Origin of the sequence: Pseudomonas mosselii, from assembly GCF_019823065.1 — a bacterium.
Classification (GTDB): Bacteria; Pseudomonadota; Gammaproteobacteria; order Pseudomonadales; family Pseudomonadaceae; genus Aquipseudomonas; species Aquipseudomonas mosselii.
Genome location: NZ_CP081966.1, coordinates 2,579,963 through 2,805,849 on the forward strand (window position 1 = coordinate 2,579,963; position 225,887 = coordinate 2,805,849).

Below are 225,887 nucleotides of genomic sequence, written 5' to 3' on the forward strand. Positions count from 1 at the left end.
ATGAATGACGAGCCGCGGCGCGACAGCCAGGGCAGGCCGAGGAAGTACACGCCCGGCTCCTTCGATACGCCGCGCTGGTGTTGCGGTTTGCCGTTGGCGTCGAAGGCGTCCACCTGCAACCAGCTGAAATCCACGCCATAGCCGGTGGCCCAGATGATGCTCCTGACGTTGGCCTTGGCGAGGTTGAGTTCCAGCAGCGGCTGGCTGACGCAGGCCGGGTCCGGCAGGCGCTTGCGGGCCTCGGGCTCCTCCGGCAGGTCCAGACCGTTGCGTTCGATATAGGCGTCGGCGGCGTCCAGCAGGGCCAGGTAGTTCTCGTCGCCGCGGTTGATGTTCTCGGCCAGGTTGTCCTGGAAACGGGCCACGCCGCCCTCGAACGACTGGGTCAGGCCGACCAGGGTCATGCCCTGGTGGGCGAGGGCGCGAAAGTCCACGGTGTGGCCGCCGCGGGCGCCGGACACGGCGATGGTCACGTGCTCGCGGCCGGGCTTGGCGATCTCCGCGTCCCACTCGCCGAGCACGCCCAGCCACCAGCAGAAATCGCGGTTGCGGTAGCTGCGCGGCGGACGGTCATGGGCGCCGACCGACAGGTACACCTGGCGCCCGGCACGCATCAGTTCCTCGGCGATCTGCACCCCGGAAGAGCCGGCGCCGACCACCAGCACCGCGCCCTCAGGCAGTTGCTGCGGGTTGAAGTAGGCGGCGGAGTGGATCTGGTGCAGGCCTTCGTCCTTTGGCGCGATGGCCGGGATCACCGGGCGCTGGAACGGGCCGGTGGCGGCCACTACGCGGTTGGCGCGGATCACGCCCTGGTTGGTGTCGATGGTGAAGCCCGGGCGGTCGGCGTTGCGCACCACCTTCCTCACCTCGACCCCGGTGCGTACCGGCAGGTTGTACTTGCGCACGTACTGCTCGAAGTAGTCGGCGACCTGGTCCTTGCCGGCGAAGGCGTCGGCGTCGAGGTCGAATTCCAGGCCCGGGAAGCGGTCGTGCCAGACCGGCCCGTTGGCCACCAGCGAATCCCAGCGTCCGGTGCGCCAGGCCTCGGCGATGCGCTTGCGCTCCAGCACCAGGTGTGGCACGCCGAGCTTGCTCAGGTGTTCGCTCATGGCCACGCCGGCCTGGCCGGCGCCGACCACGAGGGTGTCGATTTCGATGTTGTTCAGTGTCATGTCCCAGCCCTTCTTCAGCGGCGTTCTTGTTCAGGTCGGTGGGGACCGCCTTTGCCTGGGGCCAGACTAGGGATGGGCGGGAAATCGCGAAAATAGTATTTAGTTGGGGCTTGCCGATAAATTGGCGAAGGCTCTGCTGGCAATGGGCTGCAGCGGTTTCTAGGGATTGCGCAGGACCCTGTGGAGCGGCCTTAGTTTTTTCCTGCCCAGTGCCGAGGAAAATGTTGGTTTCGCAGCTCCCGGGGCCCACCGAGAATGCCGGTAACCCCAACACAGGAGCTGCACCATGACCTTCTCCATCATCGGCCGCTGCCAGGAAACCGGCCAGGTCGGCATCGCCATCAGTTCATCGAGCATCGCCGTCGGCGCCCGCTGCCCATGGGTGCGGGCCGGGGTCGGTGCCGTGGCCACCCAGAACATCACCCTGCCGGCCCTCGGCCCGCAGATCCTCGACGCCCTCGAGCAGGGCCAGCTGCCGCCCGCCGCGGCACTGGACCGGGTGCTGAGCGCCAATGGCTGGAGCGAGTATCGCCAGGTCACGGTGATCGACAGCCAGGGCCAGGTAGCGTTGTTCACCGGCAAGGAGGCCCTGGGCGTGCACAACGCCGTGGCCGGCGAACAATGCGCCGCGGCCGGCAACCTGCTGTCGTCGCGGGCGGTGATCGAGGCCATGGTGGCTGCGTTCGAACAGGCCGGCGGCCACCTGGCCGACCGCCTGCTGGCGGCGATGCACGCGGCCATGGCCGCCGGTGGCGAGGCGGGGCCGGTACACTCGGCGGCGTTGAAGATCGCCGGCGAGCTGACCTGGCCGCTGGTGGACCTGCGCGTGGACTGGACCGAGCACGATCCCATCGCCGAGCTGGACAACCTCTGGCAGGCCTACCGCCCGCAGATGCAGGACTATGTGACCCGCGCCCTGAACCCGACCGCCGCGCCGAGCTACGGAGTGCCGGGCGATGAATGAGGTTTCCAGCCGTGCGCTGTTGGAGCGGTTGGTCGAGTTCGCCACCGTCAGCCGCGATTCCAACCTTGAGCTGATCGCCTTCATCCGCGACTACTTGGCTGGGCTTGGTGTCGCCAGCGAGCTGTTCCACAATGAAGAGGGCACCAAGGCCAATCTGTTCGCCACCATCGGCCCCGACGACCGTGGCGGCGTGGTGCTTTCCGGGCATACCGATGTGGTGCCGGTGGAGGGCCAGGCCTGGAGCGTCGAACCGTTCCGGCTGACTGAGCGCGAAGGGCGCCTGTACGGTCGCGGCACGGCCGACATGAAGGGCTTCATCGCCTCGGTGCTGGCGACGGTGCCGGCGTTACTCGCTCAGCCGCTGAAGCTGCCGGTGCACCTGGCGTTTTCCTATGACGAAGAAGTCGGCTGCCTGGGCGTGCGCTCGATGCTCGCCGCCCTGGCGCAGCGCCCGCACAAGCCGCGGCTGTGCCTGATCGGTGAGCCCACCGAACTCAAGCCGGTGCTAGGCCACAAGGGCAAGCTGGCCATGCGTTGCCAGGTACATGGCGCCGCTTGCCACTCGGCCTATGCCCCCTACGGCGTCAACGCCATCGAGTACGCGGCGCGGCTGATCGGCAAGCTGGGCGAGATCGGTGACGACCTGGCGCGTCCCGAGTACCACGACGAGCGCTTCGACCCGCCGTTCTCCACAGTACAGACCGGTGTGATCAAGGGCGGTCGTGCCCTGAACATTGTCCCCGCCGAATGCGAGTTCGATTTCGAGGTGCGTGCCTTGCCCGGCTTCGAGGCGCAGGTCGTGGCCGATCGGCTGCAGGCCTACGCCGAGACACAGTTGCTGCCGCGCATGCGCGCGGTGAGCGGAGCGAGCGATATCCGCCTGCGACCGTTGAGTGCCTACCCAGGCCTGGCCACGCCTGCCGACAGCGAGGCGGCGCGCCTGGTGGCCTTGATCAGTGGTTCGAGCGACTTTGGCACGGTGGCCTTCGGCACCGAGGGCGGCTTGTTCGACCAGGCCGGCATCCCCACCGTGGTGTGCGGGCCGGGGAGCATGGAGCAGGGGCACAAGCCCGACGAGTTTGTCAGTCTCGAGCAGCTACAGGGATGCGATGCCATGTTGCGTCGGCTGGTGGAGCATCTGCGACAGGATTGACAGCGCATGCCCACCCGCTCCCACCCAAGGGGCAGGCGCGGGCGTCGTTGGCGGCTTATGCCGGCACCATCGCAAAGCCTACGCCGAAACGGTTCCAGGCATTGATGGTGGCGATGGCCAGGGTCAGGTTGGCGACCTCCTTGGCGCTGAAGTGCTCCAGCAGCGCCTGGTACTCGTCCTGCGGCGCGCCACGCTCGGCCAGGCGGGTCAGGCTCTCGACCCAGGCCAGGGCGGCCCGCTCGCGCTCGCTGAAGTAGCGTGTCTCGCGCCAGACGCTCAGGGTCTGCAGGCGCGCCTCGGTTTCGCCGGCCTTGCGCGCATCGTTGGCGTGCATGTTGATGCAATAGGCGCAGCCATTGATCTGCGAGGCGCGCAGGCGGATCAGCTCGAGCAGCGAGTGCTCCAGGCCCGAGGCGACCAGCGCCTGTTCGAGGCCGATCATGGCCTTGTAGGCTTCCGGCGAGTGTTTGGCCCATTCGATACGGTCGTGCATGGTGAGACTCCAGGTCGGCAAGAGGTAAGTGGCACTACCTTAGCGCCAGGCCGCGCCGCGCCGAATAGCCAATCCCGCGCTTTGCCAGGAGGCCAATCGGTCATTCGGATGAGCACTGACAGGCATCCAATCTCTTCATTTCTGCCAGGGCGGTCGAGTCGGGATAATGGGCGGGTCAACACCTGAGAACCGTTTCATGTCCGCAGATCGATTCATGCGCGAGGCCCTTGAGCTTGCCCGCGCCAATATCCAGGCCGGTGGCCGCCCCTTCGGCGCCGTGCTGGTCCATCAGGGGCAGGTGATCGCCCGTGCCGTCAACGAGATCCACAGTACCCAGGACCCGACCAGCCACGCCGAGATGCAGGCCATCCGCCAGGCCGCCCAGGTGCTCGGCCGGGCGCGCCTGGACGGCGCCGAGATCTACGCCAGCGGCCATCCGTGCCCGATGTGCCTGGCCGCCATGCACCTGTGCGGCATCGAGCGCGCCTGGTTCGCCTATGACAACGACGAGGGCGAGCCCTATGGGTTGTCCACCGCCGCGGTGTATGCGCAGATGGCCCGCCCGCCTCGGCAGCAGAGCCTGCCCCTGCGCCCGCTGAAACCGGCGGGTGAAAGCGGCCTGTACCGTGAATGGCAGCAGGTCGGCGAAGCATGAGAGGCACGTTGAACCTGTTGCTGGTAGTGCTGCTGGCGTTGAACCTACGGCCGATCCTCACCAGCATCGGCCCGCTGCTCGAACCGATGCGCCATAGCACTGGCCTGGGCTACCAGCAGGCGGCGCTGCTGACCGCGTTGCCGGTGCTGTGCATGGGCCTGGTGCCGCTCCTGCAACCCTGGCTGCGGCGCTGGTTGAGCGAGCATGGCGGCATGCTGGCGGGGCTGGCGGCCATCGCCCTGGCATGTCTGTGGCGCCTGCAACTGGACAGCGCCTGGGCGCTGATCGCAAGCGCGGTGGTCGCCGGGCTGGGCGTCGCCGTGGTGCAGGGCATGATGCCAGGCTTGGTCAACCGCTGGTTCCCCGGCCGCCTGGCAGCGACCATGGGGCTGTATTCGGCGGCGTTGATGAGTGGCGGTGGCCTGGCGGCGGTGTTGGGCCCATCGATCACCGCGCACTTTGGCCATTGGCAGTTCGGCCTTGGCCTGTGGGCGCTGCCGGCGCTGCTGGCTATCGTGGCGTGGGTCGCCCTGCGCCCGCGCCAGGACACGCCGTCCCTGGCCGGTGGCGGCGGCGGGCACTGGTTCGGCAACCGTCGGGCCTGGCTGCTGGCGCTCTACTTCGGGCTGATCAACGGCGGCTACACGAGCATGGTCGCCTGGTTGCCGGCCTATCACCTGGAGCACGGCGGCACGGCCCAGAGTGGCGGCGAGCTAGTCGGGTTGATGACCATCTTCCAGGTCTGCGGCGCCCTGGGCCTGCCGTTGCTGCTGCGGCGCCTGGCCGATCGCCGGCCGGGGCTGTGGCTGGCCTTGCTCATCCAGCTGGCGGGCTTTCTTGGCTTGCTGCTGGCGCCGACCAGCGCCATGGGCCTGTGGGTGGCGCTGATCGGCCTGGGTCTGGGCGCGTGCTTCAGCCTGAGCCTGACGCTGACCCTGGAGCACCTGCGCACGCCCGGTGAAGCCGGCAGCTTGGCGGCTTTTGTCCAGGGCGTGGGTTTCATCATCACCGGTATCGTGCCGTACATCACCGGCTGGCTGCGTGATGTCAGCGGCGACTTCCAGGCGTCCTGGACCCTGCTGACCTGCACGGTGCTGGCGATGCTGCTGGTGACCGTGCGTTTCGCCCCCAACGGTTATGCCCGGGCCATCGCCGGTGAGCGGCGAGCGCCTGCGGCGGCGCTCAACTGAGGCGTTGCAGGGTATCGCCGACCCGGTCCAGTGCCGGGTCGATGTCCAGCAGTTCGATGGCACCGAAGCCGAACAACAGGCCTGGCCTGACCGGCGCTTCGCTGAAGAATGGCGCCAGGGAGTAAAGACCGACCTCCACCTTGCGCGCCAGGTTGATCAGCAGCTCGACGTCCACCCCGGGCTTGGCCAGCGCGCTCAGGTGAAAGCCGGCGCTGGCCGGCACCGCGTCGAACCACGGCGCCAGGTCGCCACCCAGGCGTGCCAGGATCCGTTCGCGGCGGGCGCTGTACACCTCGTGGCAACGGCGGATGTGCTTGTTCAGGTGACCTTCGCTGATGAACCGCGCCAGCGCCCACTGCTGCAGGCTAGGGCTGTGCCAGTCGCTCAGGTGCTTGGCCACGCAGGCGGCCTGCAGCACGGTCGGCGGCAGCACCGCGTAACCCAGGCGCAGTTCCGGCAGCAGGGTCTTGGAGAAGGTCCCGACATAGGCCACCAGGCCATGTCGATCCAGGCGCTGCAGGGCTTCGGCGGCCGGCCCCTGGTAGCGGAACTCGCAGTCGTAGTCGTCCTCGATGATCAGCGCGCCAAGCTCCGCGGCCCGCGCCAGCAGCGCCTGGCGCCGTGGCTCGGCCATGGGCATGCCCAGCGGAAACTGGTGCGAGGGTGTCACGTAGATCAGCCGGGTGCCGTCCTCGATCTGCTCGACGCACAGCCCCTGGTCGTCCACCGGCACCGACTGCAGGCGCGCGCCGAGGGCCAGGAATAGTTGGCGTGCCGGTGGGTAGCCCGGGTCCTCCATGGCCACCTTGCAGCCGGGTTCGACCAGTACCCGGACGATCAGGTCCAAGGCCTGCTGGGCGCCATTGCACACCAGCACATCGCTGGCCGCGCACTGGATGCCGCGGGTGAAGGCGATCTGGTGGGCGATGGCCTCGCGCAGCTCCGGCAGGCCCTGGGCGGAAAACTGCCGGTCGGGGTGGCGCTGGCTGCGGCGCAGGGCGTAGTTCATGCAACTGCGCCAGTGGTCGTAGGGGAACTGCGCCTTGCTCGAGGCGCCGCCGATGAAGTCATAGCGCGACGGTGCGTCCAGCGCCCGCCGGCCCAGCACCGTGGCGCGCTGGCGCCAGCGTTCGAGGGTGTCGGCGGCGGCCAGCGGGATGTTGTCGCAGTCGCTCTGGCGCGGCGTGTGGCGCGGGGTGATGAACGTGCCGCGACCGACCACGCCGCTGAGCAGGTTGTCATAGGTCAGGCGCGAATAGGCTTCGGCCACGGTCTTGCGCGAAACCCCCAGTTGTTCGGCCAAGAGACGCGTGGGTGGCAGCTGGGTGCCGGCGGCCAGGTGGCCGCTGTCAATACCGGCGCGCAGTTGCTGGTAGAGCTGTTCGGCCAGGCCTTTGCGGCCTTCGAGGCGGATGTGCAGTTCCATCGGGGGAGGGTGTCCGAAGCGCAGGGGGATAAAAGCTTCGGGGTTTATTGCGTTGGCTGCAAGGGGACCGCTCTGCGGCCCATCGCCGGCAAGTCGGCTCCCACAAGGACCGTGTTCACCCTGTGGGATCTGGCTTGTCGGCGACGAGGAGTCAAAGTCGGGCGGTACTGATGGTGATGTAGCCTTTTTCCGGCAGTGCGATGCGGATCACCGTCTCGTCTTCGCAGGCCTTGCGTTTCTGCTGGATGCACACGCCGTCCACCGCGGCTTCGCGCATGCGGGCTGGGATGGCGCGGCCCTTGGCATCGAAGAAGGCTTCGCTGGCGAGCAACTCGACCCGCTCGATCAGCTGGCGGGTGTGCTCGTCGGTGGCACAGAAGAACCGCACCCCGGACAGGTGCGGATTGTCATCGGGGTTGCTGACCTCGTGGGCCAGCAGTTGGCGCAGGGTATGGCGCAGTTCACGGGTAGGGTGATCAGCGTTTGCGGGCATGGCATGGCCTCGTCTGGATGGGGTTGGCCGCGCCGGGGCGGCGGTCACGTCTCCAGGTCGGATGATGTTTTGCCGACGGTGTGGCAACAATCTAGAAGCTTCCGTGTTTTCGGTAGGAGGGTTCCGAAATTACAGGTGCCAGGTTGAACATCGCCTTGATCCGCGTCAGGGGCGGGGCACAATTTCCGTCGCCTCGACAGCGCCGGGCTCAAGAGCCGCCTCGACGATTTCGATCCAGTGCCGCACCGGCGTGCGCCCGGCACCGCCGAGGTGCAGCTGGCAGCCGATGTTGGCGGTGGCAATGAGCTGCGGGTTGCCGCTTTCCAGGGCGTTGAGGCGGTTGTCGCGTAGCTGGCGCGCCAACGTCGGCTGGGTCAGCGAATAGGTGCCGGCCGAGCCGCAGCACAGGTGGCCATCGGGCACCTGGGTGAGGTGGAAGCCCAGGCGCTGCAGCAGGCCTTCCACCGCTCCGCCGAGCTTGAGGGCATGCTGTAGGGTGCAGGGGCAGTGGAACGCCAGGCGCTGCTCGGTGCAGACACCCAGTCGCTCCAGTGGCTCGGCCTGCAGCACCTGCACCAGGTCGCGGGACAGGGCACTGACCGTGGCGGCCTTGGCGGCGTAACGCGGGTCTTGTTCCAGCAGGTGGCCATAGTCGCGGACGAACGCACCGCAGCCGCTGGCGGTCTGCACAATGGCCTCGGCGCCGGCCTCGATGGCCGGCCACCAGGCGTCGATGTTGCGCCGGGCACGGTCGAGGCCACGCGCCTGGGCATCCAGATGATAGTCCACGGCGCCGCAGCAGCCGGCCTCATGGACCGGTTTGACGCTGATGCCGAGCCGGTCAAGCAGGCGCGTGGCGGCGGCGTTGGTGTTGGGTGAAAGGGCCTGCTGCACGCAGCCTTCGAGCAGCAGCACATGTCGGGCGTGGCGCGGTGTCAGGCGTTGGCGTGGGGCTACAACATGCGCCGGCAGCTTGTCCTTGAGGCTGGCCGGGAGCAGGGGGCGCAGGGCCTGGCCGGCGCGCACCAGGGCCTTGAATGCGCCAGACCGTGGCACCACGGCGCGCAGGCCGGCGCGCAGCAGGCGTTGCCCCGGTGGTCGGGGGACTTGCCGGTCGACCACGGCGCGGCCGATGTCGAGCAGGTTGTGGTACTCCACCCCCGACGGGCAGGTGGTCTCGCAGTTGCGACAGCTCAGGCAACGGTCCAGGTGCGCCTGGGTGCTGGTGCTCACCGGCTCGCCTTCGAGCACCTGCTTGATCAGGTAGATGCGCCCGCGAGGCCCGTCCAGTTCATCGCCGAGCAACTGGTAGGTGGGGCAGGTGGCGGTGCAGAACCCGCAGTGCACGCAGGCGCGCAGGATACGTTCGGCCTCGTCGGCGCGGGGCAGTTGGCGGGCGGATTCGCTCAGGTGTGTGTGCATGCCGTGGCCTCACAGGTCGGCGTACAGGCGGCCAGGGTTGAACACGCCCTGGGGATCGAGTTGGCGTTTGAGCGCCTGGTGATAGCGCAGCGTCAAAGGATCAAGCGGGGCGCTGCTGTCATCACCGGGCCGGTAGGCGGTGGCATGACCGCCGGCCTCGGCCGCCAACGCCCGGATGACGGACGCCGGGGCATCAGACTTTAGCCAGCGCTGGGCGCCGCCCCAGTCGAGCAACTGACGCCCCGGAAGGTCGAGGGCGCCGCAGGCAAGGGGCAGGGAAAGCCGCCACAGCGTCGCGGGTGCGGCGAAGAAGGCCAGGCGCTGCTCGCGCAGGTCGTGCCAGAAGTTCGTGTCGAGCGCTTCGCCACCCAGGCGCTCGCGGGCCGAGCGCACCGAGCCTTCGCCGCCTTCCAGGCGCAGGTGCAGCGTCTCGCCGTCATGGCAGGCAGCGCTGATCGGCAGCGCTTGCCGGCCCCATTCGACGAGTTCGGCCAGGGCCTGGCCTACGTTCATCTCCAGGCACAGGCCCAGGCACTGGCGTGGTCGCGGCAGCACCTTCAACGACACCTCGGTGAGCAGCCCCAGGCAGCCGAAGCTGCCCGCCATCAGCCGCGATACGTCGTAGCCGGCGACATTCTTCATCACCTCGCCGCCAAAGCGCAGGTGCTTGCCGTGGCCGGTGATCAGCCGGGTACCGAGGACGTAGTCACGCACCGACCCGGCCCAAGGCCGCCTTGGCCCCGACAGCCCGGCCGCGACCATGCCGCCCAGCGTTGCCTCGGGGCCCAGGTGTGGTGGTTCGCAGGCCAGCATCTGCCCGGCCTCGTGCAGTGTCGCCTCGACCTCCCGCAGCGGCGTGCCGGCGCGGGCGGTGAGTACCAGTTCGGTGGGGTCGTAGCCGACGATGCCCCGGTGGCCGCGGATGTCGATGACCTGCCCGGTTACCGGGCGACCGAGCATGGCCTTGCTGTTGCCGCCCTGGATGCGCAGCGGAGTGCGCATCTCCAGCGCCTGGTTGACCTGCTCCCGCAGGTCCTGGCTCAAGTCCCTGTCCATCAGAAACGCTCCAGGTCGGGGAAGGGCAGTTGCCCGTTGTGCACATGCAGCGCGCCGAACTCGGCGCAGCGCTGCAGGGTGGGGATGTTCTTGCCCGGGTTGAGCAGGCCCCGTGGGTCGAAGGCGGCCTTGACCGCGTGGAACAAGGTGATCTCGTCGCTGTTGAACTGCGCGCACATCTGGTTGATCTTCTCCCGGCCCACGCCGTGTTCGCCGGTGATGCTGCCGCCGACGGCCACGCACAGTTCGAGGATCTTGCCGCCGATGGCCTCGGCGCGCTCCAGTTCGCCGGGCAGGTTGGCATCGAACAGGATCAGCGGGTGCAGGTTGCCGTCGCCGGCATGGAACACGTTGGCCACCCGCAGGCCGTACTGCCGGGAAAGCTCGCTGATGCCCTTGAGCACCCGTGGCAACTCCCGGCGCGGGATGGTGCCATCCATGCAGTAGTAGTCCGGGGAAATGCGCCCCACCGCCGGGAAGGCATTCTTGCGCCCAGCCCAGAAGCGCGCGCGCTCGGCTTCGTCACAGGCCAGGCGCACCTCGCGGGCGCCGGCCCTGCGCAGCACGGCATCGACCCGTGCGCAGTCGTCCTGCACGTCGGCCTCGACACCGTCGAGCTCGTACAGCAGGATCGCCGCCGCGTCCAGCGGGTAGCCGGCATGGATGAAATCCTCGGCGGCGCGAATCGCCAGGTTGTCCATCATCTCGAGTCCAGCCGGGATGATCCCGGCGCCGATGATTTCGGCCACCGCGCCCCCGGCATCCTCGACGCTGTCGAAACTGGCCAGCAGTACCCGTGCCACCTGCGGTCTGGGCAGCAGCTTGACGGTGACTTCGGTGACGATACCGAGCATGCCTTCGGAACCGGTGAACAACGCCAGCAGGTCGAATCCGGGGCTGTCCAGGGCATCGCTGCCCAGCACCAGGCGTTCGCCTTCGACGGTGAGGATTTCCACCTTGAGCAGGTTATGCACGGTCAGGCCGTATTTCAGGCAATGCACGCCACCGGCATTCTCGGCGACATTGCCGCCGATCGAGCAGGCGATCTGCGAGGACGGATCGGGCGCGTAGTACAGCCCATGGGGCGCCGCCGCCTGGGAGATCGCCAGGTTGCGCACACCAGGCTGGACCCGGGCGAAGCGGCCCTGCGGGTTGACCTCGAGAATGCGCTTGAAGCGCGCCATTACCAGCAGGATGCCCTGGCTCAACGGCAGGGCGCCGCCGGACAGGCCGGTGCCGGCGCCGCGCGCCACCACCGGCACGCCGTGCTGGTGGCAGAGCCGCAGCAGCGCCTGCACCTGCTCGATGCGCTCGGGCAGCGCCACCAGCAGCGGTAGCGTGCGGTACGCCGAGAGGCCGTCGCACTCGTAGGGCCTGAGGTCTTCGCCGCGGTGCAGGATCTCCAGGTCGGGCAGGGCCTCGCGCAGGGCGGCCAGCAGTGCCGGCTTGTCCACGGCTGGCAACGGTCCGTCGACACGTTCGTCGTAAAGGATATTCATGAAGACTTACTGCGCCAGGTGCCGGATCATCGCCACCGTCAGGTACAAGCGTGGCGCCACGCTGGCGATCTCCATGTATTCGTCGTCGCCATGCAAGCCGGCGCCGACCACGCCGAGGGTCTCCAGCACCGCCGGCTTGTCGTTGTCGGGCACGTAGGCGTAGCCGGCGTCGGTGCCGAAGCGCATGGCGATCGGCTGCAACTGCCGGTCGATCTTGCTGTAGAGCTGCCGCGCCGTTTGCGCAAGTTCCGTGGAGGCGTCGTTCCTGGCCAGCGGCGGACGGCCTTTTTCCATGACCAGCTCGACCTGGGTATCGGCCACCAGCTGTTTCTTGATGATCCGCAGGGCATCCTCCTGCACCCGCTCGGTCTCGCTCAGGTCGGAGTAGCGCATGTCGGCCTCGGCGCTGGCCTGGGCGGGAATGATGTTGGCTTTTTCCCCGGCCTTGGCCAGGGTCCAGTTGACGGTGGTGCCCTTGCTCTTGTCGCCGAGGTTGTTCAATTGCAGCAACTGGTGCGCCAGCTCCAGCAGCGCGTTGCGCCCGGCCTCCGGGGCGGAGCCTGCGTGGGAGGCGCGGCCCTTGACCTCGAGCTTGAGGCGATTGATGCCGTTGGTGGCGACGGTGACCGCGTCCTTGTCGGGCGGCTCGTAGGAGAAGACGAAGTCATGCTTGCGCGCCAGTTCGGCAATCAGCTGCCGCGAGCCGGTCGAGCCCATTTCCTCGTCCGGGTTGAACAGCACGGTGAGGGTGCGGTATCCCTTGTACTGCTGGTCCTGCAGCAGTTTCAGCGCATGCAGGATCATCGCCACGCCGCCCTTGGCATCGGCCACGCCGGGGCCGTAAGCGCGGTCGCCGTCGATCCGAAACGGGCGCTTGGCCACGGTTCCGGGGCCGAACACCGTGTCGTAGTGGACCATCAGCAGGAAGTCCTTGTCGCCACTGCCCTTGAGCGTTCCGACGATGTTGTCGCCCACCGAAGGCGTGGCCGGCTGCGTCGTGACCTTGGCGCCGAGAGCCTCCAGTCGTTTCACCAGTTCGTTGCCGACCTGCTTCAGGCCGGGCTCGGTACCGGTGCCGGTGTCCACGGCCACCAGGGTCTTGAGGGTTTCCAGGTAGTGAGGCTGTTCGGCCTGGGCCTGGCTGAACAGGGCCTGGGGCGTCGGGTCGGCGGCCTGGGCGGTGGCGCAGGCCAAGGCAAGGGCCAAAGAGCAGAGTCGCAAGGGCATGGGCAGGGATCTCGTTGTGTGAACCCTTTAGCGTAGACCCTGCTACGCGATCATCCCAAGGCCAGACCGTGCCCCATTGCTCAGAACCAGCGGTCGTTACGTTTGCGGCCACGGGTCAGCGCCGGCAGGATCAGCCCGGCCAGCAGGCCGGCCCCGGCGATGCTGCCACCGTAGACCATGTAGCGCATCATCACCTGCTTGTTCTCGTCACCCAGGCGTGCCTGGGTGTCGCGCAGGGTCGACTGGCTCTGCTCGAGCTGTTCGTTGAGTGCCTTGTTGCGGCTTTCCAGCTCGTCGATCAGCGCCTTGCGCGAGTCGAGGGTCTCCTGCATGCCCTGCACGCGGTTCTTCCAGCTGTCGTCGATGGTCTTGAGCTGGCCGGACAGTTCGGCCACCTGGGCGTCGAGCTGCGGCAGGCGCTCGCTTTGGCCGGGCACCGCCTGCAAGTCGCTGGTGAGGATCCACACCAGGTCGCCGCTCTGCCCGCGTACCTGGCTGTAGTTGCCCTGGCTGGTGACCAGGGTGACCTTCTGCCCCGACTTGAGCGTGCCGACGATGCGGTGGCCGTCGGTGGGGCCGCTGCGGACATAGGTGCTCAGGCTGTCGCTGACCCAGCGCGCATCGCTGGCCGGCTCTTCGGCGTGGGCTGGGGCGGCAAGGGCGATCAGGGCGGCGATCAGGCCGCCGCGCAGGACGGTGAGGGCAGGAGGAACGGGCTGGATGTCTGGCATGCTGGTCTTCGCTGAAACAGGACGAATGAAGGCCCGATGACTGGGCCGGCGATCCGGTCGGGTGGATTGACCGTCAGCGAAAGACCGTTTTTTTGTAGGCAGGTTCACTGCCTGGCTTGGGAAATGTCTGCAGGATGTTGCGGGAAGTGGTGTGTAACTTGCCCCTGTGAGCGCCGGCCTGCCAGCAAAGGGGCCGCAAGGCGGCCCCCCGAGGTCTCAGGCTACCACCTCATAGCACGGCACATACGCCGCCCCGCCGGGCAGCTTCATGCGGTGCTGGTCGACGAACGCCTGCAGCAGGCGCCCGAGCGGGTCGAGGATCGCCGCGTCGCCACGGATCTGGTACGGCCCGTGCTCCTCGATCAGGCGAATGCCCTTGTCCTTGACGTTGCCGGCGACGATCCCGGAGAACGCCCGGCGCAGGTTGGCCGCCAGTTCGTGGGGCGGCAGGTTGCGGCGCAGGGCCAGGTTGGCCATGTTCTCGTGGGTCGGGTCGAACGGGTGCTGGAAGCCTTCGTCGATTTTCAGCAGCCAGTTGAAGTGGAAGGCGTCGTTACGCTCGCGGCGGAACTGCTTGACCGCCTTGAGCCCCTCGACCATCTGCCGGGCGACTTCGGCCGGATCGTCGATGATGATCTGGTAATGACGCTGGGCGGCCTCGCCGAGGGTGGCCCCGACGAAGGCGTGCAGTTGCAGCAGGAAGGCTTCTGCGCTGCGCGGCCCGGTGAGCACGACCGGGAACGGCAGGTCCTGGTTTTCCGGGTGCATGAGGATGCCGAGCAGGTACAGGAACTCCTCGGCGGTGCCGGCGCCGCCGGGGAAGATGATGATGCCGTGGCCAACGCGGACGAAGGCTTCCAGGCGCTTCTCGATATCCGGCAGGATCACCAGTTCGTTGACGATCGGGTTGGGCGCCTCGGCGGCGATGATGCCCGGCTCGGTCAGGCCCAGGTAGCGGCTGCCGTGCATGCGCTGCTTGGCGTGGGCGATGGTGGCGCCCTTCATCGGGCCTTTCATCACGCCCGGGCCGCAGCCGGTGCAGACATCCAGCTTGCGCAGGCCCAGCTCGTGGCCGACCTTCTTGGTGTACTGGTATTCCTCGCTGCTGATCGAGTGACCGCCCCAGCACACCACCATCTTCGGCTCGACGCCCGGGCGCAGGGTGCGGGCGTTGCGCAGCAGGTGGAAGACGTAGTCGGTGAGGCCCTGGGAGCTCTCGAGGTCGATGCGCTGGCTGGCCAGCTCGCTCTCGGTGTAGACGATGTCGCGCAGGGCGCTGAACAGCATCTCGCGGGTGCTGGCGATCATTTCGCCGTCGACGAAGGCGTCGGCCGGGGCGTTGAGCAGTTCCAGGCGCACGCCGCGGTCCTGCTGGTGGATGCGTACCTCGAAATCTTTGTAGGCCTCGAGGATGGTCTTGGCGTTGTCGACATGGGCGCCGGTGTTGAGGATGGCCAGGGCGCACTGGCGGAACAGGGTGTAGAGGCTGCCGGTACCGACTTCGCTCAGTTGCTGGACTTCACGTTGCGACAGCGTCTCCAGGCTGCCCTTGGGGCTGACGGAGGCGTTGATGACATTGCGTTGGGGCATCTGGTCTTTCCTGTGCGGGTAAAACATCCTTCTTGGACAACACCATACAAGCAAATGTGCGTGGCAACGAGGGCCTTGGTGAAAAACCTTGGACGCAGTGCCTACCCTGTGGGAGCCGACTTGCCGGCCAAAGGGCTGCGTAGCAGCCCCGGGGTTATTGGACGTTGAACACATGCCGCAGGTACGCCACGAAATTCTCGTCCCGGCACTGGGTCTTGCCCGGACTGTCGGAGATCTTCGCCACCGGCGCGCCGTTGCAGGCGGTCATCTTGATCACCATGTTCATCGGCCTGACCCCGGGGATGTCGCAGGTCAGGTTGGTACCGATACCGAAGCTGACGTTGATCCGCCCGTGCAGGGCGCGATAGAGCATCAGCATCTTCTCGAAGTCCAGGCCGTCGGAGAAGATCAGCGTCTTGCCACGTGGATCGATGCCCAGTCGCTGGTAGTGGGCGATGGCTTTCTCGGCCCAGGCCAGCGGCTCGCCCGAGTCATGCCGTAGGCCGTCGAAGAGCTTGGCGAAGTACAGGTCGAAGTCCTTCATGAATGCATCCATGCCGATGCAGTCGGTCAGGGCGATGCCCAGCTGGCCACGGTACTCACGTACCCAGCATTCCAGCGCGGCGGCCTGGCTGTCGACCAGGCGCGGGCCGAGCTGCTGGTGGGCCATGAACCATTCGTGGGCCATGGTGCCGATGGGCTTGATCTGGTATTCGCGGGCCAGGTGCACGTTGCTGGTGCCGACGAAACGCCCAGGGAAGTCGCGTTTTAGGATATGCACCACCTCTTCCTGTACCCGATAGGAGAATCGCCGGCGGGTACCGAAGTCGGCCAGTTGCAGACCGGCCAGTTCGTCGTCGCTGGCTTCTGCCTTGAGCCAGTCGAGCTTCTGGTACAGGCGTTCGCCGACCTGTTCGATCAGCACCTCGCGATAGCGGTAGCGGTTGCGTACCTCACTGATGATCGCCAGCAGCGGGATCTCGAACAGGATCACGTGCAGCCACGGGCCGCGCACGCGGATCGCCAGTTGCCCGGCATTGTCCAGGCCGACCTGCACATAGCGCAGGTTGAAGCGGAACAGGCTGAGGAAGCGGATGAAGTCCGGCTTGATGAACGGGATCTTTTCCAGGTAGGCCAATTGGTCGTGGGTGACCGAGACATCGGCCAACTGCTCGACCTGGTAGCGGATCTCGGCGAGGTAGGGCGCCAAATCCTCGTCATTGCGGCAGCGGAACTCCCATTCCACTTCGGCGTTGGGGTAGTTGTGCAGCACCGCCTGCATCATGGTGATCTTGTAGAAGTCGGTGTCCAGCAGGTTCTGGATGATCCGTGGGCCGAAGACGCTGTCGCTCATGGGTGGTCCTCCTTGAGTAAGTCGAGCCGGGTATCGAGGGCCTGTTCGTCGGCACACAGATGGATGCCGGTGCTGGCCATTTCATCGCAGGCCGCCTGTGCGCCCTCGGTGCTCAGGGCGCGGCAGGCCGGCAGGTACAGCAGCACCTCGAAGCCGGCGCGGCGCAGCTGCAGGGCGGTGGTGCGCACGCAGTAGTCCAGTGCCAGGCCACCGACGATGATCGCCTGCACCTGTTGCACCTTGAGGAACTCGATGACGCCGGTAGAGCGGCGCTCGGCCAGGTCGTGGTAGCACGCCCCATAGGGGTGCAGGTCAGGCTCGACGCCTTTCCAGACAAAGTAGTCGTAGTCGATGGGAGCGGGCAGGCCGGGCAGCAGCTCGAAGCCCGGCGTACCGGGGACGCAGTGGCTGACCCAGGTCAGGTCGGCATTGGCCAGGGGCAATGCTTGCAGCATCTGGCCCGGCTCGGCGACCACCCAGGCGGCGTTGGCCGGGTGCGCGTCCTTGCTGCCCAGGCGCAGCGAGGCGCGTTGGGCCATGGCGTTGAGCGCAGGGGCGATCAGGTGGCCGCCGGGCACCGGCAGCTCCTGGGGGGCGTTGGCGGTGAAGCCGTTCTGCGCGTCGACATCGAAACTGGCGATTTTCATTGGAGGAAACTCCTCGGCTGGAATGGCTATATATTCCACCTGGTGAATTAAGTGTGTCAAGGTCATTTTATCCAGGGGTTCAGGGTTGCTCTATTTAATCGCTCTGATGGAATATAGGCGTATGTTGATTAAGGATCCGTTCCGTGAGCACAGCTGAAGTCCTGGCCAGTGTCGATATCGTCACCCTGCGCCTGTCACCCCACAGCCAGCGCCTGGAGGTGTTGCTGTCCCCGCGCGAACGCGAGCCCTACAAGGGGCAGTGGGCCTTGCCGGGTGTCATCGTCAATGGCAGTTCCGCGGACAACAACCTGGATGCCGCCGCCTGCCGGGCGCTCTCGGAAAAGGCCAAGGTGCGCCCGCGCCACCTGGAGCAGGTCGGCACCGAGGGCAATGCTTCCCGCGACCCTCGGGGCTGGACCTTGAGCACTTACTACCTGGCGTTGCTCGATCCTGCGGTTGTGGTCGAGGACCCGCAGATTGCCTTTTTCGATCTGCAACGCGTCCTGGACAACGAACCGCCGTTGCCGTTCGATCATCGCCTGCTGGTCGAGCGTGCCCATGAACGGCTGGTGGCCAAGGCCGTGTACACCAACCTGCCGTTGTACCTGGCACCCGAGCGGTTCACCGTGCTGGATGCGCTGGCCGCCGCGCAGGCGTGCCTGGGGCAGCCGGTCAACAACACCTCGATGCGCAAACGTCTGGAGCGCATGAAGCGCGAAGGCTGGGTGCAGGACACCGGAGAAAAGAACCAGCCCAGGCTGGGGCGTCCACAGCAACTGTACCGGCATACCCCGCAGGGGAGCGGGGCGTTCATGTTCGACCGGAGTCTGCTGGCGGGAGGATAGTCAGGACCGATCGCGGCCTCTTCCTGCAGTTGTCGAGTAGCGACTATCCTTGCCCCCATGACCAACCTGCCTCCTTTACGCCATCCTTGTCCACCGGGCGCCTGCGACTGCGGCCGCGAACGCCTGGCCGACGGCCCCGAGCGACGCATCCTGCTGCTCACCCGCGAGGAGGAGAAGCGCCTGGTCGAACGCCTGGAAAACCTCAAGGATCTGGAGGACCTGCAGCGCCTGCAGTCACGCCTCTACGAACAGCTGGGCATCCGCGTGCATATCGCCCCAGGCTTCAACGAAGTGCGCACCATGCGCGGCATCGTCATCGAGCTTGCGGCGCAGCCGGGCCTGTGCCGCAAGACCCGCCAGTCGATCCCCGCCGCTATCCGCCGGGGACTGGAGCGAAATCCGCAGGTGGCCTTCCGCCTGCTCGACGCCCATGACCTGCTGCGTGATGCCTGAACATCAACGCATTGCCGCCAGCTTGATGCCGAAGCCTACCAGGCAGGCGCCGGCCAGGCGTTCGAGCAGGTTAGTGATGCGCGGGCTGGCGCGCATGCGCTCGGCCAAGCGGTGGGTGAGCAGCACCGCCACCAGGCCGTAGAGCAGGGTCAGGCCAGCCACGGTCAGCGCCATGAAAGCGAAGGTCACCACGCCCTGGTGGCGCACCGGGTCGATGAACAGCGGGAAGAACGCCATGTAGAACATGATCGCCTTGGGGTTGAGCAGAGTGATCATCATGGTCTGGCGCAGGTAGCGGCCGCTGGCCATGCCGCTGTCGCGCGGCGCGCCGCCGGGCTTGCTCAGCACCATGCGCAGGCCGAGCCAGGCCAGGTAGGCGGCGCCGGCCCACTGCACCACATGGAAGGCGGCCGGATAGGCGGCCAGCAGGGTGGCGACGCCCGCCACCGCCAGCCACATCAGCACCTGGTCGCCGAGGATCACTCCGAAAGTAGCGGCCAGGCCGCCCTTGATGCCGCCCTTGCCGGTGGCGGTGATCAGGGCGAAGTTGCCGGGCCCGGGGATCGCCAGGAGGATAAGGAACGCGATCACGAAAGCGCCGTAGTCGGTCACGCCGAGCATGGGTAGTCTCCTGGGGAGGGCGGGCTGATCAGGATATATGCCATTATTCGCAACACTTGCAAAGCCACGACGGCACAGGGAGGTGGAGATGGCGTTCAATGCGCATGAGCGGGCAGTGTTGCTGGCGGTCAAGGGCGTGGGGCCGACCGTGGTGCAGCGGCTCGAGCAGTTGGGTTATGACTCGCTGGCGCGACTGGCCGGGGCCGACGCCCTGCAGATCGTCAGCGAGGCGGCCGGTCTGCTGGGCAGCAGTTGCTGGAAGAACAGCCCCCAGGCGCGAGGGGCAATACAGGCAGCGATTGCCCGGGCCAGGGAGCATGTCCTGCAGGGCACCTGTCCCGCCAATGGCACATAAAAAAGCCCCGAAGACCAAGGCCTTCGGGGCAAACGGTTGGGGGAGGAACCAACCAAAGGAGTCTTCACATCAGGGGGCGGTCAGCGCGAGCTGGCCACCACGTCGGGTTGCCAGCCGCCGCCCAGCGCCTTGTAGATCGCGACGATGCCGCTGTACAGCTCGACCTCGCCCTGGGCCTGGGCGTCTTCGGCGCTCAGGCGCTCGCGTTCGGCGTCGAGCAGCACCAGGTAGTCCACCGTGCCTTCGCGATAGCGCACCGAAGCCAGTTCCGCCGCCTTGCGGCTGGCGTCGCTCTGGCGCATCAGCGCCAGCAGGCGCTGTTGGCGCTTGCCATAGTCGCTGAAGGCGTTGGAGGATTCCTCCAGGGCCAGCAGCACCTGCTGTTCGTAGTTGGCCAGGGCGCCCTCGGCATCGGCCTTGGCCCCGCGCAGGCGGGCGCGCACGCTGCCCAGGTCGAAGGCCGCCCAGGTGATGCTCGGGCCCAGCGCCCAGGCGTTGGCCGCTGAGGAGCCGATCTGCGAGCCGCGCGCGGCGGTGAAACCGAGGAAGCCGCTGAGGCTGACCCGCGGGAACAGGTCGGCGGTGGCCACGCCGACGTTGGCCGTGGCCGCAGCCAGCTGGCGTTCGGCGCTGCGGATGTCCGGGCGGCGACGCAGCAGCTCGCCGGGGTCGCCCACCGGCAAGGCCTTGGCGATGGCCGGCAGGGACTTGGGCGCAAGATCGACGCTCAGGGCGTCCGGACGCTGGCCGAGCAGGGTGGCGATGCGGTTCTTCGCCCGCACCTGTGCGGCCTGCAGCTGCGGCACGGTGGCTTCGACACCCGCCAGGCGGGCGTCGGCGCGGACCACATCGAGTTCATTGCCGACCCCGGTGTCGCGCAGGGTCACGGTGATGTCCCGCGACTGCTGCTGGGTCTTGAGGTTGGCCACGGCGATCTGCTCGCGCAGCTGGGCGCCGCGCAACTGGCCGTAAGCGTCGACCAGCTCGGCGATCAGGCTGACCTGCAGTTGTTGCAGGTCGGCTTCGGCGGCGGCTTCCTGGGCTTCGCTGGCCTCGATCTGGCGCTGGATGCGGCCAAACAGGTCGAGCTCCCAGGCCATGTCCAGGCCCAGGTCATAACGCTCGCTGTTGACCCGGCGTTCAGTTTGGCCGGGCACCTGGCCCTTGCCCAGATCGCTGCTGGCGCGGCTGGTGACCACGGGGATCTGGTCATTGGACACGTCCTCGCGAATCGACCGCGCCGCTTTCAGGCGGGCAAAGGCCACGCGCAGGTCGCGGTTGCCGTCCAGCGACGCCTGCACCAGTTGGTTGAGCACCGGGTCGTCGAACTGCTTCCACCACACGCTTTCGAAGCGGCTGCGGTCGAAGGCCTTGGCCTCCAGACCGCTGTCCAGCTTGGCCGGCGCGGTGTCCGGCGTCTTGTAGTCCGGGCCCACGGCGCAGGCCGCCAGGGCCAGTGCCAGCAGGCTCGGGGTCAGGTGTTTGAGCAACTTCATGCGTGGGTCTCCAGCGCGACGGCGTGCTCGGCCTTGCGGGCCTGGCGACGCTCGACGAAACGGCGGATCAGGAAGAAGAACACTGGGGTCAGGAACAGGCCGAACACGGTCACCCCGATCATCCCCGAGAACACCGCCACACCCATGGCGTGACGCATTTCCGAGCCGGCGCCGGAGCTGAACACCAGCGGCACCACGCCCATGATGAAGGCGATCGAGGTCATCAGGATCGGCCGCAGGCGCAGACGGCAGGCTTCCAGTACCGCGGCCAGCGGGTCGAGGCCCTTGGCCTGTTCATCCTTGGCGAACTCGACGATCAGGATCGCGTTCTTGCACGCCAGGCCCACCAGCACGATCAAGCCGATCTGGGTGAAGATGTTGTTGTCGCCACCGGAGATGATCACCCCGGTAATGGCCGACAGCAGGGTCATCGGCACGATCAGGATCACCGCCAGCGGCAGGCTCCAGCTTTCGTACTGGGCGGCCAGCACCAGGAAGGCCAGCAGCACGCAGAGCGGGAACACGAACAGCGCGGTGTTGCCCGAGAGGATCTGCTGGTAGGTCAGGTCGGTCCATTCGAAGGTCATGCCGTTGGGCAGTTCTTCCTTGAGCAGCTTCTCGATCGCCGCCTCGGCCTGGCCGGAGCTGTAGCCGGGGGCCGCGGCACCGTTGATCTCGGCGGTGATGAAGCCGTTGTAGTGCATGACCCGGTCAGGCCCGGAGGTGTCGCTGACCTTGAGGAAGGTCGCCAGCGGGATCATCTCGCCCAGGTTGTTGCGCACCTTCAGCTGGCCGATCTGCTCGGCGTCGAGGCGGAACTGCTGCTCGGCCTGGACGTTGACCTGGTAGGTGCGGCCAAAGCGGTTGAAGTCGTTGGTGTACAGCGAGCCCAGGTAGACCTGCAGGGTGTCGAAGATGTCATTGATCGCCACGCCGTGGGTCTTGGCCTTTTCCCGGTCGATGGCGGCATCGACCTGCGGCACGTTGACCTGGTAGCTGGTGAACAGGCCCGCCAGTTCCGGCACGTTGTGGCTCTTGGCGATGATGTTCTGGGTCTCTTTGTACAGCGCTTCGTAGCCCAGGTTGCCGCGGTCCTCGATCTGCAGGCGGAAGCCGCCGATGGTGCCCAGGCCTTGAACCGGCGGAGGCGGGAAGATTGCGATGTAGGCGTCCTGGATATCGGCGAACTGGGCGTTCAGGGCTGCCGCGATGGCCGCCGCCGACTGACTCGGGTCCTTGCGCTCGTCGAACGGCTTGAGCGGGGTGAACACGATGCCGCTGTTCGGGCTGTTGGTGAAGCCGTTGATCGACAGGCCAGGGAAGGCCACCGAATCGGCCACGCCCGGTTGCTTGAGGGCGATCTCGCTCATCTTCTTGATCACAGCCTCGGTACGGTCGAGGCTGGCGGCGTCAGGCAACTGGGCGAAGGCCACCAGGTACTGCTTGTCCTGGGCCGGGACGAAGCCGGTCGGGGTGGACGAGAAGCCCAGGTAGGTCAGGCCCATGAGCCCGGCATAGACGAACAGGGCGATGCCGCTGGAGCGGATGACCCGGCGCACGCCGCCGACATAGCCATGGCTGGCGCGGTCGAAGAAGCGGTTGAACGGAGCGAACAGCCAGCTGCCCAGCAGCTTTTCCAGGAACCGCGAGAAACGGTCCTTGGGCGCATGGTGGTCCTTCAGCAGCACGGCGGCCAGGGCCGGCGACAGGGTCAGCGAGTTGAACGCCGAGATCACGGTGGAGATGGCGATGGTCAGGGCGAACTGCTTGTAGAACTGCCCGGTAAGCCCCGAGATGAACGCGGCGGGCACGAACACGGCGCACAGCACCAGGGCGGTGGCGATGATCGGGCCGGTCACTTCGCTCATGGCCTTCTGCGTGGCTTCCAGCGGTTTCAGGCCAAGCCCGATGTTTCGCTCGACGTTCTCCACCACGACGATGGCGTCGTCCACCACGATACCGATGGCCAGCACCAGGCCGAACAGCGATAGCGCGTTGAGCGAGAAGCCGAACAGGTGCATCACCGCGAAGGTGCCGATCAGCGAAACCGGCACGGCCATCAGCGGGATGATCGAGGCGCGCCAGGTTTGCAGGAACAGGATCACCACCAGCACGACCAGGATCAGCGCTTCGAACAGGGTGTGCACCACCGCTTCGATGGAGCCACGGACGAACACGGTCGGGTCATAGACGATGCTGTAGTCCATGCCTTCCGGGAAATCTTTCTTCAGCTCGGCCATTTTCGCCCGCACTTCGTCGGAGATCTCGATGGCGTTGGAGCCCGGGCGCTGGAAGATCGGGATGGCCACCGCCGGCTGGTTGTTCAGCAGCGAACGCAGGGCGTACTGGCTGGAGCCGAGCTCGACCCGAGCGATGTCCTTCAGGCGGGTGATCTCGCCGTTGGCGCCGGCACGGATGATGATGTTCTCGAACTCTTCCTCGTTGACCAGGCGGCCCTGGGTGTTAATCGACAGCTGGAAGCTGGTCGAACCCGGGGCGGGCGGGGCGCCCAGCTGGCCGGCGGCGACCTGGCGGTTCTGCTCGCGAATGGCGGCCACCACGTCGCTGGCGGTCAGGTTGCGCGAAGCGGTCTTGTTCGGGTCGAGCCACACCCGCAGCGAGTAGTCGCCCATGCCGAACAGCTGCACGTCACCGACGCCACCGAGGCGCGCCAGCTCATCCTTGATGTTGAGGATGGCGTAGTTGGACAGGTAGAGCATGTCGTAGCGGTTGTCCGGCGAGGTCAGGTGCACGACCATGGTCAGGTCGGGCGAGGCCTTGTCGACGGTGATGCCGATGCGCGTCACCTCTTCCGGCAGCTTGGGCTGGGTACGGGTCACGCGGTTCTGCACCTGCACCTGGGCGTTGTCCAGGTCGGTGCCCAGGGCGAAGGTGATGGTCAGGGTCAGCTTGCCGTCGGCGGTGGACTGCGAGGACATGTACAGCATGTTCTCGACACCGGTGATGGCCTGCTCCAAGGGCGCTGCGACGGTCTCGCCGATCACCTTGGGGTTGGCGCCGGGGAAGTTGGCGCGCACCACCACGGTGGGCGGCACCACTTCGGGGTATTCGCTGATCGGCAGCTGGAACAGCGAGATGGAACCTGCGATCAGCAGCACCAGCGACAGCACCGCGGCGAAGATCGGCCGGGTAATGAAGAATTTCGAAAAGTTCATCGGTGTTGTCCCTTAACCGCGCGGCGCTTGGGCGCTGGCGACTTTGACATTGGCGCCGGCAACCTTCGGCGCCGGGTTGCTGGCCTCCAGGGCCTGGCGTTGCTGGGCGAGGGCGGCAAGGGTCTGTTCGCTGGCCATCGGCGTTTCCTCCGGGGTGACCGGCGAGCCCGGGCGCACGCGCTGCAGGCCCTTGACCACGATGCGGTCGTCCTTGCCCAGGCCGCTGCGCACAATGCGCAGGCCTTCGAGCTTGGGCCCCAGTTCCACGGCGCGATAGGCGGCCTTGTTGTCCTTGTCCATGACCAGCACGAACTTCTTGCCAAGGTCGGTGCCGACCGCTTCGTCGTTGATCAGCACGGCGTCGTACTGGGCGCTGCCGACCAGCTTCAGGCGCGCGTACAGGCCGGGGGTGAACTGGCCGTCACGGTTGTCGAAAACGGCACGGCCACGAATGGTGCCGGTGCGCGGGTTGACCTGGTTGTCGACGAAGTTCATCTGGCCCAGGTGCGGATTGCCGGTCTCGTTGGTCAGGCCCAGGTACACCGGGGTGCTCTGGCCGCGCTGGCCGTCGCGGGCGAGCTGGCTGTACTTGAGGTACACGCGCTCGTCAGCGTCGAAATAGGCGTAGACCTTGTCGGTGGAGACCACGCTGGTCAGCGGGGTGACATCGGCAGTGACGATATTGCCGGCGGTGAACTGGGCACGGCTGACCCGGCCACTGATCGGCGCGGTGACACGGGTGAAGCTCAGGTTCAGGCGGGCCAGGTCGAGCTGGGCCTGGATCGCGTCGACTCCGGCACGGGCCTCGGCGGCGGCGCTGCTGCGCGACTCAGCCAGTTCGGCAGAGATGGCGTTGCTGTCGCGCAGGCGTTCGCCGCGGCGGGCTTCGTTGGCGCTGCGGATGGCGGTGGCCTTGGCTTGTTGCAGCTGGGCTTCGAGACGGCGGACTTCTGCCTGGAACGGGCGCGGGTCGATCTGGAACAGCAGGTCGCCTTTCTTCACCTGGGCGCCTTCGGTGAAGGCCACCTGGTCGATCTGGCCGGACACCCGTGGGCGCACTTCGACGGTTTCCGGCGCTTCCAGGCGGCCGGTGAACTCGTCCCATTCGTTGATCGGCTGTTCGATTACCTTGGCTACGCTGACCTTGGGCGCGGCGGGAGCCTGCACGGCGTCGGGGGTGCGACCGCAAGCGCTGAGCACCACCACTGCCAGGGCAGCGAGGGGAAAGCGCAAGGGTTTGAGTGAGTGATCCATGGAGAACTCCGCCAATGTATTAGTAGTGGGCGGAGTGTGAGTGTCTTGCGCGTGGCGCACGAATCAAACGGAGCGAAGGTCATTATCACGCGCAATGATATGTCGGGTGCCGTCATCGATCCGGACGCATGATTTCAAGGCAGCTCCCACAGAGGGATGGTGTAATTCGGCAGTCAGCGTGGCCCGCCGGATGCCTTTTCGCGCAACGCCTTGGCCACCTGCGCCTCGATCTCGTAGGCCGGCCCCTCCAGCGCCTGGTAATCCCGGGTATAGCGCCTGGCGAATTCCTCCACCCCCAGTTCCTGGTACTGCTGCACATGCTTGAGTTCATGGGCCCACAGCGCCACGTTGTCCTCGGCATCGGCGCTGCGGCGGAAGATGATGGTGTCGATCAGGGTCACCGCGTTGACGTCCGGGTTCTGCAGCAACGCATTGGCGGCGCTGATCTGCTGTTCATCGCCCACCCGGTACCGCGCCGCGTCGAGCACGGCGAAGTCGTACCAGGGTTCGAGCTGGGCGCGGATATGCAAGGGGATCGGCTGGCTGCCGCTGGCGGTCGCCTCGTCGCGGGCCTGGCGCAGGGCGAACACCAGGCTGCTGGTGGCCATGCGCTCGACATCCTGCAGCACCTGGCCACTCTGGTTGGGGTCGACGGGCGCGCAGAAACACACCACCAGGCACACTTGGTATTGCCCGGTCGGGCAACTTTCCTGGGCGAAGACGGGCAGGGTCAACATCAGTCCGAGCAGCGTACTAGCGAACTTCATCGAAGACCCGTCCGACCAACTGGAGGCTGGCGTCCAGCACCTGCGCCTGCACCGGCTCGCTGGCCAGCATGCGGCCCACCACCAGCGCGCCGACGCACTGGCTGAGCAGGGCCCAGGCCAGCTCGGAGTTGTCGAGGGTCTCGCTCCACGCCTGGTGCAGCTCCACCAACCAGTGCTCGGCCTGTTCGCGCACCGGTCGCTCGGCGCGGGCGATCTCCACCCCCAGCGGCGGCAGCGGACAGCCGCCCTCGGCATTGTGCAGGTGGGCCAGGCTCAGGTACTGCTCGAGCAGGCGCCTGAGCCGGGGGCGGTCGGCGCCGCGCTCGACCAGGCGCGCCAACGGGCTGTTGGCCAGCTCGCGGCGGACGATCTCGCTGAACAGGTCGTCCTTGGACGGGAAATGGTTGTAGAAGGCGCCGCCGGTCAGGCCGATGGCCTTCATCAATCCGGCCACGCCGGTGGCGGCGAACCCACCGCGTTTGGCCAGGGCGCCGCTGCTGGCCAGCAGCTTCTCGCGGGTTTGTTGCTTGTGGTCGGTGCTGTAGCGCATGCGCGGAACCTCTTGGCGCGGGCTTGACGTTCAGCTGATCGTAGCATAGCGTTCGTTTACTAAACGATCATTCATCAATGGGGCGGTCCATGGCAGAACAACAAAAGGTCGTGCTGGTGATCGGCGCGGGCGACGCCACCGGTGGCGAAATCGCCAAGCGTTTCGCCCGTGAGGGGTATGTCGCCTGTGTCACCCGGCGTCAGGTGGACAAGCTGCAGCCGCTGGTCGATGAGATCCGCGCCGCAGGCGGTCAGGCTCATGGTTTCGGGTCGGATGCGCGCAAGGAAGAGGAGGTGGTAGAGCTGGTCGAGACCATCGAGCGCGATATCGGCCCGATCGAAGCATTTGTCTTCAACATCGGCGCCAATGTCCCGTGCGGCATCCTCGAGGAAACCCCGCGCAAGTACTTCAAAATCTGGGAAATGGCCTGCTTCGCTGGTTTTCTCACCGCCCAGGCAGTCGCCCGGCGCATGGTGACCCGCGAGCGCGGCACCCTCCTCTTTACCGGTGCCACCGCTGGTACCCGTGGCGCGGCCGGTTTTGCCGCCTTCGCCGGGGCCAAGCATGGTTTGCGCGCCCTGGCCCAGAGCATGGCGCGCGAGCTTGGGCCGCGAAACATCCATGTGGCTCATGTGGTGGTCGACGGGGCCATCGACACCGCGTTCATCCGCGACAGTTTCCCCGAACGCTATGCGCTCAAGGACCAGGACGGCATCCTGGACCCTGTACACATTGCCGACAGTTACTGGTTCCTGCACGCCCAGCCACGGGACGCCTGGACCTTCGAACTTGACCTGCGCCCGTGGATGGAGCGCTGGTAAGTCCCATCCTCATACAAGGAACGAATCATGAGCAAGACCGTCGAGTTCTTCCTGGACCTGGGCAGTCCGGCCACTTACCTGGCCTCGACCCAGCTACCCGCCCTGTGCGCGCGCCACGGGGCGCAGTTGGTGTACAAACCGATCCTGTTGGGCGGGGTGTTCCAGGCCACCGGCAACGCCTCGCCGGTCATGGTGCCAGCCAAGGGGCGCTACATGCGCATCGACCTCAAGCGTTATGCCGATCGCTATGGGGTGCCCCTGACCTTGCCGCCCGGGTTTCCGGTCAACACCCTGAACCTGATGCGCGGGCTGATTGGCGTCCAGATGTTTACCCAAGCGCGGTTCGAGGCGCTGTTGAAGGTGCTGTTCGAAGGGCTGTTCGTGCACGGGCGCAATCTGGCAGACCCGGCGGTGCTGGGTGAAACATTGGCCGCGGGTGGCTTCGATGCCGGGATGTTGCATGAACTGGCCGCCCGGCCCGAGGTCAAGGACGCCTTGCGTAAAGCTACCGAGGAGGCGGTCGAGCGTGGCGTGTTCGGCGCGCCGACGTTCTTCGTCGATGGGCAGATGTTCTTCGGCCAGGACCGGCTGGATTTCGTCGAGCAGGCTTTGGTCAGGCGGGCATGAGGGACAACAAGGTTCTTGCAGACTGCGATTCCAAAAACCTTGGGTGCTATTGCTTCATGGCCTGTACGTCGTCAGGGTTGCAGCGCTCGATCGCGCAGGCGCTGAAACCCTTTTGCCGGATCAGAAGTTCGCCGGGGTATTGGCGCTGATGATCTCGGCCTCGTCGGGGCCGATGTTCTTGAAGCTGTGGGGCAGGGTGGTGGGGATGTAGTAGCCGTCGCCGGCGTGGAGCACGCTGACCTGGCCATCGACCCACAGCTCCATGGTGCCCCGGGTGACCAGGCCGCATTCCTCGCCTTCGGCGTGGACGATCGGCTCGCCGGAATCGGCACCCGGCGCGTACAGTTCGCGCAGCATGCGCATCTGCCGGCCTTCGACGCTGGCACCGACCAGCAGCATGCGCAGGCCGTTGCGGCCCAGGTCGGGCTGCTCTGCGCCACGGAACACGTAGCGCTCCTCGCGCACCGGCTCGTCGAAACTGAAGAATTCCGCCAGGGACATGGGGATCCCTTCGAGCAGTTTCTTGAGGGAACTGACCGAAGGGCTGACCCGGTTCTGCTCGATCTGCGAGATCGTCGAGTTGGTCAGGCCGCTGCGGCGGGCCAGTTCCCGTTGGGAGAGGTTGTTGCGTTCACGCACCAGTTTGAGTCGTGTCCCCGTGTCCATAGCCGCCTTGTTTGCAGAGGTGTCAAAAATAATGGGCGAGGCATTAAAACACACTCTGCAGGCTTGCGCGCTGTGCGTCTCAGTGACGCTGGTCGGTCGCCAACGGCCACAGCCCCACCAGCAACAGCAGGGCACCCACGGCGAGGAACGGCAGGCGCGGGTCGAGGGCATAGACCAGGGTGCCCGCCAGTGGCCCGATCACCGCGCCCATGCCCTGGGCGGCGCCGATCGAGCCCGCAGTGGCGCCTTGTTCGCCGGCCTGCATGGCGTTGGCCGCCAGGGCGGAAAATGCCGGGAATACAAAGCCCATGCCGAACGCGGCGACGAAGAACGCGCCCCACAGCCAGGGCGCTTGGGTGGCCAGCGCTGCGGCGGCAAAGCCCAGCCCGGAGATGCTGGCGCCGATACGGATCATTTTCGCTGGCGGCCACTCGAGCCTGCGCAGGAACACCTGTGCCAGCATCAGCGCCACGCCCACGCAGGTCAGGGCGATGCCCGCGGCCTGGGCGGCGTCGCCGGCCTCCAGGCGCAGGCGGTCGAGGGCGAAGAAACCGACGGCGATCTGCGACACGGTGATGCTCAGCATGGCGCTGAAGGCCACCAACAGCGGGCGGCGCAGGCGTGGGTCGGACAGGCGCACCGGATTGGGCGCATGGCTTTGCGCCAATGGCTGGGGCTTGAGCTTGAACAGCAGCACCACGAACGCCGTGGCCGGCAGCAGCGACATGGCATAGAACGGCAGGCTCAGGCTGTAGCGCGACAGCAGCGCGGCCAGTGCCGGCCCGACCACCAGGCCGACGGCATTGGCCGCCCCCAGCGAAGCCATGGCCCGGGCCCGACGCTGGGGTTCGACATGGTCGGCGATCAGGGCGTTGCCACCTACCGGCAGCGCGGCATAGAAGGCGCCGATCAAGCCGCGGGCCAGCATCAACCCGAAGAACGCCACGCTCGCGCCCGGCAGCCAGCGCAACGCGCCGTCGATGAACAGGCACAGCACCCAGTAGGCCAAGGTGAAACCGCCACTGCCCAGCAGCAGCACGCGGCGTCGGCCATAGCGGTCGGCCAGGCGCCCCCAGGGCCGGGCCAGCAGCACCCAGACCACGCCGGCCACGGTCACCGCCGCGCCGGCCTGCCAGGTGGCCATGCCCAGCAGTCGGGCGATGGGGCCGATCAGGGCGACGAAGGCCATCATCGCCATGGTGCAGGCCATGTTCACCAGCATCAGAGGACGCAGGTCCAAGGTGTTGGCGGGGGTCAATGCGGCAGGGTCCTTTGCAACGTTCATGGGGCAGTCCGGGGCAGTTCGACGAAATGAGCGCCAATGTTAGTAATAATTATTTACATGTGTCGACCCTGGCAATGCTCATTCACTGCGGCGCAACGGGCCTGGCCACATGCTACGCAAGACGCCGTCGCGGCGCACCAGGGCATGCACCAAGGCCGCGCCCAAGTGCAGCAGCACGGTGGCGAACAGCAGGTAGCCCGCCCAGCCGTGGGCCTGGCGCAGCACGGCGTACAGCTGCAGGTCGTGGGGCGCGATGGCGGGCAGTTGCAGGGGCCGTGGATAGCCGCCGGCCGAGAGCATGGCCCAGCCGAGCAGCGGCATGGCCAGCATCAGGCCGTACAGCAACAGGTGCGAGGCGCCGGCGACCAGCCGCTGCAGGCGGGGCAGGTCGCGGGGCAAGGCCGGGTGCGGCAGGCCCAGGCGCAGGGCGATGCGCAGGATCACCAGCACCAGCAGGGCCAGGCCGGTGGCCTTGTGCAGCTCGACCAGCAGCGGATGCCGTGGCGACAGGTCGCCGACCATGTTCACGCCGATGAACAGCATGGCCAGGATCAGCGCGGCCATCAGCCAGTGCAGCAGGCGGGCCAGGGGGTGGAAGGCGGTGGTGGTCATGGGCGGGCTCCTTCGCTCAGCGCTTCGTGGCTGCGGCGGTTGAACGACACCGAATAGGCGGCCGAGCGGGCGGCGAGGATCGGGTCGGCGGACGGTTCGATGCCGTGCGGCAGGATCAGCGGGTCGAAGTTCAGGTCGCGGCAGGCGCCTTGCTCGGGGCCGTCGACCCGTTCCAGCACCAGGGTGCCGGCGTCGATGCTGCGGCGTTCGGCGGGCCAGGGCCGGGCGGGGTCGTCCACCGGGTCGCCGGGCTCGGCCAGGGTCAGGCGCAGGGTCCAGCGCAACGGGCCTTGCGCCAGGCGCTGCTGCAGGTCGTGCTGGAGGAACTGCTTGTCATCGACCTGGGCGGGCAGGGCGGTGAACGCGGTCTGCGGCTCCAGGGCCCAGCGCACCGGCTGGGCGTTGCCGTGGGCATCGATCAGGCGAAAGGCGTTGATGCTGTTGTAGGCGGTGCTGGCGAAGCTGTCGCTGGGCTTGTAGCTGGCCGCCCACTGGCGAAACGCCGCGCTTTCCGGGTGGCTGGCGAAGAACGCCTGCAGTCTGGCCGGGTCCGGCTTGCCGGTGGCCGGGTCGGGGGCCCCGGCCAGTACCTGCTGGTAGAACGCCTCGGGCGTGCTCACCGCCAGCACCGGCGGGTTGTTCATGCCGGTGCGCCAGACCTGTCCGTCATCGCTGCTCAACTGGATGGCCAGGCTGCGTACGGGTATGGCGGTGTCCGGGGCGAACGGGTTGGCGCCGCCGATGGCGAATCGGCCAATCACTGGCACCTGGGCCTGGCTGAAGACGCGGGCGCTGGACAGCGCCGCGGCCTGGCCGCTGGCCTGGAAATAACCGCTGACGCACAGGCCCTTGGCATGGTTCTTCCGGTAACCGGGATAATGACCTGCCTGGGCCTCGAAGGTGTCGATGATGCGCTGCGGGGTCAGCCCTGGCGAGCCGATCCAGCCGGCGGCATAGGCGAAGCCCGCACCCAGGGCGGCGAGGGTGGCGCCGATGGCGGCCAGGCGCAGGGCCTTGGCGGGGCCGTGCAGGGGAGGGGTCATGGGGACGCTCCGGTCAGTTGGAATGAGCCGGTATGACGTAAGGGCGAACGATTTATTCCCGCCGAGGGAATAGATTTCGTGCTGGGCCGTCTGCCCATTACACTGACTGCCCATTGGGGCCTGGAACCCGACCATGCACGATCTGGACGACCAACAATGGCGCGAGCTGCTGCAACGCCTGCGCCGCTTCGCCCTGTGGCTGACCCGCGAGCCCGGCGGCGCCGACGATCTGGTCCAGGCCACGGTCGAGCGTGCCCTGAGCCGCCGTGGCCAGCAGCGCGATGCCGACAGCCTGCGCCCCTGGCTGTTCACCATCCTTTACCGGCTGTTTCTCGACGGCAAGCGCCGTGAGCGCCTGCATGCCCGTTGGCTTACCTGGTTCGGTCGGGGCCAGGCCGAGGAGCCGGCCGGTGGCGAGATCGAGAGCATTGTCCTGGCCCAAGCCGACTTGCGCGCCTTCGCCCGGCTGTCGGCGGAGCAGCGGGCCCTGTTGTTGCTGGTCAGCGTCGAGGGCCTGAGCTACAAGGAGGCGGCCGACACCCTCGGCATTCCCATCGGCACGGTGATGTCGCGCCTGTCGCGCGCCCGCGCCGCCTTGCGTGAACTGACCGAGGGCAACCCCACGCCCCCGGCCTTGCGGAGACTCAAATGACACGCCTGATCCCCACCGAGCACGAGTTGCACGCCTATGTCGACGAGCGCCTGGAGCCGGCGCGCCGGGTCGAGGTCGAGGCGTGGCTGGCGGCCAATCCACAGGAGGCGGCGCGAATCGAGGCATGGCGCGGCGATGCCCGACGCCTGCGGGCGGCCCTGGCGGGCTTCGGCGAGCAGCCCAGCGACCCGGCGCTGGACCTGGCGCCCTTGCGTCGCCGCCTGCGCCAGCGCCGGCAATGGCGCCTGGCACAGGCGGCGGCGCTGTTGCTGGCGGTAAGCCTGGGCGGCCTGGGCGGCTGGCAGGCGCGTGAGGCGACGCTGTTCGCCGGCATGCTGCCCATGGCCGACGCGGTAGAGGCCCACCGGCTGTTCGCCGACGCGGCCGCGCTGGATATCCAGGCCAGCGATCCGAAGCGGCTGCAGGAATGGCTGGGGCGTCATTTCAACCGTGTCGGCCAGCTGCCGGACCTGTCCGGTTATGGCCTGCAGCCGGTCGGCGCGCGCCTGCTGAGCAACGAGGCGGGGCCAGCGGCGCTGCTGGTGTTCCAGGACCGTCAGGGGCAGCGCATCAGCCTGTTCCTGCGTTCGCCCGGCGAGCATTTCGAGCGCATGCCCAGCGGCCAGCGCACCGACGGCCAGTTGCAGGCCCGCTACTGGTCCCATGGCGACTACAACTTTGCCCTGGTCAGCGCGGCGGATGACGCTCGCGGCGAGTCGTTGCGCCGGACGCTGGGTATCAGCCTGTAGGCAGGTCGAGGCCGGCGCATCGACCTGCACGGTTTCAGACCGTGCGCAGGCGGGCCTTTTCCACTTGCTGCATTTCCACGCCGTCGAGCAATGCCTCGACCACCGCCTTGGCCGCATCCAGCCCGTGATCGTTGCCCAGCAGCAGGTCGTGGCAGGTGCCGGTCGCCAGTTCCATGGCCTTGAGGTTGGTGGCGAACGCGCCCTTGAGCAGGGTGGACAGGTGCACCAGTGCGTCTTCGAAGTCCACGCCTTCGCGCACGGCGAACAGGGAAGGGTGGCTGCATTCGCAGTTGCCGAAGCTGGAGTGCGCCGTGGTGGCGCGGAACGGAGGATCAGGTAAGCCTTTTGTCATTGTGTCGCTCCTTGATTCAATGGAGCCGCCACAGTTCGCTACCAAACGAATGGTGACGGCTGAACGCAGGTTGGTAGACCGGGAATCAAGGAAACCGGCGCGCACGGGGGCGCCCTGCGCACAGCCGCCATTGAACGAAACAGCGGACACAAAAAAGCGCCGACTGAATCGTAGAGCGGGCGCTTGTGCGCCTTGATTGATCGCGGGCTACCAAACCCGGCTGCTGGACTTACAGCAACGCGCAAAGGTTACCGGGCTCGGATAACCGTTTCAAGGCACGTTCATGTATGGATACACTTCGCGTACTTCTACCCACACAAGGATGTGCATGATGTCCGAACCCTCCAACCTGCTGGCCTTCGCCCTGATCAGCCTGGGCATGGTGCTGACCCCGGGCCCCAACATGATCTACCTGATTTCCCGCTCCATCTGCCAGGGGCGTGGTGCCGGGTTGATCTCGCTGGCGGGGGTGGCCCTGGGTTTCGTCTTCTACATGCTCTGCGCCGCGCTGGGCATCACCGCCCTGGTCATGGCCGTGCCGTTCGCCTACGACGCACTGCGCATCGGCGGTGCGCTGTACCTGCTGTACCTGGCCTGGCAGGCGCTGCGCCCGGGTGGACGCTCGCCGTTCCAAGTCCGCGACCTGCCGGCGGACAGCCCGCGCCGGCTGTTCATGATGGGCTTTCTGACCAACCTGCTGAACCCCAAGATCGCGGTCATGTACCTGTCGCTGATGCCGCAGTTCATCGAGCCCGGCCACGGCAGCGTGCTGGCGCAGTCGCTGGTGCTGGGCGGCACGCAGATCGCCATCAGTGTCACGGTCAACGCGCTGATTGCGTTGATGGCCGGCTCCATTGCCGTGTTCCTGGCCGGCAGGCCGGTGTGGCAGCAGGTCCAGCGCTGGCTGATGGGCACGGTGCTGGCGGCGCTGGCGCTGCGCATGCTGGCCGAAGGGCGCCGCTGATCGTCGGCGTCAATCTGATGGAACGTTTTGCCAGCGGGCGATTTCTTACCCTCATAGGAAAGAAAACGTGCCCGGGACTGCCGAGACATGAAAGTGCGCCAGCAGAGCAAGACCGTCAACCTGCAAGCACTGCCGAGCTTTCTGGACGGCGGTGGCGAAGTCAGCTGCCTGTTGCAGGCGATGGACTGGCGGCAATCCCCGCTCGGGGCGCCGGACAGCTGGTCGCCCGTGCTGCAGTCGGTGGTGGCCATGCTGCTGCCGGCGCAGGCGCAGATTGTGTTGTTCTGGGGGCCGCAGTACATCGCGCTGTACAACGATGCCTACGGGCCAACCATCGGCAGCAAGCATCCCGGGGCGCTGGGCCGGCCTGGGCAGGAGCATTGGAGCGAACTGTGGGACGATCTCGAGCCGCTGTTGCGCGGGGTGCGTGAAACCGGCATAACCTTTTCGGCGCGGGACCGGCCGTTCTATATCGAACGGCATGGGTTGGGTGAAACCGCCTTTTTCGACGTCTCCTACTCCGCTGTGCGCGAGGCTGACGGTGGGGTGGGTGGTGTATTGTGCATCGTCACCGACACCACCGAGCGGGTACGTTTCCAGCAACGCCAAGCGTTTCTCCAGGAGCTGCGCCAGGCCTTGCCAGGCCTGGGCGAGGCCGAGCGCATCGAGGCCCACGCGGTGCGCCGGCTGGGTGAGGAGTTGGGCGCGGCGCGGGTCTGTTTCGGTGAGGACCTGGGCGATGGCCGGCGCTACCGGGTCGCCCAGGAGTGGGCCACCGAGGTGCCCTCGATGGTCGGCTTGAACCGGTATTCGGCCCTGGACCCGGTGTTGCACGAGGCGCTGCTGGCCGGTCAGGCGGTGCAGCGCAACTATGAGCCAAGCAAGAGCGCACCGGCACGGTTCAAGGGCTTGTGTGCGACATTGCACGTGCCGGTGCTGCGCGCCGAGCGCCTGGAGGCGGTGCTCGCGGTGCATTTCCATACCCCCCATGCCTGGGCCGAGAGCGAGTGCCTGCTGGTTCAGGAGGCCGCCCGCCAAGTCTGGTCGGCGGTCACCCATGCCCGCGCCGAGCGCGCCTTGCATGCACTCAACGAAAACCTGGAAGACCGGGTGGCCAAGATGCTTGCCCAGCGCGAAGCGTCGCTGTCGCTACTGCACGAAGCGCGCAAGATGGAGATGATTGGCCAGCTCTCCGGGGGCATCGCCCACGACCTCAACAACATGTTGACGCCGATCATCGCCTCCCTCGAACTGCTGCGCCGCCATCCTCAGTCGGAGCGCGCCGAGCGCCTGATCGATGGCGGCCTGCAGGCGGCCGAGCGGGCGCGCAACCTGGTCGGGCGCCTGCTCAGCTTTGCCCGGCGCCAGACCCTCAAGCCCACGACGGTATCGCTGGCGGCGCTGGTGGAGGAAATGCGAGAGCTGATCGTCCGCTCGTTGGGGCCTACCATTGCCATCGAGGTCAGTGTCGAGGCGGCGTTGCCAGGCGTGCTGGTGGATCCGCACCAGCTGGAGCTGGCGTTGCTGAACCTGGTGGTCAACGCCCGCGATGCCATGGGCGAGGGTGGCAAACTGACCATACGTGCCGGTCTCGACGGCGACGGTACGCCGAGGCCACCCGGCCTGCAGACAGGCCCGTTGGTGTGGCTGCAGGTTGCCGATAACGGCTGCGGCATGAGCGAGGACGTGCTGACGCATTGCATCGAGCCATTCTATTCGACCAAGGGCGTCGGCCGCGGCACCGGGCTGGGGCTGCCCATGGTGCAGGGCCTGGCGTTGCAGTCCGGCGGTGGCTTTGGCATTCGCTCCCGGGTAGGCGGGGGCACCGAAGCGACCCTGTGGCTGCCGGCCAGCGAGCAGGACGCGGTAGATGAAGTGGCCATGCCGGTCGAGGTCTCGCGGGCGCGACGCCCGACGCGCGTGCTGCTGGTGGATGACGAGCCGCTGGTGCGCCAGGCCACGCTCCTGCAACTGCGTGCCCTGGGGTACGAGGTGACCGAGGCCGAGGGCCCGGCCCAGGCCCTGGCGTTGCTGGACAAGGGGCTGTTGCCCGATGTGCTGCTGACCGACCATGTCATGGCCGAAACCACCGGCGTGCGTTTCGCCCAGCAGGTGCGCGAGCGGCTGGCGCAACTGCCGGTGTTGATCATCACCGGCTACGCCAACCTGACGCCACACGAGCTGCATGGCTTCGAGGTGCTGCGCAAGCCATTTCGCCAGGACGAGCTGGGACAGAGCCTGGCGCGACTGCTCAAGTCCTAGCCAACACATCCCCGAGCATCTGGCACACCTGTTCGGCCGAATAGGGCTTGGCCAGGAAGGCGAAACCCTGGTGGCCACCCTCGGCGATCGCCTCGCTGTAGCCGGAGGTGAGGATCACCGGTAGCTGCGGCTGGCTGTGACGCAGCTCCCTGGCCAGGGCAAGGCCGCCCATGCCCGGCATGACCACGTCGGAGAACACCGCATCGAATCCGCCCCGGGCGGCCGCGAGCTGGGCCAGCGCGTCCTCGGCCGAGGTCGCCCAACTGATCTGGTAGCCATGGTCGCGCAGAATCTGCGCGGTGAAACTGCCGACATCCGGGTTGTCCTCCACCACCAGGATGCGCTTGCGGTCGCCCTGTGGCGCCAGCTGCGCGGTCACGCCGGGCTCCTCGGCGTCAGGCTGGGACACCTGTGGCAGGTACAGGGTGAAGGTGGTGCCTTGTCCTTCGACGCTGACCACCCGCACATCGCCACCGGACTGCTTGACGAAGCCGAACACCTGCGACAGGCCCAGGCCGGTGCCCTGTCCGGAGGCCTTGGTGGTGAAGAACGGGTCGAAGATGCGCTCCAGCAGGTGCGGGGCGATGCCCACGCCGCCGTCGATCACCGAGATCGCCGCGAAGCGGTCGTCCTGTGCCGGCTGGCCGCGAATCTCAGGCAAATGCTGGTCGCCTTCAAGGCGCAGGCGCAAGGTGCCGACCCCGGCCATGGCGTCGCGGGCATTGATCATCAGGTTGATTACCGCGGTTTCCAGTTGGCCGAGATCGGCATGCACATGGCAGGGCGTGTCGGGCAACTCCAGGCTGACCTGGATACGTGCGCCAGTGGCGGTGTCGAGCATCTCGGCCATGGCCTTGAGCTGTGGGCCAGCATCGAACACCTGCGGGCTGAGGGCCTGGCGCCGGGCAAAGGCGAGCAGTTGCCCGGTGAGCTTGGCGCCGCGGTCGACGGTGTCGGACACGATCTTGAAATAGCGGCTGCGGCGCGTTTCGTCGAGATCCGGGCGCTGCAGGAAGTGGAGGGAAGAGCGAATGATGGTCAGCAGGTTATTGAAATCGTGGGCCACGCCTCCGGTCAGCTGGCCGATGGCCTCGAGCTTCTGGGCCTGGCGCAGCACGGCCTCGGTGTGCAGGAGCTGCTCGGTACGCTCCTCCACACGTTGTTCGAGGGTGGCGTTGAGCGCCTCCAGGGCCGTCAGCGCCTCGCGCACCTGTGCGTTGGCCTGGACTCGCTGGATATGTGCCCAGCAGCGTCCGGTCACCTCGTTGAGCAGGGTCTGTTCGTAGCGGGTCCAGGTCCTTGGCAGCTTGTCGTGGATGGCCATCAGTGCGGTCAGGCGGCCTTCCTTGATCAATGGCATGCAAAGTGTCGCGGTGATGCCGATGGCCTGGAACGTCGCCGATTCGCAGGCCGGCAACTGCGTGAGGTTGTCGTTGATCACCAGCCCCAGTCCGGCGCGCAGGCGGCTGACGGCCAGCTCGCCGAAGTCGCCCAGGCGATATCGGCCGAGCTGGCGTGGTGAGCCAGGCGCGACCCAGTCGCCGCAGATGGTGAAGCCGTCCTGGTCAGGGTCCATAACGGCGTAGGCGCAGCTTGAAAGGTGCAGGTGCTCGCCCAGCAGGCGCGTGGTGATAGCCATGATCCGCTCCGGATCTGTGGCATTGGCCGCCGCTCGGCTGAGGGTGTCAAGAAAGTTCAGGCGTTGGTTGGCGACCACGCTGGCGGTGGTCTCGGTGACCGTGTCGATCATGCCGACCACCTGGCCGTCATGGTCGCGAATGGGGCTGTAGCAGAACGTGAAGTAGGCGCGCTCCGGGCTGCCGTGGCGCTCGATCAGCAGGGGAAAGTCCTCTATGTACACGGCTTCGCCATCGAGGGCGCGTTGTGCCAGGTGGCGGATATCGCTCCAGGCTTCCTGCCAGACCGCGCTGAAGGGGCGGCCCAGGGCCGAGGGCTTGTTGCCGAGGATCTCGCTGAAAGCATCGTTGTGCAGGGTGATCAGCTCGTCGCCCCAGAGCACGGCCTGGGGAAAGCGCGAGGCCAGGCACAGGGCGACCGTGGTCTTGAGCACGTCAGGCCAGCTGGCCAGGGGGCCCAGGGGGGTAGACGACCAGTCGTGGTTGCGGATGCGCTCGGCCATGAGGCCGCCGCCGTCGAGCCATTTCGCCATGAGCGGTGCGGGTCCTTGTGCGTGAGAGCATCAGGGTGCACCGAGACGCGGCGCTTGGCGAGGGATTTTGTATGGGCCGTGCTGGCCCGCTTCCACTGATGCCGGCGTTCAATTGTGGGAGCGGGCTTGACCCAAGAGGCTATTCAGACCTTGAACTGCGCGATCAGGCCGTTCAGCTCCAGCGCCAATTGCGACAGGTCCTGGGCCGAGGCGCTGGTCTGGTTGGCCCCGGTCGTTGTCTGCAGCGCCAGGTCGCGGATGTTCACCAGGTTGCGATCCACTTCGCGCGCCACCTGGGCCTGTTGCTCCGTGGCACTGGCGATCACCAGGTTGCGCTGGTTGATCGAGGCGATGGTCCGGGCGATGAGCTCCAGGGCCTGACCGGCCGCTTGCGCCACCTCCAGGGTACCGCTGGCGCGGCCCTGGCTGCTGTGCATGGCGCTGACCGCACGCTCGGTGCCGCCCTGGATACCCCCGATCATCTGCTCGATTTCGGCGGTCGACTGTTGGGTGCGATGTGCCAAGGCACGCACCTCGTCGGCAACCACCGCAAAACCACGACCGGCCTCACCGGCGCGAGCGGCTTCGATGGCGGCGTTGAGGGCCAGCAGGTTGGTCTGTCCGGCGATCGAACCGATCACATCCAGTACCCGGGTAATCTCGTTGGCGCTGTTGGCCAATTGTTCGATCTCTTCCGCCGTGCCGGTGACATCGTCGACCAGGTGCTGGATCGAGGCGAGTGCCTGGTTGACCTGGTCTCGGCCTTCACGGGTGGCCTGGTCGGCGCCCTGTGAGGCCTCGGCAGTGCTCACGGCATTGCTTGCCACTTCCTCGACGGCGCTGGTCATCTGATTGACCGCTGTGGCGGCCTGGTCTATCTCGGTGCTTTGCTGCTGCAGGCCGCGGCTTGTGTCCTCGGTGACGGTGTGCAGCTCTTCGGAGGCCGAAGCCAGACGATCGGAGGACGCGGCGATCTTGCCGATGGTCTCGCGCAGGCTCTGTTGCATGCGCCGCAGGGCGTGCAGCAGCATCGCCGGCTCGTCGTGGCCGACCACCGCGATCTTTTGGGTCAGGTCACCGGTGGCGATACCCTCGGCCACGGCAACGGCCTCGGTCAGGGGCGCAACCAAACTGCGGGTGAACAGCACGGCGATGACGACCAGTACCAGGATGATCAGCACCAGTGAAACGACGAGTACGCGGAAGGCATCGTCGCCGACATCGCTGCTTCGTTGTGAGGCGGCTTGCGCACCTCGGTAGTTGAAGGCCACCAATGCCGCCATTGTCTCCATCATCTGGTCGGCCCGCTGGAGCAGCGGGCCGCTGATCTGTCGCCTGGCTTCAGCCATGCGGCCCTCGCTGATGTGTCCCAGTACCTGCTGCTGCAGGTCGGCGTACCGTTTGCGCGCCGCGATGAAGGCATTGAACAGGGCACGGTCCTCTTCTCCGTCGATAGTCGCCTCGTACGCCCGCAGGCTCTGGCGCAAAGCCTCGTCGATGCGGTTGAGCAACTGGATGCTAGCCCCCTCGCTGGTGCCATCCTCCAAGGCTGTGCGCAGGGTGGCGGCGCGTTCCTGGGTGAGGCTGGCGCCGACCTCGTTGAGTGCGATCACAGCCGGAAGCCAGTTGATACGGATTTCGTCGGTGGCGCTGTCCATCTGCTGGGTCTCATAGAGCGCGACGCTTCCCATGGACAGGACGAGAGCAGCCAGTAGGGTGAACAGGCAGGCTGCCCGTTTGCCGATTTTCATGTCTCGTAGAAGCATTGATGTTCCTTGATGTAAGAGAAATGCGTACATCAAGAGCATGATGGGATCTTGTGGGGGGCGAGTAGTCGGCGGGTATCACACCGTGTAACGGTTTTTTCCTATTTCTCACTCGCGTGAAACCCGCTGTAGGCGTGATCGCGGGACCCGCCATCGGGGCCCGCGATGCTGTCCGAGACGCTTCAGACCTTGAACTGCGCCACCATCGCGTTCAGTTCCACCGCCAGGCGCGACAGGTCCTGTGCCGCCGCGCTGGTCTGGTTGGCGCCGGCCGAGGTCTGCATTGCCAGGTCGCGGATGTTCACCAGGTTGCGGTCCACCTCCCGCGCCACCTGGGCCTGCTGCTCGGAGGCGGTGGCGATGACCAGGTTGCGCTGGTTGATGGTGGCGATCGCTTCGGCGATCAGCTCCAGCGCCTGACCGGCCGACTGCGCCACGGTCAGGGTGCCGCTGGCGCGACCCTGGCTGTTGTGCATGGCGCTGACTGCGCGTTCGGTGCCAGTCTGGATGCCGTCGATCATCTGTTCGATTTCAGCGGTGGACTGCTGGGTGCGATGGGCCAAGGCGCGCACCTCGTCGGCGACCACGGCGAAGCCGCGGCCGGCCTCACCGGCGCGTGCAGCCTCGATGGCAGCGTTGAGTGCCAGCAGGTTGGTCTGCCCGGCGATGGCGCCGATTACATCCAGCACCTGGCTGATCTGGTTGGCGTGGCTGGCCAGTTGCTCGATCTCCCCGGAGGTACCGGTCACGTCATCGACCAAGTGCTGGATCGAGGCCAGCGCCTGGTTGACCTGGTCGCGACCATCACGAGTGGTGCGATCTGCGCCCTGGGAGGCGTCGGCGGTGCTCACGGCGTTGCTCGCTACTTCTTCGACGGCGGCGGTCATCTGGTTGACCGCGGTGGCGGCCTGGTCGATCTCGGCGCTCTGCTGGTGCAGGCCGCGGCTGGTGTCTTCGGTGACGGTGTGCAGCTCTTCGGAGGCCGAGGCCAGCTGATCGGAAGACGCGGCAATCCTGCGCAGGGTGTCGCGCAGGCTATGCTGCATGCGGCTCAGGGCGCCCAGCAGCAAGGCCGGCTCGTCGCGGCCGAGCACGACGATCTCGCGGGTCAGGTCGCCGGTGGCGACCTGCTCGGCCACGGCAACGGCGTCGGCCAGGGGCACGACGATACTGCGAGTGAGGAGAGTGGCGATGCCGATCAGCGCCAGGGTGATCACGGCAATGGCGGCGATGATCAGGCTGAAGGCTTCGTCGGAGGCCGCGCTGCTGCGCAGCGAGGCTTGCTCGGCGCCCTTGGTGTTGTAGTCGACCAGCGCGGCCAGGGCTTTCATCATGCTGTCGGCGTACTCGGCCAGCGGGCCGTTGACCAGGCGTCGGGCCTCGTCCAGTCGGTCATTGCCGGCGGCGGCGCGGATGGCTTGCTGCAATGCGTGATAGCGTTCGCTCAGGCCCATGAAGGTGTCGAACAGGGCGCGGTCATCCGCAGCGTTGATGGTGCGCTCGTAAGCCTTGAGGTCGCTCTCGAGCTGCTGGTTGATCTGGACGATCTTGTCCAGGGTGGCGTGGCGGGCGCTGCTGCTGTCCTCCAGGACACTGCGCAGGGTCAGGGCGCGGGCCCGGCCGAGGTTGCTGCTGACCTCGCCCAAGGCGAGTACGGAGGGCATCCAGGTGAGACGGATTTCGTCGGTGGCGCTGTCCATCCGCCGGGTTTCGTAGAGGGCGATCAGGCCCAGGGCCAGGACCAGGACCCCGAGCAGGGTGAACATTCCTGCTGCCCGAATACCGATCTTCATGTTCCGTAACTGCATGCGACGCTCCTTGACGGTGGCTGGCAGGCGTCAAGAGCGCGGACTGACCGGGCTCGGCTGGAAAGGCTCTCGATGCACTGCGAAAGGGGTTATATCCTCACGGTTCATGTTGTTTTTTCTGAATGATGACATAACGCCACTATTATTGACCAGTCGTTCAATGTAATGACGCATGCAAACAGGCCCGTCACTTCTGGGACGGGCCTATTATTTTCGTTCATGCGACGATCGGAATCAGCGGGTCAGCCGCCGCCAGGGCCTGGGCGCGGTCAGCGGCTGGTGGGTAGATCCATACCGAGTTGATCTGGCGCTTTAGGTCCTTGCCTTCCTGGCCCTGCAGCTTCAGTTCGCGGGTCCAGCCTTCGCTGTACGCGGCGCCCCAGTCGCCAAGATCCAGGCAGGTGACGTACTTGGGCTGGCGGTACGCCACCGGCGCCACGCCCAGCAGGTCGGCCATGGCGTTGTTGCCGCTGTGGCGGCCCATGGGGATGGCGTGCTGGCAGGTCATCAGGGCGTGGTTGCCCAGTTCGTCCACCGCGGCCCAGGCCATGTCGCCGGTGGCGTAGATGTGCGTCTGGCCGATCACCTTGAGGTGTTCGTCGACCCGCAGGCGACCGAAACCGTCACGCTCGCCGGCCACCTGCGCGGTCAGCGGGCTGGCCTTGACGCCGGCAGTCCAGATCACGGTCTTGCTGGCGATGTACTCGCCGTTGTCCAGGGTCACGCCGCCAGCATCCACCGCCATCACCGAGGTGCCGGTCAGCCATTCGACACCCGCCTGTTCGCTGGCGGCGACAATGGCCGGGGTGATTCCGGCGCCGAGGGCGGCACCGACGCTGGCGCCACGGTCGATCAGCACCACGCGGGCATTGCCTTCACCGAGGATGGCGCGCAGGCGCGACGGCATCTCGGTGGCGGTCTCGATGCCAGTGAAGCCGCCGCCGCAGACCACCACGGTGTTGCGTGCCGGCGAGGCGGGGAGGCTGGCCAGGCCGTGCAGGTGCTGTTCCAGGCGCATGGCCGATTCCATCTGGTCGACATCAAAGCTGTGCTCGGCCAGGCCCGGCACGGCGGGGCGGGCCACCTGGCTGCCGGCGGCGAGAATCAGACGGTCGTAGGCGAGCTGCTGCGGCAGGCCATCGGCATCGCGATAGCCGACCTGGCGGGCAGCACTGTCGATGCTGTCGGCGGTGCCATGGATGAATTCCACGCCCACCACGTCGAACAGTGCCTCCAGCGGTGCCTGCATGGCGTGGACAGCGGCTTCGTAGAAGCGTGGACGGATGCGCAGTTGCGGCTGTGGGGCGAGCACGCTGATGCGCACGTCGTCGCGCTGGGCCTGGTCAAGCAGGCGGGCGGCGCTCAGGGCGCTCCAGACACCGGCAAAGCCGGCACCGATGATCAGGATACGAGAGGTCATGTAGGTGCTCCGCAAGGGTAGGAAAAAGGGCTTCGATGAGGCGTTCACAGCCTGCCGCATAACTACGACTTTATTGGTCGTAGTTTTATTCGGCAAGTGTTTTTTTCCGGAGCGTGTTTTCGCAAGCGTTGATGTATCGGCTGTAGCTAGCGTGTTTATTGGCTTATGTGGGGGTGTTGATGTACTTGTGCGGCGACGACCGGCTTTGCCTGTCATCAATGAAGAGCGTACTATTTGCGACAGATTTGGTCGGAGATTGATATGTCCCTTTACAGCGCCGGCGTCGAATACGGCATCCACTGCCTGCTATTTTTGGTGGACGAGCGCGGCGATAGTCGCGAGTCCAGCGTGCGCGACCTGGCTGAGTTGCAGGGCGTACCCCAGGAATACCTGGCCAAGGTTTTTACCAAGCTGGCTCGTGCCGGACTGGTGGCGGCGACCGAAGGCGTGCGCGGTGGCTTCCGTCTGGCGCGACCCTCCGACGAGATCACCGTGCTGGATATCGTCACGGCTATCGACGGGCCGAAGAAACTCTTCGATTGCCGGGAGATCCGCGAGCGTTGCGCGGTGTTCGAAGGCACCGCGCCGACCTGGGCCACCGAAGGCACCTGCGCGATCCATGCGGTGATGCTGGGGGCGCAGAAGCGCATGGAGGAGGCGCTGGCCCAGCAGACCATCCTCGACCTGGCGCGGCGTTTCGGGCGCAAGGCGCCCGCCGAGTTCGGGCAGAAGGTCAATGACTGGATGAGCGAGCGGCGCGACGGCAAGGGCGGTGCCGGGGAGATTCCGTTGCAGACCGTCTGACGACTGGGGTCGGTTTGGCGGCGCAACGGAAAATTATACTCAACCTCAAGGTAAATCCTTGGCTGGGCGATCGGCGCGTAGGCGTCAAGCCGAGGTAAGCTGGCAGAAAAGATCCCGCGAGAGGTCAACGTGGCTTCCTATACCTTGCGCCAACTCAGATACTTCGTCACCACGGTGGAGGCCGGCAGCGTCGCCGAGGCCTCGCGCCAGCTGTATATCGCCCAGCCGTCGATTTCCACTGCGATCAAGAGCCTGGAAGAGAGCTTCGGCGTGCAGCTGTTTATCCGCCATCACGCCCAGGGCGTGTCGCTGACGCCCAGCGGCAAGCGCTTCTACGCCAAGACCCGGGCCCTGCTGCAAATGGCCCATGAGTTCGAGCAGAACGCCTTGGCCGACAACGACACGGTGGCCGGGCAGATCGACATCGGCTGTTTCGAGACCGTGGCGCCTTTGTACCTGCCGCGGCTGATCGCCGGTTTCCGCCAGCGTTATCCGGGGGTGGATATCCGCCTGCGCGACGGCGAACAGCAGGACCTGATCCAGGGCTTGACGGCGGGCACTTTCGATCTGGCGTTCCTCTACGACCATGATCTGGACGGCACCATCGAAACCGAGCCGCTGATGCCGGCGCAGAAACCCTATGTGCTGCTGCCGGAAAAGCACCGTTTTGCAGGGCAAACCCAGGTATCGCTGCGCGACCTGTGCCCGGAGCCGATGATCCTGCTCGATGTGGCACCAAGCCGCACCTACTTCGTCAGTCTGTTCAATGAGCTGGGACTGACGCCGAACATTGTCTTCAGTTCGCCGTCCATCGAAATGGTCCGGGGCATGGTGGGGCAGGGCTTCGGCTTCTCGTTGCTGGTGACCCGGCCGCACTCCGAGTTTACCTATGACGGGCAGCGCCTGGTGACCCTCGACATCACCGAGCCCGTGGCCCTGTCGGGCTTGGCGGCGGCGCACCTCAAGCGGGTGCAGCTGACCAAACCGGCGCAATTGTTCGTGGAGTTCTGCCGTGAGGAGCTGGCGCAGCTGTAGGTGGCGACCACCCGTCGCGAAGTTGACGTTGACGATCGAACGTCGACCTGCCGGTGCTTTCTTCCACTAAGGTGCTAGAGGTACTTCGACGAAGTCATTGCCTGGGCGAATGGACCTGTACCCAGGCATGGGCAATATCAATTGGCGACACGCTAGTCGAGGGCGTACCACACCCAACAGGCCATCCAGTACAGAGAGGGTCGTACCATGTCGTTGATTGGCGTTTCAATGCTTGAGATGCGGCAGATGATCGAACAGGCCTGCCTGCCTGACCGCTGCGAGGTGAGCTGCCCGGACGGCGAACACCTTACCATTCGCCTGGGACAGGGCGAGAGCCTGGACAGCTGCCTGACCGTGACCGGCGTGCCTGTGGCCAGTCTCAATTCCTGCCATGATTTGTTGGGATTGGTCGCTCGTGTGAAAGCACAGCGTGACGTTCAGCCAAGTGTGCGTAAGGCTATCGCTTAGCGTAAGGTTTATTGCAGCTCAAGTAGCAGGTTGATTCCGCCATCGCCGCATTTGACGGAGTCGCGGACCAATCCGCGGTAGCTACGCCCCTCCCAGGCGAAGGCGACACTGTGGGCCTTTTCCATCTTCACCGGCAAAGGTGGTTGGATATGCAGGCGCAAAGCTGCGCGGCCTTGTAGATTGATGGCCGCCAACTGAACCTGGCATTCGGCGCGCTGGGCCATCGGTCCGAACAGGGTATCGCGGACGAAGTCCAGTTCCAGCAAGACGCAGGGGGCGCGGCAGGGCATCTTCATGGTGGCTTTCCGGGGGCAGAGGCATACCTCGAACGTTGGAAGCTTAAAAGCACAAGACGTTCAAAATATTTCAGCCTGTGCCTTTGCTGGACGCCGAGGAGCGGCCTTTTGCCGACGGCGATCCGCTATGGCGCGCCGAGAATCTCCAGCACTTTATCGCGCAGCTGATCGATGCTGAACGGCTTGCCAATCAGGTGCATGCCCTCGGGCACAGTAAAGCTCTCGGCATAGCCGCTGGCGAACAGCACCGGCAGCAGGGGCCGGACCTCGCGCACCTTGGCGGCCAGTTCCTCGCCGCGCAGGTCGGGCAGGCCGACGTCGGTCATCAACAGGGCCAGGGGCTGGTCGGGATCCTCGATGATCTTAAGGGCCGCGCCGGCGCTGTCGGCCTCGATGGCGGTGTAGCCCAGTTCGTCGAGCACTTCGACTATCAGCATACGTACGATGTCGTCGTCTTCGACTACCAGAAGGTGCATGGTGCGGGTCCTGTTTCGATGGATTGTCTCTACTCTGTGCGCAAGGCGATGGCAGAAGTTCCCAAGCTTAACGGCATGGGCAAATAGATGGAACGATTGCTGCAGACAGGCTTCAAATACTGGCTAAATGCCCTGCCAGATCCACCAAAGCTGGTTAGACTCGCTGTATTCTCCGGCCAGTCTGGCACAGGCAGTATTTACAAGACGTAGCCGTCGGACTGTTCAATGGATTTTTTTCACTCGGGCACTTTCAGATGATTCAAGCAGCCTCGATGGACCAACGCAGCTTTCGCAAACTGCTGAGCCGCAACGTCGGCCTGCCCCTGGGCGTGGGGCTACTCGGTGCCGTGGCGTTTGTCGCGGTGATCAACTACCTGCTCTCGGCCATGCAGTGGGTCGAGCACACCGACCGGGTGATCGGCAATGCCAACGAGGCGATCAAGCTGTCGATCGACATGGAGACCGGCATGCGCGGCTTCCTGCTGACCGGCGAGGAGCGCTTTCTGGACCCTTACGAGGTGGCCAAGCCACGTATCCTGGGTAGCCTGGACACGTTGAAGGTGATGGTGGCGGACAACCCTCAGCAAGTCGACCGTATCGACCGCATCGCGGCCTTGCAGCGCGAGTGGAACACCTTCGGCAACGAAATGATCAGTCAGCGCCGCAACCAGGGCGACGTAACGTCGTCGATCGGTCGTGGGCGGGGCAAGCGCCTGACTGACGAGATCCGCAGTGAATTCGACGCCTTCATCAACTCCGAGCAGCAATTGCGCACGACGCGCAACGAGACGGTGAGCACGGTTACGGTCACGGCGATCTCGGCCTTCATATTGTTCATCGTCACGCTCAGCGCCTTGCTCGCCTACCTGGGGCGGCGCGACCTGCTGGCATTGTCGTCCAACTACGTGGCGAACCTGGAGGCCCAGCAACGCGCCGCCGAGCGCCTGGAACACCAGGCCTGGCTGCGCGCCGGACAGACCCAGCTGGCCGAGCAGGTACTGGGGCAACTGACGTTGCCCATGCTCGGGGACAATATCCTGCGCTTCTTCGCCGGCTATCTGGGCAGCGTGGTCGGCGCACTGTACGTACGCGACGAACATGGCCAATTGGTGCGCGTCGCCACCTATGGCCTGGACGCCGAACAGCAGGGTAGCGAGCCGCGCCTGGGCGATCATGCCGGCTTGTTGGGCGAGGCGGTGGTTCAAGGGCGCATGATGCGCCTGGACGCGTTGCCCGAGGACTACTACCGTTTGAGCTCGGGCCTGGGCCAGGGCCTGCCACGCAGCGGCGTGCTGGTGCCGTCCCACGACGATGGGCGGGTCAATGGTGTATTGGAACTGGGCTTCCTGCGCGCGCTGCAGGACCGAGACGTGGAGCTGCTGGAGCGGATCACCGAGAACCTGGGTATCTCCATCGAGAGCGCGCGCTACCGCCAGCGCCTGCAAGAGGTGCTGGCCGAGACCCAGCAGCTCAACGAGGAACTGCAGGTGCAGCAGGAGGAGCTCAAGACCGCCAACGAAGAGCTCGAGGAGCAGTCGCGGGTGCTCAAGGAGTCCCAGGCGCACCTGGAAACCCAGCAGGCGGAACTGGAGCAGACCAACGAGAAATTGGCCGAGCGCACCGAGGCCCTGGACCGCAAGAACAGTGAGCTCAACCAGGCCCAGGTCGAACTGCAGGCCCGTGCCGACGACCTGCAGCGTTCGAGCAAGTACAAGTCTGAGTTCCTCGCCAACATGTCCCATGAGCTGCGCACGCCGCTCAACAGCTCGCTGATCCTGGCCAAGCTGCTGGCCGAGAACGCCGAGGGCAATCTCAGCGGGGAGCAGGTCAAGTTTGCCGAGTCGATCTATTCGGCCGGCAACGACCTGCTGAACCTGATCAACGATATCCTCGATATCGCCAAGGTCGAGGCCGGCAAGATGGAGGTGCGCGCAGAGAGCACCCCGCTGGAACGCCTGGTCGAAGGCCTGCGGGGCATGTTCCAGCCGTTGGCCCAGGACAAGGGCCTGGGCTTCGAGGTGAAGCTCGAGCAACCTTTGCCGGCGACCCTGTTCACCGATCGCCAGCGCCTGGAGCAGATTCTGAAGAACCTGCTGTCCAACGCCATCAAGTTCACCGAGCGCGGCCAGGTCAGCCTGGGCATCAGCCACCAGGCCGGCCTGGGCATCGTCTTCGCGGTGCGCGATACCGGTATCGGCATCGCCGCCGACCAGCAGAAGGCGATCTTCGGCGCCTTCCACCAGGTCGACGGCACCAGCAACCGTCGTTACGGCGGCACCGGGCTGGGCCTGTCGATCTCCCGCGACCTGGCGCACCTTTTGGGCGGGCAGATCAACGTCGACAGCAGCCCGGGGCAGGGCAGCGTGTTCAGCCTGATCCTGCCCGAGCACTTCGAACCGTCGGCGCAGCAGGTTGAGGTGCACAGCCTGCGTCCGGCGGTCGATGAACTGCCGCCGGCACCGCCGGTGCCGGTGCCGGCGCCGGTGCACACCGAGCGTCCGGCCCCGACCTTCGCCGACGACCGCGCCCAGGCGCCGTTCGACAACCGCTGCATCCTGGTGATCGAGGACGAGCCGAACTTTGCCCGCATCCTTTTCGACCTGGCCCACGAACTGGGCTATAGCTGCCTGGTCGCCCATGCCGCCGATGAAGGCTTCGAGCTGGCCGCGCAGTACCTGCCCGACGCCATCCTGCTGGACATGCGCCTGCCCGACCATTCCGGGCTCACCGTGCTGCAGCGCCTGAAGGAACAGGCCGCTACCCGGCATATCCCGGTGCATATCATCTCGGTCGAGGACCGCGTCGAGGCGGCCATGCACATGGGCGCGGTGGGCTACGCGGTCAAGCCCACCAGCCGCGAGGAGCTCAAGGCGGTGTTCGGTCGCCTGGAGGCCAAGCTCACGCAGAAGCTCAAGCACATCCTGCTGGTGGAGGACGATGACCTGCAGCGCGAGAGCATTGCCCGCCTGATCGGCGACGACGATATCCAGATCACCGCGGTGGCCATGGCCCAGGACGCTCTCGCATTGCTGCGCGAGAACATCTACGACTGCATGATCATCGACCTCAAGCTGCCTGACATGCTCGGCAACGAGCTGCTCAAGCGCATGACCGCCGAGGATATCCGCAGCTTCCCGCCGGTGATTGTCTATACCGGGCGCAACCTCACCCGCGAGGAGGAGGCCGACCTGCTCAAGTACTCGCGCTCGATCATCATCAAGGGCGCCCGTTCGCCCGAGCGCCTGCTCGATGAGGTGACGCTGTTCCTGCACAAGGTCGAGTCGCAGCTGTCCAACGAGCGCCAGCGCATGCTCAAGACCGCGCGCAGTCGCGACAAGGTGTTCGAGGGGCGCAAGATCCTGCTGGTGGACGACGACGTGCGCAACATCTTTGCCCTGACCAGCGCCCTGGAGCACAAGGGCGCCATCGTCGAGATCGGCCGTAATGGGCGCGAGGCCATCGAGTGCCTGGAGGCCAACGACGACATCGACCTGGTGCTGATGGACGTGATGATGCCGGAGATGGACGGTTACGAGGCCACCCGCCTGATCCGCCAACAGCCACGCTGGCGCAAGCTGCCGATCATCGCCGTGACCGCCAAGGCGATGAAGGACGACCAGCAGCGCTGCCTGCAGGCCGGGGCCAACGACTACCTGGCCAAACCGATCGACCTGGACCGCCTGTTCTCGCTGATCCGGGTCTGGCTGCCGCAATTGGAGCGAATCTGAAATCTTGACCAGTGAACGCAACACCGATATCGAGATCCGGCTGCTGATCGAGGCGATCTACCTCAAGTACAGCTACGATTTTCGCGATTACTCCGGCGCCTCGATCAAGCGCCGGATCCTCCACGCCGTGCGCCAGTTCGACTGCCGCACGGTGTCGGCGCTGCAGGAGCGGGTGCTGCACGACCCGGGCATGTTCCTCGAGCTGCTGCAATACCTGACGATCCCGGTCAGCGAGATGTTCCGCGACCCTGGTCATTTCCTCGCCCTGCGCAACGAAGTGGTGCCATTGCTGCGCACCTGGCCGTCGCTGAAGATCTGGATCGCCGGCTGCAGTACCGGCGAGGAAGTGTACTCAATGGCTATCCTGCTGCGTGAGGAGGGCCTGCTGGAACGCACCATCCTTTACGCCACCGACATCAATCCGCACTCGCTGGAGCGTGCCAAGCAGGGCATCTACTCGATGCAGGTCATGAGCGAGTATGAGGAGAACTACCGCAAGGCCGGTGGTCGACGGGATTTCTCCGAGTACTACACCGCCGCCTATGGCAACGCCATCATGGACTCCAGCCTGCGTGACAACGTGACCTTCGCCGACCACAGCCTGGCCACCGATAGCGTGTTCTCCGAGACCCAGCTGGTGTCGTGCCGCAACGTGCTGATCTACTTCAACAAGGGCCTGCAGGACCGTGCCCTGGGCCTGTTCCACGAGTCGCTGTGCCACCGCGGCTTCCTGGTGCTGGGGAGCAAGGAGTCGGTGGACTTCTCGGCCTACAGTGAAGGCTTCGAGCCGCTGGTACGGCCCGAGCGGATTTACCGCAAGACATGAACGGCGTGCGCGCAATCGTCATCGGCGCCTCGGCGGGCGGCGTCACGGCGCTGTTCAGCGTGCTTGGCGCGTTGCCGGCGGATTTCGCCATTCCGGTGCTGTGCGTGTTGCACCTGCCGGACGACCGCCACAGCCAGCTCGCCGAGGTGCTGCAGCGGCGTCTGCAGCGGCCGGTGCACGAAGCCCTCGACAAGGCGCGGATCGAACCGGGCCAGATCTACGTGGCGGGACCGGGCTATCACTTGTCGGTCGAGCGCGACTTCAGTTTCTCGCTCAGCCAGGAAGCGCCAGTGCATTTTTCGCGTCCGGCGATCGATTTTCTTTTCGAGTCGGCCGCCGATGCCTATGGCACGGGCCTGCTTGGCGTGCTGTTGACCGGGGCCAACGAAGACGGCGCCCGCGGACTGTTGCACATCAGACAAAGCGGAGGCCGGACAGTTGTCCAGGACCCCCGCGACGCACAGGTTGCGTTGATGCCGGAAGCCGCACTGGCCCTGCACGACCCCGACCATATTCTTTCCCTTGGCGGTATCGGGCAGCTGCTCGCTACCCTGGAATCCAGCGCATGCTAAGCCACATTACCGCGAAACTGCTGATCGTCGACGACCTGCCGGAGAACCTGCTGGCCCTCGACGCCCTGATCCAGGGCGAGGACCGCGAGGTGCACCAGGCGCAGTCAGCCGAGCAGGCCTTGTCGCTGCTGCTCGAACACGAATTCGCCCTCGCCATTCTCGATGTGCAGATGCCGGGCATGAATGGCTTCGAGCTGGCCGAACTGATGCGCGGCACGGAAAAGACCCGCAACATCCCCATCGTCTTCGTCAGCGCCGCCGGGCGCGAGATGAACTATGCCTTCAAGGGTTACGAGAGCGGCGCCGTGGACTTCCTGCACAAACCGCTGGAACCCCTGGCGGTGAAGAGCAAGGTATCGGTGTTCGTCGACCTGTTCCGCCAGCGCAAGGCCCTGGATCGCCAGTTGCAGGCCCTGGAGCAGAGCCGCCAGGAGCAGGAGCTGCTGCTGGCCCAGCTGCAGCTGGCGCGTGGCGAGCTTGAGCGCGCGGTGCGCATGCGTGATGACTTCATGTCGATCGTCTCCCACGAGGTGCGCACGCCGCTCAACGGCTTGATCCTGGAAACCCAGCTGCGCCGCCTGCACTTGTCCCGTGGCAACTTGGCGGCGTTCAGCGAGGACAAGCTCAAGGCCATGGTCGAGCGCGACGAGCGCCAGATCAACAGCCTGATCCGCCTGGTCGAGGACATGCTCGATGTCTCGCGGATCCGTACCGGCAAGCTGTCGATCCGCCCCCGGACCTTCGACCTCGGTCAGCTTGTACGGGGGCTGGTGGAGAACTTCGCCGCCCAGGCTGGCGCGGTGGACACCCCTCTCGAACTGCAGCGCTGTGACGCCCTGCAGGGCGAGTGGGACGAGTTTCGGATTGAACAAGTGGTGGCCAACCTGTTGTCCAATGCCTTGCGCTATGGCGATCGCAAACCGGTACAGGTGCGGGTGTTCGAAGAAGCCGACATGGCCTGTGTGCAGGTGCAGGACCATGGCATCGGCATCGATGCCCAGCACCTGCAGCGGATCTTCCAGCAGTTCGAGCGCGTCGCCGCGCAGCAGGCCACGGGCGGTCTGGGCCTGGGCCTGTACATCTCCGAGCAGATCGTCCTGGCCCATGGCGGGCGGATCCAGGTCGACAGTCAGGCCGGTGTCGGCTCGACCTTCACCGTGCATCTGCCGCTGTCGGCACAGTCGCAACAATGTGACCCCGCCCGCGCAACCTCTGCGTAGCGCTGGGGTCTGATGGCCAACCTGTTGAATTTGAAGGCGTTGTCATGAGTGAAGATGCACAAGATGTAGTACTGGTGGTCGAGGATGAGCCGGCTATCCGCATGATCCTGCGCGATTACCTGGCCGGCGAGGGCTACCACGTGCTGGTGGCCGAGGACGGGGAGGAGGCGTTCGCGATCCTGGCGAGCAAGCCGCACCTGGACCTGATGGTCACCGACTTCCGCTTGCCTGGCGGGATTTCCGGGGTCGAGATCGCCGAGCCTGCGGTGAAGCTGCGCCCGGACCTGAAGGTGATCTTCATCAGTGGCTACCCCGCGGAGATCGCCGAGTCGGGCAGCCCGATCGCGCGCCAGGCACCGATCCTGGCCAAACCGTTCGACCTTGATACCTTGCACGAGCAGATTCAGGCGTTGTTGCGCTAGGCCAGGCACTGGGCATCGGCGTTGCCGGTGTTCGCGGGCAAGTCTGCTGCAACGGGGAGCGTAGGACAGCCGCCCTCAGGCGAAAATGCATGCGTCTGGGGGAGCCGGCTTGCCGGCGAAAGGGCCGCAGAGCGGCCCCATTGCGACAAGTGGTGCCTCAACCAACCTGCGTGCGCAACAGCGCCATGGCCCGGTCGACCTGCTGCTCGTCATTGAGCAGGCTCGGCGCAAAGCGGATTACCGGCCCGACATCGCGGTCCACGGCATCGACCATGACCTTGTTGGCGTTGAGATAAGCCGCCACGGCGTCGGGGTCGCGGTCCTTGATACGGAAAAAGGTGAAGCCGGCGGAGAACTCGCGGCTGGTAGGCGTCACCAGCTCGATGGCGCGGTGCTCGGCCAGGCGCGCCTTGAGGTAGTCGTTGAGCTGGTGGATGCGCGCCTGGATATCGGCCTTGCCAAGCGCCAGGTGCAGCTTGAAGGCCTCGCCTAGCGCCCAGCGGTGCTCGAAGGCGTGATAGCCGCCCGGCGTCATGATGGTGCCGAAGTCTTCGTTGCGCGAGAAGGTGGCGAAGGTCGGCGTCAGGTGCTGCATCTGCTCCGAGGCTGCGCAGATGATTCCCGTGCCCCGCGGGCCAAACATCCACTTGTGGGTGCCGGCGATAAACCAGTCGCAGTTGAAGTCGGCAAAGCGCACGTTTTCCACGCCAAAACCATGCACGCCATCGACCACGTAGAGGATGCGCTCGGCCTCGTCGCGGTTGCGGTTGTGCTGGCGTACCAGCTCGCCGATGGCGCCCACCGGCAGCTTGACGCCGCTGCCCGAATGTACCCAGGTCATGCCCAGCACCCGAGTCTCGGGGCGGATGCTGCGGTCGATCAGGCTCAGTACGCGGTCGGTGGAAACCTCGCCGGGCTTGTCGAACAGGCGCAGCTTGCGCACCTGGGTACCGTGCTGGCGCTGGCGAAACGCCAGGCAGTTGTGGGTCGAGTAGTGCTCGTGCTCGGTGGTGAGGATCTCCTGGTGCGGCGCCACGTGCAGGCCGCCGTAGATCATGCCGAGGCCCTCGGTGGTGCTGCCGGTCAGGGCGATCTGGCGCGGGCGCACCTCCAGGTAGCGGCCTGCCCATTCACGGACCTCATCCTCGCGCTGCCATTCGTACTGGCTTTCCCAGTCCATGCACAGGGCCGGGTTGCGGTCCAGGGTGGCGCGATGACGGTTGATCGCCTCCTGCACCGGGCGTGGGTGGGCGGTGATCAGGAAGTTGGCGAAGTGCGCGACATCGGGCGCCAGGGGGAACAGTTGGCGCAGTTGGCGCCATTTGTCCGGGCCTTGCAGTGTCGGTGACGTCGGATCGGCGGCCAGGGCGCTGGGCAGCAAGGGCAGGCTGGCCGCCAGGGCGGCGGCCTGCTTGAGGAAGGCGCGCCGGTCAGTCATGGCGGGCTTCCCGGTTTTTGTCAAGCAGGGCCACCGGGTTGGCGGCTTTTTGCACCTGCCCCCACACACGCAGGAAGTTGCCCGCCCAGAGCTTGGCGATATCGGTTTCGGAGTAGCCGCGGGTCAGCAGCTCCGCGGTCACGTTGCGGATCTCGCCGACATTCATGAAGCCTGTGACGCCGCCGCCATCGTTGAAGTCGGAGCTGATGCCGACATGGTCGATGCCCATCTTCTTCACGGCGTAGTCGATGGCGTCGACGTATTCCTTGAGGCCGGCGCGGGGCTCCTCGTCGACGATGGCGTAGAGGCTGCTGGCATATTCGCCGAAGCGCGCCTCGGGCCAGATGGCGATGATCGGATCGCCCGGCATCAGCGCGTTGGTCAGGCCTTGCAGCGGTTGCAGGTCGAAGCGTGCGCGCAGGGCCTCGAGTTTTTCCAAGGTCGGCTTGCTCAGCGGCTTGAGGTAGGTGGTGAAGGCCACGACTTGCAGCACGCCGCCGCTGTCCTTGATCAGCTGCATCTCCTTGTCGGAGAGGTTGCGAGGGATGTCCACCAGCGCCCGCGGCGCCGAATGCGAGGCGACGAACGGCGCGCGGCTCAGGCGGGCCACATCTTCCAGGGCAAGGGTGGACATCTGCGAGACGTCGATGATCACGCCCAGGTCGTTGAGCCGCTTGACCGCCTGTTCGCCCAGGGGTGACAAGCCGCCGAGGGCGTCGGGGGTGTCGTTGAAGAACGGTAGCGGGCGCGACGAGTCGGCCCAGGCGTTGTTGCCGGTGTAGCTGAAGCCGAACATGCGCATGCCGCGCTTGCTCCACAGGTCGAGCTGAGACAGGTCGCTGCCTAGCGGGTAGGCGTTGAGCATGCTGATGAAGATGGCGAACTTGCCTTCGCCGTTCAGGCGGCGGAAGTCGTCGGGGGTGTAGGCGATGCCGACCTGATTGGGGAAGTCGCGCACGATTCCGCTGATGATCTTGTAGCGCACTTCCTGCTGGTTGCGGGCCTCGTCGACGAAGCCCGGGGTTGGGCGGTGCGGCGCGTTCGGGCCGTTCCACAGCTCGGGCCAGCCGAAGATGGTCAGTGCCGCGCCCGACAGCCGACCCTTGGCCGCTTTGGCCAGGTCGAACTGGCCACGACCGTCCTTGTCTGCCTCGTAGCCGTCGCTGCCGTAGCCCAGCGGCACGGTGACATGGCTGTCGAAGGAAAGCATATGTTCGTGCAGGTCGTTGGCTTGCTGCACGATCGCACGGGGATAGCCGCTGTCCTGCTTCCAGAAGTAGTAGCCGGCGGCTGCGCCCAGGGCGGCCACCAGGGCCAGGGGCAGGCCGATGTACAGGGCTTTGCGGGAACGGGTCTTGGTCATTGCCATCTCGTTGCGGGGCTGATCGGGTCGGTCTGCCGGCGGGGCAGGGCCTGGGTATCAGGTGGACGAACGAGTGGTGGGCAAATTTACTTCGAGAGGTGAGCGCCGCAGGTCAGGCCTGTTTTCACTGATTGATGATTTAAGAACGAGGAGGCCTGGCCGATAACTGTCATGTAAGAATTCACCTCAAGGAAGGTAAGAAATGGTTGGAATAACCGCAGCCAATCTCAACATCCCCAGCGTTGCTGGCGCCACGTCTTCGGGCGCATCGGCCAACTCGAACGCCTCGCCCGGCACACCCTCGGTCGACGAGCGGGGCGGCCTGGTGTTCAAGGGCGACACATTCAAGAACGAGACCAAGGCCGCAGAGATCGAAAGCAGCCTGGAAAGTAATGAAGATCCGGCCATCAAGGAGCAGCGCGAACAGATCAAGCGCCTGCAGAAGCAGCTGGCCGAAGAGCAGAAACAACTGGCCCAGTTGATGGAACAAGCCAGGCGCGACCCGTCCAAGATGGCGGCGGTCACGGCCAAGCAGGCCAGTATCGCCACCCTCACCGGACTGATCATGGCGGCAACCGCGCAACTGCTCGAAGCGCTGCGCCAAGCCGGGGGCACCAGCGCCGGCGGCTCGGTCGACACCAGCGCCTGAGGCGAGGGTCAACGCTACAGGGGCTGCCTTGCAGCCCCCTGGTCAGGTCTTCAGTCCACCGCCACGCGGGCGCGGTTCTGTCGCTCGCTTTTGTACTGCATGGCCACTGCCGGCGCCGGCTTGGCCGCGCCGGTCTCCAGCCACTGACGCATGCGGCTGGCGTCGGCGAAGTGGGTGTACTTGCCGTAGGCGTCGAGAATCACCATGGCCACCGGACGGTTGTCCATCTTCGTCAGCAGCACCAGGCAATGCCCCGCTTCGTTGGTGAAGCCGGTCTTGGTCAGGGCGATGTCCCAGTTGCTCTTGTTCACCAGATGGTCGGTGTTACGGAAGCCCAGGGTGTAGTTAGGCTTACGGAACGCCACGGTCTTCTCGCGGGTGGTCGACAGCTCGCTGAGCATCGGGTACTTGCGCGAGGCCATCAGCAGCTTGGCCAGGTCCTGGGCGGTGGACACGTTCAGGGTCGACAGGCCGGTCGGCTCGACGTAGCGGGTGTGGCTCATGCCCAGGCTGCGGGCCTTGGCGTTCATCGCCTTGATAAACGCGCCATAGCCGCCGGGGTAGTGGTTGGCCAGGGTATTGGCCGCGCGGTTTTCCGACGACATCAGGGTAATCAGCAACGTCTCGCGACGGTTCAGCTCACTGCCAAGGCGCACCCGCGAGTACACGCCCTTCATCTCCGGGTTGTTGGCGATGGTCATGCTGAGCATTTCGTCCATGGGCAGCTTGGCGTCAAGCACGACCATCGCGGTCATCAGCTTGGTGACCGAGGCGATGGGCCGCACGCGATCGGCGTGGCTGGCGTACAGCTCCTTGTTGGTGTTGAGGTCGATCAACAGGGCGCTGCCGGAGGCCAGGTGCAGCTTGCTGGGGTCGCGCTGGACCTGGGCCGGGGGTTGTGCAGCAGCGGTCGACGGTAGGGTCGCGGTTCCTGTGAGCAACAGCAGCAGGCTGAGGATGGACAGGGAAGTTTTCACGTTGAGGCTCACTAAATGTTGGTATGTCGTTGGCTGTGCAAGGGTTTTCCCCCAAAAAACCGTTGCATTCTGGAGTATGGCTCAGCGGCTGTCGAATGCCTTATATCTAAAGGGCGCAACGTGAACGAAATTTAATCCTGTACCAATTACCGCTGCCTCAAGCTTGGCCAGCTCGGACCAATCATTCGCTGAATTCAGCCACTTCGCGTAAGTGGTGAGTAGGACGTGGACAGAGTGCCCGAGCTGTCCGGCGATGAAGGCCGGGTTCATTCGCTTTTTAGAAGGCAATCGCTGAGGTAGTTGCTACCGCTCGGTGGTGGAGATCGGACTGAACTGCACACTAATCAAATGCGTCCGCTCCTCATCGTTCCTATCGGCCAAGGCAACAGATGCACCTCCACCCATTTTTTTGGCTTTGATCGAGAGCTCGACTGTTTTGTCTTCGGAGAAGGAGGTATTTTCCTTGAGCTCAATCGATGCCTCGGTGCATCCACCGTGCTCTCTCGCAAAAACGACTGCTCGCCAGGAAGGCTCAAACGCTAGCCAGAAAAATGCGTTGCGATCAACTTGCTGTGATGCATTCCAAGGGCATCCGCTAAGAGTGAATACTCTTGTGTCGGTAGTTGCAGCTGTCAGTTGGGAATTGGCTTTGTAGCCTGCTTCAGCAGATGCTATCGGACCCACGTTCAGGGAGCCGCCTGCCTCAGAGCGAGTTCCTTGGCTACCGGAGGTCATTTTGGTGATGCTGATCCGAGTCGCGCCGAGGGAGACCAGAAGCCTGATCAGCTCCGATTCGCGCTCTTCCATGACATGTGAGTCATAGCTTTCGCTTGGTATGTAGAGATTTTCCGTTTCCGTGATCGGAAAGTCGGCCAGGGGGTGGCGTCTGTACGACTTTCCCGCCATCGGATGCCCAGGTTGGAATCGATATCCAGAATCTTTGGCCTGCTTCGGCGAGAAAGTCGCACGTTCTACAAAAGCGGCAAGCAGACGTTCTTTGTCAGCTCGATCATTCTGATCTTCTCCACTTTCACCGGTTACTAAGCTAGCCAAGGAAGGGATGTTGGTGATGGCGGCCTGGACAAGGGAGGTTGGTAAAAACCAAAGAGCTTCCTCTGTGACAGCGACTGCTATAGCCCCCACCGGATTTCCAGCGGAACCACGCCCCGGCATCGTGAAGTTTTGACCGGTGGACTGATCCTCCTTCTGCTTTGGTTTGGCTAGGTACTCATCGATGATGTGAATGGTGTCAAGCACAGTAACACTCCAATTCGATTGACGAGGTTGCAGGCCAGAGGGCCGGATCGCTAGCTGGTATTGTGTTGCAATGATATCGGCAGCAAAGGCATGGCCTTGATGCCGGCCTTCATCAGCCCGTATCGCTGGCTACAAAAAATTATCCTCGCTAGCTGCCTTTATGCGCAGCTAGGCGCAAGAACATCTTCGGGCTGCGTCGAATAACTCGACTAGGAATTTGCAGGCCTCAATCTGGCCTTTTCTTCTAGGAACCACTCATGGCCGAACCAGCAAGCACGACTGCCGGCGTCCTGCTGGTGAAGTACGGCGTGATCATTGGTGGCTTCGCAGGAGCGATTCTCTCGCTTACCTTCCTCCGCGGGCTCACCCGTCGCCAGGCAGTCGCCGCCTTCTTCAATGGACTTTCCACCGCAGTATTCTGCACCCCGGGAGCTCCGGCAGAAGAAGTTGAGCGCTTGCGGCTAATTGCGCAGCCCTCATTCAAGGCTGTTTCTGATTACCAGCTCTACGCGCTTGGGCATCAGCCTCTGATTCGTCACTGAGCCGGCTCTATCAGCGTTGCTCCCTGGTTTCGCACGTTGCCCACGGCTGTTCCAACGCGGTACCACTCGAACGTCTCTGCCGGTTCACCCAGGTTCAGCACCAATTGTTCCGCGTGCTCGCTGGGCATGCCTGCTGCGATCCACTCGACCGCCAGAGCAGGCGACAGCACAACCGGTCGGCGGTCGTGCACATCGACCAGGCCGCCCTGGGCGTCTGCAGTGATCATCACGAACCCGTCGTGCTCATTGCCGGCGAACTGACCTATCGAGGCGCACAGGGCAGGGCGCCCATCTCGCCGGCGGATGTAATACGGCTGCTTCTTCTGACCGCCTTCATCCGCCCACTCATACCAGCCATCCACGGGGGTGATAGCCCGGTGTGGCCAGATCGCCCGGAAGAAGGGGCCGTGAGCCACCTTCTCGACGCGGGCGTTAATCGGCGCGGCACGGTCGGTCGCCCAATGCGGCCGCCATCCCCATTTCACCAGGTCTGCCCTCGGGCCTGCGTCATCTACCCGGAGCACGGCGACCTGCGTGGTCGGCGCGACATTGTACCGCCCCAGGTCCTGGTCCCCGACGTTGTTACGCCAGGCCTCCGGCATGCTCAGGGCCTCCACGAAGTCATGGATACCGCGGTACTGGCTCAGCCTACCGCACATTTCCCATCCCTCCCGCTCGAACTGAAAGGATAGCCCGCCAAGCGGTACTGGCCTGACCATCCGTTTGGATGCTCAAATACTGTATCAATATACAGTATTGGTGCCGTATGTACTTCCTTCTCTGCCGCCGCCGTGAGCTCGGCGTAGCCATCCCCAACGAAAAGCTCGCGAAGGTCACATCGGGCTGCTCACGGATGAATCTGCAGAGGAGTGGGAGAGGGACGAGCCAGGACGGATCGGGGTCGGTAGATCGCCGCATGGCTCAGCGGCTGTCGAATGCCTTATATCTAAAGGGCGCAGCGTGAAGTAAATTTAATCCGGCGCGTTTTGCGCCTCCTTCCTACGTGGTCAACCGGACGACCTGTCATGACGCTCACGATCGATTTCACCGACCAGGCCACCAGCCTGCATCACGATGCGATTCTCAAGCCTTTGCGCGCTTTCAACGACACTGTGATCGGCTCCCCCGAAGCGGCTACCGTCGCCTGGACGCTGCGCGATCCCGCCAGCGATGAAATCGTCGGCGGGCTGTATGCCAGGCTTGGCGGGCGCTGGTTATTCGTCGAGCTGCTGGTGGTGCCCGAGCGGATGCGCGGGCAGGGCACCGGGCGCGAGCTGATGGCCCAGGCCGAGGCGCTGGCGAGGGAGAAGGGCTGCTGCGGAATCTGGCTGGATACCTTCAGCTTCCAGGCGCCGGACTTCTATCGCAAGCTGGGGTTCGAGGTGTTTGGCGAGCTGGCCGACTTTCCGCCTGGGCATACCCGCCATTTCCTGCGCAAGCGGCTGGCTTAGCAACTTTAGACGCAGGCCTGCCCTGGCGTTGCGAGCTGAGGGGGGGCTCAGCCAACCCGCAACCAGATCGCCGAGGCATCGTCGCTCATCTTGAACCGCGGGTAGCGCAGGCACGCGGCATCGTCCTGCTCGATACCGCGCAGTGTCCGTGCCAGGTCATCCAGGCCGTGGCTTTGCAGGCGCTTGAAGAAACCTGCCGGCTCATAGGCCCGATAGGTGTCGAACAACGCCGCGAAGCCATCGCTCATCAGCAGGACATCATCCCCCACGGCCACCGGCGCATGGCTATAGAGGGTGCCCTCGCGGGACAGGTCGGCATCGACGCCGAGCACGGCCCGGGGGCGCTCGCGGGAGGCGCGGCGATCGGCCAGCACGGCCGGGGTACGTACGCCATGGGCACCGGTACCAGGACCGAGGGCGGCGGCCTCGGCTTGCTCGGCCTCGCGGTCCGGCTCTGGGGTGAGGAAGCGGATACCTTGCGCGCCGCGATGCAGCACCACGCAGTCGGCCAAGTGCGCGCAGACCAGTTCCTCGCCCTCGATGGCCACCGCGGCAAAGGCGGCGCGCGGCAGTTCCCAGGTGGCCACGGGCTCGCGTCGGCGATCCTGCCGGTAGGCCTGGGCGATTGTGTCGAAGACCGTCTCGCAGACCTCGCGCAGTGGCCCCGAGGCATTGGCGAAGGCGCGCTGGGCCGTGGCCGAGAGCCAGGCGGCGCCGCCGCGCTCACCCAGCAGGCCGGGGGCGCCGAGGTCGGTGGCGCCGTCGATGACCCAGGCGTGGCGGTCGGCACTGCCGATACGATCGTCATTGGGCACATCGTGCTTGCCGGCCAGGCTCAGGGACTGGATCAGGTCGAAATGCATGTCGGGCTCCGGTTCGGTGGGATTCACCGACCTTGACCGTTGCGGCGCCCGGCGTCAAATGTCACGGCTTGGGTGCGCGGTCCCAGCAGTCACTGTCCAGGGCGCAGACACCGAATTGCCGATCCATCAGCGCCATGCGCCGCAGGTGGGCGTCGATGATGTCGCGGTTCACTTCGCTGTCGATGATGTAGCGGCTGTAGCGGTCGATCAGGCGGACCTTCCAGGCCTCGCGGGTGGCCGCATCCAGGGCGTCGGGCGCATTTGCCAGGCGTTGCAGGGTCAGGTCGTCGGCGCGCTTGAGCTGATCGGTGAAGGTGGTGATGTAGTGGGCACGCTGCGCTTCCTTGTGGCGCGCGGCGTCGGCATCGAAGGCGTCGAGGTTGTGTTGCCATTGCGCCCAGTAGGCGTCCGGCAACTGAAGATCGCGCTGCTGGCGCAGCTTGGCGACGACTTGCGCGTTGCTCTGACGCGGTGGTGGCTGGCGGTTCTGGCTGGCCAGCGGGTCCAGGGCGAGGGCCTGGGCGATCCAGGCATTGCGCGCCTCGCTGTCCGGCAGGATCGGGCCCAGCGGCGGGGCGTCTTCGCTGGTCGAGCGGGGCAGGCCCTTGCAGCCGGTGAGCGAAAGGAGCACTGATAGCACCAGCAGCGCAGGGAGGTTGTGACGCGGCATAAGTCTTCCTTGAGTAACTGCACAAGCGTGCATCCGGATGGATGCATGAGGGCTATCGGCGCTCGCGCGGCTGACTTGAACGCTCAGCCGAGTGTCTTGGCCATTTCCGCGGTCGGCGCCCAACCCAGGCCGGCATATACCGGTTGCCCAGCCTCGGTGGCGTGCAGCACCGCGAAGGCCAGGCCGCGCCGGGTGAACTCCGACTCGGCCAGACGCATCAGTTTCGAAGCCAGGCCCTGGCGGCGATGGGACGGCTCGACATAGACATTGAGCACATAGCCGCGCTGGTCCTGGCAGGGGTGGGCCGGATGCGGCGGCCAGTCGATCGCCATCAGGCCGATTGCCGCCACCGGCAGCGCGTCGTCCAGCAGCACGAAGCCGTAGTAGCGACCGTCCGCCAGTCTTGGCCGCAGCCAGGGGCCGAAGTGCTCGGTCATGCTTATGAGCCGCTGCGGGTCGCCGCCGGCTTCAAGGAACATGGCCTCGCGGTGGGCGCAGACCATGGCGTGGTCGCCCGGCAGCAGGCGGCGCAGGGTCAGGCCGGGAAAGTCGATCGCAGCTGGCAGGTCGTTCATGACGGGTCTCGTTGATCCAAGGCCTTGATCCTAGGGCCGCGCGGCGTCGGCGGTTAGATACAGATGGCCCGCAAACGCGGCATACAGCCCCTTGTCGCTCCCCAGGATTACGGCGATGATCCGCGGCAACCCGTTTGCCGACGAGGAGGCTTCGCATGCCCATTGCCCCGCTTTTGCGCTGCACCGACCTTGACGCCACCCGCCGTCATTACCGCGATGTGCTGCAGTTCACGGTCACCGACACCACGCAGTCGACCCTGACCGTGCAGTTGCGCGATTGCAGCCTGCTGTTCACCGAACAGGACCTGTGGCGCCTGCCGCCGGGGTGCGCCGGAACCTTCTACCTGGTGGTCGAGGACGTTGACGGCTATTACGCGCAAGTCCGCGAACTGGCGGATATCGCCTGGCCGTTGCACGACACGGAGTATGGTTCGCGGGAATTCGGCGTGCGTGATTGCAACGGCTATTACCTGGCCTTCAGCCAGCGGCATGGCGACGCCGTGCAAGCCGCACGGGTCGCCTCGTGATCCTGCGCGGCCCTGCGCTCCTGGCGATGTTGCTGCTTGCCGGCCCGGCCGTGGCCATGGACGGCAAGGGCAACTCGACCGATCACTTCACCGTCGGCTCGAGCCTCGCCACCGCCGCGGTGAGCGGCTCCACCAGCCATCCGGCGCGTACTTACCAGGCCGCCCGCGACGATGCGTTGCTGTTCATCGCCAGCGACGGGCGCCTGCGCGGCGCGCGACTGGAGCAGGCACTGGGCGAATACCGCCAACAGCACCCGAACAGTTCGCTGAACGACCGTGACCTGGCCCAGGCAATCGCCTGCCGCTGATCGCGCGTTTGCGGGCATGCCAGGACAGGGGGCTAGACTCGTGGTCAACGAGCTGGTTCCCAGGAGTCTGACATGACCGCCAAGAACACCATTTGCCTGTGGTATGACCACGATGCCGAGGACGCGGCGAACTTCTATGCCAGCATATTCCCCGACAGCCGGGTGACCGCCGTGCACACGGCGCCCGCCGACTATCCCTCGGGCAAGGCAGGCGATGTGATCACGGTGGAGTTCACCGTGATGGGCATCCCCTGCATCGGCCTCAATGGCGGCAAGGCGTTCAGCCACAGCGAGGCGTTCTCGTTCCAGGTGGCGACCGACAGCCAGGAGGAGACCGACCGCTACTGGGATGCCATCGTTGGCAACGGTGGCAGCGAGAGCGTGTGTGGCTGGTGCAAGGACAGGTGGGGCCTGTCCTGGCAGATCAGTCCGCGGGTACTGACCCAGGCGGTCGCCAGCCCCGATCGTGCCGTGGCGAAGCGGGCGTTCGAGGCGATGCTGCAGATGGGCAGGATCGACATCGCCTCCATCGAGAAGGCCATCAAGGGCTGAAGGCGAGAGGCCTCAATGCACGGTCTTGCGTTCCCTGACGCACACCCGTGCCTGCTCCGTCAGCGTGTCCAGTCGCTCGTCGCGCAGGCGCTCGGCGTCCATCATCGCAGCCTCGCCCTGTTGCTTGAGCAGGTAGGCATGGATCTGCCGGACCTCCACGGTCTGGTAGATCGGTGCGATATCCAGCCGCCCGATCAACGCACCGCTGGCTTGGCCGGTGCTGCTCATCAGTACCTGCGGTCCGGTGCTGGCGACCACCTGCAGGCCCATGTTCTCGAACCACGGCACCTGCTGGGCGAAGGTGCTCAGCTCGACGCAGGCATAGCGTTCACGGGCTGCATTTAGCAGGCCACGGGCAATGCCCTGGCGGCGGTGGTCGGGAGACACTGCAAGGTAGGCCAGGGCACAGGCCTGCGGGTTGTCCTGGGCTGGCAGCACCAGGGCGAAGCCGAGCAACTGGTCCGGCGCCTCGGCATCCAGGGCCAGGGTCAACTCGACGGCCAGGCCGCGGGTGCCGTCGAGCGCCATCAGGTACTGGTGCACCTCCAGGCCGACGCCGTACTGGTACAGCGGGTAGAGCGGATTGTCCGGGCTGATGGCGACGCTGCTGAGCTGGCCGACATGGTCGATCACCAGCTGGCGAATCTGGTTCTGGAAGGATTCGGGCGGCACGCCGTCGAGGCGGCGGAGGATGAACATCGCGGGTCGGGCTCCGGCAGGATTGAAACACACGCCCCGGAACGAGGCGGGTGATCATTCTACCCGGTGAGGCTAGCGCAGCCCAGCCAGCATCAGGTCGAGGTTCTGCACGGCGGCGCCCGAGGCGCCCTTGCCCAGGTTGTCGAACACCGCGGTGAGCAGCACCTGGCCGTGCTCGGGGTTGGCGTACAGGGCCAGGCGCAGGTCGTTGCTGTCGTTCAGCGCCTGCGGATCCAGCGCCGCCGCCGGGCCGTGCTGGTGCAGGGGCATCACTTGCACATGGCGGGCGCCCTGATAGTGCCGCTCGAGGCAGGCCTGCAACTGATCGGCGTCGACCCCGGGCAACAGGCGCAGTTGCAGCGGGATGCTCAGCACAATGCCCTGGCGGTAGTCGCCGTAACCGGGCACGAATACCGGGCGCGCGCTGAGCCCGGCGTGCTGCTGGATCTCCGGCACATGCTTGTGCGCCAGTTCCAGGCCATACAGCTGGAGGGTCGGCAGGTAGGCGTCGCTGCGCTGCTCATGGCGCTCGACGGCGGCCCGGCCACCCCCGGAGTAGCCGGAGATGGCGTGGATGCTGAGCGGGTAGTCGGCCGGCACCAGGCCGGCCTTGACCAGCGGATGCAGCAGGGCGATGGCGCCGGTGGGGTAGCAGCCGGGGTTGCTCACCCGGGTGGCCCGGGCGATGTGCTCGGCCTGTTGTTCGTTCAGTTCCGGCAGGCCGTAGACCCAGCCGGGCGCGGTGCGGTGCGCGGAGCTGGCGTCGATCACACGTACCGCCGGATTGTGCAGGGTGGCCACGGCCTCGCGGGCGGCGTCGTCGGGCAGGCAGAGCACGGCGATATCGGCGCTGTTGATCGCCTCGCTGCGCCGTGCCGGGTCCTTGCGCTCGGCCTCGGGCAGGGTGAGCAGGCGCAGGTCCTGGCGGCCTTGGAGGCGGGCGTGGATCTGCAGGCCGGTGGTGCCTTGGTCGCCGTCGATGAATACGAGGGGGTGGTGCATGTCGGTGGTCCGCTGATGGGGAAGGATTGCCGTATCCTCGTCGTTCGCTGGGCGAAATAAAATTTGAATATAATGATCGCCGTATTCAGGAATTCTGAACTTGAGCGCATTGTCCCATGGGAGATCGCCCAGCCCTGTGGGAGCGGCCTTGCGTCGCGAAAGGCTGCTCCCACAGGGTCCAGCTAAACCCGTGAGTTACCGAGATCCCATGCGAGAAATCAGCCTCGACCGCTTGCGCACCCTGGTGGTGATCGCCGAACGTGCCTCTTTCGCCGATGCCGCCCGCCAGCTCAACCTGGCGCCCCCCACCATCAGCCTGCACGTGGCCGAGCTGGAGGCGCGCATCGGCGCGCCCTTGCTCACCCGCACCCGCGGCCAGGTGCGGCCCACCGCAATCGGCGAGACCTTGCTGACCCGCGCCCGGCGTCTGCTGGTCGACGCCGACCAGGCCCTGGACGAGGTGCGCCGCCAGGTCGAGGGCCTGACCGGCCGGGTGCGGCTGGGCGCCTCGACCGGCGCCATCGCCCACCTGTTGCCCCAGGCCCTGGAAACGCTGCGGGTTGATCATCCGGGGATCGACGTGCAGGTCCAGGTGCTCACTTCGCAGGCATCCCTGGCGCGGTTGCGTGAAGGCACCCTGGACATCGGCCTGGTGGCGTTGCCGCAGGTGGCGGGCAAGGGCTTGCGGATCACCCCGTGGCGGCGCGACCCGATCATGGCCTACATCCCTGCCGACTGGCAGCCACCGTCACGGGTGACGCCGGCCTGGCTCGCCGGACGGGCGCTGATCCTCAACGACAGCACCACGCAACTGTCGCGGGTGACCTCGGAGTGGTTCGCGGCAGCAGGGTTGTACCCTGAACCGCGGATCGAGCTGAACTACAACGATGCGATCAAGCGCCTGGTGGCCGCCGGCTACGGCGCCACCTTGCTGCCGCAGGAAGGCGAGGTTCATCCGCCATCGCCGCGTATCACCCGGCGGCCGTTGCGGCCGGGGTTGTGGCGTCAGTTGGGGATCGCCTGTCGCGAGGGGGCGCTGGAACGGGCGACGGGGCATGTGCTGGAAGCGTTGGAAAGGTTGCGGCAATAGACGGGGCTGAGCCTGTGGGAGCGATGCTGGCCCGCTCCCACGGCGTCTGTCATTGGTTGCGTTCGCGTGCGCGCAAGGCTGTCACCGTCTCGCCGCCGACACCCCAGTTGTCAGTGGCTACTTCCTCGATCACCACGAAGGTGCTTGCTGGCGGTTTGTTCAGTACCTGCTCCAGCAGGCGGGTGGTGCCTTCGATCAACTGACGCTTGTGTTCTGCCGTGACCCCTTCATCGGTCACGCGGATATGGACATAAGGCATGTGCGTCGCTCCAGGTTCAGTGCCAGGTGCCGGCGGTGCTGCCACCGTCGACGGGCAGGATGACACCGCTGACGAAACGGGCGTCGGTCAGGTACAGCACGGCGTCCACCACATCCTCGGGCGTGCCGGTGCGCCCGCTTGGCGACAGCGCGCCGAGCCCTTCGGTGCGGCCGCCGTGCAGCGGGGTGTCGATGATGCCAGGGGCCACCGCGTTGACCTGCACGCCGCTTGCTGCCAGCTCCAGGGCCAGGCCCTTGACCGCCTGGTTGAGCCCGCCCTTGACCAGCACCGGTAGAAGTGCCGGGACGCGGGTGTCCGGCTGCAGGGCCACCGAGGCGGTGATGGCGACGATATGCCCGTGCCCTTGGGCCTTCATGACCCGGGCTGCGGCCTGGGCGGGGTAGAAAAAGCCCTTGAGGTTGGTGCCGACCAGCGCGTCGACATCGGCCTCGGTGTAGTCGGTCACCGGCTTGGGAATGAAGATGCCGGCGTTGTTGACCAAGATGTCGACCCGGCCGAAGGCCTCCAGGGCGGTGGCGAACAGCCGTTCGGCGGTGGCTTTCTCGGCGATGTCGCCAGCCACGCCGATGAAGCCGGCCGGGTTGCCCAGGCGGGCGGCGGCCTCGTCGAGGCGGGCCTGGGTGCGGGCATTGCCGACCACGTTGTCGCCACGCTCGAGGTAGGTCTGGGCCAGGGCGAAGCCCAGGCCGCTGGAGGCGCCGGTGATGATGACGGTTCTTGCGTTGCTCATGGGAGGATCTCCGATCGTGCGAGGTGTTGCTCGGGTATGGAGTCACTGTAAGTTGCAACGACAGCTTGAAAAATGAGGCGTATGGCATTTCAATCAATACATCATGTAATTAATCGAGCCCGCCATGACCCGCCATTTCGATGACCTGCAACTGGGCAGCCTGGAGCTGTTCTGTCTCGCCGCCGATGCTGGCAGCTTTACCGAGGCGGCCACCCTGGCGGGCGTCACGCCAGCGGCGGTGAGCCGCTCGGTGGCGCGCCTGGAGGAACGTCTGGGCGTACGCCTGTTCGTGCGCACCACCCGGCAGATGCGCCTGAGCGAGGCCGGCCAGGCCTATTACCAGCATTGTCGCCAGGCGCTGGGCCAACTGGTCGAGGCCGAGCGCCAGGTCACCGGTGGCCAGCTCGAGCCCGCTGGCCGCTTGCGCATCAGCGCGCCGACGCCCTATGCCCATCACCGCCTGTTGCCGCTGCTGCCACGTTTTCGCCAGCGTTATCCCGGGGTGCAGGTGGATGTGCATGTCAGCAACCGCAACGTCGATTTCGCCGACGAACACTTCGACCTGGCGATTCGCGGCCGGGCGCCGGCCGATTCGCGCCTGGTGGCCCGGCGCCTGGAGGACGCCGAGCTGGTGGTGGTTGCCACACCCGGCTACCTGGCCCGTGCCGGTACGCCACGGACCCTGGAGGACCTGGCTGGGCACGAGTGCATCCAGTTCGAGTTGCCCAGCAGCGGCAGGCGGCCGCCCTGGAGCTTTCGCCGTGACGGACAGCTGGTCGAGTTGCAGACCCAGGGTGCGTTCACCTGTCTGGGTGATTTCCTCGCCACCACGACCCTGGCGCGCCACGGTGGCGGCCTGATGCAGGCCTACCGTTTCACCGTGCAGGATGCGCTGGACAGTGGTGAGCTGGTCGAGGTGCTGGCCGGGCATGGCGGGACGTCGCGGCCTTTCATGCTGGTGTATCCGCAGGTCTGGCACATGCCGTTGAAGGTGCGGGTGTTCATCGACTTCCTGGTCGGCGAAGTTGCACTACCGTTGGGCTGAAGCCCCGGCGGGCGCGCGCTGGCGAACTATGCTCTGTGCTGCATCGGTTTCCCAGGAGAGCACGCCATGAAATCCATGACATTGTTAGCGATCACCTGCGTACTGAGTTTTGCCGCCCACGCCGAGGATGGCCCGGCGACCAACTGCGATGCCAAGATCAATGATCTGGAGAGCATCAGCAAGACCGATGGCCAGGCGTTGCACGGCGGCATGGCCCACGACTATCACGAGCTGCTCAAGCAGGCCAAGGACGCCCGGGACAAAGGTGACATGGCCAAGTGCCAAGCCTCGGCCGACCGCGCCAAGACCATCTACAACAAGGCGCGGGGCAAGTAACGCCCGGTACAGCTTTGCAGGACCGGGGTTGCCCGCTCCCTGAGGTATTACCCAGCGCTCTGGTGTAAGCTCTTGCGGACCTTTCCACGAGACCGCCGCATGACCTCGCCCAGCCCGCGCCTCGACAGCCTGCTCACCGGCTGCGCCCGACCGTTTACCCGCCCGGGTTCGCACAGCGCCATCGACAAGCAACCTCGTCAAGGCCCGTTGGCGGTGACCTTCCTCGGCATCGCCGGCGACGAACAGGGCGATCTGCGCGTACACGGTGGCGTCGAGAAGGCCATCCACCATTATCCCCTTGAGCACTATTCGGACTGGGCCGCCGAACTGGGCGAGCACCCTTTGCTGACCCGGCCCGGCGCGTTTGGCGAGAACTTCAGCAGCTTCGGTTGGCGTGAAGCCGATGTCTGCCTGGGCGACCGGATCCGCGTCGGCACGGCATTGCTGGAAATCTCCCAGGGGCGGATGCCGTGCTGGAAGCTCAATGACCGCTTCGACGTGGCGCAGATGGCGTTGCGCGTGCAGCAGAGCGGGCGCACTGGCTGGTACTACCGGGTGCTGGAGGAGGGCGTGGTCGAGGCGGGCGATGCCCTGCATCTGGTCGAGCGTCCCCACGCCCAGTGGTCGGTGGCACGGCTCTCGGCGGTCCTGTTCGACAAGCGGCTGGAGCCCGAGCTGTTGCGCGAATGCCTGGCGCTGCCGCTGGTGCCGAACTGGCGCAGGACACTGGAAAAGCGCCTGGAGCAACACCAGGTCGAGGACTGGACCTCGCGCCTGCAGGGCCGCAGCGAAGGCTGACCGGCGTCGCGTTCAACATTTATCAAGACAAGGAAAGCCCCATGGCCTTCGAACTGGATGATCGCCTGGTCATCGGTGTCGCCTCCAGCGCCGTGTTCGACCTCAGCGAATCGGACGCGGTGTTCCGTCGCGAGGGCGAGGCGCAGTACCGCAAGTATCAGGAGCAGCACTTGGACGTGCCGCTGGGAAAAGGCATCGCCTATCCCTTCATCAAGCGCCTGCTTGCGCTCAATGACCTGCGCGGCGATCCCGAGGACCCGCTGGTGGAGGTGGTGCTGCTGTCGCAAAACGATCCGGACACCGGCATGCGGGTGATGAAGACCATTGGCCACTATGGCCTGAACATGACCCGGGCGATCTTCACCCAGGGCCGTTCACCCTACGAGTACATTCCGGCGCTGAACATCGCCCTGTTCCTGTCCGCCGACAAGCAGCATGTCGACGCCGCGATCAAGGCCGGCTATCCGGCGGGGCAGGTGCTGGACTCGAAGTTCGACGATGACGAAAGCGATGACAACCTGCGCATCGCCTTCGACTTCGACGGTGTGCTGGCTGGAGACGAATCGGAGGCGGTGATGCAGTCGGGCGGGTTGGACAGTTTTCATGCTCATGAAGTGATCAACGTCACCCAGCCGCACAACCCCGGCCCGCTCAAGGAGTTCTTCGTGCGCATCGCCCGTATCCAGGCTGCCGAAGAGCAGCACAAGCTGGCGCATCCCGGCTATGAGAACCGCCTACGTGTGTCGATTGTCACGGCGCGCAATGCGCCATCCCATGAGCGGGCGCTCAACACTCTGAAAAGCTGGGGAGTGATGGCCAATGACGCGTTCTTTCTCGGGGGCATAGAGAAGCGGCGGGTGCTGCAGGTGCTCAAGCCGCACATCTTCTTCGACGACCAGTCGGGGCACCTCAAGAGCACCAGCACGGTGGTGCCTTCGGTGCATGTTCCGTTCGGAGTGACCAACCGGGCGCGCTGAGCCACAGGGGCCGCGCAGCGGCCCCTGTTTTCCTGCGATCAGTGATCCGCCAATCCGTCATCCTGCGACAGCAGCGCCCTGGCCAGCTCCTCGTCACTGGCTTGCAATCCGGGATTGGCCTGGCGGACCTGCGCCAGCGCCGACTCCAGGTAAGCTCCGCGAATGGCGCCGCCGCTGGCGACAAAGGCCGACAGTTCGTCACGGGCGGGAATGATCCGTTTGTCGTCCTTGAAGGTCGAGTACAGCGAGGCGGACACCCCGGCCGAGGTAGCGACGTCACCGGCGTCGACACGGGCCAGGGCGGCACCGGCGGGGAGCAGGAGCAGCAGCGATGGGATGAGCAGTAAATGACGCATGGTGAGTCCTCCGCGAAGGTGAAGCCCAAGGGTGTTACTGCATGATGTTAAGAGCGCTGTGACGCGCTGGGAGTTCCGGCACGCTTGTGATATTGCGCCTGCAATACTGAGCCACGTTGTATTTGACCTACAACCCTCGCGCATGATCTTCTCGCAGTCCTGCCGTCCGTCAATCAAGGGAATGTGATGCCATGACCGAATACACGCTCCACTGCTTCGCCGAATCCGGCAACGCCTACAAGGTTGCGCTGATGCTGGAGCTCACCGGCCAGGACTGGGCGCCTGTGTTCGTCGATTTCTTCAACGGCCAGACCCGTGGTCAGGACTGGCGCGACGCGGTCAACGAGCAGGGGGAGGTGCCGGTGCTCGAGCATGCCGGGGAGAAACTCACCCAGTCGGCCTTGATTCTCGACTACCTGGCCGAACGCACCGGCCAGTTCGGCCCGCGCGACGACATCGAGAAGCGCGAGATCTGGCGTTGGATGCTCTTCGACAACCACAAATTCACCAGCTACTACGCGGCGTTGCGGTTCATCTTTTGCCTGAAGCAGATGGGCGAGTCGGATGTCACCCGTTTCCTGCGCGAGCGGGCCAGGGCGGCCTACCAGATCGTCGATGCACACCTGGCCAAGACGCCGTTCATGGTCGGCGGGCGCCTGACCATAGCCGACTTGTCCCTCGCAGGGTACGTGTACATGCCCGAGGACACGGGGTTGGCGCTCAGCGAGTTCCGTCATGTCGAAGCATGGAAGGCGCGTATTCAAGAAGTGCCGGGATGGAAGCATCCTTACGACCTGATGCCTGGAACCGCTGCTTGATCCCACTCAGGGCCAGTAGCGCGGGTTAACCTGCGATCACCGACGCAGCCGCTGCAGCGTATTGGGGCCGTTGTGCTGAAGGCGGCTCCTATCACAAGCGCGCCCCCCATGAGACCGGGGCCGCGCCTGTGTCGGTCTAGGAGTGTGGGATGCTCCTGGCCTGCGGCACGCCGGCATACTGCGCCTTCAAATGCCCCTGCTCATCCAGCAGGTACGCATCCATCACCTCACGCACCACCGGCCCGGCCACCCGACCACCGGCCTCGCCGTTCTCGATCATCACCGCCACCACCATCGCCGGGTGCTCGGCCGGGGCGAAGCCGACGAACAGGGCGTTGTCGCGGTGGCGCTCGAGGGTCTTGTCGCGGTTGTAGCGTTCACCCTGCTTGATCGCCACCACCTGCGCCGTGCCGCTCTTGCCAGCGATGCGGTATTGCGCGCCGGCGGCGGCGGCGCGGGCGATGCCGCGCGGGTCGTGCATGACCATCTGCATGCCCTGGCTGACCTGGTCCCAGGCGTGCTTGTCGTGCAGCACGATGTCCGGCATCGGGTTGGGGTCGACCGGAGCCTGGCCACCGATGGTCAGCGCCAGGTGCGGGCGGTGCCACGCCCCCTTGCTCGCCAGCAGGCTGGTGGCCTGGGCCAGCTGCAGCGGCGTGACCTGCATGTAGCCCTGGCCGATGCCGAGGATCAGCGTCTCGCCGGGGAACCAGGCCTGGCGCCGGGTGGCGCGCTTCCAGGCCTGTGACGGCATCAGCCCCGGTGCTTCCTCGAACATGTCCAGTGAGACCTTCTGGCCCAGGCCGAACTCGGCCATGTAGTCGTGCAGGCGGTCGATGCCCAGCTTGTGCGCCAGGTCGTAGAAGTAGGTGTCGTTGGAACGCATGATCGCCGTGTACATGTCCACCCAGCCATCGCCCGTGCGGTTCCAGTTGCGGTACTTGTGGTCGTAGTTGGGCAGCTCGTAGTAGCCGGGGTCGAAGACCCGGCTGGCGGGGCTGATCACGCCGCTGTCGAGGCCGGCGATGGCCACCTCGGGCTTGACCGTCGAGCCGGGTGCGTACAGCCCACGCAGCACGCGGTTGAACAGCGGCCGGTCAATGGAGTCGCGCAGGGCGGCGTACTGCCTGTAGCTGATGCCCTTGACGAACAGGTTGGGGTCGAAGGCCGGGTTGCTGACCATCGCCAGTACGTCGCCGTTGGCCGGGTCGAGCACCACCACCGCACCACGCCGATCGCCCAGGGCCTTTTCGGCGGCTTGCTGCAGGTGGGCGTCGAGGCTCAGCACGATGTCCTTGCCTGGCACCGGGTCGTGGTGGTTGAGCACGCGCATCACCCGGCCCTGGGCGTTGGTCTCGACTTCCTCGTAGCCCACCTGGCCGTGCAGTTCGTTCTCGTAGAAGCGTTCGATACCAGTCTTGCCGATCGACTGGGTGCCGCGGTAGGCGGTACTGTCGAGGGTCTTGGCTTCCTTTTCGTTGATGCGCCCGACGTAGCCCACCGAATGGGCGAAGTGCTCGGCCAGTGGGTATTCGCGTATGAACTGCGGCTCGACCTCCAGCCCCGGCAGGCGGAACTGGTTGACCGCGATCAGGGCGATCTGCTCTTCGCTCAGGCCCACCAGCAGGGTCACCGGCTCGAACGGCTTGCGTCCGCGGCGCAGGTCCTTGTCGAACTGGTGGCGGTCGTCCTCGGACAGACCGAGGATCTGCGCCAGGCTGTCGAGCACCCGTGCCGGATCGCCGGCCCGTTCGCGGGTCATGGTCAGGTTGAAGCTGGGCTTGTTGTCGGCCAGCACCACGCCGTTGCGGTCATAGATCAGGCCGCGCTCGGGCGGGATCGGCAGCACGTGCACGCGGTTGTTTTCCGATACCGCGCTCTGCTGGTCGTGCTGCAGCACCTGCAGCACATAGAGCCGGCCCACCAGCACTGCCACCAGGCTCATCACCAGCAGGGCACAGGCCAGCAGCCGGCGGTTGACCAGATGCTTTTCCTTTTCGTGGTCCTTGAGGGGAATGGGCTGGGGCATGGACGTCGTGGCGCTACGGATGGGGTCGCGATGCTACGCGGGCGGGCAGGGCGGCTCAAGGCGGGGCCGGTTGCCCCGCCGCCCCGCGATGCCCGCCGGCCCCGGTGCCAAGGGGCTGACGGCTAACATGAAGTTTCCTTCATGTGCTGGGTCAAAGGCTGAGCGTCAGGCTCACACTGACATTGCGCGGTTCGCCCGGCAGCACCCACGCGCTGTTGTAGGAGCGTTCGTAGTACTTGCGATCGAACAGGTTGTTGAGGTTCAGGCCCACGGTCACCTGTTCGCTGGCCTTGTAGTGCGCCAGCAGGTCGACCGTGCTGTAGGCATCCAGGGTGAAGTGGCTGCCGGCCTGGCCGGAACGCTCGCCGACATAGTTGAACGCCGCGCCGATGTCCGAGCCGCGCAGAGCGCCGTCCAAGAACTCGTACACGCCCATCACGCTGCCGCTGTTGCGGGCAATACCCAGCAGGTCGCTGCCCTTGGGCAGGGCCGCGTCGCCCTTGGTGACCTCGGCATCGATGTAGGCATAGGCGCCGATCACCCGTACGGCGTCGGTCAGTTGGCCGCTGAACTGCAGGTCCAGCCCCTGGCTGCGCGCCTTGCCGGCCGCCACGCTGTCGCCGAGCACGTCGGTGGTGATGACGTTCTCCTTGTCGATATGGAACAGCGCGATGGTCGCGCCCAGGCGGTTGTCGAGCAGGTCGAGCTTCAGTCCGGTCTCATAGCCCAGACCTTTCTCCGGCTTGTAGACCTGGCCCTGGGTGCCAATGGTATTGGGCTTGAACGACGTCGAGGCGTTGGCGAACACGCCGACCTGTGGGGTCAGCTGGTACAGCAGCCCCACGCGCGGCGTGGCGACGTCCTTTTCCTGGCTGTCGCTGGCACCGGTGGCGCGGTTCTGCGAAATCTGTTCGATGCGTTCCAGGCGCACGCCCACCAGCCCGCGCAGGCGCTCGGTGAAGGCGATCTGGTCCTGCAGATTGAGGGCATGGCTTTCGGTGTGCTCGAAGAAGTCGTTGGGCCGGGCGATGGCCGGCTTCGGCTTGCCGTATACCGGGTTGTAGATGTCCAGGCCATAGCCCGCCGAGGTCGCGCTTTGCGGGTATTTCTGGCTGTTGCGGTAGTTTTCGTATTCCAGCCCGATCAGCGCCTGGTGTTGCCAGCCCCCTAATTCGAACTGACCGTGCAGCTCGGCCTGGGTGATGTTGTCGTTCCATTCGAAATCACGTTCGCGATAGAAACGGGTGATCGTCGTGCCGACCAGGGCCTGGGGCTCGGAGCTGTTGCCCTTGAGCGTGCCCTGGGTGTAATGGTTGGCCAGGCGCAGTTTCCAGCTGTCGTCGAGAAAATGTTCCAGCGCCACGTCGAGGGTCTGGTTGTCGTTGCGGATCTTGCCGTCGTTGGGCTCGCCGAGAAAGGTCGAGCGCTTGACCGAGCCCATCTCGCCATTGACTGCCGGAATGCCTCGGTCAAACACCGACTCGGTGCGGGAGAACTCGGTGTCGATCAGCAGCCGCGTATCGGGCGACAGCTGCCAGCTCAGGGACGGGCTGACGATACGACGCTCGCTGCCGACATGGTCACGGAAGCTGCCGTTGTCCTCGACCGCCAGGTTGATCCGACCCAGCAGATTGCCTTGGCTGTCCAGCGGCGAGTTGGCATCCAGGGCGGTGCGGTAGCGGTCCCAACTGCCCGCGCTCAGGCTTAGGGTGCTGAAGGTTTCGGCCTGGGGGCGCTTGCTGACGATATTGACCAGCCCGCCAGGGTCGCCGCGGCCATAGAGGCTGGCGGCCGGGCCCTTGAGCACTTCGATGCGCTCGATGCTGGAGGTGTCCGGGGAACTGTAGCTGCCGCGGTTGATGGCGAAGCCGTTCTTGTACAGCTCGCCGGTGGTGAAGCCGCGCACACTGTAGTTGAGGAAGGTCAGGCCACCGAAGTTGTTCTGCCGCGACACGCCGCCGGCAAAGTCCAGGGCGCGGTCGATGCGGGTGGTGTTGAGGTCCTTGATCACCTGGGCGGGCACCACCTGGATGCTCTGCGGGGTGTCGCGGATATCGCTGTCGGTGCGGGTGGCGGTGGCCGAGCGGGTGGCGCGGTAGCCTTGCACCGGGCCGTCGGCGCGTTCTTCGAGGTAGGCGTCGGTGATCGAGGTTTCTTCCAGCAGCAGGGGTTGGGCTGCCGAGAGGGGTTGGCCGAACAGGCCCAGGGTGAGGCCGGCCAGAAGCGGTGCGCGAGGGTTCACAAGGGATCTCCAAATAATATGTAATAACGTAGCATTTATCGATGCGCTGACGCCATAGCGAAATGAGATCTGAGGAGTGATTGGCAGATGAAAATGATTCGCGTTATTGTAATGTTATTACGTAGCCGGAGGTTCCTATGCAAGTACTGTCCTCACTCAAGCAAGCCAAGCGTCGTCATCGTGACTGCCAGGTGGTCAAGCGTCGTGGCCGGATCTATGTGATCTGCAAGTCCAATCCGCGGTTCAAGGCCCGGCAGGGCGGGGTGAAGAAGAAGCGGGGGTAGCCTGTAAGGTGAGCGAAGGGGGCCGCTTTGCGGCCCCAGTGACGTTAACGAAGCGTCCTGCGCAAACGCCGCCAACCCAGCACCACGCCACTGAGGGCAATCACCAACCCACCGCTGCTCAGGACGATGATCAGCCCTTCACGCAGCAGCGGCCGCGCCAGCAGCGGTTGCCAGTCCCAGCTGTGCAGCAGGTTGAACAACCAGCGCCCGGTGCGTTGCGCCCGGTCATGGTTGGCCACCATCATGCCGCTGGCCGGGTCCAGGTAGACCCAGGTAGCGGCCGGGTCATCGAAGCGCAGGCGCAGCACGGGCAATGGGCGGGATTGGAAACCGTACATGCTCTGCGGGTCGCGGGCGAAGTAGTGGAAGTCGTAAGCGCTCTGCCAGTCGTCTTGCACCGCCATGCCTGGGGCCATGGCCTGCGCGGCCGCCAGCAGCCGTTGCCGGGCAAACGCCCGGGTCGGCGGCGCGCCGTCTTCGAGGATACGGCTGTCGCCGTTGGCATTACGCGCCACCATGTAGGTGACGTCGGCCAGGCGCTGCCACTGCAACTCGACGGTGTTGAAACCTGCCTCCTCGCGCAACCGCGCCAACGCGGTGGCAACCGGCAGCTTGAGGTCGGCGGCGTGCAGCGGGCCGGGTTGCAGGGCGATCTGCGAACGGCTGTCGGTCAGGCCCCAGGGGCGCATCGACATCAAGCCGCTGAACACCCACAACACCAGCACCCCACCGAACAACAGCCCACCGATGTGGTGCCAGCGCAGCCAGCCTCCGGGGTAGGGGCTGCGCGAGCCGCTGCGATAGCGCTTGCGCAACCGCAGGCGCAGGATGCCCACCGCCATGCCCAGGATCGCCATCAGCGTACCGAGCACGGACAGGCCGATCACCAGCGTGCGCCAGCCGTTGTCGAAGCCGAACCCGCCGCGCAGGGGATAGAGCCAGTGCAGCCAGGCACCGACCCAGTTCCAGGCGCGTTCCTGCGCGGTGGCGTCGCGCACCACTTCACCGCTGCGCCCGGACAGGTACAGCCAGGTGCCGGCGGCATCGTCCACCCGCACCCGATGCAAGGGCCGGTCAGCGTCCAGGGCCCGGGAGTGGGTCCACATGTCCTCGTCCACCGTGCCTTGATAGGCCAGTGCCGAGTCACCGGCGTACTGCCGCGCATTGGCCAGGGCCCAGGCGGCATCCGCATGAACCAGGGGCTCGCCGCTGGTGGCATCAAGGGTGACGCGGCGACCGTCGGCCAGTTCCAGCAGGTAGTGTGCTTGCCCGCCCAGGCTGGTCAGACGCAGCGCCTTCAACGGCTGTTGCGCCCACTGCGTCGGCAGTTCGGCGCAGCATCCCGCCGGCAGTGCCGGCAGGTGGGCCAGGCGCTCGGCCGGGGTCAGCTTGGGGTAGCCGACATACAGCATGACCACCCCGGAGACGAACCACAGCGCCATGAACAGGCAGGCGACGATGCCCAGCCAGCGGTGCCACAGGTACAGCTGGCGCTTCAGGCCCATCAGTAGCGCCACTGCACAGCCACTTCCAGGCTGCGCGGCTCACCCAGGTAGTACTGGGTGTTGGTCTGGTGGATGAAACGCGCATAGACCTCGTCGGTGAGGTTGCGCAGCCGCGCGCTGAGCTGCACGTGCTTGTCCAGGTCGTGGGTCATGGACAGCCCATAGACGGTGTACGACGGCACCCAGGCGGTGTTGGCGGTGTTGGCGTACACCGACGACACATAGCGGGCGTCGGCGCCGACCTGCCAGCCCGGCGCCAGGTCGTAGGTCAGCCACAGGTTGGCGACACGGTCGGGGATGTTCACCGGGTGCTTGCCCTTGCGCGAGTACACCACGCCGCCGATGGTCTCGTTGAACTCGTCGTACTCGGCGTTGACCCAGCTGAAGTTGCCCGCCGCCAGCAGCTTGGGCGTGACCTTGAACGAGGCCGCCAGCTCGAGGCCGGTGGAGGTCTGCTGGCCCGCCTGCTCGGTGGTATTAGGCACGGTCGAGGAGGGCACCGAGATGTTCTTGCGCACGATGCGGTAGGCCGCCGCGGTGGCCGAACCGCGCCCGTCGAGGAAGTCGAACTTGCTGCCCACTTCCACCTGGCGCCCGGTGCTCAGGTCGAAGTCGCCGACCTGGCTGAGCGAGGCGCCAGTGAGCGAGCCGCCCGGCGGCTCGGCCGAGGTGCTGTACTGGGTGTACAGGCTGATATTGGACGTCAGGTCGTAGACCAGGCCCAGGCGCCCGGTGAAGGCGTCCCAACGCCGGTCCAGCTTGGCCCGGCTCACGTGGTCGACCACGTCGAAGTCGATATGGTCGTAGCGCAGTGCCGATATCAGCGACAGTTGGTCGGTCAGGCGGGTGCGGTTCTCGACAAAGCCCGCCGTGGTGTCGGTGGTAGTGCTGCGGCCTTTGGCGCGCGGCGCGTCCATGCCGGGGATGTCGAGGAAGTGGTCGGGCTGGAAGCCATTCGGGTCGATGATGTCGAAGGCACCTTTGGACAGCGGATAGGCGGTCTGCTGGTTGCGGCTGTAGTCCACGCCGAACGCCCAGTCGCTGGCCAGACCGAACAGCTGGCCTTGATGGGTCAATTCGGTGCGATTGCCGTTGACCTCCTGGTCGTGGCGCTGGCGGTAACCGCCGGAGCGGGCGATGTTGGTGTTGCTGGCGTTGTAGCGGTACACCTCGAGGTTGCGATAATCGCGCTGGCCGTTGTAGTGGTAGAAGGTGTTGCGCAGCTGGTTGCTGTCGTCGATGCGGTAGTCGGTGATCGAGCGCAGCCAGCGGGTGCGCTGCTCGTAGCGGCCGTCCTCGACGTTGTAGTTGTTGAAGCGATTGTGTTTGTCGATGTGCAGGGTGCCGACCGCCGGCTGCAACACCGGCGTGCCCCAGTACGGGCTGTCTTCCTTCTCTTCCAGGTACTCGATGGCCAGGGTGTGCGAGAGCTGCTCGTTGATGTCGCTGAGCAGCGAGAAGGCCAGGTTGCCGGCACCGTTCTCCTGGCGGTCGATGTAGCCATTGGTATTGGTGCGGCTGTAGTCGAGCCGCGCGTAGTGGCGCGGGCCGTCGCCGCTGTTGAGCGCCTTGTTGAAGCCGACCGAGGTTTCCAGGGTGTCGTAGCGGCCGTAGCTGACGCGGCCTTCGAAGCTGTCCTCATCGCGGTTGGCCAGTTTGGTGATCATGTTCAGGCTGCCGCCGACCGCGCCACTGCCGTTGAGGAACGACGAGGGGCCGCCGAGCAGTTCGACGCGGTCGTAGATCCACGCGCCAACCGGGCGCGCCGTGGCGCCGTACTGCAGGTTGATGCCGTTGAACAACTGGCTGATCTGGGCGCCGTTGAAACCACGGTAAGACACGTAGCCGCCCCAGCCGGGCGGTGCCGAGGCGTTGACCCCGGGCAGGGCGTTGGCGGCGTCCTGGAAGTTGCGCGCGCCGATGCGCTCCATGGTCATGCGGTCGGCAACGCTGACTGAGGCGGGGTTTTCGCGGGCGCTGAGGTTCAGCCGCGAGCCGCTTTCGATGGGGCGGTCAAGATCGAGCGTGGTGGCTTCTTTGGGTTGGTCGGCGGTGGCCGTGACGTTGCTGGCGGGCAGGGTCAGGGTGTCATCCTGCGCCCAGGCGCAGGTTGCGCTGCCTACGAGCAGCGCCAAAGTGGTCATGCGGAACATGCAAGGCTTCCTGGCTGAAATCGGTGGGCGCACGCCCGCTGCCGATCAGGCAGTAGTACTTGGGCGTGGCGATGTCAGAACGCGAGAAGCGAAGCGGGGGAGGCGCGCGGATTGACCAGGGGCCAGCGCTGCTTGGGCAGGGGCGGCGCGGGTTGTCTGGGTAAGGGTTTGCTCGACTCCCCGGCGAGCAAGGCCAGCAGGCCGAAGAACACCGCCAGCAGGGTGGCGCTGAACAGGCTGGCGATCACGCAGTCGCCGCCGGCAGGCAGCACCGGGTCGGTGATGTCCTGGTCGCCCTTGAACACGCCGCTGCTGTCGGCCGCGCACCAGGCGGCGTCATCCAGGCCGGCCAGGCGCAAGCCTGCCATCTGTCCATGGCCCATGGCGCACAGCAACGAGCCGAACAGGATGCTGAAATACAGCACCCAGGCGACTTGCGATCGTGTGTGGCGGGCCAGCTTCATCGGCAAAGCTCGAAGGGAATGGGTTGGGCGTGCGGATTCTACAACTTTTGACACATCTGCCTAGAGTGTTCCTGCGATAAAAAGCATTCGAAACGATACGCCTGCCTGGCTTGACGCCTCTGGGCCCCAGGTGTTCAGATGCCGACCGATTTCAGGTGTCCCATGCCGCCGCGCATGGGGTTAAACGGGAAACCGGTACGAGTCCGGTGCTGCCCCCGCAACGGTATGCAAGTGATGCCTTCGACAGACCACTGTGGCCAATGCGCCATGGGAAGGTGAAGGCGTCTAGTCTTGCGAGCCCGGAGACCGGCCTGGAATGTGGTAGGCAAACTCCTGCGGTGGGCGGGCATGGGCCGGTATTGGCGTGTGCGCGATCCGTGCTCCTGCGTGCTTCTGCGAAAGTCACTTTCGAGAAGAGCATGATTGCTGTGATTCACTCCCGACGTTTATCCCCCAAGGCCCGGACCCTGCTTCTGGGATGCCTGGCCAGTCCCCTGGCACTGGCCGAAAACACGCCCCTGGTCCTCGACCAGCAGATCGTCGTCGCGCCGTCGGTGGAGTCGACCAACGTCGCCGCCATGGCCCAGTACGGCAGCAAGGTCGAGATCGTCAGCCGTGAGCAGATCGAGCGCGCCGGCCCCGGCGCCGACATCACCCGGGTGATGCAGATGTTCATCCCCGGCTTCTACGTCGCGCCGAAGAACGGCCCGTTCGACTACGGCACCTATTCGCTGCTCGGCGGGCGTAACGACGACACCCTGATCCTGCTCGACGGCGTGCGCTTGAACAACCGCCTGTACGGCGGCCTGTACCTGGACACCCTGCCGGCCAACGCGGTGGAGCGCATCGAGGTGCTCAAGGGCGGCCAGAGCCTGTTATTCGGTACCCAGGCGGTGGCCGGGGTGATCAATATCGTCACCCGCAGCCCGCAGAGCCGCGAGGCTTCGGGTGAGGTCAACCTGGGCCTGGACAGCTTCGCCGGCAGCAGCAAGGACGCCCGCGTCGAGCGGATCTTCAGTAACGGCTTCGGCGACCTGGGCCTGCTGGCCTATGTCAGCCACAACGTCTCTGATGGCTACCAGCCGTTTCGCAACCGCGACTACAGCGGCAACGTCAGCGACAAGAAACGCGGTTACGAGGTGACCACCTTCGGCGGCAAGGCGGTCCAGGCCTTCGGCGACGATGCGCGGCTGGAACTGTTCTACCAGTACACCGACGCCAACCTTGATTTCGCCCGGCCAGTGAACAACTACAAGACCACCAACGACCGCGTGCAGCAGATCGCCACGGCGACCTTCGAGCAGCGCCTCAACGAGCGCCTGAGCTACTTCATCAAGGGCCACGTCAACGATTGGGACACCCGCTACACCCGCATCAACAACCGTGACGATGGCAGCCGTAACGTGGTCAACCACAACGACTACTGGGGTTTCACCGACTGGGGCGTGCAGGCCGAGGGCAAGGCCGAACTCGACGGCGGCCATGTGCTGGTGTTCGGTTCCGACAACCAGTGGTTCAAGGGCCAGGACGATGTGCTGGTGATCGACGACAACAAGGCCCAGGCCAATGCGCTGTATGCCCAGCTGCGGCCGAGGATCGAGGCCTTGCCGGACTGGCACCCGAGCCTTGGCGTGCGCCACGAGGCCATGAGCGGCGGCGACAGCGCCACCGTCGGCATGCTTACCTCGCTGTACGACCTGAACGACAACTGGCAACTGCGTGGCCAGTACGGCAGCGCCTACAAGCTGCCCAACGCCGAGCAGCTGTTCGTCAACGAGCCCGGCGACGAGATCGGCAACCGCGACCTCAAGCCCGAGAAGAGCCGCAACGCCGAGCTTGGCCTGGACTACCACGGCCTGCTGCTGGCGCGCGAATTCAGCGCCAGCGTCACCGTGTTCCGGCGCAAGATCACCGACCTGATCACCCTGGACGGCAGCCAGTGGGTGAACGGCCAGGGCCAGGTGCAGATGCGGGGTTTCGAGGCCGATGCACGTATCCAGCTCGACGACCAATGGAGCCTGCAGGCCGACATGACCCGTAACCTCACCGAGTCGCGCACCGGGGCGACGATCAACGACGTGCCGAGTTTCTTCGCCCGCTCGCGGCTCGGCTACGAATCGGCGGACCGCATGTGGGGTGCCGGAGGGGCCATTCGCTACATTCGCGATGTGGTCAGCTCCAAGGGCGTCGAGTACGGCCATTACTCGGTGGTCGACGTCGATGCCTACCGCTACCTGGACGGTGCCCGCCAGCACCGGTTGAGCCTGCTGGTGGAGAACCTGTTCGACCGCGACTATGTCACCAGCCGGGCGAGCAACGTCGACAATCTCGGACGGCCGTTCACCAGCGAACTGCGGTACACCTACACCTTCTGAGGGGCGTGAGCATGGACTACCAGCGCGTGTTGTTCGTCGGCCCTGGCCTGGGCGTTGGCTCTGCGGCCGAAGCCTTTGGCGCCGAGGTCCGCGACCTGCGTGGCCGCGAGGCGGGCCGGGATATCGTAGATACCCTGGAGGGCTTCGATGGGCTGTGGGTGGTTATCCGCGAGGCCCTTGACCAGGGTGTTGAGCGCTTGCTGGTAGTGGACCTGGAACCCACCTCGGACAGCGCCTACCTTGACTGGCTGCGCGATGAGCTGGGGCGTCTGGCGCAAGGTCGGGCCGGTGTCTGGGTCACGGCCCAGGCCTTGGGCCGTCGCGGCCTGGACGCGCGGGCGGCCTGTGCCAGCATCGGTGAGCACACCCGCCACCTGCCGTGCGACCAGGTCAACGCGGTGGCCAGCGATCCGGACTGGTCGCGTGTGCCCGAGCATGCCCGCCAAGTGTTCCTGTGCACCGGCCCGCGCTGTGTGCGGCGCGGTGCCTTGCCGTTGTGGAAACGCCTGCGCCGGCGGCTGCTGGACCATGACTTGATCGAGACGCCGGGCGGCGTGCTGCTGACTCGCACTGGTTGCCAGTTCCCCTGCAACCTGGGGCCAGTACTGACGGTGCACCCGGACGGCTGCTGGTATCGGGTACGTGATGATCGGGAGGTGGAGGAATTGGTGGAAATGCATCTACAGGGCGCAAGGATCGCCGAAAGACTGCTGATCAAAGGAGGGGCTGGCGATGCGTAGCGCCTGGCTGCTGTCGTTGGCCTTGTGCTGTGGCACACCGGTCCTGGCCGGCAGCTATCGCAACTGTGGGCAGGACTGGCAACGGCCCGCTGCGGCGCCTGCGCGTATCGTCGCCCTCAACCAGCACGCGGCCGACCTGCTGCTCGCCCTCGGCGCCGGGCCATCGATGGTCGGCGTGGCCTACCTGGACGACAACGGCGCCGCCTACACGCAGGGCCGCTACCAGGGCGTGCCGGTGATCGCCCGGGAGTACCCGGCCAGCGAGGTGCTGTATGCGCAAAGGCCTGACCTGGTGGTCGGCGGATTCGCCTCGGCCTTTGGCGACGGGGTCAGCTCGCGAACTCGGCTGGCCGGCAACGGGATCTCCAGCTATTTGCTTGAATCGGCCTGTGCCGGCCATTCGCTGGATTACTACGCCCATGTCCGGCGTGACCTGACCCTCCTCGGCGAGCTGCTGGGCCGGCAGGCAAGGGCCCAGGCGCTGATCGAAGCGATGGACGCGGACCTGGCGCGGGCCAGGGCGATTGTTGCGAACGGCAGGCCGTTGTCGGTGTTCTACCTCGACAGTGAGGTCCGGGGGCTGGACAGCGAAGGCGGGCGGGGTTTCGTCACGCCGTTGCTGGCCGCCGCCGGAGCGCGCAACGTGCTCGGTGGGCTTGACCAGTATCGCGTGACAGTCAGCCGCGAGTCGCTGCTGAGCAGCGACCCCGATGTGATCCTGCTGGCCGACGCCCTGTGGTCGCCGGCCAGTCGCAAGCGTCAGTTGCTGACCCGCGACCCGGTGCTCTCGAGCCTGCGGGCGGTGCGCGAGAACCGCTTGATCGATATCCCATTCACTGAGTTGGTGCCGACGCCGGCCAGCGGGCGGGTGGCCCTGGAGCTGGCGCAGCGGCTCAGGGAAATGGCTGTTCCATAGCTGGCCTACTCGCCGATGACCAACTGTCGCGCCAACTGGTTGTGACGCTCCAGCACCCGCGGCAGGTCGACGGTGGTGATGCGTCCGTCCTGCACCACCACGCGCCCGTTGATCACGCTGGTGTCGACATGGGTCGGGGTACAGAACACCAGCGCTGCCAGCGGGTCATGCAGGGCGCCGGCATAGGCCACATGACCCAGGTCGAAGGCCACGAAGTCGGCGACCATGCCTGGGGCGAGGGCGCCGATATCGTTGCGGTTGAGTACCTTGGCACCGCCCAAGGTGGCGATCTCCAGCGCCTCGCGGGCGGTCATCGCATCTGGCCCGAAACCGACCCGTTGCAGCAGCAGCGCCTGGCGCACCTCGCCGATCATGCTGGCGCCGTCGTTGGACGCCGAACCATCGACCCCCAGGCCCACCGGCACGCCGTGGTCGCGCATCTTGCGGATTGGCGCGATACCCGAAGCCAGGCGCATGTTCGAGCACGGGCAGTGGGCGACGCCGGTGCCGGTGCGGGCGAACAGCTCGATGCCATGCTGGTCGAGCTGCACGCAGTGGGCGTGCCACACGTCGTGGCCGACCCAGCCCAGGTCCTCGGCGTACTCGGCCGGGGTCATGCCGAACTTCTCGCGGCTGTAGGCGATGTCGTTGACGTTCTCCGCCAGGTGGGTGTGTAGCGACACGCCATACTGACGGGCCAGCACCGCCGCCTCGCGCATCAGGTCGCGGCTGACCGAGAACGGCGAGCAGGGCGCCACCACCACACGCAGCATCGAGCCGTGGCGGGCATCGTGGTAGTCCTCGATCAGACGCTGCGACTCCTTGAGGATGTCGCTTTCCTTCTCCACCACCGAATCCGGCGGCAGGCCGCCCTGGCTGCGGCCGACGCTCATGCTGCCGCGGGCGGCGTGAAAGCGCATGCCGATCTGCTCGGCGGCGTGGATGCTGTCGTCGAGCTTGCAACCGTTGGGGTAGATGTACAGGTGGTCGCTGGAGGTGGTGCAGCCCGAGAGGATCAGCTCGGCCATGGCGGTCTGGGTCGATACCGAGATCATCTCCGGGGTCAGCCGCGCCCAGATCGGGTAGAGGTTGGTCAGCCAGTTGAACAGCTCGCCGTCCTGGGCCGCTGGCACCACGCGGGTAAGGCTCTGGTACATGTGGTGGTGGGTGTTGACCAGGCCAGGGATGACCACCTTGCCGGTCATGTCGAGGATCACGTCGGCGTGCTGTGGCAGGGTATCGCTGGGGCCGACCTGCTTGATCACGTTGTCTTCGATGTAGAGCCCGCCGCGTTTGATCTCGCGGCGCTCGCCGTCCATGGTCACCAGCAGTTCGGCGTTCTTGACCAGTAGTGTCTTGGGCATGAGGGTCCCCTCCCGGTTGGGGTGTGTTTTCTGAGTGTAGGGAGGCACCCGGCGTTCGCACCGGGCGCGACTGAGCTGTCAGGCGCGGCGAGGCCGGGCGTCGAAAGCTGGGGCGAACGATGTGCCGTGCACGCGTAGCGCCGGTGAGGGCATTGGCAGCGTGTGGGCAGACGGTAGCAGGACGGATGCGGCGTTCAGGACGCACGGCATTCGAGCAGGAAACCCGATGAGGGTGGGCGGTAGCGGATGTCGCATGGCTTGTGCCTGTCGCAATACGCAACGGCGATGACCGTTGTCGTAGGCGCCGCGTAGTGTAAACAGAATTGCTTTTTTTTGTATACGGGATATTTGCTGGCGAGCCCACGAGTGCCATGAAGACGGCGTGGGCGATGGGGCACTGCATGCTTGATGTCGATATGCCAGTATGCGACTGTCTCGCTGCCGACTACGCTGTGGCCGGCATGTTCGCATTGGCTGATTACACTGTGGAAATCACCACACGGGGAGTACCTGGAATGGGCTGCGCGTTGATCGAGCATGCGCCAAGGCGGGTGTCTGCGGGGGGCAGGCATTGATGAACAACCATGGCCGGAGTATTTCCCTGCAGTGGCTGGTGGCGCTGGCGATCATGCTGGGCATGCTGGCGCTTGGCTCGGCCCTGGCCTGGCAGGGTTACCTGGGTGTGCGCCAGACGCTGGTGGCCGCCGCTGGTGATGCCGCCCAGCAGGTCGGCAGGACCATCGACGAGCGCGCCCGGCGCCTGGTCGATCCGGTGCAGAGCAGTATCCGCCTGCTGGCCTTCGATGGCTCTGCGGGCACAATGGCGCAGCACCTGGAGCGCCTGCCGCAACTGGTCGAGACCCTGCGCGCCAATCGCATGCTCAGTGCTGCCTACCTTGGTTATCCCAATGGCGAGTTCCTGCTGGTCCGTCGCCTGCGTGATCCACAGTTGCTTCAGCGCTTCGCGGCCCCGGCGAATACGACGTTCCTGGTGCAGACCGTCAGCCTTGGCGCAGACGGTGCGTTGCACGGCGAATGGCGTTTCTATGACCAGGCAATGACCCTGCTGCTGCAACAGCCCAAACCGGATTATCGCTACGATCCGCGCCAACGGCCTTGGTTCGTCGAAGCCTCGGCGCAATCCACCACTGTGCTCACCCGCCCTTATGTGTTCTTCACCACCCGCGAGATCGGCCTGACCATGGCCCAGCGTAGCGTCGATGGCGCGGCGGTGATTGGCATGGACGTCTCGATCACCGACCTGGCCAGCGAGAGCCGCGACCTGCGCATGACCGCCGGCACCGAGATCGCCGTGGTCGATGACCAGGGCAGCGTGGTGGCTTATCCGGACCTGCAACGGGTGATCGTTCGCGAGGGCGACGCGGTGCGTCTGTCGCGCATTGATGAGCTGGGTATTGCCAGCCTTGCGCGGGTCCACACCGATGCTCTCCAAGGTACGCGTCCACAGGCGTACCAGGTCGAGGGGAAGACCTGGTACGGCATGCGCGTGCCGCTGACCACCGTGGCCGGGCAGGACCTGCAGCTGCTGATCGCCGTGCCGGCCCATGAGCTGCTAGCCGGAGCTCGCCAGGTGCTGTTCGAGCAACTGCTCTGGGCCGCGGCGCTGGCGGCCGTGCTGTTGCTGCTTGGTGGCTTGCTGGGCCGGCGTATCGGTCGCCCGCTGCGGCGGCTCACCGAGCAGGTGCAGGGCCTGGCCGGTTTTGATTTCAGCCGCGAGGTGGGGGTGCTCTCGCGGGTCTCGGAGGTGCGTGAGCTGAGCCGGGTGCTGAGCCGCATGTCCGGTACCATCCGCAACTTCCAGGCGATCACACTCACCCTCAGCCGCGAGACCCAGCTCGAACGCATGCTCGACAGCGTGCTCAACCATCTGGTGGCCGCCGCCAGCGCCAGTGCCGGTGCGGTGTACCTGTACGACGCGGACAACGCTCGCCTGCGCCTGGCCGCGGCCTGCCGGGCACAGGACTATCCGGGAGAGCTGGCGGTCCACGAAGAGGATCATCAGGATCTGGCCAGCGCCGTGACCCAGGCCCTGTCGTTGCAGGGGCGCAGCCTGGCGGTGGTACTCAACGACCGTGGCCAGGCGCTGCTCGGCATCCTGGTGCTGCAACTGGAGGACGAACATGCAGGGCAGGCGTTCCGGCGTTTCGTCGACGAGTTGTCCGGCGCCGCCGCCATGGCCATCGAGACGCGTCAGCTGATCGAGTCCCAGCAGCGCCTGCTGGATGCCATGATCAAGCTGCTGGCCGATGCCATCGACGCCAAGAGCCCCTATACCGGCGGCCATTGCGAGCGCGTGCCGCAGCTGGCGCAGATGCTCCTGGACCAGGCCGTTCAGGCCGACAGCGGCCCCTATGCCGCCTTCACCATGAACGAGGCCGAGCGCTATGAGTTTCGCGTGGCAGCCTGGCTGCACGATTGCGGCAAGATCACCAGCCCCGAGTACGTGGTGGACAAGGCGACCAAGCTCGAGACCTTGTACAACCGCATCCACGAGGTGCGGATGCGCTTCGAAGTGCTCTGGCGCGACAGCGAGATCGCCTATTGGCAAAGCGTGGCCAATGGCGACGACGAGGCGGTGCTGCGACGCCAGCTGGAACAAAGCCGGGCCGAGCTGCAGGACGAGTTCGCCTTCGTCGCCAACGCCAATATTGGCGGCGAGTTCATGCAGGAGGCCGACATCGAGCGCCTGCGCCTTATCGGCCAGCGCCGCTGGCTGCGGCACTTCGACAACCGCCTGGGCATCTCCCGCGACGAGGCCGCGTGCTTCGCCGACACGCCACCCGCGCCCTTGCCGGTGGAGGAGCTGCTGCTTGCCGACCGCGACGAGCACCAGGTGCCCTGGGGACCGCGCAAGCCACCGGTGGCCAAGGACGATCCGCGTAACTGCTGGGGCTTCGATATGCACCTGCCGGCCCATGCCAGCAACCACGGCGAACTGTACAACCTGTCGATCCGCCGGGGCACGCTCAACGACGAGGAGCGCTTCAAGATCAACGAGCACATCGTGCAGACCATCATCATGCTCAGCGCCTTGCCGTTTCCGCGTCAGCTGCGGCGTGTGCCGGCGATTGCCGGCAACCACCACGAGAAGATGGACGGCAGCGGCTATCCACGCCGGCTCGGCCAGGACGCGCTGGGCATTCCCGAGCGGGTGATGGCGATCGCCGACATTTTCGAGGCGCTGACGGCGGCGGATCGGCCGTACAAGGCGCCCAAGACCTTGTCCGAGTCGGTGAAGATCCTGGTCTTCATGGCGCGTGACAACCATCTCGACGGGCAGTTGCTGCGGCTGTTTCTCAGCTCCGGCGTGTACCGGCAGTATGCCGAGCAGTTCCTGCGCCCCGAGCAGATCGACGAGGTGGACGTGGCCTACTGGCTGACGCAACTGTAGGCGTTGCCGGGCCTGTCAACGCAGGCGCCGGTTCCAGTCGCCCCCGTGATCGCGCCAGCAGGCTTCCTCGCTGTCGAAACGCACGTGCCAGGCCACATGATCCAGCACGATTCCAGCATCCGCCAGCGCCTGGGCCGTCAGCGCGATCATCCGCGCCTTGTCCGCGCCGGCCAGGGCCCGGGCCTTGTCGGTGTCGTCGGTGAAGACCCAGGTGATGCGCAGGCTGGCGGGGAAGTCATCGAGGTCTACCTGGTGGGTGAGCCAGGCGAAGCCGACGATCTCGCCCTGGGCGGTGGCGCAGGCTTCGGTCAGGCAGGCGACCATTTCCCGCTCCAGGCGCGCCAAGGCACGTTTGCCTGTAGCCATCAGACGTTGTCGATCTGCTGGCAGAAGCGAAGTCGGTTGCCGAACGGGTCGACCACCTGCATTTCCAGGCCCCAGTCGACCGCCTCGGCTTGTGGGCGCGCATAGCCATAGCGCTTGGCCATGAGCTCGCCCTCCAGGGCCTTGAGGTCCTCGACCCGGGCGAACACCGCCGCGCCCGGCGTGGCGTCGCCGTGGTGCTCGGACAGGTGCAGGATCAGGCCGTCGCGGTGAACCTGCATGTACAGCGGCAGGTCCGGGGCAAACCGGTGTTCCCAGTCGAGCTGGAAACCGAGGAAATCGAGGTAGAACTCCCGGGCTTTGTCGACCGAGAAGATCCGCAGGATCGGAATGGCGGGGGCGAATTGCATGAGGGCGTCCTTGGCTCGAAAAAGGGCAGGGTGGTCACTTTAGCGCAGTTCGCCACGGAGGCTGGCACTTGAATTGCGCACCGGGGCGCAGCCGCTCTGGGCCGCAGCCTCGCGGCGTGACTGGCGGTCCGAAAGTTTCATCATCGTTCATCTGCGCAGTTGGCCCGTTCCCTGCTATATCCCCTCAGCGAATATTGATCGAGCGGTCAGCCCGGCGTGCCCGAAAGCCCCCCGCGCTTGACCCTCAATCCGGCCGCCAGGCCACGGATTTCAGGGGTTCCAGGATGTCGTTGGCGCAACAGATCGACCCACCGCAGGCAGACCCGGGCTGGAGCGCCCATCTGCAGTTGCGCTTTGTCCAGCGTGAAGGCGTGACCCGCCTTGGTGCGCGCCGTCATGTCGGACCTCTTTTGGTGCAGCGGCCGTTCTATCCGGAGGGCGCACCGTGCCATGTCTATGTGCTGCACCCGCCCGGGGGGATCGTCGCCGGTGACCGGCTGGAACTGGACATCCACCTGGAGGCCGGCAGCCACGCCTTGCTGACCATGCCCGGCGCCAGCAAGTTCTACCGCAGCATCGGCCCCACCGCACGGCTGGCCCAGCGCTTTCACCTCGCCGCCGGCAGCACCCTGGAGTGGCTGCCCCAGGACAGCATTTTCTTTAACGGCGCCCGAGCCCGCCTGGACAGCCGTTTCACCCTTGAGCCCGGTGCCCGCTTGCTGGCCTGGGAGACGCTGTGCCTGGGCCGCCCGGTGATGAACGAACGCTTCGAGCAGGGCGCCCTGGACAGCCGGCTACTTATCGAATTGCCCGGTGAGCCCGGCCTGCACGAGCGCCTGCGTATCGAAGGCGGGCAACTGGACAAACTGGCCGGGCACCCGCTGGTCGCCACGTTCTGCGCCGCGCCGGCCGACCAGGCGCTGCTTGAGCAGGTACGCCAGGCCCTCGACGAACTGGCCACGCCCGCCGGCGCGACCCTGCTCGGCCCGCTGCTGGTGATCCGCCTGCTCGACCACGACAACCAACACCTGCAACGCAACCTGCAGCGCCTCTGGCACCTGCTGCGCCCGGCCGTGCTCGGCCTGGCGCCGTGCCCGCCGCGCATCTGGGCCACCTGAAGAGAGCCGCCATGGAGCTGACCCCGCGAGAGAAAGACAAACTGCTGCTGTTCACCGCCGCCTTGCTGGCCGAGCGGCGTCTGGCCCGTGGCCTGAAACTCAATTACCCGGAAGCGGTGGCACTGATCAGCGCCGCCGTGCTCGAAGGCGCCCGCGATGGCCGCACGGTGGCCGAGGTGATGAGCCTGGGCCGCGAGGTGCTGGTGCGCGAGCAGGTGATGGCTGGCGTGCCGGAGATGCTGCACGACGTCCAGGTCGAGGCGACCTTCCCCGACGGCACCAAGCTGGTGACCGTGCATGAACCCATCGTTTGAGGAGGCCGGCATGATCCCCGGAGAAGTCCAGGTCGCCGAGGGCGACATCGAACTCAACGTTGGCCGCCAGACCCTCAGCGTGAGCGTGGCCAACCATGGCGACCGTCCGGTGCAGGTGGGCTCGCACTATCATTTCTACGAAGTCAACGACGCTCTGGTGTTCGAGCGCGAGCCGACCCGTGGCTTTCGCCTGGATATTGCGGCCGGCACCGCGGTGCGCTTCGAGCCGGGACAGGCCCGCACCGTGCAACTGGTGGCCTATGCCGGCAAGCGCGAGGTGTACGGCTTTCAGGGCAAGGTGATGGGCGCGCTGGAGGGCAAGGCATGAGCCGTATTTCCCGTCGGGCCTACGCCGACATGTTCGGGCCCACTGTCGGCGACCGCGTGCGCCTGGCCGACACCGCGCTGTGGGTGGAGGTGGAGAAGGACTTCACGATCTATGGCGAAGAGGTCAAGTTCGGCGGCGGCAAGGTGATCCGCGACGGCATGGGCCAGGGCCAGATGCTGGCGGCCGAGGCCATGGACCTGGTGCTGACCAACGCGTTGATCATCGACCACTGGGGCATCGTCAAGGCCGATATCGGCGTCAAGCACGGCCGTATCGCCGCCATCGGCAAGGCCGGCAACCCTGATGTGCAGCCCGGCGTGACGGTGCCGGTAGGGCCGGGCACCGAGGTGATCGCCGCCGAAGGCAAGATCGTCACCGCAGGCGGCATCGACTCGCATATCCACTTCATCTGCCCGCAGCAGGTGGACGAGGCGTTGACCAGCGGCGTGACCACCTTCATCGGCGGCGGCACCGGGCCGGCCACCGGCACCAACGCCACCACCTGCACCCCCGGCCCCTGGTACCTGGCGCGCATGCTCCAGGCCGCAGACTGCCTGCCGATCAACATCGGCCTGCTGGGCAAGGGCAACGCCTCGCGCCCCGAGGCCCTGCGCGAGCAAATTGCTGCCGGCGCCGTGGGCCTCAAGCTGCACGAGGACTGGGGCTCGACGCCCGCCGCCATCGACTGCTGCCTGGGCGTGGCCGAGGAGATGGACATCCAGGTGGCGATCCACACCGACACGCTCAACGAGTCGGGTTGCATTGAGGACACCCTGGCCGCCATCGGCGAGCGCACTATTCACACCTTCCACACCGAAGGGGCAGGTGGCGGCCACGCGCCGGACATCATCCGCGCGGCGGGGCAGGCCAACGTGCTGCCGTCCTCGACCAATCCGACGCTGCCCTACACCGTGAACACGGTAGACGAGCATCTCGACATGCTCATGGTCTGCCACCACCTGGACCCGAGCATCGCCGAGGACGTGGCTTTCGCCGAGTCGCGCATCCGCCGCGAGACCATCGCCGCCGAGGATATCCTCCACGACATGGGCGCCTTCGCCATGACCTCGTCCGACTCCCAGGCCATGGGCCGGGTCGGCGAGGTGGTGCTGCGCACCTGGCAGGTGGCGCACCAGATGAAGCTGCGCCGTGGCCCGCTGGCGCCGGATGGCGCCTACAGCGACAACTTCCGGGTCAAGCGCTACATCGCCAAGTACACCCTCAACCCGGCGCTGACCCATGGCATCGCCCACGAGGTCGGTTCGGTGGAGGTGGGCAAGCTCGCCGACCTGGTGTTGTGGGCGCCGGCGTTCTTCGCGGTCAAGCCGGCGCTGGTGCTCAAGGGCGGGATGATCGCCACGGCGCCAATGGGCGATATCAACGGCTCGATCCCGACCCCGCAACCGGTGCACTACCGGCCTATGTTCGGCGCCCTGGGCGCGGCGCGGCATGCCACGCGCATGACCTTTCTGCCCCAGGCCGCCCTGGACCGTGGCCTGCCCCATGAGCTGAAGCTGCAGAGCCTGATCGGCGTGGCCCATGGCTGTCGGCGGGTGCGCAAGGCCGACATGGTCCACAACACCCTGCAACCGCTGATCGAGGTCGATGCCCAGACCTACCAGGTGCGCGCCGACGGCGAGTTGCTGGTGTGCGAGCCGGCCCACGAGCTGCCGCTGGCGCAGCGCTATTTCCTGTTCTGAAGGAGCGAACATGATTGTCCTCACCCGTCGCATCACCCAAGCCGGCGCCATCACCGGCACCGTCACCCTCGATGTCGACAGCCGCATCAAGAGCCGTCTGCGCGTCACCCTCGAGGATGGCCGCGAGGCCGGATTGATGCTCGAGCGCGGCCATCTGCTGCGTGGCGGCGAACTGCTGAGCGACGCCGAAGGCACTCAGGTAATCCAGGTACTGGCCGCGCCGGAGGCGGTGTCCACGGTGCGCTGCGCCGACCCGCACCTGCTGGCCCGCGCCGCCTACCACCTGGGCAACCGCCATGTGCCGCTGCAGATCGAGCCGGGCCTGTTGCGTTACCAGCACGACCATGTGCTCGACGACATGCTGCGCGGCCTGGGGCTGGAGGTGGTCGCCGAACAGGCGCCGTTCGAGCCCGAGGCCGGCGCCTACCAGAGCGCGCCACACGGACATTCCCACGGCCACGCCCATCCGTTCGTTCGTTTGCCTGCCCATTCCTGACCTCACCCTGGAGCCCACAATGAAAAAGACTTTCGCCCTGGTACTGCTGATGGTGGCCCTGCCGGCCTTCGCCCACCCCGGCCACGACGCCAACCCGTTGCAGGACGGCCTGCTGCACCCGCTGACCGGCCTCGATCACCTGCTGATGCTGCTCGGTACCGGCGTGCTCGCCGCCCTGACCCGACGCAACCTGGCCCTGCCGTTGGCGACCCTGGCGGCGATGTTTGTTGGCGCGGTGTGCGGCCATCTGTTCGGCGACGTGGTTGGTATGGAGCAGATGATCCTCGGCTCGCTGCTGGTGGCCGCCGCCGCCATGCTGCTGCCGAGCCGCCAGTTGCTGCTGTCGCTGATCATGCCGGTGTTCGCCCTGTTCCACGGCTGGGCCCACGGCGTGGAAGCCACCCCCAGCGCGTTCTGGCAGTTCAGCGCCGGCTTCGTCACGGTCAGCGGCCTGCTGCTGGCGGTGGGCTTCGGCGTCGGCTGCCTGCTGCGTCGTCATGCCGGCCTGCAGAAAGCCTTTGGCGGCGGCCTGCTGGCCGGTGCCGCCCTGGTGCTGGCCGGCTGATGACCAGCGACCTGGCGTTGCTGCGCCTGTTGCAGCTGGCCAGCCCCGGCCTGCCCGTGGGCGGCTTCACCTACTCGCAAGGCCTGGAGTGGGCCGTGGAAGCCGGCTGGGTGAAGGGTGCCAAGGGCTTCGCGGCCTGGCAGCGCGAGCAGTTGCGCGACACCCTCGGCCATCTCGATTGGCCGCTGCTGGCACGCCTTTACCGGGCATGCCAGGCAGACGATGCCGATGCCTTCGCCCACTGGAGCCTGTTCCTGCTGGCCAACCGCGAGACTGCCGAACTGCGCCTTGAAGAGCGCCAGCGCGGCAGCGCCCTGGCACGCCTGCTCGATGGCTGGCAACTGGCGCAGGCTCCGGCCTGGCGCGCCAGCCTCGAACTCAGTCAGTTGGGCGGCATGGCCTGGCTCGGCGCGCATTGGTCGATTCCTCTGCGCCAGCTCGCCCTGGGCCATGGCTTCGCCTGGCTGGAAGGGGCGGTGATGGCGGGGGTGAAGCTGGTGCCGTTCGGCCAGCAGGCCGCCCAGACCTTGCTGCGTGACCTGGGCGAGGAGCTGCCCGCGGTGCTCGATCATGCCCTGGCCCTCGACGACGACCAGCTCGGCGGCGGTCTGCCGCTGCTGGCCATCGCCTCATCGCGTCACGAAACCCAATACACCCGTTTGTTCCGTTCCTGAGGACTGCCTAGATGGAAAACTACCAGCAACCCTTGCGCGTCGGTGTCGGCGGCCCGGTCGGATCCGGCAAGACCGCGCTGCTCGAGTGCCTGTGCAAGGCCATGCGCGACCACTACCAGATCGCCGTGGTGACCAACGACATCTACACCAAGGAGGACCAGCGCATCCTCACCGAGGCCGGGGCCCTTGCACCCGAGCGTATCGTCGGCGTCGAGACCGGTGGCTGTCCGCACACCGCCATCCGCGAGGACGCCTCGATGAACCTGGCCGCCGTCGAGGCACTGGCGCGCAGGTTCGGCAACCTCGAAGTGATCTTCGTCGAGAGTGGCGGCGACAACCTCAGCGCCACCTTCAGCCCGGAGCTGGCCGACCTTACCATCTACGTGATCGATGTGGCCGAGGGCGAGAAGATCCCGCGCAAGGGCGGGCCGGGCATCACCAAGTCAGATTTCCTGGTGATCAACAAGACCGACCTGGCGCCCTATGTTGGTGCTTCTCTGGAGGTGATGGAGCGTGATACCCGGCGCATGCGCCCGGAGCGGCCATGGACGTTCAGCAACCTGAAGAAGGGCGAGGGCTTGCAAGCGGTAATCGATTTCATCGTCGAGCGGGGGATGCTGGGAGAAAGAGGCTGTAGGAGTTATGGAGCGTGAGTGACTTACTCGACTGATTGCCTACTGTTCTGAAGAGGGTTTCGGGCGGCGGAGTGGGCTTTTCCTAAAGCTGAATGGCCCGGCTGACAGATAAAGTCTGTCGGGCTGCAGGGGAAAGAATTCGCCAGCGGTAAATGAAACCAGGACTCACTGAAAGGACACTGTATGAACAAGGCCGTATTGGCAGCGTTTTTGGCATCTGCAGGCTTGATCCAGGCTGCGCATGGTGATGAGCAGGCAAGCGCTGTCGTTGCCAAAGCGCATTCGCCGTTCAGTCGCGACGACGCTGCCGAGCAGAGGCTGCAGCTTGCCGCTGCATACCTTGGCGATACGGGGTGTGGGGCATGCCCACAAGGAACGGCGCGGACACCGGCCGGGAACTGTCAGCCGCCTTTCGATTTCGATTGATCGCAAGTTCTGAGTCTACCGAGCCAGCGCCTGGTTCGGCTTGTAGAACAGGAAGTGTGTGGTCTCGGCGGTCTTGCGGTAGGCCTTGGCCCACTCCGGGTTCACATTGCGGTCATGGAAATAAAGCGCGCCGCCGGTCGGGTCCTGCAACTGCTGGTTGAGGGCCTTGCGAGCGATTTCCTTGGCTACCGCGTAACGTTGCGCTTCTTCCACCTGGTCGGGGCGCCCGTCGCACCACCAGGAAAACTGGCAGCTCTTGCTCTCGACGCCCTGCTTGACCACCCCACAGATGCTGTCGGGAAAGCCCTCGTGGCCCAGGCGGTTGAGCACCACGCTGGCCACCGCGCTCATGTCCTTGGTGTCGGCGCCCTTGGCCTCCCAGTAGATGGTGCGCGCCAGGCAGGTGATGCTGTCGTCCATCGGCGCCTGGCCGGCTGGGTCGACGGCCTGGACTTCACCGGGGGTAAGGGTTTCCTGCTTTTTCGGCGGTGGCGCATCCTCGACCACCTTTTCTTCCAGCGCCTGTGCCTTGTCTTCGGCGACCGCGGCCTTCTGGCTGTCGGCGGCAGGGAGGGGGCCTGTAAGCAGGGTCAGGGACAGGCCGAACAGCATCCACGATAGGCGCATGATCGAGTTTCCGCAGGGTGGGCTGTCCACAGTCTAGCCGTATCGCATCAACTCAACGTCAAAGTCAGCATCAGCGGCAGGGTTGCGGCGGCGACGACGGTCTGCAGGGCGATGATGGTGGCCATCAGCGGCGCGTTACCGCCCATTTGCCGCGCCATCACGTAGGACGACGAGGCGGTGGGCAGCGCCTGGAACAGCACGGCTACCACCGCGGCCTGGCCGCCCAGCCCGAGCACCCGGCACAGGCACCAGGTGGTCAGCGGCATGACCAGGAATTTGAACAGCGACGCGGCCACCAGCGGTTTGACCTGCTGGCCCAGGCGCGCCCCGCCCAGCGCCGCGCCGACGCACAACAGGCCCAGTGGCAGCGCCGCCTGGCCCAGGGCCTTGACCGTGGGTTCCAGGCCGGCCGGCAGGCCCAGGCCGGTCAGCCGTAGCAGCAGCCCAGCGGCGCAGCCGATGATCAGCGGATTGGCGAAGATCGCCTTGAGCACGGTGGCGGGTGAACTGTGGCGTGCGCTGAAGCGGGCGAAGACCAGCACGCAGAGCAGGTTGACCAGTGGCACGATGGCGGCGTTGGCCACCGCCGCCAGGGCGATGCCGGCCGTGCCGTAGATTCCGGCGGCCAGGGTTGCGCCAATATAGTTGTTGAAGCGCACGCCACCCTGGAACACCGAAGTGAAGTCGGCGCCGTCATGACTGGCCGCGCCCTGGTAGAGCACCAGCAGCAGGGCGCCGAGCAGCGTCGAGAGCATCAGCACGCCGACCATGCCCAGCACCGGCACGCCGTCGAGGTTGGCGGTGGCCAGGCCGTGGAGGAACAGCGACGGCAGCAGCACGTAGTAGCTCAGGCGCTCGGCACCGGGCCAGAAGGTTTCGGCGAGAAAGCCACGCAGCCGCAGCCAGGTGCCCAGGGCGATGAGCAGGATGATCGGGACAAGGGTGGTGAGCAGCAGAGGGAGCATGGGCGCGGGTCCATGGTCGGGTACCGCCACAGACTAACGGAGTCGAGTAAGCAGAAAAAACGCTGTTTTCTTTAGCGACTGTTGAGGAAAACTGCATGGATCTGGGGCTGCTTCGCAGCCCTTGGGAGTCATGCCTCGAGCGCAGTCTTGAGTACGGCGCTTAAATGCCGGCGCTGACTCTTCTCGTGTTCCAACAGCACCATGCGCCGGGTCAGCTGTGGCTCGCCGAAGGGCAACACGGTGGCGGCCGGCAATCGTTCGAGGTCATCGTCGCTCATGGGAATGACCGCCACACCCAAGCCCATGGCTGCCATCCGCGCCAGGGCCTCCTGGCTGTCCAGTTCCATCTGCTCGTTGACCTGCAGGCGCTGGCGGCGCAGTTCCTGTTCGATCTGCCGACCGGCCCAGGCGCGCTTGTCGAAGCGCAGGAACGGCTGGTTGGCGAGCAGTGTCGGCAGGCTCTGACCGGCCAGGTCAGGGCTGGCGATGGCCCAGAAGCGGTCCTCGAACAGCGGCGTGTTCTGCAGGCTCTGCGGGTACGGACTGACGGGCTCGGTAGTGATGGCCGCGTCCAGTTCGCCATCCTCGACCCGGCGGGCGAGCTCCGCCGACATGCCCGAGACCACGCTGACATGCAGCTCGGGATGGTGGGCCTTGATCCAAACCAGCGCTCTGGGCAGGCGCCGGGCAAGCACCGTGTGGATCGCGCCGATGCGCAGGCGCCCGCGCAGGCTCGGGCCACTGGCCAGGGTATCGGCCAGCTCGTCGTAGGCAGCCAGGATGCCTTCTGCGCGCGCTACCGCCAGTTGCCCGGCCTCGGTCAGCACGACTTGCCGGCGGCTGCGGTCGAACAGGGCGACCTGCAGCTCTTCTTCCAGGGTCTTGATGTGCAGGCTCACCGCTGAAGGGGTCAGGCTCAGCAGGTCGGCGGCGCGGGCGAAGGTACCATGGCGGGCGATGGTGACCAGGGTGCGCAGGGCTTTGAGGGACACGTGTGGCAGGCTCCGGATGCTGGCAGGGCTCGGGTACGATACGCGAATGTGGGCCTCAGCGCCCGGGGCGACCATAGGCCTGGCTGATGCGGTCGATGACCATCGCCAGGGCGACGATCGCCAGGCCCGCTTCGACGCCCTGGCCGACGTTCAGGGTCTGGATTCCCGCCAGCACATCCTCGCCCAGCCCGCGGGCGCCGATCATCGAGGCCACCACTACCATCGACAAGGCCATCATCACCGACTGGTTGAGCCCGGCCATGATGCTCGGCAAGGCCAGCGGTAGGGCGATGCGTCGCAAGCGCTGCCAGCGGCTGGCGCCCAGGCCGTGAGCGGCCTGCAGCAGTGACGGGTCGATCTGCGCCAGGCCCAGGTCGGTCAGGCGCACCAGCGGCGGCAGGGCGTAGATGAGGGTGGCGAACACCGCAGGCACCTTGCCCAGGCCGAACAGCATCAGCACTGGAATCAGGTAGACGAAGGCCGGCAACGTCTGCATCACGTCGAGCACCGGCAGGATCAGGCGCCGGGCCAGGGGGCGGGTGGCCAGCAGGATGCCCAGCGGCACGCCAACCAGCACACACAGGCCGGTACTCACCAGCACCAGGGCGAGGGTCTGTAGCAGCTTGTCCCACAGCCCGAGCATGCCGATCAGCGCCAGCAGCAGCGGCAGCACCACTGCCCGTGCCAGGCTGCGGCTGGCGTGCCAGGCCAGCAGCCCGACCAGCAGCAACAGCAGCCACCAAGGCAGCAGCCGGAGCAGGTTTTCCAGGCCCACCAGCAGTTGCAGCAGTTGATCGGAGATGCCGCGCAGGTGATCGCCATAGTGCAGCACCAGCCAGTCGACCAGGCGGTTGACCCAGCCGGCGAAGGAGAATTGCAGGGCTTCGGGGAAGCCGCCGCTCACAGGCCGGCCTCGACCTTGGCGGCGTTTTCGGCGGGCAGCCAGGCCTTCCAAACCGCAGGGTTTGCACGCAGGAAGGCGATCGCCGCGTCGCGGGGTTTCTGTCGGGTTTCGCTCATGTCGGCGAGGGCCTTGTTCAGAGTGTCGATGGGCAGGTCGACTTTCTCGAACACGGCGACCAGTTCCGGGTGGGCGTCACGAAACGCCTTCGACACCCCGATCGAGAGCTTGGCCGGCAGCGAACGGCTGCCTTTGGGGCTGGGGTTGGCGGCATCGGTGAGGGTGGCCCAGGCGGTTGCATCGAACGGGGGTTCTTCGAGGCGTACCAGGTCGTAGCGGCCCATCAGTGGAGTAGGGCTCCAGTAGTAGAACAACACAGGCTTGCCGAGCTTGATCTTGGCGGCGATTTCGGCGTCGAGGGCCGCGCCGGTGCCGCTGCGGAAGTTGTTGTACAGCCCGTCCAGGCCATAGGCCTTGAGCTTCTGGCTGTTGACGGTCTCGGAAGTCCAGCCGCTGGGGCTATTGAGGAAGCGGCCCTTGCCGGGCGCCTCGGGGTCGTCGAATACCTGGGGGTAGCGCTTGAGGTCGTCGACGCTGCGCAGGTCCGGAGCCAAGGGCTTGAGTTTGCGGGCCGGGTCGCCCTTGATGACGTAGGCCGGTACCCACCAGCCTTCCTCCGCGTTCTTCACCGTGTCGCCCAGGGCGAACACCTGGCCGGCCTGCTCGGCCTTGACCCAGGCCGGGCTGCGCCCGGCCCATTCCTCGGCGATCACTTGCAGGTCGTTGCGTGCCAGGGCCACTTCCATGCTCACGGTGCTGCCGGGCAGGGTGTCGGTGGGGTAGCCGTAGCCACGTTCGACGATCAGGCGCAGGATCTCGGTGGTCAGTGCGCCGCTTTCCCAGCCGATGGCGCCGAAGTGGATAGGGGCGGGTTGTTCGGCTGATGCGGCGCTGTCGGTGCTGGCCAGGCCGATGGCCAGCAGCAGGCCGGCCAGCAGGGTGGGGACTTTCTTCATCGGGGCCTCGTCGGTTGCCGGTCCTTGGGTTCCGGCAGAAGTGTAGACGACGAGGTTGCCGGGGCTGCTTCGCAGCCCTTTCGCGACGCAAGGCCGCTCCCACAGGGGAACGCGCCAGCCTGGGAAATCGGGGCTGGTAGCAGCCCCGGCGGGGTGGACTCAAACGCGGAACTGATCCATCAGCCCCTGCTGCTGGTTGGCCAGGCTGTTGAGCGACTGGCTGACCCGCGCCGATTCGTTGGCCTGGCCGCTCAGCGACTCGGTCACGTCACGGATGGTGGCGACGTTGCTGTTAATCTCCTCGGCCACCGCGCTCTGCTCCTCGGCGGCGCTGGCGATCTGCAGGTTCATGTCGGTGATCACGGTCACTGCCTGGCCGATGCGCTGCAGCGCGGTGACGGCCTGGCCGACCTGCTCGACACCGCCCTGGGCCTGGCGGTGGCTGCTGTCCATGGCGCCGACCACTTCCTGTGTGCCAGCCTGCAGGGCCTCGATCACCTGGCGGGTTTCCTCCACCGACTCCTGGGTGCGACGGGCCAGGTTGCGCACTTCATCGGCGACCACGGCGAAGCCACGGCCGGCTTCACCGGCGCGGGCGGCCTCAATGGCGGCGTTGAGCGCCAGCAGGTTGGTCTGCTCGGCGATCGAACGAATTACCTCGAGCACCGAACCGATCTTCTCGCTATTGCGCGCCAGCCCCTCGACCTGGGCCATGGCGCCGCTCATGTCGGCGGCCAGAGTGTCGATGCTGGTGGTGGTGCGGTCGATCACCGCCAGCCCTTCGCGGGTTGCCTGGTCGGCCTCGCGCGCGGCCTGGGCAGCCTGGGCCGCGCTGCGGGCGACGTCCTGGGCGGTGGCGCTCATCTCGTGGGAAGCGGTGGCCACCTGGTCGACCTGGCGGTACTGCTGCTCCATGCCGGCGCTGGTCTCGGCGGCGATTGCCGCCGACTGGTCGGCGGTGCCGCGGGCGGCCTGCACCGAACGTTTCACCTCGGCGATGGTCGGCTGCAGCTTGTCGAGGAAACGGTTGAACCAGCCGGCCAGCTCGCCCAGCTCGTCCTGCTTGTCGTACTGCAGGCGGCGGGTCAGGTCGCCTTCGCCGCTGGCGATGTCCTTGAGCATGGCGGCCACGCCGAGGATCGGTTTGGTCACGCCGCGGGCCATCAGCCAAACCAGCAGCAGGCCGGCGATGGCGGCGGCCAGGCCCAGGCCCAGTTCGAGCAGGGTGCCGCTGGTGTTGAGGGCGTCGAGTTCAACCTTGAGGGCCTCGGCCGGGCCGGTCAGGGCACTTTCCGGCACATCCAGCAGCACGCCCCAGGGCTTGCCGCCGGGGATCGGCTCGAAGGCGGCCAGCACCTTCAGGCGCTGCTGGTCGTGGAGAATCTGCAGCTTGCCGTCGGCGAGTTTTCGAACCAGTTCCGCGCCCTGGGTCCGGTCGACCTGGTCGAAGCGCTGGGCCAGCTTGCCGGCATCGGCGCTGTAGCCGGCCAGCAGGCCCACGGGGCTGAGGATGCCGACCGTGGTCTGGCCTTCGTAGAGACTGCGGCTGGCGGTCTGGCTCAGGGCCTGGAGGCTGTTGAGGTTGATGTCGATGGACAGGGTGGCGATGACCTTGTCGCCCGTCTTGAGCGGGAACACGATGCTGGTCATCAGCACGCGCTGGCCGTCGATGTCATAGAAGTACGGCTCGACCACGCATACCGTGCCGGTGCTGCGCGGGCACACCCACCAGGTGTTGGCCGGCTGGCCGCTGGGGCCGATCTCGGTGTTGGCCATGTCGTGCTCGGGCAGGGCCATCGAGGTCAGCTGGCCGACCCGTGGCTGCGACCAGTACAGGGCGAAGCGCCCGGTCTCGTTGCTGCCCAGCTCGCTCTGGCCGGTGAACAGCTTGTCCTTGCCATCCAGCGCGCCCGGCTCGAACACCAGCGACAGGCCGAGCAGGTCGGGGTTGGCCTGCAGCGCGGCACGCACCTGGGCGGTCATGTCCTGGCGCAGGTCGTAGGCGTCGAGGAAGCGTTTCTCCGCCTGTTCGCGCAGGAACAGTACCTGGCGGGCAAAGCCGGCGCCGTACTGGTAGGCGTCCATGAACTGGCGGCGGATGTTCAGGGCCTGGACCTCGCCCTGGGACTCGATGCGCGACTGGGCCGAGTCGGAGAGCATGCGCATGCTGCTGGCTTTCACCAGGTCCGAACTGTGATCCATGCGGTACAGCGAAAGGCCGACGAGCAGGGTGACGATGGCCGCCAGGCACAGGCCCGCCAGCAGGGTGATCTTCCATTGGATGGAGAGTTGTCGCAGCAAAGGCATGGGGAAAATCCCTTGTAATAGGTTTGATGCTGCCGACTGTGTCGGCCTGTTCGGAATTTTCTTTATTCAAACGTTCAATTAAACCCTGCGACTTTCGTCTATTTCCTACGCGATGTTGCGGCGCAGACGCTTTTGACTTCTGCCGGCCTGTGCTTCAGAGTGTGCGCCCTCCATAACAACATCCCCTGGTCCGGCCACTGCCCGTGTGCAGTCTGTCGCCGGAATGCCCGCTTTTTGTCTGTCGTAACGAGGTTCGCACACCATGAATGCAGTGATTGCCGCGGTCGGGCTCATGCTGATCCTGAGCCTGTCCCGCGTGCATGTGGTCATCGCGCTGATCATTGGCGCCCTGGCCGGAGGCCTGGTCGGTGGACTGGGTATCGAGGGCACGCTCAAGGCCTTCAACGGTGGCCTGGGTGGCGGTGCCACGGTGGCCTTGTCCTATGCCTTGCTTGGAGCCTTCGCGGTGGCCATCGCCAAGTCCGGACTGGCCCACGCCCTGGCCGACCGGGCCCTGGCGATGATCGATCGCCAAGGGCATGCCGACGGTGGCAAGGTCAAGTGGCTGCTGGTCGGCCTGATGCTGGTGGTGGCGGTGTCGTCGCAGAACATCCTGCCGATCCACATTGCCTTCATTCCCTTGCTGGTGCCGCCGCTGCTGTATGTGCTGACGCGCCTGCGCATCGACCGCCGGCTGATCGCCTGCGTGATCACCTTCGGCCTGATCACCCCGTACATGTTCCTGCCGGTGGGCTTCGGCAACATCTTCCTCAACGAGATCCTGCTGGCCAATGTCAGCCGCGCCGGGGTGGATGTCAGCGGCGTCAACGTGACCCACGCCATGGCCATCCCGGCGGCGGGCATGCTCGCCGGCCTGTTGCTGGCAGTGTGCTTCAGCTACCGCAAGAAACGTGACTACGACCTAGAACGCATCGAGCAGGTCGAGCAAGTCAGTGTGCAGTACAACCCAGTGACCCTGCTGGTGGCTGGGGTGGCGATCGGTGCCGCGTTCATCATCCAGCTTTGGCTGGACTCGATGATCATCGGCGCGATGGTCGGCTTCCTGATCTTCTCGTTGTCGGGCATCGTGCGTTGGAAGGACACCGACAGCCTGTTCACCGAAGGCATGAAGATGATGGCGATGATCGGCTTCATCATGATCGCCGCGTCCGGCTTTGCCGAAGTGATGAAGGCCACCGGTGAAGTGAAAAGCCTGGTGGAGGCCTCGGCCCAGTGGATCGATCACAGCAAAGGTGTCGGTGCGCTGCTGATGCTGCTGGTGGGGTTGCTGGTGACCATGGGCATCGGCTCTTCATTCTCCACCGTGCCGATCCTGGCGGCGATCTTCGTGCCGCTGTGCGTGCAACTGGGCTTCGATCCGCTGGCCACGGTGTGCATCGTCGGTACCGCAGGCGCGCTGGGCGATGCCGGCTCGCCGGCGTCGGACTCGACCCTGGGGCCGACTTCGGGGCTGAACGTGGACGGGCAGCACCACCACATCTGGGATACCGTGGTGCCGACGTTCATCCACTACAACCTGCCGTTGCTGGCGTTTGGCTGGTTGGCGGCGATGACGTTGTGATCGGCGACTTGTCCTGATATCACCGGGGGCCGCCCTGCGGCCCCAGATCGGGGTTTCAGCCGCGGGTCGGCGCAGGGACGATGCGGTTGAGGACGGTGCTGCCGTCCTTGCTGCGGGTCAGGTACACCGGCAGCACCTTGGGCAGGGTGTCGACGAGGCGGGCGACCTCGCGGGTACTGTAGACGCCGCTGATGCGGATGCTGGCGGTGCTGTCGTCGGCCAGCATGAGCGGCTTGTCCAGGTAGCGATTGATCACCGGCAGCGCCTGGCCGAGGCTGAGGTTGTCCAGCACCAGCTTGCCGCTGCGCCAGGCCAGGCTGTTGCCGTAGTCGTCGCTCTGGTTCAGCTCGGGTTCGAAGTCACCCTTGTGGTAGCTGGCCTGCATGCCCGGGCCAAGGCGATAGCCGCCGGCGTTGCCGCTGGCGCTGACCAGCACCGAGCCTTCCACCAGCGTCACCTTGACCTGGTCCTCGTACTTCCACACGTTGAACTGGGTCCCGGTGACACGGGTCTGGCCGTTGGCGGCGTGGACGATGAACGGGTGACTGCTGTCGTGGGTAACCTTGAAGAACGCCTCGCCCTTGACCAGGGTGACCTTGCGCTCGTCCTTGTAGTTGAGGAAACGCAGTTCGCTGTGGAGGTTCAGCTCGACGCTGCTGCCGTCGCTCAGACGCACCTGGCGCAGATGGTCGGTGGCTTCGAAGTGCTGGTAGCCGTTGGGCAGCCAGCCCTGCTCCCAGCCGACCCAGCCTGCCAGGGGCAGGGCGAGCAGGGCGATGGCTGCGGCGGAGGCGAACGGCCGCCAGTGGCGCGTCGGCGCCGCTGGCCGGGTGGCTAGCGGGATCACCTGGGCGCTGCGCGGCAGCAGGTCGGCGGTGTCCCAGATTTCCAGCATTGCCTGGTATTCCTCGGCATGCCGCGGGTCGCTCGCCAGCCATTGGCCGAATGCCTCGCGCTCGGCCGCCGTGCAGTCGTCGGCGTGCAGGCGCATGCACCAATGCGCGGCGGCATCGGTGATGGCATCTTCTTCGCTTGGAATGTGGCGGTCCTGGTTCATCGCGGCTCCCGGTTTTGCGGCATTCTACCCCCGGGCGGGTGCTTCCGAGAACGAGTTAATGGCGAATGACTATCAATTGTGTAGTTTTTCGTCGTATCTGCGGTTGTGTTTCATCTACAACAGGGCAGGGGGCTGCGTGGGAAGACAAGGGAGGTAACACCAAGCCTTGACTTCTTCTCACGCCACACGCTAGTTTCCCACCCCATGAACCTATTCCCGCAGCGTCGCGCCCTCAGCATTATTACCGCCATTATCAGTTTGGCGGGCTAGCGCACACATGCACTGAACCCGCCCTGGAGGCGGGTTTCTTCTCTCTGACTCCTGGGCACTACAAAAAACCAGGAGTCATCGATGACCAGCTTCAGCGCCACCCTGCGTACCCCGGCAACGCCCCAGCAACTGCTGTCCGAGCAAGTACGCCGGATTCTTTCGGCCCCGGTGTACGACCTGGCCATCGAAACCCCCTTGCAAGCGGCGCCGGCCCTGTCGGCCAGCCTGGGCAACCAGGTCCTGCTCAAGCGCGAAGACCTGCAACCGACGTTCTCCTTCAAGATCCGCGGCGCCTACACCCGGCTGTCGCGCCTGACGTGCGCCCAGCGCGAGCGCGGCGTCATCACCGCGTCGGCCGGCAATCATGCCCAGGGCGTGGCCCTGGCCGGCTCGCACCTGGGCATCAAGACCACCATCGTCATGCCCACCACCACCCCCTCGCTCAAGGTCGAAGGCGTGCGTTCACGGGGTGGCCATGTGGTGCTGCACGGCGAAAGCTTCCCCCACGCCCTGGCCCATGCCCTGCAACTGGCCGATCGCGACGGCGCGACTTTCGTGCCGCCGTTCGACGATCCTGACGTCATCGCCGGGCAGGGCACCGTGGCCATGGAGATCCTTCGCCAGCACCCCGGCCCGCTGCATGCGATCTTCGTCCCGGTCGGCGGCGGCGGCCTGATCGCTGGCATCGCCGCCTACGTCAAGTACCTGCGCCCCGAGGTCAAGGTGATCGGCGTCGAGCCGGAGGACTCCAACTGCCTGCAGGCCGCCATGGCCGCCGGCGAGCGGGTGATCCTGCCGCAGGTCGGCACTTTCGCCGACGGCGTGGCGGTGGCGCAGATCGGCGCGCACTGCTTCGAGCTGTGCCGCCACTTCGTCGACGAGGTGGTGACGGTCAGCAGCGACGAGCTGTGCGCGGCGATCAAGGACATCTATGACGACACCCGCTCGATCACCGAACCCTCCGGCGCCCTGGCCGTGGCCGGCATCAAACGCTACGTGGCCCGCGAGGGCCTGCAGGGCCAGGCCCTGGTGGCCATCGACTCCGGTGCCAACGTCAACTTCGACCGCCTGCGCCATGTGGCCGAGCGCGCCGAGCTGGGCGAGCAGCGCGAGGCGATCATCGCCGTGACCATCCCCGAGCGCCCCGGCAGCTTCCGCGCCTTCTGCCTGGCCCTGGGCAAGCGCCAGATCACCGAGTTCAACTACCGCTACTACCCGGGCAAGGAGGCGCGCTTGTTCGTCGGTGTGCAGACCCACCCCCTGCACGACCCACGGGAGCAACTGCTAACCAGCCTGCACGAGCAGGGCTACCAGGTGCTCGACCTTACCGACAACGAACTGGCCAAGCTGCACGTGCGCCACACCGTCGGCGGCCACGCGGCGCCGGGCGGCGGCGAGCGGGTACTGCGCTTTGAGTTCCCCGAGCGTCCTGGGGCGCTGCTGGGTTTTCTCGAACGCCTGGGCAAGCGCTGGAACATCAGCCTGTTCCACTACCGCAACCACGGCGCGGCGCAGGCACGGGTGTTCGCTGGGTTGGAGGTGCCGGACGACGAGCTGGCCGGGCTGCCGCGGGCGCTGGACGAGATGGGCTATCAGTACTGGGACGAGACGGAGAACCCGGCGTATCGGCTGTTCATGGGGTAGGTTTGCCCTGGATCAACGCGCCCACGCCCAATTCGGCGGATGCTCAAAGCCCACCGTCAGCTTGAGAGGACCCCGGCCATGAGCAGCACGTTCTTCATTCCCGCCGTGAACATCATGGGCATCGACTGCCTGGAGGAGGCGATGACCGCGATCGCCGGCTACGGCCTGCGCAAGGCGTTGATCGTCACCGATGCCGGGCTGGCCAAGGCCGGCGTCGCCGAGCGCATCGCCGGGATGCTGGCCATGCGCGACATCGATTCGCGGGTGTTCGACGGCGCCAAGCCCAACCCGAGCATCGCCAACGTCGAGGCGGGTCTGGCGATGCTGCGTCGCGAGGGCTGTGACTGCGTGATCTCGCTGGGGGGCGGGTCGCCCCATGACTGCGCCAAGGGCATCGCCCTGTGCGCCACCAACGGTGGGCATATCAGCGATTACGAAGGTGTGGATCGCTCGGCCAAGCCGCAGCTGCCGCTGATCGCGATCAATACCACGGCGGGCACCGCCAGCGAGATGACCCGTTTCTGTATCATCACCGACGAGGCGCGCCACGTGAAAATGGCCATCGTCGATCGCAACGTCACGCCGATCCTGTCGGTCAACGACCCGGCGCTGATGGTCGGCATGCCCAAGGGCCTCACCGCCGCCACCGGCATGGACGCGCTGACCCACGCCATCGAGGCCTATGTCTCCACCGCCGCCACGCCGATCACCGACGCCTGCGCGCTCAAGGCCGTGAGCCTGATCAGCGACAACCTGCGCCAGGCGGTTGCCGACGGCGGCGACCTGGTGGCGCGGGAGAACATGGCTTATGCCCAGTTCCTGGCAGGCATGGCCTTCAACAACGCCTCGCTGGGCTACGTGCACGCCATGGCGCACCAGCTGGGTGGCTTCTATGACCTGCCCCATGGCGTGTGCAACGCGGTGCTGCTGCCCCATGTGCAACGCTTCAACGCCAAGGTCAGCGCCGCGCGCCTGCGTGACGTGGCCAAGGCCATGGGGGTGAAGGTCTGCGGGCTGGACGCGGAGCAGGGCGCCGGGGCGGCGATCTCGGCCATCGAGCACCTGGCGGCGGCCATCGGCATACCGGCCGGGCTGGCGGAGCTGGGGGCCAAGGTCGAGGATGTGCCGGTGCTGGCGGCCAATGCGTTGAAGGATGCCTGCGGGCTGACCAATCCGCGGGTGGCCAGCCAGGTGGAGATCGAGGCGATCTTCAAGGCCGCGTTCTAGTCCGGTCGTGTCATCGCGGGGCAAGCCCGTTTCCACGAGGGTCGCGAAAAACGACCCTGATGGGGCTTGCTCAGCGTTCGCGCATGAAGAACCCGGCCACGTACTTGCGGAAGGTCTCCAGGCTCTTGAAGTCGGCGTAGCGCTTGAAGTTCTCGGCATCCGGCTCCGGCCCGATCGGTTGCTCCAGCAACGACACCGACAGCACCCGGTCCTGGTCCGAGGTCAGCACAAGCTCGTCCATCACCTGGCCGCCGATCACCGGGCGGCGCATCAGTACCTTCACCCCTTTGCTCGCCATCCAGTCGATCAGCGACACCAGCGCCTTGAGCGGCTCGCGCTCTTCGTCGCGGTACACCGGGAACAGGTGCGCGCGCGAAAGCACCGGCACGCTGGCCACATGGATCAACTCGTAGAAATGGCTGCCGGCGGTGGCCGGCGAGTACAGCGCCAGGGCCAGCAAGGGGCCTGAGGCGCGGTTACCGCCCCAGTAATGGTGATGACCTTGGAAGTCGAAGCCGTCCTCGCTGCGGTTGTTGAACAGCTTGCGGCCCTTGATCTGGTCGACGCAGTCGAGCAGCAGGCCATGGCGGCGATGGTTGCCGAACACCGTGGCCTCGCGCAGGCGCGCCTTGAGCATCATCATGTGCTTCATGTCCAGACGTGTTTCCAGGTAGTTGCTGGCCGGCACCCGCTCCAGCAGCGGATAGCGGCTGGCGACGCCGCGCAGCTCGGCGAACTGGGCGGTGAGATCCTTCTTCAGGTGGGTGGCGTAGACGTTCAGGCCGCTGGCCTCGATCCAGGTCAGCAGCAACGACAGCAGCCGCTGCTGCTCGCGGCGCTCGCCGGGGTCGCGTGGTCCGGCGGTCGTTTCGCCATCACTGGCACGGCGGTAGTCGCCAAGCAGCCGCAGCGGCGCATCCGGTGCCAGCCAGGCCGCGGGAGGCGTGTTGTCCTCGGCGCTTGCGCCGGTCTCGCGCTCGTCCTTGCTGAACGGGCAGCCCGGGGTATGTTCGGCGGTATCGGGATTGTTGCGCAGGAACAGGGTGCCGGTGTTGCCGTTCAGCGACACGTTGAGCACCGGCAGGGCATCCTGGCGGCAATCGCAGGCCAGCCACTGGTTGGCGCTGCGCACCTTCATCAGCCACTGGTTGGCCTGCAGCAGGCGGGGGCCGGCCAGGGTGCCGGTGGCAAAACTGGCCAACAGTTCCTCTTCGGCCAGGGTCAGGCTGCGCACCTGCGCGCCGGATTTTTCGATGATACGCATTGAGAGGCAGCTCCAAGCTACAAGCCTCAAGCTTCCAGCAAAGCGCGATGGCTTTCAACTTGAAGCTTGCGGCCTGGGGTCCGCCGCTCACTGGCCGCTGAACAGTTTGGCGGCGCGGGCGCGGATTTCCTCGGGGGTGAGGTCTTCCTTGTGGGTAGAGACGAACCACAGGTTGTTGAACGGATCCATCAGGGTGCCGCTGCGGTCGCCGTAGAACTGGTCCTGCACTTCGCGCACTGGCGTCGCGCCGGCACGCAGGGCCTGGGCATAGATTGTGTCGCAGTCCTCGACATACAAGTGCAGGCCGACGCCGGGGACCTCGATGTCCTCGCTGGGCTTGAGGCCGCCCTCCTTGTCACAGGGTGAGCCGAGCATCAGTGACGAGTCACCGATTTTAAGCTCGGCATGGCCGACGCTGCCGTCAGGGCCTTCGAGGCGGAACATCTCGATGGCGCCGAAGGCCTGCTTGTAGAATTCGATGGCCTTGGCGGCCTCCCTGATGCCGAGGTAGGGGGTGATGCTGTGCTGGCCTTCGGGGATGGGTTTGACTGCCATTTGCGTAAGCTCCTTTCACGTGGGTTGTTGTTTGCAACAGCCTGGTGATTAGAGTCGTCTAGGCGGATGGAAAATCGACAGTCGAGTTATATCGATTGTCTATAAAAAACCTGTTTTGTGGCTGATGCGGTCGGTGTAGGAGCGGCCTTGTGTCGCGAAAGGGGCGCGTAGCGGCCCCAGGATTTGATGTTGATGCATCAATCGCCGGGGCTGCTACGCAGCCCTTTCGCGACACAAGGCCGCTCAGGGAAGTGCGTGAAGCTTTAGAAAATGTAATCAGTCGTCAGGAAGCTCGACTGCCGGTTACGGATGATCTCGCTGATCAGCTCCTTGTTCGCTTCCTGGAACTTGGTCGCCACCAGGGTACGGATGGAAAACACCCGCAGCGCATCATGCACCGACAAGGTCCCCTCGGCGCTGTTCTTGCGGCCGTTGAACGGATAGGTGTCCGGCCCGCGCTGGCACTGGGCGTTGAGGTTGATCCGGCCGACCTGGTTGGCGAAGGTGTCGACCAGGGCGCCGACGGTCTCGGGGTCGTTGCCGAACAGGCTCAGTTGCTGGCCGTAGTCGGAGTCGAGCACGTAGTCGATCACCGTCTGCAGGTCGCGGTAGGGCACCACCGGCACCACCGGGCCGAACTGTTCCTCGTGGTAGACACGCATGTCCTGGCTGACCGGGTAGAGCAGGGCGGGGTAGAAGAACGAACCTCGACTCTGCCCGCCGCCTTCGTTGAGCACTCGCGCGCCCTTGGCGGTGGCGTCCGCCACCAGGCCGTCGAGGTAGTCGACCTTGCCCGGTTCCGGCAGCGGCGTCAGTGCAACGCCCGGCTCCCAGGGCATGCCCGGTTTGAGTGCGGCGAGCTTGCGCTGGAACTTGTCGAGGAAGGCATCGACCACGTCCTCGTGCACGAAGAGGATCTTCAACGCCGTGCAGCGCTGGCCGTTGAACGACAGGGCGCCAGTAACGGCCTCCTCGACGGCGTTGTCCAGGTCGACCTGGGGCAGGACGATGCCGGGGTTCTTGGCGTCCAGGCCCAGGGCCGCGCGCAGGCGGTGCGGGCGCGGGTGGAGTTTCTTCAGGTCGCTGGCGGCCTTGTGGGTGCCGATGAAGGCGAACACGTCGACCTTGCCGCTGGCCATCAGCGCGCTGACGGTTTCGCGGCCGCGCCCGTAGATGACGTTGATCACCCCCGGCGGGAAGCTGTCGCGGAAGGCCTCGAGCAACGGACGGATCAAGAGCACGCCGAACTTGGCCGGCTTGAACACCACGGTGTTGCCCATGATCAGCGCCGGGATCAGCGTGGTGAAGGTCTCGTTGAGCGGGTAGTTGTACGGGCCCATGCACAGCGCCACGCCCAGCGGCGCCCGGCGGATCTGCCCCAGGGTGCCCTGTTCGAGCTCGAAGCGGCTGGAGCGGCGGTCGAGGTCCTTGAGCGCGTCGATGGTGTCGACGATGTAGTCGCAGGTGCGGTCGAACTCCTTTTCCGAGTCCTTGAGGTTCTTGCCGATCTCCCACATCAGCAGCTTGACCACCGCCGCGCGCTGCTCGCGCATGCGCGCCAGGAAGGCTTCGACATGCTGAATGCGCTCGGCCACGCGCATGTTCGGCCAGGCGCCGCGGCCCTTGTCGTAGGCGGCCACAGCCGCGTCGAGGGCGGTGAGCGCGGTGTCGGCATCCAGCAGCGGGGCGCTGCCGAGGATCACCTGGCGTTTGCTGTCGCCTTCCTTGAGCCATACCGGACTGCGCACGGTGGCCAGCGGGCCGTCCCAGCGGCGCAGCTCGCCACCCACCAGGTAGTCGCGTTGCTCCAGCGGCGCGCCCAGGCGCCAGGCTTCGGGGATGTCCTCGGGGGCGGGAAACAGCGAATCGAGCAGACGGTCCATGGGTACTGCACCTCTCAAATCCGGATGATGAAACGCTTCAGCTTGCGAGCATGCGCCGACCGGCTGAAAATTGCCAGCCTGGCGCAGCCGCTGGCGGTCATTCCTCGAAAGGCGGCGGGAACACCTCGTCGTCCAGCAGCCTCATCGCGCCGATCGACAAGCCATAATCCATGGCCCGCGGGTCGGCGAACGTGCGCAGGCGCCGCCACAGCCGCGGCTGAGTGTAGTCCGGCAAGTCCTGCAGTCCACGCAGTTCACGACGATACTGCAGGGGCAGATCGTTCCAGATAGTCCAGTCGTCGACATCGGTGTCTGCCAGCATCTCTTCATAATCGGCGTCGGCCACCAGCAGATCGATGTTATTTCGCTCGTAGTAGGATTGGATCTGCTGGGTGACGCGTTCGCTGAGTTCGGCGCTCTCCAGCCACAGCGCCTGGGCCGCGATCCGAGACAATTGCAGGTTGTCCGGCAACTGGGTAAAGCGGTTGTCCCGTAGATCGAACACGACGGGGCGCCAATCGTCATCGCTACGGATGCCGGGGGGCCAGTCGGTGAGCTCGCAACTGTTGAGGTTGAGCATGTCCAGCGCATTCTGCCGGCTCAGGTCAGGACTGCGGGCCAGTGGATTGTGCGACAGGTCCAGCAGGCGAAGATTGTCGAGGCGATCCAGAGCAACCTGGTTGGCGTCGTTCCAGAGGATGCTGTTGCCTTGCATATCAAGCCATTCCAATGTGTGTGGCATGGCGACCGCAGGGATCTGCTCGAAGCCGCAGTTTGTCAGGTGCAGGCGTTGCAACTGGGGAAACCGTTCGAGGAACTCTGCGGGCAGTTCGCTCAAGGCGGGGTTCGCGGCCAGGTCGATCCGCTGGATATGGGTGAAGCGGTCAGGCAGCGCCAGCGAGGCGAGGTCATCGTTGGTCAGGCCCAGGTCGGCCAGGTTGATCATGTGGATGAGCTGGCCTTCTTCCTGTGAGTATTCCGATATCCGTTGCCAGTTGCTCATCAGCCTGCGCGCGGCAGCCTGGCGCAGCGGACTCTCACCTGCCCAGGCACGTACCCGGGCACGGAACGCCAGCAGTTGCTGCTCCAGTTCGGTGAGTTGCTGCATGGGATCCAGGCCAGCCTCGAACCATTGACTCAGTTGCTCGTTGACCTGGAAATCGGCGGACTCGGGGTAGAGCGCTCGGTAGCGGCGCCAGAACGTGCCGACATCGATACGCCGAGCGGGTGGCGCAGGCTCGTCCATGCCGCCGCGCAACTGGCCGCGGTTGCCCCAACCTGGCGCTGAGTCTGTCAGTAGACGTCGGACCATGGCAGGGTCCGAGCGGGCCAGGTCGTTGATCTGTTGGCGCAACCCATCGCCATTGGTGCTCGTCAGACCCAGGGCTGCACGGTCGTTGGGAGACAGCGCCTGCACGACCGCACGGCAGAGATCGTGGTCTTGTTGTAGAGGGGCTGGTCGTTCGCCAAGGTAGGCTTCGTAGCCCTCGGCTGACTTGAGCACGGTACAGACACGACTGGTGTCCTGGCCACCGGCGACAAGCAACAGCGGGCCTTGGGGGGACGCGGCCCGCAGTTCCAGGCGCAGTTGCTCCGGCCAACCAGGCAGCTGTGGCATCGCGTTGATGATCAGGCGCTCGCTCAGCAGGCTGGCTTGCTCGGGGAGATACAGCCCCTTCAGGGCGTTCTTCAGGATGCTCTCGTCACGCTGATCGACGCGCCGCAGGCGCTGGCTGCCGTCTTCGAGGGTGACGGGTTCGAGGCTTTCCATCAGTGAACTGCTGGCGAGGCGTGACATGGCCTTGCCGGCCAGATGCAGCCCGCCGATCAGCGCCAGGTTCAGGCCTACCGACCTGAGGTGGGCCATGGCCTGCGCGCGGTCACCGACCTGCCAGGACTCATAACCTTCGTAGGCTTCATCGAGCAGTTGGTAGGCAATCACCGCGGTCATGACCGTGCCCAAGGCGGGGACGAACATGCCGGCAATCATCAGCATGTCGAGACCGGCGCTGGCCCAGAGGGCCTTGCGCGTCTTGAGCGCCTGTTCGTCGGCCTGCGCGGTAGGCACGGCCAGTTGCCGGGCTTCGTGCTTCAGGCGTGCCACGTGGTCGTCGTGGAGGAAGTCGAACAGGTCTGCGGCGATGGGCAGGGGGCGCAAATGCAGGTCGCCACCGGCATTCTGGCGCAGGCGGCTGGCGAACTGGCCCTGCTGCTCGCTTGGCACATAAACCATGAAACCCTGGCGAAACGGCTCCTGCTGCAAGTCGCTGCGCAACTGGCTATGCAGCGCTTCGAGGTTGTCGAAGGCGCGCAGGCTGTCTGTCTGTCCCGGCAGGTACAACACGATGCCTGAAGTACCGGTATCGATCAGGGTCGCCTCGTGCAGGGTGATGCCGAACAGGCTCAGTTGGCTGCAGGGCAATACTTCGCCATTTTCCGGCAAGGTCTGCAGCGCATCCCATCCCGCACCACTGAGGCGGTTGCGGACTCGCGCCAGGTCAGCCGCCAGACGCAGGCTGTCCTGGTGAACGCGCAGCGCCGCCGGGCGCACGCCGGACGCGGCGAAGGCGGTATCGAGGTGATCCTGGTAAGCCTGCCCGAGGTCCAAATCGCGACAGGTTCTGGCGAACACTTCGGGTGTCAGTGCCAGGGGCTTGATGCGGATCTGCTCCGAAGGCAGGTCGATGTCGACTTCGGTCTCGCTGTCGCCCAGGGTCGTCTTGCCCGTGATCACGGTCTGGCTGACATGCCAGTCGCTGTCCAGGGCGAGGGCGCTGTCGCGGCTGAAGGTCACGGTGTCGCTGAAATTGTGCAAGGCGGCTTCGAGCAGGCTGCGGTGTTCGTGGTGGGTGAGGTAGACCTGGAAGCTGTAGAGGTGCTTCACCCAGACCAGTGATGTACTACGCAGTGGCGCACTGAGTCCGTGTTGCGTGCGCAAGCGTTCGGTGAGCAGGGGCTCGGCGAATTCGTTGATGTTCTTTAAACCGCGCAGGTGCCGTGCCATCGCGCGTTGCGCCCGCATCAGGCGTACCTGGCTGGTCTGGACCGCTTCGCGCAGGTGCGGCGCGGCATTGGCGAACCAGGCCGCCTCGGCGCCGGGCAGGCCCTGCGCCGGCAGGATGGCGTCGCTCAGTTGCTGCCAGTGCCCTGCGCTGGCCTCCCGGGCCCAGACGGGCAGCTGGCGTTGCACAAGGGCATGGTGTGAGTGGGGGATATTCGCTGTCATCTGTGGCTCCTTGCAAAGCGCACATCAGAGCAGCCGTGACGGAGCTGCCGGTGGTACATGGTTGTACCGGCAAAACGAACCTCAATATTGGCCGCGCAGCGCCGATAAATGCGTAATCGACTGCCATCGCCTGCCTATGATCACTCCCCAGCACTCTCAAGAACCCACGCCAGCGCCAGTAGGGACGTTGCGCCAATCGCTCAATCGCCTGCTGCCGGTCGGTCTCGCCCTGGTGGGGATCGGCCTCTCGGTCGCCCTGGGGCATCTGGATGCACAGCGCGAGCGCACTGAGCAGCTGGGCAACCTCGCCGCCCGGCTGGCGGGCCTGCGTGGCGCGCTGGAAGCCCAGCTGGGCGCGGCGTTTGGCCAAGCCGAGGGTATCGCCCAGCTGATCACCGCCGATGGCGGCATCAGTGAGGCGCACTTCCACGGCATGGCCCGTGATGCCCTGCGCGCTGTGCCCTACATGCGTCATATCGCCCTGGCCCCGGGGGATGTCATCCGAGATGTTTACCCGATGGCGGGCAACGAGCGGCTGATCGGGCTGGATTACCGCCAGCTGCCGGACCAGTTCCCGCTGGTGCGATCGGCCCGCGACCATGCCCAGCCGGTGCTGGCCGGTCCCCTGCAGCTGTACCAGGGCGGTCGGGCGTTGATCTACCGGCGCCCGGTGTTCGTCACCGGCAAGCGGGGTGTGCGGTTTTATTGGGGCAATGTGTCGATCGTCGCCGATATCGACCGCCTGCTGCTGTCCGCGGGGCTGCGCCTGGACACCGAGTTCGAGCTGGCCGTGCGTGGCAGCGACGGCAAGGGCGCCGAAGGTGCGCTGATCTGGGGCGATCCACGGTTGTTCGAGGCGCCGCAGGTGATGATGACCGTGGCGGTGCCGGGCGGCGCCTGGCAATTGGTGGCCGTGCCTCGGGGCGGCTGGTCGGGGCTGGACCTGTTCGGCTCGCCGCTGTTCCTGTTCGCCCTGAGCTGCACGGGGCTGTTCAGCCTGTTCGTCGCCCAGCTCAACCGCAAGCAGCGGTTGCTCGAACAGCGCAACCGCGAGCTGCAGCGCTACCAGGCCCAGCTCGAGCGCCTGGCCCACTACGACACCATCACCGGGCTGCCTAACCGGATTTTGTTCCAGCAGCAGTTGGGTACGGCGATCCTGCAGGGGCATGGGCTGGCGGTGCTGATGCTCGATATCGACGGCTTCAAGCAGGTCAATGACAGCCTCGGCCATCCGATGGGCGACCTGTTGCTGCAGCAGGCGACCGCGCGCTTCTTGCAGGAGCTGGACAGCCAGTACCGCCTCTGCCGTCTGGGTGGTGACGAGTTCGTGTTCATGCTGCAAGGTGCCCAGGGCCAGGTGAACCACCAGGTCCGTGCCTTGCTGCGCTGCCTGCAGCGGCCGTTCGACCTGAACGGCAATGCCGCCCTGGTCACCGGCAGCATCGGCCTGGCCTGGTGTCCGCAGCATGGCGAGGACGCCGACAGCCTGTTGCGCCATGCCGACACCGCCATGTACGTGGCCAAGGAAGCCGGGCGCGATGCCTGGCGTCCCTATCACCCGGACATGACCGAGCGCCTGCAGCAGCGCCTGGAGCTGGAGCGCAACTTGCGCCGGGCCCTGGAACACAACGAATTCGAGCTGTGGTACCAGCCCAAGGTCGATCTGTTCAGCGGCCAACTGGAGGGCGTCGAGGCCCTGCTGCGCTGGCGTGACCCTGAGCATGGCCTGGTCTCGCCAGGGGAATTCATACCCCTGGCCGAGCGCACCGGGCTGATCATTCCGCTCGGTGAGCGGGTGCTGGAGCTGGCCTGCGCGCAGCTGGCCGAATGGCGTGCCGGCGATGGCCTGCCCGGACCGTTGGCGATCAACGTCGCAGCCCTGCAGATCGAACGCAGCGACTATGTCACCAGCCTGGCCTCGGCACTGGAACGCCATGGCCTGCCGGCCAACCTGCTGGAGGTGGAGATCACCGAGAGCCTGCTGATGGAAAGCCAGCAGCAGGCCTGCGCGGTGCTGGCGCAGTTGCAGGCCATGGGCGTGGCCACGGCGGTGGACGACTTCGGCACGGGCTATTCGTCGCTGGCCTATCTGCGCGCGCTGCCGATCGATCATCTGAAGATCGACCGTGCCTTCATCAAGGATCTGCCCGGGGACGACGACGCGGTGGCCATCGCCAGGGCGATCATCGACCTGGGCCATGCCCTGGGTTTTCGCATCACCGCCGAAGGCATCGAAACCCAGGAGCAATACGATTTCCTGCGCCATGCCGGTTGCGACCAGGGCCAGGGCTTCCTGCTCGGGCGGCCGATGCCGGCCGAGGCGCTGCGCCGCTGGCTGGCCGACAACCACGAACGGCGGCATCGCCCACCGGGGCGTTAGCTTGCTTCGTCTACGCCCAGGCTCGCATACCCCACCCGTGGCACCTGCCCCAGGCGCTGCTCGACCAGTGCCAGCAGCGACTCGCCGCTGGCCAGGTAGGCATCGCCGAAGTCATGCCCGCCCAGCGCGCTGGGGTGGGCCACCAGCTCCAGCACGCCATGCGCGGGGGCCAGGCCGGCCTTGAGGTCGGCCGGGGTGCAGACGAAGTCGGCGGTGCTCCCGGCGAGCTGACGCAGGCGCCAGTTGAGCAGGGTCTTGAACGCACGCTTGGCCGGTCCGATGTTGTGCCCGAGGTTGCGCGCCAAGCGTACCGGCACGCCCTGGTCGCGGGCGAAGCGGGCGACGACGGTGCCCACCGGCCAGATGTTGTGCACGTGCTGGTGCGAGTCCAGGTGACTGGGCATCAGGCCATGGTCCAGGCAGTGTTTCCACTGGGCCTCGAGTTCCGCTTCCACCGCGGCACGTTCCCGGCGCGACAGACGCAGGGTGCGTTGCTTCAGGCGCAGGTCGAACTCGCCGTGGGGCGTGCAGAAGCGTGGCTCGGCAAGGATCGCCTGGCTCAGCGGCCGGCCGTAGGTGAGGTTGAAGTGCAGCCCGATACGCCCCTTGAGCAGTGGCTGCTGGGCCAGCGCGCAGGCGGCGGCAAAGGCTGGCATGTTGGCCATGGCCGTGGCCGAGCTGATCAGCCCGGCCTGGAAGGCGTGCAGGATGACCGCGTTGGTGTGGGCACTGAGGCCGAAATCGTCAGCGTTGACTATGACCTGGGATGGCATCCGGGCGCTCCTGTGGCGGGGTGGGGGCGACAACATCGGCTTCGTAGCGCGGCGAGCGTCTGCGCAGGCGCGGCTTGAGCCAGCGCCAGCAGCGCTGCGCCAGGCCCAGCAGCACGCCGTCGGGCCGCCAGCTGTAGCTGCTCAGGCGCCACTGTTCGAGCTGGCCGGTCATGCGTTCGTGCAGCTGGTGGCTGGAGTTGTCCAGGCTGACCCGCGAGGCGTCGATCCATTTCCAGTCCGCGTCCAGGCCCCAGTGGATCCACTCCTCCAGCAGCACGCGGCCGCTGCCCAAGTCACGGTGTTCGGGCATGAAAGCGAGGTTGTAGTCGTAGACCCGGCCGCGCTCCACCAGGCCCAGGCGGTAGCTGATGCAGCGCCCGTCCAGCTCCAGCAGCACCAGGCAAACCAGGCCTTCGCCAGCCAGCGCGGTGAAGGCTTGGTACATCCACTGGCGGCGCAGGGGGCCGGAGAAGATACCAACCTCGTCGTCGCCTTTCCAGCTTGCGGCCTCGACGGCGCTGATGGCGTCGAGCAGCTCACTCATGTTCTCGGCGCTGGCCGTGACCCGACGCACGCTGGCGCCACAGGCCTTGATCCGTTTGCGTGCGCGGCGCAGTTTGTAGCGCGGGTCGCCGCTGACCTCCTGGCGATCCTGTTCGTTGATGCGGTGCACCGGCACGCGGCAGGTCAGGCGCTGCTGCCAGGTGGAACTGGCACTGGCCCACTGGCGCAGCCAGCCTTCGTGCTCGGCGTTGTCGGGCACCTCGTTCAGTTGCAGCAGGGCATGGGGCAGGTGCTTGCGGATGGCCTGCAGGACTTGGTCGGCGTATAGCGCCGGCAGGTCGATGAGCAGGGCGATACGGTCGTTCAGCGGATAGCCCAGGTGGCGCACCACCGGGGCGAACAGCGGGCCGAAGGGCTCCCGGGCGCGGACCAGGGGCAGGCACAGGCACAGGCGTTGGTCCTGGTAGCCGAGCAGCACGCCGAGCTGCTGGCCGGGCAGCAGGGCGGCCTCGGCGGCGCACAGCCAGCCGAGGTGGTTGAACGGCGTGCTGCCGGGCAGGCGCCTGCGCAGCGCCTCGTAGTCGGCGGCGGGGAAGTCGTCGCTGCGCAGCGAGGCGCACCAGCTGAGCTGCAGGGTCATAAATTCAGCCCGCCGAGGCCGATGAGGCCGGGACCTCAGGCTTGCGCAGCGGTTCCAGGCGCGAGGTGGTGTAGCGGCTCTCGCGGTAGAGCCTCCAGCGGCCGAACAGGCAGTACACGTTCGTGATCCGTTTTTGTTCCTGGTAGCCCATGCGCAGGTGCAGCTTGAGCGCCGGGATGTTGTGCTGTTCGCACACGTCCACCACCTTGGTGCAGCCCTGGGCGGCCATGGCCTTCCACAATGCCAGCTGCAGGTCCACCGACAGTTCGGTGCCCCAGTACTTGCGGATCAGCTCGCCGCCGAACTCGAAGAACTCGCCTGGCCCGACCGGGAACCAGCACCCGTAGTAGTGGCGGTCGTGGTAGTGGCGGTTGCTGCCCCAGATGAACGCCACGGCGTCGTTTTCGTCGTCGAGGAACATCAACCCGGTGTGGCCCTCGGCGGCCAGTTCGCGCATGGTCTCGACCCGGTCGCCGAAATGGCGGGCGAAGGCCTGCACGTTATGCACGGTGATGCTTTCGACGCGCAAGGTGCCGTAGGGCTTGAGCCGGTGCGGCGGTACCGGGCTGTCCAGGTCGCGCTCCATCCACAGCAGTTCCCAATGGTAGAAGACGTAGTGCCGGAAGGCGCTACCGAGGGTGTCACGCAGTCCCTTGCGCTTGATGCGGTCCTGGATCTTGGTAAATGCAGTCATGGTGCCTCCTGGGCATGGCTGAGCGAGATGCGTCTCATGACGCGCTCCAGGTCAGGGCGAACACGGTCTGCCCTGGCAGTTGAAAACGGACCTGGCCATCGGCGCAGCTGAAGCTGGCGCGGCGGCTCTGGTTGTCGGGGCCGAACAGTTCGAGCTGGCCGGATGGGCAGTCGCCCAAGGTGAGCGCCACCTGTTGCAGGCGCTCGGCTTTGTTCACTCCCAACAGGCTGCGCTGGTGCTGACGGGCCATGGCCAGGGCGTCGACCTCGAAAGCGTCGTTGTCCAGGGCCAGCACCTGGTCCAGCCAGTGGCGTTGGATGAACTGCTGGGCCAGGCCCACCGGCTTGAGTTCGTAGCGCTGGTCGCCGGCATCGCGCAGCATGCCCTTGGGCCATTCGGGCTCGTCGGCGACATGGAACCAGTTGAGCATGTCGAGCAAGCCATCACCGGCGGCATTGATCACCACCGACGTCCACCACAGGCCGGCGTAGTGGGTGTTCTGCTCGTAGGGGCTAAGGCTCGAGCCGCTGGACAGGTTGGTCTGGTCCAGCAGCAGCGCCTTGCGCGGCCGGCCCTGGCCGTCCAGGCCGACCAGCTCGGCGGCCTGGCGCACGCTGTCACGGTAGCTGCGGGTGGCGAGCAGGTCGCGGACCATCCATTCGTGCCAGGCCAGGGCGTCGATCTGCGCGCCCTGTTCGGCGAGCAGGCGCCGTGCCCAGTCGATGCCACGGCGTTGCTTGCCATCGTCGGTGAAGGGGCCGCCGAGCAGGCGCGAGGAAGCCGGCATGGCGATGCGCACGCCGGCCTCGCGGGCGCCGGGGTATTCGCGCACGCGCCTGACCATGGCCTGGAAGAAGTCGCGGTAGCTGGCGTAGTCGCGATAGTTGAGGTTGGGCTCGTCGGCAAAGGCCAGGTAGTGGGTGCCTTTGCCGCCCAGGGCCTTGGTCGCCTCGAGCCAGGCGTCAAGGCCATCGCTGCTGGTGCGGTCGCTGCGCAGGTCGGCGACCCGGGCGCTGCCGGCCAGCAGGGTGATGTCCTGGAGGATGCCGAAACGTTCCTGGTAGAGCTTGCGCCAGGTGTTCTCGAAATCGGGTTGCCGTTGCAGCACGTCGACGAAGCTGTAGAAACCGGCGGCCTGGGGGCGCAGGGCATCCAGGGCGGCAAAGCTCGAGGCCGGCGGCAGCACATAAGGCAGGGCCACCCCTAGCCTCGGCGTGGGGCCGAGTACTTTGCTGCCCAGGGCCAGGCGCACCTGGCCTGGTTGCTGGGGCAGGTCGCCCAGGTCGTCAGTACGCTGGGCGAACAGATTGGTGGTGCCGTCGAGCCAGAATGCCGCCTTGCCGCTGCCCTGCAGGCCCAGGCGCCAGGTCTCGTCGCGGGTACTGACCGGCAGTGGCAACTGGTCGAAGCGCCAGTAGGCACGGTAGGGCTTGAGCGGCAACTGCACGCGGCGGCCGTCGCCGAGGCGTTCGGCGAACAGCCCGTGGACGCCGCCATGGTGCTTGCCGGCCAGCACCGCCCGTTCGCCGGCCTTGACCCGGAAGTACAGCTCGACACCCGGCCCGACCTCGGCGCTGAAGTGCACCTTGGACGGAGCGAACAGTGCACGGGTGCTGGCGTCGTGCTGTATACGGTAGTCGCGAAAGCTGTAGCCGGGCACTTCCAGGCGATAGGCGCCGCCAGCCGGTGTCAGCGGCCAGCGCTGCTCGCCGCGCACCTGCGTGGCGTCAATGCGCCGCTCGCCGGCCAGCCGGCCCTGTCCATCCAGCAGGTACAGGCGCTCCGGGTTGGCGTCGGCCTGCCAGGCCGGACGCCACTGGATGCGCAGCTCGTCGGCGCGGGCCGGCAGCAGGTACAGGCTGCCATCGCGGATCTCGCCCCATTGCACGGGCGCGGCGAGCGCTGTCTGCGCCAACAGCGTGGAGCACAGCAGCAGGGCTTTCATGCCGCCCTCCGTTGCAGCATCTGGCGCAGCGGCGCCAGGTCGGCGGGCAGGATGATCAGGGTCTGGCCCAGCGGCACGCCGCTGAGGCGGCAATACAGCACCAGCATGGCCACGGTGACTGCCAGGTAGGCAATGGATGAGGCCGCCGCCGCGCCGACGATCCCCCAGGTCGGAATCAGCGCCACGTTGAGCACCAGGTTCAGCGCGGCGCCCGCGCCCATCAGCAGCGACACCGTGCCGGGACGGTTCTTGCCCAGCAGGTCCAGGCGCAGGATGCTGGCGTAGCACAGGCCGAGCAGGCCCGGCAGCAAGGCCAGCAGCGCCGGATAGGCCGGCGCATAGTCAGCGCCGAACAGGGTGACGATCAGCCACTGGCCGATCAGCGCCATGCTCAGGCAGGCGCCGAGCATCACCGTGGCCGTGAGGCGCAGCGCCAGGGGGGTCAGGCGCTCCATGCCGGCGTCCTGCTGCAGCAGGCGCTTCATCAGCGGCGTGGTCACCGCCTCGGGGACGATCAGCAGCAGTTCGGCGGCGGCGCTGGCCATGGCGTAGTGGCCCAGGGCGGTGCTGCCGAGCATGGCGCCGATGAACAGGTAGTCCGAGCGCAGGATCACCTGCTGGAACAATAGGTCGGGGTGGCTCTTGGCGCTGTAGCTCAGCAGCTCGCGCTGCCCGCCGCGATCCCAGCGCAGGGCCAGCGGGTGCTGGCGGCGCAGCCACCACAGGCCCAGCACCAGCACCAGGGCGATGCCGCACAGCCAACTGATCAGCGCGGCTTCCAGGGCCTCGTCGCGCCACATCCAGAACAGCCCGAGAAACAGCAGCAGCGGCGCCAGCGATTCGGTCAGGCGCAGGGCGTTGAAGGCGCCGACACCGCCGCTGGCGTTGTGCAGGGTCAGCAGACCGCTCTTGAGCACGGTCATCGGCACCGCCAGCAGCAACAGCCAGGCCAGCAGGCCCAATTGCACGGTAATTTCCAGATTGGTGCCCAATTCGCGGACCAGGAACACGCAGACCAGGGTCAACAACCCGGCCAGCAGGCAACCGTAGACCAGCACCTGGGTCAGCAGCAGGCCCATGTCGCGCTGCTTGGCCGCCTGGTAGCCCACCGCGCTGTTCAGGCCGCCGCTGGTGGCGGCGCTGATCAGGTCGGGCAGGGTGCTGAGCAGGGCGAACAGGCCGCGCTCGCTGGGCCCGAGGATGCGCGCCAGCAGCACGTTGCGCAGCAGGCGCAGAGCGATCATCGCAAGCTTGGTGCCCATGCTCAGCGCCAGGTGGCACAGGTAGCTGTTGCGGTTCATCAGCGTTCTCCGCGGCTGATGCGCCAGGCCAGCAGCGAAGGACGGCTGGCATTGCGCTGGCTCACGCCGATGCGCGGCAGCGCCAGCGGGTCGTCGTGGCCCTGGCAGATGCCCGGGCGGGTGCTCAGGGCGTAGGGGTAGCGGTGCGCGGCGACCCGCGCGCGCACGCGTTCGTCATGGTCGCCATTGGGGTAGCAGTACACCGGCAGCGGTTCGCGGCAGCCTTCGTTGAGCGCGGCGTGGCTGCGTTGCAGCTCTTCGTTGAGGCGGTGATCGTCCAGGTAGGGCAGCAGGGCATGGCTGGCGCCGTGGGGGCCGAAACGCACCAGGCCGGAGTCCTCCAGGGCGCGCACCTGCTGCCAGTCCATGGCCTGGGGCAGCGACTCCGGCGGGCAGGCGTCGGTCAGCACATGCAGGGCCTGGGGGCTGAGGCTCTTGAGGGTCTGCAGGTAGCGCGCCAGCACCAGGCTGCGGGCCTTGCTGTGTTCGTGCATGAAGTAGGCCGCCGGCAATGGCCGGCCAAGCTTGCGCAGGCGTTCGATCAGTTGCCGGCGGGCGTCCTCGCCATGGCTGCCCCAAAGGGTCTCGCCGACGCTCTCCCACCAGAAGCGCTGGCGGCTGCCGATGTAGTCGGTGGACAGGAAGATGCTCGCCGGCACCTGGTGGCGCTGCAGCAACGGGAAGGCGTTGACGGCATTGTCGCGCCAGCCGTCGTCGAAGGTCAGGGCCACCTTGGGGCGGGTATCGCCGCGGGGCTGCTCGTGGCTCTTGAGCAGGTCCATGAGGCTGACGCAGTCGAAATGGCGGTGCAGCCAGCGCAGCAGCCCTTCGAAGGCCCGGGGGCCAACGCACAGCTCGTTGCGATGGGGCAGGGCGGCGCTGGCGTCATCGGCCAGCACCCGGTGCAGCATGAGGATCACCCCGGCGCCGCGCAGCTCGGCGCGCCCGCGCGGCGACTTGAAATAGAACCAGCCACTGGCCTGCTTGATTTGAGTCTTGATCGGCATGTCCGTCGCTCATCGATTCTGGTCGGGGTTCCATTGGCTGTAGCTGTGCCCGCGCAGGAACTGCCACAGGCCCACGCTCATGCCGGCGAGGGTGACCAGCACGAAGGCGGCCAGGCGGAACGGGCGTGGCAACCGGCGGCGGGCGTCGAGCAGGCCGGCGATGGCGGCGGCATAGCCGAGCAGCTGCAGGGCCAGGGTCAGGCGGTAGAAACCGGGTTCGATGGCCAGCCACAGGTTGGCCAAGAGCAGCGGCAACAGCAGTACCGGGGCCAGGCGGCGGACCAGCTTGTGGCTGATCAGCGCGATGGCGTACAGGCCGTGGCGAGCCGGATTGAGCAGTTCGCGGCGCGCGGCCAGGCTCAACAGGCCACCGACGGTGACCCGCTGGCGGCGACGGAACTGCTTGTCGGCCTCGTCCACGCCCTGGTCCAGTACCACCGCCTCGGGCACGTAGACGATGCGCAACCCCGCGGCCGGGGCGCAGGTGCTGATGAAAAAGTCGTCGTTGACCTGCTTGGGAATCGGTTGATACAGCGTCCGGCGCAAGGCCAGCAGGGCACCGTCGGCCGAGACCATGCAGCCGGTGCGGTTCTCCACCTTGCGCACCCAGGCTTCGTAGTGGCGGTACAGGCTGTCGCCGATGCTCAGGCCCTTGCCCGGGTCGGGGATGATCATGTGCCCGGCGGTACCGCCGACCTGCGCGTCGGCGAACGGCGCCAGCAGCAGGCCGAGGGTGTCGGTCGACCATTGGTTGTCGGCGTCGGTGAACACCAGCAGGTCGCCCGTGCACACCTGCACCGCACTGTTCAGCGCTCCGGCCTTGCCCAGCCGCGGCAGGTCCAGCACCTGCACCCGTGAGTCGCCCAGGGCCCGGGCCAGCGCCACGGTGCGGTCGCTGGAGCCGTCGCTGGCCACCACTACCTGCAGTTCGGCGGCCGGGTAGTCCTGGCCGAGCACGCTGGCGAGCTTGGCTTCGATATGCCGCTCTTCGTTGTGCGCGGCGATCACCACGCTCACCCGCTGCGCCGGCAACGGCGAATGCGTGCGCCGGGCGAAGAACGGCGCGGCCAGCGTCAGCAGCAACGGATAGCCGAACCAGGCATACAACGGCAGCAACAGGCATAGCCAGAAGATGAACTCAGCCACGGGCGGGCCTCCTTGCGGTGCGGTTGAACAGGCTGAGGATGAACGCCGCGCCGGCCAGGTGCAGGCGCAGCCAGTGCAAGCCCCAGAGTTGCAAGGTGAGCAGCGGGTCATGGTGCCGGCGGCTCTGGCGCAGGCTCAGGAACAGCGCGGGCAGTGCGCTGACCAGCAGGAAGAACAGGGCCACATGGGGGAAACCGTCGAGCAGGGCCGACAGGGCTATGGCATCCAGTACCCAGGCCCCCACCGAAAGCAGCGGGAAGCGCAGCAGGCGCAGGCTGACGCCATGGCTGCGCAGCAGTTGCAGGTGGCTGCCCTGGCGCCACATTTCCTTGCCCAGCCATTCACGCCAGTTGGCCTCGTAGCCCCAGTGCAGCACCGCGGGCTGGCGCAGTACGCGCAGGCGCGCGCCGGATTCATGCAGGCGCAGGGTGAAATCCTTGTCTTCGCCAGTGCGCAGGCGCTCGTCGAAACCGCCGACCTGGTCGAACCAGCTGCGGCGCATCAGCAGGTTGGGGGTGGGCAGCCAGGTGCAGTCCTGCACCGTCTGCCCGGTGCGCAGGGTACGCCGTTGCCAGGCCTGGGCGAACCACGGGGCTTGGCGCGGGGTGTCGCAGTCCAGGGCGAAGACATCGCCTTCGCCGCGGCGCTGCAGGTCCAGCAGCAGGTCGAGCCAGTGCTCGGGCACCTCGATGTCGGCGTCGAGGAAGGCCAGCCATTCGCCGTGGCTGGCGGCTACGCCGGCGTTGCGCAGGGCGCCGATGGCCACACCGGGCAGGCTCAGCACCTGGGCACCGTGCTCGCGGGCGATCCGCGGGCCGTCGTCACTGGAGCCGTTGTCCACCACGATCAGCTCGCAGGCCAGGCCCGCCGCGCTGGCCGAGCGCCGGGCGGCATCCAGGGTGCGGCCGATATGGCGGGCCTCGTTGAACATCGGGATGACGATGCTCACCCGGCTCATCGGGCCACCTCCACCGGCTGTTGTTCACGGGCCTGGCCCAGCAGCACGCTGGACAGCGCCAACATCAGCCACAGGTACTTGTGGCTGGGGGCGCTGAGGAACATCAGGAACAGGCCGATGGCCAGCATGCTCATGGTCAGGTGGGTCATCAGGTCGGCGCGGTCTGGGTCGCCGGCGGCGCGGAAGGCGGCGCGGGCCCGCCAGAAGTTGCGCAAGGCCAGGGCGATCATGCCGACGAACAGCAGGCCCGCCGGCAGGCCGACCTCGCTGAACAGCTCCAGGTAGGTGTTGTGGGCGCGGCGGTAGAGGTCGGTGGTCTTGCTGTTGACCGGGGCGAAGGCCTTGGAGAAGCCGGTGTCGGCGTAATGCAGCGGGAAGGTGCCGGGCCCGGTGCCGAGCAGCGGGCTGTGGCTGATCATTTCCTTGCCCACCACCAGGTAGGAGGCGCGCCGACCCAGCGATTCGTCCTGGTGCGCGTTGACCCCCGACTTGAGCAGCATCAGCGACTGAATGCGGTCGGCGTAGCCTGCCGGCATCAGTGCCACGCCCAGGGGCAGGACGATGGCCAGGCCGAGCATGGCGAAGCCCAGGTGGCGCGGACGGATGCAGGTCAGTTGTTCACGGTAGTTGTACAGCATCATGCCCAGGCTGATCAGCAGCACCACCAGCCCCGAGCGCGATTCGGTCTTGGTCATGCCCACCAGCAGCAACAGGCAGCAGCCGGCCCAGAACAGCTTGACCGGGATCTGCCGGGCCTTGATCGCCAGCCACAACCCCAGCGGCATGGCGATGGTGATCAGCAGGGCGAAGGCGTTGGGATCGAGCATGGCCGAGGCGCGGCCCTGCTCCTGGTACTTGGTGGAGAAGATCGCGAACAGGCAGGTCACGCACACGCTGACGGTGATCAGCCGGGCCAGCATCGGCAGGTTGAGGTCGCGGCCGACCAGCAGGGTGATGACGAACACCACCAGGCCCACCAGCAGCTCGCGCAGGTGTCCGCCCGACAGGGCCAGGTCGTCGCTGGTCCACAGGCTCAGCAGGTACAGGGCCATGAACGGCAGCAGCAGGCGCCACTGGTTGCTGCGCAGGCGCTCGCCGGGCAACTGGCGCACCGCCAGTTGCAGGCTGAGGATCAGCACCAGGCCGATGCCCACCAGCTTGGCGCCGGACACCAGGCCGTCCTTGAGCAGGCCCTCCAGCGGCACCAGGGTGGCGATCACCAGCAGGCCCCAGGCGGGCTTGCGGTACAGCACCAGCACGCCGGCCAGGCCGATCACGCCGCCGGGGGCCAGGAACGGGTAGGGGCTGGCCAGCAGCCCCAGGCTCAGCAGGGCCACCAGGGCCACCAGCGACAGGGGAATGATCATGCGACAACCTCCTCGGCCGTGCCCCGGTACACCAGGGCCCAGCGTTGTGCCAGGGTCGGCAGGTGGTAGCGTTCGCGTTGCGTGCGGCGGGCGCCGGCGACCAGCTCGGTGGCCTGCGCAGGATCCTGCAGCAGGGCCTCGAGGTGCGCGCCGAGCTCGGTGCTGGCCATGGGCGCGGCCAGCAGGCCGTTGCGACCGTGCTCGATGACATCGGGGATGCCGCCGACGCCGAAGGCCACCACCGGCACGCCATCCTGCATGGCCTCGAGCAGGATCATCGGCGTGCCTTCGGTGCGCGAGCTGATGACCAGGGCGTCCAGGCGCTTCATCCAGGCGCGCATGTCGCGCTGGAAGCCCGGCAGGGTGATGCGCGCGGTGAGGCCGGCGGCGTCGATGCGGGCCTGCAGGGTGTCGCGCTCGGGGCCTTCGCCGAGCATCACGGCATGGACCTGTGGGTGGCGCTGGCACACCGGGATCAGAGTGTCGAGGAACAGGTCGGGGCCTTTTTCGCTCGACAGGCGGCCGACATAGGCGGCGAGCCAGGGTTTTCTATCGCCTTGGCGAGGAGCAGACGTGGGAGCAGGCTTGCCCCGCGATTCACTGTTGTGTTCGGCATCGCCATCGCGGGGCAAGCCCGCTCCCACGCCTGCGGTCAGGTCAACCTCCTGGTGCTCGGGCAACCCGTTGGGAATCACCCGCAACTTGGCCTCGGGTACGCCGGCATCGCGATGGATGCGGGCGATGCTCTCGGCCACGCACACCACCGTGTCCACCGTCGGCGTGCGGCACAGTTGCAGGCTTAGCCAGGTATAGAAGCGCTGCTTGCGGCTGCGCGGGGTGAAACCATGCTGGGTACTGACCATCGGCAGGCGCCACAGGGTGGCGCCGATCCAGCCGAACAGCTGGCCCTTGAAGTTGTGGCTGTTCACCAACGGACGTTGCCCGCGCTGCGCGCCGAGTACCTTGAGCACCGCCCCCAGCCCCTGGCAGGTGTCGCACTCGACACCGGCTTCGCGAAAGCGCGCCACCAGCTCTGCCGGGGCATCGAGAAACAGCACCCGATGCTGGCCGGGAGTGGCCTGGCAGTGGTCCAGGAGCATGCGCTCGGCGCCGTAGAATCCGCCACTGCCGAGCAGGTGCAGGATCGGCCGGCCGGCGTGCAGCGCGGCGTTCAATTGCGCACCCAGTGCCACAGGCGTGGCAGCGACCAGCTTTTGTGCGGGTTGGGCAGCGCCGGGGCCTGGTCGTTGATCACCAGCAGCACCGGCAGGCCCAGCTCGTGGCTGATCTGCGCCGGATGCTTGAAGCGGTGGTCGAAGAACTCCCTGACGTAGACCACGGCGATCGCCAGCAGCAGGCCGGTGATCAGGCCGAACGGAATGATCAGGCCAGGTTTCGGGAAGCTTGCCGCGGTAGGTTCATAGGGGGCGCTGAGGATCCGCGCGTTGGACTGGCTGCCGTCGAGCAGGCCCTGGCCACGGCTTTCCTCGTAACGCTGGGCGTAGGTGGAGAAGGCCTTGTGCAGGGCATCGATCTCGGTATCCAGCTGGCGGGTCTTGCTCTGGGTCTCGCGCAGCTGGAGGATGCGCTTGCTGTAGTCGGCGATGCGCTGGGTCTTCTGCTCGATCACCTGCTGGGTCACCGCCAGGTCCTGCTGGCGCTCACGGATGCGGTTCTCGACGATCTTGAGGAACTGCGCGCGCAACTGGGCGATCTGCTGGCGGGCCATGACCATCTGGTCGGAGCCCGGCTGGAACACCGTGGCGTCGCCGTTGTAGCGGGCCAACTGAGTGGTCAGTTGCTCACCGAGTTGCTTGATCTCGCGGTCCTCGAAGGCGATGTTGTCGACCGTGGTGGTGAAGGTGTAGGGGAAGGCGTAGTCGGCCATCTTCGCCTTGTTGGCCGCGGCCAGGCTGCTTTGCAGGTAGTCGAGCCACTTCTGGTTCTGCAACTGGCGGTCACGTTGCAGGTTGAGCGCCTGCTCCTCGGTGTTGATGGCATTGAGGCGGAAGGTGATCTCTTCCTTGGGGTCCGACGAGCCGATGGCGGTCAGCAGCCCCAGGCGCTGGCTTTCCAGGTCGCCCAGCCGTGCCTGGTAGTGCAGTTTCTTCTGCTCGTAGAACGCTTCGGGCAATTCGTTGGACTGCAGGTCCTGGCGGTTGGTCAGGAAGTTTTCCAGCAGGCGGCTGACGAACAGCGTGCCCAGCTTCGGATCGTTGGCGCCGTAGGTGATGGAGATCACGTTGGAGCCGGGCAGGGTCTCGACCTTGAGGTCCTTGACCGCCTGGTCGGTGAGGGTGTCGAGCTGGGTGTCGCGGTCATCGGCGACGGTGTTGCCGAACAGCCGGTGCAGCGGGTCGAGCACCGCGTGGCGCAGCGGGTCGAGCACGGTACGGCGCAGCAGGCCGGGCTCGTCCGGGTAATGGCCTTCCTTGCGCAGCTCGCCGATGGTCTGGCGGATCAGGGTCGGCGAGCGCAGGATGTTGCTCTCGGTCTCCATGTCGGCCAGCGACGGCGGGATGAACTGATCGGCCTGCTGGCTGAGCGCCGAGGTGGTGTCGCTCTGCGAAAGCTTCTTGGACTGCACGATGACTTCGGCGGTGATGTCGTAGCTCTGCTTGAGCACCAGCGGCAACAGCACGGCGATCACCGCGAACACCAGGAACACCCGTTTCACCAACTGGCGGTTGGCAAAGAAGATGCGGAAGAACTCATGCACATAGTTTTCTTTGGGTTGCGTGGTCATGGTCCGTCCCCCGGTCAGTCGTTGCTTTCTTTGTTGTCGACGCGGTAGCTGAAGCTGAAACCGAAGCCCTGGAACAGCACCACGTCGGCCAGTTGCCGGGACAGCTCGGCGGCGCTGGCCAGCTTGGTCTTGGGCACGTAGAGCATGTCCTCTGGCTGCAGGTAGGCGAGCTTCTGGCTGCCGCCGGACAGCGCCTGGTCGACGTCGTAGTTGACCGCGTGCACGGTGTTGCCTTCACGGCGCATGATCACCACCGAACCGAGCTTGGCCTTGAGGGTCGGGCCGCGGGCCAGGGTCAGGGCCTCGAGCACCGATACCGGGCGGCGGATCTGGAAGGCGCCGGGTTGGCCGACTTCACCGAGTACGTAGATCTCGTTGGCGGCGGTGGACTTGAGCAGTACGTCCACGCTCATGCGCCCGGGCAGTGTGGCGTAGCGCTCGTTGAGGTAGTCACGCAGCTGGTTGACGGTCATGCCCTGCAGCGGCACCGAGCCAATTTCCGGGAAAGTGGCGCGGCCGTCGTTGCCCACGGTGATGTCGCGGCTCATGCCGGTGCCGGGGTGGTTGAGGGCGTTCTTCAGGTTGACCTCGTCGGTCATCGGGCTGATCACCCGCACGGTGACCTGGTCACGGTTGGGCTTGAACACCCGCTTGTCCTGATAGGCCTGGCGGATGGCGCTCTCGGCCTCGCCGGGGGTCATGCCCTCGACGCGCACCGCGGCGTTGGTGCTGGGCAGGGTGATGGTGCCGTCAGGCTGCACCAGTTGGTTGCCGTTCAGACCGCTGGCGGCCATGAAGTTGAGGTCCAGGGTGTCACCGGACTGGATGCGGTAGACCCCGGCCGAGCGGTTGCTGACATGGAAGATCACCTCCAGCACGTCCTGCGGACGCAATACCTGTTCGCGGCGGGCGACCTCGGTGGCCTGGCTCTCGGCCGGTGGCGCGGTGAGGATCTGCACCGGCATCTGGCGGTCTTCCTGGCTGGCGCAGCCGGCCAGGGCCAGCACGCACAGGGCTATCGATGGGTATCTCATGGCGTTCATCCTGTGCGGCCTCTCAGAGATTTTCGTACAGCCACTTGGGCATGTAGTACTTGCGTTTGTTGAACACGCTGCCGATCAATCGCGCGCCGGCCTGGGTCAGGCGCTGGCTGGCCGCCTGGGCGACCTCCCAGCGGGTCTCCTCGGCGCATACCACCAGGATCACGCCGTCGACCAGGGTGCCGATTACCAGGCTGTCGGCACTGGCGTAGATGGCTTCGCCGTCGATCACCACGAAGCGGTACTGGTTGCTCAGCTGGTGCAGCAGTACGCGCAACTGCTCGTGGTCGAGGCGGTCGCGGCCGCGTTTCCAGGTGCCCACCGGCAGCACGTCGAACGGCTGGTCGGACAGGCGCACGATGCAGTCCTGGGCCAGCGGCGGGGTGTCCTGGTTGAACAGCAGGTCGCTGTAGCCGCGCAGCTTGCCCAGGCCCAGTTGCTGGCTGAGGCCGCCGGGGCTGAGGCTGGCGTCGATCAGCAGCACGTTGCCCGCGCTCATCAATGCCAGCTGGCTGGCGAAGGCCAGGGCGCTGGTGCTGGTGCCGCTGCCGGTGTTGGCCGCGGTCAGCAGCAGGGTGCGCTGGTCGAGGTCGAGCACGGTGGCGGTCAGGTTGGTCTCGCTTGGGGTAGCGATCGTCAGGCTTCTCGAGGATGAACCGTCCATCTCAGCTTGCTCCGTGGCCAGTGAAGACTTTGAACGGGGTCTTGAGCAGGATCTTCAGGTCCAGCATCAGGCTCTGTTCGTTGATGTAGCTCAGGTCCAGCTCTACGCGTTGGTCGAAGTCGATGTTGCTGCGCCCGGAGATCTGCCACAGGCCGGTCATGCCCGGGTAGATCGACAGCCGCGCCAGGTGGTTGTCGTGGTAGCGGTAGGCGTTGAATGACGTGGGGCGCGGGCCGACCAGGCGCATGTCACCGGTGACCACGTTGATCAGGTTGGGCAGCTCGTCCAGGCTGCTGCGCCGCAGCCAGCCGCCCACCGAGGTGATGCGCGGGTCCTTGTCGATCTTGAAATCGATGGATTCGGCGCCGTGCTTGTTCAGGTGGCGCAGCGAGTCCTTGAGCGCCTCGGCGTTGGCCACCATGGTGCGGAACTTGTACATGCCGAAGGCGCGGCCACGGTAGCCGGTGCGTTTCTGCACGAAGAACACCGGACCCTTGCTGGATAGCTTGATCAGCAGCGCCAGCACCAGGAACACCGGCGACAGCAGCAGCAGCAGGGTCAGCGCGGCCAGGCACGACAGCACGCGGTTGGTGCGCGACAGCGTCCAGGGCCGGCCTCCGGCGCGACCGGTGATCCAGCCACGACCCTGCATGTGGATGGCGGCATCGATGCGCTGGCGGTGCGCCGGATCCATGCGTTTGTCCTGATACAGCGCCTGCAGTTGCGCGCTCTTGGGTTGCCCTGTCATACCGCCCTCCGTTTATCTGGCTGCTCGCCCAGGGGCGCCGCTTCGCTGGCGGCGGGCGAGTGGTAGCTCTTGAACCAGGCGACAAAGCGCCCGAGCCCTTCATCAAGGCCTATCTGTGGGGTGAAACCGGTGACCCTGGCCAGCGCGCTGGCGTCGGCGCAGGTGGCCAGCACATCGCCTGGCTGCAGCGGCAGCAGCTCGATCACCGCGTTGCGCTGCAGGTGTTTTTCCAGCAGGGCCAGGTAGTCGAGCAGCTCCACCGGGCGCTGCCCGCCGATGTTGTACAGGCGCCAGGGCGCGTGGCTGCTGGCCGGGTCCGGGGCGAACGCGTCCCACTGCGGGTCGGCGACCGGGGGCAGGGGGATCAGCCGCACCAGGCTTTCGACGATGTCGTCGATGTAGGTGAAGTCGCGCTGGTGACGGCCATGGTTGAACAGCTGGATCGGCCGACCTTCGCTGATCGCCTTGGCGAACTGCATCGGCGACATGTCCGGGCGGCCCCAGGGGCCGTACACGGTGAAGAAGCGCAGGCCGCTGCAGGGAATGCCATAAAGGTGGCTGTAGCTGTGGGCCATGGCCTCGTTGGCCTTCTTGGTGGCGGCATACAGCGACAGCGGGTGGTCCACTGGGTCCTCCACCCGATAGGGCGTCTGCTGGTTGGCCCCATAGACCGAGCTGGAGGAGGCGTACAGCAGGTGCTTGACCGGGTGGCGGCGGCAACCTTCGAGAATGTTGAGAAAACCGGCCAGGTTGCTGTCCAGGTAGGCCTGAGGGTTCTGCAGCGAGTAGCGCACGCCGGCCTGGGCCGCCAGGTGCACCACCACCTCCGGGCGCTCGCTGGCGAACAGCCGGGCCATGCCGTCGCGGTCGCCCAGGTCCAGGCAGTGCAGCGGAAAGTCGCCGACAGTCTGCCGTACCCAGTGCACGCGGGCGTGTTTGAGCGCCGGCTCGTAGTAGTCGTTGAAGTTGTCCAGGCCCACCACCTGGTGCCCCTCGAGCAGCAGCTGGCGGCAGGTGTGGGCGCCGATGAAACCGGCCGCGCCGGTCACCAGCACCTTCATGGCGCGTCCGCCTGCGGGGCGATTTGGCGCAGGCCGATGCCGCTGTAGTGCAGGCCGTGGGCGGCGACCTGCTCGGGGTTGTACAGGTTGCGGCCATCGACGATCACCCGCTCGCGCAGCTTGCTGGCCAGCATCGAAAAATCGACCACGCGGAAGTTCTTCCACTCGGTGCAGATCACCAGGGCGTCGGCGTCCTGCAAGGTGTCGTCGCGGGTGGCGCACAGTTGCAGGTCGTCCCGGTAGCCGTACAGGCGCCGGCATTCATCCATGGCCTCGGGGTCGTAGGCGCGCACCGTGGCGCCTTCGGCCCACAGGGCTTCCATCAGGTAACGGCTGGGGGCCTCGCGCATGTCGTCGGTGTTGGGCTTGAAGGCCAGGCCCCACAGGGCAATGGATTTACCGGCCAGACCAGCCAGGCGCTGCTTGAGCTTGGCGAACAGGATGCGCCGCTGTTGATCGTTGACCTCGTGGACGCTTTGCAGCAGACGCAACGGCATGCCGCTGTGGGCAGCGGTGTGTAGCAGGGCCTTGATGTCCTTGGGGAAGCATGAACCGCCGAAACCGCAGCCCGGATAGATGAAGTGGTAGCCGATGCGCGGGTCGGAGCCGATGCCGCGCCGCACCGCCTCGATATCGGCGCCCAGGTGTTCGCTGAGGTTGGCCAGCTCGTTCATGAAGCTGATGCGGGTGGCGAGCATGGCGTTGGCGGCGTACTTGGTCAGCTCGGCGCTACGGTTGTCCATGAACATCAGTTTTTCGTGGTTGCGGCAGAACGGCGCGTACAGTTCCGCCAGCTGCTCATGGGCCACTTCGTCGAGGGTGCCGACGATGATCCGGTCCGGGCGCATGCAGTCGGCCAGGGCGCTGCCTTCCTTGAGGAACTCGGGGTTGGACACCACGCGCGCGTGCAACTGGCTTTTGCCCAGGCGCTGCAGTTCGTCGCGGGCCAGGGCCATGACCTGATCGGCGGTGCCCACCGGCACGGTGGACTTGATGATCAGGGTATGGTCGGTCTCCATCAGCGCGGCGATCTGCCGGGTGACGTTGAGCACGTGGCTGAGGTCGGCCGAGCCGTCCTCGTCGGGCGGCGTGCCGACGGCGATGAAGATCAGCTCGGCGTGGCTGACCGCGTCGCTGGCCTGGGTGCTGAACAGCAGGCGGCCTTCCCTGATGTTGTCCTCGAGCAGGTCCGACAGACCCGGCTCGCTGATCGGCGGCACGCCCTGGCGCAACTGGTTGATCTTGTGGGTATCGACATCCACGCACAGGACCCTGTGACCGACGTCCGCCAGGGCTGCTGCCTGTACCAGTCCGACATAACCGGTGCCAAAAACGCTCACGTCCATGCGCGGTGCCTCGTATGGATGAGTAAGGGAGATGAAACAGTGGTGTGAATTGGGTATAGCTCAGCCCGGTGGAATTGCGTCAAAGCAATGGCATGTTTCGTCGAATTTACAGACCCTGGTGAAACGGGCGATCTGCCACCAACCCGTTGCCAATCCGTGTGTTAGCGCGCATAGCTAGTGGCAATTGGCCGTTCGATGAACCGATGAACGGTTCAATGTAGCGGAATAAGCGGGTTTCAGGCGATAGAGAGAATCAACAGCAACTTGCGTTAGGTGCCAGATTCCGGTGTCGGTATGTCGTCGGAATTTTGACTTTTTTGCGTTGTGGTTTGTTTCACAGCTGCTACGGTTTGAGAAGATTTCCATGACTGGAGTGGCCGAAACATGCGCGGATGGATCAAGCTCTTGCTGTTGCTCGTCTATCTGGCCAGCTTTCATGCCTATTACCGCGAACGCATAGAAGCGCTGGGTATTGGCCTGCCCCTTGTGCTGTACCTGGGGGTGTTCGCGCTGTTGGCGCTGGCCCTGCTGCTGACGGCGTTCACCCGCCCCGGCTGGTTGCGCTGGGCGCTGGCGCTGGCGTTTACAATCAGCGCGATCTTTCTCGACGCTTATAACCGCATCACCGACGCCTATCTGACCTATAGCGCATTCGTGTCCATGGTCTATGCCGGCGCTTTCGTCCAGGAGGCCCTGCAGCAATACCACTACGCAATTACCCTGGCCGCGGCGCGAGCGCTGTTGCTGCTGTTTGGCCTTGGCTTGCGTCCGGGGCCGACCCCGTGGTTGCCAAGGTTGTTGCCACCCGTGGCGCCGGTGCTGGGCCTGCTGGTACTGATCGCCATCCTGTTCGTGCGCGCCGGCGAGGGCGCACGGGGTCTGCCGGTGATGTACACGCCGCTGGCCTACCTGAGCCTGTTCGGCTACGAGACCCTGCACGACCATGTCGGGCCGCGCCAGCCAGTGAGTCTGGCCCAGTCGGGGCCGGCGATGGCGCGGGATATCGTGCTGCTGATCGACGAGAGCATCTCGGGTAACTACCTGGACCTGAACACTCCGGCCGGGGTCACCAGCCACCTGGCCCAGGCCCAGCCGGGCGTTTCCATCGTCAACTTCGGCTATGCCGCGTCCATCGCCAACTGCAGCGCCGACACCAACGTCACCCTGCGCTACGGTGGCACCCGCGGTGATTACCTGCGCATCAACTCGACCCAGCCGTCGATCTGGCAGTACGCCAAACGCGCGGGCCTGGGAACGGTGTACATCGATGGCCAGCGCACGGGCGGCAACCTGCAGAACCTGATGACCGAGACCGAGAAGCGCGATATCGACCAGTTCATCCAGTTTGACGACACCCCCGTGGTGCAACGCGACATGGCGGCGCTGGAGCGGCTGGTGGCGCTGCTCAAGGACGGCAAGCCGCAGCTGATCGTGGTGAACAAGGTCGGCGCCCACTTCCCGGTGCACGACAAGTACCCGGACGACTTCCTCAAGTATCAGCCGGCCTTGCCACGGGGGCGCTACGTCGATATCGCCGACACCGGCACCCGCGATGGCTTCGATGGCCGGGCCCAGGACTGGGTGCTGTACCGCAATGCCTACCAGAACACCGTGTTGTGGAATGTCGGCGAGTTCTTCCGCCGGCTGTTCGCCGAGGGCGACCTCAGCCAGGCCGTGGTGCTCTATACCTCAGATCACGGCCAGGATTTGCATGAGCGCGGCAACCCCGGCCTGAACACCCATTGCGACAGCGATCCGGTACCCGAAGAAGGCCTGGTGCCGTTGGTGGTGATCCAGGGCGAGGGCCTGCGCACGCTGGACTGGCAGGCTCACCTGCCGGCCAACCGCAACGCCTCCAGCCATTACAACCTGTTCCCCACGCTGCTCAAGCTGATGGGCTATGACGGCACGGCCGTGAGCGCGCTCTACGGCCGTTCGCTGGACATGCCGACGGATGACCCGTTTACCTTCAACGTGCGCTTCAATGCGCGGTTGGGGGCCAAGCCGGACTTTCGCCATATCGACCTCGGGCAGGTGGTCACGCCCGCCAGTGTCCTGGCGGGGCAGCCGATGCCGGTGGGCAAGGCTGACTAGGATCAGAAGTCGATGCTGGCGGAGACCTGCACCGTGCGTGGCGCCCCCAGCCCCAGGCTGGTGAGCAGCGGCATGCCCCAGTAGGCCTTGTTGGTCACGTTCTCCACCGTGCCACGGAAGGTCACAGGATGGTCGGCCACCTGCAACCGGTAGCGGGCACCGACGTCATATATCGTGTAGCCGGGGATCGACTGGCTGTTATCGTCGCTGATGTACTGCTTCGATACGGCGGTGGCATTGGCGGTCAGGGTCAGACCATCGAGCAGCGGGGTGTCCCATTCCACACCCAGCTTGCCCTGCAGTTTCGGCTGGCCGGTGGCGGTCTTGCCTTCCTCGGCGGGATTCTCGGCCTTGGTCACCTTGGGGTCCAGGCGAGCCACGCCGCCCATCAGGCGGACATCGGTCAGCGGGGTACCGAAGAAGCTCCATTCGAGGCCGCGATTACGTTGTTCGCCACCGAAGGAGAACACTTTGGTCACCGGGTCAGTGAAGCTGCTGGGGCGTTCGATCTGGTAAAGGCTCAGGGTGTGGGCGAAGTCGCCGAGGTCGAGCTTGATGCCGACTTCCCTCTGCTTGGACTTGTAGGGGGCGAACACCTGGCCTGCGTTGGGCGCGGTAATCGGGGCGATGGCACCCTTGCTCAGGCCTTCGATGTAGTTGGCATACAGCGACACTTCGTCAGCGACCTTGACCAGCACTGCCGCCGCTGGCGTCGTGGCGCTTTCGTTGTAGCGTGTGGTGTGCGCGCCGGTGCTGACGTTGAAACTGTCGCTCAGCACCTGCTGGCGGCGCACGCCCAGGGTCAGCTGCAGGCGTTCGTCGAGGAACGACAGGGTGTCGGCCACTCCGTAGCTGCTCAGGCGCGACTCGGTATGGGCGATGGCCGGGTAGCTCCTGGCGGCCTCCGGTCCCCAGACCGGGTGGTAGATATTGTTGATCCACTCGGCCCCCGGGACGTTGCGCCGGCCATAGTCGCGTTGCTTGTCGGAGTAGTGCGTGGCGTTGAGCGACCACTGATGGCCCACGCCGAAGGTGTCGAAATGGCCGCGCACGCCGGCTTCTCCCGAGGTCTTCTTCAGGTCGATCTTCAACTGGCCCATGTTCGTCTCCATATCCCCGGCGGTGTTGAACACTTCGGCGAGCATGGTGCCGCTGTAGGCATAGTCGGTCTTGCTGGTGCCGGCCGCGGCATAGGCCGTGAGGTTGTCGTTGAGGTCATATTCGCCGCGCACGATCACGCCCTTGTCGCGGGTCTGGACGAAGCCCCAGTTCGGGTTGAGCAGGGTCTCGGACTTAGGCGGCCTGGGCACCGGCACGCCCGCGGCCAGGCCGATGCCGCGGTTCTGGCCCCTGACCCGGTCCTCGCTTTCGTACAGGTCGGCGGACAGGCGCGCCCGCTCGCCGCGCCAGTCGAGGCCCAGGGCATTGAGCTCGGCCTTCATCCGCTGATGGTCGGTTGCTGTATCACCGTCGCGATAGACGCTGTTGAAGCGCACGCCGAACTGCTGCTGCTCACCGAAGCGGCGGCCGACGTCGAGGTGACCGCCGAACTGTGCGTCGGACATGTAGGTGGTGGTGATCCGCGTCAAAGATTCGGCACCCGCGCGCTTGGGCACCAGGTTGATGCTGCCGGCCACCGAGCCGCCCGGCGGCATGCCGTTGAGCAGGGCGGAGGGCCCTTTGAGCACTTCGATGCGCTCGTACATCTCCGGCGAGATCCGGTAGTAGGGCGCCATGCCGTACAGGCCGCCGATGCTCACATCGCTGATGTTGGAGTTGAAGCCACGGATCGAGTAGTTCTCGCTGTAGGTACCCTTCAGGCCGTTGCTGAACACGGCGGGATCGGTCGCGGCAATCACGTCGGTGATGGTCTGCGCCTGGGTGTCCTGGATGTATTGGTCGGTGTAGCTGATGGTGCTGAACGGCGTCTCCATGAAGTCCTTGTTGCCCAACAGGCCGACCCGTCCGCCCGAGGCCACCTGGCCGCCGGCATAGGCGGGGGGCAATGCGCTCGGGGCGTCGAGGTTGCCCTCGACCCGGGTCTCGGTCAGCTCCAGGCTGCCATTGGTCTGGCCCTGTCGGGTCTTTTCCACTGCCTCGGCCTGCTCCACGGTCTGCGCCGCGGTCACGCCCATGGACACGCCGCCCAAGCCGAGGAGCAAGGCCATGTGCACGGCGGTGAAGGTGCGATTGAGGTCGAAGTGGGGCACAGCCGGCTGCTGCACCGGGCTGACACGCTGTTGCGACATGCTGGAGTCCTTTCGATTCGCAAGTGAGTGAAGGCATTCACTAGGGATTCCGAATCAGAAGGGAAAAACCTCAATGAAAATCATTGGCATTTGTCGCGTGTCGACGATTACCCCGGGAGTGCCAAGGGATGCAGGGCGCGGAATCCCAACGCTTCTTCCACCAACCAGTCATGCACCGCCCGCGCGCCAGGCTGGCTCAGCCCGCCCGGCGGATACAGCAGTACATAGCGCTTGTGGTTGGCGATCGGCACCCCGAACGGCACGATCAGCGCGCCGCGCTCCAGCTCGTCGTTGAGCAGGGTGCGTCGGGCGATGGCCACGCCGACACCGGCAATGGCCGCTTCGATGGTCAGGTGGTTGCGGTTGAAGGTGTGCCCACGACGCACATCCAGCCCGCCAGCGCCGATACCGTCAAGGTAGAACTCCCATTCGGCGTACTCCGAGCTGCCACGCCAGGCGGTGATGTCGTGCAGCAGCGGGTAGTGAGCCAGGTCCGCCGGCCCGTGCAGGGGCGGGCGGCCGCGCAGCAGGGCAGGCGAGCAGACCGGAAAGATCTGCTCGTCCAGCAGCGGGGTGGAGAGCATGCCCGGGTAGCTGCCGTCGTTGAGGTCGATGGCCAGGTCGAAGTCTTCCGGGTGCAACGCCTGGTTGCTGTCCTCGGCCACCAGGCGCAGTTCGATATCCGGGTAGCGCTGCTGGAAGCGCGGCAGGCGCGGTGTCAGCCACTTGGCCAGGAACGACGGGATCGAGCGCAGGCGCAGGGTGCCGCGGATTTCGCCGGCATCCAGGCGCAGCAGCTCGGCCTCGATGCTGCCGTAGGCCTCGGCCACGGTCTGCGCCAGGCGCTGGCCTTCGGCCGACAGCTCGACGCCGCGGGCGCGGCGCAGGAACAGGCGAAAGCCCAGGCGCTCCTCGAGCTGGCGCATCTGCTGGCTGACCGCGCCGGGGGTGATGTGCAGCTCCTCGGCGCAGCGGGTGAACGACAGGTGCCGCGCCGCACAGGAGAACACGTGCAGCCAGACGAACACCTGGCCGTTGAGCGGGCCTTTCATTGTTTAGTCCTGCTAAAGGCTTATGTAGGAAGTTTCGTTGGTCAAGCTGGCCTGAGCGCGGCAGTATCGCGCAACTTGGCAATACCGCTCAAATTTTCCAGAGAGCCGTGGCACATCGTAAACGGTTGTCACGGCCAGGCATTAGCATGGCTATCAGTGTTTTCGACCTTTTCAAGATTGGCATCGGCCCATCCAGCTCCCACACCGTCGGCCCCATGCGCGCGGCGGCGACCTTCGCCCAGGCCTTGCGTGAGCGCGGCCTGCTGGTCCAGGTGCGGCGGGTCGAGGTGCGTCTCTACGGCTCGCTGTCGGCCACCGGTGTTGGTCACGCCACGGACCGTGCCTGCCTGCTGGGGTTGATGGGCCAGTGGCCGGACCGCATCGACCCGCACAGTATCGAGCCACGCATCGACCAACTGATGCAGGAGCAGTGCCTGATGCTCGATGGCAGCCAGCCGATCGAGTTCCAGTACAGCCGTGACATGCGCCTGCTCGACGAGAGCCTGGCCTATCACCCCAACGCGATGACCCTGGAGAGCTTCGACGGGCAGGGCAGCCAGTTCAGCCAGACCTACTTTTCCGTGGGTGGCGGCTTCATTGTCGAGGCAAGCGAGATCGACGCCCCGCAGGACGGAGCCAGCCAGGTCGCCTTGCCTTACGAATTCTCCAGCGGCGCCGAGTTGCTGGCCCTGTGCAAGGCCCACAACCTGAGTGTCAGCCAGTTGATGCTGGCCAACGAATGCGCCTGGCGTCCGCAAAGCGAGGTGCGCGAAGGCCTGCTGAAGATCTGGGCGGCCATGGGCGAGTGCGTCGACAACGGTCTGCGCAACGAAGGCATCCTCCCGGGCGGGCTGAAGGTCAAGCGCCGGGCGGCGCGCCTGCACCGCAGCTTGCAGGAGGTCGGCAAGCCCAACGTGATCGGTTCGACCCTCAGCGCCATGGAGTGGGTCAACCTGTTCGCCCTGGCGGTCAACGAAGAGAACGCCGCCGGCGGGCGCATGGTCACCGCGCCCACCAACGGCGCGGCTGGGATCATTCCGGCGGTGTTGCACTACTACATGAAGTTCAATCCCGGCGCCTGTGACGACGACGTGGTGGCGTTCCTCCTGGCCGCCGCCGCGGTGGGCATCCTGTGCAAGAAGAACGCCTCGATTTCCGGTGCCGAAGTGGGCTGCCAGGGCGAGGTGGGCTCGGCCTGTTCGATGGCCGCCGCAGGCCTGGCCGAGGTACTTGGTGCCACGCCGCCGCAGTTGGAGAACGCCGCCGAGATCGCCCTTGAACACAACCTCGGACTGACCTGCGACCCGGTTGGCGGGCTGGTACAGATCCCCTGCATCGAGCGCAACGCGATCGCCGCGGTGAAGGCAATCAACGCCGTGCAGATGGCCCTGCGCGGTGACGGCGAGCATTTCATCTCCCTCGATCGGGTGATTCGCACCATGCGTGACACTGGCGCGGACATGCACGCCAACTACAAGGAAACCTCCCGCGGCGGCCTGGCCGTCGCGTTCGTCGAGTGCTGACACACAAGCGCTTTCCTGGGCGGGACGGCTTCGTGAGAGTGGGCTGTTCCCACAATCCTGATTGAACCTGCAACACCCGCTGTACCTGCGACAAAAACAACTACAAGGCGATACCCAATGACTGATGTACAAAGCACCGCGAGCGTTCGTGCGGATTCGGCTGCCCTGGCTTCGACCAGCGGCTCGACCACCTGGAACCGCCACGACACCACCTGGGCCCTGGGCCTGTATGGCACGGCGATCGGCGCCGGCACCCTGTTCCTGCCGATCAATGCCGGGGTCGGCGGTTTCTGGCCGCTGCTGATCCTGGCGCTGCTGGCGTTCCCCATGACCTTCTTCGCCCACCGGGCGCTGACCCGCTTCGTGCTGTCCGGGCGCAAGGGCGGCAACGAGGACATCACCGAGGTGGTGGAGGAGCACTTCGGCGTCGGTGCCGGCAAGCTCATCACCTTGCTGTACTTCTTCGCGATCTTCCCGATCCTGCTGGTCTACAGCGTGGCGCTGACCAACACCCTGACCAGCTTCTTCGAACACCAGCTGCACATCGGCGCGCCGCCACGGGCGCTGCTGGCCTTGCTGCTGATCTGCGGGCTGATGATCGTGGTGCGCTGCGGTCAGCAGATCATCGTCAAGGCCATGAGCCTGCTGGTGTATCCCTTCGTCGCCTCGTTGCTGTTGCTGGCCCTGAGCCTGATTCCCAACTGGAACGGCGCATTCTTCGCCCAGGCCAACGAAGGCATCAGCGCCTCCAAGCTACTGCTGACCCTGTGGCTGGCGATCCCGGTGATGGTGTTCTCGTTCAACCACTCGCCGATCATCTCGGCGTTCGCCGTCGACCAGAAGCACCGTTATGGTGTTGACGCCGACCGCAAGAGCGGCCGCACCCTGGCCACCGCTCACGTGATGATGGTGCTGACGGTGATGTTCTTCTGCTTCAGCTGCGTGCTGGCGCTGAGCCCGGGCGACCTGGCCGCGGCCAAGGCGCAGAACATTTCGATCCTGTCGTACCTGGCCAACCACTTCCAGACCCCGGTGATTGCCTTCGTCGCGCCGCTGATCGCGCTGGTGGCGATCACCAAGTCGTTCCTAGGCCACTACATCGGCGCCAGCGAGGGCTTCCAGGGCATGATCGTCAAGAGCCTGCGCGGACGCGGCAAGACCTGGCCGGCCAAGCGTCTGGAGCGCGTCACGGCGTTGTTCATGCTGCTGACCTGCTGGGCGGTGGCGACCCTGAACCCGAGCATCCTCGGGCTGATCGAGAGCCTGGGTGGGCCGGTGATCGCCTGCTTGCTGTTCCTGATGCCGATGTATGCGGTGCAGAAGGTACCGGCGTTGCGCCAGCACTCGGGCAAGCTGTCGAATGTGTTCGTGGTCGTGATCGGGCTGATCACGCTGTCGGCGATCGTCTACAGCTTCATGGCCTGACCGATGATCGCGGGGCCAGCCCGCACTCACGTATCCTGTGAGTGTTGGGCCTGGCCCCGTGATCATTCAGGTCAGACGCTTTCCAGGTGCTTGATCGCAGCCTTCAGGCGCTCCGCGGGTTGCGGCTGGTCCTGGTGGGTGATGTCCGGCGCCTTGCGCACGCGACCATGCTGGTCGACCCAGTGGCCGTTGATGAAGTAACGGTAGCTGGCGGTGCCGGCGTTCCAGCCCTGGTCAAGCAGGCCCTGCAGATGGAAGGTCTGGGCGATCTGGCTGAGCGGGCCGCTTGGGCTGCCATCCAGGTGCAGGACGATCGACGGGCTACCAGCGGGCGCGAACGGCAGCTCGCTGTAGCCGCCCCACACTTTGGCCTGGAACACCTGGACCGGGTGCGTGGTCTGGATGATGGAGGCCCTGCCGGTGACCTTCTTCTGCACGGTATTCACCAGCAGGTCGAGGGTCAGGATAGGGGCGCCGAGCAGCCCGTTGCTGACATTCAGGCGGGTATGAAAAAGTCCGAAGGACATGCTGATTCTCCTTGTCTGCTCAGGCTTTCTTGGCGGCTTTGGTGGCCGGGCTCTTGGTCGAGGCGAGGGCTTGGTCCAGGGCTTTGCCCACGGCGCCGCTGGCCAGTTGCTTGAGTTGCGCGACGTCACCGGTGGCGATCACTGCCTCCAGGGTGGCGTTGTGCAGTTCGGTCGTGAGGTCGACGTTCGCCAGTGTCTGGATGCGTTTGAGTTCAAGCACGACGGGTACGTTGTCCACTTCGATCCAACGCTGGCCGTTGTAGTAACGGTAGCTGGCCGTGCCTTTCTGCCAGTCCAGGTCGAGCAATGCGCGCAGTTCGAACTGCTCCGGCGAATTGGCGTGCGGGCCGCCCTGGTTGCCACGCACCGTCAGCAGGATCTTGCCTTCGCTGGGCGGTTGCACGGTGAGGTAGCTGTAGGTGCCCCAGGCATCCAGCGCCAGCTCCAGCGGTGGGTTGGTGGTCTGGGTGATCAGCGCGTGGCCGTTGACGCTGCGATCTGGCGTGTAGACCAACAGGTCGAGCTGCAGGCGCGGGGCGCCAGGAGCATTGGTTCCAATGAGGTAGGACACCGGGAACAGGCCTTCCGACGGTGCGGTCAGCGATACAGACATGATTGCCTCCGTTGCATTCAATGAATGAAATACCGTAACCAACGCTTGCGCAGGCGGGCGGAGGAAAAGGGGAGAGGCAGGTAGACGGGCGGATGTACTGGCGTGCCCGGTGCGAGCGGCTGTTGGCAGCCGGCTTGTGCAGCCATCCCTGAAGTGCGGTGCCGCCTGCCTGGCAGCCCGCTTGAGTTAAGCAGGCAAAAGATGCCGTGATGGCCTTTTTGCATTATGTCCGACGAGTGGTGACATCAAGGTCTGCAAGCCGGCTCCCGCCCCGTGAGAACCGGCTTGTCCCGCGATGAGCTCTACAGGGCGGACCGCCTCACTTCGACTTCTGCTGCAACGCCACGAAGCTGCGGCGCATGTCGCTGGCCCAGCCATCAAGCACCGGCTTGACGTCGTTCAGGGTCAGTTGCGTGCTGTCGTTCTCCAGCGCCTTGCCGCTGCCCTTGCGCACCACCTGGGCCAGCACGTTCTGGCTGCCGCCATCGAGGAAAGCGGCCTCCACGGCGATGTCCACGGCCTGGTCGCGACCGCCGGCGGCGGTGTTGACCGCCGCGGCCACCAGGGCGATCGGGATCACCTCGTAGGGCTTGAGGCCTTCGGTGCTGGTGGATACCGCGGTGATCGCCGGGCGCACCACGATGGTGTTCGGGCCAGGCTCCTTGACCAGGGTGAGCACGCTGCCCAGTTCGCGGCGCATGGCTTCGTTGAAGTAGCGGGTGATCGCCTGCAGGGTCTGCGCCGAGATCACATTGGTCGGCTGTGGCTTGGGATAGAACTGGCTCGGCTCGATGAACACCTGGGTGTACTGGCTGGCCTTCACGTCCGGGTCGATCCAGCGCATCACTGGCGCGCCGGAGACGCTCTCGGCGGGCTTCAGGCGACTGTAGTCCTTCAGGAAACCGGAATAGTCCTTGGGATCGACACGGTTGCTGGAGCAGGCAACCAAGGCCAGCAGAGCAGCGCACAGCAGGGTGGTGCGAGGCAGGTGCTTCATGATGACGAGGTCCATGAGGGAAGTGGCCAGAACAACGCTAGCAGGTGGTTGGCCGAAGGCCAGCGGTCAGGTGTTGACGGTTGCCGTTTCCTACGGCGCTGTCTGAGTGCGCCGACTATCCATTGGTCTTTGAAGCTGGAAAAGTATGCCCTTTACGGGTATGTTTAGGAGTGCCGGCCATGGATGTCTACAAGCGAAGGGAGTTTGCCCGCTGGCAACTCAAGGAGTGCGTACCAGACCACCTGCGCTGCCGCGCTGTCCTGGAAATGCAGAGTGGGCTGGTTGACGCGAGCCTTGGTTGCTTGCTGTTCAAGAAACGTGTTGCGGGCCTGTGCAGCGGCAAGCGGGGAGGCTACCGAACACTGCTGTCGGCTCGCATCGGCAGTCGCTACGTGTTCCTTCATGGGTTCGCCAAGAGCGACATGGCCAATGTCACGCCGGCCGAGCAGAAAGCGCTTCAGTTCGCCGGCAGGGTCTTTCTGAAATTGTCACCCCACGCCCTGGCCAAGGCATTGGGTTGTGGCGTATTGATGGAGGTCCACTGTGACCAGCAAGCTCATTGAATCACTACGCGTCGACCTCTCGGACCTCGAGCAGGCAGGTGCCGTCGGCAAGGTCACGTTGCGCGACTTCGAGGCGATCTGTCCGGCCCCGGTGCGGGCATTCAGCGCCCAGGACATCCGCCACCTGCGCGAAGCGCTGAACTTCAGCCAACCGGTGTTCGCCCTCCACCTGCACACCAGCGCATCGACGGTACGCAAGTGGGAGCAGGGCGAAACACGCCCGGCAGGGCCCGCCTTGAAGCTACTGAACATCATTGCCGACAAGGGGCTGCAGGCCATCCTCTGAAGCAGGGTTGTCAGCCCAGCGCCTCGCGCAACCGGTACCACAGCATGCCCAGCGCCAGCAGAGGCGAGCGCAGTGCCTTGCCGCCGGGGAAGGTCAGGTGCGGCACCGCGCTGAACACGTCGAACCCCTGGCTGTGCTCGGTGGCGATGGCCTCGGCGAGCAGCTTCGCGGTCCAGTGGGTGACGTTCAGGCCATGCCCGGAATAGCCCTGGGCATAGAACACGTTGGGGTGCTGGCCGAGGCGGCCGACCTGGGGGAAACGGTTGGCGGTGATGCCGATCATGCCGCCCCACTGGTAGTCCAGGCGCACCTCGGCCAGTTGCGGGAACACCTTGAGCACCTTGGGCCGCATGTAGGCGCCGATGTCCTTGGGGTCGCGCCCGGAGTAGTGACAGGCGCCGCCAAACAGCAGGCGGCGATCGGCAGTCAGCCGGTAATAGTCCAGCCCCACCTTCTGGTCGCACAGCGCCATGTTCCTTGGGATCAGCGTACGCGCCAGGGCCTCGGGCAAGGGCTCGGTGGCCACCACGTAGCTGCCGGCCGGCAGCACCTTGCCGCACAGGCGCGGTTCCAGTTCGTCGAGATGGGCGTTGCAACCCAGGATCAGGCTCTGGGCGCGCACCTTGCCCCGGGCAGTGTGCAGCGTCACCGTTCGGCCATGCTCGATGCGCAGCACCGGGCTTTGCTCGAAGATTCGTACGCCAAGGCCGAGGGCGGCGCGGGCCTCGCCCTGGACCAGGTCGAGCGGGTGCAGGTGGCCCGAGCCCATGTCCACCAGGCCGCCGGCGTACAGGTCGCTGGCGACGATCTCGTGCATGCGATCGGGGTTGACCAGGCGGGTTTCGTGGCGATAACCCAGTTCGGCCAGGTCGCGCTGCTCGTCTTCGAAGGCGGCGAACTGGGCGGGGGTGTTGGCCAGCTCGCAGAAGCCCCAGCGCAGGTCGCATTCGATACCGTACTGCTCGATGCGATTGGCCACCAGGGCCACCGAATCGATGCCGGCCTGCTGGAGGTAGCGCACGCCGTCCTGGCCGACGTGGCGGGCGAAACCGGAGACGTCATGGCCGATGCCGCGGATCAGTTGGCCGCCGTTGCGCCCGCTGGCGCCCCAGCCGATGCGGCGCGCTTCCAGCAGGATCACCGAGAGGCCGCGCTCGGCCAGTTCCAGGGCGGCGTTGACCCCAGTCAGGCCACCGCCGACCACGCAGACATCGGCCTGCAGGTCCTGGTCGAGCGCCGGGTAGGTGGCCGTCTGGCGCGCCGAGGCGGCGTAATAGGAGGCGGTGTGTTCGTTCATCTGTGGCATGGGTGGGCTCGGCTCAGCGATTGGACTTGATCTTGCTCCAGGAGCGGGTCATCTGCCGCAGGATCGCGGGGCTCTGCATGGTCGAAACATACAGGTTGTCCAGCACGTCCTGGGGCGGATAGATCTCGGGGTTGTTCACCAGCGCCGGGTCCATGTCGGCCTTGGCATCCGGGTTGGCGTTGGCATAGCCGACCGTGGCGCTGACCTTGGCGATCACCTTGGGGTCGAGCAGGTAGTTGATGAAGGCCAGGGCCTGCTCGGGGTTCTTGGCGTCCTTGGGGATGGCCAGCAGGTCGAACCACAGGTTGCTGCCTTCCTTGGGAATGCTGTAGGCGACCTTGACACCATTGCCAGCCTCCTCGGCGCGGTGGGCGGCCTGCAGCACGTCGCCGGAATAGCCGAAGGCGATGCAGACATCACCATTGGCCAGGTCCGAGACGTACTTGGAGGAGTGGAAGTAGGTGATATAGGGGCGCAGCTCCAGCAGGCGGGCCTCGGCCTTGCGGTAGTCGTCGGCCTTCTCGCTGCGCGGGTTCATGCCCAGGTAGTTGAGGATGGCCGGGAACAGTTCGTCCGGCGAGTCCATGAACGCCACGCCGCACTGCTTGAGCTTTTTCAGGTTCTCGGCTTCGAACAGCACCGCCCAGGAATCGATCTTGTCGATGCCCAGCACCGCCTTGACCTTGTCGACGTTATAGCCGATGCCATTGGTGCCCCAGAGGTACGGTACGGCGTACTGGTTGCCCGGGTCGTTCTGCTCCAGCTGCTTGAGCAGCTGCGGGTCCAGGTGCTGCCAGTTCGGCAGCTTGCTGCGATCCAGCGGCAGGAACGCGCCGGCCTGGGCCTGGCGCGCAAGGAAATGGTTGGAGGGCACGACCACGTCGTAGCCGGTGCGCCCGGCCAGCAGCTTGCCCTCCAGGGTTTCGTTGGAATCGAACACGTCATAGACCACCTTGATCCCGCTGCTGGCCTGGAAGTCGGCCAGGGTGGTGTCACCGATGTAGTCGGTCCAGTTGTACACGCTCACCGTCGGCTGGGCCTGGACGGCGGCGCCGAACAGCAGGGCGAAGGTTGCGGGGATCAAAGCTTGCGGATAACGCATGTCGACACCTCGTTGGTCTTGTTCTTCGAATTCGGTGGTGTAGGGGCTGGTTTGCAGCCCATCACCGGCAAGCCGGTTCCCACAGCAATGGTGTTGCTGGTGTGGGAGCGGGCTTGTCAGTGAAGGGGGGCACGGTACCCCCAAGGCGGATCACACGCTGAGCAGCAGGAACTCCCGCTCCCACGAGCTGATGACGCGCTTGAAGTTCTCATGCTCGGCACGCTTGACCGCAACATAGCCCTGGACGAACTGCTGCCCCAGGTACTGCTGGACCTTTTCGCAGTCTTCCATGTGCTGCAGCGCATCTTCGATGGTGATCGGCAGGCGCAGATTGCGTCGCTCGTAGGCGCGGCCCTGCACCGGGGCGCTGGGCTCGAGTTTTTCGACCATGCCGATATAGCCGCACAACAGGCTCGCGGCGATGGCCAGGTAGGGGTTGGCGTCGGCGCCCGGCAGGCGGTTCTCCACGCGCATCGCTTCGGGGCTGGAGGTCGGCACGCGCAGCCCGGCGGTGCGGTTTTCCTCGCCCCACTCGACGTTCACCGGCGCCGAGGTGTCGGGCAGGAAACGACGGAACGAGTTGACGTTCGGCGCGAACATCGGCAGCAGCTTGGGAATGTATTTTTGCAGGCCGCCGATATGGTGCAGGAACAGCTCGCTCATGCTGCCGTCGTCATTGGCGAAGATCGGCTTGCCGGTGGCGATGTCGACCACGCTCTGGTGCAGGTGCATGGCGCTGCCCGGCTCGTCGGTGATCGGCTTGGCCATGAAGGTGGCGGTGACGTTGTGCTTGAGCGCCGCCTCGCGCATCGTGCGTTTGAACACGGTGATCTGGTCGGCCAGGTCCAGGGCGTCGCCGTGTCGGAAGTTGATCTCCATTTGCGCCGGGCCGTCCTCGTGGATCAGCGTGTCCAGGTCCAGGCCCTGGATTTCGCACCAGTCGTAGACGTCCTCGAACAACGGGTCGAATTCGTTGGCGGCATCGATGGAGAATGACTGGCGGCCACTCTCGGCGCGACCCGAGCGGCCCAGCGGCACCTGCAAAGGCAAGTCCGGGTCTTCGCAGCGCTGGGTCAGGTAGAACTCCATCTCCGGCGCGACGATCGGTTGCCAGCCCTTGTCGGCATACAGCTTGAGGACCTTCTTCAGCACGTTGCGCGGCGACAGCTCGATGGGGTTTCCCTGCTTGTCGAAGGTGTCGTGGATGACGATCGCGGTCGGTTCGATGGCCCACGGGATCTGGTACACCGCCGTGGGATCGGGGCGGCAGACCATGTCGATGTCGGCGGCGTCGAGCAGGCTGTAATAGATGTCGTCGTCGACGTAGTCGCCGGTGACGGTCTGCAGCAGCACGCTCTCCGGCAGGCGCATGCCGCGCTCGTGGAGGAACTTGGCGGTCGGGGCGATCTTGCCGCGGGCGATGCCGGTCAGGTCGCTGATCACGCATTCGACTTCGGTGATCCGGTGTTCTTTCAGCCAGGTGGACAGCTGATCGAAGGGGGCGTTCATACAAACCTCTTGGTTGGGTAGTTGTGGTGGGACGCAAGGCGTTCATCGCCGCAGGGCACTTCCCACAGGTGACGCTGAGGACTATCTTGGTCGCAGCCTACGCGGCGATCTATCCACTTTTTTCGACAAGCAATGCACCAAAAGAGTGCATCTAGGACAGCGCGTGACAACGCCAACCGCCTTGCAGGTCCAGGATTACCGCACCACCGATGTGACCGAACAGACCCGCGCCACCCCTGGCTGGCAGCAGCAATACCGGCAGATGTCCCCCGGGCATTTCAACGGTCAGTTGCGCTGGCTTGGCCTCGATGGCGTGGAGGTGTACGAGGAGCGCCTGAATACCCGGGTCGAGCAGTTCTTTCGCGCGCCCAGCGGCGCCCTGGCGTTCTGCTTCGACCGCAGCGAAAACAGCCTCTATCTACTCAACGAAGACAGCCGCAATATCTGGATCACCCCGGAGAACTACCAGGAGGTGGCGGTGGTGTTCGAGCAGCCGTTTTTGGCCAGCCATGGCCTCGACCTGGAACGCCTGCGCGGCTTGTTCATGGTGCCACTGAGCTGCCAGCAAAATGCTTTGTTCGGCAACTGGCTGAGCGCCACGCTGACCCGCTTGGGCCAGGCCGATTGCCCGCTGGAAGGCGGGGCGTTGGGCGAGCAGTTGCTGGAGGACTGCCTGTTCATCCTCGACAACGCCGGGCAGCATCTGCAGGGGGATGCGTTGGGGCGGCGCGACGAGGAACGGGCGATCATGCGTCGGGTCAGCGAGTGGGCCGCCGACTGCCCCGACGAAACCCTCAATCTGCTGCAGTTGGCCAAGGTTGCCGGTGTTTCCGTGCGTCAGTTGCAGCAAGCCTTCAAGGGTTTCACCAACCTGCCACCGGCGCAGTGGTTGCGCCTGCGTCGTCTGAACGGCGCGCGGCGTGACCTGCTGGTGGGGGACGCGACCGTTGCCGAGGTGGCGATGCGTTGGTCGTTCTGGCACCTGGGGCGGTTTTCCGAAAGCTACCGGCAGCTGTTTCACGAACTGCCCAGTGAGACGCTTCGGCGCGGCAGGGGTTGACCGGCCGGCAGCGCGCTCGCGGTTTCGAAGTTTCTTGCCCCCGCTCGGCAGCGGGGGCAAGCCGCCAGATCAGTTGCGATCCAGCCACACCGTCTGGGCATTGGTGAACTCGCGCACGCCGAAGTGCGACAGCTCGCGGCCAAAGCCACTTTTCTTCACGCCACCGAACGCCACACGGGGGTCGGATGCGCAGTAGCCGTTGATGAACACGCCGCCGGTGTCCAGCGTAGCGGTCATGCGCTCGGCCAAGGCGTAGTCGGCGGTGTAGATGGTCGCGGCCAGGCCGAACTCGCTGTCGTTGGCCAGCGCCACCGCGTGCTCGGCGTCACGAGCGCTGATGATCGCCGCCACCGGGCCGAACAGTTCCTGTTTGAACGCGGTCATGTCCGGAGTGACGTTGGCGAACACGGTCGGCTCGTAGAAGTTGGCCGCGCCTTCGACCTTCTTGCCCCCCAGCAGCAGGGTGGCGCCTTCGGCAAGGGTTGCCTGGACCTGGCCATCGAGTTCATCGCGCAAGTCGTAGCGTGCCATCGGGCCGATGTAGGTGGCGTCGTCCAGCGGATTGCCGATGGTCAGCGCACGGGTGGCCTCGACGAACTTGTGGGTGAACGCCTCGACAATGCTTTCTTCGACGATCAGGCGCTTGGCGGCGGCGCAGACCTGGCCGGTGTTCTGGTAGCGGCCAATCACGGCGGCCTTCACGGCAGCATCGAGGTCGGCATCGGCCAGTACGATGAACGGATCGGAGCCGCCCAGCTCCAGCACGCACTTCTTAAGCGCCGCACCGGCCTGCGCGCCAATGGCCATGCCGGCGCGCACGCTACCGGTGAGGGTGATAGCGGCGATGCGCGGGTCGTTGATGGCGCGGGTGACGCCTTCGGGGGTGACATTGATCACCTCGAATACGCCTTCAGGCAGGCCGGCGCGCTTGAACAGGTCGGCCAGCAGGTAGGCGCTGCCCATTACGTTGGGCGCGTGTTTGAGCACATAGGTATTGCCCGCCAGCAGCGCCGGTACCGCGCCGCGCAGCACCTGCCAGACCGGGAAGTTCCATGGCATCACGGCGAGGATCGGGCCCAGCGGGCGGTATTCGATGCGGGCTTTTTCGATCTGGGTCGGCTCCGGCGCCAGCATGGCCGGACCGTGCTCGGCGTACCACTGGCACAGGCCGACACATTTGCTGACTTCGCCACGTGCCTGGCTGATCGGCTTGCCGATCTCGCGGGCGATCATCTGGGCGAAGACTTCGGCGTTGGCCTGCAGGGCCCGCCCGAGCTCGACCAGGTACTCGCTGCGCTGACCCAGCGACACGTTGCGCCACTGGTTGTAGCCGGCCTTGGCGCGTTGCAGCGCCGCGTCAAGTGCGGCGTCGGTGTCGAAGGCGTAGTGGCCGATCCGTTCGCCGCTATAGGGGTCGACGGAGATGGCGTGGGTCAGGCTGCTGATCTCGCTCATGGCAGGACTCTCGTTGTTTTGATCGGATGAGCCCAGACTAGGGGTGGCGCGCTTTAATGAAAACTGAATAATAATGAGCGAAACATTCACGTTTGGAGAATGATCGTGGACCTGGTGCAACTCGAGATGTTCAAGGCCGTGGCCGAGCACGGCAGCATCAGCGCCGCCGCCCAGCAGATCCATCGGGTACCGTCGAACCTGACCACCCGCATCAAGCAGTTGGAGGAAGACCTGGGCGTCGAGCTGTTCATTCGCGAGAAAAGCCGCCTGCGCCTGTCGCCGGCCGGCTGGAACTTCCTTGAATACACCCGGCGCATCCTCGACCTGGTGCACGAGGCGCGGTTGACCGTGGCGGGCGAGGATCCCCAGGGCACCTTCGCCCTGGGTTCGCTGGAGAGCACCGCGGCGGTGCGCATCCCGGCCTTGCTGGCGGCGTACAACCAGCGCTACCCCAAGGTCGACCTGGACCTGTCCACCGGCCCGTCGGGGACCATGCTCGAAGGCGTGCTGTCCGGACGCCTGGTGGCGGCCTTCGTCGATGGCCCGGTGCTGCACCCGACGCTCGAGGGCATGCCGGTGTTCGAGGAAGAGATGATGGTCATCGCGCCGCTGAACCACCCGCCGGTCAGCCGCGCCCGTGATGTCAACGGGTCGAGCATCTACGCGTTCCGCGCCAACTGCTCGTACCGCCACCATTTCGAGAGCTGGTTCGTCCACGACCAGGCGGTGCCGGGCAAGATCCACGAAATGGAGTCGTACCACGGCATGCTCGCCTGCGTCAGTGCCGGCGCGGGTCTGGCGATGATGCCGCGCAGCATGCTTGACAGCATGCCGGGGTGCAGCACGGTTAGCGCCTGGCCGATGGCCGAGGACTTCCGCTACCTGAAGACCTGGCTGGTGTGGCGGCGGGGCACGGTGTCGCGCAGTTTGAGCATGTTCATCAAGCTGCTCGAAGAGCGTCGTGAGCTGCCCGCGCCCTGATGGACTAACGGTGCGCGGCGATGCGAATCCCTGCCTCGGAAGCAACCCCAGAAGCAGAACGGCATCCGCTACCTACAAGGCGGTATTGGCCAGGACGAGGCCAATGCCCTGCGCCGCACGCCCGGCTATGACCTGCATATCACCCTCTCGACGGGAGCGGACGGCAAGTTCCAGAGCGGTGCTGCGCTGGATATCCAGTCGGCCCAGGGGCAATCGGTGCTGGCGCTACAGGACGTGGGGCCGCTGATCTTCGTACAGTTGCCTGCGGGGCACTACCGGGTGATCGGCAATGCCGATGGCCGGACCGTGCAGCAGCAGGTGACGGTGGACGGCAAGGCGCCGGCGCGGGTTGATCTGAACTGGCGCTGAAAGCTAGCCCTTTCAAGGTGTTTTGGGCGCTAGGCGATTGACCGAGTGAGGGCTACCACGTATCCGCCGTCAGGCTTGCACCGCCTATCAGATCGAGCGCCGCGCGGGCGGCGCTCGATCTGATAGGCGCAGGAGGCTTCGCGGCGAACAAGAAGAGGCAAAATACGAATGAACCCTTGAATGGAACGCAGTGTCCTTAGCCAATAGTGGCAAATTACTTTCCACTTTCTGTTCATTCGGACAATAATCGAAGAAGTATTACCACTTGTAACCCGGTTGGATGTACCGGGTCGCCGGTGCACAACGAGGGGCGCAGCCCCCACTTGCCCGCAGGTACGCGCAATATCGCGGGCCTGCCCGTGAAGACCATCAGGAGAAGTCATTTAATGAAGACCCGTCTCGCCACAGCGTTGGTTGTCGCCGTATTGGCATGCGCTGGCGCCAATCTGGCCCAGGCCGCCCAAGTATCCGGTGCCGTGGGCGCCACTAGCCAGGGTGACATGACCTACCGTATCGGGTTGTCGTTCGACTGGGATAAGAAATGGCTGGAAAGCAGCACTGGTCACCTGACCGGTTACTGGGACGCGGCCTACACCTACTGGGAAGGCGGGGAGGCCAGCGGCGCCCACTCGCTGTCGTTCAGCCCGGTGTTCGTCTATGAATTCAGTGGCTTTACCTATACCCCGTTCATCGAGGCCGGTATCGGTCTGGCGGCATTCTCCAAGACCGACGTGGGGGACCAGCGCCTGGGGTCGTCGGTGAACTTCGAGGACCGGATCGGTTTCGGCCTGAAGCTGCCGGCGGAGCAGAAGATCGGCATTCGCGCCATGCATTATTCCAACGCCGGGTTGAAGCAGCCTAACGATGGGATCGAGTCGTACTCGCTGTTCTACAGCAAAGCCTTCTGAACCGGGCAAGCCCGCTCCTGCCGCGAGGGAGCGGGCTTTAGTCGTTAACGCACGGCCTTGATCGCCAGCACATTGCACAGCGGGTGCTCCAGCACATGCGCCGTGGTGCCGCCGAGAAATGCCTGCAAGGCATCGTGCCGATGGTTGCCCATGACGATCACATCCACCCGGTGGTCGGCGATGTACTGGGTGATCGCCTTGACCGCCGGTCCTTCGAGGAAGTGGCGGCGCTCCAGGTCGATCTGGTAGTGGTCGCCCAGGCGGTTGAACGCCGTGCGCTGGGCCGTGCGCACGCTGGTGTCGAAACCTGGCATGGTCACGGTCCCGGCGCCGAAATCGGCGATATGGGTCCTGGCCGCATCGCATACGTGCAACAGGTGCAGCTCGGCGTCGCACTGCAGGGCCAGGGCGTGGGCGCTACGGATCACCTGGTCGTCCAGGTGTTCGCCCGTGCCATGGCTGTTGAGGTCGACCGCCGCGGCGATCTGTCGGGGCAGGGGCAAGCGGATATCGCTGACCAGGTGCACCGCCACCGGGCTGTCCTTGAGCAGTTGCCAGTCCAGCGGTGTCACCAGCAGGCGCTTGAGGATGGGTTCATGCTGCACGTCCTTGACCAGCAGGTCGCAGCCCAGGCGCTCGACCTGCTCCAGCAGGCTGCCCAACGGGTCGCGGGTCAACAGCAGTTCGGTGGAGACATCCAGGCCGGCATTGCGCAGTTGCTCGGCCTCGTCAGCCAGCCACTGGCGGTTGTCCTCGAGCAAGCGTTCGCGTTCGCGGCCGTCGCTCATCAGGCCGAAGGTGTCGACATCGTCGACGAAGACGTTGAGATCCAGCAGGGCCCCGCTGGATTCGGCCAGCGCCGCGGCGCGCTGCAGGGCAGGCGTATGGCGCATCTGCGGGCCGAGCATGACCAACAATCGCTTGAACTGGCTCATCTCACACCTCCACGTGTGGCAGCCCCCTGTTCAGTCTAGACCCGCCGCCGATGAAATCCCGTGGAGCGACGGCGGGTCGTCTTTCAGTGCGGCGCGCGTGGGATGGTCTTGAGCAGGTCTTCCGGGCTGATGTGCCCAACCACCTGGGCCACTGCGCTGCCCGGGGTCGGCAGGTCGATGATGTGGCTCTTCATCTTGCCGATCACATGCATCTCGCAGGGTTTGCAGTCGAACTTCAGGGTCAGCACCTCGTCACCCTGGATCAGCTGCATCGGCGCCACCTTGGTGCGTACGCCGGTCACGCCCTTGGCCTGCTTGGGGCACAGGTTGAAGGAGAAGCGCAGGCAGTGCTTGGTGATCATCACCGGCACTTCGCCGTGCTCTTCATGGGCCTCGTAGGCCGCGTCGATCAGCTGCACGCCGTGGCGGTGGTAGAAGTCGCGGGCCTTCTGGTTGTAGACGTTGGCCAGGAACGACAGGTGCGACTCCGGATACACCGGCGGTGGCGTGGTCTCGGCCTTGCGTCCGCCACGCGGGTGCGCCTTGACCCGGGCTTCGGTCAGCGCCTCGATGGCTTCGCGGCGCAGGGCCTTGAGCTGCGAGTTGGGGATGAAGTAAGCCTGCGGGGCATCGAGCTCGATGGCCGTGGCGTGGTACATCGTGGTCCCCAGCTGGCCGAGCAGGTCGTGCAGTTGGTCCAGGGCCTGCTGTGGCTTGTTGGCTGCACCGAACGGCCCGTCCAGGGCCACTTGCACACTGACACCCTCTTCACTGCTGAGGGTGAGCATCAGGCGCTGTTCGCGCAGTACCGCATGCCACTCGACACCCACCCGACGCTCGGCGGAGGTGCGCTGCAGCGCCTGCTGCCAGTTGTGGTCGAGGTTGCGCGACAGCGGGTGGTTGGGGCGTAGCTTGTACAGGCCCTCGGGCATCTCGTTGGGCTCGACACGGTAGCGGTAGCGCTTCTGGCCGTCTTCCTCGGATTCGCTCTTGAGTTCGGCGATGTTGGCGCGAAAGCCCACGACTTCACGCTTGACCAGCACATTGAGGCCGTCGCCGTTTGTCAGCGGCACATCGGTGGCCACCAGCAGGTCGCGTTTGCCGACTTTCTCCACCACGCCGACCGGCAGGCCGGTGAAGGTCGGCGAGTCGAAGGCGCCGATGTCGATCTTGCGATCACTGACGAAGTAGTCGGTGCTGCCGCGGTGGAAGGTCTTGTCCGGGTCCGGCACGAAGAAGTGTTCGGTACGCCCACTCGAGGCGCGGGCCAGCTCGGGGCGGTCCTCGAGGATGGCGTCGAGCTCCTTGCGGTAGTGGGCGGTGATGTTCTTCACGTAGGCCACGTCCTTGTAGCGGCCCTCGATCTTGAACGAGCGCACGCCGGCATCGACCAGGTCGCGCAGGTTGGCGGTCTGGTTGTTGTCCTTCATCGACAGCAGGTGCTTCTCGAAGGCCACCACGCGGCCCTGGTCGTCCTTGAGGGTATACGGCAGGCGGCAGGCCTGGGAGCAGTCGCCACGGTTGGCGCTGCGACCGGTCTGGGCGTGGGAGATGTTGCACTGGCCGGAGAAGGCCACGCACAGCGCGCCGTGGATGAAGAACTCGATGGCCGCGTCTGTCTCGGCGGCGATGGCGCGGATCTGCTGCAGGTTCAGCTCGCGGGCCAGCACCAGCTGGGAGAAACCGGCCTGGTCGAGGAACTTGGCCCGCTCCAGGGTGCGGATGTCGGTCTGGGTGCTGGCGTGCAGCTCGATCGGCGGGATATCCAGCTCCATCACCCCCAGGTCCTGCACGATCAGCGCATCGACACCGGCGTCGTACAGCTGATGGATCAGCTTGCGCGCAGGCTCCAGCTCGTTGTCGTGGAGGATGGTGTTGATGGTGGTAAATACGCGGGCATGGTAGCGCCGGGCGAACTCCACCAGTTCGGCGATATCACTGACCTCGTTGCAGGCGTTGTGGCGCGCGCCGAAGCTCGGGCCGCCGATGTAGATGGCGTCGGCGCCGTGCAGGATCGCTTCGCGGGCGATGCTCACGTCACGGGCAGGGCTGAGCAGTTCCAGGTGGTGCTTTGGAAGGGACATGTCGTTATAGGTTCGGGCTGTCACGGTAAGGCGGGCATTGTAACGGTGAATCGGGGCGGGGGCATCCATAACTGATGAACTTGCCCAAACGGTGGTAGTGGGCCTGGCATTTTTGTCAGTGATGCGTGCGGCGCGGTGGTGATAGCGTTGGGCCCAAAATCTTTCTGCGAAAGGTTATGCGATGACTTCCAACCGTTTGGCTGTGATCGACCAGCAGCGATCAGTGTTGGGGAGCTCCAGCCTGCCTAGGGCTTACACGCCGTATGGGGCGGTTTCTGATAAGCGTGGAGCAGTTTTGGCCTATTGCGGCCAGGCCCGTGATTCACTGACAGGCCATTACCACCTGGGCAATGGGCATCGGACCTTTAATCCTTTGCTGATGCGGTTTAACTCGCCCGATCGATTGAGTCCGTTTGCGGTGGGGGGCTTGAATGTCTACGCGTACTGCATGGGTGACCCTGTTAACCGGAACGATCCAACGGGGCGTGTCGCGACGTTGAACGTGGCGTTGTACACGGCTGGCGGGTATGCGTCAGGGAAGTTGCATGAGCACTTGCTGACCCTTTGGAACATGTTCAGTTACAACGTGGACAGAGCAAAGGCACTGACGCTAGATCCAGCAGCGGCCAGGGATCTACCGGCGCTTTCCAAAAGGGATGTAGGACAAGCTGTACTCGGCGCTGTGACCAGTACTGTTGCATTTGCTGTTGCGGCAGGCGGTACGTACAACGAGCTTCAGATGAGTGCCAAGGCTGTCGACATCATTCCAGCTGCCCCTGGCGTATCTGATCCAGTTGGGGAAATCGTTCTACCGGTGCTCAATCTTCTGACCGCTGGTGCCTCCAAAATGAGCGATGCCATGGCTGGGGACTTGAGTGGGAAGTATAAAGAACTTGCTCGCAAGGGGTCAGAGAAAGTCCAGGAGTTGAACGCCAGAGGGGCGTCTATAAGACAACCTGATGGTGCCTCACAAGGAAGACGAGCTAGTCGGACGAGCACCCTGACTACTAATTCGGTTTGAGGGGCACGCCGCCTGACAGGCAGATGCAGTTGGCAGGCGGCGTAGTGCAAGAAAAGTCGACTTGAGGCGATCAGCCCTTGGCCGCCATCGCCGTCACTTCCACACGCATCCCCTCGAACGCCAGCGCAGCCACGCCCACCGCCGCGCGCACCGGCCATGGCTTCTTGAAGAACCGCTGGTACACCTCGTTGAACGCCGCCCGGTCGGCCATGTCGGTCAGGTAGATGGTCAGGTGCAGTACCCGGTCCATCGAGCTGCCGGCGCGCTCCAGGGCGACCTTGAGCGCCTGCAGGGTGCATTCGCACTGGGTGGTGATATCGCCCAGCTCTAGGCTGCCGTCGGCCTGCACGGGGATCTGGGTGCTGACCAGGATGCCGTTGTACTCGGCAACGTCCGAGGAGATCGAGTCGGCGTCCGGGTCGGGGGTGTAGATAATGTCGGTGTTTGCCATGGGGGTTCGCCTTGCAACGGAAGGAAACCGCCAAGCCTACGCGAGCGGGTCGGGCTGGTCGAGGCGTGGCGGCCGGTCGCGGGTATTTGAAATGCGTGCCGCGGGCGGTCAGAATCGCGCCCCGCCCCGGCCACTGGCGCCGGGCCCAGGTTGTCAGAAGAGGCTTGCGTTGAACGAACACACATTGTCCATGCGTCTGGAACGGGTGGCCGCCCATGTGCCGGCCGGGGCGCGCCTGGCCGATATCGGCTCGGACCATGGCTACCTGCCGGTGGCGCTGGCGCGCCGCGCTGCGATTGTCGCGGCGGTGGCCGGCGAGGTGGCGCTCACGCCCTACGAGGCTGCACGACGCACCGTGCGCGAGAACGGCCTGGAGGATCGCATCACCGTGCGTCATGCCAACGGCCTTGCGGCCATCGAACCGGGTGACGGCATCACCGCGATCACCCTCTGCGGCATGGGCGGCGAGACCATTCGCGATATTCTCGAGGCCGGCAAACAGCACTTGGGCGGGCACGAGCGCCTGGTCCTGCAACCCAACGGCGGCGAGCCGGCGTTGCGCCAGTGGCTGATGGACAACGACTACCGGATCGTCGGTGAGGAAGTGCTGCGGGAAAACCGTTTCGACTACGAGATCATCGTCGCCGAACGTGCCGACGCGGTCACCTACACGGCTGAGGAGCTGTATTTTGGTCCGCTGCTGATGCAGGCGCGTAGCCCGGCCTTCCTGTTCAAATGGCAGCGTATGCTGCGTCAGAAGCAACAGACCCTGGCCAACTTCGCCCGGGCACGTCAACCGGTGCCCGAGGACAAGCTGCGGGAGATGACCCGCCAGGCACGCTGGATCAGCGACCTGCTGGCTTGAGGCCTCTTACTTGGGGTTGACCACGCTGGCTGGCACCTTAAGCACCAGCACACCCCCAAGCACGATGGCCACGGCCAGTACCTGCAGGGCCAGGCCCGGGTTGGCGGTGCTGTCGCGCATCCAGCCGATCAGGTAGGGCGCGGCGAACGATGCGATGCTGCCGAACGAGCTGATCATGGCGATACCGGCGGCCTGGGCGCCACCTGCCAGGAACGCCGGCGGCAGTTGCCAGAACATCGGCAGGGCGGCGCTGGCGCCCATGCCGGCAACCACCAGCCCGGTCATCACCAGCAAGGCATTGCCCGGTGCCGAGCCGGCCAGGGCGATACCGGCGGCGGCCATCAGCAGCGGCGCGCACAGGTGCCAGCGGCGTTCGCGCCGGCGGTCCGAGGAGCGCCCGCAACCGAGCATGAACAGGCACCCGGCCAGGTAGGGGATGGCGCTGAGCAGGCCGACCTGGCCGTCGCTGCCGATGCCGGCGCCGTGGATCAAGCTGGGCATCCAGAAGGCCAGGGTGTTGACCGCCAACATCACCGCGAAATACACCGTCACCAGTAACCAGACCTGCGCGTTGCCGAACAGGCCGCGCAGCGAACTGATGGGTTTGTGCCGCTCCTCGCCGGTCATTTCTTCGCGTAATGCGCGCTTTTGCCCGGCATCGAGCCAAGCGACCTGCTCGAAGCTGTCCGGCAGGCACTTGAGCACCACCAGTCCGAGCAGCACCACCGGCAGGCCCTCGATCAGGAACATCCATTGCCAGCCGCGCAGGCCGCCCTGGTCGTGAAAGGCCTGGAGGATACCGCCGGACAACGGCCCCCCGACCACCCCGGCGAGGGGCACGGCAATGGCGAACAACGCGGTGACTTGCGCGCGCCGCCGCGCAGGGTACCAGCGGTTGAGCACCACGAGGATGCCAGGGAAAAAGCCCGCTTCGGCCACCCCCAGCAGAAACCGCAAGGTATAGAAGCCGGCAGCGTCCTGCACCCACATCATGCCGGTGGACAACAGGCCCCAGACCACCATCAGGGTGGCGATCCAGCGCCGCGGCCCGATTCGCTCCAGGGCCAGGTTGCTGGGCACGCCGAACAGCGCGTAGGCGATGAAGAACAGGCCGGCGCCCAGGCCGTAGACCGTGTCGGAAAAGCCCAGGTCGGCGCTCATCTGCATCTTGGCGAAGCCGATATTGATGCGATCCAGATGGGCGAACAGGTAGCACACCAGCAGCAGCGGCATCAGCCGCCAGGTGATGCGGGCATGGGTGGCGTCGCAGGCGCGCACGGGCGTGGCCGTGGAGGTATCGATCGTATTCATGGTCCGGGACGTTCTTGTTGTTGTCCCGGCAGATCATGCGGCGGTGTCGCGGGCGGGCAAATGCACTTTCAGCAAGATGGCTGGTATTTTTCCCTGGGCTTAGAGCTGCGAGCAGTTGCCCATCTGCCGGTAGTCGACTTCGCGGGTCTGGCCCTGGTGGTCGACGTAGACCATGTGCGCGGTGCCCACCTGGCAGTCGGCGTCGTTGCTGGCCGGGGTGATCGAGATGACTTTGGCGATGTCCAGCGGCATGCCGTATTCGTAGGTGCTGGCGGTGGTGTCGGCCAATGCGCCAAACGAGGCGAGGGTGGCGCTCAGGGCGAGCAGGGCGATGGAACGGTTCATGACAGGCTCCTCATTCAGTGCGGATAACCTAATGATCCATTCATTTGTGTTTCACAATAAATGGGCTATCCCGTGATAGATTGTTGCCTTTCATGTATGAATGAGGGTGTCGGCCCATGGACATGCTGCATGCGATGCGAACCTTCGCCCGGGTAGTTGAATGCGGCAGCTTCGCCGCGGCGGCCCAGGCCCTGGACATTTCGGCGGCGCAGGTGTCGCGGATCGTCGCGGAGCTTGAGAATCAGCTGCAGACCCGCCTGCTGCACCGCACCACCCGGCGCTTGCGCATGAGCGAGGCGGGGGAGCGGTTTCTGGAGCGTACCCGACAGATCATGCTGCTCACCGAGGAGGCGGTGGACGAGGCCCGTGGCGCCCACCTCACGCCTCGCGGCCACTTGCGTTTTCATTGCACCCATGGCCTGGGCTTGCTGATGATGCCGCTGGTGGCGCGCTACAACGCCACTTGCCCGGAAGTGGTGATGGAACTGACGCTGTCGCAGCGCAACCCCGACCCGCTGGCCGAGGGGCATGATGTGGTGATCACCATCGGACAGGGGCTGCCGGATTCGCAACTGATCGCCATCCCGCTGGGCAGCATCCACAGCATTCTCTGCGCCTCCCCCGAGTACCTGGCCCGCCACGGCGTGCCCGAGCGGCCTGAGGACCTGCATGAGCATGTCTGCCTGCGCACGGTCGACCCGCTGTTCGAGGAGGACTGGTCGTTCGAGGGGCATTCCGACAGCTGTGTGATCGTGCCCCAGGACACCTTCCTCACCAACGTCGCCGACGCCATGCTCAAGGCCACCGAGCTGGGCATGGGGGTGGGTCTGTTGCCTTACTATTCGGCCAGCCAGGCCATGGAGGAGGGGCGCCTGTGCCGGTTGCTGGCGCCGCATCGGCTGCGCCAACGGGAGATCTACGCGATCTACCCGTCGCGGCATTTTCTGGACGCCAAGGTGCGCACCTGGCTGGATTTTCTCAAGGAACAACTGCCGCTGCTGTTTGCCGAGCATCAGCGAGTGGCGGATGAGCCCCGCTACTGGCGTTGACAGACAGTCGGGTCAACGGCTGTCCTGATCCTCGGCGCTGCCGCCCGACGCTCCAGCCCCGGAGCCTGTGGCTTCACCGGTGCTGTTGGAGCCACCGGCAGCGCCGTCGGCAGCATCGGAATCGGTGCCGGTGTCACTGCTGTCGTTGTCCTTGCTGCCACCGGGGCTGTTGACGCTACTGCCGTCACCGGCAGTCTTGCCCTGGTCGGTTGAGCGTTCGGTGTGGCTGCCGCCACCGTTCATGTCGGTTGCCGCAAGGCTCAGGGTGGCGCCGCTACCAAGCAGCAGAGCCAGCAACAAGGCGAGGGGACGTGGATTGGCCATGATGAATCTCCTGTCGGATGACGTGTCATGGTTGGGCCGCCACAGCCGCGCCAAGGTGCCCGTCAAGCGACGGGCGGTCCTTGGTATGAGCGGTCAGTGCGCCTCGGGACGCGGCGCCTGCTGGCCATGCGTGGTGTCCATCGCCTCCAGCGTCGGGTGCTCCTGGGCCGCGTGCATCAGGTCCTCGGTCACCCGCAGCTCCGCGCCGGTCGGCGAGAAGGTCGCGGTCGGCGCGAAGGGCGCCGGGTGCTCCGGTGCCGGGCGCTTGCCACGGCGCCAGAGGAAGAAACCGACCATTGTCAGGTTGATGGCAGCAAAGGCCCAGAACAAACCGGCCTCGCCGTAGGCGGTCATCATCGGTGAAATGGCCAGCGGCGCCATGGCCGAGCCCAGCGAGTTGATCAACAGCAGCCCCTGGATCATCGGCACCAGCGCGTCGGCCGGGGCACGGTCGGCGGCGCTGCTGACGGCCACTGGATACAGCGCGAACACACCGCCGCCGAGCAGGAACAGCAGTGCTGGCAGCAGCACGGTGTCGGCCGGCAGCAGCACGATCAGCACCGACAGCACGGTGCACAGGGCGGCCAGGGCGATCAGCACGTCCTGGCGGTCCTTGCGATCCGACCAGCGCCCGACCGGGTACTGCAGCAGCATGGCGCCAAGGATCACCCAGGCCATCATGTCGCCGACCTTGCCCACATCCAGGCCGATGCGTTGCAGGTACAGCGGCAGCAGGGCGTAGATCCCGGCGATGGCGACCCCCGAGCCGAAGCAGCCGACCAGCCCGGTCGGCGCCACACCCAGCAATTGCCGTGGCTTGAGCGGCTCCACCTGGTCCAGCAGCGGCGATACCCGTGGCAGGATCACGATCGGCAGCACCGACAGCGTGGCGAGCATGCCGGCAACCATGAACGGCGCGGTCTCGCCCCAGCCGGTGACTTCGCCCAGGCCAGCCTGGGCGATAACCCCGGCGCCATAGAAGGCGATCATGTACAGCGCCAGGAGGCGCCCACGGATCTTGGCGTCGCCGGCCAGCAGCAGCCAGCTCTCGATCACCAGGAACACCCCGACCGCGGCCCAGCCGTTGATCAGGCGCAGGGCGAACCACCAGGTGGTGTCGTAGAACAGGCCCTGCAGCAGGATGGTCGCGCCGATCAGGGCGGCGAAGCTGCTGTAGGCGCGGATGTGGCCGATGCGCAGGATCAGGCGGTCGTTGAAGATCGCCCCCAGGGTCAGGCCGATAAAGTAGGCCGAGGAGACTACGCCGATAGTGGTCGCCGATTCGCCGGCGGCGCCCAGGCGCAGGGTGGTCAGGGAAGACAGCACGCCATTGCCCAGGGCAATGATGAACAGGCCGAGCAGGGGTGCCAGCGCCATCGCCAGCAAACGCACAGACATAGTTACCTCAAGGTTGAAAAGAGCTCAGATGCGCCTTTTCGGCTGCACGGGCCGGGTCGTGGCGCGGTGCAGTGCGACCTGGGCGGGCTGCGACCTTGGCAAGATTCAACCGCAGACCTGATAGAGGCAGGCCAGGCGGGGGCGGTTGAGCCTGTTGCACATGCGCGATGTGATGAGGCGTGAACGCTGTCTTTGCGGGCGGTTGCCACCGGCTGGGGCGACGGGCGAAAAGGAGGCGGGATTTTAAGGCCTGTGCAGGATTTGCCAAGTAGGAAAAGGCTGCGACGAGTAGCCGCAGGTGCGTCAGCCCAGCCGCTTCGCCGTCAACAGCAGGGATTGCGGTACCTGGCTCTGCGGATGCTGCGGTTCCTGCAACGCCAGCAGGTCGAACCCGGCCAGTTCCAGCGCTTTGAGCCAGCTGCCCAAGGTGCGGAAGTACCAGGGCATGGGGCGCCAGTCACCGGCAAAACCGGCGAACGACTCCTCGCGCCAGCCATCCTGGTAGTGGCCGGCGGCGGCCGTCCACGGGTGCAGGGTCTGGATCAGCAGCGTGCCGCCGGGCAGCAGCAAGGCCCGTATGGCGCAGAGCAGGGGGATGATGTCCTGTTGCAGGAGGGCGAAATTGGCGCACACCAGGTCATAGCCGTGGCCGATGTCCACCGTGCCTTCGGCCAGTTGCCGGTAGCTGGCCAGGTGAACCTGCGGTGAGCCCGCCGAGTGCGCGGCGGCAACCAGCGTCCCATCGCCATCCACACCGACCGCGTCGATGCCTCTCGCCGCCAGGGCCCGCAGCAACCAGCCCTCGCCGCAGCCCAGGTCGAGCACCCGGGCAGGCTGACGTGCGAGCACGGCGAGCAGTATCGCCTGGTCGGTGACCTCGCGGCGGGAGGCGATGGTGCCGGAGCGTACGGCCTCGACCCAGGCCTGGGCGTTGTGCCGCCAGCTGTCCAGCAGGGGATCGGTGGTGGTGGGCATGGTCAGGTTCGATGAAGGTGGGTGGCTTCAGCATAGGACAGCCTTGTATCCGAGGCCCTTTGCTCTGCACACTGGCGCACCTGCGAAGGAGCATGGCATGGCACTTGCGAAAGCGGATTTCACCACGCGCCTGCTGGTCGATGCCGGTATCGGCCCTGGCATGCGCGTGCTCGACGTTGGATGCGGCAGCGGCGATGTGAGCTGGCTGCTGGCTCACCTGGTGGACGGAGATGGAGCGGTGGTCGGCGTTGACCAGGCGGTGGGCGCCCTGGAAATCGCACGCCAGCGCGAGACACCCAAGGGCGCGGCGGTACCTGAGTTCGTGCAGGCTGACCTGCAGGCACTGCCCGAGTCCCTGGGGTTGTTCGACGCCATCGTCGGGCGTCGGGTGCTGATGTACCAGGCGGAGCCGGTCAAGGCCCTGCGCCTGTTGGCCCGGCACCTGCTGCCCGGTGGTCTGATGGTGTTCCAGGAGCATGACGGCAGTCTCACCCCGGCCAGCCTGGAGCCCTTCCCGTTGCATCACAAGGCCCAGCAATGGCTGCAACGGATGCTGGCCCACGAGGGGGCGGACCTGCATATCGGTTTCAACCTGCATCGGCTGTTCAGCGAGGCGGGGCTGGCGGTCGAGGACCTGCGCGCCGAGTGCCTGGTGCAGACACCCGACAGTGCCTACCCCTTGGCCGATATCGTTCGCGCCTGCCTGCCGCGGATCATCGCCCATGGCGTGGCTACGGCCAGGCAGGTCGGGATCGATACGCTGCACGCGCGACTGGAGGCCGAGCGACTTCAGTCGAGGGGCATCTACATAGGCGACATGGCCTTTGGCATCTGTGCGCGCAAGCGCTGAACAATGTGTTTATTTGATCAAGGAGATATCGGATGGCGCAGTACACCGCACAAGTGACCTGGAACCGTGACGGGCAGGATTTTCTCGGTAACCACTACAGCCGGCGGCATGTATGGCGTTTCGATGGTGGGGTGGAAGTGCCGGGCTCTTCCTCGCCCCATGTGGTGCCGTTGCCGATGTCGGATGCCTCGGCGGTGGATCCTGAGGAGGCGTTTGTCGCGGCGTTGTCGAGTTGCCACATGCTGTGGTTCCTGTCCCTGGCGGCCAAGCGGCGGTTTTGTGTCGAGCGGTATGTTGATGATGCCTTGGGGGTGATGGGGGTCGACGAGGCAGGGCGCATGGCCATGACCGTGGTGACCTTGCGGCCGGTGGTCGAATTTTCCGGGGAGCGGCGGCCTGGGGTTGATGAGTTGGAGCGGTTGCATCATATGGCGCATGAGGCGTGTTTTATTGCCAACTCGGTGAAGACTGAGGTTCGGTGTGAGCCGGTGGTTTCTGGGTGAGATATTGATTGTTGATTGTTGATTGTTGATTGTTTAGAAAGTTGTATGCGCATTCATTTGCGATGTCGACGCTTAATCACCTTTCCGCCCTTACGGCGGGTTACTTAATGAGATGGTCACCCCGGCACCCTGCGAGGCGTACGCTTTCGCAGGGTGCTTTTACTTCGGAGACCGTCATCATGAGCAGCGTGACCCTGATCGGCATCGACATTGGTAAACATACCTTCCACCTGCACGCCCAGGACAAGTTCGGCAAAGAGGTAATGCGCAAGAAGTGCTCAAGGCAGCAGATGATGCGGTTTCTGGCCAATCATCCCCCTTGCACGGTAGTGATGGAGGCCTGTGCCGGTTCACACTGCCTGGCGCGAGAAATCAAAGCGATGGATCATGAGGCCAAGCTGATCTCGCCGCAGTTCGTTAAACCTTTCGTCAAGAGCAACAAGAATGACTTCGTCGATGCGCAAGCCATCTGCGAAGCCGCTTCCCGACCCTCCATGCGCTTTGTGACGCCAAAATCGCCTGAGCAGCAAACGCTCTCTGTTTCTCATCGGATGCGTGAATCATTGATCCGCGACCGAACCAAGACGGTGAACCAGATGCATGGGTTCCTGCTCGAATTCGGTGTCAGCCTGCCGACCGGATTGGCAGTGGTCAAACGCCTTGCTTCGGTGCTTGAAGAGCACGACCTGCCAATACGGCTCGTCGCATTACTGCAGCGCCTGCATGATCATTTCGTCTACTTGAGCGAGCAGATCAAGGTGTTGGACAAAGAGCTGGAGAGCCAACTGGCTGACGATGATCTAGGCAGTCGTTTGCTGAGCATGCCGTGTGTTGGGCCGATCACCGCCAGCCTGCTGGCTGTAGAAATGGGAGATGCTCGGCAGTACGGCAGTAGCCGGGACTTTGCGGCCTCTGTAGGTCTGGTGCCCCGCCAGTACAGCACTGGTGGTAGGCCAGCTTTGCTGGGGATCAGCAAGCGTGGCGACAAGAACCTTCGGCATTTGCTGGTGCTGTGCGCACGGGTCTACATGCTTCGCCTGAAGTATCAGAAAGGCCCATTGGCCGATTGGGTGCGTTCATTGCTCGCGCGACGTCACTCCAATGTGGTGGCCTGCGCGTTTGGCCAACAAACTGGCACGCATTGCGTGGGCCATTGCCACTCGGCACACGCAATATAAAACGGAGCCAGACGCGATAAACGCCTGACCCCGTTGTGCTGCACCGAGTTTCACCATCAGGTTTTGCGATAGCTGAACAACAGATGAAATAAACGGCCGATCGGCCTGGCGATGATCCTGAACGACCAATTGGCTCTTGGAAGCCGCCTACTTTGTTAGGATCGCCAGGTGCGAATGCTCATCGTGGCGCGGGATGCGAGCCCAATAGACGCCGGATAGATTGAAGCAAGCCATCCATTCCATCTGATGAACAGTATTGCAAAAAATGGGGTGACCATAGATTGGTCTTAACTCGCCGTCCGCGGCCAAAGTAACCAAAGCCGCTGCGCTCCATTCATCCGGCCCCTGCGCTTCGCTCCGGGGTTCCCTCACTCCGGCCTTGCTCCCGGGAGGACCGCGCTGCAGGGCCCATCCTGGGCCCCAGCGCTTGACGGGCATCCATGCCCGTCACCTCCCTCCGCAAGTCCTGCGTTCGGCCTCCTGAAGTCGCGCAAGTTACGGGCGGCGCCTGAACTAACGCAGCTGTCGCTAGTTGAAAGTTTAATTAATCTCTCGAATATCGCCAGTCGCGGTTATATACAGCCCTGTAGGGGCGGGTTTGCCCCGCGAAGAGGTCGAAACATTCAAGGAATAACAAACTACAGAACAAATGATCTCTTGCTCTTGCTCTTGCTTCTAAGCGCGCGATAGTTCAGGCAACGCCAATTGCGACTTCAGGAGGCCGAGCGGAGTTCTTGCGGAGGGAGGTGGCGGGCATGGATGCCCGTCAAGCGCTGCGCCCCAGGATGGGGCGTTCAGCGCGGTCCTCCCGGGAGCAAGAACGGAGCGAGGGAACCCCGGAGCGAAGCGCAGGGGCCGGATGAACGGAGCGGGACGGTTTTGCCTACTTTTCCCACGAGAAAAGTAGGCCGCCGTAAGGGCGGAAAGGTGACTAAATGTCGTTATCTTCTACGAATGCGCATAAAAATATCAAAACAGTAATCCGAGGGTGTCAGAAATTTTGTGTTCGGGCATAACATGAGTAAGAGGTGCATGTATGCCAACCAAAAAGAAACCCTTGCGTGACCTGCCCAAAATCCCCAAAGAGCTGCTGGAGCAGTTCGGTGAGGGCCTGATGACCGCAGAGGCTATCGAGGATGCCTCTGCGGCGTTCAAGAAGGCCTTGATCGAACGCGCTCTGCACGCCGAACTTGGCCACCACCTGGGTTATCCGCCGGGCGCGCAGCGCCCAGAGGATGAAACCAACCAGCGTAACGGCAAGAGTGGCAAGACGGTTTTGACCGGCGATGGCCCGCTGCGGCTGGAAATTCCTCGTGACCGAGACGGCAGTTTTGCGCCCATTCTCATCCCCAAGCATGAGCGGCGGTACACCGGTTTCGATGACAAGATCATCGCCATGTACGCCCGTGGCATGACGGTCAGAGAGATCCGAGCCTTTCTGTCCGAGCAGTATGGAACAGAGGTCTCACCCGACTTCATCAGCTCTGTGACAGACGAGGTCATGGAAGAAATTGGCGCGTGGCAGCAGCGGCCACTGGAGCCCATGTACCCGGTCATTTTCTTCGATGCACTGCGGGTGAAGATCCGCGAAGAAGGCTTGGTGCGCAACAAGGCCATTTACTTGGCGCTGGGCGTTCTACCCGACGGGACGCGCGATATCTTGGGCATCTGGATCGAGAACACCGAGGGTGCGAAGTTCTGGATGAAGGTCTTTAACGATCTCAAGACACGTGGTGTCGAGGATGTGCTGATTGCCGTGACCGATGGCCTCAAAGGCATGCCAGAGGCTCTCAGCGCCGTGTTTCCAGAGACGACGCTGCAGACGTGCATCGTGCACCTGATCCGCAACAGCCTGGACTTTGCAGCCTGGGACAAGCGGCGGGCACTGGCCAAGGCGCTCAAGCCGATCTACCAGGCCATCAACGCCGAAGCGGCTGAGCAGGCACTCGATGAGTTTGAAAACGGGCCCTGGGGCAAGCAGTATCCAACGGTCGTTGCGGCCTGGAGACGCGCCTGGGATCGAGTGATTCCCTTCTTTGTCTTCCCACCAGCCATCCGGAAAGTGATCTACACCACCAACGCCATCGAGAGTATCAATGCCCAGCTGCGCAAGATCATCAAGACCCGAGGCCATTTCCCGAACGATGATGCAGCTACCAAGCTGATCTGGTTGGGGCTGCGAAACATCACGGCGAACTGGGGCTCAGCGGCGCATGATTGGAAAAGTGCGATGAATCAATTCGCGATTTTGTACGGAGATCGGTTCATCAGGCCGACCTGGTGAAAGTCAGGGCCTGCCTGACGGCAGGCCGTTACCGGCCCGCACACAAAAAATCTGACGCTTCCCGAATGCGCATAAAAATATCAAAACAGTAATCCCATAACCAGAACAGAACAGAACAGAACCAAACCTTTCAGGCAATAAACTCCGACTCCCCAACCTTCCGCCCCTCACCCTCATCCTGCCGAACACTGAGCACCACAGCCCTCCCACACAACCCGACCAACCCCAAACTGGCCACCACGATATCCCCCATCCCCATACCAGCAAGCATCAAAAATAGACTGATCCGAAACAGTGCGGTCATGGCCATCTCCAAGGCAGGGTTAACGAACTCCAGAAAACCACCATAACCCTGAAGCCCCCCATCGACACCGGCAGGACAAGCCTTTGGCACTGAATCCCCCCGCTTTGGCAGAAAGCCCATCACTTGACGCCACCCCCCATCCCTGATTTGATTGAAACCGTTTTCATCAACCCTGCAAAAGCGCAAACAAGAAGGAAACAGGGTGAACAAAGAGCCAGCTCCCGTCCGCGGGCGGGTCACCATCAGCGAGGTCGCCAAGGCCGCCGGCGTTTCCAAGGCGACGGTCTCGCGCTACATGGGCGAAGACAGGCAACTGCTCGCCGAAGCCACCGCGCAACGCATCGAGGCCGTCGTCGAGCGCCTCGGCTACCGCCCCAACCGCATGGCCAGCGCCCTCAAGCGCGGCCGCACCGGGCTGATCGGCATGCTCCTGGCGGATATCCGCAACCCCTACTCGGTGGCGGTGATGCACGGCGTCGAGACAGCCTGCCGCCAGCACGGCTACAGCCTGGTGGTGTGCAACACAGACTACGATGACGACCAGGAACGCAATCACCTGCAGGCCCTGCAGTCGTACAACGTCGACGGCCTGATCGTGAACACCCTCGGCCACCGCGCCGATGAATTGGCGAAGCTGGCCCGTGACTTGCCGATGGTGTTGGTCGACCGGCAACTGGCCGGCCTGGCGGTCGACCTGGTAGGGCTGGACAACAGCGACGCCGTCGAACAGGCCCTCGATCACCTGCAACGCTGCGGTTATCGCGACATCCTCGCCGTGACCGAGCCGCTCGACGGCACCAGCTCCCGCCAGGAGCGGGTCGATGCCTTCCAGGCTTCCATCGCCCGGCGCCCTGGCCTGCGTGGGCAGGTGCTGGAGGTGGGCGTGGACCTGCCGGAGCAACTGGGCAGCTTCATGGCCGGGGCAGGGCACGGCCCGCAGGCGCTGTTCACCTGCAACGGCGTTGCCACCCTGGAAGTGGTAAGCGTGCTGCACGCCCGCGGCGGGACGCTGTTCCAGGATGTGGGCCTGCTGGCGCTGGACGAACTGGACTGGTACCCGCTGGTAGGCAGCGGCATCACCGCCCTGGCCCAGCCCACCGGGCGGATCGGTGCCGCAGCGTTCCAGTGCCTGCTGGAGCGCCTGCAAGGCAGCGGTTCGCCGGCACGGCGCCTGGATTTGCAAGCCGAACTGATCCCGCGAGGCTCCACCCGATCACAAGCATGACGGCGTCCTTGACGCCGTTGCTGCTGACGAAAAATGAAACCGGTTTCATCCACAAGAACAAGGACCACACACATGCAAACGCCCATTGTCTCCATCAGCTTGTCGAGTTTCGGTGCCGATGTCGTGCGGCGCCTGGGCCAGGCCAGCTATCTGCCGCTGCTGGCCGCCGCCGGTGCGCGGCGGGTGGAATGGCGCGAGGAACTGTTCGATGCCGCGCCCGATGCCGCTACCCTGGCCAACCTGGCCGCCGAGCATGGCCTGCAGAGCCTTTACTCCACGCCACTGGAGCTATGGCGCGAGGATGGCAGTCTGGAGCCGGCCATCGCCCAACGTTTGCAACGGGCAAGCGAGATCGGCGCGGTGGCGCTTAAGGTATCGCTGGGGCATTACCAGACGGGTTGCGACCTGCAGGCCCTGGCGCCATTACTGGGGCACAAGACGGCGCTGTACGTGGAAAACGACCAGACGCCCTACGGCGGACGGCTGCAAACCCTGGAAAGATTCTTCCGCGAAGCGCAGGCGCAGGGCGTGGCGCCGGGCATGACCTTCGATATCGGCAACTGGTACTGGCACGACGAATCGCCGCTGCTGGCGGCGCAACTGCTGGGCCGCTGGGTGCGTTACGTACACTGCAAGGCTGTCGCCCGGCGAGCCGACGGGCGCCTGGTCGCGGTCGTGCCCCAGGCGCTCGACCTGGTGCAGTGGCGCGAACTGATGACGCATTTCGCCCCAGACCTGCCGCGGGCCATCGAGTACCCCCTGGCCGGCGACGACCTGTTGGCGCTGACCGCGCGGCAGGTCGCGCAACTGGCGCAGCTGGAAGGGCAGGTGTGCCATGGCTGAGCACGACGTCCTGTGTTTCGGTGAAACCATGGCCATGTTCGTGGCCGCGCAGCCTGGAGAGCTGGCCCAAGTCGAGGGGTTCGGCAAGCGCATCGCCGGTGCCGACAGCAACGTGGCCATCGGCCTGGCACGTCTGGGTCTGGGGGTGCGCTGGCTGAGCCGGGTCGGCAATGATTCGCTCGGTGCCTTCGTGCTCGACACCCTGCGCCAGGAAGGGCTGGACTGCTCGAGCGTCGAGATCGATGACGAGCACCCCACCGGGTTCCAGCTCAAGGAACGCTGCGACGATGGCAGCGATCCGAAAGTCGAGTATTTCCGCCGTGGCTCGGCGGCCAGCCGGCTGTCGCCTACCCAGCTGCAACCGGCGTTGCTGGAGGCCCGACACCTGCATGCCACCGGCATCCCGCCGGCCCTGTCCGGCAGCTGCCGCGCGCTCTGCCACCAGTTGTTGGACGACATGCGCGCCCATGGCCGCAGCATTTCCTTCGACCCCAACCTGCGCCCCTCGCTGTGGCCGGACCGCCAGACCATGGTGCGCGAGATAAATGCACTTGCGTTCAAGGCCGACTGGGTCCTGCCGGGGCTTGAGGAGGGGCGCCTGCTGAGCGGCCGCCAGTCGCCGCAGGGCATCGCCGAGTTCTACCTGGAGCAAGGCGTGCAATGCGTGGCCATCAAGCTCGGTGCCGAAGGTGCCTACTGGCGCGACGCCAAGGGTGAACATGGGGTGGTCCCGGGTTTTCCGGTGGCCCGGGTGGTCGACACCGTGGGCGCGGGCGACGCCTTCGCCGTTGGCGTGATCAGCGCCTTGCTCGAGGGCCTGCCGTTGCGCCGGGCCGTGGCCCGGGGCAATTGGTGCGGCAGCCGGGCGGTGCAGAGCCGAGGCGACATGGAAGGCCTGCCGCAACGCCACGAACTGGACCTGCACGAAAACGCTTCGATCCAACCACGCTGAATCGCCGGACCGTCCGGCACCTGATGTGACAAGAACAACAAGACCAGGAGAATTCCCCATGCAGCTTGATCGACTCGCTCCCAGACGCTGGTGGTACATCATGCCCATCGTCTTCATCACCTACAGCCTGGCCTACCTCGACCGGGCCAACTATGGCTTTGCCGCGGCCTCGGGCATGGCCGACGACCTGAAGATCACCCCGGCGCTGTCGTCGCTGCTCGGCGCGCTGTTCTTCCTTGGCTACTTCTTCTTCCAGGTGCCGGGCGCCCTTTACGCGCAAAAACGCAGCGTGAAGAAGCTGATCTTCGCCAGCCTGATCCTCTGGGGCGGCCTGGCGACCCTGACCGGCGTGGTCCACGACGTCTATTTGCTGATCGTCATCCGCTTCCTGCTGGGCGTGGTGGAGGCGGCGGTGATGCCGGCCATGCTCATTTACCTTTGCCACTGGTTCACCCGCGCCGAACGCTCGCGGGCCAACACTTTCCTGATCCTCGGCAACCCGGTGACCATCCTGTGGATGTCGGTGGTCTCGGGCTACCTGGTGCAGCAGTTCGACTGGCGTTGGATGTTCATCATCGAAGGCGCGCCGGCGATTCTCTGGGCCTTCATCTGGTGGCGCCTGGTGGATGACCGCCCGGAGCAGGCCAAGTGGCTGGACGCCCGCGAGAAGGCGGCGCTGCGCCAGGCGCTGGACGCCGAGCAGCAGGGCATCAAGCCGGTGAAGAACTACCGCGAGGCGTTTCGCTCGCCCACGGTGCTGATCCTGTCGCTGCAGTACTTCTGCTGGAGCATCGGCGTATACGGTTTCGTCCTCTGGCTGCCGTCGATCCTCAAGCAGGCGGCGGCGCTGGACATCGTCACCGCCGGCTGGCTGTCGGCGGTGCCGTACCTGGGGGCGGTGGTTGCCATGCTCGGTGTGTCCTGGGCCTCGGACCGCCTGCAGAAGCGCAAGCGCTTTGTCTGGCCGCCGCTGCTGATCGCCGCCCTGGCATTCTATGGCTCGTACAGCCTGGGCACTGAACATTTCTGGTGGTCCTACGCCTTGCTGGTGATCGCCGGGGCCTGCATGTATGCGCCGTACGGGCCGTTCTTCGCCATCGTGCCCGAGCTGCTGCCGGCCAACGTCGCCGGGGGCGCCATGGCGCTGATCAACAGCATGGGCGCGCTGGGCTCGTTTTCCGGTTCGTGGCTGGTGGGCTACCTCAATGGCGCCACCGGCGGCCCCGGCGCCTCCTACCTGTTCATGTGCGTGGCGCTGCTGCTGGCCGTGGCCCTGACCGCCGTTCTCAATCCCTTGCAACAGACACGCCGGCAAAGCCTGGCGCCCAGCCGATAGGTACCGTGCAATGAAGAAACGCATCGTCCTCTACAAACGCCTGTCCGACGCGCTCATGGCCCGTCTGCAGGCGCACGCCGAGGTCACCCTGGTCGAATCGCCCAGTGCTGACGGCCTCGCCCGGTTGCGTGCGGCGCTGCCGGGCGCCCACGGGCTGCTTGGCGCCAGTTTGCGCCTGGACGCCCCCTTGCTTGATCTGGCGCCGCAGCTGGAGGTGGTCTCCAGCGTCTCGGTCGGCGTCGACAACTACGACATCGACGCTTTCAATCAGCGCGGCGTGCTGCTGACCAACACCCCCGATGTGCTCACCGAAACTACCGCCGACACCGGCTTCGCCCTGATCCTGGCCTGTGCCCGGCGGGTCGTCGAACTCGACGGCTGGATCCGCGCCGGTCACTGGCAGGCGGGCATCGGGTCGGCGCAGTTCGGTTGCGACGTGCAGGGCAAGACCCTGGGCATCGTCGGCATGGGCCGCATCGGCGAAGCCCTGGCCCGCCGCGCGCATGCCGGTTTTGGCATGCGCGTGCTGTACCACACCCGCCAGCCGCGGCCCGAGGTGGAGGCGCGGTTCGCCGCCGCGCATCGCAGCCTGGAGGCATTGCTGGCCGAGTCCGATTTCGTCTGCCTGTGCCTGCCGTTGACCGCCGCGACCGAGAACCTGATTGGCGCGCCACAGCTGGCGCTGATGAAACCGTCGGCGATCCTGGTGAACATCTCCCGTGGCCGGGTGCTCGACGAGGCTGCGTTGCTCCAGGCCTTGGCCGAGCGACGCATTCGCGGCGCCGGCCTGGATGTGTTCGTGCGCGAACCGTTGCCGGCTGATTCACCGTTGCTGCAACTGGACAACCTGGTGGTGACGCCGCACATCGGCTCGGCCACCGAGGAGACCCGCGAGGCCATGGCCCGCTGCGCGGTGGACAACCTGCTGGCCGCCCTGGCCGGCGAGCGGCCGCAGAACCTGGTCAACCCGCTTGCCTGGTCGCGGCGAAACCCATGAGCGGGGCGAGCACTGCGCTCGCCCCGTTTTTGCCATAACAACAGCCCTTGCCCGATTCGATATCCCGGGGTCGCGCCGCGGCCCTTTTGGCAAAACAAGGCCGCTTAGCCGAGACAGCGCTGTCTCGATCTGCGGCCCTGGGAACTTCATCGGTGAAAAGGGCGACGATTTCCGTATGACCTGATCAACAGAGAGACATCCTCATGTCCAAGGACCAACCCGCCTCCGTGCAACCGGCGCGCCGGGCGTTCCTGCGCCAATCCCTGACCCTGATCCCGGTGGCGACCCTCGCCGGCACGGGACTGGGCGGCGCAGTGCTCGCCGACAGCGCCACCCCGGCACCCGTCGAACCGACCCGACCGGCCCCGGCGCGTGCCTACCGGCCGAGCTTCTTCACCCAGCAAGAGTGGGCCTTCGTCAGCGCCGCCGTGGCGGTGCTCATCCCCACCGACGCCCTTGGCCCCGGTGCGGCCGATGCCGGCGTGCCCGAGTTCATCGACCGTCAGCTCAACACCCGCTATGGCAGCGGCGGGCTGTGGTACATGCAGGGGCCATTCCGCCCCGACGCGCCCAGCGAATTGGGCTACCAGCTCAAGCTCAGCCCCCAGGAGATCTACCGGCTGGGCATCGCCGAAACCGACGCCTGGTGCCAGGCACAGTTCGGCAAGGCGTTCGCCCAGCTTGGCCCTGAACAACAGCAGCAGGTGCTCGAGGCCCTGGACGGCGGCAAGCCGGCCTTTGCCTCGGTGCCGGCGGCCACCTTCCTCGGCATGCTCTGGCTCAACACCCGCGAGGGCTTTTTCAGCGACCCCCTGCACGGCGGCAACCAGGGTCTGGCCGGCTGGAAGCTGGTCGGCTTCCCCGGCGCCCGCGCCGACTTCATGGACTGGGTGGAGCGCGACGAGCGCTATCCCTTCCCGTCAGTGTCCATCAGCGGCGAGCGAGGTTGAGCCATGAGCCAAGTGATGAAGAGCGTCGATGTTGTCATCGTCGGGTTCGGCTGGGCCGGGGCGATCATGGCCAAGGAACTGACCGAGGCCGGCCTGCAGGTGCTGGCGCTGGAGCGTGGTCCGGCCCGGGATACCTACCCGGACGGCGTCTATCCGCAGACCATGGACGAGTTGACCTACAATTCGCGCAAGAAGCTGTTCATGGACATCTCCCGTGAGACCGTGACCCTGCGCCACAGCGTCAACGACGTGGCCGTGCCGTACCGCCAGTTCGGCGCCTTCCTGCCCGGCACCGGCACCGGCGGAGCCGGGCTGCACTGGTCCGGCGTGCATTTTCGCGTCGACCCGGTGGAGCTGCGCCTGCGCAGCCACTATGAGGAGCGCTACGGCAAGCGGTTCATTCCCGAAGGAATGACCATCCAGGACTTCGGCGTGAGCTACGAAGAGCTGGAGCCGTACTTCGATTTTGCCGAGAAGGTGTTCGGGACCTCCGGCACCGCCTGGTCGATCAAAGGTCAGGTGGTGGGCCGCGACAAGGGTGGCAACCCGTTCGCCGCCGACCGCTCCAGCGATTTTCCGCTGGCAGCGCAGAAGAACACTGTGTCGGCGCAGTTGTTCGAGAAGGCCGCCCGCGAGATCGGCTACCACCCCTACAACCTGCCGTCGGCCAACACTTCCGGGCCGTACACCAACCCCTACGGCGCGCAGATGGGACCGTGCAACTTCTGCGGTTACTGCAGCGGCTATGCCTGCTACATGTACTCCAAGGCCTCGCCCAACGTGAACATCCTCCCGGCCCTGCGCCAGGTGCCGAACTTCGAGCTGCGCAACAACGCCCATGTGCTGCGGGTCAACCTGACCGCCGACAAGCGCCTGGCCACCGGTGTGACCTACGTCGACAGCCAGGGTCGCGAGGTGGAGCAACCCGCCGACCTGGTGATCCTCGGCGCGTTCCAGTACAACAACGTACGCCTGATGCTGCTCTCGGGCATCGGCAAACCCTATGATCCGGTGAGCAATGAGGGGGTGGTCGGGCGCAACTTCGCCTGCCAGAACATCTCCACCGTGACCGCGTTCTTCGACCGCGACAGCCACCACACCAACCCCTTCATCGGCGCCGGCGGCAACGGCGTGGCGGTGGATGACTACAACGCCGACAACTTTGACCATGGCCCGCACGGCTTCGTCGGCGGTTCTCCGTTCTGGGTCAACCAGGCCGGCGCCAAGCCGATCTCTGGCACCAAGGTGCCGCCGGGCACGCCGAAGTGGGGCAGTGCCTGGAAGGCCGCGGTGGCCGACAGCTACCGGCACATGCTGTCGATGGACGCCCATGGCGCGCACCAGTCCTACCGCGACAACTACCTTGACCTGGACCCGGTGTACAAGGATGCCTACGGCTTGCCTCTGCTGCGCATGACCTTCGACTGGAAGGACAACGACGTGAAGATGAACCGCTTCATGGTCGAACGCATGGGCAAGATCGCCGAGGCGATGGGGCCCAAGGCAATCAGCGCGGGCAAGAAAGCGTTCGGCCAGCACTTCGACGCCTCCACCTACCAGACCACCCACCTCAACGGTGGCGCGATCATGGGCACCGATCCCAAGACCAGCGCGCTCAATCGCTACCTGCAGTGCTGGGACGTGCACAACGTGTTCGTGCCCGGCGCCTCGGCCTTCCCCCAGGGCCTGGGCTACAACCCCACCGGCCTGGTGGCGGCGCTGACCTACTGGTCGGCGCGGGCGATCCGCGAGCGCTACCTGAAGAACCCCGGTCCATTGGTGCAGGCGTGAGGAAGGCCAATATGAAGACATTGTTCATCGCCATGCTGGGCCTGGGCGCCAGTACCTTGCTGCAGGCCGCCGACGCGGTGGACCCGGCGCAGGTCAGGCAAGGCGAATACCTGGCCCGCGCTGGCGACTGCGTGGCTTGCCACACCGCCAAGGGCGGCAAGCCGTTCGCCGGCGGGCTGCCCATGGAAACGCCCATCGGTACCCTGTACTCGACCAATATCACACCCCACGCCAGCGGTATTGGCCAGTACAGCTACGAGGACTTCGAACGCGCCGTGCGCCAGGGCATCGGCAAGGACGGCAGCACGCTGTACCCGGCCATGCCGTATCCGTCCTACGCCCGGGTTAGCGACCCGGACATGCAGGCGCTCTACGCCTACTTCATGCATGGCGTGCAGCCAGTGGAGCAGCAGAACAAGGGCAGCGACATCCCCTGGCCGCTGAGCATGCGCTGGCCGCTGGCGTTCTGGCGCGGGTTGTTCGCGCCGCCCGTCAAGCCGTTCGAAGCCGCTGGGCGCGATGCGGTGGTGGCGCGCGGCGCCTACCTGGTCGAAGGGCTGGGGCATTGTGGCGCGTGCCACACGCCGCGGGCGCTGACCATGCAGGAAAAAGCCCTGGATGCCGGTGACGGCGCGGCGTTCCTGGCCGGCAGCGCGCCCCTCGAGGGCTGGATCGCCAAGAGCCTGCGCGGTGACCACAAGGATGGCCTGGGCAGTTGGGACGAGGCGCAGATCGTCGCCTTCCTCAAGACCGGGCGCAACGAGCGCACCGCGGTGTTCGGCGGCATGAGCGATGTGGTCGAGCACAGCATGCAGTACATGAGCGACGCCGACCTGACCGCCATCGCACGCTACCTCAAGACCTTGCCGCCGGTGAACCCAGACGACAAACCGTTTCGCGAGGACCGTGCCGTCGCCCAGGCGCTGTGGCAGGGCAATGACGGCAAGACCGGCGCGGCGCGCTACGTCGACAACTGCGCCGCTTGCCACCGCACCGACGGCAAGGGCTACGCCCGGGTGTTCCCGGCGCTGGCCGGCAACCCGGTGGTGCAGGGCGAGGACGCCACCTCGCTGATCCATATCGTGCTCGAGGGCGCGACCTTGCCGGCCACTGCAACGGCGCCTTCTACCTTCAGCATGCCAGGCTTCGGCTGGCGGCTGTCGGACCAGCAGGTGGCCGATGTGGTCAACTTCATCCGCAGCAGCTGGGGCAACCAGGCGGCGGGGGTGAGTGCAGGGCAGGTGGCGCAGTTGCGCAAGGCGCCACCTGTGCCGCTCAAGGCGGAGTCGTTAGTGGGTGACACGACGGGCACCGTGGAGCCCTGATGGTCCGATGGGGGACGCCTGGCGTCCCCTTTGGTCTTGACTCATCGAGTTAGCGAGACGCTGGCGCACGACAATACCATCTCGAAATGACATTAACTAAGTCTCGCAAACTGGTTTAGTTAATCGATGTAAGCAATTGATCTATAAGTATTTATCTTTTTGCTACAGCATGCTGCACGCACTGCTCGTAGTACGTCTGCTTGATTGCCGTGGGCTTGAGCCGCGACCGGCTGTTATAGGTCTGCTCGGTAATGCCGAACGCCGTCATGCGCATCCATGGCTTGGCAAATTTGCGCACCTGCAGCTTCTTGCGCGTGGCGTAAAGGGTGACCCCGGATAGCTTGGCCTGCTGCGCCTCGGCGGCGATCTGCGCACCCCAGCCGCACACCTGGCGATCGTTCGGGCTCAATGCCCGGGCCTGGGCGCCGAAGGCGGCGGTGGCCAGCAGGCAGCCGGCCACGGTTGCTAGAATCACTCGCATGTTGCTGTCCTAAGCATCTGAAGGAAAACAAAGTTTGCCTACGCTCGCGACGCCTGGGGGCCAGCAGTTTGCCGTCAGGCGATGGCCATTTGCAGGCCGTCGTGCTGGCGCGTGCGCAGCGACTGGAGGGCCAGGGCCGCGATCCACAGCACGCCGACGCCGTAGTTCAGGCGCTGGTAGAGACCGAACAATTCACCGCTGTGCACAGACTTGGCCATCAATACGACAGTGAGCACCGCCAGCAGCGCGCTCAGCAGCGACCCCCAGGCCAGCCCCGGGGATCGGGCCAGACGCGTGCCCAGGCCGATCCACAGCATGCTGGCGAGGGTCAGCGAGAAGAACATCAGCAGGCCGCCGAGGTTATGCATCTGTTGCGAGACCGATGGCTGCAGCGGCGCGCAGCCCTGGTCACAGGCAAATCCGCCGGTCACCAGGCTGCCCAGGCCATGCAACAGCACCAGAAGGGCGCTCAGCCGCGCCAGTTTCGAGTGCCGCCAGCGCCGCGCCAGGCCCCAGGCAAACAGTGTGAACAACAGGGCCAGCGGGAAATTGTTGACCCACGGCGACAGCCCGTGGGTGGGGGCGCCGACCGCGCCGAGCTGGCTCATGGCTTGCTGCAGGTGGTCGTAGCCGGGGTAGGCCAGGGCCGTCAGGGTAACGCCCAGCAACAGCCAGAGGGGGATGAGCAAGCCGCTGGCGAGCAGCAGGCGATCGAACGTCTTCATACAGTGCCTTCCTTGGTGAATGCTGGGCGCAGCCTACCGCGTCGCCATGGCCATTCGCCAGTCTTAGCGGCCGTTGACCAGCATCACCAGCAGCACGCAGGCCAGCAGCGCCAGGTAGGTGCGGGCGTGCACGCTGTCGGAGATGCGCCCGAGCAGGGGCGCGGCCAGGTGCATGCCGAGCCAGGCGCCGACGGTCATCACCAGGGCCGCGCGCAGGTCGATGAGACCCAGCAGGCCCGGGCCCAGGTCGGGCTGGCCGGCCGGCAGCAGCGCATACACCAGCGTGGCCGCCAGGGACATGGGCAGTGACAGCGGGTTGGCCATGGCCGTGGCGGTGCGCATGCTGGCGCCGCGACGGCGCATCAACGGTACGGTCATCACGCTGCCGCCCACCCCGAGCAACGCCGCCAGTGCGCCTATGGGCACGCCGACCAGGGTGGCGCCGGCCCTGCCCAGTGGCGCCAGGTGATGTTCGCCAGCGTGTACGAAGCCTGGACGCAGCCAGGCGTCCAGCAAGCTCAGCGCCAGGTAGGTAATGAACAGCCAGCGCAACCAGGCGCTGGTCACGTACAGCGCCACCCAGGCCCCGAGCAGCGCGCCCAGGGCGATGGCCGGCGCCAGTGGCCGCACCAGGTCCCAGTGCAGGCTGCCCGCGCGGTGGTGGCGCCAGGTGGCCAGGGCACTGCTGAAGATCATCACCGTGGCCGAGGTGGCCACGGCGATCTGCATGGCGTGCTGGGCCACGGCCGTTCCCGCGCCATGGCTGGCCAGCAACAGGGCATAGAACAGTGGCACGGCGAAGAAGCCACCGCCGAAGCCGAACAGCAAGGTGGTGACGCCGGCGCACAGGCCGAACAGGCCAAGCAGGGGATAGAGCATGGGGTGGGCCTCGGAACAGGAGTGAGGCGGTCAGGGTAGGGATCAGCCACTTGGCTGGCTTGCGCAACCTGGCCAATAATCGTCGTGTTTCGGCCAGAGCCTCCTTTCATGCGCAATGTTCCCCTGTCCCAGGTCGATGCCATCCCCCGTGCAGTGCTGGCCATTGCCACCGACTATCCGCCCGACACCTTGCTGCCCAGGCATGTCCATCGCCGGGCGCAGTTCCTGTATGGCATGAGCGGACTGATGGAGGTGCTGACCGATGACGGCGCCTGGGTCATCCCGCCTGGCAGCGGGGTGTGGATTCCGCCCGGCAAGCCGCACCAGGTGCGCATGCGCGGGGTGAGTACCCGCAGCCTGTACATCGAGCCGACCGTGCTGCCCAGGCCGAGCAGCGTGTGTGAGGCACTGCGGGTCGGGCCGCTGCTGCACCAGCTGTTGCTGGCCAGCGCCGAGGTGCCGGCGCTGCATGACGAGGCGGGACGCGATGGCCTGCTGCTGCGTCTGGTTCTGCATGAGCTGGGCCAGGCCGAACCGCTGCCGCTATTCGCGCCGCTGCCAGCTGAGCCGCGCCTGGCGGCCCTGTGCCAGGCATTCCTGGCGCAGCCGTCGGTCCACACCCGTGGCGAAACCTGGGCAGCGCAACTCAACTGGAGCCCGCGTACCTTCAGCCGGCGTTTTCGCGAGCAGACCGGGCTGTCGTTTGGCCGGTGGCGCCAGCAGGCCTGTCTGATGGCTGCGGTGACGCGGCTTGCCACCGGCGAGGCGGTGACCACCATCGCCTTGGATCTGGGCTATGAAAGCCCCAGCGCGTTTTCCAGCTTGTACCGGCGAGTCATGGGCCAGCCGCCGTCGACGGCACGCCAGGGCCTATGAAAACCTCGTATGACTAGCGGGAAGGAAAAAAAGATCGCGGAGACAGGCACAAGCCCGCCGCCCGCTTCCACGGGAGGTGTTCTGGGACCAGCAGAGGGTGACCGGGGAAACGGGGGCGGTATTGCACCGCCCCGCGATCAAAGCTAACGAAGCTTCGGTGGGTCAGGCAGCCTGGTGGTGCTTGACCTGGGACTTGCGGACCTGGGCGCGGCAGGCGTCGCCGAAGGCCTGGAACATCTTGATCGAGTCGGGGTTCTTCGCCGCCTGCCACTCCGGGTGCCACTGCACCGCGAACAGGAAGGGCGAGAGGCTCGGGGCGTGGATCGCCTCGACCAGGCCGTCTTCGGCATGGGCGATCGGCTCGATGCCGGCACCCAGGTTGCGCAGGCCCTGCCCGTGCAGCGAGTTGACGCGGATCTCGTCAGTGCCGAGGGTCTCGCGCAGCCAGCTGCCTGGCTTGATCTTCACGCTGTGCACCGGGGCGTACTGGACGTCGACCGGATCATCCGGGTTTTCCCGGTGGTCGTTGAAGCCGGGTTCGGCATAGACCTTCTGGTAGATGTCGCCGCCCAGGGCCACGTTGATTTCCTGCATGCCGCGGCAGATGCCGAAGATCGGCAGGCCGCGCTTGATCGCCGCCTTGACCAGCGGCATGTCGAACAGGTCGCGGTCCTTGTCCTGGCCCTTGCCGGGGGTCTGGTTTTCCTGGCCGTAGAGGGTCGGGTCGATGTTGCTGCCGGCACCGGTCAGGTAGACGCCGTCGGCCATGTCCAGGTAGGTCTCGAGGTCTTCGACGCCGCAGCAGGTGGGCACCAGGACCGGGACGCAACCGGCGAACTCGACCAGCGGGGTGATGTATTTGTGGGTCATGACTTGATAGTCATGGCCTTTGCGCTCTTGGCTGCCCATGGTCATCAGGACGACGGGTTTGCGCAGGGAGGGTTGCTTGTTGCCAATGTTGCTGTTGGACATATGTCACCTTGAGACAGGTCATGCCTGTCGTTGTTGTGCAGGCGCACGGCCGGGGCCTTGAGTGCTGCCTGGAGCCCCGAGCACTGCCGGCTCGCCTCGCAGGCGATGTCGGTCGGGGCCTGACTCATAGCTTGCCAGAGCCGTTCGATATGTCAAACGAGTGGCGAGTTGTCCAGGCGCCGTTTTACGGGGGATTGGGGCCGCCGGGGCCTTTGGTGACAAGGGTTTGGCGGGGGTGTTGGTCAATAATATTTAACGACGCAGTTGGGTCTTTGCGTCGGTGCAATGATCGTCATTGGCAGGGGCGTCGGGGGGCTTGGCCTTGTGGCCGCATTTACCTCGAACTCTATGTATTTCCAGTGGGGTGAACTGTTTTTTGCGAAGGATGCAGACTCACAGTGGTCTTCTTAGGTGCGGGTTGTGATGGTTAGTTTCCATAGCGTTTATTGTTGATCAATAAATTTCTTGATCTTGATCTTGATCTTGATCTTGCTTCTAAGTGCGCGATAGTTCAGGCGCCGCCAATTGCGACTTCAGGAGGCCGAGCGGAGTTCTTGCGGAGGGAGGTGACGGGCATGGATGCCCGTCAAGCGCTGCGCCCCAGGATGGGGCGTTCAGCGCGGTCCTCCCGGGAGCAAGAACGGAGCGAGGGGACCCCGGAGCGAAGCGTAGGGGCCGGATGAATGGAGCGAACGGTTTTTGGTTCCTTTTTGCCACGACAAAAAGGAACTCGCCGTAAGGGCGAAAAGGTGACTATGCGTCACCATAGCAAATGAATGCGCATATAGATTTCAAAACAGACTATTTAATAGTCAAGGTCAAAGTCAAAGTCAAAGTCAAATGCGATCGGCGTGGGTTTTAACAGGTGTAAGCGCATTCATTTTCTATAATGACGCATAGTCACCTTTTCGCCCTTACGTCAAGTCACTTTTTGTCAAACGCCCGGAGCGCCGGCCGGACAAAAGTAACCAAAAAACGCTGCGCTCCATTCATCCGGCCCTACGCTTCGCTCCGGGTCCCCTCACTCCGGCCTTGCTCCCGGGAGGACCGCGCTGCAGGGCCCATCCTGGGCCCCAGCGCTTGACGGGCATCCATGCCCGTCACCTCCCTTCGCAAGGCCTGCGTTCGGCCTCCTGAAGTCGCGAAGGTACGGGCGGCGCCTGGGCTGGCGCAGCTGCCGCCAGCTGCCAGTGAGGTTGAACATGCGGATACCAAAATCAAGATCAAGATCTGCATCAGCATGAACGGCGACGCAGTCTTGCAAGAGGGTGCGGACAGGGTGGCGCTTATTGCGCCCAGAACCATGAACCGTTAATGCAGGATCTGCTTCAAGAACGCCTGTGCCCGCGCCGTTCTGGGCTGCCCGAAGAACACCTCCGGCGGGCTGTCCTCGATAATCTTCCCGCCCTCGAGGAACAACACCCGTTCAGCCACTTGCCGGGCGAAACCCATTTCGTGGGTGACGCAGAGCATGGTCATGCCGGTGCCGGCCAATTGCACCAGCACATCCAGTACCTCGGCCACCATCTCCGGGTCGAGCGCCGAGGTCGGCTCGTCGAACAGCATGATCCTCGGCTTCATGCACAGCGCCCGGGCGATCGCCACCCGCTGCTGCTGGCCGCCGGACAGCTGGCTGGGGTACTTGTGCGCCTGACTCTCGATGCCGACCTTGCTCAAGTACAGCCGCGCCCGCTCCTCGGCCTCCCGGCGCGACAGGCCACGCACGCTCATCGGCGCCAGCAGGCAGTTGTCGAGCACGCTCATGTGCGGGAACAGGTTGAAGTGCTGGAACACCATGCCGATCTCGCTGCGCACCTGGTCGGCCTGGCGGCCTTTGCTCGCCAGATCGGTGCCGGCCACGCGGATGCTGCCCTGCTGGGCGATCTCCAGGCGATTGATGCAGCGGATCAGCGTCGACTTGCCCGAGCCCGACGGGCCGCAGAGCACGATGCGTTCGCCCTCGCGCACCGACAGGTCGATGTCATGCAGCACATGGAAGGCGCCGTAGTGCTTGTTCAGGCCCTCGATGCGGATCAGCTCCGGGCGCGGATCGGGGGCAGGGTGCAGGCTGGCAAGGCTCAGGGGGGCGGTCATCTTGTTGTTCTCCCGCTCAAGGTTCAGTCGAAACGTGCGGCGCTGTAGGGCGCAGGGTCGGTGAAGGGGCGTTCGCCGGTCATCAGTTCCGCCAGCAGGCGGCCGCTGACCGGCCCCAGGGTCAGGCCGTGGTGGGCATGGCCGAAGTTGAACCACAGGTGCTTGTGCAGGGGCGCCGGGCCGATCACCGGGCGCATGTCCGGCAGGCAGGGGCGGCGGCCCAGCCAGGGCTTGTCGTCCAGGCGCTCACCCAGGGCCGGGAACAGCTGGCGTGCCAGGGCCTCGCAGCGGCGTAGCTGGATCTCGTTGGCGGCGGCGTCGCTCGCCGCGAATTCGATGCCGGTGGTCAGGCGCACGCCACGGGCCATCGGCGCCAGGACGTAACCGCCCTGGGTGTCGCAGATCGAATGACCCAGCTCGGCGCCGTCGCGGGTGGCGTAATGCATGTGGTAGCCGCGCTTGATGCCAAGTGGAAAGCGGTAGCCCAGCCGCTGGTAGAGGTCGGCCGACTGCGGGCCGAGACAGGCCACCACGTCGTCGGCGGTCACGCTGCCGCGACGCGTGTCCAACTGCCAGCCGTTCTCGACCTGGCGCAGGCTGCGCGCGTCGCCATGGAGGAACTGCCCGCCGCGCTGGACGAACAGCGCGGCGTAGCCACGGGTCAGGCCTCCCGGGTTGCTCACCGTCTTCGGGTCGAGCCAGTGGATGCCGCCGATCACGCCACCGTCCAGCTGCTGCTCGCGGGCCTGCAGTTGTTCGCGTTCGAGGATCTCGTACTGCAGGCCGTAACGGGCCAACCCCTTCAGATCGCCTTTGGCCTGTTCGAACAGCGCGGCATCACGGTACACCTCGATCCAGCCCTTGGCCTGTACCAGTCCTTGCAGGCCGGCGGCCTCGATCAGCGCATCGTGTTCCTCGACGCTGCGTTGCACCAGCGGCAGCATGTCGGCGGCGGCCTTGGCCAGTTGCCCAGGCGCGGACTGGCGCCAGTAGCTGAGCAGCCAGGGCGCGACCTTGGGCAGGTGGGTCAGGCTGTAGCGCACATCGGGCTGGCGGTTCAGGCCGTAGCGCAGCAAGGCACTCCACTGGCGCGGGAAGGCGTAGGGGATCACGCTGGAGCGCTCGATCAGCCCGGCGTTGCCATGGCTGGTGCCGCTGCCCGGTTCGTCACGGTCGACGAGGAGCACCTGGCGTCCGCGGGCCTGCAGGTGCAGGGCGGTGCTGACGCCGACGATGCCGGCGCCCAGGACGATGGTCTGGCAATGCATGGAAGGATTCCTTCAATCAGTTCAGGTGGCGGCCCAGGCGGGCCTCCAGGTGTTTCAGGGTGCGCCGGACCACCTCGACGATCAGCAGGTAGAGCACCGCCGCCCACAGGTAGATCTGGAAGTCGAAGCTGCGCGAGAAGGCCAGCTTGGTCACCCCCATCAGGTCGTAGATCGTCACCAGCGAGGCGATGGCGCTGGCCTTGATCATCATGATCAGCTCATTGCCCAATGGGCCGATGGCCACCAGCAGCGACTGCGGCAGCACCACCTTGAAGAAGGTGGTCGAGCGCTTGAGGTTCAGGGCCTTGGCGGCCTCGTACTGGCCTGGCGCGACGGCCATCAGGCTGGCGCGGAAGATTTCGGCCTGGTAGGCGGCGGTGTTGAGGGTGAAGGCGAGCAGTGCGCAGTACCAAGCCTCGCGGAAGAACCACCACAGCCCCAGGTCCTGCCAGAAGCCCTTGAGCGAGCCCAGGCCGTAGTACAGCAGGAACAGCTGGGCCAGCAGTGGCGAGCCGCGGAAGAAGTACACATAGCCGGCGGCCAAGCGTTGCAGCACGAGGTGCTGCGACATCCGCGCCAGGGCCAGGAGCATGCCCAGCAGCGCGCCGAGGGTGAACGAGATCGCCACCAGCTTGGCGGTGACCAGCAGGCCATCGACGAAGCGCGCGCCGTAGCGCTCCAGCAGGTCGGGATCGAGCACGTAGGCCAGCAGTTGCTCCGGGCTCATGGGCGGGCTCCTTGCAGATGGCGGTTGCTGCGCCGCTCCAGCAGGGCGAAGACCCTGCCCGACAGCGCCGAGAACAGCAGGTAGACCAGGCAGGCGACGCCGTAGAACAGCATCGGTTCCTTGGTCACGCTGACCGCCAGGTTGGTCTGGCGCATCAGGTCGATCAGCGAGATGGTCGAGACCAGCGAGGTGTCCTTGAGCAGGCTCAACCAGTTGTTCGACAGGCCCGGCAGGGCGATGCGGGTCAGTTGCGGCAGCACCACCTTGAAGAATCCGGTGCGCTTGCCCAGGCCCAGGGCCGCGCAGGCCTCCAGTTGGCCCTTGGGCAGGGTCTTGAAGGCCATCAGCCAGATTTCACTGGAGAACGCGGCGAACACCAGGCTGAAGGCAACCATGGCGGCGAGGAAGGTGTTGATCAGCACCTCGCCCTGGTAGCCCATCGCAGCGAGGATCTTCTGCGCGGCGATCTGGCAGCCGTAGTAGATGATCAGCAGGGTGAGCAGTTCCGGCAGGCCGCGGAACACAGTGGAAAAGGTGGTGGCCCAGGCCCGCGGCAGGCGTTTGCGCGAGCGCGCGGCCAGTGCTACCAGCAGGCCCAGCGGCAGGCCGATGGGCAGGCAGGCCAGGGCCAGCGATACGGTCACCAGCGCGCCGGCCAGCAGCGCCTGGCCCCAGCCACCGCTGGCGAAGGAGAGCAGGGAGAGTTGATCGAGCATGGATGCATCCTCGAGGTCGGCGGGTCGCATAGCGCCCTGATCGCGATGCAAGGCCGCTTCCAGGGGGATGGCGGCCTCGTGTCGCGAAAGGGCTGCGGGCAGCCCCAGGATTCGTATCAGTTATAGATATCGAAGGCGAAATACTTGCTCGCGATCTTCTGGTAGGTGCCATTGGCCACGATCGCTGCCAGCGCTTCGTTCAGCCGCACGCGCAGGGCCTCGTCATCCTTGCGCACGGCAATCGCCGCGTCGGCCTTGGTGCCGTCGACGTCGCCGAGGATCTTGCAGCAGTCCTTGCCATTCTTGTTCAGCCATTCGTGCAGCGGGAACTTGTCGGCGATCACCCCGTCCAGGCGTCCGGCGGCAAGGTCGGCGTTGGCCTCGTCCAGGGTCGGGTACAGTTTCACGTCCGCGCCGGCCTTGCCGTACACGTCCTCGGCGTAGATCGCCTGGGTCGAGGCGGACTGGGCGCCGACCGTGTAGCCCTTGAAGTCGGTCTGCGCGTCGCTGATCTTGCTGTCCTTGGCGACCGCCACGGTCAGCGGGGTGCGGTAGTAGCGGTCGGTGAAGGCGATCTTGCGGCGCCGTTCCTCGGTGTCGATCATCGAGGCCACCACGGCGTCGTACTTGCGCGCCATCAGCGCCGGGATGATGCCTTCCCAGTCCTGGGCCACCAGGGTGCACTCGACTTTCATCTGCTCGCACAGGGCATGGGTGATGTCGATGTCGAAGCCGTGCAGCTGGTTGTCGGCATCGACGTAGTTGAACGGCGGGTAAGCGCCTTCAGTGGCAAAACGCAGGGTCTCGGCACTGGCGCCGGCCGCCAGCAGCAGGGCGCACGCACCCACCACAGCCATGGTTCCTTTCATCTCGCACCTCGGTAGTTGCACTCTTGCTATTGTTGTTTGCCCGCCGGCCACGAGGTGTAGCCGACGAACTCGTTATGTAGAGCGGCAGTTGCTTCCAAGCGTCTTTCAACATCCGGCCCGAGCTTCTTGCAGACCTCGTTGACCATCAGGTGCACCCACGACAGCATGGTCGCGGTGGATTCCCAGAACAGGTTGAATTCGGTGGGGATGCGGAACACCTCGTCGGCGTTGGCATCGGCCCATTCACAGAAGGTGTCGGTGACCAGGGTCACCGGGATGCCCAGCTCGCGGGCCTTGTGGCACAGCTGCAGGGCATGGCGGGAATAGCGCCGGGCCTCGAACACCACCAGCGCGCAGTCCTGGGGGCGCCCCAGCAGCACCTCGGCGAAGTGCCCGGCACTGCCGTCGACCAGTTGCACGCCGTCGCGCAGGTATTGCAGCAGATGGCTCATGCACATGGCCACGCCGCGCTCGGTCTGAAAGCCGGCGACGAACACCCGCGGTTTTTCCGCTAGGCGCCGGGCCACCTGCTGCCAGGCTTCGCCGCGGCTGTATTCGTGCACGCGTACCAGCGCGGCCATTTCCAGCTCCAGGCTGCCCGAGCGCTGGTCGTCCTCGGGTTGCTGGCGGAACGCCTGCAGGCGGTCGCCCACCAGCCAGGGGCCGTCGCCCAAGTCGTTCTGCAGGTCTTGTTTGAGTGCCTTGAGGTGCGCGTAGCCCAGCGAGCGGCAGAAGCGGCCAACGCTCGACTCGCTCACGCCCAGCTTGGCGGCGATGCTGGCCGAGGTCTGGAACGGCAGTTCGTGGAGGTTGGCGAGCATGTAGCTGGCGATCTGGCGGCCCGAGGCGGCAGCGGTGTGCAGGCTGCTTTCCAGGCGTTGCTTGATCGATTGGCTCATGGTCGGTTCCGGTTGATTTCTGGCGTGGAAGCCAAAATGGCTGTTTTCTGTCGTCAAGTCAATATTTGACAGATAGCTGTCATTGGCGGGAAAGTCTGTGCAGTTGCGCTGTAGCGAATCCAAATCCAAGAAAGGAGCTCCAGATGTCTTCACCTTCCACCGGCCCTGTCGTGCGCGTGCCTTTTAACGAACTGCGGGCGTTGCTGCAGTCGATCTTCGAGCGACATTGCTGCAGCGCGGCGGTGGCCGCCGTGCTTGCCCACAACTGCGCCAGTGCCCAGCGTGATGGTGCCCACAGCCATGGGGTGTTCCGTATTCCCGGTTATGTCTCGACCCTGGCCAGCGGTTGGGTCGATGGTCGCGCCGAGCCTCAGGTGACTGACCTTGCGCCGGCCTATTTGCGTGTCGATGCCAAGGGTGGCTTTGCCCAGCCGGCGTTGGCCGCGGCCCGCCCGCTGCTGGTGGAGAAGGCCCGCACGGCCGGCATCGCGGTGCTGGCGATCCACAACTCGCACCATTTCGCCGCGCTGTGGCCGGATGTCGAGCCGTTCGCCGACGAAGGCCTGGTGGCCCTGAGCGTGGTCAACAGCATGACCTGCGTGGTGCCACACGGTGCGCGCAAGCCGCTGTTCGGCACCAACCCCATTGCTTTTGCCGCGCCTTGCGCCGGGCATGATCCGATCGTCTTCGACATGGCCACCAGCGCCATGGCCCATGGTGATGTGCAGATCGCCGCGCGGGCGGGCGAGCGACTGCCGCCAGGCATGGGCGTGGATGCCGAGGGCCAGCCGAGTACCGACCCCAAGGCGATTCTCGAGGGCGGCGCCTTGCTGCCGTTCGGCGGGCACAAGGGCTCGGCGCTGTCGATGATGGTCGAGCTGCTGGCGGCGGCGCTGACGGGCGGCAATTTCTCCTGGGAGTTCGATTGGTCGGGCCACCCTGGAGCCAAGACCCCCTGGACCGGGCAGTTGATCATCGTGATCGACCCGAGCAAGGCCGAGGGCGAGCGCTTTGCGCTGCGCAGCCGCGAACTGGTGGAGCAGATGCAGGCAGCCGGGTTGACGCGGATGCCGGGCGAGCGGCGTTATCGCGAGCGTGAAGTGGCCGGGCGGGAAGGGGTGGCGTTGAGTGAGCGGGAGTGGGGGGAGTTGCGGGGGTTGGCGGGCTGAATTGGCCCCATCCGGATCGGGACGGGGCGCAGCTCCCCAATCCCGACCACGATCAAGTGCGAGCGATCAAACAGCAGGGTCGTGCCGAGCACGACGAAGAATAGAGCCCATTGCCCACCATCGAGATTCATGAACTCGCGTTGCCCCAGCAGTGAACAAGTGCTGATGCCCGCCACCATGAAGACGATGCACAGGATTCTGCGAAGCAGTACTGACCTGCAAAGCCAGTCGAACAGAAGGGTTGCGACCGGCAGATAGATCAGCAGGTAAAGCATGGTCATGAATGCCTCCTCTATCGGTTTCGCTCATACCAGCTCGAGCGTTCGAACAGCAGAGGAAATCCGGCGAGTGAAAAGAACAGGCCCCATGCCCCTCCATCCCAGTAAAGAACCTCCTGGGCACCGAGTTGGGTGCAAGCGGTGATGCCTGTGATCTGGAAAACCAGGTAGAGCCATCTGCGCACCAGAATCGGCTTGCAGATCCAGTCGAGGAACCAGCCTGTCAGTGCAGTAAACAGAGTCAGGTAGATATAGGACATTGTGTATACCCGTCCTCAGAGAATCAGCAGCAGCGCGCTACGTTGAGGGCCAATTCCCCCGTTGACCTGGGCTTGAAGCGATACCAAAACATCGCCGGCATGAAATGTTGGTATTGCTCCCTTTGCCAGCCTCGAGGCTGCAAATCCTGCAGCGGAGGCCACTAATCCAGCGGCCATCGTACCCGCGATTCCGACAACGGTAGTTCCTGCCGCTTTACCCACTGCTGCTCCGACCAGGGTGAACACATCGCTCCGTTGATCATTCAGCACGTCCCCCTGCTGACGTGTGAGTGGGCGTGATACTGCAACTTTCATCTGGCATGGCAGATTGCCTGCGAGCATGCGGTCATAGAGTTGGGCCACGGCCTCCACGATTTGGTAATGCCCTTTGTGCACGAAGGGTAAGGCCAACTTGCGCAATTGGCAGTGCTCACCTGGCTGGACGGTGAACTCGCTGATATCGAAGGTAATTCCATGATGGGCAATGACTTGGTACGTCCTGTCCGGCTGCATCAATCCCTCTTTTTTTATACATGTAATTCGTGTGAGCGGGACAATGGCAGGCCGATGCAGAGGGTGCCCATTCATCCGTTTCCGGAATTGATGTGGGAAATGTCTTTGCGTCGTAACGCTCGCTCTTGCACCCCTGCATCGACTCCTTGCACATCGGTGATGTTCCTCACGCCCCACTGCGGGTATCCTCGCTGGAGCCTTCCCTGAACTGTCCTGATTTCCAAGGAGCTGCACGCTGTGTTCAAACATGTCGATGCCTATGCCGGCGACCCGATCCTCTCGTTGATGGAAACCTTCAAGGCCGACCCGCGCGCCGACAAGGTCAACCTGAGTATCGGCCTGTACTACGACGAAGCTGGCGTGGTGCCGCAGCTGGCGGCGGTGGGCGAGGTGGAGAAGCGCCTGGCCGGCCAGCCCCACGAAGCCTCGCTGTACCTGCCGATGGAAGGCCTGGCTGCCTACCGCCAGGCGATCCAGGCGCTGCTGTTCGGCGCAGATCACCCGGCCGTGAGCGATGGCCGCGTGGCCACCGTGCAGACCGTCGGCGGCTCGGGCGCGCTGAAAGTCGGTGCCGACTTCCTCAAGCGCTACTTCCCGGGCTCCGAGGTGTGGGTGAGCAACCCGACCTGGGACAACCACCGGGCGATCTTCGAAGGCGCGGGCTTCAAGGTGCACAGCTACCCGTACTTCGACAGCGCCAGCCGTGGCGTCGATTTCGCCGGTATGCTGGCGACCCTGCAGACCCTGCCGGCGAACAGCATCGTCCTGCTGCACCCGTGCTGCCACAACCCCACCGGCGTCGACCTAAACCAGCCGCAGTGGCAGCAGGTGGTCGAAGTGGTCAAGGCGCGCCAGCTGATTCCGTTCCTCGACATCGCCTACCAGGGCTTCGGTGAAGGCCTGGTGGAAGACGCCTACGCCATCCGTGAGATGGCCCGTGCCGGCGTGCCGTGCCTGGTCAGCAACTCGTTCTCGAAGATCTTCTCGCTGTACGGCGAGCGGGTAGGGGGGCTGTCGGTGGTCTGCGACGATGCCGCCACCGCCTCCAGTGTGCTCGGCCAGCTCAAGGCCACCGTGCGCCGCAACTACTCCAGCCCGCCCGCGTTCGGCGCCCAGCTGGTGGCCGGGGTGCTTGGCGATACCGCGCTGAACGCTCAGTGGGCAGCGGAAGTGGAGGTGATGCGCAAGCGTATCCTCGACATGCGCCAAGGTTTGGTCGACTTGCTCGGCGAGCTGCTGCCGGGCCAGGACTTCCAGTTCTTCCTGCGCCAGCGCGGCATGTTCAGCTACACCGGCTTCAGCGTGGAGCAAGTGCGTCGGCTGCGTGACGAGTTCGGTGTTTACCTGATCGACAGCGGCCGGGTATGCATGTCCGGCCTGCGTCCGGCCAACCTGCGCCAGGTGGCCGAGGCGTTTGCCGCCGTGCAGCGGTAATCTGCCAGGGGCTGCCAAGCAGCCCCCTCCAGCACAACCCGCTTGTAAAGACAAGTGCAACCGTCCCTCGGGCGGGGCTTCCCCAAGTGCAACCTTTGCATGCACAATCGCGCCCCTCTTCCCCGGTTGAGTTGGGCGAATCGTCTATTTCGCCATTCTCAGCCTGTTGCAGTCTTGCGAGTGGAGCTTCACCCGGAATGAATGAGCAGGCCCCAAGCGTTGAACAACGCTTTGTAGAATCGACCCCCGCCACCCTCGGCAGCTGGTCGCGTCAAGACACCACCTGGATGCTGGGCCTCTTCGGCACGGCCATCGGCGCCGGAACCCTGTTCCTGCCCATCAACGCCGGCCTTGGCGGTTTCTGGCCGCTGCTGGTGCTGGCCTTGCTGGCCTTCCCCATGACCTATTTCGCCCACCGCGGGTTGACCCGCTTCGTGCTTTCCGGCAGCAAGGGCGGCGACATCACCGAGGTGGTCGAGGAGCATTTCGGCATCACCGCCGGCGCGCTGATCACCGTCCTGTACTTCTTCGCCATCTTCCCGATCCTGCTGATCTACAGCGTGGCGCTGACCAACACCGTCAGCAGCTTCATGGAGCACCAACTGCACATCGCGCCGCCACCGCGGGCGATCCTGTCGTTTGTGCTGATCCTGGGCCTCTTGGCCATCGTGCGCTGCGGCGAGCAGGCCACGGTCAAGGTCATGAGCCTGCTGGTTTACCCGTTCATCGTTGCCCTGGCGCTGCTGGCCCTGTACCTGGTGCCGCACTGGAACGGCGGCATTCTCGACACCGCCGCCCAGGTGCCGTCGGGCTCGGCCTTCCTGCACACCGTGTGGCTGGCGATCCCGGTGATGGTGTTCTCGTTCAACCATTCGCCGATCATCTCGGCCTTCGCCGTCGACCAGAAGCGCCGCTACGGCGAGAATGCCGATGAGCGCAGCGGCCAGATCCTGCGTCGCGCGCACCTGCTGATGGTGCTGATGGTGCTGTTCTTCGTGTTCAGCTGCGTGCTGACCCTGAGCAGCGCCCAGTTGGCCGAGGCCAAGGCGCAGAATCTGTCGATCCTGTCGTACCTGGCCAACCACTTCGAGCAGCCGGCCATCGCCTTCGCCGCGCCCTTGATCGCCTTCATTGCCATTGCCAAGTCGTTCCTGGGCCACTATATCGGTGCCAGCGAGGGCCTCAAGGGCATGATCGTCAAGGCCGGCATGCGCCCGAGCGCCAAGGCCCTGGACCGTATCGTCGCCGCGCTGATGCTGGTGGTGTGCTGGATCGTCGCCACCCTCAACCCGAGCATCCTCGGCATGATCGAATCCCTCGGCGGCCCGATCATCGCCGTGTTGCTGTTCCTGATGCCGATGTACGCCATCCGCCGCGTGCCATCGATGCACAAGTACAGCGGCGCGCTGTCCAACCTGTTCGTGGTGGTCGTCGGCCTGGTGGCCCTGACCTCAGTGGTGTACGGCCTGCTGGCCTGAGCCCCTGTCACGTAGGAAGAACGCCCGGGTCGACGTCAGTCACCCGGGCGTTTGTCTACAGGAATTGCCCGATCGTAGGGCAATTTCATCTTTACCCATAGGCACTTGCGCCCCTTCATGGTTAACTCTGAATCCTTTTCAACCCCCCGTATAAGGATTTCCGTCATGGCTCAAGTGACTCTCAAAGGCAACCCGGTTCAGGTCAGCGGTGAACTGCCGAAGCAAGGCGCCGCGGCACCTGCCTTCTCCCTGGTCGCTGGCGATCTGTCGAACAAGTCGCTGGCCGACTTCGCCGGCAAGCGCAAGGTGCTGAACATCTTCCCGAGCGTCGACACCCCGACCTGCGCCACCTCGGTGCGCAAGTTCAACGCCCAGGCCAATGACGTGGCCAACACCGTGGTGCTGTGCATCTCTGCCGACCTGCCGTTCGCCCAGGCGCGCTTCTGCGGCGCCGAAGGCCTGGAGAACGTGAAGAACCTGTCGACCCTGCGTGGCCGCGAGTTCCTGGAAAACTACGGCGTCGCCATCGCTGATGGCCCGCTGGCCGGCCTGGCCGCCCGTGCCGTGGTGGTGCTGGATGAAAACGACAAGGTGCTGCACAGCGAGCTGGTGGGCGAAATCGCCGACGAGCCGAACTACGAGGCGGCGCTGGCTGTCTTGAAGTAAGTGTTCGCCGGCTTGCCGGCGAACCAGGTAACACCCGGTAACGGCCTGGACCCAGTTCCAGGCCGTTTTCATTTAAAGTTCACCCCTTTGCCAACGTCAGCCGAAGGTAAAGCACTGGTAAAGCCCCTTTGCTAAAACGATGCCAGTGCTTATCGTTCACGCTCTCCACGCCGTCTTTCTCTGAACAAGGTTCGTTCGACCCATGCAAGCCTCCAATTCCCGTTCCCCTCGTCGCTGGCTGTTCGGCCTGCTGATCCTGCTGCTGGTGGCCCTGCTGGCCTGGTGGCTGTGGCCCGCGGCGACCGTCCACAAGGAAGGCGGCGGGCACCGTCCGGGCAAGGGCCTGGGCATGGGCGGGCGGCCGGGCTTCGGCGCCTCCACCGAGGCGGTCCCGGTGCGGGTCGAGCCGGTGCGGGTCGGAGACTTCCCGCTTTATTACAAGGCCCTCGGCACCGTGACCGCGACCAACACGGTCAACGTGCGCAGCCGGGTGGCCGGCGAGCTGGTCAAGGTCCACTTCAAGGAGGGCCAGCAGGTCAAGGCCGGCGATCTGCTGGCCGAGATCGACCCACGTTCCTACCGCATCGCCTTGCAGCAGGCCGAGGGCACTCTGGCGCAGAATCAGGCGCAGTTGAAGAATGCCCAGGTCGACCTGGCCCGCTATAAAGGCCTGTACGCCGAGGACAGCATCGCCAAGCAGACCCTGGACACCGCCGAAGCTCAGGTCGGTCAGTTCCAGGGGCTGGTCAAGACCAACCAGGCCCAGGTCAACGAGGCACGCCTGAATCTCGAGTTCACCCAGATCCGCGCACCGATCAGCGGCCGCGTGGGCCTGCGCCAGCTGGACCTGGGCAACCTGGTGGCGGCCAACGACACCACGGCGCTGGTGATCATCACCCAGACCCAGCCGATCAGCGTTGCCTTCACCCTGCCGGAAACCCAGCTCGACACCGTGCTGGCCCGCTACCGCAGCGGCGCCAGCCTGCCGGTCGAGGCCTGGGACCGGGGCGATCAGAAGCTGCAGTCCACCGGTGTGCTGGGCAGTCTCGACAACCAGATCGACGTCGCCACCGGCACCCTGAAGTTCAAGGGCACCTTCCAGAACACCGACCACGCGCTGTTCCCCAACCAGTTTGTCAACGTGCGCTTGCTGGCCGACACCCTCAAGCAGGTGGTGCTGGCACCGGCAGCGGCGATCCAGTTTGGCAACGACGGCACCTTCGCCTATGTGGTCAACGCCGAGAACACCATCAACGTGCGCAAGCTCAAGGTCGGCGCCAGCGATGGCGAGAACACGGTGATCGTCGAGGGCCTGGCCGCCGGCGAGCGCCTGGTGCTGGAAGGCACTGACCGCCTGCGCGAAGGCACCAAGGTCGATGTGGTCGAGGACAGCTCCCAGGTTCCGACCACCCCCGGCCAGCACCTGCAGGGGCAGGGCGCCAAGGGCTCGGCCCAGACCGCTGAACCAGGCACCAAGGCGGGCGCATGAACCTCTCGCGCCTGTTCATCCTGCGGCCGGTCGCCACCACGCTGAGCATGCTGGCCATCGTCCTGGCCGGCCTGATCGCCTACAAGCTGCTGCCGGTGGCGGCCTTGCCTCAGGTCGACTACCCGACCATCCGCGTCATGACCCTGTACCCTGGCGCCAGCCCGCAGGTCATGACCAGCGCCGTCACCGCGCCGCTGGAACGCCAGTTCGGGCAGATGCCGGGCCTGGAACAGATGGCCTCCACCAGCTCCGGCGGCGCCTCGGTGCTGACCCTGCGCTTCAACCTCGACATGAACATGGATGTCGCCGAGCAGCAGGTGCAGGCCGCGATCAACGCCGCCAGCAACCTGCTGCCCAACGACCTGCCGGCGCCGCCGGTGTACAACAAGGTCAACCCGGCCGACACGCCGGTGCTGACCCTGGCCATATCCTCGAAGACCATGCCGCTGCCCAAGCTCAACGACCTGGTCGACACCCGCGTGGCGCAGAAGATCGCTCAGATCAGCGGCGTCGGCATGGTCAGCATCGCCGGCGGTCAGCGCCAAGCTGTGCGGATCAAGGTCAACGTCGACGCCCTGGCCGCTAACGGTCTCAACCTGGACGACGTGCGCACCCTGATCGGCGCCTCCAACGTCAACCAGCCCAAGGGCAACTTCGACGGCCCGACCCGGGTATCGATGCTCGACGCCAACGACCAGCTGCGCTCCCCCGAGGAATACGCCAACCTCATCCTCAAGTACAGCAATGGCGCGCCACTGCGCCTGAAGGACGTCGCCGAGATCGTCGACGGCGCCGAGAACGAACGCCTGGCCGCCTGGGCCAACCAGAACGAGGCGGTGCTGCTGAATATCCAGCGCCAGCCCGGTGCCAACGTCATCGAGGTGGTCGACCGGATCAAGGAACTGCTGCCGTCAATCACCGACAACCTGCCGGCGGGCCTGGATGTCAGCGTGCTCACCGACCGCACCCAGACCATCCGCGCCGCCGTGCGCGATGTGCAGCACGAGCTGCTGTTCGCCATCGCCCTGGTGGTGATGGTCACCTTCGTTTTCCTGCGCCGTTTCAGCGCCACCATCATTCCCTCCATCGCCGTTCCGCTGTCGCTTATCGGCACCTTCGGGGTGATGTACCTGGCCGGTTTCTCGGTCAACAACCTCACCTTGATGGCCCTGACCATCGCCACCGGCTTCGTGGTGGACGATGCCATCGTCATGCTGGAGAACATCTCCCGGCACATCGAGGAGGGCGAAACACCCATGCAGGCCGCGCTCAAGGGCGCGAAGCAGATCGGCTTCACCCTGATCTCGCTGACCTTCTCGTTGATCGCCGTGCTGATTCCGCTGTTGTTCATGGCCGATGTGGTCGGGCGCTTGTTCCGTGAGTTCGCCATCACCCTGGCGGTGGCCATCCTGATTTCCCTGGTGGTGTCGCTGACCCTGACGCCGATGATGTGCGCGCGCCTGCTCAAGCGCGAGCCCATGGAAGAGGAACAAAGCCGCTTCTACCGCGCCAGCGGTGCCTGGATCGACTGGCTGATCAAGCACTACGGCACCGCCCTGACCTGGGTGTTGCAGCGCCAGCCGCTAACCCTGCTGGTGGCCGTTGCCACCCTGGCGCTGACCGTGGTGCTGTACATGATGGTGCCCAAGGGCTTCTTCCCGGCCCAGGACACCGGGGTCATCCAGGGTATTTCCGAAGCGCCGCAATCGACCTCGTTCGCCGCCATGAGCGAGCGCCAACAATCCCTGGCCAAGGTGATCCTGCAGGATCCGGCGGTGCAGAGCCTGTCTTCCTACATCGGCGTGGATGGCGACAATGCCACCCTCAACAGCGGCCGCCTGCTGATCAACCTCAAGCCCCACGGCGAGCGCGACGTCACCGCCTCCGAGGTGATCAACCGCCTGCAGCCACAGCTCGACAAGCTGGTCGGCATTCGCCTGTTCATGCAGCCGGTGCAGGACCTGAGCATCGAGGACCGGGTCAGCCGCACCCAGTACCAGTTCAGCCTGAGCTCGCCGGATGCCGACATGCTCGCCGAGTGGAGCGGCAAGCTGGTGCAGGCGCTCAAGGACCGCCCCGAGCTGCAGGATGTGGCCAGCGACCTGCAGGACCAGGGCCTGCAGGTATTCCTGGTGATCGACCGCGACATGGCCAGTCGTCTGGGCATCACTGTGGCGCAGATCACCAACGCGCTGTACGACGCCTTCGGCCAGCGGCAGATTTCGACCATCTACACCCAGGCCAGCCAGTACCGCGTGGTGCTGCAGTCGCAGACTGCCGCCAGCCTCGGCCCGCAGGCCCTGGAGTCGATCCACGTCAAGGCCACCGACGGCGGCCAGGTGCGCCTGTCGGCCCTGGCGCGCATCGAGCAGCGCCAGGCCCAGCTGGCCATCTCGCACATCGGCCAGTTCCCGGCGGTGATGATGTCGTTCAACCTGGCCCATGGCGCCTCCCTGGGCGAGGCGGTCAAGGTGATCGAGCAGGTGCAGCAGGACATCGGCATGCCGATCGGCGTGCAGACCCGCTTCCAGGGCGCCGCCGAGGCGTTCCAGGCCTCGCTGTCGAGCACCTTGCTGCTGATCCTGGCCGCGGTGGTGACCATGTACATCGTGCTGGGCGTGCTTTACGAGAGCTACATCCACCCGGTGACCATCCTTTCCACGCTGCCGTCGGCGGCGGTGGGGGCCTTGTTGGCGCTCCTGCTGAGCGGCAACGACCTGGGCATGATCGCGATCATCGGCATCATCCTGCTGATCGGCATCGTCAAGAAGAACGCGATCATGATGATCGACTTCGCCCTGGAGGCTGAGCGACACCAGGGCATGAGCCCGCGTGACGCGATCTACCAGGCGGCGCTGCTGCGCTTCCGGCCGATCCTGATGACCACCCTGGCCGCGCTGTTCGGCGCCGTACCGCTGATGCTCGCCACCGGTTCCGGCGCCGAGCTGCGCCAGCCGCTGGGCCTGGTGATGGTCGGCGGCCTGTTGGTCAGCCAAGTGCTGACCTTGTTCACCACGCCGGTCATCTACCTGTACTTCGACCGTCTGGCGCGTCGCTGGCGCCCGGCTGACGATGCGCGGCAGGCTGAAGCATGAACCTGTCCGGACCCTTCATTCGACGGCCGGTAGCCACCATGCTGCTGAGCCTGGCGATCATGTTGCTGGGTGGTGTGAGTTTCGGCCTGCTGCCGGTGTCGCCGCTGCCGCAGATGGACTTCCCGGTAATTGTGGTGCAGGCCAGCCTGCCCGGCGCCAGCCCTGAGGTCATGGCCTCCACCGTGGCCACGCCGCTGGAGCGTAAGCTCGGCGCCATTGCCGGCGTCACCACGCTGACCAGCAGCTCCAACCAGGGCTCGACCCGGGTGATCATCGGCTTCGAGCTGGGCCGCGACATAGACGGCGCGGCGCGTGAGGTGCAGGCGGCGATCAACGCCACCCGCAACCTGCTGCCCAGCGGCATGCGCAGCATGCCCACCTACAAGAAGATCAACCCGTCCCAGGCGCCGATCATGGTGCTGTCGCTGACCTCGGACGTGCTGTCCAAGGGCAAGCTCTATGACCTGGCCGACACCATCCTCTCCCAGAGCCTGGCGCAGGTCAGCGGAGTAGGGGAGGTACAGATCGGCGGCAGCTCGCTGCCGGCGGTGCGCATCGAGCTCGAACCGCAGCTGCTCAACCAGTACGGCCTGTCGCTGGACGACGTGCGCAATGCGGTGGCCAACGCCAACCAACGCCGGCCCATGGGCTTCGTCGAAGACCGCGAACGCAACTGGCAGGTGCGCGCCAATGATCAGTTGGAAACCGCCGAGGACTACAAGCCGCTGGTGATCCGCCAGCAGAACGGCGCGATCCTGCGCCTGTCCGATGTGGCCAAGGTCAGCGATGGCGTGGAGAACCGCTATAACAGCGGATTCTTCAACGACGAGAGCGCGGTGCTGCTGGTGGTCAACCGCCAGACCAACGCCAACATCATCCAGACCGTCGAGCAGATCAAGGCCGAGTTGCCGGCCTTGCAGTCGCTCCTGCCGGCCAGCGTCAAGCTCAATGTGGCCATGGACCGCTCGCCGGTGATCAAGGCCACCCTCAAGGAGGCCGAGCACACCTTGCTGATCGCCGTGGTACTGGTGATCCTGGTGGTTTACCTGTTCCTCGGCAACCTGCGTGCCTCGCTGATCCCGAGCTTGGCGGTGCCGGTTTCGCTGGTGGGCACCTTCGCGGTCATGTACCTGTGCGGGTTCTCGCTGAACAACCTGTCGCTGATGGCGCTGATCCTCGCCACCGGCTTGGTGGTGGACGACGCCATCGTGGTACTGGAGAACATTTCGCGGCATATCGAGAACGGCGAAAACCCCATGCGCGCCGCCTACAAGGGCGCGCAGGAGGTGGGGTTCACCCTGCTGTCGATGAACGTCTCGCTGGTGGCGGTGTTCGTCTCCATCCTGTTCATGGGCGGCATCGTGCGCGGGCTGTTCAAGGAGTTCTCGATCACCCTGGCCGCGGCGATTGTCGTGTCGCTGGTGGTGTCGCTGACACTGACGCCGATGCTCTGCTCGCGCTGGCTCAAGGTCCATGGCCCGCAGCAGCAGACTCGCCTGCAGCGTTGGAGCGACCACATTCACCAGCGCATGGTCGCCGGCTACGACAAGAGCCTGGGCTGGGCGCTGCGGCACAAGCGCCTGACCCTGCTCAGCCTGCTGGCCACCATCGGCCTGAATATCGCCCTGTACGTGGTAGTGCCCAAGACCCTGATGCCGCAGCAGGACACCGGCCAGCTGCAAGGCTTCATCCGTGGCGATGACGGCCTGTCGTTCACCGTGATGCAGCCGAAGATGGAGATCTACCGCCGCGCCTTGCTCAAGGACCCGGCGGTGGAGAGCGTCGCCGGTTTCATCGGCGGCAACAGCGGCACCAACAACGCCTTCGTGCTGGTGCGCCTGAAGCCGATCGCCGAGCGCAAGGAGAACGCGCAGAAGGTGATCGACCGCCTGCGCAAGGACCTGCCGAAGATCCCTGGTGGGCGCCTGTACCTGATGGCCGACCAGGACCTGCAACTGGGCGGCGGCGGCCGCGACCAGAGCACCTCGCAGTACCTCTACACCCTGCAGAGCGGCGATCTGGCCGCCCTGCGCGAGTGGTTCCCGAAGGTGGCCGCCGAGCTGCGCAAGCTGCCCGAGCTGACCGCCATCGACGCCCGCGACGGCGCCGGCACCCAGCAGGTGACCCTGGTGGTCGACCGTGACCAGGCCAAGCGCCTGGGCATCGACATGGACATGGTCACCGCGGTGCTGAACAACGCCTACAGCCAGCGGCAGATCTCGACCATCTACGACAGCCTCAACCAGTACCAGGTGGTATTGGAGATCAACCCGAAATACGCCTGGGACCCAAGCACCCTGGAGCAGGTGCAGGTGATCACCGCCGACGGTGCCCGGGTGCCGCTGTCCACCTTCGCCCGCTACGAGAACAGCCTGGCCAACGACCGCGTCAGCCACGAAGGGCAGTTCGCCTCCGAGGACATCTCGTTCGATGTCGCCGAAGGCTACAGCCCCGACCAGGCCATGGCCGCGCTGGAGCGCGCGGTGGCCAAGCTCGGCCTGCCCGAGTCGGTGATCGCCAAGCTCGGCGGCGACGCCGACGCCTTCACCAAGACCACCGAAGGCCAGCCGCTGATGATCCTTGGCGCCCTGGTGCTGGTGTACCTGGTGCTCGGCATCCTCTACGAGAGCTACATCCACCCACTGACGATCCTTTCCACGCTGCCCTCGGCCGGGGTCGGCGCGTTGCTGGCGCTGTACCTGACCGGTGGCGAGTTCAGCCTGATCTCGTTGCTGGGGCTGTTCCTGCTGATCGGCGTGGTGAAGAAGAACGCCATCTTGATGATCGACCTGGCCCTGCAACTGGAGCGCCATGAAGGCCTGTCGCCGGAGGAGTCGATCCGCCGCGCTTGCCTGCTGCGCCTACGGCCGATCCTGATGACCACCCTGGCCGCGATCCTCGGCGCGCTGCCGCTGCTGCTCAGCCGCGCCGAGGGCGCCGAGATGCGCCAGCCCCTGGGCTTGACCATCATCGGCGGCCTGGTGTTCAGCCAGATCCTCACCCTTTACACCACACCTGTGGTTTACCTGTACCTTGATCGCCTGCGCCACCGGTTCAACCGCTGGCGCGGCGTGCGCACCGACGCTGCCCTGGATAACCCGCTATGAACTTTGCCCACACCCGAATCCACCGTGCCCTCAAGCTGCTGACCCAGGGACGCGGCTCGCGCCTGGTCAGCGCCGGGTTGTGCGTGGCCATGCTCAGCGCCTGTACCCTGAGCCCGGACTACCACCGCCCCGAGGTCAGTACCCCGGCACAGTTCAAGCAGGCCGAGGGCTGGACCCGGGCCAATCCGTCTGATGCCATCGCTCGGGGGGCGTGGTGGGAGATCTATGGCGACAAGCAGCTCGACGCCCTGGTTGAGGAGCTCAACCGCAGCAACCAGACCGTGGCACAGTATGAGGCGCAGTACCGTCAGGCCCAGGCGCTGGTGCGCAGTAGCCGTGCCTCGCTGTTCCCTTCGCTGAACCTGACCACCAGCAAGAACCGTTCGGCCCAGGGCACCGGTAGTTCCAGCTCCAGCCTGTCGAACAACAGCAGCGGCATCCGCGATACCTACAACGCGCAGCTCGGGGTGAGCTGGGAGATCGACCTGTGGGGCAAGTTGCGTGAAACCATGAACGCCAACGAGTCCAGCGCCGAGGCCAGCCTGGCCGATATGGCGGCCATTCGCCTGAGTCAGCAGTCGGAACTGGTTCAGAACTACCTGCAACTGCGAGTGATCGACGCGCAGAAGCGCCTGCTCGAGGCCACCGTGGCGGCCTATGAGCGGTCGCTGAAGATGAACGAGAACCAGTACCGCGCCGGGGTTGCCGGGCCGGATGCCGTGGCCCAGGCGCGTACCCAGCTCAAGAGCACCCAGGCCGACCTGATCGACCTGGCCTGGCAGCGGGCGCAGTACGAGAACGCCATCGCCGTGCTGATGGGCAAGGCGCCGGCCGACTTTGCCCTGGCGGCGAGCGATGATATTCCGGCGTTGCCGCAGGTGCCGCTGTCGCTGCCGTCGCAGCTGCTCGAGCGGCGTCCCGACATCGCCTCGGCCGAGCGCAAGGTCATGGCGGCCAACTCGAATATCGGTGTGTCGCGGGCGGCGTATTTCCCGGATCTGTCCTTGAGCATGAACGGGGGGTATTCCAGCAGTAGTTTCAACAACTGGATCGAGTTGCCCAACCGTTACTGGTCGGTCGGGCCGCAGCTGGCGCTGACGCTGTTCGACGCCGGCAAGCGCAGTGCCGAGGTTGACCGGACAGTGGCGGTGTACGACCAGACCGTGGCGCAGTATCGACAGACGGTGCTCGACGGGTTCAAGGAGGTCGAGAACTATCTGGTGCAGCTCAAGGTGTACGGGGACGAGGCGGTGGTGCGGCAGGAGGCGCTGGACGCGGCGCGGGAGTCGTTGCGGTTGACCGAGAACCAGTACAAGGCGGGGTTGATCGGGTATCTGGATGTGGTCAATGTGCAGACGACGGCGCTTAGCAACGAGCGGAGTGTGTTGACGTTGTTGCAGGGGCGGTTGGTGGCGAGTGTGCAGTTGATTGCGGCGCTTGGGGGAGGGTGGGATGTTGGGCGGGATTTGGTGGTTGAGTAAAGTTTTTGGAATGTTCCGTTAGTCGTTAGTCGTTAGTCGTTAGTCGTTAGTTGTTAGTTGTTAGTTGTTAGTTGTTAGTTGTTAGTTTTTGGTTTTTATGTTGTTTGAAGGTTGTGCGCGCATTCATTGGCAGCGTCGACGCTTATATCGCTGTTTCGCCTTGCGGGGAAGTGTCAGATTTTTTGTGTGCGGGCCGGTAACGGCCTGCCGTCAGGCAGGCCCTGACTTTCACCAGGTCGGCCTGATGAACCGATCTCCGTACAAAATCGCGAATTGATTCATCGCACTTTTCCAATCATGCGCCGCTGAGCCCCAGTTTGCCGTGATGTTTCGCAGCCCCAGCCAGATCAGCTTGGTAGCTGCGTCATCGTTCGGGAAATGGCCTCGGGTCTTGATGATCTTGCGCAGTTGGGCATTGATACTCTCGATGGCGTTGGTGGTGTAGATCACTTTCCGGATGGCTGGTGGGAAGACAAAGAAGGGAATCACTCGATCCCAGGCGCGTCTCCAGGCCGCAACGACCGTTGGATACTGCTTGCCCCAGGGCCCGTTTTCAAACTCATCGAGTGCCTGCTCAGCCGCTTCGGCGTTGATGGCCTGGTAGATCGGCTTGAGCGCCTTGGCCAGTGCCCGCCGCTTGTCCCAGGCTGCAAAGTCCAGGCTGTTGCGGATCAGGTGCACGATGCACGTCTGCAGCGTCGTCTCTGGAAACACGGCGCTGAGAGCCTCTGGCATGCCTTTGAGGCCATCGGTCACGGCAATCAGCACATCCTCGACACCACGTGTCTTGAGATCGTTAAAGACCTTCATCCAGAACTTCGCACCCTCGGTGTTCTCGATCCAGATGCCCAAGATATCGCGCGTCCCGTCGGGTAGAACGCCCAGCGCCAAGTAAATGGCCTTGTTGCGCACCAAGCCTTCTTCGCGGATCTTCACCCGCAGTGCATCGAAGAAAATGACCGGGTACATGGGCTCCAGTGGCCGCTGCTGCCACGCGCCAATTTCTTCCATGACCTCGTCTGTCACAGAGCTGATGAAGTCGGGTGAGACCTCTGTTCCATACTGCTCGGACAGAAAGGCTCGGATCTCTCTGACCGTCATGCCACGGGCGTACATGGCGATGATCTTGTCATCGAAACCGGTGTACCGCCGCTCATGCTTGGGGATGAGAATGGGCGCAAAACTGCCGTCTCGGTCACGAGGAATTTCCAGCCGCAGCGGGCCATCGCCGGTCAAAACCGTCTTGCCACTCTTGCCGTTACGCTGGTTGGTTTCATCCTCTGGGCGCTGCGCGCCCGGCGGATAACCCAGGTGGTGGCCAAGTTCAGCGTGCAGAGCGCGTTCGATCAAGGCCTTCTTGAACGCCGCAGAGGCATCCTCGATAGCCTCTGCGGTCATCAGGCCCTCACCGAACTGCTCCAGCAGCTCTTTGGGGATTTTGGGCAGGTCACGCAAGGGTTTCTTTTTGGTTGGCATACATGCACCTCTTACTCATGTTATGCCCGAACACAAAATTTCTGACACCCTCCCTTGCGGCGACTTACTTTTGTCTTGGCAAAAGTAAGCAAAACCGCGCGCTCATTCATCCGGCCCCTGCGCTTCGCTACGGGGTCCCCTCACTCCGGCCTTGCTCCCGGGAGGACCGCGCTGCAGGGCCCATCCTGGGCCCCAGCGCTTGACGGGCATCCATGCCCGTCACCTCCCTCCGCAAGACCTGCGCTCGGCCTCCTGAAGTCGCGCAAATTACGGGCGGCGCCTAGACTGGCGCAGCTGTCGCTAGTTGAAAACTTAGTTAATCTTTCGATCGTATCGCTGGGCAAGCCCGCTCCCACACGATAGTCGTCGTTATATAGAAACCTGTAGGAGCGGGCTTGCCCCGCGAAGGGGCCGGAACAGCCAATACATAACTAATGGTCAAACAACTAACTTCGCGCTTATTGCGATTGCTCTTGCTCTTGCTTCTAAGCGCGCGATAGTTCAAGCAACACCAATTGCGACTTCAGGAGGCCGAGCGGAGTTCTTGCGGAGGGAGGTGACGGCCATGGATGGCCGTCAAGCGCTGCGCCCCAGGATGGGGCGTTCAGCGCGGTCCTCCCGGGAGCAAGAACGGAGCGAGGGGACCCCGGAGCGAAGCGCAGGGGCCGGATGAACGGAGCGGGGCGGCTTTGGTTACTTTGGCCGCGGACGGCGAGTTAAGACCAATCTATGGTCACCCCATTTTTTGCAATACTGTTCATCAGATGGAATGGATGGCTTGCTTCAATCTATCCGGCGTCTATTGGGCTCGCATCCCGCGCCACGATGAGCATTCGCACCTGGCGATCCTAACAAAGTAGGCGGCTTCCAAGAGCCAATTGGTCGTTCAGGATCATCGCCAGGCCGATCGGCCGTTTATTTCATCTGTTGTTCAGCTATCGCAAAACCTGATGGTGAAACTCGGTGCAGCACAACGGGGTCAGGCGTTTATCGCGTCTGGCTCCGTTTTATATTGCGTGTGCCGAGTGGCAATGGCCCACGCGATGCGTGCCAGTTTGTTGGCCAACGCGCAGGCCACCACATTGGAGTGACGTCGCGCGAGCAATGAACGCACCCAATCGGCCAATGGGCCTTTCTGATACTTCAGGCGAAGCATGTAGACCCGTGCGCACAGCACCAGCAAATGCCGAAGGTTCTTGTCGCCACGCTTGCTGATCCCCAGCAAAGCTGGCCTACCACCAGTGCTGTACTGGCGGGGCCTACAGAGGCCGCAAAGTCCCGGCTACTGCCGTACTGCCGAGCATCTCCCATTTCTACAGCCAGCAGGCTGGCGGTGATCGGCCCAACACACGGCATGCTCAGCAAACGACTGCCTAGATCATCGTCAGCCAGTTGGCTCTCCAGCTCTTTGTCCAACACCTTGATCTGCTCGCTCAAGTAGACGAAATGATCATGCAGGCGCTGCAGTAATGCGACGAGCCGTATTGGCAGGTCGTGCTCTTCAAGCACCGAAGCAAGGCGTTTGACCACTGCCAATCCGGTCGGCAGGCTGACACCGAATTCGAGCAGGAACCCATGCATCTGGTTCACCGTCTTGGTTCGGTCGCGGATCAATGATTCACGCATCCGATGAGAAACAGAGAGCGTTTGCTGCTCAGGCGATTTTGGCGTCACAAAGCGCATGGAGGGTCGGGAAGCGGCTTCGCAGATGGCTTGCGCATCGACGAAGTCATTCTTGTTGCTCTTGACGAAAGGTTTAACGAACTGCGGCGAGATCAGCTTGGCCTCATGATCCATCGCTTTGATTTCTCGCGCCAGGCAGTGTGAACCGGCACAGGCCTCCATCACTACCGTGCAAGGGGGATGATTGGCCAGAAACCGCATCATCTGCTGCCTTGAGCACTTCTTGCGCATTACCTCTTTGCCGAACTTGTCCTGGGCGTGCAGGTGGAAGGTATGTTTACCAATGTCGATGCCGATCAGGGTCACGCTGCTCATGATGACGGTCTCCGAAGTAAAAGCACCCTGCGAAAGCGTACGCCTCGCAGGGTGCCGGGGTGACCATCTCATTAAGTAACCCGCCGTAAGGGCGGAAAGGTGACTAAATGTCGATATCGTCTACGAATGCGCACAAAAAATTCAAAACCCACACCCTGAAACCCGACCCCGACCCCGACCCAGACCCCGACCCCGACCCCGACCCCGACCCCGACCCCGACCCCGACCCCGACCCCGACCCCGACCCCGACCCCGATTAAATTTTCTTTAGCCCCCTAATCAAAGCTTTGACATTCACTGCCTAAGCAGTAATATTTTCACACAATTACCCGAGCAGACCCCGATGTCCCATTTCACCCCGGAAAACTTCCAGACCTGCGCCATAGGCATGCTGCTCGGCCGCGCAGCGCTCCTCAAGGACCGCATCCTCGACTGGCACCTCGAAGCCGACGGTGTCACCGCCGCCCAGTTCAAGGTGCTGATCATCGTCACCCAGTACCAGGTAGATACCCCGGCCGAACTGTGCCGCTACCTGGGCCTGGACAGCGGCTCGATGACCCGCATGCTCGACCGCCTCGAGCAAAAGGGCCTGATCCTGCGTAACCGCTGCCCCGACGACCGCCGCCAGGTTCGCCTGGCCCTGACCGCCGATGGCCAGCGCCTGGCCGACCGCCTGCCCCTGGTTGGCGCGGCGGCAATGAACGAACTGGTCGGCGTGCTGCAACCCGAAGAACTCAAGACCCTCGAGCAACTGCTCGCCAAGGTCCTGCTCAACGCCGGCGACCCCTTGACGATCCGCCGCTTCGGCGATCGTTGATCCCTGTCACGCATCTTCCAAGGTACTGTCATGGCCACTCCCGCTGACACCTCCACCCCGGCCCCCGCGCCTGACAACACGCGCAAGCGCAAGATCTGGCTGCTCGCCCTGCTGCTGATACTGGTCCTCGCCGGTGCCGGCACCTGGGCCTGGTACAGCCTGGTCGGGCGCTGGCACGAAAGCACCGACGACGCCTACGTCAACGGCAACGTCGTGGAAATCACCCCGCTGGTGTCCGGTACCGTCACCAGCATCGGCGCCGATGACGGTGACCTGGTGCATGCCGGCCAGGTGCTGCTGCAGTTCGACCCGGCCGACAGCGAAGTTGCCCTGCAGTCCGCCGAGGCCAAGCTGGCGCGCACCGTGCGCCAGGTACGCGGGCTGTACAGCAACGTCGACTCGCTCAAGGCGCAACTGCAGACCCGCCAGGCCGAGCTGCAGAAAGCCCAGCAGGACTACAACCGGCGCAAGGTACTGGCCGACAGCGGTGCCATCGCCGCCGAGGAAGTCGCCCACTCCCGCGACGACCTGACCGTGGCCCAGGCCGCCGTCAACAGCGCCCGCCAGCAACTCAACACCAGCACCGCGCTGGTCGACGACACCGTGGTGTCCTCGCATCCGGAAGTGATGGCCGCCGCCGCCGACCTGCGCCAAGCCTATCTGGATCATGCCCGCACCACGCTGGTGGCGCCGGTCACCGGTTATGTCGCCAAACGTACCGTGCAACTGGGCCAGCGCCTGCAGCCGGGGACCGCGACCATGGCGGTGATCCCGCTGGACGAGGTGTGGATCGACGCCAACTTCAAGGAAACCCAACTGCGCGACATGCGCATCGGCCAGTCGGTGGAGATCACCGCCGACTTGTACGGCAGCGAGGTCAGGTACACCGGCACCGTCGACAGCCTCGGCGCGGGGACCGGCAGCGCCTTCGCCCTGTTGCCGGCGCAGAACGCCACCGGCAACTGGATCAAGATCGTCCAGCGCGTACCGGTGCGAATTCACCTCGACCCCGAGCAGTTGAAGGCGCATCCGCTGCGCATCGGCCTGTCCACCGTCGCCGAGGTCGACCTGCACGACCAGAGCGGCCCGGCCCTGGCCCAGCAGCCGCCGCAGCAGGCCAGCTACACCACCCAGGTGTATGACCGTCAGCTGGTCGAGGCCGACCACCTGATCGCCCGGCTGATCCACGAGAACAGCGCCACCGGCAAGACGGCCCAGCGATGAGCCAGGCGGCCCCCGCGCAGTTCACCCCGCCGAGCCTGCTGCTGACCACCATCGGCCTGTCGCTGGCGACCTTCATGCAAGTGCTCGACACCACCATCGCCAACGTGGCGCTGCCGACCATTTCCGGCAATCTCGGGGTGAGCTCGGAGCAGGGCACCTGGGTGATCACCTCGTTCGCGGTGAGCAACGCCATCGCCTTGCCCCTGACTGGCTGGCTGAGCCGGCGTTTCGGCGAGGTGAAGCTGTTCCTCTGGGCCACGCTGCTGTTCGTGCTGGCCTCGTTCCTATGCGGCATCGCCCAGTCGATGTCCGAACTGGTGTTTTTCCGCGTGCTCCAGGGCGTGGTGGCCGGCCCGCTGTACCCGATGACCCAGACCCTGCTGATCGCCGTGTACCCGCCGGCGAAACGCGGAATGGCCCTGGCGTTGCTGGCGATGGTCACGGTGGTGGCGCCGATTGCCGGGCCGATCCTCGGCGGCTGGATCACCGACAGCTACAGCTGGCCATGGATCTTCTTCATCAACGTGCCGATCGGGCTGTTCGCCGCCGCCGTGGTACGCCAGCAGATGCGCACGCGGCCGGTGGTCACCAGCCGCCAGCCGATGGACTACATCGGCCTGCTGACGTTGATCGTCGGCGTCGGCGCGTTGCAGGTGGTGCTGGACAAGGGCAACGACCTGGACTGGTTCGAGTCGTCGTTCATCGTGATCGGCACGCTGGTCTCGGTGGTGTTCCTGGCAGTGTTCGTTATCTGGGAACTGACCGACCGCCACCCGGTGGTCAACCTGCGATTGTTCGTGCACCGTAACTTCCGCATCGGCACGCTGGTGCTGGTAGGCGGCTACGCGGGATTCTTCGGCATCAACCTGATCCTGCCGCAATGGCTGCAGACCCAGATGGGCTACACCGCGACCTGGGCGGGCCTGGCGGTGGCACCGATCGGCCTGTTGCCGGTGCTCATGTCGCCCTTCGTCGGCAAGTATGCCCATCGCTTCGACCTGCGCGTACTGGCCGGCATCGCCTTCCTGGCGATCGGCACCAGTTGCTACATGCGCGCGGGCTTCACCAACGAGGTGGACTTCCTGCACATCGCCCTGGTGCAGTTGTTCATGGGCATTGGCGTGGCGCTGTTCTTCATGCCGACCCTGAGCATCCTGCTGTCGGACCTGCCGCCGCACCAAATTGCCGACGGATCGGGGCTGGCCACCTTCTTGCGAACGCTGGGCGGTAGCTTCGCTGCGTCGTTGACCACCTGGATCTGGATCCGTCGGGCTGACCAGCACCACGCCTACCTGAGCGAGCACATCAGCAACTTCGAGCCGGCCACCCGGCAAACCCTGGAGCAGTTGGGCGGGGCCAGTGCACAGAGCTACGCGAAGCTGGAGCAGATACTCAACAGCCAGGCGTACATGATGTCGACGGTGGACTATTTCACCTTGCTGACCTGGGTGTTCGCCGGCTTGATCCTGCTGGTGTGGCTGGCCAAGCCGCCTTTTACCGCCAAGGCCGCGCCCGCTTCGGCGGGCCATTGAAACCCATGATTCCCTGCCCGTGGTTTTCAAGTGATGGCATTTCCCCTAGTCTTGTAGGTCTTTTCCTGGCTACTTGGCAGACTCATGGACAAGGTTATCGTCATCACCGGCGCCAGCCGAGGCATCGGCGCCGCCACCGCGTTGCTGGCGGCGCAACAGGGTTACCGAATCTGCATCAACTATCACGCTGACGACCAGGCCGCACAGGCGATGCTGGCGCAGGTCCGTGCGCTGGGCGCCGAGGCGATCGCCGTGCGTGCCGACGCCAGCGTCGAGGATGAGGTGGTGCGATTGTTCCAGTGCGTCGATCAGGAGCTCGGGCCGGTTACCGCCCTGGTCAACAATGCCGGCACCATTGGCCAGCAGAGCCGTGTCGAGGACATGTCCGAGTTCCGCCTGCTCAAGGTGATGAAGACCAACGTGATCGGCCCGATCCTGTGCGCCAAGCACGCCTTGCTGCGCATGACTCGCCGCCATGGTGGGCAGGGCGGGGCGATCGTCAACGTCTCGTCGATGGCCGCGCGACTGGGCTCGCCCAACGAGTACGTCGACTATGCCGCTTCCAAGGGAGCCCTGGATACCTTTACGGTGGGCCTGGCCAGGGAAGTGGCTGGCGAGGGCGTGCGGGTCAATGGTGTGCGGCCGGGTTACATCCACACCGGCTTCCATGCCCTTAGCGGCGATCCGGAGCGCGTAAGCAAGCTTGAGCCAGGCCTGCCGATGGGACGCGGCGGCCAACCTGAAGAGGTGGCGGAGGCGATCCTTTGGCTGTTGTCGGAAAAGGCGTCGTACGCGACCGGCACCTTCATTGATCTGAGTGGCGGGCGCTAGTGTCCTGTCTCGGAAATACGTTCTCTTTTGGCGAGTGGCCTGGGTGTTCGGGCAAGGCGCCGCGACGAGTCATAGCAGGGCTGTGGCGAGGCGTGGCAACGCCGGCCGGGCGGCCAAGACGCCGTCAAAAGTGAACAGCCTATTTCCGAGACACGACACTAGTGGTATTCGCGCAGCAACAGATCAACCTGATCCACCAGCTTCTCGAGATCAAAAGGCTTGGTCAGTACGCGGGTTCTTTGCGGTAGGGGGCCATCCTCGAGCACCGCATTGGCATCGTAGCCGGTGATGAACAGCACCGGCAGCGAAGGGTGGCGCTGGCGCATGGCCTGGGCGACCTGGCGGCCATTCATGCCACAGGGCAGGCCAATGTCGGTGATCAGCAGGTCGAACGTCTGGTCTGCCTCGAGCGCAGCCGGGCCGGTGGCGTAGCCTTCGACCTCGTGCCCCAGCTCCTCGAGCACTTCGGCGATCACCAGGCGTAACGCGTCCTGGTCCTCGACCAGCAGTACCCGCCTTCCGGGGCTGCGAGTCGACAGCGGTGACGCAGCTTTTGCAGGCGCAAGCTGGGCAACGGTGTCATGCCTGGGCAGATACAGGTGGATGCAGGTACCTTCACCTGGCGGGGAGCTGATCTGCAGTTGTCCACCTGACTGACGGACAAAACCATAGACCATGGACAGGCCAAGCCCGGTGCTTTGTCCAATAGGTTTGGTGGTGAAGAAGGGTTCGAGCGCGCGATCGATCACCTCCGGTGGCATTCCCCGTCCCGTGTCGTTGACGCTCAAGCGCAGGTAGGGGCCGGGAAGAAGATCCAGTGACTGGGCGGTTTCCTGCGTCACCTCCAGCGCGACGCAGCGGATGCTGATGCGACCGCCAGCAGGCATGGCGTCCCGAGCATTGATGCACAGGTTGAGCAGGGCGCTTTCCAGTTGCGGTGGATCGATGAATACCGTGCCGCTTTCCTGCTCGAAATCACTGTGCACCGCGATGGCCGGGCCTACGCTGCGGCTGATCAGGTCTTCCATGCCTTCCACCAGCGTGCTCAGGCGAGTCGCCTGGGGCAGCAAGGTCTGGCGGCGGGAAAATGCCAGCAGGCGCTGTACCAGCGTGGCAGCTCGTTGCGCGGACTCACAGGCGCTGTTCAACAATGGGGGGACTTCGGCGTAGCGGGCCTTCTGCAGCCGTTGACGCATCAACTCCTGGGCGCCGAGTATGCTGCCGAGCAAGTTGTTGAAGTCGTGGGCGATGCCGCCGGTGAGCTGGCCTACGGCTTCCATTTTCTGTACCTGGCGCAGTGCTTCCTCGGTCTCGAGCAGGCGCTTCTGCTCGCTGACCTGGCGGGTGATGTCGTAGGCGAACAGGTAGGCGCCGACGATCTCGCCGGTGCTGTCACGCAAGGGCGTGAAGCGCAGCTCGAAATGACGCCTGTCCCCGCGGCGTCCGTATTCGATCGCCTCGGTATAGCTTTCCCCGGACAGTGCCCTGCGCCAGCGTGTCACCGATCGTTCGCGCTCCTCGGGGAATCCGTCCAGGCGTTCCAGCAGACTGTCGCCAGCCTTGATCCTGCGGCCGAACAGATAGTCGAAATCCTCGACCGCGCGGGCGTTGACCGCGAGAAAACGCAGCGAGGTGTCGACCACCTGCACCTGGGCGACACTGTGCTCGACCAGCTCGGCGAGCAGGCTGCGCTCAGCCAGTGCGGTGGTGACTCGCTGTTCGAGGTGGTCGTTGAGTTGTTGCAGCGCGGTTTCGGCGCGACGTCGTTCGGTGACATCCTTGAACAGCACGGCTACCTGGCGCTTGTCGGCAGGTTCGATACGGAACGTGGTGACCGACAGCACCCGCCCGGTGGCTACCAGTTCCTGTTCGAACTGCAAGGGCTCACCGGTGCGTAGTACCTGGCCATAGCGGGCCACCCAGTCGTCGGCTTCGTCTGGCACCATCTCCCGCAGTTTCTGTCCGACAACATTGGGAATCCCGGCATGGCGGGCGTAGGCGGCGTTGGCGAGGACATGGACGTAGTCGCTCAGCGGACCGTGGGGACCGTCGAAGAATTCGATGACGCAGAAGCCTTCGTCCATCGTGTCGAAGAGAAAACGAAACAGGTCCGGATCATGCCAGGGTGGGGTGGCCAGTTCGGCCTCCAGCAAGCTGTTGCGCTGGCGTAGGCGTTCAACTTCCAGGCGCAGGGACTGTAGTTCGCGCGAGGGCATTCGGGCATCCGTCGAGGTGGAGTCAGCTACGCTAATCGCCTGCAGGTGTGCCTGTCCAGTCACACCGCTCAAGGATCTACGCGGGCTTGCTTCGCGCGGCGATCAGCAGCTCCTCCACTTTGGCGGTCAGTCGTGTCAGTTCGAAGGGTTTGTGCAGCAGGGCGATTGGCGGCGAGCCTGATATCCGACTGTTGTCGATGGCGCCGTCGTAACCGGTGATGAACAGGGCAGGTACATGCTCATCGATGGCCCAGCAGGCATTGGCGACCTGGTAGCCATCGAGATCTCCCGGCAGCCCGATATCCACCACCAGCATGTCTGGCCGAATACCTTCGGCCAGGGCGTGCAGGACCGTATGGCCGTCCTCGTAGTCCTGCACCTGGAAACCGTGTTCCTCCAGGACTTCCCGCATCACCAGGCGCAACGTCGTTTGATCCTCCACCAGCAGAATGAGCGACTGTCCAGTGCTCGAGGGTTTGATCATCTGCTCTGTGTCATCGGCCTGAGGCGTTGAGCCTGGCAGCCCGCGTGGCAGATACAGGTGAATACAGGTACCGTGTCCCGGTGCGCTGTCGATGCTCAGTTGGCCGGCCGACTGGCGTACGAAGCCGTAGGCCATGGACAGGCCCAACCCGGTGCCTTGCCCCAGGGGCTTGGTGGTGAAAAAAGGTTCGGCGGCACGCGCGCTGATTTCCTGGGGCATGCCGCAGCCGTTATCCTCGACCTGTATATGCAGATACTGCCCTGCGGGAAGTTGAAGACTTGCTGCTTGCGCTGCATCCATCTGGCAATTGGCACTGCTGATGCGCAAGGTGCCACCCTGTGTCATGGCGTCCCGCGCGTTGATGCACAAATTGAGCAGGGTGCTTTCCAGCTGTGATGGATCGACGCAGACCAGCCATTGGCCGGCGAGCGTGGCATCGACGTACTCGATATGTCTGTCGAGGGAGCTGTGGATCAGGTCGTGCATGTCGGCCACCAGGTGGTGTGCATCCACCGGCTGAGGCACCAGCGCCTGCTGGCGGGCGAAAGCCAGCAGGCGCTGGACCAGGGCAGTGGCGCGCGAGGTGTTCTGCCGGGCAATGCCGAGCATGTGCCTGCTGTCCTGCTGACGGCCCTGCGTCATACGCTTGTCTGCCAGCTCCAGCGCGCCGACGATGCCGCCGAGCAGGTTGTTGAAGTCATGGGCAATGCCACCGGTCAATTGGCCGATGGCTTCCATTTTCTGTGATTGGCGAAGGGCCTCCTCGGCCTGGCTCAGGCGCTCCTGCTCCAGCACGCGACTGGTGATGTCGTAGGCGAACAGATAACCCCCACATATCTGGCCTTCGGCATCGCGCAACGGGTTGTAGCGCATTTCGTAGTGGCGCGGGGCATCGGGCGGGCCGATGCTGACCATTTCGATGAATGACTCGCCGGCGATCACCCGCGGCCAGAGCGGTTGAAACTTTTCCATGATCTGCGGTTGGCCGGCCAGGATCTCCCGGACATGGTCGCCAACCTTGGGTGAAATGCCATGCAGCCGCTCGAAGGTTTCCCGGGCCGTGCGGTTAATCGCCACCAGGCGCAGACTACAGTCTGCGGCAAACACGTTGGCCAGGCTGTGGTCCACCAGTTCGCCGAGCAATCTGCTGTTGGTTTCGGCCCTGTCCATGCGCTTCTCCGCCTGCTCGTACAGAAGGTCTCGTGCCTGTTGGCTGGCAGGGACCCCGGTAAACAGCACGGCCACGCGCCTGTCACTGGCCCGGCCCAGGCGATGGGCCGAGATGGAGAGCAGACGGTCGCTGATCTTCAGGCGTTGCTCGAAATGTGTCGACTGCCCGGTGCGCAGTACCTCGGCGAAACGGGGCACCCAGGCGTCGGCTTCGTCGGGGATGAGCTCGCGCACCGTCTGTCCCATCTGCTTGTCGTGGCCGGTGTGGCGCAGGCAGGCGTCGTTGCTGAGGATATAGCGGTAATCGCTCAGCGGTCCGTGGGGGCCATCGAGCAGTTCCAGCACACAGAACCCTTCGGCCATGTGTGTACTTAGCATCGCGAAACAGGCTCGTTCGAGATCGTGCCTGGCGAGCTGTGCCTCAAGCTCGCCGATGCGGGCCAGCAGCTGCTCGGGTGATGCTGGATAGTCTGGCATGGGCGGGATCCAGGCAAAGTGCTGCGAAACTATAGCCGTTCAACCTGGCTACCGCCATTGCTGGACTAGAACGACCGCACGATCCGCCCCAAGGTCTCCATGGCCTGTTCCGCGCCATCGCCCCACGGGCTGCCGTAGTTCAGGCGGATGCAGTTGCCGAAGCGTCGGGTCGGCGAGAAGATCGGCCCCGGCGCGATGCTGATGCCCTGGGCCAGGGCCATATGGAACAGCTTCAGGGCGTCCATCTGCTCGGGCAGCTCCAGCCACAGGAAATAGCCCCCAGACGGCTGGCTGACCCGGGTCTGCGCCGGAAAATGGCGGGCGATGGCGGCCAGCATGTTGGCCTGCTGACCTTCCAGGGCGTAGCGCAGCTTGCGTAGGTGGCGATCGTAGCCGCCGTGCTGCAGGTAGTCGGCAATCGCCGCCTGGGCCGGCATCGAGGCGCACAGCGAGGTCATCAGCTTGAGCCGCTCGATCTTCTGCGCAAAGCGTCCGGCCGCCACCCAGCCGATCCGGTAGCCCGGCGCCAGGCTCTTGGCGAACGAGCCGCAGTGCATCACCAGGCCCTCGGTATCGAAGGCCTTGGCCGGCTTCGGCGCTTGCTGCGAGTAGTACAGCTCGGCGTAGACGTCGTCCTCGATCAGCGGCACCTGGTGGCGACGCAGCAGCTCGACCAGTTCCTGCTTCTTGGCCTCCGGCATGCTGGCGCCCACCGGGTTCTGGAAGTTGGTCATGCACCACACGGCTTTGACCGGGTGTTTCTCCAGGGTCTGGGCCAGCACGCCGAGGTCCATGCCCTCGCGCGGGTGCACCGGGATTTCCACCGCCTTGAGCTTGAGGCGTTCGAGTACCTGCAGGCAGGCATAGAAGGCCGGTGCCTCGATGGCCACCAGGTCGCCGGGTTGGGTGACGGCCTGCAGGCACAGGTTCAGCGCTTCCAGGGCGCCGTTGGTGATCAGCAGTTCCTCCATCGGCAGCATCAACCCGGCGACCATGTAGCGCAGGGCGATCTGCCGGCGCAGTTGCGGGTTGCCCGGCGACAGGTCGGTGACCACCATGCGCGGGTCCATGGCCCGGCTGGCGCTGGCCAGCGATCGCGACAGGCGTTGCAGGGGGAACAGGGTCGGGCTGGGAAAGGCCGAGCCGAATGGCACGGTGTGCGGATCCTTGATCGAGTCGAGGATCGAGAACACCAGGCCGCTGACATCGACATCGGTGGACTCGCTGGCCGGCGCCTGGGGCTGTGGCTCGCTGAACGGGCGCGGCGCATGGGCATTGACGAAGTAGCCCGAGCGCGGCCGGGCGCGGATCAGGCCGCGCCGCTCCAGCAGGTAGTAGGCCTGGAACACCGTGGACGGGCTGACCCCGTGGGTCTGGCTGGCGTAACGCACCGAAGGTACCCGCTGACCGGGGCCAAGCACCCCGGAGCGGATCAATTCGGCAATGTCATCGGCAAATCGTTCGTAGCGTTTCATTAGGGTCTGGGCAGGCAAGGTGGTGGTCAGTGTAGGGGATCAGCGATTCATCGGCGCGACGAAACGGCTGTGCGCGGTGCTGCGGATGCCGGGCTGGTCGCTGTCCTGGATCTCGAATGCCAGCTCCTGGGAGCTGCTGCTCGGGCGATCGGCTAGCATCGCCACCGACACCGGCAGCTCGCTCATCTCGCCGGCGGCGAGGGTGAACTCGGTACGCCCGTGCAGCTCGAAGCCGTCGGCGTCCACCAGGCGCAGGCGATAGTGCTGCGGTTCCTGGGTCTTGTTGATGATCTTGAGCAGGTAGATGTTCTCGATCTGGCCCAGAGCGTTCTCGCGGAACAGGCCGCGGTCCTTGATCACGTCCATCGATACCATCGGGCGCATCTGCAGGGCGACCACCAGTGCGCCGATCATCACTGTCAGCGCGGCGGCGTAGCCCAGCAGGCGAGGGCGCATCCAGTGGGTCTTGCCGCCTTGCAGGTTGTGCTCTGACTTGTAGCCAATCAGGCCACGGGCATAGTTCATCTTGTCCATCACCCCGTCGCAGGCGTCGATGCAGGCGGCGCAGCCGATGCAGGCCATCTGCAGGCCCTCGCGAATATCGATGCCGGTAGGGCAGACCTGCACGCACAGGGTGCAGTCGATGCAGTCGCCCAGGCCCTGGCTGCGCGGGTCGCTGCCTTTCTTGCGCGGGCCACGGGCTTCGCCGCGGCTGGGATCGTAGGCCACCGCCAGGGTGTCCTTGTCGAACATCACGCTCTGGAACCGCGCATAGGGGCACATGTGCATGCACACGGCCTCGCGCAGCCAGCCGGCATTGAGGTAGGTGGCGCCGGTGAAGAACAGGATCCAGAACAGCGCCACGCCGCCCAGCTCGAAGCTGAACAGCTCGGCGGCCAGCGGGCGGATCGGGGTGAAGTAGCCGACGAAAGTCAGCCCGGTGAGTAGGCCGATGGCCAGCCACAGGCCATGCTTGAGGCCGCGCCGGGCGATTTTCTCGACGCCCCAGGGCGCGGCGGCCAGCTTGATGCGCTGGTTGCGGTCGCCTTCGGCGATCTTCTCGCACCACATGAACAGCCAGGTCCAGGTGCTCTGCGGGCAGCTGTACCCGCACCAGACGCGGCCGGCAAACACGGTGATGGCGAACAGGCCGAAGGCACAGATGATCAGCAGCGCCGAGAGCAGGATGAAATCCTGCGGCCAGAAGGTTGCGCCGAAGATGTGGAATTTGCTTTCGGCCAGGTCCCATAGCACAGCCTGGCGGTCGCCCCACTGCAACCAGGCGGTGCCGAAGAACAGCGCGAACAGCAACCCGGCAAAGGCGATCCGCAGGTTGCGGTAGAAGCCGGTGAAGCTGCGGGTGTGGATGCCACCGGCCACCTGGCTTTTGCTCTTGTTGACGGCGGGGGCAATTTCGATGACTCGGAAGGGGATTCTATCGCTCATGGTTCATCGCTCATCAGGCCTCGATCAGGCCATGGCACTATGGCCCCCGATCTGTTTTCAGCACAGGCCCAGGTATTGAGATAAAAACCATATCAGATGAGTGCCCTATCTGCTTAGGCCCCGGCTTTCAACGCCTTGAGCGCTTGGTTGCAGATGCCTGCGGCTATCCACCGCACCTCTGCCAGCGTATGAGGAGTTCCGTTAGGCCAAGCGCAACGCACGCGGCGCGTGTGCTGCGGTCTTCTGTAGAAGACACCGGGAGGCTACCGATGGACGCATTCTGGCATTCGATCCTTGAGGCTTTGCACAGCGAATTCGCCGATGTCACCGACGAGCGCGAGGTTGCCCGTATCTTGATTCGCTTGTTGATGGCGGCTTTGCTGGGGGCGGTGCTGGGCTTCGAGCGCGAGAGCAAGGGCAAGGCGGCGGGGGTGCGCACGCACATGCTGGTTTCGATGGGCGCGGCGTTGTTCGTGCTGGCGCCAAGCATGGCCGGCGCCGACGAGCAGGCGTTGAGCCGGGTGATCCAGGGCATCGTCGCCGGCATAGGCTTTCTCGGGGCGGGCACGATTCTCAAGGGCAACAGCCAGGATGCCAGCCACGTCAAGGGCCTGACCACCGCTGCCGGACTGTGGATGACCGCGGCTATCGGTACCGCCGCAGGCATGGGACGCGAGGCCACGGCACTGGTGAGCACCGTGATGGCGCTGCTGGTGCTGGCCAGCATGCCGCTGCTGGTGGACAAGGTCGAGGGCGAGGTACGGGAGAAGAAGGGCGGTGAGAACGAGGAGGGCAGGAAGCACTGAGGGGAGCCGAAGCTCCCCTCATAAGCGTTGTTGCCTGCTCTTTTCTTATTATTGGAGACGAGCCTATTGTTGTTTTTGTCGGCGGTTGTCTCTGCATTGCGGGGCCCCCAACCGGGGCCAAGAGCAAACGTATTTTTTTGAGCGCTGACTTGCGTTCATCCAACGTGATCCAACCTTGACTGCCGCTACCTTGGAGGTAGTTTTATTGTTCTGTGTCAGGCTGCGGGGGCGGCCCCCTGGAAAGCACGTCGACTCCAAAAAAATCTGCTTGCTACGCCTCTGCCGTGTTGTTCTTGTTATGTCAGAGCCGTTTACTGTTGTTTTTATTGGGTATCGCGTTTTTTTGTTCTTGTTATGCCAAAAGATATAGCAGATGGCGTGCCAACTTTTAAAAGTCCTTAAAATTCAATGGTTTAATGGATTTCCCTCAAAAGGTGGCACGTGAAATTCTGTCGAATTGTTTCCCTGTTACCCGATTTTTTTCTGGCAAGCGTGTAGGCGGTAACACTCCGCCCACATCTGTGTGACACGCGTATGACTCAGCGCACGCCACGTGCCCGCGCTACCCGCGAACCGGTGGCGCGCCCCAGCACTTCGCTGATGCGCAGGCCGGCGGCGATCAGCTTGTCCAGGTCGATGCCGGTCTCGATGCCCAGCCCCTGTAACAGGTACACCACGTCCTCGCTAGCGACGTTACCGGTGGCACCCTTGGCGTACGGGCAACCGCCCAGCCCGGCCACCGAGCTGTCGAACACGCTGATGCCCTCCAGCAGGCCGGCATAGACGTTGGCCAGGGCTTGGCCATAGGTGTCGTGGAAGTGCCCGGCCAGTTGCTCGCGGGGTACCTGGGCCGCGACCACTTCGAACAGGCGGCGGGTGTCACCGGCGGTGCCGGTGCCGATGGTGTCGCCCAGCGATACCTCGTAGCAGCCCATGTCGTAAAGGGCACGGGCCACCGGCGCGACCTGCTCGGCGCCGATACGCCCCTCGTAGGGGCAGCCGAGCACGCAGGACACATAACCGCGCACCCGCACACCCTGGCTGCGGGCGGCGTCCATAATCGGTTCAAAGCGTTTGAGGCTGTCGCTGATCGAGCAGTTGATGTTGCGCTGCGAGAAGGCTTCCGAGGCCGCCGCGAACACCGCCACTTCCTTCACCCCGGCGGCCAGGGCATCCTCGAAACCGCGCAGGTTGGGTGCCAGGGCCGCATAGGTGACCCCTTCACGCTGGCGGATACCGGCGAACACCTCGGCGGAGCCGGCCATCTGCGGCACCCACTTGGGCGAGACGAAACTGCCCACTTCGATGTAGCCGAGCCCGGCGTCGGTGAGGTCGTCCACCAGTTGCACCTTGTCGGCGACGCTGATGGGCTGGGCTTCGTTCTGCAGGCCGTCGCGCGGGCCGACTTCGACCAGACGGACATTCTTGGGCAATGACATGGCGGGTTTCCTGTGGCGGATCAACGGTGGGGGTGCGACGGGTTCAGGGTGGCGGCCAGGGCCTGCTCGCAGCGCTCCTGGGCGGTGTCCAGCTCCAGGTGCATCTGCTGGATGTCGAGCATCTGCTGTTCGAGCTGGGCGCGGCGTTCGGCGATCTTGGCCAGCATGCTGGTGAGCTGCTTCTGGTTGCCGCTGGTGGGGTCGTAGAGCTCGATCAGTTCCCGGCACTCGGCCAGCGAGAAGCCGATGCGCTTGCCCCGCAGGATCAGCTTGAGGGTGACCTTGTCGCGCGCCGAGTAGATGCGCTCCAGGCCACGGCGCTCGGGGCTGAGCAGGCCCTGTTCCTCGTAGAAGCGGATGGCGCGGGTGGTGATGTCCAGCTCGCGGGACAGGTCGGAGATGCTGTAGGTCTGGCTGCTCATGCTTGGGCTCGGGGGAGGGAATGCAAGTAACCTAATG

Annotated in this window: 203 protein-coding genes, 5 pseudogenes and 1 riboswitch (1 of these 209 cut by a window edge); of the genes and pseudogenes, 90 read left to right on the forward strand and 118 right to left on the reverse strand. The window is 65.4% G+C overall.

Features of this window, described 5'->3' with window-relative positions; genetic code table 11:
* Positions 1–1,172 carry the 5' portion of a flavin-containing monooxygenase gene (locus K5H97_RS11980; protein ID WP_036985833.1) on the reverse strand. It extends 145 nt beyond the left edge of the window, so only the first 1,172 of its 1,317 coding nucleotides appear in the window; it begins with the start codon at positions 1,170–1,172; its stop codon lies beyond the left edge, outside the window.
* 286 nt (positions 1,173–1,458) lie between these two features.
* Here K5H97_RS11980 and K5H97_RS11985 point away from each other — a divergent pair, with 286 nt between their 5' ends.
* Positions 1,459–2,136, forward strand: a complete 678-nt coding sequence (locus K5H97_RS11985; protein WP_028689359.1) for a DUF1028 domain-containing protein — start codon at positions 1,459–1,461, stop codon at positions 2,134–2,136.
* Entirely contained in the window at positions 2,129–3,289 is a 1,161-nt protein-coding gene (argE, locus tag K5H97_RS11990; protein ID WP_028689360.1) for an acetylornithine deacetylase, read from the forward strand. Before K5H97_RS11985 ends, argE begins: the two co-directional genes overlap by 8 nt.
* 55 nt (positions 3,290–3,344) lie before the next feature.
* On the opposite strand, the gene K5H97_RS11995 is transcribed toward argE, so the two are convergent.
* Positions 3,345–3,782 carry a carboxymuconolactone decarboxylase family protein gene (locus tag K5H97_RS11995; protein WP_028689361.1) on the reverse strand — a complete coding sequence of 146 codons (438 nt, stop codon included), beginning with the start codon at positions 3,780–3,782 and terminating at the stop codon, positions 3,345–3,347.
* 196 nt (positions 3,783–3,978) lie between these two features.
* On the opposite strand from K5H97_RS11995, the gene K5H97_RS12000 reads away from it, so the two are divergent.
* Together K5H97_RS12000 and K5H97_RS12005 are read left to right on the forward strand one after the other, a co-directional pair.
* Positions 3,979–4,437 (forward strand): nucleoside deaminase, encoded by a 459-nt coding sequence (locus tag K5H97_RS12000; RefSeq protein ID WP_028689362.1) that lies wholly within the window; start codon positions 3,979–3,981, stop codon positions 4,435–4,437.
* Positions 4,434–5,627: a cyanate transporter gene (locus K5H97_RS12005; protein WP_028689363.1), complete on the forward strand. Its 1,194-nt coding sequence runs from the start codon at positions 4,434–4,436 to the stop codon at positions 5,625–5,627. Before K5H97_RS12000 ends, K5H97_RS12005 begins: the two co-directional genes overlap by 4 nt.
* Here the strand turns inward: K5H97_RS12005 and pdxR are convergent.
* From pdxR to K5H97_RS12055, 10 genes are all read right to left on the reverse strand, one after another.
* On the reverse strand, positions 5,620–7,053 hold the full coding sequence (pdxR, locus tag K5H97_RS12010; protein ID WP_028689364.1) for a MocR-like pyridoxine biosynthesis transcription factor PdxR: 1,434 nt from the start codon (positions 7,051–7,053) through the stop codon (positions 5,620–5,622). The genes K5H97_RS12005 and pdxR overlap by 8 nt on opposite strands.
* Before the next feature lie 151 nt (positions 7,054–7,204).
* Positions 7,205–7,546: a hypothetical protein gene (locus K5H97_RS12015; RefSeq protein ID WP_028689365.1), complete on the reverse strand. Its 342-nt coding sequence runs from the start codon at positions 7,544–7,546 to the stop codon at positions 7,205–7,207.
* A 165-nt stretch (positions 7,547–7,711) separates the two neighbouring features.
* Positions 7,712–8,968, reverse strand: a complete 1,257-nt coding sequence (glcF, locus tag K5H97_RS12020; protein WP_051555630.1) for a glycolate oxidase subunit GlcF — start codon at positions 8,966–8,968, stop codon at positions 7,712–7,714.
* A gap of 9 nt (positions 8,969–8,977) precedes the next feature.
* Positions 8,978–10,024, reverse strand: a complete 1,047-nt coding sequence (gene glcE, locus K5H97_RS12025; protein ID WP_036985835.1) for a glycolate oxidase subunit GlcE — start codon at positions 10,022–10,024, stop codon at positions 8,978–8,980.
* Positions 10,024–11,523 (reverse strand): glycolate oxidase subunit GlcD, encoded by a 1,500-nt coding sequence (gene glcD / locus K5H97_RS12030; protein WP_028689367.1) that lies wholly within the window; start codon positions 11,521–11,523, stop codon positions 10,024–10,026. Before glcD ends, glcE begins: the two co-directional genes overlap by 1 nt.
* 6 nt (positions 11,524–11,529) lie before the next feature.
* Positions 11,530–12,750 (reverse strand): M20/M25/M40 family metallo-hydrolase, encoded by a 1,221-nt coding sequence (locus K5H97_RS12035; protein ID WP_028689368.1) that lies wholly within the window; start codon positions 12,748–12,750, stop codon positions 11,530–11,532.
* An 80-nt stretch (positions 12,751–12,830) separates the two neighbouring features.
* Positions 12,831–13,481, reverse strand: coding sequence for a TIGR04211 family SH3 domain-containing protein (locus K5H97_RS12040; protein ID WP_028689369.1), 651 nt, complete (start codon positions 13,479–13,481; stop codon positions 12,831–12,833).
* 216 nt (positions 13,482–13,697) lie between these two features.
* Positions 13,698–15,071, reverse strand: coding sequence for a nucleotide 5'-monophosphate nucleosidase PpnN (gene ppnN, locus K5H97_RS12045; protein ID WP_028689370.1), 1,374 nt, complete (start codon positions 15,069–15,071; stop codon positions 13,698–13,700).
* A gap of 154 nt (positions 15,072–15,225) precedes the next feature.
* Positions 15,226–16,425, reverse strand: coding sequence for a nicotinate phosphoribosyltransferase (pncB, locus tag K5H97_RS12050; protein WP_028689371.1), 1,200 nt, complete (start codon positions 16,423–16,425; stop codon positions 15,226–15,228).
* Entirely contained in the window at positions 16,422–17,072 is a 651-nt protein-coding gene (locus K5H97_RS12055; protein ID WP_028689372.1) for a nicotinamidase, read from the reverse strand. Before K5H97_RS12055 ends, pncB begins: the two co-directional genes overlap by 4 nt.
* Before the next feature lie 143 nt (positions 17,073–17,215).
* Between K5H97_RS12055 and K5H97_RS12060 the strand changes: the two genes are divergently transcribed.
* Complete coding sequence (locus tag K5H97_RS12060) at positions 17,216–17,917, forward strand: NUDIX hydrolase (protein ID WP_028689373.1); 702 nt, start codon at positions 17,216–17,218, stop codon at positions 17,915–17,917.
* A gap of 57 nt (positions 17,918–17,974) precedes the next feature.
* Complete coding sequence (locus K5H97_RS12065; RefSeq protein WP_028689374.1) at positions 17,975–18,370, forward strand: hypothetical protein; 396 nt, start codon at positions 17,975–17,977, stop codon at positions 18,368–18,370.
* A 3-nt stretch (positions 18,371–18,373) separates the two neighbouring features.
* Here K5H97_RS12065 and K5H97_RS12070 read toward each other — a convergent pair whose 3' ends face one another.
* Positions 18,374–18,991 (reverse strand): LysE family transporter, encoded by a 618-nt coding sequence (locus K5H97_RS12070; RefSeq protein WP_028689375.1) that lies wholly within the window; start codon positions 18,989–18,991, stop codon positions 18,374–18,376.
* Positions 18,992–19,079: 88 nt separating this feature from the next.
* On the opposite strand from K5H97_RS12070, the gene K5H97_RS12075 reads away from it, so the two are divergent.
* Complete coding sequence (locus K5H97_RS12075) at positions 19,080–19,346, forward strand: Pathogenicity locus (RefSeq protein ID WP_028689376.1); 267 nt, start codon at positions 19,080–19,082, stop codon at positions 19,344–19,346.
* Between the two features lie 80 nt (positions 19,347–19,426).
* Here K5H97_RS12075 and K5H97_RS12080 read toward each other — a convergent pair whose 3' ends face one another.
* The 5 genes from K5H97_RS12080 to K5H97_RS12100 form a co-directional block, all read right to left on the reverse strand.
* On the reverse strand, positions 19,427–20,842 hold the full coding sequence (locus K5H97_RS12080; RefSeq protein ID WP_028689377.1) for an efflux transporter outer membrane subunit: 1,416 nt from the start codon (positions 20,840–20,842) through the stop codon (positions 19,427–19,429).
* Positions 20,839–24,018 (reverse strand): efflux RND transporter permease subunit, encoded by a 3,180-nt coding sequence (locus K5H97_RS12085; RefSeq protein ID WP_028689378.1) that lies wholly within the window; start codon positions 24,016–24,018, stop codon positions 20,839–20,841. Before K5H97_RS12085 ends, K5H97_RS12080 begins: the two co-directional genes overlap by 4 nt.
* A gap of 12 nt (positions 24,019–24,030) precedes the next feature.
* Positions 24,031–25,272, reverse strand: a complete 1,242-nt coding sequence (mexE, locus tag K5H97_RS12090) for a multidrug efflux RND transporter periplasmic adaptor subunit MexE (protein WP_028689379.1) — start codon at positions 25,270–25,272, stop codon at positions 24,031–24,033.
* A 173-nt stretch (positions 25,273–25,445) separates the two neighbouring features.
* Positions 25,446–26,039: an eCIS core domain-containing protein gene (locus K5H97_RS12095; RefSeq protein WP_028689380.1), complete on the reverse strand. Its 594-nt coding sequence runs from the start codon at positions 26,037–26,039 to the stop codon at positions 25,446–25,448.
* Positions 26,026–26,589 carry a TetR/AcrR family transcriptional regulator gene (locus K5H97_RS12100; protein ID WP_028689381.1) on the reverse strand — a complete coding sequence of 188 codons (564 nt, stop codon included), beginning with the start codon at positions 26,587–26,589 and terminating at the stop codon, positions 26,026–26,028. Before K5H97_RS12100 ends, K5H97_RS12095 begins: the two co-directional genes overlap by 14 nt.
* Before the next feature lie 89 nt (positions 26,590–26,678).
* On the opposite strand from K5H97_RS12100, the gene K5H97_RS12105 reads away from it, so the two are divergent.
* Together K5H97_RS12105 and K5H97_RS12110 are read left to right on the forward strand one after the other, a co-directional pair.
* On the forward strand, positions 26,679–27,410 hold the full coding sequence (locus K5H97_RS12105; protein WP_028689382.1) for an SDR family oxidoreductase: 732 nt from the start codon (positions 26,679–26,681) through the stop codon (positions 27,408–27,410).
* Between the two features lie 27 nt (positions 27,411–27,437).
* Positions 27,438–28,037, forward strand: a complete 600-nt coding sequence (locus K5H97_RS12110) for a 2-hydroxychromene-2-carboxylate isomerase (RefSeq protein ID WP_028689383.1) — start codon at positions 27,438–27,440, stop codon at positions 28,035–28,037.
* 120 nt (positions 28,038–28,157) lie between these two features.
* Here K5H97_RS12110 and K5H97_RS12115 read toward each other — a convergent pair whose 3' ends face one another.
* The 4 genes from K5H97_RS12115 to K5H97_RS12130 all read right to left on the reverse strand — a co-directional run bounded on the left by K5H97_RS12115 (position 28,158) and on the right by K5H97_RS12130 (position 31,643).
* The gene (locus K5H97_RS12115; protein WP_028689384.1) at positions 28,158–28,703 is read right to left on the reverse strand and encodes a cupin domain-containing protein; all 546 of its coding nucleotides are present in this window, start codon (positions 28,701–28,703) and stop codon (positions 28,158–28,160) included.
* Positions 28,704–28,782: 79 nt separating this feature from the next.
* Positions 28,783–29,988, reverse strand: a complete 1,206-nt coding sequence (locus K5H97_RS12120; protein ID WP_028689385.1) for an MFS transporter — start codon at positions 29,986–29,988, stop codon at positions 28,783–28,785.
* A 78-nt stretch (positions 29,989–30,066) separates the two neighbouring features.
* Entirely contained in the window at positions 30,067–30,600 is a 534-nt protein-coding gene (locus K5H97_RS12125) for a cytochrome b (RefSeq protein ID WP_028689386.1), read from the reverse strand.
* Entirely contained in the window at positions 30,597–31,643 is a 1,047-nt protein-coding gene (locus tag K5H97_RS12130) for a catalase family peroxidase (protein ID WP_028689387.1), read from the reverse strand. The genes K5H97_RS12125 and K5H97_RS12130 overlap by 4 nt, the downstream gene beginning before the upstream one ends.
* A gap of 133 nt (positions 31,644–31,776) precedes the next feature.
* Between K5H97_RS12130 and K5H97_RS12135 the strand changes: the two genes are divergently transcribed.
* Both K5H97_RS12135 and K5H97_RS12140 read left to right on the forward strand, forming a co-directional pair.
* A complete protein-coding gene (locus K5H97_RS12135; protein ID WP_028689388.1) occupies positions 31,777–32,295 on the forward strand; it encodes a sigma-70 family RNA polymerase sigma factor in 519 nt (172 codons plus the stop codon).
* Entirely contained in the window at positions 32,292–33,044 is a 753-nt protein-coding gene (locus K5H97_RS12140; protein WP_028689389.1) for an anti-sigma factor family protein, read from the forward strand. The genes K5H97_RS12135 and K5H97_RS12140 overlap by 4 nt, the downstream gene beginning before the upstream one ends.
* Positions 33,045–33,078: 34 nt before the next feature.
* On the opposite strand, the gene K5H97_RS12145 is transcribed toward K5H97_RS12140, so the two are convergent.
* Complete coding sequence (locus K5H97_RS12145) at positions 33,079–33,312, reverse strand: hypothetical protein (RefSeq protein WP_028689390.1); 234 nt, start codon at positions 33,310–33,312, stop codon at positions 33,079–33,081.
* A 415-nt stretch (positions 33,313–33,727) separates the two neighbouring features.
* Between K5H97_RS12145 and K5H97_RS12150 the strand changes: the two genes are divergently transcribed.
* Together K5H97_RS12150 and K5H97_RS12155 are read left to right on the forward strand one after the other, a co-directional pair.
* Positions 33,728–34,360 (forward strand): LysE family translocator, encoded by a 633-nt coding sequence (locus tag K5H97_RS12150; RefSeq protein WP_028689391.1) that lies wholly within the window; start codon positions 33,728–33,730, stop codon positions 34,358–34,360.
* 87 nt (positions 34,361–34,447) lie between these two features.
* Positions 34,448–36,622: an ATP-binding protein gene (locus K5H97_RS12155; RefSeq protein ID WP_028689392.1), complete on the forward strand. Its 2,175-nt coding sequence runs from the start codon at positions 34,448–34,450 to the stop codon at positions 36,620–36,622.
* On the opposite strand, the gene K5H97_RS12160 is transcribed toward K5H97_RS12155, so the two are convergent.
* The 4 genes from K5H97_RS12160 to K5H97_RS12175 all read right to left on the reverse strand — a co-directional run bounded on the left by K5H97_RS12160 (position 36,612) and on the right by K5H97_RS12175 (position 43,786).
* Complete coding sequence (locus K5H97_RS12160) at positions 36,612–38,792, reverse strand: ATP-binding protein (RefSeq protein WP_028689393.1); 2,181 nt, start codon at positions 38,790–38,792, stop codon at positions 36,612–36,614. The genes K5H97_RS12155 and K5H97_RS12160 overlap by 11 nt on opposite strands.
* A gap of 143 nt (positions 38,793–38,935) precedes the next feature.
* On the reverse strand, positions 38,936–40,558 hold the full coding sequence (locus K5H97_RS12165) for a methyl-accepting chemotaxis protein (RefSeq protein WP_028689394.1): 1,623 nt from the start codon (positions 40,556–40,558) through the stop codon (positions 38,936–38,938).
* A gap of 182 nt (positions 40,559–40,740) precedes the next feature.
* Positions 40,741–42,366 (reverse strand): methyl-accepting chemotaxis protein, encoded by a 1,626-nt coding sequence (locus K5H97_RS12170; protein WP_028689395.1) that lies wholly within the window; start codon positions 42,364–42,366, stop codon positions 40,741–40,743.
* Between the two features lie 217 nt (positions 42,367–42,583).
* Positions 42,584–43,786, reverse strand: a complete 1,203-nt coding sequence (locus tag K5H97_RS12175; protein WP_028689396.1) for an NAD(P)/FAD-dependent oxidoreductase — start codon at positions 43,784–43,786, stop codon at positions 42,584–42,586.
* A 261-nt stretch (positions 43,787–44,047) separates the two neighbouring features.
* Here K5H97_RS12175 and K5H97_RS12180 point away from each other — a divergent pair, with 261 nt between their 5' ends.
* The 3 genes from K5H97_RS12180 (at position 44,048) to K5H97_RS12190 (ending at position 46,093) form a co-directional block, all read left to right on the forward strand.
* The gene (locus K5H97_RS12180; RefSeq protein WP_028689397.1) at positions 44,048–44,590 is read left to right on the forward strand and encodes an RrF2 family transcriptional regulator; all 543 of its coding nucleotides are present in this window, start codon (positions 44,048–44,050) and stop codon (positions 44,588–44,590) included.
* A 129-nt stretch (positions 44,591–44,719) separates the two neighbouring features.
* Positions 44,720–45,625: a LysR family transcriptional regulator gene (locus K5H97_RS12185; protein ID WP_028689398.1), complete on the forward strand. Its 906-nt coding sequence runs from the start codon at positions 44,720–44,722 to the stop codon at positions 45,623–45,625.
* 207 nt (positions 45,626–45,832) lie between these two features.
* Positions 45,833–46,093: a DUF1652 domain-containing protein gene (locus K5H97_RS12190; RefSeq protein WP_028689399.1), complete on the forward strand. Its 261-nt coding sequence runs from the start codon at positions 45,833–45,835 to the stop codon at positions 46,091–46,093.
* A gap of 8 nt (positions 46,094–46,101) precedes the next feature.
* Here K5H97_RS12190 and K5H97_RS12195 read toward each other — a convergent pair whose 3' ends face one another.
* Positions 46,102–46,389: a hypothetical protein gene (locus K5H97_RS12195; RefSeq protein ID WP_028689400.1), complete on the reverse strand. Its 288-nt coding sequence runs from the start codon at positions 46,387–46,389 to the stop codon at positions 46,102–46,104.
* A gap of 125 nt (positions 46,390–46,514) precedes the next feature.
* Positions 46,515–46,865, reverse strand: coding sequence for a response regulator (locus K5H97_RS12200; protein ID WP_028689401.1), 351 nt, complete (start codon positions 46,863–46,865; stop codon positions 46,515–46,517).
* A 254-nt stretch (positions 46,866–47,119) separates the two neighbouring features.
* Between K5H97_RS12200 and K5H97_RS12205 the strand changes: the two genes are divergently transcribed.
* From K5H97_RS12205 to K5H97_RS12225, 5 genes are read left to right on the forward strand one after another with little or no spacing between them, the layout of a single operon-like run.
* The gene (locus tag K5H97_RS12205) at positions 47,120–50,593 is read left to right on the forward strand and encodes a response regulator (protein WP_028689402.1); all 3,474 of its coding nucleotides are present in this window, start codon (positions 47,120–47,122) and stop codon (positions 50,591–50,593) included.
* Positions 50,594–50,597: 4 nt separating this feature from the next.
* Entirely contained in the window at positions 50,598–51,419 is an 822-nt protein-coding gene (locus K5H97_RS12210; RefSeq protein ID WP_028689403.1) for a CheR family methyltransferase, read from the forward strand.
* Positions 51,416–51,991, forward strand: coding sequence for a chemotaxis protein CheB (locus K5H97_RS12215; protein WP_028689404.1), 576 nt, complete (start codon positions 51,416–51,418; stop codon positions 51,989–51,991). The genes K5H97_RS12210 and K5H97_RS12215 overlap by 4 nt, the downstream gene beginning before the upstream one ends.
* Entirely contained in the window at positions 51,985–53,211 is a 1,227-nt protein-coding gene (locus K5H97_RS12220) for a hybrid sensor histidine kinase/response regulator (RefSeq protein WP_028689405.1), read from the forward strand. Before K5H97_RS12215 ends, K5H97_RS12220 begins: the two co-directional genes overlap by 7 nt.
* 44 nt (positions 53,212–53,255) lie before the next feature.
* Complete coding sequence (locus tag K5H97_RS12225) at positions 53,256–53,633, forward strand: response regulator (protein WP_028689406.1); 378 nt, start codon at positions 53,256–53,258, stop codon at positions 53,631–53,633.
* Between the two features lie 157 nt (positions 53,634–53,790).
* On the opposite strand, the gene pvdN is transcribed toward K5H97_RS12225, so the two are convergent.
* Both pvdN and pvdM read right to left on the reverse strand, forming a co-directional pair.
* Entirely contained in the window at positions 53,791–55,071 is a 1,281-nt protein-coding gene (gene pvdN / locus K5H97_RS12230) for a pyoverdine-tailoring periplasmic protein PvdN (RefSeq protein ID WP_028689407.1), read from the reverse strand.
* On the reverse strand, positions 55,064–56,434 hold the full coding sequence (gene pvdM / locus K5H97_RS12235) for a pyoverdine-tailoring dipeptidase-like protein PvdM (RefSeq protein ID WP_036985841.1): 1,371 nt from the start codon (positions 56,432–56,434) through the stop codon (positions 55,064–55,066). The genes pvdN and pvdM overlap by 8 nt, the downstream gene beginning before the upstream one ends.
* A 202-nt stretch (positions 56,435–56,636) precedes the next feature.
* Here pvdM and K5H97_RS12240 point away from each other — a divergent pair, with 202 nt between their 5' ends.
* Positions 56,637–57,083, forward strand: coding sequence for a hypothetical protein (locus K5H97_RS12240; protein ID WP_028689408.1), 447 nt, complete (start codon positions 56,637–56,639; stop codon positions 57,081–57,083).
* Positions 57,084–57,133: 50 nt separating this feature from the next.
* Here K5H97_RS12240 and pbpG read toward each other — a convergent pair whose 3' ends face one another.
* From pbpG to K5H97_RS12250, 3 genes and pseudogenes are all read right to left on the reverse strand, one after another.
* On the reverse strand, positions 57,134–58,060 hold the full coding sequence (gene pbpG / locus K5H97_RS12245) for a D-alanyl-D-alanine endopeptidase (protein ID WP_028689409.1): 927 nt from the start codon (positions 58,058–58,060) through the stop codon (positions 57,134–57,136).
* Positions 58,061–58,141: 81 nt separating this feature from the next.
* Positions 58,142–58,330, reverse strand: a pseudogene (locus tag K5H97_RS29625) (hypothetical protein); the annotation flags it as partial.
* A 33-nt stretch (positions 58,331–58,363) separates the two neighbouring features.
* Positions 58,364–59,317 carry a hypothetical protein gene (locus K5H97_RS12250; protein WP_028689410.1) on the reverse strand — a complete coding sequence of 318 codons (954 nt, stop codon included), beginning with the start codon at positions 59,315–59,317 and terminating at the stop codon, positions 58,364–58,366.
* 257 nt (positions 59,318–59,574) lie between these two features.
* Between K5H97_RS12250 and K5H97_RS29630 the strand changes: the two genes are divergently transcribed.
* On the forward strand, positions 59,575–59,859 hold the full coding sequence (locus K5H97_RS29630; protein ID WP_155952663.1) for a hypothetical protein: 285 nt from the start codon (positions 59,575–59,577) through the stop codon (positions 59,857–59,859).
* Here the strand turns inward: K5H97_RS29630 and K5H97_RS12260 are convergent.
* Positions 59,853–60,518, reverse strand: coding sequence for an SOS response-associated peptidase (locus K5H97_RS12260; RefSeq protein WP_028689411.1), 666 nt, complete (start codon positions 60,516–60,518; stop codon positions 59,853–59,855). The two genes, K5H97_RS29630 and K5H97_RS12260, sit on opposite strands and share 7 nt — an antisense overlap.
* A 366-nt stretch (positions 60,519–60,884) precedes the next feature.
* Here K5H97_RS12260 and K5H97_RS12265 point away from each other — a divergent pair, with 366 nt between their 5' ends.
* Complete coding sequence (locus tag K5H97_RS12265; protein WP_028689412.1) at positions 60,885–61,310, forward strand: GNAT family N-acetyltransferase; 426 nt, start codon at positions 60,885–60,887, stop codon at positions 61,308–61,310.
* Between the two features lie 47 nt (positions 61,311–61,357).
* Here the strand turns inward: K5H97_RS12265 and K5H97_RS12270 are convergent, their stop codons facing one another.
* From K5H97_RS12270 to K5H97_RS12280, 3 genes are all read right to left on the reverse strand, one after another.
* Positions 61,358–62,173, reverse strand: coding sequence for a protein phosphatase 2C domain-containing protein (locus K5H97_RS12270; RefSeq protein ID WP_028689413.1), 816 nt, complete (start codon positions 62,171–62,173; stop codon positions 61,358–61,360).
* A gap of 61 nt (positions 62,174–62,234) precedes the next feature.
* Complete coding sequence (locus tag K5H97_RS12275; protein ID WP_028689414.1) at positions 62,235–62,843, reverse strand: hypothetical protein; 609 nt, start codon at positions 62,841–62,843, stop codon at positions 62,235–62,237.
* 83 nt (positions 62,844–62,926) lie between these two features.
* On the reverse strand, positions 62,927–63,418 hold the full coding sequence (locus K5H97_RS12280) for a GNAT family N-acetyltransferase (protein ID WP_028689415.1): 492 nt from the start codon (positions 63,416–63,418) through the stop codon (positions 62,927–62,929).
* Between the two features lie 155 nt (positions 63,419–63,573).
* On the opposite strand from K5H97_RS12280, the gene K5H97_RS12285 reads away from it, so the two are divergent.
* The 3 genes from K5H97_RS12285 (at position 63,574) to K5H97_RS12295 (ending at position 64,805) form a co-directional block, all read left to right on the forward strand.
* Complete coding sequence (locus tag K5H97_RS12285) at positions 63,574–63,945, forward strand: VOC family protein (RefSeq protein ID WP_051555631.1); 372 nt, start codon at positions 63,574–63,576, stop codon at positions 63,943–63,945.
* Entirely contained in the window at positions 63,942–64,253 is a 312-nt protein-coding gene (locus K5H97_RS12290; protein WP_028689416.1) for a DUF2388 domain-containing protein, read from the forward strand. The genes K5H97_RS12285 and K5H97_RS12290 overlap by 4 nt, the downstream gene beginning before the upstream one ends.
* A 72-nt stretch (positions 64,254–64,325) precedes the next feature.
* Positions 64,326–64,805 (forward strand): VOC family protein, encoded by a 480-nt coding sequence (locus tag K5H97_RS12295; protein WP_028689417.1) that lies wholly within the window; start codon positions 64,326–64,328, stop codon positions 64,803–64,805.
* A 12-nt stretch (positions 64,806–64,817) separates the two neighbouring features.
* Here the strand turns inward: K5H97_RS12295 and K5H97_RS12300 are convergent, their stop codons facing one another.
* Positions 64,818–65,504, reverse strand: a complete 687-nt coding sequence (locus K5H97_RS12300) for a GNAT family N-acetyltransferase (protein ID WP_028689418.1) — start codon at positions 65,502–65,504, stop codon at positions 64,818–64,820.
* A gap of 72 nt (positions 65,505–65,576) precedes the next feature.
* Positions 65,577–66,506 carry an N-acetyl-gamma-glutamyl-phosphate reductase gene (gene argC, locus K5H97_RS12305; protein WP_028689419.1) on the reverse strand — a complete coding sequence of 310 codons (930 nt, stop codon included), beginning with the start codon at positions 66,504–66,506 and terminating at the stop codon, positions 65,577–65,579.
* A 208-nt stretch (positions 66,507–66,714) separates the two neighbouring features.
* Between argC and K5H97_RS12310 the strand changes: the two genes are divergently transcribed.
* A complete protein-coding gene (locus K5H97_RS12310; RefSeq protein ID WP_028689420.1) occupies positions 66,715–67,596 on the forward strand; it encodes a LysR family transcriptional regulator in 882 nt (293 codons plus the stop codon).
* Between the two features lie 49 nt (positions 67,597–67,645).
* Here K5H97_RS12310 and K5H97_RS12315 read toward each other — a convergent pair whose 3' ends face one another.
* Positions 67,646–67,855, reverse strand: coding sequence for a tautomerase family protein (locus K5H97_RS12315; RefSeq protein ID WP_028689421.1), 210 nt, complete (start codon positions 67,853–67,855; stop codon positions 67,646–67,648).
* A gap of 16 nt (positions 67,856–67,871) precedes the next feature.
* Complete coding sequence (locus K5H97_RS12320) at positions 67,872–68,606, reverse strand: SDR family NAD(P)-dependent oxidoreductase (protein ID WP_028689422.1); 735 nt, start codon at positions 68,604–68,606, stop codon at positions 67,872–67,874.
* Between the two features lie 124 nt (positions 68,607–68,730).
* Between K5H97_RS12320 and K5H97_RS12325 the strand changes: the two genes are divergently transcribed.
* The 4 genes from K5H97_RS12325 (at position 68,731) to K5H97_RS12340 (ending at position 71,762) form a co-directional block, all read left to right on the forward strand.
* Positions 68,731–69,651, forward strand: coding sequence for a LysR family transcriptional regulator (locus K5H97_RS12325; protein WP_028689423.1), 921 nt, complete (start codon positions 68,731–68,733; stop codon positions 69,649–69,651).
* A 66-nt stretch (positions 69,652–69,717) separates the two neighbouring features.
* The gene (locus K5H97_RS12330) at positions 69,718–69,987 is read left to right on the forward strand and encodes a hypothetical protein (RefSeq protein ID WP_028689424.1); all 270 of its coding nucleotides are present in this window, start codon (positions 69,718–69,720) and stop codon (positions 69,985–69,987) included.
* 99 nt (positions 69,988–70,086) lie between these two features.
* On the forward strand, positions 70,087–70,785 hold the full coding sequence (locus tag K5H97_RS12335; RefSeq protein ID WP_028689425.1) for an MOSC domain-containing protein: 699 nt from the start codon (positions 70,087–70,089) through the stop codon (positions 70,783–70,785).
* A gap of 41 nt (positions 70,786–70,826) precedes the next feature.
* The gene (locus tag K5H97_RS12340; RefSeq protein ID WP_028689426.1) at positions 70,827–71,762 is read left to right on the forward strand and encodes a 5'-nucleotidase; all 936 of its coding nucleotides are present in this window, start codon (positions 70,827–70,829) and stop codon (positions 71,760–71,762) included.
* A 38-nt stretch (positions 71,763–71,800) separates the two neighbouring features.
* Here K5H97_RS12340 and K5H97_RS12345 read toward each other — a convergent pair whose 3' ends face one another.
* Positions 71,801–72,118 carry a DUF2388 domain-containing protein gene (locus K5H97_RS12345; RefSeq protein WP_028689427.1) on the reverse strand — a complete coding sequence of 106 codons (318 nt, stop codon included), beginning with the start codon at positions 72,116–72,118 and terminating at the stop codon, positions 71,801–71,803.
* 191 nt (positions 72,119–72,309) lie between these two features.
* Between K5H97_RS12345 and K5H97_RS12350 the strand changes: the two genes are divergently transcribed.
* A complete protein-coding gene (locus K5H97_RS12350) occupies positions 72,310–72,936 on the forward strand; it encodes a glutathione S-transferase family protein (RefSeq protein ID WP_028689428.1) in 627 nt (208 codons plus the stop codon).
* Positions 72,937–73,072: 136 nt separating this feature from the next.
* Here K5H97_RS12350 and mrdA read toward each other — a convergent pair whose 3' ends face one another.
* Together mrdA and K5H97_RS12360 are read right to left on the reverse strand one after the other, a co-directional pair.
* Positions 73,073–74,965: a penicillin-binding protein 2 gene (gene mrdA, locus K5H97_RS12355; protein WP_028689429.1), complete on the reverse strand. Its 1,893-nt coding sequence runs from the start codon at positions 74,963–74,965 to the stop codon at positions 73,073–73,075.
* 151 nt (positions 74,966–75,116) lie between these two features.
* Positions 75,117–77,207 (reverse strand): TonB-dependent siderophore receptor, encoded by a 2,091-nt coding sequence (locus K5H97_RS12360; RefSeq protein ID WP_028689430.1) that lies wholly within the window; start codon positions 77,205–77,207, stop codon positions 75,117–75,119.
* 137 nt (positions 77,208–77,344) lie between these two features.
* Here K5H97_RS12360 and ykgO point away from each other — a divergent pair, with 137 nt between their 5' ends.
* Positions 77,345–77,491 carry a type B 50S ribosomal protein L36 gene (ykgO, locus tag K5H97_RS12365; RefSeq protein WP_023632134.1) on the forward strand — a complete coding sequence of 49 codons (147 nt, stop codon included), beginning with the start codon at positions 77,345–77,347 and terminating at the stop codon, positions 77,489–77,491.
* Positions 77,492–77,535: 44 nt separating this feature from the next.
* On the opposite strand, the gene K5H97_RS12370 is transcribed toward ykgO, so the two are convergent.
* The 3 genes from K5H97_RS12370 to K5H97_RS12380 all read right to left on the reverse strand — a co-directional run bounded on the left by K5H97_RS12370 (position 77,536) and on the right by K5H97_RS12380 (position 81,613).
* On the reverse strand, positions 77,536–78,990 hold the full coding sequence (locus K5H97_RS12370; protein ID WP_028689431.1) for a PepSY domain-containing protein: 1,455 nt from the start codon (positions 78,988–78,990) through the stop codon (positions 77,536–77,538).
* Positions 78,991–78,995: 5 nt separating this feature from the next.
* Entirely contained in the window at positions 78,996–81,149 is a 2,154-nt protein-coding gene (locus tag K5H97_RS12375) for a TonB-dependent receptor (protein ID WP_028689432.1), read from the reverse strand.
* A 74-nt stretch (positions 81,150–81,223) separates the two neighbouring features.
* Complete coding sequence (locus K5H97_RS12380) at positions 81,224–81,613, reverse strand: DUF2946 family protein (RefSeq protein ID WP_028689433.1); 390 nt, start codon at positions 81,611–81,613, stop codon at positions 81,224–81,226.
* Between the two features lie 136 nt (positions 81,614–81,749).
* A riboswitch (cobalamin riboswitch) is annotated at positions 81,750–81,942 on the forward strand.
* A 90-nt stretch (positions 81,943–82,032) separates the two neighbouring features.
* Between K5H97_RS12380 and K5H97_RS12385 the strand changes: the two genes are divergently transcribed.
* Genes K5H97_RS12385 through K5H97_RS12395 form a run of 3 tightly spaced genes read left to right on the forward strand, consistent with a single transcriptional unit; the run spans position 82,033 to position 85,644 of the window.
* The gene (locus tag K5H97_RS12385) at positions 82,033–83,988 is read left to right on the forward strand and encodes a TonB-dependent receptor plug domain-containing protein (protein WP_051555632.1); all 1,956 of its coding nucleotides are present in this window, start codon (positions 82,033–82,035) and stop codon (positions 83,986–83,988) included.
* Between the two features lie 11 nt (positions 83,989–83,999).
* Positions 84,000–84,728 carry a hypothetical protein gene (locus K5H97_RS12390; protein ID WP_036985845.1) on the forward strand — a complete coding sequence of 243 codons (729 nt, stop codon included), beginning with the start codon at positions 84,000–84,002 and terminating at the stop codon, positions 84,726–84,728.
* Positions 84,721–85,644 carry an ABC transporter substrate-binding protein gene (locus tag K5H97_RS12395; protein WP_028689435.1) on the forward strand — a complete coding sequence of 308 codons (924 nt, stop codon included), beginning with the start codon at positions 84,721–84,723 and terminating at the stop codon, positions 85,642–85,644. The genes K5H97_RS12390 and K5H97_RS12395 overlap by 8 nt, the downstream gene beginning before the upstream one ends.
* A 5-nt stretch (positions 85,645–85,649) precedes the next feature.
* Here the strand turns inward: K5H97_RS12395 and K5H97_RS12400 are convergent, their stop codons facing one another.
* A complete protein-coding gene (locus K5H97_RS12400; RefSeq protein ID WP_028689436.1) occupies positions 85,650–87,008 on the reverse strand; it encodes an 8-oxoguanine deaminase in 1,359 nt (452 codons plus the stop codon).
* A 574-nt stretch (positions 87,009–87,582) separates the two neighbouring features.
* Here K5H97_RS12400 and K5H97_RS12405 point away from each other — a divergent pair.
* Entirely contained in the window at positions 87,583–90,420 is a 2,838-nt protein-coding gene (locus K5H97_RS12405) for an HD domain-containing phosphohydrolase (RefSeq protein WP_028689438.1), read from the forward strand.
* Positions 90,421–90,435: 15 nt separating this feature from the next.
* On the opposite strand, the gene K5H97_RS12410 is transcribed toward K5H97_RS12405, so the two are convergent.
* Entirely contained in the window at positions 90,436–90,789 is a 354-nt protein-coding gene (locus tag K5H97_RS12410; protein ID WP_028689439.1) for a hypothetical protein, read from the reverse strand.
* Positions 90,786–91,154 (reverse strand): glyoxalase superfamily protein, encoded by a 369-nt coding sequence (locus K5H97_RS12415; protein WP_028689440.1) that lies wholly within the window; start codon positions 91,152–91,154, stop codon positions 90,786–90,788. Before K5H97_RS12415 ends, K5H97_RS12410 begins: the two co-directional genes overlap by 4 nt.
* Positions 91,155–91,438: 284 nt before the next feature.
* Between K5H97_RS12415 and K5H97_RS12420 the strand changes: the two genes are divergently transcribed.
* The 9 genes from K5H97_RS12420 (at position 91,439) to K5H97_RS12460 (ending at position 97,410) form a co-directional block, all read left to right on the forward strand.
* Positions 91,439–92,272, forward strand: a complete 834-nt coding sequence (locus tag K5H97_RS12420; protein ID WP_028689441.1) for an urease accessory protein UreD — start codon at positions 91,439–91,441, stop codon at positions 92,270–92,272.
* An 11-nt stretch (positions 92,273–92,283) separates the two neighbouring features.
* A complete protein-coding gene (locus K5H97_RS12425) occupies positions 92,284–92,586 on the forward strand; it encodes an urease subunit gamma (protein ID WP_028689442.1) in 303 nt (100 codons plus the stop codon).
* A 10-nt stretch (positions 92,587–92,596) separates the two neighbouring features.
* Entirely contained in the window at positions 92,597–92,914 is a 318-nt protein-coding gene (locus K5H97_RS12430) for an urease subunit beta (RefSeq protein WP_028689443.1), read from the forward strand.
* Complete coding sequence (ureC, locus tag K5H97_RS12435) at positions 92,911–94,614, forward strand: urease subunit alpha (protein WP_028689444.1); 1,704 nt, start codon at positions 92,911–92,913, stop codon at positions 94,612–94,614. Before K5H97_RS12430 ends, ureC begins: the two co-directional genes overlap by 4 nt.
* Positions 94,615–94,624: 10 nt before the next feature.
* Entirely contained in the window at positions 94,625–95,110 is a 486-nt protein-coding gene (gene ureE, locus K5H97_RS12440; RefSeq protein WP_028689445.1) for an urease accessory protein UreE, read from the forward strand.
* 19 nt (positions 95,111–95,129) lie between these two features.
* A complete protein-coding gene (locus tag K5H97_RS12445) occupies positions 95,130–95,675 on the forward strand; it encodes a HupE/UreJ family protein (RefSeq protein WP_028689446.1) in 546 nt (181 codons plus the stop codon).
* The gene (locus K5H97_RS12450) at positions 95,675–96,349 is read left to right on the forward strand and encodes an urease accessory protein UreF (RefSeq protein ID WP_028689447.1); all 675 of its coding nucleotides are present in this window, start codon (positions 95,675–95,677) and stop codon (positions 96,347–96,349) included. The genes K5H97_RS12445 and K5H97_RS12450 overlap by 1 nt, the downstream gene beginning before the upstream one ends.
* An 11-nt stretch (positions 96,350–96,360) precedes the next feature.
* Positions 96,361–97,002: an urease accessory protein UreG gene (gene ureG / locus K5H97_RS12455; protein ID WP_028689448.1), complete on the forward strand. Its 642-nt coding sequence runs from the start codon at positions 96,361–96,363 to the stop codon at positions 97,000–97,002.
* Positions 97,003–97,167: 165 nt separating this feature from the next.
* Positions 97,168–97,410: a hypothetical protein gene (locus tag K5H97_RS12460; RefSeq protein ID WP_143496108.1), complete on the forward strand. Its 243-nt coding sequence runs from the start codon at positions 97,168–97,170 to the stop codon at positions 97,408–97,410.
* A 15-nt stretch (positions 97,411–97,425) separates the two neighbouring features.
* On the opposite strand, the gene K5H97_RS12465 is transcribed toward K5H97_RS12460, so the two are convergent.
* The 7 genes and pseudogenes from K5H97_RS12465 to K5H97_RS30005 all read right to left on the reverse strand — a co-directional run.
* On the reverse strand, positions 97,426–98,037 hold the full coding sequence (locus K5H97_RS12465; RefSeq protein WP_028689449.1) for a cell wall hydrolase: 612 nt from the start codon (positions 98,035–98,037) through the stop codon (positions 97,426–97,428).
* A 47-nt stretch (positions 98,038–98,084) separates the two neighbouring features.
* Positions 98,085–99,002 carry an AEC family transporter gene (locus tag K5H97_RS12470; RefSeq protein WP_028689450.1) on the reverse strand — a complete coding sequence of 306 codons (918 nt, stop codon included), beginning with the start codon at positions 99,000–99,002 and terminating at the stop codon, positions 98,085–98,087.
* A gap of 128 nt (positions 99,003–99,130) precedes the next feature.
* The gene (locus tag K5H97_RS12475) at positions 99,131–99,994 is read right to left on the reverse strand and encodes a LysR family transcriptional regulator (RefSeq protein ID WP_028689451.1); all 864 of its coding nucleotides are present in this window, start codon (positions 99,992–99,994) and stop codon (positions 99,131–99,133) included.
* 55 nt (positions 99,995–100,049) lie between these two features.
* A complete protein-coding gene (locus K5H97_RS12480; RefSeq protein WP_028689452.1) occupies positions 100,050–100,898 on the reverse strand; it encodes an ABC transporter permease in 849 nt (282 codons plus the stop codon).
* Positions 100,895–101,911 (reverse strand): ABC transporter substrate-binding protein, encoded by a 1,017-nt coding sequence (locus tag K5H97_RS12485; protein WP_028689453.1) that lies wholly within the window; start codon positions 101,909–101,911, stop codon positions 100,895–100,897. The genes K5H97_RS12480 and K5H97_RS12485 overlap by 4 nt, the downstream gene beginning before the upstream one ends.
* A 159-nt stretch (positions 101,912–102,070) precedes the next feature.
* A complete protein-coding gene (locus K5H97_RS30000) occupies positions 102,071–102,826 on the reverse strand; it encodes a methyl-accepting chemotaxis protein (RefSeq protein ID WP_371041468.1) in 756 nt (251 codons plus the stop codon).
* A gap of 102 nt (positions 102,827–102,928) precedes the next feature.
* Positions 102,929–104,218: pseudogene (locus K5H97_RS30005) on the reverse strand (HAMP domain-containing protein); the annotation flags it as partial.
* A 262-nt stretch (positions 104,219–104,480) separates the two neighbouring features.
* Here K5H97_RS30005 and K5H97_RS12495 point away from each other — a divergent pair.
* Entirely contained in the window at positions 104,481–105,800 is a 1,320-nt protein-coding gene (locus K5H97_RS12495; RefSeq protein ID WP_028689455.1) for a Na+/H+ antiporter family protein, read from the forward strand.
* Positions 105,801–105,855: 55 nt separating this feature from the next.
* On the opposite strand, the gene K5H97_RS12500 is transcribed toward K5H97_RS12495, so the two are convergent.
* Positions 105,856–106,857, reverse strand: coding sequence for a FecR family protein (locus tag K5H97_RS12500; RefSeq protein WP_028689456.1), 1,002 nt, complete (start codon positions 106,855–106,857; stop codon positions 105,856–105,858).
* A gap of 351 nt (positions 106,858–107,208) precedes the next feature.
* Here K5H97_RS12500 and ilvA point away from each other — a divergent pair, with 351 nt between their 5' ends.
* A complete protein-coding gene (ilvA, locus tag K5H97_RS12505; RefSeq protein ID WP_028689457.1) occupies positions 107,209–108,771 on the forward strand; it encodes a threonine ammonia-lyase, biosynthetic in 1,563 nt (520 codons plus the stop codon).
* A 78-nt stretch (positions 108,772–108,849) separates the two neighbouring features.
* Positions 108,850–109,998: an L-threonine dehydrogenase gene (gene yiaY, locus K5H97_RS12510; RefSeq protein ID WP_028689458.1), complete on the forward strand. Its 1,149-nt coding sequence runs from the start codon at positions 108,850–108,852 to the stop codon at positions 109,996–109,998.
* Between the two features lie 70 nt (positions 109,999–110,068).
* Here the strand turns inward: yiaY and K5H97_RS12515 are convergent, their stop codons facing one another.
* From K5H97_RS12515 to K5H97_RS12530, 4 genes are all read right to left on the reverse strand, one after another.
* Positions 110,069–111,262: a hypothetical protein gene (locus K5H97_RS12515; protein ID WP_028689459.1), complete on the reverse strand. Its 1,194-nt coding sequence runs from the start codon at positions 111,260–111,262 to the stop codon at positions 110,069–110,071.
* Between the two features lie 87 nt (positions 111,263–111,349).
* A complete protein-coding gene (locus K5H97_RS12520; protein WP_028689460.1) occupies positions 111,350–111,817 on the reverse strand; it encodes a VOC family protein in 468 nt (155 codons plus the stop codon).
* 263 nt (positions 111,818–112,080) lie between these two features.
* On the reverse strand, positions 112,081–113,700 hold the full coding sequence (locus K5H97_RS12525; protein WP_028689461.1) for an NADP-dependent glyceraldehyde-3-phosphate dehydrogenase: 1,620 nt from the start codon (positions 113,698–113,700) through the stop codon (positions 112,081–112,083).
* Positions 113,701–113,797: 97 nt separating this feature from the next.
* Complete coding sequence (locus K5H97_RS12530; RefSeq protein WP_028689462.1) at positions 113,798–116,926, reverse strand: dermonecrotic toxin domain-containing protein; 3,129 nt, start codon at positions 116,924–116,926, stop codon at positions 113,798–113,800.
* A 136-nt stretch (positions 116,927–117,062) separates the two neighbouring features.
* Here K5H97_RS12530 and K5H97_RS12535 point away from each other — a divergent pair, with 136 nt between their 5' ends.
* Positions 117,063–119,306, forward strand: coding sequence for a putative bifunctional diguanylate cyclase/phosphodiesterase (locus K5H97_RS12535; protein WP_028689463.1), 2,244 nt, complete (start codon positions 117,063–117,065; stop codon positions 119,304–119,306).
* Here the strand turns inward: K5H97_RS12535 and K5H97_RS12540 are convergent.
* The 16 genes from K5H97_RS12540 to K5H97_RS12615 are packed head-to-tail and all read right to left on the reverse strand — an operon-like array spanning position 119,303 to position 137,246.
* Positions 119,303–120,079 carry a ChbG/HpnK family deacetylase gene (locus K5H97_RS12540; protein WP_028689464.1) on the reverse strand — a complete coding sequence of 259 codons (777 nt, stop codon included), beginning with the start codon at positions 120,077–120,079 and terminating at the stop codon, positions 119,303–119,305. The genes K5H97_RS12535 and K5H97_RS12540 overlap by 4 nt on opposite strands.
* The gene (locus K5H97_RS12545) at positions 120,051–121,223 is read right to left on the reverse strand and encodes a GNAT family N-acetyltransferase (protein WP_028689465.1); all 1,173 of its coding nucleotides are present in this window, start codon (positions 121,221–121,223) and stop codon (positions 120,051–120,053) included. The genes K5H97_RS12540 and K5H97_RS12545 overlap by 29 nt, the downstream gene beginning before the upstream one ends.
* Positions 121,224–121,227: 4 nt before the next feature.
* Positions 121,228–121,917, reverse strand: a complete 690-nt coding sequence (locus K5H97_RS12550) for a GNAT family N-acetyltransferase (protein WP_028689466.1) — start codon at positions 121,915–121,917, stop codon at positions 121,228–121,230.
* Between the two features lie 34 nt (positions 121,918–121,951).
* Positions 121,952–123,862, reverse strand: coding sequence for a hypothetical protein (locus K5H97_RS12555; protein WP_028689467.1), 1,911 nt, complete (start codon positions 123,860–123,862; stop codon positions 121,952–121,954).
* Positions 123,859–125,163 carry an oligosaccharide flippase family protein gene (locus K5H97_RS12560; protein ID WP_028689468.1) on the reverse strand — a complete coding sequence of 435 codons (1,305 nt, stop codon included), beginning with the start codon at positions 125,161–125,163 and terminating at the stop codon, positions 123,859–123,861. The genes K5H97_RS12555 and K5H97_RS12560 overlap by 4 nt, the downstream gene beginning before the upstream one ends.
* Positions 125,163–126,170 (reverse strand): polysaccharide deacetylase family protein, encoded by a 1,008-nt coding sequence (locus K5H97_RS12565; protein WP_028689469.1) that lies wholly within the window; start codon positions 126,168–126,170, stop codon positions 125,163–125,165. Before K5H97_RS12565 ends, K5H97_RS12560 begins: the two co-directional genes overlap by 1 nt.
* Before the next feature lie 9 nt (positions 126,171–126,179).
* A complete protein-coding gene (locus K5H97_RS12570; protein ID WP_028689470.1) occupies positions 126,180–127,316 on the reverse strand; it encodes a glycosyltransferase family 2 protein in 1,137 nt (378 codons plus the stop codon).
* Positions 127,309–128,274: a glycosyltransferase gene (locus tag K5H97_RS12575; RefSeq protein WP_028689471.1), complete on the reverse strand. Its 966-nt coding sequence runs from the start codon at positions 128,272–128,274 to the stop codon at positions 127,309–127,311. The genes K5H97_RS12570 and K5H97_RS12575 overlap by 8 nt, the downstream gene beginning before the upstream one ends.
* Positions 128,271–129,641 (reverse strand): O-antigen ligase family protein, encoded by a 1,371-nt coding sequence (locus tag K5H97_RS12580; RefSeq protein ID WP_028689472.1) that lies wholly within the window; start codon positions 129,639–129,641, stop codon positions 128,271–128,273. The genes K5H97_RS12575 and K5H97_RS12580 overlap by 4 nt, the downstream gene beginning before the upstream one ends.
* A complete protein-coding gene (locus K5H97_RS12585; RefSeq protein WP_028689473.1) occupies positions 129,638–130,816 on the reverse strand; it encodes a glycosyltransferase family 4 protein in 1,179 nt (392 codons plus the stop codon). The genes K5H97_RS12580 and K5H97_RS12585 overlap by 4 nt, the downstream gene beginning before the upstream one ends.
* Complete coding sequence (locus K5H97_RS12590) at positions 130,813–132,387, reverse strand: GumC family protein (protein ID WP_028689474.1); 1,575 nt, start codon at positions 132,385–132,387, stop codon at positions 130,813–130,815. Before K5H97_RS12590 ends, K5H97_RS12585 begins: the two co-directional genes overlap by 4 nt.
* A 14-nt stretch (positions 132,388–132,401) precedes the next feature.
* Complete coding sequence (locus K5H97_RS12595; RefSeq protein WP_028689475.1) at positions 132,402–133,421, reverse strand: polysaccharide biosynthesis/export family protein; 1,020 nt, start codon at positions 133,419–133,421, stop codon at positions 132,402–132,404.
* Positions 133,422–133,443: 22 nt separating this feature from the next.
* Positions 133,444–134,091 (reverse strand): CpsD/CapB family tyrosine-protein kinase, encoded by a 648-nt coding sequence (locus K5H97_RS12600; protein WP_028689476.1) that lies wholly within the window; start codon positions 134,089–134,091, stop codon positions 133,444–133,446.
* Position 134,092: 1 nt separating this feature from the next.
* A complete protein-coding gene (locus tag K5H97_RS12605) occupies positions 134,093–134,839 on the reverse strand; it encodes a sugar transferase (RefSeq protein ID WP_028689477.1) in 747 nt (248 codons plus the stop codon).
* Entirely contained in the window at positions 134,836–135,900 is a 1,065-nt protein-coding gene (locus K5H97_RS12610; RefSeq protein ID WP_028689478.1) for an NAD-dependent epimerase, read from the reverse strand. Before K5H97_RS12610 ends, K5H97_RS12605 begins: the two co-directional genes overlap by 4 nt.
* A complete protein-coding gene (locus tag K5H97_RS12615; RefSeq protein WP_028689479.1) occupies positions 135,897–137,246 on the reverse strand; it encodes a UDP-glucose dehydrogenase family protein in 1,350 nt (449 codons plus the stop codon). Before K5H97_RS12615 ends, K5H97_RS12610 begins: the two co-directional genes overlap by 4 nt.
* 384 nt (positions 137,247–137,630) lie before the next feature.
* Between K5H97_RS12615 and K5H97_RS12620 the strand changes: the two genes are divergently transcribed.
* A complete protein-coding gene (locus K5H97_RS12620; RefSeq protein WP_028689480.1) occupies positions 137,631–139,340 on the forward strand; it encodes a sulfatase-like hydrolase/transferase in 1,710 nt (569 codons plus the stop codon).
* Positions 139,341–139,342: 2 nt separating this feature from the next.
* Here K5H97_RS12620 and K5H97_RS12625 read toward each other — a convergent pair whose 3' ends face one another.
* The gene (locus K5H97_RS12625) at positions 139,343–141,589 is read right to left on the reverse strand and encodes a TonB-dependent receptor (RefSeq protein WP_028689481.1); all 2,247 of its coding nucleotides are present in this window, start codon (positions 141,587–141,589) and stop codon (positions 139,343–139,345) included.
* Positions 141,590–141,696: 107 nt separating this feature from the next.
* Positions 141,697–142,641, reverse strand: a complete 945-nt coding sequence (locus K5H97_RS12630; protein WP_028689482.1) for a LysR substrate-binding domain-containing protein — start codon at positions 142,639–142,641, stop codon at positions 141,697–141,699.
* Between the two features lie 146 nt (positions 142,642–142,787).
* On the opposite strand from K5H97_RS12630, the gene K5H97_RS12635 reads away from it, so the two are divergent.
* Positions 142,788–144,164 carry an L-serine ammonia-lyase gene (locus K5H97_RS12635; RefSeq protein ID WP_028689483.1) on the forward strand — a complete coding sequence of 459 codons (1,377 nt, stop codon included), beginning with the start codon at positions 142,788–142,790 and terminating at the stop codon, positions 144,162–144,164.
* Between the two features lie 117 nt (positions 144,165–144,281).
* A complete protein-coding gene (locus K5H97_RS12640) occupies positions 144,282–145,589 on the forward strand; it encodes a serine/threonine transporter (protein WP_028689484.1) in 1,308 nt (435 codons plus the stop codon).
* A 71-nt stretch (positions 145,590–145,660) separates the two neighbouring features.
* Here K5H97_RS12640 and K5H97_RS12645 read toward each other — a convergent pair whose 3' ends face one another.
* The 3 genes from K5H97_RS12645 to K5H97_RS12655 form a co-directional block, all read right to left on the reverse strand.
* Positions 145,661–146,116 (reverse strand): DUF1842 domain-containing protein, encoded by a 456-nt coding sequence (locus tag K5H97_RS12645; RefSeq protein ID WP_063630100.1) that lies wholly within the window; start codon positions 146,114–146,116, stop codon positions 145,661–145,663.
* Between the two features lie 19 nt (positions 146,117–146,135).
* Positions 146,136–146,729, reverse strand: a complete 594-nt coding sequence (locus K5H97_RS12650) for a DUF1842 domain-containing protein (protein ID WP_028689485.1) — start codon at positions 146,727–146,729, stop codon at positions 146,136–146,138.
* 319 nt (positions 146,730–147,048) lie between these two features.
* Entirely contained in the window at positions 147,049–147,726 is a 678-nt protein-coding gene (locus tag K5H97_RS12655; RefSeq protein WP_028689486.1) for a DUF3313 domain-containing protein, read from the reverse strand.
* A gap of 179 nt (positions 147,727–147,905) precedes the next feature.
* Here K5H97_RS12655 and K5H97_RS12660 point away from each other — a divergent pair, with 179 nt between their 5' ends.
* Together K5H97_RS12660 and K5H97_RS12665 are read left to right on the forward strand one after the other, a co-directional pair.
* Positions 147,906–148,289 carry a type II toxin-antitoxin system RelE/ParE family toxin gene (locus K5H97_RS12660; protein WP_028689487.1) on the forward strand — a complete coding sequence of 128 codons (384 nt, stop codon included), beginning with the start codon at positions 147,906–147,908 and terminating at the stop codon, positions 148,287–148,289.
* Positions 148,270–148,575 (forward strand): helix-turn-helix domain-containing protein, encoded by a 306-nt coding sequence (locus K5H97_RS12665; RefSeq protein ID WP_028689488.1) that lies wholly within the window; start codon positions 148,270–148,272, stop codon positions 148,573–148,575. Before K5H97_RS12660 ends, K5H97_RS12665 begins: the two co-directional genes overlap by 20 nt.
* Positions 148,576–148,585: 10 nt before the next feature.
* On the opposite strand, the gene K5H97_RS12670 is transcribed toward K5H97_RS12665, so the two are convergent.
* From K5H97_RS12670 to K5H97_RS12680, 3 genes are all read right to left on the reverse strand, one after another.
* Positions 148,586–149,881, reverse strand: a complete 1,296-nt coding sequence (locus tag K5H97_RS12670) for an NAD(P)/FAD-dependent oxidoreductase (protein WP_028689489.1) — start codon at positions 149,879–149,881, stop codon at positions 148,586–148,588.
* Positions 149,882–149,894: 13 nt separating this feature from the next.
* On the reverse strand, positions 149,895–150,983 hold the full coding sequence (locus K5H97_RS12675) for a polyamine ABC transporter substrate-binding protein (protein ID WP_028689490.1): 1,089 nt from the start codon (positions 150,981–150,983) through the stop codon (positions 149,895–149,897).
* Positions 150,984–151,133: 150 nt separating this feature from the next.
* On the reverse strand, positions 151,134–152,492 hold the full coding sequence (locus tag K5H97_RS12680; RefSeq protein WP_028689491.1) for a glutamine synthetase family protein: 1,359 nt from the start codon (positions 152,490–152,492) through the stop codon (positions 151,134–151,136).
* 163 nt (positions 152,493–152,655) lie between these two features.
* Between K5H97_RS12680 and K5H97_RS12685 the strand changes: the two genes are divergently transcribed.
* Complete coding sequence (locus K5H97_RS12685) at positions 152,656–153,552, forward strand: helix-turn-helix domain-containing protein (protein ID WP_028689492.1); 897 nt, start codon at positions 152,656–152,658, stop codon at positions 153,550–153,552.
* A 69-nt stretch (positions 153,553–153,621) separates the two neighbouring features.
* Here the strand turns inward: K5H97_RS12685 and K5H97_RS12690 are convergent, their stop codons facing one another.
* Positions 153,622–155,007, reverse strand: coding sequence for an aldehyde dehydrogenase family protein (locus K5H97_RS12690; protein WP_028689493.1), 1,386 nt, complete (start codon positions 155,005–155,007; stop codon positions 153,622–153,624).
* A gap of 105 nt (positions 155,008–155,112) precedes the next feature.
* Here K5H97_RS12690 and ptrR point away from each other — a divergent pair, with 105 nt between their 5' ends.
* From ptrR to K5H97_RS12705, 3 genes and pseudogenes are all read left to right on the forward strand, one after another.
* Positions 155,113–155,988 carry a putrescine utilization regulator PtrR gene (ptrR, locus tag K5H97_RS12695; protein WP_028689494.1) on the forward strand — a complete coding sequence of 292 codons (876 nt, stop codon included), beginning with the start codon at positions 155,113–155,115 and terminating at the stop codon, positions 155,986–155,988.
* Positions 155,989–156,030: 42 nt separating this feature from the next.
* Positions 156,031–156,357: pseudogene (locus K5H97_RS29855) on the forward strand (carboxypeptidase regulatory-like domain-containing protein); the annotation flags it as partial.
* A gap of 386 nt (positions 156,358–156,743) precedes the next feature.
* The gene (locus K5H97_RS12705; protein ID WP_028689495.1) at positions 156,744–157,265 is read left to right on the forward strand and encodes an acyloxyacyl hydrolase; all 522 of its coding nucleotides are present in this window, start codon (positions 156,744–156,746) and stop codon (positions 157,263–157,265) included.
* Positions 157,266–157,309: 44 nt separating this feature from the next.
* On the opposite strand, the gene K5H97_RS12710 is transcribed toward K5H97_RS12705, so the two are convergent.
* Positions 157,310–158,200 (reverse strand): universal stress protein, encoded by an 891-nt coding sequence (locus tag K5H97_RS12710; protein ID WP_028689496.1) that lies wholly within the window; start codon positions 158,198–158,200, stop codon positions 157,310–157,312.
* Between the two features lie 83 nt (positions 158,201–158,283).
* On the reverse strand, positions 158,284–160,284 hold the full coding sequence (locus K5H97_RS12715) for a peptidase U32 family protein (protein WP_028689497.1): 2,001 nt from the start codon (positions 160,282–160,284) through the stop codon (positions 158,284–158,286).
* A gap of 181 nt (positions 160,285–160,465) precedes the next feature.
* Here K5H97_RS12715 and K5H97_RS12720 point away from each other — a divergent pair, with 181 nt between their 5' ends.
* Positions 160,466–161,305 (forward strand): RHS repeat-associated core domain-containing protein, encoded by an 840-nt coding sequence (locus K5H97_RS12720; RefSeq protein WP_081791537.1) that lies wholly within the window; start codon positions 160,466–160,468, stop codon positions 161,303–161,305.
* A gap of 70 nt (positions 161,306–161,375) precedes the next feature.
* Here the strand turns inward: K5H97_RS12720 and K5H97_RS12725 are convergent, their stop codons facing one another.
* The gene (locus K5H97_RS12725) at positions 161,376–161,756 is read right to left on the reverse strand and encodes a RidA family protein (RefSeq protein ID WP_028689498.1); all 381 of its coding nucleotides are present in this window, start codon (positions 161,754–161,756) and stop codon (positions 161,376–161,378) included.
* Between the two features lie 169 nt (positions 161,757–161,925).
* Between K5H97_RS12725 and K5H97_RS12730 the strand changes: the two genes are divergently transcribed.
* Positions 161,926–162,621, forward strand: a complete 696-nt coding sequence (locus K5H97_RS12730) for a tRNA (adenine(22)-N(1))-methyltransferase (protein WP_028689499.1) — start codon at positions 161,926–161,928, stop codon at positions 162,619–162,621.
* Positions 162,622–162,627: 6 nt separating this feature from the next.
* On the opposite strand, the gene K5H97_RS12735 is transcribed toward K5H97_RS12730, so the two are convergent.
* On the reverse strand, positions 162,628–163,932 hold the full coding sequence (locus tag K5H97_RS12735) for an MFS transporter (RefSeq protein ID WP_028689500.1): 1,305 nt from the start codon (positions 163,930–163,932) through the stop codon (positions 162,628–162,630).
* Between the two features lie 99 nt (positions 163,933–164,031).
* Entirely contained in the window at positions 164,032–164,277 is a 246-nt protein-coding gene (locus K5H97_RS12740; RefSeq protein ID WP_028689501.1) for a DUF2790 domain-containing protein, read from the reverse strand.
* A gap of 116 nt (positions 164,278–164,393) precedes the next feature.
* On the opposite strand from K5H97_RS12740, the gene K5H97_RS12745 reads away from it, so the two are divergent.
* Positions 164,394–165,326 carry a LysR family transcriptional regulator gene (locus tag K5H97_RS12745; protein WP_028689502.1) on the forward strand — a complete coding sequence of 311 codons (933 nt, stop codon included), beginning with the start codon at positions 164,394–164,396 and terminating at the stop codon, positions 165,324–165,326.
* Between the two features lie 12 nt (positions 165,327–165,338).
* On the opposite strand, the gene K5H97_RS12750 is transcribed toward K5H97_RS12745, so the two are convergent.
* From K5H97_RS12750 to K5H97_RS12760, 3 genes are all read right to left on the reverse strand, one after another.
* Positions 165,339–165,650: a hypothetical protein gene (locus K5H97_RS12750; protein WP_028689503.1), complete on the reverse strand. Its 312-nt coding sequence runs from the start codon at positions 165,648–165,650 to the stop codon at positions 165,339–165,341.
* A gap of 93 nt (positions 165,651–165,743) precedes the next feature.
* Entirely contained in the window at positions 165,744–167,048 is a 1,305-nt protein-coding gene (locus tag K5H97_RS12755) for an MFS transporter (protein WP_028689504.1), read from the reverse strand.
* Between the two features lie 303 nt (positions 167,049–167,351).
* The gene (locus K5H97_RS12760) at positions 167,352–168,023 is read right to left on the reverse strand and encodes a class I SAM-dependent methyltransferase (protein WP_028689505.1); all 672 of its coding nucleotides are present in this window, start codon (positions 168,021–168,023) and stop codon (positions 167,352–167,354) included.
* A 97-nt stretch (positions 168,024–168,120) separates the two neighbouring features.
* On the opposite strand from K5H97_RS12760, the gene K5H97_RS12765 reads away from it, so the two are divergent.
* From K5H97_RS12765 to K5H97_RS12780, 4 genes and pseudogenes are all read left to right on the forward strand, one after another.
* Positions 168,121–168,873 carry a methyltransferase domain-containing protein gene (locus K5H97_RS12765; RefSeq protein WP_028689506.1) on the forward strand — a complete coding sequence of 251 codons (753 nt, stop codon included), beginning with the start codon at positions 168,121–168,123 and terminating at the stop codon, positions 168,871–168,873.
* A gap of 32 nt (positions 168,874–168,905) precedes the next feature.
* Positions 168,906–169,376: an OsmC family protein gene (locus K5H97_RS12770; RefSeq protein ID WP_028689507.1), complete on the forward strand. Its 471-nt coding sequence runs from the start codon at positions 168,906–168,908 to the stop codon at positions 169,374–169,376.
* A 179-nt stretch (positions 169,377–169,555) separates the two neighbouring features.
* A pseudogene (locus tag K5H97_RS12775) lies at positions 169,556–170,582 on the forward strand (IS110 family RNA-guided transposase).
* A 1,008-nt stretch (positions 170,583–171,590) separates the two neighbouring features.
* Complete coding sequence (locus K5H97_RS12780) at positions 171,591–172,838, forward strand: IS256 family transposase (RefSeq protein WP_060489951.1); 1,248 nt, start codon at positions 171,591–171,593, stop codon at positions 172,836–172,838.
* Positions 172,839–172,968: 130 nt separating this feature from the next.
* Here the strand turns inward: K5H97_RS12780 and K5H97_RS12785 are convergent, their stop codons facing one another.
* Entirely contained in the window at positions 172,969–173,352 is a 384-nt protein-coding gene (locus K5H97_RS12785) for a hypothetical protein (protein WP_139121066.1), read from the reverse strand.
* On the opposite strand from K5H97_RS12785, the gene K5H97_RS12790 reads away from it, so the two are divergent.
* The 8 genes from K5H97_RS12790 (at position 173,345) to K5H97_RS12825 (ending at position 182,561) form a co-directional block, all read left to right on the forward strand.
* On the forward strand, positions 173,345–174,367 hold the full coding sequence (locus K5H97_RS12790) for a LacI family DNA-binding transcriptional regulator (RefSeq protein WP_028692132.1): 1,023 nt from the start codon (positions 173,345–173,347) through the stop codon (positions 174,365–174,367). The genes K5H97_RS12785 and K5H97_RS12790 overlap by 8 nt on opposite strands.
* A gap of 72 nt (positions 174,368–174,439) precedes the next feature.
* A complete protein-coding gene (locus K5H97_RS12795) occupies positions 174,440–175,210 on the forward strand; it encodes a sugar phosphate isomerase/epimerase family protein (RefSeq protein WP_028692133.1) in 771 nt (256 codons plus the stop codon).
* Positions 175,203–176,162, forward strand: a complete 960-nt coding sequence (locus K5H97_RS12800; RefSeq protein ID WP_028692134.1) for a sugar kinase — start codon at positions 175,203–175,205, stop codon at positions 176,160–176,162. The genes K5H97_RS12795 and K5H97_RS12800 overlap by 8 nt, the downstream gene beginning before the upstream one ends.
* 58 nt (positions 176,163–176,220) lie before the next feature.
* Positions 176,221–177,498, forward strand: a complete 1,278-nt coding sequence (locus K5H97_RS12805; protein ID WP_028692135.1) for an MFS transporter — start codon at positions 176,221–176,223, stop codon at positions 177,496–177,498.
* Between the two features lie 10 nt (positions 177,499–177,508).
* Positions 177,509–178,495, forward strand: coding sequence for a 2-hydroxyacid dehydrogenase (locus K5H97_RS12810; RefSeq protein WP_028692136.1), 987 nt, complete (start codon positions 177,509–177,511; stop codon positions 178,493–178,495).
* A 203-nt stretch (positions 178,496–178,698) separates the two neighbouring features.
* On the forward strand, positions 178,699–179,445 hold the full coding sequence (locus K5H97_RS12815; RefSeq protein WP_028692137.1) for a gluconate 2-dehydrogenase subunit 3 family protein: 747 nt from the start codon (positions 178,699–178,701) through the stop codon (positions 179,443–179,445).
* A 3-nt stretch (positions 179,446–179,448) separates the two neighbouring features.
* On the forward strand, positions 179,449–181,236 hold the full coding sequence (locus tag K5H97_RS12820) for a GMC family oxidoreductase (protein ID WP_028692138.1): 1,788 nt from the start codon (positions 179,449–179,451) through the stop codon (positions 181,234–181,236).
* A gap of 11 nt (positions 181,237–181,247) precedes the next feature.
* The gene (locus K5H97_RS12825; RefSeq protein WP_036986531.1) at positions 181,248–182,561 is read left to right on the forward strand and encodes a cytochrome c; all 1,314 of its coding nucleotides are present in this window, start codon (positions 181,248–181,250) and stop codon (positions 182,559–182,561) included.
* Between the two features lie 151 nt (positions 182,562–182,712).
* On the opposite strand, the gene K5H97_RS12830 is transcribed toward K5H97_RS12825, so the two are convergent.
* From K5H97_RS12830 to K5H97_RS12840, 3 genes are all read right to left on the reverse strand, one after another.
* Entirely contained in the window at positions 182,713–183,042 is a 330-nt protein-coding gene (locus K5H97_RS12830; protein WP_028692139.1) for a hypothetical protein, read from the reverse strand.
* Between the two features lie 74 nt (positions 183,043–183,116).
* Complete coding sequence (locus K5H97_RS12835) at positions 183,117–183,767, reverse strand: DUF998 domain-containing protein (protein ID WP_028692140.1); 651 nt, start codon at positions 183,765–183,767, stop codon at positions 183,117–183,119.
* A 63-nt stretch (positions 183,768–183,830) separates the two neighbouring features.
* Entirely contained in the window at positions 183,831–184,646 is an 816-nt protein-coding gene (locus tag K5H97_RS12840) for a sulfite exporter TauE/SafE family protein (RefSeq protein ID WP_028692141.1), read from the reverse strand.
* A gap of 108 nt (positions 184,647–184,754) precedes the next feature.
* Between K5H97_RS12840 and K5H97_RS12845 the strand changes: the two genes are divergently transcribed.
* On the forward strand, positions 184,755–185,522 hold the full coding sequence (locus tag K5H97_RS12845) for an AraC family transcriptional regulator (RefSeq protein ID WP_028692142.1): 768 nt from the start codon (positions 184,755–184,757) through the stop codon (positions 185,520–185,522).
* Between the two features lie 162 nt (positions 185,523–185,684).
* Here K5H97_RS12845 and K5H97_RS12850 read toward each other — a convergent pair whose 3' ends face one another.
* The 7 genes from K5H97_RS12850 to K5H97_RS12880 form a co-directional block, all read right to left on the reverse strand.
* A complete protein-coding gene (locus tag K5H97_RS12850; protein ID WP_028692143.1) occupies positions 185,685–186,494 on the reverse strand; it encodes a gamma-glutamyl-gamma-aminobutyrate hydrolase family protein in 810 nt (269 codons plus the stop codon).
* 1,311 nt (positions 186,495–187,805) lie between these two features.
* Positions 187,806–188,588, reverse strand: a complete 783-nt coding sequence (locus K5H97_RS12855; protein WP_028692145.1) for an amino acid ABC transporter ATP-binding protein — start codon at positions 188,586–188,588, stop codon at positions 187,806–187,808.
* 23 nt (positions 188,589–188,611) lie between these two features.
* A complete protein-coding gene (locus tag K5H97_RS12860) occupies positions 188,612–189,856 on the reverse strand; it encodes an NAD(P)/FAD-dependent oxidoreductase (RefSeq protein WP_028692146.1) in 1,245 nt (414 codons plus the stop codon).
* A 16-nt stretch (positions 189,857–189,872) separates the two neighbouring features.
* Positions 189,873–190,583, reverse strand: coding sequence for an ABC transporter permease (locus tag K5H97_RS12865; RefSeq protein ID WP_028692147.1), 711 nt, complete (start codon positions 190,581–190,583; stop codon positions 189,873–189,875).
* Positions 190,580–191,299, reverse strand: a complete 720-nt coding sequence (locus K5H97_RS12870; protein WP_028692148.1) for an ABC transporter permease — start codon at positions 191,297–191,299, stop codon at positions 190,580–190,582. The genes K5H97_RS12865 and K5H97_RS12870 overlap by 4 nt, the downstream gene beginning before the upstream one ends.
* A gap of 116 nt (positions 191,300–191,415) precedes the next feature.
* Positions 191,416–192,168, reverse strand: coding sequence for a transporter substrate-binding domain-containing protein (locus K5H97_RS12875; RefSeq protein ID WP_028692149.1), 753 nt, complete (start codon positions 192,166–192,168; stop codon positions 191,416–191,418).
* 26 nt (positions 192,169–192,194) lie between these two features.
* Complete coding sequence (locus K5H97_RS12880) at positions 192,195–193,067, reverse strand: MurR/RpiR family transcriptional regulator (protein WP_028692150.1); 873 nt, start codon at positions 193,065–193,067, stop codon at positions 192,195–192,197.
* A 143-nt stretch (positions 193,068–193,210) separates the two neighbouring features.
* Here K5H97_RS12880 and K5H97_RS12885 point away from each other — a divergent pair, with 143 nt between their 5' ends.
* Entirely contained in the window at positions 193,211–194,236 is a 1,026-nt protein-coding gene (locus K5H97_RS12885) for an Ldh family oxidoreductase (RefSeq protein ID WP_028692151.1), read from the forward strand.
* Here K5H97_RS12885 and K5H97_RS12890 read toward each other — a convergent pair.
* Genes K5H97_RS12890 through K5H97_RS12900 form a run of 3 tightly spaced genes read right to left on the reverse strand, consistent with a single transcriptional unit; the run spans position 194,152 to position 195,287 of the window.
* A complete protein-coding gene (locus K5H97_RS12890; protein WP_155952717.1) occupies positions 194,152–194,517 on the reverse strand; it encodes a hypothetical protein in 366 nt (121 codons plus the stop codon). The genes K5H97_RS12885 and K5H97_RS12890 overlap by 85 nt on opposite strands.
* An 11-nt stretch (positions 194,518–194,528) precedes the next feature.
* Entirely contained in the window at positions 194,529–194,774 is a 246-nt protein-coding gene (locus K5H97_RS12895; RefSeq protein ID WP_028692152.1) for a hypothetical protein, read from the reverse strand.
* A gap of 15 nt (positions 194,775–194,789) precedes the next feature.
* Positions 194,790–195,287, reverse strand: coding sequence for a hypothetical protein (locus K5H97_RS12900; protein WP_028692153.1), 498 nt, complete (start codon positions 195,285–195,287; stop codon positions 194,790–194,792).
* Between the two features lie 237 nt (positions 195,288–195,524).
* On the opposite strand from K5H97_RS12900, the gene K5H97_RS12905 reads away from it, so the two are divergent.
* From K5H97_RS12905 to K5H97_RS12935, 7 genes are all read left to right on the forward strand, one after another.
* Positions 195,525–196,721, forward strand: a complete 1,197-nt coding sequence (locus K5H97_RS12905; RefSeq protein WP_028692154.1) for an amino acid aminotransferase — start codon at positions 195,525–195,527, stop codon at positions 196,719–196,721.
* A 197-nt stretch (positions 196,722–196,918) separates the two neighbouring features.
* Positions 196,919–198,199: a serine/threonine transporter gene (locus tag K5H97_RS12910; protein WP_028692155.1), complete on the forward strand. Its 1,281-nt coding sequence runs from the start codon at positions 196,919–196,921 to the stop codon at positions 198,197–198,199.
* A gap of 165 nt (positions 198,200–198,364) precedes the next feature.
* The gene (gene tpx, locus K5H97_RS12915) at positions 198,365–198,865 is read left to right on the forward strand and encodes a thiol peroxidase (protein ID WP_028692156.1); all 501 of its coding nucleotides are present in this window, start codon (positions 198,365–198,367) and stop codon (positions 198,863–198,865) included.
* Between the two features lie 202 nt (positions 198,866–199,067).
* Positions 199,068–200,354: an MdtA/MuxA family multidrug efflux RND transporter periplasmic adaptor subunit gene (locus K5H97_RS12920; RefSeq protein WP_028692157.1), complete on the forward strand. Its 1,287-nt coding sequence runs from the start codon at positions 199,068–199,070 to the stop codon at positions 200,352–200,354.
* The gene (locus tag K5H97_RS12925) at positions 200,351–203,449 is read left to right on the forward strand and encodes an MdtB/MuxB family multidrug efflux RND transporter permease subunit (protein WP_028692158.1); all 3,099 of its coding nucleotides are present in this window, start codon (positions 200,351–200,353) and stop codon (positions 203,447–203,449) included. The genes K5H97_RS12920 and K5H97_RS12925 overlap by 4 nt, the downstream gene beginning before the upstream one ends.
* Positions 203,446–206,556 carry a multidrug efflux RND transporter permease subunit gene (locus K5H97_RS12930; RefSeq protein WP_028692159.1) on the forward strand — a complete coding sequence of 1,037 codons (3,111 nt, stop codon included), beginning with the start codon at positions 203,446–203,448 and terminating at the stop codon, positions 206,554–206,556. Before K5H97_RS12925 ends, K5H97_RS12930 begins: the two co-directional genes overlap by 4 nt.
* The gene (locus tag K5H97_RS12935; RefSeq protein WP_028692160.1) at positions 206,553–208,037 is read left to right on the forward strand and encodes an efflux transporter outer membrane subunit; all 1,485 of its coding nucleotides are present in this window, start codon (positions 206,553–206,555) and stop codon (positions 208,035–208,037) included. Before K5H97_RS12930 ends, K5H97_RS12935 begins: the two co-directional genes overlap by 4 nt.
* 228 nt (positions 208,038–208,265) lie before the next feature.
* Here K5H97_RS12935 and K5H97_RS12940 read toward each other — a convergent pair whose 3' ends face one another.
* The gene (locus tag K5H97_RS12940; protein WP_060489951.1) at positions 208,266–209,513 is read right to left on the reverse strand and encodes an IS256 family transposase; all 1,248 of its coding nucleotides are present in this window, start codon (positions 209,511–209,513) and stop codon (positions 208,266–208,268) included.
* Positions 209,514–210,492: 979 nt separating this feature from the next.
* Positions 210,493–211,511 (reverse strand): annotated as a pseudogene (locus K5H97_RS12945) (IS110 family RNA-guided transposase).
* A 107-nt stretch (positions 211,512–211,618) separates the two neighbouring features.
* Here K5H97_RS12945 and K5H97_RS12950 point away from each other — a divergent pair.
* The 5 genes from K5H97_RS12950 (at position 211,619) to K5H97_RS12970 (ending at position 215,915) form a co-directional block, all read left to right on the forward strand.
* Positions 211,619–211,771, forward strand: coding sequence for a hypothetical protein (locus K5H97_RS12950; protein WP_222578007.1), 153 nt, complete (start codon positions 211,619–211,621; stop codon positions 211,769–211,771).
* 83 nt (positions 211,772–211,854) lie between these two features.
* Positions 211,855–212,328, forward strand: coding sequence for a MarR family winged helix-turn-helix transcriptional regulator (locus tag K5H97_RS12955; protein WP_028692187.1), 474 nt, complete (start codon positions 211,855–211,857; stop codon positions 212,326–212,328).
* A gap of 30 nt (positions 212,329–212,358) precedes the next feature.
* Complete coding sequence (locus K5H97_RS12960) at positions 212,359–213,552, forward strand: HlyD family secretion protein (protein ID WP_028692186.1); 1,194 nt, start codon at positions 212,359–212,361, stop codon at positions 213,550–213,552.
* Positions 213,549–215,084 (forward strand): DHA2 family efflux MFS transporter permease subunit, encoded by a 1,536-nt coding sequence (locus K5H97_RS12965; RefSeq protein WP_028692185.1) that lies wholly within the window; start codon positions 213,549–213,551, stop codon positions 215,082–215,084. The genes K5H97_RS12960 and K5H97_RS12965 overlap by 4 nt, the downstream gene beginning before the upstream one ends.
* A gap of 84 nt (positions 215,085–215,168) precedes the next feature.
* Positions 215,169–215,915 (forward strand): SDR family oxidoreductase, encoded by a 747-nt coding sequence (locus K5H97_RS12970; RefSeq protein ID WP_028692184.1) that lies wholly within the window; start codon positions 215,169–215,171, stop codon positions 215,913–215,915.
* Between the two features lie 158 nt (positions 215,916–216,073).
* On the opposite strand, the gene K5H97_RS12975 is transcribed toward K5H97_RS12970, so the two are convergent.
* The 4 genes from K5H97_RS12975 to ccoG form a co-directional block, all read right to left on the reverse strand.
* Entirely contained in the window at positions 216,074–218,131 is a 2,058-nt protein-coding gene (locus K5H97_RS12975; protein ID WP_028692183.1) for a hybrid sensor histidine kinase/response regulator, read from the reverse strand.
* Positions 218,132–218,207: 76 nt separating this feature from the next.
* Entirely contained in the window at positions 218,208–220,262 is a 2,055-nt protein-coding gene (locus tag K5H97_RS12980; protein WP_081791624.1) for a PAS domain-containing sensor histidine kinase, read from the reverse strand.
* A gap of 65 nt (positions 220,263–220,327) precedes the next feature.
* Positions 220,328–221,737, reverse strand: coding sequence for a GntR family transcriptional regulator MpaR (gene mapR, locus K5H97_RS12985; RefSeq protein ID WP_028692181.1), 1,410 nt, complete (start codon positions 221,735–221,737; stop codon positions 220,328–220,330).
* Between the two features lie 39 nt (positions 221,738–221,776).
* Positions 221,777–223,183: a cytochrome c oxidase accessory protein CcoG gene (ccoG, locus tag K5H97_RS12990; protein ID WP_028692180.1), complete on the reverse strand. Its 1,407-nt coding sequence runs from the start codon at positions 223,181–223,183 to the stop codon at positions 221,777–221,779.
* A 269-nt stretch (positions 223,184–223,452) separates the two neighbouring features.
* Here ccoG and K5H97_RS12995 point away from each other — a divergent pair, with 269 nt between their 5' ends.
* Positions 223,453–223,989, forward strand: a complete 537-nt coding sequence (locus tag K5H97_RS12995) for an MgtC/SapB family protein (protein WP_028692179.1) — start codon at positions 223,453–223,455, stop codon at positions 223,987–223,989.
* A 539-nt stretch (positions 223,990–224,528) separates the two neighbouring features.
* On the opposite strand, the gene K5H97_RS13000 is transcribed toward K5H97_RS12995, so the two are convergent.
* Together K5H97_RS13000 and K5H97_RS13005 are read right to left on the reverse strand one after the other, a co-directional pair.
* Positions 224,529–225,428: a hydroxymethylglutaryl-CoA lyase gene (locus K5H97_RS13000; RefSeq protein ID WP_028692178.1), complete on the reverse strand. Its 900-nt coding sequence runs from the start codon at positions 225,426–225,428 to the stop codon at positions 224,529–224,531.
* Positions 225,429–225,448: 20 nt separating this feature from the next.
* Entirely contained in the window at positions 225,449–225,850 is a 402-nt protein-coding gene (locus K5H97_RS13005) for a MerR family transcriptional regulator (protein ID WP_028692177.1), read from the reverse strand.
* Positions 225,851–225,887: the final 37 nt, after the last annotated feature.

Bases quoted from the DNA above. Each gene is read 5' to 3' on its own strand.
- K5H97_RS11985 (WP_028689359.1), top strand. From the start codon at position 1,459: ATGACCTTCTCCATCATCGGCCGCTGCCAGGAAACCGGCCAGGTCGGC.
- argE (WP_028689360.1), top strand. From the start codon at position 2,129: ATGAATGAGGTTTCCAGCCGTGCGCTGTTGGAGCGGTTGGTCGAGTTC.
- K5H97_RS11995 (WP_028689361.1), bottom strand. From the start codon at position 3,782: ATGCACGACCGTATCGAATGGGCCAAACACTCGCCGGAAGCCTACAAG.
- K5H97_RS12000 (WP_028689362.1), top strand. From the start codon at position 3,979: ATGTCCGCAGATCGATTCATGCGCGAGGCCCTTGAGCTTGCCCGCGCC.
- K5H97_RS12005 (WP_028689363.1), top strand. From the start codon at position 4,434: ATGAGAGGCACGTTGAACCTGTTGCTGGTAGTGCTGCTGGCGTTGAAC.
- pdxR (WP_028689364.1), bottom strand. From the start codon at position 7,053: ATGGAACTGCACATCCGCCTCGAAGGCCGCAAAGGCCTGGCCGAACAG.
- K5H97_RS12015 (WP_028689365.1), bottom strand. From the start codon at position 7,546: ATGCCCGCAAACGCTGATCACCCTACCCGTGAACTGCGCCATACCCTG.
- glcF (WP_051555630.1), bottom strand. From the start codon at position 8,968: ATGCACACACACCTGAGCGAATCCGCCCGCCAACTGCCCCGCGCCGAC.
- glcE (WP_036985835.1), bottom strand. From the start codon at position 10,024: ATGGACAGGGACTTGAGCCAGGACCTGCGGGAGCAGGTCAACCAGGCG.
- glcD (WP_028689367.1), bottom strand. From the start codon at position 11,523: ATGAATATCCTTTACGACGAACGTGTCGACGGACCGTTGCCAGCCGTG.
- K5H97_RS12035 (WP_028689368.1), bottom strand. From the start codon at position 12,750: ATGCCCTTGCGACTCTGCTCTTTGGCCCTTGCCTTGGCCTGCGCCACC.
- K5H97_RS12040 (WP_028689369.1), bottom strand. From the start codon at position 13,481: ATGCCAGACATCCAGCCCGTTCCTCCTGCCCTCACCGTCCTGCGCGGC.
- ppnN (WP_028689370.1), bottom strand. From the start codon at position 15,071: ATGCCCCAACGCAATGTCATCAACGCCTCCGTCAGCCCCAAGGGCAGC.
- pncB (WP_028689371.1), bottom strand. From the start codon at position 16,425: ATGAGCGACAGCGTCTTCGGCCCACGGATCATCCAGAACCTGCTGGAC.
- K5H97_RS12055 (WP_028689372.1), bottom strand. From the start codon at position 17,072: ATGAAAATCGCCAGTTTCGATGTCGACGCGCAGAACGGCTTCACCGCC.
- K5H97_RS12065 (WP_028689374.1), top strand. From the start codon at position 17,975: ATGACCAACCTGCCTCCTTTACGCCATCCTTGTCCACCGGGCGCCTGC.
- K5H97_RS12070 (WP_028689375.1), bottom strand. From the start codon at position 18,991: ATGCTCGGCGTGACCGACTACGGCGCTTTCGTGATCGCGTTCCTTATC.
- K5H97_RS12075 (WP_028689376.1), top strand. From the start codon at position 19,080: ATGGCGTTCAATGCGCATGAGCGGGCAGTGTTGCTGGCGGTCAAGGGC.
- K5H97_RS12080 (WP_028689377.1), bottom strand. From the start codon at position 20,842: ATGAAGTTGCTCAAACACCTGACCCCGAGCCTGCTGGCACTGGCCCTG.
- K5H97_RS12085 (WP_028689378.1), bottom strand. From the start codon at position 24,018: ATGAACTTTTCGAAATTCTTCATTACCCGGCCGATCTTCGCCGCGGTG.
- mexE (WP_028689379.1), bottom strand. From the start codon at position 25,272: ATGGATCACTCACTCAAACCCTTGCGCTTTCCCCTCGCTGCCCTGGCA.
- K5H97_RS12095 (WP_028689380.1), bottom strand. From the start codon at position 26,039: ATGAAGTTCGCTAGTACGCTGCTCGGACTGATGTTGACCCTGCCCGTC.
- K5H97_RS12100 (WP_028689381.1), bottom strand. From the start codon at position 26,589: ATGCGCTACAGCACCGACCACAAGCAACAAACCCGCGAGAAGCTGCTG.
- K5H97_RS12105 (WP_028689382.1), top strand. From the start codon at position 26,679: ATGGCAGAACAACAAAAGGTCGTGCTGGTGATCGGCGCGGGCGACGCC.
- K5H97_RS12110 (WP_028689383.1), top strand. From the start codon at position 27,438: ATGAGCAAGACCGTCGAGTTCTTCCTGGACCTGGGCAGTCCGGCCACT.
- K5H97_RS12115 (WP_028689384.1), bottom strand. From the start codon at position 28,703: ATGGACACGGGGACACGACTCAAACTGGTGCGTGAACGCAACAACCTC.
- K5H97_RS12120 (WP_028689385.1), bottom strand. From the start codon at position 29,988: ATGAACGTTGCAAAGGACCCTGCCGCATTGACCCCCGCCAACACCTTG.
- K5H97_RS12125 (WP_028689386.1), bottom strand. From the start codon at position 30,600: ATGACCACCACCGCCTTCCACCCCCTGGCCCGCCTGCTGCACTGGCTG.
- K5H97_RS12130 (WP_028689387.1), bottom strand. From the start codon at position 31,643: ATGACCCCTCCCCTGCACGGCCCCGCCAAGGCCCTGCGCCTGGCCGCC.
- K5H97_RS12135 (WP_028689388.1), top strand. From the start codon at position 31,777: ATGCACGATCTGGACGACCAACAATGGCGCGAGCTGCTGCAACGCCTG.
- K5H97_RS12140 (WP_028689389.1), top strand. From the start codon at position 32,292: ATGACACGCCTGATCCCCACCGAGCACGAGTTGCACGCCTATGTCGAC.
- K5H97_RS12150 (WP_028689391.1), top strand. From the start codon at position 33,728: ATGTCCGAACCCTCCAACCTGCTGGCCTTCGCCCTGATCAGCCTGGGC.
- K5H97_RS12155 (WP_028689392.1), top strand. From the start codon at position 34,448: ATGAAAGTGCGCCAGCAGAGCAAGACCGTCAACCTGCAAGCACTGCCG.
- K5H97_RS12160 (WP_028689393.1), bottom strand. From the start codon at position 38,792: ATGGCGAAATGGCTCGACGGCGGCGGCCTCATGGCCGAGCGCATCCGC.
- K5H97_RS12165 (WP_028689394.1), bottom strand. From the start codon at position 40,558: ATGCTTCTACGAGACATGAAAATCGGCAAACGGGCAGCCTGCCTGTTC.
- K5H97_RS12170 (WP_028689395.1), bottom strand. From the start codon at position 42,366: ATGCAGTTACGGAACATGAAGATCGGTATTCGGGCAGCAGGAATGTTC.
- K5H97_RS12175 (WP_028689396.1), bottom strand. From the start codon at position 43,786: ATGACCTCTCGTATCCTGATCATCGGTGCCGGCTTTGCCGGTGTCTGG.
- K5H97_RS12180 (WP_028689397.1), top strand. From the start codon at position 44,048: ATGTCCCTTTACAGCGCCGGCGTCGAATACGGCATCCACTGCCTGCTA.
- K5H97_RS12190 (WP_028689399.1), top strand. From the start codon at position 45,833: ATGTCGTTGATTGGCGTTTCAATGCTTGAGATGCGGCAGATGATCGAA.
- K5H97_RS12195 (WP_028689400.1), bottom strand. From the start codon at position 46,389: ATGAAGATGCCCTGCCGCGCCCCCTGCGTCTTGCTGGAACTGGACTTC.
- K5H97_RS12200 (WP_028689401.1), bottom strand. From the start codon at position 46,865: ATGCACCTTCTGGTAGTCGAAGACGACGACATCGTACGTATGCTGATA.
- K5H97_RS12205 (WP_028689402.1), top strand. From the start codon at position 47,120: ATGATTCAAGCAGCCTCGATGGACCAACGCAGCTTTCGCAAACTGCTG.
- K5H97_RS12215 (WP_028689404.1), top strand. From the start codon at position 51,416: ATGAACGGCGTGCGCGCAATCGTCATCGGCGCCTCGGCGGGCGGCGTC.
- K5H97_RS12220 (WP_028689405.1), top strand. From the start codon at position 51,985: ATGCTAAGCCACATTACCGCGAAACTGCTGATCGTCGACGACCTGCCG.
- K5H97_RS12225 (WP_028689406.1), top strand. From the start codon at position 53,256: ATGAGTGAAGATGCACAAGATGTAGTACTGGTGGTCGAGGATGAGCCG.
- pvdN (WP_028689407.1), bottom strand. From the start codon at position 55,071: ATGACTGACCGGCGCGCCTTCCTCAAGCAGGCCGCCGCCCTGGCGGCC.
- pvdM (WP_036985841.1), bottom strand. From the start codon at position 56,434: ATGACCAAGACCCGTTCCCGCAAAGCCCTGTACATCGGCCTGCCCCTG.
- K5H97_RS12240 (WP_028689408.1), top strand. From the start codon at position 56,637: ATGGTTGGAATAACCGCAGCCAATCTCAACATCCCCAGCGTTGCTGGC.
- K5H97_RS29630 (WP_155952663.1), top strand. From the start codon at position 59,575: ATGGCCGAACCAGCAAGCACGACTGCCGGCGTCCTGCTGGTGAAGTAC.
- K5H97_RS12260 (WP_028689411.1), bottom strand. From the start codon at position 60,518: ATGTGCGGTAGGCTGAGCCAGTACCGCGGTATCCATGACTTCGTGGAG.
- K5H97_RS12265 (WP_028689412.1), top strand. From the start codon at position 60,885: ATGACGCTCACGATCGATTTCACCGACCAGGCCACCAGCCTGCATCAC.
- K5H97_RS12270 (WP_028689413.1), bottom strand. From the start codon at position 62,173: ATGCATTTCGACCTGATCCAGTCCCTGAGCCTGGCCGGCAAGCACGAT.
- K5H97_RS12275 (WP_028689414.1), bottom strand. From the start codon at position 62,843: ATGCCGCGTCACAACCTCCCTGCGCTGCTGGTGCTATCAGTGCTCCTT.
- K5H97_RS12280 (WP_028689415.1), bottom strand. From the start codon at position 63,418: ATGAACGACCTGCCAGCTGCGATCGACTTTCCCGGCCTGACCCTGCGC.
- K5H97_RS12285 (WP_051555631.1), top strand. From the start codon at position 63,574: ATGCCCATTGCCCCGCTTTTGCGCTGCACCGACCTTGACGCCACCCGC.
- K5H97_RS12295 (WP_028689417.1), top strand. From the start codon at position 64,326: ATGACCGCCAAGAACACCATTTGCCTGTGGTATGACCACGATGCCGAG.
- K5H97_RS12300 (WP_028689418.1), bottom strand. From the start codon at position 65,504: ATGTTCATCCTCCGCCGCCTCGACGGCGTGCCGCCCGAATCCTTCCAG.
- argC (WP_028689419.1), bottom strand. From the start codon at position 66,506: ATGCACCACCCCCTCGTATTCATCGACGGCGACCAAGGCACCACCGGC.
- K5H97_RS12310 (WP_028689420.1), top strand. From the start codon at position 66,715: ATGCGAGAAATCAGCCTCGACCGCTTGCGCACCCTGGTGGTGATCGCC.
- K5H97_RS12315 (WP_028689421.1), bottom strand. From the start codon at position 67,855: ATGCCTTATGTCCATATCCGCGTGACCGATGAAGGGGTCACGGCAGAA.
- K5H97_RS12320 (WP_028689422.1), bottom strand. From the start codon at position 68,606: ATGAGCAACGCAAGAACCGTCATCATCACCGGCGCCTCCAGCGGCCTG.
- K5H97_RS12325 (WP_028689423.1), top strand. From the start codon at position 68,731: ATGACCCGCCATTTCGATGACCTGCAACTGGGCAGCCTGGAGCTGTTC.
- K5H97_RS12330 (WP_028689424.1), top strand. From the start codon at position 69,718: ATGAAATCCATGACATTGTTAGCGATCACCTGCGTACTGAGTTTTGCC.
- K5H97_RS12335 (WP_028689425.1), top strand. From the start codon at position 70,087: ATGACCTCGCCCAGCCCGCGCCTCGACAGCCTGCTCACCGGCTGCGCC.
- K5H97_RS12340 (WP_028689426.1), top strand. From the start codon at position 70,827: ATGGCCTTCGAACTGGATGATCGCCTGGTCATCGGTGTCGCCTCCAGC.
- K5H97_RS12345 (WP_028689427.1), bottom strand. From the start codon at position 72,118: ATGCGTCATTTACTGCTCATCCCATCGCTGCTGCTCCTGCTCCCCGCC.
- K5H97_RS12350 (WP_028689428.1), top strand. From the start codon at position 72,310: ATGACCGAATACACGCTCCACTGCTTCGCCGAATCCGGCAACGCCTAC.
- mrdA (WP_028689429.1), bottom strand. From the start codon at position 74,965: ATGCCCCAGCCCATTCCCCTCAAGGACCACGAAAAGGAAAAGCATCTG.
- ykgO (WP_023632134.1), top strand. From the start codon at position 77,345: ATGCAAGTACTGTCCTCACTCAAGCAAGCCAAGCGTCGTCATCGTGAC.
- K5H97_RS12375 (WP_028689432.1), bottom strand. From the start codon at position 81,149: ATGTTCCGCATGACCACTTTGGCGCTGCTCGTAGGCAGCGCAACCTGC.
- K5H97_RS12380 (WP_028689433.1), bottom strand. From the start codon at position 81,613: ATGAAGCTGGCCCGCCACACACGATCGCAAGTCGCCTGGGTGCTGTAT.
- K5H97_RS12385 (WP_051555632.1), top strand. From the start codon at position 82,033: ATGATTGCTGTGATTCACTCCCGACGTTTATCCCCCAAGGCCCGGACC.
- K5H97_RS12390 (WP_036985845.1), top strand. From the start codon at position 84,000: ATGGACTACCAGCGCGTGTTGTTCGTCGGCCCTGGCCTGGGCGTTGGC.
- K5H97_RS12395 (WP_028689435.1), top strand. From the start codon at position 84,721: ATGCGTAGCGCCTGGCTGCTGTCGTTGGCCTTGTGCTGTGGCACACCG.
- K5H97_RS12400 (WP_028689436.1), bottom strand. From the start codon at position 87,008: ATGCCCAAGACACTACTGGTCAAGAACGCCGAACTGCTGGTGACCATG.
- K5H97_RS12405 (WP_028689438.1), top strand. From the start codon at position 87,583: ATGAACAACCATGGCCGGAGTATTTCCCTGCAGTGGCTGGTGGCGCTG.
- K5H97_RS12415 (WP_028689440.1), bottom strand. From the start codon at position 91,154: ATGCAATTCGCCCCCGCCATTCCGATCCTGCGGATCTTCTCGGTCGAC.
- K5H97_RS12420 (WP_028689441.1), top strand. From the start codon at position 91,439: ATGTCGTTGGCGCAACAGATCGACCCACCGCAGGCAGACCCGGGCTGG.
- K5H97_RS12425 (WP_028689442.1), top strand. From the start codon at position 92,284: ATGGAGCTGACCCCGCGAGAGAAAGACAAACTGCTGCTGTTCACCGCC.
- K5H97_RS12430 (WP_028689443.1), top strand. From the start codon at position 92,597: ATGATCCCCGGAGAAGTCCAGGTCGCCGAGGGCGACATCGAACTCAAC.
- ureC (WP_028689444.1), top strand. From the start codon at position 92,911: ATGAGCCGTATTTCCCGTCGGGCCTACGCCGACATGTTCGGGCCCACT.
- ureE (WP_028689445.1), top strand. From the start codon at position 94,625: ATGATTGTCCTCACCCGTCGCATCACCCAAGCCGGCGCCATCACCGGC.
- K5H97_RS12445 (WP_028689446.1), top strand. From the start codon at position 95,130: ATGAAAAAGACTTTCGCCCTGGTACTGCTGATGGTGGCCCTGCCGGCC.
- K5H97_RS12450 (WP_028689447.1), top strand. From the start codon at position 95,675: ATGACCAGCGACCTGGCGTTGCTGCGCCTGTTGCAGCTGGCCAGCCCC.
- ureG (WP_028689448.1), top strand. From the start codon at position 96,361: ATGGAAAACTACCAGCAACCCTTGCGCGTCGGTGTCGGCGGCCCGGTC.
- K5H97_RS12460 (WP_143496108.1), top strand. From the start codon at position 97,168: ATGAACAAGGCCGTATTGGCAGCGTTTTTGGCATCTGCAGGCTTGATC.
- K5H97_RS12465 (WP_028689449.1), bottom strand. From the start codon at position 98,037: ATGCGCCTATCGTGGATGCTGTTCGGCCTGTCCCTGACCCTGCTTACA.
- K5H97_RS12470 (WP_028689450.1), bottom strand. From the start codon at position 99,002: ATGCTCCCTCTGCTGCTCACCACCCTTGTCCCGATCATCCTGCTCATC.
- K5H97_RS12485 (WP_028689453.1), bottom strand. From the start codon at position 101,911: ATGAAGAAAGTCCCCACCCTGCTGGCCGGCCTGCTGCTGGCCATCGGC.
- K5H97_RS30000 (WP_371041468.1), bottom strand. From the start codon at position 102,826: ATGGAGCAGCAGTACCGCCAGGTCGACCAGGTGGCCACCGCTTCCCAC.
- K5H97_RS12495 (WP_028689455.1), top strand. From the start codon at position 104,481: ATGAATGCAGTGATTGCCGCGGTCGGGCTCATGCTGATCCTGAGCCTG.
- K5H97_RS12500 (WP_028689456.1), bottom strand. From the start codon at position 106,857: ATGAACCAGGACCGCCACATTCCAAGCGAAGAAGATGCCATCACCGAT.
- ilvA (WP_028689457.1), top strand. From the start codon at position 107,209: ATGACCAGCTTCAGCGCCACCCTGCGTACCCCGGCAACGCCCCAGCAA.
- yiaY (WP_028689458.1), top strand. From the start codon at position 108,850: ATGAGCAGCACGTTCTTCATTCCCGCCGTGAACATCATGGGCATCGAC.
- K5H97_RS12515 (WP_028689459.1), bottom strand. From the start codon at position 111,262: ATGCGTATCATCGAAAAATCCGGCGCGCAGGTGCGCAGCCTGACCCTG.
- K5H97_RS12520 (WP_028689460.1), bottom strand. From the start codon at position 111,817: ATGGCAGTCAAACCCATCCCCGAAGGCCAGCACAGCATCACCCCCTAC.
- K5H97_RS12525 (WP_028689461.1), bottom strand. From the start codon at position 113,700: ATGGACCGTCTGCTCGATTCGCTGTTTCCCGCCCCCGAGGACATCCCC.
- K5H97_RS12530 (WP_028689462.1), bottom strand. From the start codon at position 116,926: ATGACAGCGAATATCCCCCACTCACACCATGCCCTTGTGCAACGCCAG.
- K5H97_RS12535 (WP_028689463.1), top strand. From the start codon at position 117,063: ATGATCACTCCCCAGCACTCTCAAGAACCCACGCCAGCGCCAGTAGGG.
- K5H97_RS12540 (WP_028689464.1), bottom strand. From the start codon at position 120,079: ATGCCATCCCAGGTCATAGTCAACGCTGACGATTTCGGCCTCAGTGCC.
- K5H97_RS12545 (WP_028689465.1), bottom strand. From the start codon at position 121,223: ATGACCCTGCAGCTCAGCTGGTGCGCCTCGCTGCGCAGCGACGACTTC.
- K5H97_RS12550 (WP_028689466.1), bottom strand. From the start codon at position 121,917: ATGACTGCATTTACCAAGATCCAGGACCGCATCAAGCGCAAGGGACTG.
- K5H97_RS12555 (WP_028689467.1), bottom strand. From the start codon at position 123,862: ATGAAAGCCCTGCTGCTGTGCTCCACGCTGTTGGCGCAGACAGCGCTC.
- K5H97_RS12560 (WP_028689468.1), bottom strand. From the start codon at position 125,163: ATGAACCGCAACAGCTACCTGTGCCACCTGGCGCTGAGCATGGGCACC.
- K5H97_RS12565 (WP_028689469.1), bottom strand. From the start codon at position 126,170: ATGCCGATCAAGACTCAAATCAAGCAGGCCAGTGGCTGGTTCTATTTC.
- K5H97_RS12575 (WP_028689471.1), bottom strand. From the start codon at position 128,274: ATGAGCCGGGTGAGCATCGTCATCCCGATGTTCAACGAGGCCCGCCAT.
- K5H97_RS12580 (WP_028689472.1), bottom strand. From the start codon at position 129,641: ATGATCATTCCCCTGTCGCTGGTGGCCCTGGTGGCCCTGCTGAGCCTG.
- K5H97_RS12590 (WP_028689474.1), bottom strand. From the start codon at position 132,387: ATGACCACGCAACCCAAAGAAAACTATGTGCATGAGTTCTTCCGCATC.
- K5H97_RS12595 (WP_028689475.1), bottom strand. From the start codon at position 133,421: ATGAGATACCCATCGATAGCCCTGTGCGTGCTGGCCCTGGCCGGCTGC.
- K5H97_RS12600 (WP_028689476.1), bottom strand. From the start codon at position 134,091: ATGGACGGTTCATCCTCGAGAAGCCTGACGATCGCTACCCCAAGCGAG.
- K5H97_RS12605 (WP_028689477.1), bottom strand. From the start codon at position 134,839: ATGACAGGGCAACCCAAGAGCGCGCAACTGCAGGCGCTGTATCAGGAC.
- K5H97_RS12610 (WP_028689478.1), bottom strand. From the start codon at position 135,900: ATGAAGGTGCTGGTGACCGGCGCGGCCGGTTTCATCGGCGCCCACACC.
- K5H97_RS12615 (WP_028689479.1), bottom strand. From the start codon at position 137,246: ATGGACGTGAGCGTTTTTGGCACCGGTTATGTCGGACTGGTACAGGCA.
- K5H97_RS12620 (WP_028689480.1), top strand. From the start codon at position 137,631: ATGCGCGGATGGATCAAGCTCTTGCTGTTGCTCGTCTATCTGGCCAGC.
- K5H97_RS12625 (WP_028689481.1), bottom strand. From the start codon at position 141,589: ATGTCGCAACAGCGTGTCAGCCCGGTGCAGCAGCCGGCTGTGCCCCAC.
- K5H97_RS12630 (WP_028689482.1), bottom strand. From the start codon at position 142,641: ATGAAAGGCCCGCTCAACGGCCAGGTGTTCGTCTGGCTGCACGTGTTC.
- K5H97_RS12635 (WP_028689483.1), top strand. From the start codon at position 142,788: ATGGCTATCAGTGTTTTCGACCTTTTCAAGATTGGCATCGGCCCATCC.
- K5H97_RS12640 (WP_028689484.1), top strand. From the start codon at position 144,282: ATGACTGATGTACAAAGCACCGCGAGCGTTCGTGCGGATTCGGCTGCC.
- K5H97_RS12645 (WP_063630100.1), bottom strand. From the start codon at position 146,116: ATGTCCTTCGGACTTTTTCATACCCGCCTGAATGTCAGCAACGGGCTG.
- K5H97_RS12650 (WP_028689485.1), bottom strand. From the start codon at position 146,729: ATGTCTGTATCGCTGACCGCACCGTCGGAAGGCCTGTTCCCGGTGTCC.
- K5H97_RS12655 (WP_028689486.1), bottom strand. From the start codon at position 147,726: ATGAAGCACCTGCCTCGCACCACCCTGCTGTGCGCTGCTCTGCTGGCC.
- K5H97_RS12660 (WP_028689487.1), top strand. From the start codon at position 147,906: ATGGATGTCTACAAGCGAAGGGAGTTTGCCCGCTGGCAACTCAAGGAG.
- K5H97_RS12670 (WP_028689489.1), bottom strand. From the start codon at position 149,881: ATGCCACAGATGAACGAACACACCGCCTCCTATTACGCCGCCTCGGCG.
- K5H97_RS12675 (WP_028689490.1), bottom strand. From the start codon at position 150,983: ATGCGTTATCCGCAAGCTTTGATCCCCGCAACCTTCGCCCTGCTGTTC.
- K5H97_RS12680 (WP_028689491.1), bottom strand. From the start codon at position 152,492: ATGAACGCCCCCTTCGATCAGCTGTCCACCTGGCTGAAAGAACACCGG.
- K5H97_RS12690 (WP_028689493.1), bottom strand. From the start codon at position 155,007: ATGAGCGAGATCAGCAGCCTGACCCACGCCATCTCCGTCGACCCCTAT.
- K5H97_RS12705 (WP_028689495.1), top strand. From the start codon at position 156,744: ATGAAGACCCGTCTCGCCACAGCGTTGGTTGTCGCCGTATTGGCATGC.
- K5H97_RS12710 (WP_028689496.1), bottom strand. From the start codon at position 158,200: ATGAGCCAGTTCAAGCGATTGTTGGTCATGCTCGGCCCGCAGATGCGC.
- K5H97_RS12715 (WP_028689497.1), bottom strand. From the start codon at position 160,284: ATGTCCCTTCCAAAGCACCACCTGGAACTGCTCAGCCCTGCCCGTGAC.
- K5H97_RS12720 (WP_081791537.1), top strand. From the start codon at position 160,466: ATGACTTCCAACCGTTTGGCTGTGATCGACCAGCAGCGATCAGTGTTG.
- K5H97_RS12725 (WP_028689498.1), bottom strand. From the start codon at position 161,756: ATGGCAAACACCGACATTATCTACACCCCCGACCCGGACGCCGACTCG.
- K5H97_RS12735 (WP_028689500.1), bottom strand. From the start codon at position 163,932: ATGAATACGATCGATACCTCCACGGCCACGCCCGTGCGCGCCTGCGAC.
- K5H97_RS12740 (WP_028689501.1), bottom strand. From the start codon at position 164,277: ATGAACCGTTCCATCGCCCTGCTCGCCCTGAGCGCCACCCTCGCCTCG.
- K5H97_RS12745 (WP_028689502.1), top strand. From the start codon at position 164,394: ATGGACATGCTGCATGCGATGCGAACCTTCGCCCGGGTAGTTGAATGC.
- K5H97_RS12750 (WP_028689503.1), bottom strand. From the start codon at position 165,650: ATGGCCAATCCACGTCCCCTCGCCTTGTTGCTGGCTCTGCTGCTTGGT.
- K5H97_RS12755 (WP_028689504.1), bottom strand. From the start codon at position 167,048: ATGTCTGTGCGTTTGCTGGCGATGGCGCTGGCACCCCTGCTCGGCCTG.
- K5H97_RS12760 (WP_028689505.1), bottom strand. From the start codon at position 168,023: ATGCCCACCACCACCGATCCCCTGCTGGACAGCTGGCGGCACAACGCC.
- K5H97_RS12765 (WP_028689506.1), top strand. From the start codon at position 168,121: ATGGCACTTGCGAAAGCGGATTTCACCACGCGCCTGCTGGTCGATGCC.
- K5H97_RS12770 (WP_028689507.1), top strand. From the start codon at position 168,906: ATGGCGCAGTACACCGCACAAGTGACCTGGAACCGTGACGGGCAGGAT.
- K5H97_RS12780 (WP_060489951.1), top strand. From the start codon at position 171,591: ATGCCAACCAAAAAGAAACCCTTGCGTGACCTGCCCAAAATCCCCAAA.
- K5H97_RS12795 (WP_028692133.1), top strand. From the start codon at position 174,440: ATGCAAACGCCCATTGTCTCCATCAGCTTGTCGAGTTTCGGTGCCGAT.
- K5H97_RS12800 (WP_028692134.1), top strand. From the start codon at position 175,203: ATGGCTGAGCACGACGTCCTGTGTTTCGGTGAAACCATGGCCATGTTC.
- K5H97_RS12805 (WP_028692135.1), top strand. From the start codon at position 176,221: ATGCAGCTTGATCGACTCGCTCCCAGACGCTGGTGGTACATCATGCCC.
- K5H97_RS12810 (WP_028692136.1), top strand. From the start codon at position 177,509: ATGAAGAAACGCATCGTCCTCTACAAACGCCTGTCCGACGCGCTCATG.
- K5H97_RS12815 (WP_028692137.1), top strand. From the start codon at position 178,699: ATGTCCAAGGACCAACCCGCCTCCGTGCAACCGGCGCGCCGGGCGTTC.
- K5H97_RS12820 (WP_028692138.1), top strand. From the start codon at position 179,449: ATGAGCCAAGTGATGAAGAGCGTCGATGTTGTCATCGTCGGGTTCGGC.
- K5H97_RS12825 (WP_036986531.1), top strand. From the start codon at position 181,248: ATGAAGACATTGTTCATCGCCATGCTGGGCCTGGGCGCCAGTACCTTG.
- K5H97_RS12830 (WP_028692139.1), bottom strand. From the start codon at position 183,042: ATGCGAGTGATTCTAGCAACCGTGGCCGGCTGCCTGCTGGCCACCGCC.
- K5H97_RS12835 (WP_028692140.1), bottom strand. From the start codon at position 183,767: ATGAAGACGTTCGATCGCCTGCTGCTCGCCAGCGGCTTGCTCATCCCC.
- K5H97_RS12840 (WP_028692141.1), bottom strand. From the start codon at position 184,646: ATGCTCTATCCCCTGCTTGGCCTGTTCGGCCTGTGCGCCGGCGTCACC.
- K5H97_RS12845 (WP_028692142.1), top strand. From the start codon at position 184,755: ATGCGCAATGTTCCCCTGTCCCAGGTCGATGCCATCCCCCGTGCAGTG.
- K5H97_RS12850 (WP_028692143.1), bottom strand. From the start codon at position 186,494: ATGTCCAACAGCAACATTGGCAACAAGCAACCCTCCCTGCGCAAACCC.
- K5H97_RS12855 (WP_028692145.1), bottom strand. From the start codon at position 188,588: ATGACCGCCCCCCTGAGCCTTGCCAGCCTGCACCCTGCCCCCGATCCG.
- K5H97_RS12860 (WP_028692146.1), bottom strand. From the start codon at position 189,856: ATGCATTGCCAGACCATCGTCCTGGGCGCCGGCATCGTCGGCGTCAGC.
- K5H97_RS12865 (WP_028692147.1), bottom strand. From the start codon at position 190,583: ATGAGCCCGGAGCAACTGCTGGCCTACGTGCTCGATCCCGACCTGCTG.
- K5H97_RS12870 (WP_028692148.1), bottom strand. From the start codon at position 191,299: ATGCTCGATCAACTCTCCCTGCTCTCCTTCGCCAGCGGTGGCTGGGGC.
- K5H97_RS12875 (WP_028692149.1), bottom strand. From the start codon at position 192,168: ATGAAAGGAACCATGGCTGTGGTGGGTGCGTGCGCCCTGCTGCTGGCG.
- K5H97_RS12880 (WP_028692150.1), bottom strand. From the start codon at position 193,067: ATGAGCCAATCGATCAAGCAACGCCTGGAAAGCAGCCTGCACACCGCT.
- K5H97_RS12885 (WP_028692151.1), top strand. From the start codon at position 193,211: ATGTCTTCACCTTCCACCGGCCCTGTCGTGCGCGTGCCTTTTAACGAA.
- K5H97_RS12890 (WP_155952717.1), bottom strand. From the start codon at position 194,517: ATGACCATGCTTTACCTGCTGATCTATCTGCCGGTCGCAACCCTTCTG.
- K5H97_RS12895 (WP_028692152.1), bottom strand. From the start codon at position 194,774: ATGTCCTATATCTACCTGACTCTGTTTACTGCACTGACAGGCTGGTTC.
- K5H97_RS12900 (WP_028692153.1), bottom strand. From the start codon at position 195,287: ATGCAGCCGGACAGGACGTACCAAGTCATTGCCCATCATGGAATTACC.
- K5H97_RS12910 (WP_028692155.1), top strand. From the start codon at position 196,919: ATGAATGAGCAGGCCCCAAGCGTTGAACAACGCTTTGTAGAATCGACC.
- tpx (WP_028692156.1), top strand. From the start codon at position 198,365: ATGGCTCAAGTGACTCTCAAAGGCAACCCGGTTCAGGTCAGCGGTGAA.
- K5H97_RS12920 (WP_028692157.1), top strand. From the start codon at position 199,068: ATGCAAGCCTCCAATTCCCGTTCCCCTCGTCGCTGGCTGTTCGGCCTG.
- K5H97_RS12925 (WP_028692158.1), top strand. From the start codon at position 200,351: ATGAACCTCTCGCGCCTGTTCATCCTGCGGCCGGTCGCCACCACGCTG.
- K5H97_RS12930 (WP_028692159.1), top strand. From the start codon at position 203,446: ATGAACCTGTCCGGACCCTTCATTCGACGGCCGGTAGCCACCATGCTG.
- K5H97_RS12935 (WP_028692160.1), top strand. From the start codon at position 206,553: ATGAACTTTGCCCACACCCGAATCCACCGTGCCCTCAAGCTGCTGACC.
- K5H97_RS12940 (WP_060489951.1), bottom strand. From the start codon at position 209,513: ATGCCAACCAAAAAGAAACCCTTGCGTGACCTGCCCAAAATCCCCAAA.
- K5H97_RS12950 (WP_222578007.1), top strand. From the start codon at position 211,619: ATGTCGATATCGTCTACGAATGCGCACAAAAAATTCAAAACCCACACC.
- K5H97_RS12955 (WP_028692187.1), top strand. From the start codon at position 211,855: ATGTCCCATTTCACCCCGGAAAACTTCCAGACCTGCGCCATAGGCATG.
- K5H97_RS12960 (WP_028692186.1), top strand. From the start codon at position 212,359: ATGGCCACTCCCGCTGACACCTCCACCCCGGCCCCCGCGCCTGACAAC.
- K5H97_RS12965 (WP_028692185.1), top strand. From the start codon at position 213,549: ATGAGCCAGGCGGCCCCCGCGCAGTTCACCCCGCCGAGCCTGCTGCTG.
- K5H97_RS12970 (WP_028692184.1), top strand. From the start codon at position 215,169: ATGGACAAGGTTATCGTCATCACCGGCGCCAGCCGAGGCATCGGCGCC.
- K5H97_RS12975 (WP_028692183.1), bottom strand. From the start codon at position 218,131: ATGCCCTCGCGCGAACTACAGTCCCTGCGCCTGGAAGTTGAACGCCTA.
- K5H97_RS12980 (WP_081791624.1), bottom strand. From the start codon at position 220,262: ATGCCAGACTATCCAGCATCACCCGAGCAGCTGCTGGCCCGCATCGGC.
- mapR (WP_028692181.1), bottom strand. From the start codon at position 221,737: ATGAAACGCTACGAACGATTTGCCGATGACATTGCCGAATTGATCCGC.
- ccoG (WP_028692180.1), bottom strand. From the start codon at position 223,183: ATGAGCGATAGAATCCCCTTCCGAGTCATCGAAATTGCCCCCGCCGTC.
- K5H97_RS12995 (WP_028692179.1), top strand. From the start codon at position 223,453: ATGGACGCATTCTGGCATTCGATCCTTGAGGCTTTGCACAGCGAATTC.
- K5H97_RS13000 (WP_028692178.1), bottom strand. From the start codon at position 225,428: ATGTCATTGCCCAAGAATGTCCGTCTGGTCGAAGTCGGCCCGCGCGAC.
- K5H97_RS13005 (WP_028692177.1), bottom strand. From the start codon at position 225,850: ATGAGCAGCCAGACCTACAGCATCTCCGACCTGTCCCGCGAGCTGGAC.